The following is a 181,438-nucleotide window of genomic DNA, read 5'->3' as shown; positions in this document are numbered from 1 at the left end:
CCAAAAGTTCCCTCAGCTACGACTCCCCCTCCCACGTCTCCGGCACCAACGGCACCCGCGGACCACCACCAAACCCATCGACGGCCAAGGTCGCCAGCCCGGTTGCTTGGGCGCCGGCTTTGGACACCGTGCCGGTGAACCCCAACGGTCCAGCTCCCCGGTCCGAGGCCAGGTAGTGCGGGTCGTCGGTTTCCAGGTATTCGTAACGGTGGCCGGGATCGGTGAGCCCGGTCCTTCGCCGGCGGCGCAGTGACGTCTCCTGGGTCGGGTCGGTGTCGGTGGCCACCGCCGCCGGCACCCCCGCCCGGACGAGAGTTTTGGCGCTGGCGCTGCTGGGGGCGCTGAGCCCGGAGCCGATCCAGCCGACCATGTAGCCGTAGGAGGCAGCGCCTTCCACACCGGTAAGCGGCGGCGCCGTCGGTGGGGCCGCCCCCGCAGGTGCGGCCGGCGGCGTCGTGGGGGCCGTCGCCGGCGCCGACATCGGAGCCGACGCCGGCACCGAAGCGGGTGTGGGCGAGGCCAGGCCCGTGACGCCGACGGCGGGTGTCGCGGGGATCATCGGCATCGGCGGCGCCGGCAGCGGGGTGGGCGCACCCGCCGGCACCGCGGCCAGCCCGGACAAACCGGCCAGCCCCGCCAGCGGGGTCAGACCGCCCAGGCTGCTGGCCGCCAGGCTCAGACCGACCGTGGTCAGCAGCGGCAGCTCCTGGACCAAAAACCGCAGCGTGCGTAGCGTCCAGTTGACGGCGCGGTAGGTATTCCAGGCGATCAGGTAGGTCAGAAAATCCGGTCGTGCCCAATTCGCGGGATTCAGCAGGTACTCGATGGTGCTGCTGGGCACCTGGGTGAATAGATTCGGCAACTGCTGCAGGTACTGTTCCGGGGTCCAGTTGCCTTGCCCCTGGCCGGGGATCTGCTCCCCGTCGGGGCCGAAGATCATGTTCCAGATTTCGGCCGGGGTCGGCAGCTGAAACGACCCGCCGCCGCCCCCGCCGCCGCCTCCCCCGCCGCCGGAACCGCTGCCCGCACCGGAACCGCTGCCGGTACCGCTCCCCGCACCCGACCCACTGCCCGAACCCGCGCCGGACCCGGCGCCGCTGCCCGAACTGGCGGACTCGGCGGTGGCCTGATAGGCGCTCATGGTGGTGGCCGCCTGCGTCCACATCCGCGCGTAGTCGGCCTCGTTGACCGCGATCGGAATGGTGTTGACGCCAAAGAAGTTGGTCGCCACCAACACCCCGTGCACGACGTGGTTGGTGGCCAGCTCCGGCAGGGTCGGCATCGCCGCCAGCGCGGCGCTATAGGCGCCGGCGGTGACCTCGTGCTGGGTGGCCGTCTCGGCGCTGACCGCGCTCGCCAACCCCAACCACGCCAGATACGGCATGTGCGCGGCCACATACTGTTCGGCCGTCGGCCCCTCCCACATCTGCTGCGCGCCGGCCAGCGCGGCCGTGAGTTCGGTTGCCGCCGCTTGATATTCGGTGCTCAACGAGCTCCATGTCCCGGCGGCGGCCAGCAACGGCCCCGGCCCCGGACCGCTGCTCAGCAGCGCAGAATGCACCTCCGGCGGAAACGCCATCCAGACCGGCGCGATCATGCTCAGGCGCCGGCACCCAGATAGGTCGCGGCCGCCGCCGCATCGCCGGCCGCGTAACTGGCGCCGGCCAGGCCCACCCCGACCCCGGCCCGGCCCAACACCTCAACACCTTGGGCCGCCGCCGCCGAATGTTGACCGCCGCGGGCGCTGAACGCCGCCGCCGACTGCAGCGATACCGGATCCGCCGCCGGCGGGGCCACCACCGAGATCACCGGGGCGGCGGCGGCATGTGCGGCGGCCAGCCGGGCGGTGATCGCCTCGACGGCTGCGCTCGCCGCGGCCAAGCCCTCGGGAACCACTTGCAGCGTCATGATCGGAACTCCTTCCTGGTGCCACCGCGCGGCAGGCGCGCATCCACGGACTTTACTCCGGATGACCTGCACGTTGACCCGCAACTGAGTGATTGCGGCGCGGATCCGGTCATGATTTGCCCAGGCCGCGTCGGCGGGGCTGCCGCGGCTGCGGTTTCAGGTCGGGCCAATGACGCCGAGCCCCGCGCGATCAGTGCTTTTTGACGACGGCGCGCGGGGCGGTGCGCCAGCTGCGCCCGCCGTCGGGCCGCTGCCGGGGCGGGTCCAACAACAGCACGCTGCGGCCGTCGAGCAGCACCGGGCGCACCCAGTCACCCAGCTCAATGGGCTCACTGGGCGCCGGTGCGCGACCTGCGCCGTCGCGGACCTCGTCGATCGGCACCAGTGCGCGCAGCTCGTCGACGGTGGCTTCGGTGGGCAGGTCTTCCAGGCCGGGCAGGGTGATGAACAGCCCGTCGTTGCCGGACAGGTGCAGCCCGACCGCGGCCAGCGCACCCAGTACCCCGTCCTCGGTGCCGCCGTGCCCGGACAGGTGCACCCCCACCCGGGCGGCAAGTCCTCGGGCCTCGGCGGGGCGCAGCACCTCCCGTTTGGCCCGCTGCCCGAACTGCACCAGCAGCGCCGCAGCCTCACCGAGGTCGTCGGGCACGGCCACCACCAGACCGGGGTCGGCGTCGGGCGGGCACACCCGCTCCAAAAACCGCCCGGCCCGCTCGATCACCGCGGCCCGCACGTCGCGTGGGTTGCCGGCGGGGCTGCGCCAGGCCAGGCAGGCGCTGGAGTTGTGCGAGGTGTAGGGGATGCGGTCGTCGACCAGCAGCTGATGGCGGGTCGCCCCGGCCGACGACCCCAGGCCGGCGGCCGCCAACTCGACCAGCAGCGCCCGGGCGCGACGGCCGGTGCCGGGGCTCCACAGGTCATCGGTGTCGTCGATGCCGATCAGCAGGTCGACACCGGCCTGCGCGGTCACGGGTTGACCACCAGGGCGGTGACGTCGCGGACCCAGCGGCCGCGGTCCAGATCGGCGCCGACCAGCTTGAGGGTGTGGCGTTTGGTCTCGCTCAAGATGACCCGCTCGGTCAGCTCGCCGGTCAGGGTCTGCGCCGGGTCGCGGCCCTCCACCCGCACCCGGTCCACCTGGGTCGCGCCGGCGGCGTCGAGCACCGAGCGCACCGTGGGTCCGTGCTGGACTTGCGCGCCGCGCGACTGCGGTGTCGCGATCTCGACCTGGCGCAGTTCGCGCAACCGCGCCAGCGTGAAATCGGCCAGCGCCCGGCCGTTCTCGCTGACCGCGAGGTCGACGCCCCGGTCCGCGCACCCACCGAGCAACAAGATCGCCAGGATCAGCAGCTGTCCGGTGAACGCGCGCACCGATCGACCTTATGGGTCGTATCAGCGGAGCCTCAAGCCGGCGACGCTCCGCAACTGAGGTTGTGCGGGGCTGACGCGCGGGCCTACCGTGAGCCGGTGACCGTGCTGCAGTCGACAAACCCGGCGGTGAGCCGCTGGGCCCGCGAGGTGGTGTTTCCGGTGCTCGCGGTCGCCGTCATCGTCGGGTACGCCGACCTGCGCATCCCGATGGGGCTGCCCGGGCACCGTGGTTTGATCTGGCTGACACTGCTGGTGGCGGTGGCGTTGACCACGCGGCGGCGGGAAACGGTGCTGGCGGTCGGGGCGGGGTCGACGGTGGCGTCATTGCTGCTGCACTTGGCGCCCGGGCCCGCCGACAGCGCCCGCTACCTGGCCGCGGCGGTGCTGCTGTACGCGGTGGCCGCCGCACCGGTGGTGCGTCGCCGCCGCTGGCTGGTCGCGCTGGCGGCCGCCCCGATTCACCTTGTCGCCCTGGCGGGTTCGCTCGCGCCCATGCTCGGCGGGGGCCACCTGCTGGTGTTGGCCTCGGCCGGGATGACCGAACGGGTGCTGTTTCACCTCGGGTTCGGACTGGTGGCCGGGCTGCTCGGTTGGGCGATCGCGTTCGGCCTGGATCGCGGCCGCCGGACCACTTAGGCGTTAGGCGCAGCCCACCCATTCGTCGGTGCCATCGGCGAAGAACTGATGCTTCCACACCGGCAGCCGCGCCTTGACGAGGTCGACCAGTTGCGCGCACGTCGCGAACGCCGCCTGCCGATGGTCGGCGGCGACCGCCGCCACCAGCGCGGCCGCCCCGATGGGCAACGGCCCGACTCGATGGCTCGCGGCGATCGCCCGCACTCCCACGCATTGCTCGGCGAGTTCGGCCAGCACCTCGGCCAGCACCCGTGCCGCCGACGGGTGCGCGGAATATTCCAGCCGCAGCACCGGACGCCCATGGTCGTGGTCGCGGATCGTCCCGACGAAGCCCACGATGGCCCCGGCGCCCGGCCCGCCGACCAGTTCCTCGTGTTCGGACAACAGGATTGGCTGCTCGGTGACCACCGCGCGCCGCACCAGCACGGACCGTACACCGGGCGTGGTCGCGGTCACCCGGTCACCCACCGATCGCACTCATCGGCCGGGACGGCTGCACGAAGCCCGGCTCGTTGATGCCGTGGCCGGCCGGCTTCGCCCACATCGCCGCCCGCCAAGCGGCCTCGATCGCGTCGTCGTCGGCACCGCCGCGCAGCAGCCCGCGCAGGTCGGTCTCCTCGCGGGCGAACAGGCAACTGCGGAGTTGCCCGTCGGCGGTCAACCGGGTGCGGTCACACGCCGCGCAGAAGTTGTGGGTCACCGACGCGATGATGCCGACGCGGCCGCTGGCACCGCTCGCGCGGTCGGTGACCTGCCACAGCTCCGCGGGCGCCGAACCGCGCGGCGCGGGATCGGGCTGCAGCGTGAAATGCCGGCCCAGCCTATCCAGCACCTGGTCGGCGGTGACTTCGGCGTCGCGGCGCCACTGATGTCCGGCGTCCAGCGGCATCTGTTCGATGATCCGCAGTTGGTAGTCGGACACCAGGCAGAACCGCACCAGCGGCACCGCGTCGTCGAGGCCGGTGGTGGGATCGAGCACCGCGTTGACTTTCACCGGCCGCAGCCCGGCCGCATGCGCGGTGGCGAGGCCGGCCAACACCTCGGCCAGTCGGTCGCGTCGGGTGATCGCCGCGAAGTGGGCCGGGTCGGTGCTGTCCAGCGACACGTTGACCCGGTCCAAGCCGGCCCGCGCCAACGCCTGCGCCCGCGCGGCCAATCCGACCCCGTTGGTGGTCAGCGCGAGCTGGGGGCGTGGGCGCAGCGCCGCCGCGGCGGCGACGAGGTCCTCGAGATGCTTGGCCAGCAACGGTTCTCCGCCGGTGAACCGCACCCGGCTCACCCCCAGCCGCGTCACGCCGATGCGCACCAACCGGTTGATCTCGTCGGGCCGCAGCAGCTGCTGGCGGGGCAGCCACGGCACGCCGTCGGCGGGCATGCAGTAGGTGCACCGCAGGTTGCACCGATCGGTCACCGACACCCGCAGGTCGGTGGCCACCCGCCCGTAGCTGTCGATCAGCGGACCGTGTGACGGGACCGCGGTGCTGCGCGGTTCAACCCGACGCAGCACCACCGGAATACCCAGCGCCGTGACCGTCATGCCGGCGTGTTCACAGTGACGGGAACTGCACCGGGCAGTCGATCTTGTTGCCCACCGTCAGCGTGCCCCTGGGGTACACGTTCACATCGACGTACTGCGACTTGGGGATGTCCATCGCGTAGTAGTCGTGCGCCGAATCGTCGTCCATCGACATGTTGCCCCGCTCGTCTTTGGCGCGGCACCGCAACGTGTACTCACCGGGGGTGACGTGCTGCCAGGTGAACGACCAGCCGACCCAGGCCCATTTGCCGAACGGTTTGTCGAGTTTCGCGAACGACCAGGTGTCGCCGCCGTCGAGGCTGACCTCCACGCTCTGGATGCCCAGCCCGCCAGCCCAGGCCCGGCCCCGCAACTCGACGGCGTCCGTCTCCTCCAGGTGGCGGATCCGACACAAGAAGTCGGGGATGCCGGGCGGGATCATCATCGCCCGGACCTTCTCGAAGGTGCACGGGATGCGGTTGGGGTCTTCGTCGTTTTCGGCGTAGCTGTACCACTTCATCTGGTTCTTGGTGAGCCGCCAGTCGATCGCCTCGATCGAGTCGATCCATTTGACGTTGGTGGCCCCCAGCCAGCCCGGCACCAGCAGTCGCAGCGGGAAGCCGTGCTGCGGCGGCAACGGCTGGCCGTTGATCTCGTAGCACAGCAGGACATCGTTGTCGGGGTTCATCACGTAGTCGACGGTCAGGCTGCGCTGGAAGTACTGCACTTCGGCGCCGTCGGGCGGGCCCTGGATGCCCTTGTCCCGCCCGGTGAACAGGATTTCCACCGCGTTGTCGTGCAGGCCGGCTTCCTCGAGGACCCCGCGCAGCGGCGTGCCGGTCCACTCGGCGGTCCCGATCGCGTCGTGGTTCCACGGCACGTGCGCCCACAGCCGCCAGCGCTGGCTGGCCCGGCCGTTGCCGCAGCATTCCATCGTGGCCGGGATGGTGACCTTCGGCATGCTGCGCAGCTTGTCCATGTCCAACGTCAGCTTCTTTTTCACCAGGCCGTCGACCTTGACCTGGTAGCTCTTCTCGTCGATGTAGGGGATGTCGTAGTGGATCAGCAGGTAGTGCATGCCGATCGGGGTGATCGGGTGGGCCAGGCCTTCTAGATGCATGCCGTGGCAGCGGCTCTTGCCGGCGACCTCCATCACGGTGAAGTTGTCCAGCCGGTCGGTGTGTTGATAGTCCATGTAGGGCGGTATGTCGTTGTCGGCGTGCGGGTCCGCGCGCGACGCCGCCAGCGCAGCGGGCGGCACATCCAGGGTGAAGCGTCGGCCGTTCGCGGTCGGATAGGCCTGCGTCTTGGTGCTCATCGTGCCTCCTCATGCGGGTCGGGATCGCTGCCGCCCTCGCTGCTGGCGGTAATCGACGCGCGCCAGCCATCGTCGACGAGTCAGCGGGAACCAGGCTAGACGTCATTATTCGCCCGATAAACCGCGGAAGCAGGCGCATTGGTGAATGTTGTGCGAATTGCTGAAAGTGATGTTGATACGGTGTTACATCCCCCCAAAGACGTACAACACCAGCCCCACCAGCGGACACCGCAATTGCTGGCTGAGTTCCAATTCTGCGACGCAATTACGGATTGACTGGGGCCTCTTGACCCGCGTCAGCGCAGATCCGGTATCCGCGTACTCATGTTGCGGCAGAGGCACTTCGGTGACACCGAACCCCTCCCAGCGTTAGCATGGCCGCGGCCGGACCCCTCGGCGACATCGGCGGCCCACCCGGCGATCCGCAAATGCGAAAGATTTTCGAATATCAATCATGGTTTGCGGGAACAGTATGCCGTGGCGGACGGAAATCGGTGCGCTCGGAGCGCGGCCAATGCACCCGCGGACATTCTCCGCAATTGAGTGACCGTTTCTCGTTGCGACGGTCATTTGCGGAACACGCGGGCCGGGTGGCGCCCGGACGGGGGTCCGTGGCGTTTGGTCGTCACCACAGGGTTCGCGCGGTGTTTTCAGCAGCTCCCACAACATTCGTCAATGACAGCGCTGGCCGCGTCTACCCGGCGAATAATGGGTCGCACCCTCGGTCCGCTGGCTAGTCGGTGACATGTGGGGCGCGCGCACCGCCTGCCGACGCACGGGGAAGCCTGCCCGAAACCAACTCGAGGAGCGGCGCTCATGACCACGGACAAGTTCACCACGACCGATGCGGGCGCCCCGGCGCCCAGCGACACCCAGTCGCTGACCGTGGGCCCCGACGGGCCGATTCTGCTGCAGGACGCCTACCTGATCGAGCAGATGGCCAACTTCAACCGGGAGCGGGTGCCGGAACGGCAACCGCATGCCAAGGGGACGGGGGCCTACGGAAGATTCGAAGTCACCAACGATCTCAGCGCCTACACCCGGGCGGCGGTGTTTCAGCCGGGCGCGGTGACCGAGGCGTTTGCCCGGCTGGCCACCAACGCCGGCGAGCGGGGCAGCGCAGACACCCTGCGCGACACCCGCGGGTTTTCGGTGAAGTTCTACACCGCCGAGGGCAACTACGACATCGTCGGCAACAACGTCCCGATCTTCTTCGTCCGCGATCCGATCAAGTTCCCCAACCTGATCCGCTCCTCCAAGCGTCGCGCCGACACCGACTGCCACGACCACAACATGCAGTGGGACTTTTGGACGCTGTCCCCCGAGACGGCGCATCTGGTGACGTTGGTGATGGGCGATCGGGGCATCCCCAAGACGTTTCGGCACATGAACGGTTACGGCCTGCACGCCTTTAGCTGGGTCAACACCGCCGGAGAGATCTGCTGGGTGAAGTACCACTTCAAGTCCGATCAAGGGGTGCAGTGCTTGACCCAGGAAGAGGGCGACCGGCTGGCCGGCAGCGATCCGGACTGCTGCATGCAGGATCTACACGACGCGATCGCGGACGGGGAGTTTCCGAGCTGGTCGCTGAAGGTGCAGATCATGCCGTTCGAGGACGCAAAATCCTATCGGTTCAACCCGTTTGACGTGACCAAGGTGTGGCCGCACGCCGATTACCCGCTGATCGACGTCGGCAAGCTGACCCTGGACCGCAACGTCACCGACCACCACGCCGAGGTGGAGCAGGCGGCGTTCGCCCCGTCCAATCTGGTGCCCGGGATTGGGCTGAGCCCCGATCGGCTGCTGTTGGGACGGCATTTCGCCTACGCCGACGCCCATCGCACCCGGATCGGGGTCAACCACAACCAGCTGCCGGTCAACGCCCCCCGGTGCGCGGTGCACACCTACTCCAAGGACGGGCGGATGCGGTTCAGCAACGCCTCCGACCCGGTGTACGTGCCCAATTCCGTTGGCGGCCCCAAGGCCGATCCGGCGCGGGCGGCCGAGGTGCGCTGGGCCGCCGACGGTGAGATGATCCGCGCGGCCTACACGCTGCGACCCGACGACGACTGGAGCCAGGCCGGCACCCTGGTGCGTGAGGTGATGGACGACGCGCAGCGGCAACGGCTGGTGCACAACGTCGTTCACCACGTCTCCGTCGGCGTGAAAGACCCGGTGTTGTCGCGGGTGTTCGAATACTGGCGCAACATCGACCCCGATATCGGTAAGAAGGTCGAAGACGGCGTGCGTGCCAGCCGGGGCCGGTAAGGCCGCTGGTCCGCGAGGCGCTGCATCATGACGCGTTGTCGAGGGCCGCGCGCTTCCTGCTCGCCAGGGCGTGGCCACCGGAGATGAGCGCCGGGATCCACACCGGCGCCACGACGATCAGCATAATGAAAATGGCAGCGAACATCGCTTTACTCATTTCTGGGGTCGGATTCACGAGTTTCTCTAAACCGCTTCGGCTTTAGCATTCTGAGTTGGTCGAATTCCGCCGTTGCGTTCGTCATAAAAGCTACGCACCCCGCCCCCGCGCAGCGACGTCGTCAACCGACGAACTCTTGGCGGATCGTCGTCTTGCGGGAACAAACGGGCGGCACGGCCTGACATACACGCAGGCCAAACCTGCCGGAACCGGCAACCGGCCCGGCGGGCACTACGGCCCGGGCACCGCCTCAGTCGATCTTTTCCAGTGCCGATCCCTTGTGCATCGCAATGTGATCGGTTTTATCGCTTTTAATTTCGTACTGCGGTTCGTCCTGGCTGGCCCGACGCTTATGCCCCTTGTATTCGGTGTCTTCGGTGTGGACCTTGGTGATCGTGCCGCTGACGTGGCCCGCTTCGGAGTTCCACCGCACATGGTCGCCGACCTGGAAACGTGTGGACATACGCCGCTCCTCGATTCCGTCCCTCGCCGCGGTGTGCCCCATGTCCCGATTTCTCAAACCGAGCGCGGCAAACGTCACCGGGCCTTGGAGTGGGTGACCTCGATCGGGACGTCGTGAGGCCTGCATCACACCCGCCCCAGACCGCCTTGATGACCGCCGAGTGGCACTCTCACGACGCATCGTCGGCGCGTCGCGTAGTGAGAGTGCCACTCGCGCCAGCGGCAGCCGATCGCGGCTTTAGCTACGCGCGTTGGCGCGGACGCGCTGTTCGACTTGTTGGCCGAGGTCGGGGTCGATGTTGTGCCAGTAGGCGAAAACGCGGGACAGGACGGGCTCTTTGACGCCGTTGGACACGTGGCCGACGATGTTGGAGACCAGCCGTGCCCGTTGTTGGTCGTCCATCACCGCGCGGACCAGCGTTCGGGCCTGGCCGAAGTCGTCATCGTCTTTGCGCAGGGTGTAGGCGACGCGCATCATCTCCCCGTCGGCGTGCCACCCGACTTCGGATGCCCGTACCACGTCGGCGTGCGGGCCGCCAACGGTGTTCGGCGTGTAGACCGGATCCGACACGTTCTGCACCCGCATCCGCCCGTCCTTGGAGTAGCTGCGCACCGGCACCTTAGGGGCGTTGACCGGGATCTGATGATGGTTGACCCCGATCCGAGCGCGGTGTGCATCGGCGTAGGCGAAGCAGCGCCCCAACAACAACCGGTCCGGGCTGAGCCCAGTACCGGGCACGATGTTGTGCGGCCCGAACGCCGCCTGCTCGACCTCGGTGTGATGATCGGTCACATTGCGGTCCAACGTCATCCGCCCGACCTCGATCAGCGGATAATCCGCGTGCGGCCACACCTTGGTCACATCAAACGGGTTGAACCGGTAGGACTTGGCGTCGGCGAACGGCATGATCTGCACGTAGAGTGTCCAACTCGGGAACTCACCCCGCGCGATCGACGCGTGCAAATCCCGCATGCAACGGTCGGGATCGGTGCCGGCCAACCGGTCGGCCTCCTGTTGGGTCAAACACTCCACTCCCTGATCGGAGAGGAAGTGGTACTTGACCCAAGAAATCTCGCCACCGACGTTGACCCAGCTAAATGCGTGCAACCCGTAGCCGTTCATATGCCGCAACGTCTTCGGGATACCCCGATCGCCCATCACCACCGTCACCAGATGCGCGGTCTCCGGTGACTGCGTCCAAAAGTCCCAGACCATGTTGTGGTCGTGACAGTCGTTATCCGCGCGGCGCCCGCCGGCGCGGATCAAGTTGGGAAACTTGATCGGATCCCGGATGGCAAACACCGGAACGTTGCTCCCGACGATGTCGAAGTTGCCTTCGGTGGTGTAGAACTTCACCGAAAACCCGCGGTTATCGCGCACCGTATCCGCACTTCCGCGCTCACCGCTATTACCCGACGAAAACCGGGCGAACACCTCCGTGGTCGAAGCCGGCTGAAACAGCGCCGCCTTGGTGTAGGTGCTGACATCGTTGGTGACCTCGAACCGGCCGAATGCGCCGGCACCCTTGGCATGCGGTTGCCGCTCCGCAACCCGCTCCCGATTAAACGCCGCCAACTGCTCAATCAGGTAGGTGTCCTGCAACAGGATCGGACCATTGGGCCCCAGCGTCAGCGGCCGCTCGTTGCTCGGCGCCGGCGCACCCGCGCCCGTCGTCGTGAAGTTGTCCGCCATCTCGCGCCCAGCCTGCGCCCGTGCGTGCTAGTGGTTGAGGTTCGCCCGTACCCCTTCTTCGACCTTCTTCCCGATTTCAGCGTCGACGTTGCGCCAGTATTCGAACACCCGCGAGAGCACCGGCTCCGTCACGCCGTTGGACACGTGCAGAACGATGTTGTGGACCAGTCGTTGACGCTGCGCGTCGTCCATCACCTCCCGTACCAAGGTGCCGGCCTGGCCCCAGTCGTCGTCGGCGGGGCGCAGGGTGTAGGCGGCGCGCATCATCTCCCCGTCGGCGGCCCACAGAACTTCGGCCGCCCGTGCCGGGTCGGCGACCGGACCGCCAACGGTGTTCGGGGTGTACACCGGGTCGGACACGTTCTGTACCCGCATCCGGCCGTCCTTGGAGTAGGAGCGGACCGGCACCTTGGGCGCATTCACCGGGATCTGATGGTGGTTGACGCCGATCCGCGCCCGATGGGCGTCGGCGTAGGCGAAGCTGCGCCCCAACAACAGCCGGTCCGGGCTGAGCCCGGTGCCGGGCACGATGTTGTGCGGCCCGAACGCGGCCTGCTCCACCTCGGTGTGGTGATCGGTGGGATTGCGGTCCAACGTCATCCGCCCGACCTCGATCAGCGGGTAGTCGGCATGCGGCCACACCTTGGTCACATCAAACGGGTTGAACCGATACGTTTTGGCGTCCTCGAAGGGCATGATCTGCACGTAAAGTGTCCAACTCGGAAACTCCCCCCGCGCGATCGCGTCGAACAAGTCCCGCTGGCAGCAATCCGGGTCGGACCCGGCCAGCCGGTCGGCCTCCTCCTGGGTCAAACACTGGACACCCTGATCGGTCTTGTAGTGGTATTTCACCCAGCAGATCTCCCCGCCGAGATTGGTCCAGCTAAACGTGTGCAACCCGTAGCCGTTCATGTGCCGATACGTTTTGGGGATGCCCCGGTCCCCCATGATCAGCGTCACCAGATGCGCGGACTCCGGCGACTGGGTAAAAAAGTCCCACACCATGTTGTGGTCGTGGCAATCGTTGTCGGCGCGACGTTTGTTGGAGCGGATCAGGTTGGGAAACTTGATCGGATCCCGGATGAAGAAGATCGGCACGTTGTTGCCGACGATGTCGTAGTTGCCCTCGGAGGTGTAGAACTTCAGCGAGAATCCCCGGGAGTCGCGCAGCGTATCGGCGCTGCCCCGTTCACTGGCGTTGCCGGCCACTCGCACGAACACGTCGGTCACCGCGCCCGGCTGAAATACGGCGGCTTTCGTGTAGGCGCTGACGTCATTGGTCACCTCGAACCGGCCAAACGCCCCGGTCCCCTTGGCGTGCGGTTGGCGCTCCGGAACCCGCTCCCGGTTGAACGCGGCCAACTGCTCGATGAGGTAGGTGTCCTGCAACAGGATCGGGCCATTGGGCCCCAGCGTCAACGAGCGCTCATTGCTCGGCGCCGGAGCGCCCCCATCGGTTGTGGTGAAGTTGTCCGTCATTTCGCCGTCCTCTCGGTGTTGTGGGTCGAGCTGATGTCACCGACCGCCCTGCCGTGGGCGGAGCGTTGGACGACTCGGCGGGCCGGGGCGGTGCACCCGCCCCGCCGAGTCGGTCTGCGGCCTACTGTGCGTAGGACTTCGCCCCCGTGCCCGCGAACTTGCCGCCCTCGACGATCAGGTACTCCGAGCGGATCGGCCTGCCGGCGAACCAGTCTTCGAGGATCTCCCGGGTGCCGGCGGCATAGCGGGCCTGCGCCGACAAGCTGGAACCCGAGATGTGCGGGGTCATCGCGTGGTTGGGCATGGTGCGCCACGGGTGATCGGGCGGCGGCGGCTGCGGGAACCACACATCGCCGGCATAGCCGGCGAGCTGGCCGCTCTCCAAGGCCGCCACGATCGCCTTCTGGTCGGTCTCCTCGGCGCGGGCGGTGTTGACGATGTAGGAGCCGCGCCGCATCGACTTGAGCAGCTTCTCGTTGAACATGTGGTGGGTCTGCGCGATCAGCGGTGAGTGGATCGACACCACGTCCACCGAGCGGGCCAGCGACTCCACGTCGGGGTGATAGGTGACGCCAAGTTGCTGCTCCAGCTCCGGCGACAGCCGGTGCACATCGAAGTAGTGCAGGTTCACGCCGAACGGCTTCATCCGCTCCAGCACCGCCCGCCCGATCCGGCCGGCCGCGATCACCCCGACGTCCATGCCCTCCACGTCGTAGGAGCGCTGCACGCAGTCGGCGATGTTCCAGCCGCCATCGACGACCCACTGGTGCGACGGGACGAAGTTGCGCACCAACGCCAGGATCTGCATCACCGCGTGCTCGGCGACGCTGACGCTGTTGCTCCAGGTTTCCTCGGCGACCGTCACCCCGCGGGCCTGCGCCTCGTGCAGGTCCACATGATCCGACCCGATGCCGGCGGTCAAAGCGAGCTTGAGCTTGGGCGCCTTGGCAAACCGCTCCTTGGTGATGTAGGCCGGCCAAAACGGCTGCGAGATCACGATGTCGGCATCGACCAGCTCACGCTCGAACTCCGAGTCCGGGCCGTCTTTATCCGAGGTGACCACCAACTCGTGCCCGTTCTCCTCGAAGAACTTCCGCAGGCCCAACGCCCCCGACACACAGCCGACCAGCTCGCCGGGCGTGAAGTCGATCTTCGACGGAGTCGGCAAGCTGCTGCCGTCGGGGTAGCTGTCGATCACCGGGACACTGTCGCGGGCATACTTCGGCGGATACCCGGTTACCGGATCCGGGTACAGCACCATCACGCACTTCGCCATCGGTTCCTCCTCAAAAGCGGAAATATTGAGCTGAGTTCGTCGTTGCTTCAGCCACTTTTCAGTCTTGTCGGGCAACACCCGGCTGTCCAAGGCGTAGCGCCGATCGGCTGATAGGCCAGACCGATCACGGCAGGCCGGGGGCAGCACGGGTGGTCCCGGGCTGCCCCCGAGTGCCGCCGCGCCCCGGAGCGGGTCGCAGGGCGAGCAGCACGCCGGATTACTTGAAGACGTCCGTGTGGTCGGCCTTGATCAGATCGGCACCCTTCTCCCCCACCATGTAGACGGTGTTCTGGATGCGGCAGTCCGGGATGATCGGGAAGACGGAAGCGTCGATGACACGCAGCTTGTTGATGCCGTGCACCTTCAGCTTCGGGTCGACCACACCTTGTTCGATGTTCTTCGACAGCCGGTTGGTGCCGCACGGGTGATACGACGTCTGGACGCGGTCCTGGACGGACGTCCTCATCAATTCGTCGGAATGCAGCGGCATATCCCACGGGTACTGGCTGACGACCAGGTCCTTGAAACCGTCACCCTTGGTGAGAATGTCGTAAGCGAACCGGACCCCCTCGCGCAACGCGATGATGTCCAGCTCATTGGACAGGTAGTTCAGGTTGATGTTGGGCGCCATGAACGGGTCATCGCTGTTGAGCGTTAGCTCACCACCGTCGTAGGCCGGACGGACCAGGTCCACCATCACCGTGATGTGGTCGCCGTCCGGGGGTGTCGGGTACTGCCACTGGAACGCACTGCCGAACGCGGGGACGAAGTCGATTTCGAAGTGCGGCTGCCCCTCCGGCGAGAAGGGGTCAAGTCCGCCGTTAGCGGCCTTGGCCTCAAGGTAGACCGGGTCCTTCTCCAGGTACTTGTCGACGCGGGGAAATCCGATCATCTCCAACAGGCCCGAGCCCAACGGCCCGGAGTGATCCTTCGCGTACGCGGCCAGCGCCGCGTCGTGTTTGGGACCCGGCCGCAACAGGCTGCTGTCCAGCGCGAAGCCGTCCTTGATCCGCAGCACGAACGGGACACCGGGGTGGTCATACAGGTGTTGGCCGACGTGGCGCGAGTCGACGACCACCGGGATGCCGTGCTTGGCCAGCTCGCGCGCGGGGCCAATACCGCTGAGCATCAGCAGCTTCGGGCTTTCGAAGACGCCCTGAGAGAGGATGACCTCACGGGTGGCGTAGTAGTTGCGCTCATTGCCGGCGGGGTCGATGACGGTCACACCCTTGGCCGTGCGCTCGGCGTAGTCGACGATCAGCTGCTTGGAGCGGACTTCGGGCACGATGGTGACGTTGGGCTTGTCCTTCACGAACAGGAAGCTGCCGGAGCGCACGCCCCGGTAGATGGTGTTGACGGCGTGGGTAAGGCCCTGCATCTCACCGTCAAAGATGTTCTCGGTGAGCGGCTCACCCCGGGACGTCCAGGCCTTGGTGATGACATCACGGAACGGCTGCAATTCCGGGATCAGGTTGTGTGAAATGGGCAGCGGACCGCCGGCGCCGATCTTCTGCAGGTCGGATGAGAATGTCCCGGAGTCGTCGTGGTAGGTCGCGCTCTTGCGTAAGTACGGAACCAGCGGCTCCCAGGTCCACTCGGAGCCTCCGTACTCCGCCCAGCGGTCGTATGTCGGCTTGCAGCCGGGGACCCAGCTGAAGTAGTTGGCGGAGGAACTGCCGCCGAGGATCTTGCCGCGGGTGTCCTGCTTGTCGATGCGTTCCCACACGCCGCGGTCAACAAACTTCGCCTTGTAGTCCCAGTCATATTGGCTGTGGCGGAGTTCCATCGCCGTGCCCGGGGTGGTGACCCCGTCAAGGTCCCAGGGGTTGCCGACACCGGCCTCGACGATCAGGACCCTGACGTTGGGGTTCTCGGCCAGGCGGCCGGCGACGACGCAGCCCGCCGTCCCACCGCCAACGATTACGAAGTCAAAACTAGCTCCATCGGGCACGTTGGCCATCAGTTCCTCCTCGGTTCGGGATCGTCATCTGCAACTAGCAGCATCTGCGGTCCCCGGTTCGATAGCTACGGAGCCGACTCCGAGATATCCCCGCCGACTTTGGTGGTGACTACAAACCAGGCAGCAGCATGGGTAGCTGCCCGTGGCAGCGCCACTCGAGGTGCTTAATTGGTCGTTGTGTCAACATATTTCAGTCTCACCGGCCAGGCCTAGAACACATCTCTCGGCTTGCCGTTTCGTTCGAGAGCGTCAGGTCAGCTTCCCCGGCGCGGGGTTCGCTACCCGTCGCCATCCCGCCAACACGGGCCGAAAGCCGTCGCATCCCTATTTGCGTGGAGACGTACCGCAGTTCTGCGTTTGACTGTCCCCTCGCAGCGATTGGGTGGCTACGGAGCCGGCTCCGAGATTTCGGTTCCCGCTTTGGGCGCCCCTACATGCGCATCGCCGACAACTCGAGCGCCCACCACAGCTCGATGAGCACCTCCGTGTCGCGCAGACTGGCCCCGGTCAGCTCTTCAAAGCGGGCCAGCCGATATCGCACGGTGTTCTGATGTACGAATATCCGGGTCGCGGTGCTTTCCACCCGCATTCCGCAGGCCAGATAGGCCCGCAGCGTCGCGATCAGATCGTCGGCGGAGCCGCCCGCGGTCAACGGCTCCAGGTAACGCCGGCGTAGCAACTCGCCCACGTCGGCGTCCATCGCCACCGCCGAGCGCAGGCCCAGCGAAGCAATGTCGTGGGAGCCCCGCAGCGTGCAGGCCTCGGCGGTCACCAGCGCACGCGCTGCCAGCCGGTAGGACTCGGTCAGGCGCTGCAGCGGCCGCGGCGGCCCGAACCCGACCACCGCATCGATGTTGCTCGGCGGCGGTTCGATCAGGAAACCGGCGAGGTCACCGTCCACCAGGGCGCACAGTCCGCGCGGGTGTTGCGTTCCATCCCGAAAGCCCAGCGCCTGTTCGAGCTGCCGTCGCGAGACACCCTCGCCGAGCCGCGCCCGGATGGCAACGTACTCACCGACCGGGTCGAGTCCGTAGATCTCGGCGTGGATACGCAGCTCAGCGGTCGAGACCGCACCCAATAACGTCGTCCGCACGAAGCGTTCCCGGTCCTCGTCGGCCGCGGACGCCAACGCACGTTCCACCCGTCGGTGCGCGCTGGCAGTGGCGATCATCGCCGTGTCCGACCACGCCAGCATCGATTGGACAAACTCCAAAACCTGAACGCCGTCGATACCCAAATCTTGGGCGGTCTCCCGCGCGCATCTCACCAGCACCTCGACGCCGATGCGCCAGCCACGAAGCAGGTCGTCGATGCCGACGCCCTGACGCGCCCGGGTCTCGCCGATCGCGGCAAGCTCCACCAGGTCCTCATCGTCGACGGTCGCGCGCCCCGGGTGGACCGACCCCAATGCCCGGTCCACCGCGAGTTCGACCTCGGCATCGAGCACCCCTAACGGAACCGAGCGATACGACGGAAGCCGGGTCCGGAGAGCTTCACTGACCCGCCGGGCAAGCGTCTTGCGCTCGCCCCGCAACGCGTCGACAAGCATCGCCCAGTCCGCGTCCGGGGTTCTGGGCCCGTCGAAAGTTTCGCGGCGCCGGTGCGAGTTGGTCGCACCATCGATTGGCGTTGCCCGCTCATTCATCGCGGCACCCGACAATTGATTGCGACGTCTGACCGTGCCCCACCATTAAGGCACGGGCACCTGTCAGATCCGCGAAACAGCTTATCCCACAAGGGATCTTAGCCATCGGACACCCCGCTGAATTTCGTCGTTTCCTAACGTGCTTTTCAGTCTGCGGGGACGAGGTTGACGGTGTCCAAGACGCGTTTCCGACCGGGTGATAGGCCAGACCAATCGAGCGGTGAATCGTTAGCCCGCGGCGGGCGGCCCACCGAGCACAGCACCGATGCCGGCCTCGCGCGCGGTCTGCAGCAAGGTGCGCGCCAGCACCGAGCCGGGCTGCCCCGCGCTGGTCACCAACGCGACCGGCGCGGTCAGCGACGGATCGCGCAGCTGCAGCGTGACCGTACCGGGCAGCCGCAGGGCACGGATCCAGGTTTGCGGAACGATCGTGGCCCACCGGCCTGTGCCGACGTGGGCGAGCAGGGCCACCACCGAATCGGTCTCCAGCCGCGGTGTCACCGCCAGGCCGTGCGTGGCCAGCGCATCGTCGATGAGCCGGCGACCGCGCATCCCGCCGGCGAGCAGGCACATCGGCAATTCCACGACATCTGCCCAGCTGATGGTGTCGGCTTGGCCGGTGAGCAGGTCGGTGCCGGCGACGAGGACCTGCTGCTCCTCATACAGCGGGGTGACCACCAAATCGGCGGTGTCCTCCCGGTCCGGGTGGATGACGCCGGCATCCAGCTCGAACCGGCGGACCCGCTCGATAATGTCGGCCGACCGCAGACTCGTCTCGAGTTGCACCCGCACCAGCGGGTGCGCGGCGCACAGCGGGTCGGTGAGCAGGGCCACCGTGCTCGCGGCGGCCGGGATGACCCCGAGCCGCAGCTCGCCGGTGAGCCCGGTCTGCAGGGCGGTGACCTCCTGTTTGAGCGCGTCCCGGTCGGCCAGAATGCGCCGCGCCCACAGCACCAGCCGCTCCCCCTCCGGGGTCAGGCCCTCGAATTTTTGGCCGCGCCGCACCAGCGGCACCTTCAGCTCGTGTTCGAGCTTGCGGATCGCCTCCGACAGCGCGGGCTGGGAGACATAGCAGGCGGCGGCGGCACGGGCGAAGTGCCGCTCCCGCGCCAGCGCGACGAAATATTCCAGCTGACGAAACAGCATGGCCCATTGGACCACGCCGTTGACCGGTTTGCGGCTACACCAGCGGGCGACCGGTCCTGATGCGGCGATCCACGTCCCACAGCAACACGTTGAACGGGAAGTTCCGGATGAACCCGGGCAGCAGGTTGTTGGCCACCCGCAGCACCCGCATCAGCCGGTCGAACCGGCGTTGTTTGACGTCGTCCCACGGCAACCGCATCTCGTCGCGGAAGCGTTGCGGGAGAAAGCCGGTGGTGATCAGCAGGGCCATGCGTTCGGATGCCCGCTGCAGCGGGCCGGGCAGGGTCATCCCACGCATCCGGGACGCCGCGATCGGATACAGGTACTCGCGCACCGTGTCGTCGATGTGCACGTGGTCCAGCTGCTCCTGCCAGTACCGGTCGAACGCGGCGCGGTTGGCCGGCCACATGTCCTCGGGCACCTGCAGCATGGTGGCCATCGCCTTGCCCTCGCCGTGGTAGTGGCGGTCGGCGTGGTCGGCGTCCATCTCGCCGAGGAAGATGCGGTGGATATCGACCTGCCCCTTGTACAAGCACGCACCCACCCACAGCTGCAGCTTGGGATCGAAAGCGTTGTATTTCACCGGGCTTTCGGCGGTGGAGCGGACCTGGCGGTGGGCGGTGTTGACCGCCTCCCGGAACGCGGCCTTTTGCGCCGGGCTGCCCTGGGTGGACACCACCAGGTAAGTGAAGGTGGTGCGGGCCCGCTTGATCGGATGCAGGTCCACCCGACCGCTTTCGACCTTGCTCTCCAGCACGCCGTAGCCCACGCCCGGGCTGGCCAGCTGCATGATCACGTTGGCCGGGCCGGCCAACAGGGCCGCCCCCATCATCATGTTGTCGGTGCAGGCAACCTGCGGCAGCCAGCGGCGCCGCCGGGCCGGGCGCGACCGGTCCAGCGCATCGCTGACCGTGCGCTCGACCAGGGGAATCGACTCGCTGACAGTCATCGCCTGCTCCTCGCCAATTGTGAGAACGTCTGATTCCCGATATTGCACGCGCGGTTGACAACTGTCAAGATGGTGGGCGTGGTTCCAGCCGTGCGCGAGCGCCCCTACCGTGGCGTCCAGGCAGCCGACCGGCTGGCCGCGCGCCGGGCCCGCCTGCTCAACGCCGGCCTGGACCTGCTCGGGGCCGCCCCGCAGGAGATGGCCGAGCTGACCGTGCGCGGCGTATGCCGACGGGCCGGGGTGGCCGCCCGGTATTTCTACGAGAGCTTCGCCGACAAGGACGAGTTCGTCGGCGCGGTGTTCGACTGGGTGATCACCGATTTGGCGACCTCGACCCAGTCCGCGGTGGCGGCGGTGCCGCCCGCCCAGCAGACCCGCACCGGGATGGCGCATCTGGTCAACACCATCGCCGGCGACGCCCGGATCGGCCGGTTGCTGTTCAGCGCGGAGCTGGCCAACGCGGTGCTGGTCCGCAAGCGCGTTGAATCCAGCACGCTGTTCGCGATGCTGTCCGGCCGGCACGTGGAGAACGCGCTGCAGGTGCCGGAGAACGACCGGATCCGAGCCGCCGCCCATTTCGTGGTCGGCGGGGTGGCCCAGACCCTCAGCGCCTGGCTGGCCGGTGCGGTGCGGCTGCAGCCCGACCAGCTCGTTGACCAGCTGACCTCGCTGCTCGACGAACTCGCCGACCCCGCGCTGTACCGCGACTAGTGCGCGGCCGGAACCCGGCGGTCCGCGGCGGTCTTCGGCACCGTCCGGGTGTCCGCCTCGGTGAATTCCTTGACCCAGCAGGCGAACTCGAGTGTGATGCCGTCGGGATCCTGAAAGTAGAATGAGCGCACGTAGACTCCGGGGTGCACCGTCGCCGAAACCTGCATCTCGGATTCGTCGTGGTTCAGCACCGGGCCGACCCGCACGCCTTTGGCCTTCAGCTTGACCCGGTACTCGTCGAACTTCTCCGGCGGAACCTGCAGGGCGACGTGGTTCAGCGAGCTGACCGCGCTGACGATGTCGCCGATGCCGGGGATCGCCGCCGGGGCGGTGACTCCGGGTACCGAATCCGGGGCCTCGGCGAACCAGAAGAACGCCAGGCAGTCGCCGTTGCCGGCGTCGAAGAAGAAATGCTGGCCCATCCCATTGGGCAGATCGAGCGCCTTGACCAGCGGCATGCCCAGCACATTGGTGTAGAAGTCGACGGTGCGGGCCATATCGGAGCACACCAGCGCGACGTGGTTGAAGCCGCCCAGGTCGAATTCGCTGTTGGTGTTGTGGGGTCGGATCATCTCGAATCCTCCGAGCGCTAGGCAAGGACTGAATCTGAATCTAACATCAGGTTCAGATTCGATCAATGCCGTCGAAACCGGGAGTCACATGTCGGCGCAATCCAGCCAGCTCGGGCAGCCCACCGCCCGCGGCCGGCAGACCCAGGCCGCGATCGACGCCGCCGCGCGGGCGGTGATCGCGCGCAAAGGCATTCTGGCGGCCACCATCGCCGATATCGCCGCGGAGGCCGGGAAGTCGACGGCGTCGTTCTACAACTACTACGACTCCAAAGAGGCGATGCTGCGGGAATGGGCGCTGCGGTTCCGCGACGAGGCGAATCGGCGCGCGGCCACGGTGACCCGGCACGGCTTGTCCAACCGGGAGCGCGCGCATGAGGCGGCGGCCGCGCATTGGCGGACCTACCGCCACCGGCTGGCCGAGATGATCGGGGTGTCCCAGCTGGCGATGGTCAACGACGACTTCGCCCAGTACTGGGCCGAGATCTGCGCCATTCCCATCGCTTTCATCACCGAGATGGTCAAACGCGCCCAGGACGAGGGCTACTGTGCCGGCGACGATCCTCGGCTGCTCGCCGAGGCGATCGTGGCCATGTTCAACCAGTTCTGCTACGTCCAGCTCAGCGGGGCGGCCAGCGATCCCGACGACGAGGCCTGCATCACCACGTTGAGCAACGTTTTCTACCGCGCCATCTACTGCAGGGAGGGTAGCTGATATGACTCAATCCCGCACCGGCACACCGGGTGTTGTCCGCGAGTTCATCGGGCTGGACTCCCCCACCGCCCGGCGCGCCGGCGCCGGCGGTCACCCCTGCCAGGGGCTGTATCACCGCGGGGTGGGCCGCAAACCGAAGGTGGCGATTATCGCCACCCACTACCAGATCGACTTTTCCGAGCATTACCTCGCCGACTACATCGCCACCCGCGGCATCGGGTTCCTGGGCTGGAACACCCGCTTCCGCGGCTTCGAGAGCAGCTTTTTGCTCGATCACGCGCTGGTGGACATCGGGGTCGGGGTGCGCTGGCTGCGCGACGTGGCCGGGGTGGACGTCGTGGTGCTGCTGGGCAATTCCGGCGGCGGGTCGTTGATGGCCGCCTATCAGTCCCAAGCCGTCGACCCCAATGTGACCCCGCTGCCGGGGATGCGGCCGGCGGCCGGGCTCGCCGAGTTGCCCGCCGCCGACGGCTACGTGGCCAGCGCCGCGCATCCCGGGCGCCCCGAGGTGTTGACCGCGTGGATGGACGGCGCGGTGGTCGACGAGAACGATCCGGTCGCCACCGATCCTGCCCTGGACCTGTTCAACGAGCACAACGGCCCGCCGTACCCACCGGAGTTCGTCGCCGCCTACCGGGCGGCCCAGGTGGCGCGCAATCACGCCATCACCGACTGGGCCCAGACCGAGCTCAAACGCGTTCGGGCGGCAGGGTTTTCCGACCGCCCATTCACGGTGATGCGGACCTGGGCCGACCCGCGGATGGTCGACCCGACGCTGGAGCCCACCAAACGCCAGCCGAACATGTGCTACGCCGGGGTGCCGGTCAAGGCGAACCGGTCCGCGCACGGCATCGCCGCGGCCTGCACGCTACGGAACTGGCTGGGGATGTGGAGCCTGCGGACCGCACAGACCCGGGCCGAACCGCACCTGGCCCGGATCACTTGCCCGGCGCTGGTGATCAACGCCGACGGCGACACCGGGGTGTACCCGTCGGATGCCCAGCGCATCTATGACGCGCTGGCCAGCGCCGACAAAACCCTGTGCTCGATCGACAGCGACCACTACTTCACCACCCCGGGTGCGCGCAGCGAGCAGGCCGACACCATCGCCAAGTGGATCGCTAAACGGTGGCGGTGACGGTGCTGGCCCACTTCGTGCCGGGCGAGGCGGTGCTCGAGCGGGTGGCGCGCGAAGCGGACTGGCTGACGGTGCGGTGGTGCGCCGCCGACGACGACGCCACCTTCTACGCCGAACTGCCCGCGGCCGAGGTCATCTGGCATGTGCTGCGGCCGCTGCCGGCCGCCGATCTGCGGGCCGCCCCGCGGCTGCGGCTGGTGCAGAAGCTCGGCGCCGGAGTGAACACCGTCGACGTCGGCGTCGCCACCGAGCGTGGTATCGCGGTCGCCAATATGCCCGGCGCGAACGCGCCGTCGGTGGCCGAGGGCACGGTGCTGCTGATGCTGGCCGCGCTGCGCCGGCTCATCACGCTGGACCGGGCGACCCGCGCCGGCCGCGGCTGGCCGGCCGACCCCGAGCTGGGCCAGCACTGCCGCGATATCGGCGGGTGCACCGTCGGGCTGGTCGGCTACGGCAATATCGCCCAGCGGGTCGAGCAGATGGTCGCCGCGATGGGCGCCACCGTGCTGCACACCAGCACCGGCGACGACGGCCGGCCCGGCTGGCGGCCGCTGCCCGAGTTGCTGGCCGCCAGCGATATCGTCTCGCTGCACCTGCCGCTCACCGACGCGTCCCATCATCTGCTGGACCGGGCGGCGTTGGCCGGGATGAAGCGGGGCGCGGTGCTGGTCAACACCTCTCGCGGTCCGATCGTCGACGAGGACGCGCTCATCGACGCGCTGCGCGACGGCCGGCTGGCCGCAGCGGGGTTGGACGTGTTTGCCGTCGAGCCGGTGCCGGCCGATAACCCGCTGCTGGTTCTGGACAACGTGGTACTGAGCCCGCACGTCAGCTGGTACACCGCCGACACCATGGCACGCTACCTGGACATCGCCATCGACAATTGCCGCCGTTTGCGCGACGGTGAGGAGGTAGCACATGTGGTGAATGGCCCCTCGATCCGTCTCCTGACCGACGAGTAAGCTCGCCCCCAACCCACCGGTTATTAGGTACTGGCACGAACTTCAAAGGGGAAGGCAAGCCGATGCCCATTGCGATCACCTCCGAACATCAAGACCTGGCCGACTCGGTGCGGTCCCTGGTGGCGCGGGTCGCGCCGTCGGAGGTCCTGCACGCGGCGCTGGAAACCCCGATCGAGAATCCGCCGCCGTACTGGCAGGCGGCCGCCGACCAAGGCCTACCGGGCGTGCACCTGGCCGAATCCGTTGGTGGGCAAGGCTTTGGCATCCTGGAGTTGGCGGTGGTGCTGGCCGAGTTCGGCTACGGCGCGGTGCCCGGACCGTTTGTGCCGTCGGCGATCGCCAGCGCGCTGATCGCCGCGCACGACCCCGACGCCAAGGTGTTGGTCGAGCTGGCGTCCGGCGCGGCGATCGGCGCCTACGCCCTGGAGTCGGGGCTGACCGCCACCCGGCACGGCACCGGGCTGGTGATCCGCGGCGAGGTGCGGGCGGTGCCCGCGGCGGCGCAGGCCTCGGTGCTGGTGTTGCCGGTGGCGATCGACAGCGGCGAGGAGTGGCTGGTGCTGCGCGCCGACCAGCTGGAGATCGAGCCGGTCAAAAGCGTCGACCCGCTGCGCCCGATCGCGCATGTGCGCGCCAACGCCGTCGAGGTCGGCGACGACGTCGTGCTGAGCAACCTGCGCCAGCCGGTGGGGCACGCGCTGATCACCACGCTGCTGGCCGCCGAGGCCATCGGCGTCGCGCGGTGGGCCACCGACACCGCCGCCGCATACGCCAAGATCCGGGAACAGTTCGGCCGACCGATCGGCCAGTTCCAGGCCGTCAAGCACAAGTGCGCCGAGATGATCGCCGACACCGAACGGGCCACCGCGGCGGTGTGGGACGCCGCCCGTGCGATCGACGAGGCCCGCGAAAACAACTGGGACCTGGGTGATTCCGCGATGGAATTCGCCGCCGCGGTGGCGGCGACGCTGGCACCGGCGGCCGCGCAGCGCTGCGCCCAGGACTGTATCCAGGTGCACGGCGGCATCGGCTTCACCTGGGAGCACGACACCAACATCTACTACCGCCGGGCGCTGATCCTGGCCGCCTCGTTCGGTCGGCACGCGGAGTACCCGCAGCGGGTGGTCGACACCGCGACCAGCACCGGGATGCGCCGGGTGGACATCGATTTGGACCCCGACACCGAGAAGCTGCGCGCCGAGATCCGCGACGAGGTGGCCGCGCTCAAGGCGATCCCGCGCGCCGAACGCAACGCGGCGATCGCCGAGGCCGGGTGGGTGCAGCCGCACCTGCCCAAGCCGTGGGGCCGCGCGGCCAGCCCCGTCGAACAGATCATCATCGCCCAGGAGTTCACCGCCGGGCGGGTGCGACGGCCGCAGATGGGGATCGCGGCATGGATCATCCCGTCGATCGTCGCCTACGGCACCGACGAGCAGCAGCAGCGGTTCCTGCCGCCCACCTTCCGCGGCGAGATGATCTGGTGCCAGCTGTTTTCCGAGCCGGGCGCCGGGTCGGATCTGGCCAGCCTGACCACCAAGGCCACCAAGGTCGACGGCGGCTGGCGGATCACCGGGCAGAAGATCTGGACCACCGCCGCCCAGTTCTCCGAGTGGGGCGCGCTGTTGGCCCGCACCGACCCCAGTGCACCGAAACACAATGGCATCACCTACTTCCTGCTGGACATGAAGGCCGACGGCGTGACGGTCAAGCCGCTGCGGGAACTCACCGGCGGCGCGATGTTCAACACGGTGTTCATCGACGACGTGTTCGTGCCCGATTCGATGGTGCTCGGCGAGGTGAACCGCGGCTGGGAGGTCAGCCGCAACACGCTGACCAACGAGCGGGTGTCGATCGGCAGCAGCGAGGCACCGTTTTTGGCCAACCTCGACGAGTTCGTCGGGTTCGTGCGTGACGGCCAGTTCGACCAGAGCGGGCAGCACCGGGCCGGGCAGTTGATCGCCGAAGGCCACGCCGCCAAGGTGCTCAACTTGCGGTCCACGCTGCTGACGCTGGCCGGCGGCGACGCGATGCCCGCGGCGGCGATCTCCAAGCTGCTGTCGATGCGCACCGGGCAGGGCTACGCGGAGTTCGCGGTGTCCTCGCTCGGCGGCGAGGCCGCGATCGGGGACGCCGAGCAGCTGCCCGGCAAGTGGGCCGATTACCTGCTGGCCAGCCGGGCCACCACCATCTACGGCGGCACCTCGGAGGTGCAGCTCAACATCATCGCCGAGCGCCTGCTCGGCCTCCCCCGCGACCCGTAGGGGGTTGAGTTCCCCGCGAGCGTGCGTGTCCCCGGCCGCCACGCCGGCGGTTTCACCGTTTCTGCGCACGCTCGCGGCCAGCCGGAAAACCCGTCGCGGCCTCGCCGGGGTCGGTGCTAGGTTCGCCGTCATGACCGAAGCCCCACCCAATCGTCGCGACCGAACGGATGCCGGCGAGCGCGAGACGCTGGAGTCGTTCCTGGACGACTATCGAGACATCGTGGTGCGCAAGGTGTCCGGCCTCGCCGACGCCGACGCCCGCCGTCGGCTGGTGACCTCGGCGACGACGGTGGGCGGGTTGGTCAAGCACCTGCGCTGGGCGGAGTACGGCTGGTTCGACCAGCTGCTGCAGGAGCGGGTCGACGACAACCGTCGCCTGCACGAGCGGGAGTGGGAATTCGAGGTCGCTCCCGAGGAGTCACTCGCTACGTTCGTCGCCGAATATCGGCAGCAGTGCGCGCAGTCCCGCCTGATCGCCGCGCGCTACCCGCTGGAGCACACCGTGCCGCACCGCCGGTTCGGCCAGGTGTCGCTGCGCTGGATCTACGTGCACATGATCGAGGAGACCGCCCGGCACAGCGGGCAACTGGACATCCTGCGCGAACAACTCGACGGCGCAACCGGATTCGACGGGTGAGCCAGCTGCGCTGGACACGGTGAGATTGCGGCCATGGTCGTTGCTAGGCCAAAAAGCACAGCCCTAGAAACAATTTCACCGGACCGGCTGTCGGCCCGCCTGTCGGCCCGCCGACGCGAGCGTGCGCAGAAACGGAGAAAACCTCGGCGTGTCGGCCGGGGACGCGCACGCTCGCGGCAGAAGGTGCGCTCGCGGCAGAATTACAACTCCCGCAGCTCGCGCTTGAGGATCTTGCCGGTGGGGTTACGCGGCAGCTCGTCGAGGAAGATCACCTCGCGGGGCACCTTGTAGCGGGCCAGGTGCTCTTTCACGTAGAGCTTGATCGCGTCCTCGTCGACACTCGAATCGGCCTTCTTGACCACGAACGCGCGCAGCCGCGCCCCCCACTCGGAGTCCTCGACACCGAGCGCGGTGGCCTCCACCACGTCGGGATGCCCGCTGATCAGGTCCTCGACCTCGGCGGGGAACACGTTCTCGCCGCCGGAGACGATCATCTCGTCGTCGCGGCCGGACACGTAGAGCAGCCCGTGCTCGTCGAAGTACCCGACGTCCCCCGACGACAGCAGCCCGTCGATGATCTGCTTGCCGCCGCCGCCGGTGTAGCCCTCGAACGGGAAGAAGTTGCCGACGAAGATCCGCCCCACCTGGCCCTGCGGCAACTCGTGGCCGTTCTCGTCGAGGATCTTGACCTTCACGCCTTTGACCACCGGCCCGACGGTGGACGGGTCGTGCTGCAGATCCTGCGGCCGCGCGATCGTCGCGAACGCCACCTCGGTGGACCCGTACATGTTGTAGATGACCGGCCCGAGATCCTTCATCGCCCGGCTGGCCAGCTCGCCGCCCAGTTGCGAGCCGGACACGAACACGATCCGCAGCGCCGACAGGTCCGGCCGGGGGTCGGTCTTCTCCAGCTGGTCCAGGAGCCTCGACAGCATCACCGGGACGACGACCATCGCGGTCACCTTGTGCTTGTCCAGGTCCGCCAGCACGGTGGCCGGCTTGAACCGGCGCCGCAGCACCAGCGTCGACCCGAAGAACATCGCCAAGGTGGCGTGCAGATACCCCAGCGCGTGGAACATCGGCGACGGCAGCGACGTCACCTCCCCGGCCTTGAACGGCACGTGCGACAGGATGCCGCCGACCGGGGCCAGGGTGGCCGGGGTGGCCCGGTTGGCGCCCTTGGGGGTGCCGGTGGTGCCCGACGTCAAGATGATGATCGACGCGTGCTTGGTCACCTTGGGCGGCGGCGCGGCGCTGCCGCGGGCCACCACCTCGGCCAGCGTCTCGTCGGTGCTGCCCGACGGCTGCTCGCTGTCCGGGTTGACCCCCAGCGCCCGCAGCTTGCCCAGCGGCGGGTTGGCCGCCGCGACGGCGGCGGTGTACTCGTCGTCGTAGATGATGACCTTGGCGTTCTCCCGCTCGGAGACGTCCTTGATCTGCGGGCCGGAAAACTCACTGTTGAGCATGATCATCCGGGCGCCGACCCGGGCGCAGCCGTAGTTGGCGATCAAAAACCAGCGGTGGTTGCGGGCCAGGATCGCGACCCCGTCACCGCCGCGCACCCCCATCGCCAGCAACCGGTTGGCCACCGCGTTGGCGGCGTCGTCGAGTTCTTTGAAGGTCAGCGTGCCCTCGTCGTCGATGACCGCCGTGCCGTTGGGGGTGCGTCGCGCGTTGAGGGCGGGGATCATGCCCAGCTCCCCCCACCGCACCCCGTCGGCGACCGCAGTCGCGAGCACCTGCGGAGACTCCAGCTTCAACGCGCCGGATTCCACGACTTTGCGCAAGTAGTGCAGTTCGGCCGAGCCGCGCTCGGCGTACTGCTGAAGTTTGGCCGCGACCTGCCCGGGCAGGTCAATGAGGTTGAGCATGGGTTCACAATATGTGACGCGTGTCGCAGCGCGGCGCCGAAACCTACCATCGAACCCATGGCTGCTCGCCGGGCGCTGGACGTGGGTGAGCACCAGGTTGTCGTCACCAATCCGGACAAGGTGGTGTTCCCCGCCCGGGACGGCCACCCCGGCATCACCAAGCTGGACTTGATCCGCTACTACCTGGCCGTGGCCGACGGCGCGCTGCGCGGGGTCGCGGGCCGACCGATGATCCTGAAACGCTTCGTCAAGGGCATCGATGCCGAGGCGATCTTTCAGAAGCGGGCCCCGGCCAACCGACCGGACTGGGTGGCGGTCGCCGAGCTGCGCTACGCGTCGGGCACCTCGGCCGCCGAGGCCGTCATCGGTGACGCCGCCGGGCTGGCGTGGGCGATCAATTTGGGATGTGTGGACCTCAATCCGCATCCGGTGCGCGCCGACGACCTGGACCATCCCGACGAGCTGCGGGTCGACCTGGATCCGATGCCGGGCGTCGGCTGGGCCCAGATCGTCCAGGTGGCGTTGGTGGCCCGCGAGGTACTGGAGGATCACGGGCTGACCGCGTGGCCCAAGACGTCGGGGTCGCGTGGTTTCCACCTGTACGCCCCGATCAGCCCGCGCTGGCCGTTTGCCCAGGTGCGGTTGGCCGCGCAGACGGTGGCCCGGGAAGTGGAGCGGCGGGCTCCGGAACTGGCCACCAGCCGCTGGTGGAAGGAGGAACGTCAGGGGGTCTTTGTCGACTTCAACCAGAACGCAAAGGACCGCACGGTGGCGTCGGCGTATTCGGTGCGGGCCACCCCGGACGCTCGGGTGTCGACGCCGCTGCACTGGGACGAGGTCGCCGGATCCGACCCGGCGTCGTTCACCCTCGCCACCGTTCCGGAGCGGTTCGCCGCGATCGGTGACCCGTGGTCGGGCATGGACGACGCCACCGGGGGTCTGGAGCAGTTGCTGGCCCGCGCCGAGGAGCTGGGCCCGGCCGAAAAGGCCCCCAAGGGTGCCCGCAAGAGCGTGGACGGGCGACGCGCCTCGCCGATGCCGCTGATCGAGATCGCGCGCACCAAGACCCGCGAGGAGGCGATGACCGCGTTGGACACCTGGCGGGACCGCTACCCGGCGGTGGCCGCGCGGCTGGAGCCGCCCGACGTCCTGGTCGACGGGATGCGCGGACCCAGCTCGATTTGGTACCGGATCCGGATCAACCTGCAGCATGTGCCGGCCGCGCAACGCCCCCCGCAGGAGGAGCTGATCGCCGACTACAGCCCGTGGGACGGCTATACCGGTCATCAGCGCCCGCATCCGTAACCGGGTTCCCCACCGACGAGCGGGAAACTCACGACGCGTCGCCGGCGTGTCGCGTCGTGAGATTCCCACTCGCGGGGTGGTCGGGTATCCGATCGCCGACGGTCGCGCCACCAAAACGGTTAGTCTCACGCGATGCGGCAGTTGAGTCGACGCGAGTTCTTCGGGGCCGCCGGCGCCGCCGGGCTGCTGACGGCGGCGGCCTGCTCGTCGGAGAAGCCGGCCGAGAAGGCGTCGGATGGCGGCGCGCCGGTGACCATCCCGCACATGTTCGGCGAGACCACGGTGCCCGCGCCGCCCAAACGGGTGGTCAGCGCCGGCTACACCGGGCAGGACTACCTGCTGGCGCTGGGGGTGGTGCCGATCGCGGTGACCGACTGGTTCGGCGATCAGCCGTTCGCGGTGTGGCCGTGGGCGCAGCCCAAGCTCGGTGCCGCCAAACCGGTTGTGCTGAACCTGGACAACGGAATTCAACTCGACAAGATCGCCGGGCTGAAGCCGGATCTGATCGTGGCGGCCAACGCCGGGGTGGACGCCGACACCTATGCGAAGCTGACCGCGATCGCCCCGACCGTCCCGCAATCCGACGGCGACGCCTTCTTCGAGCCGTGGAAGGATCAGGCCGCCGCGATCGGTCAGGCGGTGTTCCAGGCCGATCAGATGAAAGCACTGGTCGACGGTGTCGACAAGCACTTCACCGATGTCGCCGGCGCGCACCCCGCCTTTAAAGACAAGAAGGTGCTGCTGCTGCAGGGCCAGCTCCAGGGCGACACCGTGGTGGCGGTGACGGGCTGGAGCACCACGTTTTTGACCCAGATGGGCCTGGTGGTCGCCGACAGCGTCAAGCAGTTCGCTGCCGGGCAGCGGGCCGCCATCCCGCGCGATCAACTCAAGGGTGTGCTGGGCGCCGCCGAGGTACTGATCTTCACCACCGACAGCGACGACGACAAAACCGCCCTGCTCGCCGATCCGGATATCGCGGCGGTCCAGGACCGCAGCATTTTCACCAGCAAGGAGCAGGCCGGGGCGATCGCGTTCGGCTCGCCGCTGAGCTACCCGCTGGTGGCCGATCAGTTGCCGCCGCTGCTGGCCAAGATCCTGGGGTAGACGACCGGCGTATGAGCGTTTGCTAAGGCGGCTCTGGCAGTGCTCGAAAACTTCTGGCCGCGGTGGCTACTCGGCGGTAACTTCGATGCATGAGTGTGGCAACGGATCTCATGGTGACTGACACCGTTTTGGACTACGGTGACCGGGCACTGCTCCTACAGTTCGACAACACCGCCGAGGTGCTGGCCTGGACGGCCGCGCTGCGCGAGGCGGCGCTACCCGGCGTGGTCGACATCGTCCCCGCCTCCCGCACCGTGCTGGTCAAACTCGACAGCGCCCGCTACCAAACCGCCATCCGGCAACGGCTGCGGAAACTGCAGGTCCACCCGGAGGCCGTGCCGACCGCCCCGCCCGGTGACCGCATCGATGTGGTGATCGACGTCGTCTACGACGGGGCCGACCTGGCCGAGGTCGCCGACTACACCGGGTTGACCATCGCCCAGGTGATCAACGCGCACACCGCCACCCCGTGGCGGGTGGGGTTCGGCGGTTTCGCGCCGGGCTTCGCCTACCTGGTCGGCGGCGACCCGCGGCTGATGATCCCGCGCCGCTCCGAGCCGCGGACCGCGGTGCCGGCCGGTGCGGTGGGGCTGGCCGGCGAATTCAGCGGGATCTACCCGCGCCGGTCCCCCGGCGGGTGGCAGCTGATCGGGCACACCGACGCGGTGCTGTGGGACATCGACCGACCGCAGCCGGCGCTGCTGACGCCGGGCCTGTGGGTCCAATTCCGGGCCGTGTAGCCGCGGGGAGGAGACGAACCATGACCACGCTGGAAATCCTGCGCACCGGCCCGCTGGCCCTCGTCCAGGATCTGGGCCGGGACGGGCAGGCCCATCTCGGGGTCACCCGATCCGGGGCCGCCGACCGACGCTCGCACACGTTGGCCAACCGGCTGGTGGCCAACCCCGACGACCGGGCCACCATCGAGGTGATGTTCGGCGGGTTCGCCGCGCGGGTCCGCGGCGGCGACGTCGACATTGCGGTGACCGGCGCCGACACCGACCCGACCGTCAACGGAGTTGCCTTCGGCTCCAACAGCATCCAGCATGTCCGTGACGGTCAGGTGATCGAACTGGGCGCGCCGTACGCCGGGTTGCGCACCTATGTGGGGGTGCGCGGCGGCGTCGACGTGACCCCGGTGCTGGGGTCCCGCAGCTACGACGTGATGGCGGCGATCGGCCCGTTGCCGCTGCAGGCCGGCGACGTGCTGCCGGTGGGCGAACACACCGACGACTACCCGGAAGTCGAGCAGGCCCCGGTGGCCGCCATCGACGAGGGCGGTCTGCTGGAGCTGCAGGTGGTGCCCGGACCGCGGGACGACTGGCTCGAGGACCCCGACGCCCTGGTGCACAGCATCTGGATGGTCACCGACCACAGCGACCGGGTCGGGATGCGCCTGGAGGGCCGTCCGCTGCGGCACCGCTGGCCGGACCGGCAACTGCCCAGCGAGGGCGCCATGCGCGGTGCGATCCAGGTGCCGCCCAACGGGTTACCGGTGATCCTGGGACCCGACCACCCGGTCACCGGCGGCTACCCGGTGGTGGGGGTGGTGACCGAGGACGATGTCGACAAACTCGCCCAGATCCGGCCTGGTCAGTACGTGCGGCTGCACTGGTCGCGGCCCCGGTCCCTCCCGTCCGGGCGGCCGGCCTGGTAGACCAAAGGGTGTGCAGACCCAGGTTCACACCGCCCGGCTCGTCCACACCGCCGACCTCGACCAGGAGACCCGGCACGGCGCCCACCAGATGGTCGTTGACGCCTATGACGGCGAGTTCAGCGACGCCGACTGGCAGCACGCGCTGGGCGGCATGCATGCCCTCATCTGGCATCACGGCGCGCTGATCGCCCACGGTGCGGTGGTGCAACGGCAGCTGCTCTACCGCGGCGCACCGCTGCGCTGCGGCTACGTGGAAGCCGTTGCGGTGCGGGAGGACTGGCGCGGTCAAGGGCTGGCCACCGCGGTCCTGGATGCCTGCGAGCAGGTGATCCGCGGCGCCTACCAAATCGGCGCGCTGAGCTCGTCGGACATTGGCCGGCGGCTGTACACCTCGCGCGGCTGGCTGCCGTGGCGGGGGCCCACGTCGGTGCTCGCCCCCACCGGAACCACCCGCACTCCCGACGACGACGGCAGCGTGTTCGTGCTGCCGGTGCAGGTCCAACTGGACCCGACGGCGGAGCTGACCTGCGATTGGCGCGACGGCGACGTCTGGTAGGTAGCGTGGGGCAGGTGAGCGCCCCGGCCCCCGACCCGGAACGGTTCGACCGCCTCTACCGCGGCGAGCCGACCTTCGACGGCTTGCCCAAACCCGCCGGCATTCCGTGGGATGTCGGGCAGGCGCAGCCGCGGCTGATGGAGCTGGAGGCGCTCGGCGGCATCGCGGGCGAAGTCCTCGACATCGGTTGCGGGCTCGGCGACAACGCGATCTTCCTGGCCTCCCGCGGGTATTCGGTGACCGGGCTGGACGGTTCCCCGGCGGCGATCGACCGGTGCCGCACCCGGGCCGCCGAAGCCGGTGTCACGGTGACGTTCGCCGTCGCCGACGCCACCAACCTGACCGGCTACGACGGGCGGTTCGACACCGTGGTGGACAGCGCGCTGTATCACTGTCTCGACGACGACGGCCGCCGCGCCTACGCCGCCGGCTTGCACCGCGCCACCCGTCCCGGCGCCCGCTGGCACCTGTACTGCTTTTCCGGCGGCAACGTCAACGGGGTCATCGCCCCGATGGGGGCGGTGCCCGAGACCAACATCCGCGACACCTTGACCGGTGCCGGCTGGCACATCGACTTCCTGGGCCCCACCACGTATCTGGCCAACACGGCGGGCTTTCTCGGCGACGCCGACCAGCTGCCCGAGGCGGTGCGCCAGCAGATCGGCGAGGAGCGGGTTGCGCGGATGCGGGAATTGGCGGAGCGGTTCAAGACCATCGCCCCGCTGCTCGCCGACGAGCGGGTGCATCTGCCGTTCACCGTCGCACACGCCAGCCGAGTGGGCTGACTCGTTCGGCGTCGAGCCTGCACTGGCGGCTATCGATTACAGGCCGCGGCTGCCGAGCCAGGCGTGGATGCGCTCGGCGACCGCCTCCCAGCCGGGCTCAAGCATCATGTCGTGGCCCATCGCGGGGAAGATCTCGGCTTCGGTGCGGTAGGAGCACGCCAGGGCATTCACATCCTTGGGGGTAAAGCAGCGGTCGTGTTCGCCACCGAGCACCAGCAGTGGCGTGGCGACCCGCGCGGGTCTGGACACGTTGAATACCATCCCGTCCAGCAGCACCCGTTGGCTTTCTTCCCGCAGCCGTGCCACGTGCCGCACCACGTCGGCGCCGGGGACGCCCGCTGAGAAAAGCAACTCACGCGCACGCGCGGGCGTGTTGACGCAGGCCACCGATTTGCCCGCAATCAGCGATCGCGCGACCAGCCACGGATGCCGCGTGGCCAGTCGCAGCATCAGGCGCTGTATACCCCGCGTCGACATGGACCCCAGCAGCACACCCGCGGGCGCCGCGCGCGATTCCAGATACTTCTGCACCACATAACCGCCCATCGAGTGGCCGATCAGCACGGGATGAGCGGGCAGGCTCTCGGCGACCGCGCGGACATCGTTGACATAGTCGGTGCACGAACAGGATCGCAGTCGCCCGGGCAGCGGGCTCTCCCCGTGACCGCGCAGGCTGACGGCCAGCGCGCGGTAACCGTTGCCGGCGAAGAAGTCCAGGAAGTGGTCGTCCCAGCACCAGGCGCCGTGCCAGGAGCCGTGCACGAACAGCAGCGGAATCGGATGGGTGAGTGTGCAAGTACCCTTGTCGATCACCTCGAGTTGGACCGCGGCCGTCGTCGGCGACTGCTCAAGCATCGATCCGCTCCGTCACCCGGGCGTAAATCGGCGCGTCCGCGACCGTGGTGAACGGCACCGCCATCGGGAATTCGTCGCTCAGCGAGTGAATTTCATGGCCCCGCACGATGGTGGCCAGGGCCAAGGTGGCCTCCAGCATGGCGAAGTGGTCGCCGATGCAGGAGCGGGGTCCGGCACCGAATGGGAGGTACTGCCAGCGGTCGCGGGCTTTGGAGTTGTCCGGGCTGAACCGATCCGGGTCAAAGACCAGCGGACGATCCCACAGCGCCGGGTCGCGATGCAGGGCGTAGATCCCCACGATCACGATAGAGCCGGCCTCGACGCGGTAGCCGTCGACCGCAATGTCCTGCACCGCGGTTCGGCCGGTGACGGCGCCGGGAGGACACAGCCGAAGGGCCTCGTGCAGCACCTGGACGGTGCGGGGCAACCGGGGCACATCGTCGGGGGTGAGTTCCCGCCTCCCGATTTCGGCGACCTCGGCGGCCACCTCGTCCTGGAGCGCGGTGTTGTTGCCGAGCGCCCACACCGCATAGGTCACCGTGGTCGCGGTGGTGTCATGACCGGCCAGCATGAAGGTGACGAGCTCGTCGCAGATTTCATCATCGGTCAAAGCGGCGCCGGTGGCGGGATCGGTGGCGGCGATCAGCGACTGCACCAGCGGCGCGTTCCGGGCCGGGTCGGCGCGGCAGGACCGCAGGATGTCCTCGGCGAGCCGGCGCAGGGTCGCGCTGGCGCCACGTGCCCGGCGCCGCGCCGGGGTGGGCAGCCAGCGCGGGGCGTGTACCGGCGCGTTCCCCCGGTCCGCGACGAATTCCAGTGCGACGCGCAGCGGTGCGGCGATGGACTCGGCGTGCACGTCCAGGTTGAGACCGAGCACCGACCGCCCCAACGCGCGCAGTGTCAGCCGGCGACACTCGGTGTCGAGGTCCACCACCGCACCGTCGCCCCAGCCGCCGACGACCATCTCGGCGGCCTGCGCCATGTCTCCACCAAATTCGCGGACGTGCTGCTTGGTGAAAAGCGGTTGCAGGGTGCGTCGGCGCGGCAGCCAGGGCTCGTGCGGCAGATCAAAGAGGTTGGGTCCCATGAGGTGGCGCATTTCCTCGTGAACGCGCGTCCTATCGACCAGCGCCCCACCGCGACCGAGCACGTCATGGGCGCCCTGTGGCGAGGTGACCACCACCACCGGCGGCATCAACCATTTCGGCGCCAAGATGAGGCGAGTCACCGGGCCGCCGGCGTCACGCAGGGCTTCACATCCCGTGTGAAAGGCACGCAGGGCGCGAACCTGCTGCCGGTGCGGCAGCGGGTTTTTCGGTGCCAGCGGCAGCGCGGCGACATCATCTTTCACTGCCGTCGCGGTGGACGCCGTAATCATTGGTGCAGGCTTTCGCGCGGCGCGGCGGTGTGCACCGCAGAAGACGTTCTGCCGCGAGGCTGAGCCTTGGCAACGTGGACCACGAATCGGGGGCGCAGCAGCCGCGAAGGCGGGTCGACCATCCCGGTGATCCGCACGAACTGGGCAGCGACGTCGGGATCGGTTTCGCAGGCGTTCAGCACCCAGTTCAGGTAGGCGTTGCTGATCCGCATCGATAGCGGCCGGTGTCCGGCGATTTCGGGCAGCGCCAGATCCGAGCCGACCGCTGTCTTCCAGGCTACCGTGATCGGCTTGGCAGCAGCACGGAAAAACCGCCGGGGCAGGTCCCAGTCGCCGCGGGCCAAACAGTCCCGCAACGCCAGTGCCTCGATCGCGGCGACGGTCATGCCCTGCCCGTAGATCGGGTTGAAGCTGCAGATCGCGTCACCGGTGACAAGGAACCCCTTGGGGAACCTCGACATTTCGTCGTAGCGGCGCCAGCGATTGGACGGGACGTGGTAGTGACAGACGTCGCCCAATGGCTCGCCGGCCCGGATCGCGTCCAGCGCATGCACGGGTGCGAAATCCCCGACAAACTCGATCATCTCGGCGCGTTCCCGCGGGGGCTTAGCCCCAGCCATCGCACCGACCGCGAACATCCAGGTGTCGTTTTCGTTCTCAACAAGGCCGAACATCTTGGGCTGGCCCGGCGCAGGGAAGATCCCAATAAGGTGTTCCTTGACGGCGCCCGGCGCGATGCGCAGCTGCTGGCAGGCGTAGGCCAGATGCACCATCAGCTCGTCCTCGGACGGGCGCCCATAGCCCAGGTTTTCCAGGAAGATCGGCGCCCGCGATCCGCGGCCGGTGGCGTCGACGACGAGGTCGGCGGTCAGGGGTGCTTCGCGGCCGCTGTCGCGGTCCACCACCACGACACCGGTGACCCGGTCCCGGCGTGGGGTGGCCGTCAAGTCGGTGGCGTCATGGCTGGCCAGAATCGTCACGTTCGCGATACCCCGCACCCGCTGCCGCACAGTGCATTCGAGCATCGGTCGACTCGGGAAGAAGACCGACGGTGCGTTCGCCGACGTGCCGAATCGCACCGCATGGTGTCCGCCAACCGATATGCACATCCTGGAAAAGTCGCCGTCGTTCCAGATCGGCACGCCGCCGGCGGCCAGTTCGCCCGTGAATCCGGGGAACAAGTCGTCGAGAATTTCGCTGCCGCGCGAGAGCAGGGCGTGGATCATCCGGCCCTGCGGCACGCCGCGGCGGTTTACCGGCTCGGTGGGCAGGGTGTCGCGTTCGACCACCGTGACCCGGTTATAGAAGTCGGCCAGTACCCGCGTGGCCAGCAGGCCGGCCATGCTGGCGCCCAACACCACCGCGTGATCGCCGCGTTTCGTCATGGTGCACCCCTAACGTCGGTTGCTGGCCTCGTGATCAATCAATCAGGCCCGCCTCGGTGCTGCCTCATCCGAACGGTTGAAATTTGGGGTTTGCGACCGACCCTGTCCGGCGGGAATGAAATCGAGTGGTCGACTACTCTAGGCAGCCCGTTTCGCCAGGCCGGAGACTTGCTTGAGTGCCACCAGTGACAACTGAGGTGTCCCATGCAGAATCCGACCTGGCGAAACGGGGTCCACGTCACCAACCAACCACGCCCGATCCGTCGGCGCCTCATCCGAACGGTTGAACTATGGCCATCGCTGTCCGCACCGGAGACCAGCCATGATCACCGTCGATGAGTTCTCCCGCATCGTTTCGGCCATCCACAGCTCGGCCGTCACCCCGGACAACTGGACCGCGGTGGTTGACGACGTCCGGCGCACCCTCGACGCGAAGGCATGCGCATTGGTGGTGGCGGACGGGAAAAACCGGTCGGTCAAAAGCGGCAGCATCCTGGCGGAGGCCCGAACCTCCTACGACGCGTACTACCACCAGGTCGACTACGTGCTCGAGGCCGTCGAAACCAGCCCCGTCGGTTTGATCCGGGGCGGCCGTTCGCTGACGGCGTTGCACAGCCGGTCGGAGTTCCACGCGGACTGGCTGCGACCCCACCAAATGCAGGACGGATTGTTTGTGCGGGTCACCGACGGTTCGGCACCAACTTCCTTCCTGGTCGCGGGGCCGCGCCGCCCGGAGCCATTCGTAAAGCTGGTCAGCGCCCTGGTCCCGCACCTGCAGCAAGCGCTGCGCACCGAGGCGCACCTGAAAGATCTGCATCACCGCAGCAACGGCCTGCACGAGGCCGCGCAGGCGCTGCGCCACGGCGTCGTCATCGTCGCCGCCGGATCTCGGGTGGTGTACACCAACGCCGCCGCCGACCGGATGCTGCGGTCAGCCGATGGGGTGCGGATTCGCGCCGGGCACCTCGAAGCGGTAGCGCCGGGCGTCGACGCCGAGCTTCAGCACGGCATCCATGCCGCGCTGGCGGCCGACAGCACCGAGCGGTGCGGCACGTCATTCGCCTGTCCTCGACGCTGCGAGCTGCGCCCCTACCTCATCGACGTGCTGCCGCTGGATTCGTCGCCGCACGGCGCCATGCTCGTCGTCGTCGATCCCGAAGACCAGCCCGAACCTCCCGCAGCCCTGCTGCGCCGGGTGTACGGACTCACCTCCAGCGAGGCCGACATCGCGTTGCTGGTGCTGCACGGCCACGGCCTCCAGCACATCGGCGACCAGCTGTCGCTGTCCCAGGCGACGGTCAAGACCCATCTGCAGCACATCTTCGACAAGACCAACACCCACCGCCAAGCCGAACTGGTCCGGGTGCTGCTGGCCCTGCGCCCGGTGTGTCGGTGACGCGGCCCTAAGCCCGGCCCGCGCCCAACAGCCGCCGGGTGAGCAGATCCAGGCCGTAGCCGAGTACACCGATCACCACGATCACCGCGACGACCTGCCCGTAGGCCAGCTGGTCACGCGCGTTGAGGATCTGATAGCCCAGACCCGAACGCACACCCAGCATTTCGGCGGGCACCAACACCACCCAGGCGATACCCAACGCCACCCGCAGACCGGTTTGCAGGTGCCCGCGGATCGCCGGCAGCACCACCGCGGTCAACAGCTCGGCCCGGGTGGCGTGAAACGACCGCGCTACCTGCAGATGGCCGGGGTCAACGGCGTGGACTCCGGCCGCGGTGTTGATCAACACCGGCCACACCGCGGCCGCGGCGATCAGGAAGATCACCGGCTCGTCGCCGATCCCGAACAGCGCCACCGAGATCGGCGCCCACGACAGCGGCGAGATCATCCGCAGGAACTGGATGACCGGGCGGGCGGCCCGCTCGGCGGGGTCGCTCAAGCCCAGCAGCAACCCCAACGGAATCCCGATGACCGCGGCCACCAGCAGTCCGGCGATCAGCCGCCACACGCTCACCGCGATGTCGGGCAGCAGCACGCCCCGGCCGAACAGTTCGGTCAGCGCGGCGGCAACCTGCCCCGGAGCGGCGTGCCGCAGCAAAGATTGCGCCGGTGCCAGCACGCTGGTGGCCAACCACCACAACATGATTGCCGCGGCGATGGCCGCCGTCGGCGGGCCCCACCGCCGCAGCGCGGGGGCCGCGGTATCACGCACGGTCATCGCAGTCCACCTGTTCAATTCGGGTGAGGTCGGCGGGCAGACCGAACGCGGCGGGACCGCCGTGCGCGGTCAGCGCCGACCGGACGAAGCTGTCATCGACCAAGCCGGCGTGCACCCGGTCGACGTCGAGCCGGTCGAGAAAGCGCCGGTCGCCGTCGACGACGGTGTCGCCCATCGCCTCGACCAGTCGGCGGGTGAAGCTCGGAAACGGGAAGGGCTGAAACCCGAGCTGTTGCGGCCGCCAGCCCGGATGGGTCAGCCCGGGCTGCGCCGGATAGCTCAGCGCCATGTGAATGGCCGGCGCCGGCTGCGGCAGATAGCCGTGGGCCAGCGTCGTTGCCGCCGCCGCGCGGTCGGCGTTGATGCGGTGCTGGGCGCCGACGATCGCGTCGACGAGGCCCTGCGCGGCCCGCGGTCGGTGTTCAAGCAGGTCGGCGTGGGCCAGCACCACGCAGCAGGCGTGGTCGCGCCAGACATCACCGAGGAAGGTGTGGATGCGCCCGATGTGCCGCAGCTGCGCCATCGCGTTGAACGGGTCGGCCACCACGTACCCGGCGATTGAGCGATTGGCCAGCGCCGGAACCATGTCCGAGGGGCTCATCACCACGAGTTCCACGGTGCGGGCCGCCCGCGAGGCACCTTGGCGCACGACGGGTTTGAGCCCGTGCGACCGCAGCAGCTGCTGCAGGATGATGTTGTGGATCGACCACCAGAACGGGATGGCCACTTGAGCGCCGGCGAGTTGGTCGAGGTCGCCGATGTGCGGGGCGACGGTCAACGCCGACCCGTTGGTGTGGTTCCAGGCCAGGATCCGCACCCGGGATCCCAGCACGGAGCGCAGCTGGATAGCGGTCGGCATCAGCATGTGCACGGCGTCGACCTGGCGGGTGACGAACGCTTCGGCCAGCGAGGCCCAGCTGCGGAACAGCACCGGTTTGGCGGCGCTGACCACGTCGGGCGGGTAGATGCCAGCCGCGTGCGCGATCAGCAGTGGTGCCGCGTCGGTGATCGGCAGGTAGCCGATGCGCAACCGCCCGCTGGTGTTGGTGCGGTCGGTGCTGGCGGCGTGCACCAGGTCGGCGACGCCGGCCAGGCCGCCGGCCGCGGCCAACCCGACCGCGCCGGTCAGCAGGGTGCGGCGGGAGACGGCGACGCTCATTGGTCGGCCGGACGGTAGTGATCCAGAATATCTTGCCGCAGCGTATCTTTCGCCGCGCTGGTTGCGGGACGCCATTCCCGTCGGATCCGCCCATCGGGCCCCAGCAGCAGCACCCGGTCGGCCAGCAGCAGGGCTTCGTCGACGTCGTGGGTGACCAGCACGACGGTGATGCCCAGTTCGGCGGCCAGCGCACCCAGCCAACCCTGCAGGTCGGCGCGGGTGACCGGATCCAGCGCGCTAAACGGCTCGTCGAGCAACAGCAGCCGCGGCCGGACCGCGATCGCGCGAATCACCGCCGCCCGTTGCGCCTGGCCGCCGGACAGTTCGTCGGGGTAACGGTCGGCGACCGGCTCCAGCGCGAACCGGCGGATCAGCTCGTCGGCGTAGTCCGGCTCGAACGCGGCCCGGTGCGCGGTCAACCGCCCGGCGAAACCGACGTTTTCCCGCACCGTCAGCCACGGCATCAGCAGCGGCTGCTGAAACACCACGCCGGTCTGTGGGCGGGATGCGGTCCCGTCGGCGCCCCATTCGATGGTCCCGGCGCTGAGCTCCTCCAACCCGGCGATCACCCGCAACAGGGTGGACTTGCCGCTGCCGCTGCGGCCGAGCACGGCCAGGAATTCGCCCTCGTCGATGGCCAAGTCGACACCGGCCAGTACCGGGGTGTCCCGGTGAAAGCTCTTGTGTCCAGCGGTTATTCGTACTGTGCCAGTTCCCACCGCAGCTGTCCCTCCGAAGGTGATTGGACCGGCAAAAAGGCGGCCTCGCGGAATCGCCGGTTGGCAGCGGTGCCCAGCACGTAGCCGGCGCCGCCGCACAGCGTCGATTCCAGCCGGGTGGCATTGACCGCGGTGGTGGACGCGTCGAGCCGCAGCCGGATCAATTCGGGCAGTGCGGTCCGGTGTGGGGCGCGGGCCGCGGCATACAGTTGCTCACCCAAGGTTCGATGCGCGGTGCGCAACCGCTCGGCCTCGGCGTGGAAGTGTCGGTCGATGCCGGTCGACGTCGCCTGGGCGGCGCCGAGTGCCGCGCCACCGACCCCGAGGCAAAACGCGGTCTGCAGCAGCAGAAACGTCGGCCGGATCCGGTGCACGAATCCGGTCAGGTCGGTGCTGATCAGGTCGTCGGGTCGCACCCGCACCCGGTGCAGGGTGAGCGAGGTCGACGCGGTTCCGGTCAACGCCATCAGCGGTGGCGACGGGTTGATCGTGATGCCCGGCGCATCGGCGGTCACGGCGGCGACGTAGCTTTGGTCGTCGTCCGCCCGTACCGGCAACACGATCAGCGAGTCGGGAAACACGTTGGACGCCCAGCGGATCGGACCGCTGATGGACAGGCCGCCGTCGGCCCGCTCGGCGGTCAGCGGCACGGCACCCAGCCCGGCCACCTGCCGCAGCCCGGCGGCCATAGCGGTGACGCCCACCCGGGTGCCAGCCAGCAGATCGGCCAGGTGCCGGTCGCGCAGCACAGGCGGAGCCAGTTGCAGGTATTCGATAGTCATCCGCTGGGCCCAGGCGGAAAACCCGGCGGACAGGCTGACCGCGGACACCTCCTCGATGACCCGGGCCATCTGGTCCACACCCAAGTCCAGCAGTCCGCGCTGTCCCAGCGTGGCGATGTCGGCGCGCACGTCGGTGCTGCCCGCGTCCAAGGCCGCGGCGCGGTCGGCCACCGCGTCGACCGCGCCGCGCAGTTCGGACACGGCGGCGGCGGTCACGGCAGGTCTTCCAGGCCGTGCAGGCGGTCCACCGGGGTCTGCACCGCGTCGCGGGCGCGCAGCACCGCATCGTGATCGGGGGCGTCGTAAAAGCACAGGCACTTGGCCATGTCTTCCCGGACGTAGGTGCGCAGGAAGTTGACCTCGGGCACGTCGGCGTACTTCGGCGCCTTCGCGGCCTTGCGGGCCAGATAGGTGTCCATATCCAGGTCGGCCGGCAGATCCCACTCCACCAGGTAGCCGGCGGTCGGTCGGGCCGCCTTCACCGCCTGCAGCGCCGGACCGACCAGCCGGACCGGGTCGGGCCCAGCGACCTGGTCAGCGCCGGCGGTAGCCGGATCCAGTGGCGGCGCGGCGTCGTCGTACTCGGCGATAACGAAGACCCGGCCGTGTCCGGCGGTGACCTGCGCCTCAATCAGATCCCCCCCAGCGGCGCCGATTTGGGTGTCGACTTCTTTGAGCAACCGCTCGGTAGCGTCGCGGCCGGCGTCGGCGGGCACCACTTCATACAGGTACAGGACCATCCTCAACTCGCTTTCTTCCACGTGCCATCCACTCGGACTCGACTCGGACGCTGGCACAGACAGACCACTCTGTCTACGCCGGTGCAATCGGCTAGCGTGATGCGAATGGACACCACCGAGCATGTGGCGCACGCGCCAACCGGCGACCGACGTCGGTCCACCGCCCCCGCTGAGCGCCTCTTGGCCACGGCGTCACACCTGTTCGCCACCAACGGGATTCGCGCTGTCGGAATCGACAGGATCCTGCGCGAATCGGGGTGCGCAAAGGCCAGCCTGTACACCTCCTACGGATCCAAGGACGCCTTGGTGCTGGCTTACCTGTCCCAATTGGATCAGGCTGATCGGAACCGTTGGCAGCGTGCGGTCGAAACCGTGACCGATCCGGCGGTGAAGATCCTCACCTTTTTTGACCTGGCGGCCCGCGGAGCGCGTCAACGCGATTTCCGCGGTTGCCTGTACGCCAACGCCGTCGCAGAGTTCCCCGGGGTGCAGTTGGCGCCGGTGCGCGCCCACCGGCGCTGGGTGCGGGCCACCCTCACCGACCTGGTGCGCGACGTGGGCGCACCGGATCCGGCGGCGATCGCGCGCGAGATCCTGCTGCTCTACGACGGCGCGCTGACGGCCTCCAAACTGGAGCGGTCCGTGCAGCCGATCCGGGAGGCCCGCCGCCTGGCCGCCCGCGCTCTCGAGGGCGTCCGATCCGGCGACTGACCCTCACGAATCGGCACGTCAACCGGTGAGCGGATATTCACCGTAGCGACACTGCCAGCAGCGTTTCGGCAACAATGCTTTCTTAGCGTGGCGCCATGCCACGTTCACACCTCATCACCGACTGGGATCCCGAAGACACCGTCGCCTGGGAAGCCGGCAATAAAAACACCGCCCGACGGAACCTGATCTGGTCGGTGGTCGCCGAACACGTCGGCTTCTCGATCTGGTCCATCTGGTCGGTCATGGTGCTGTTCATGCCGCAGGACGTGTACGGATTCTCCGCTAGCGACAAGTTCCTGCTGGGTGCCACCGCAACCCTGGTCGGCGCCGGCCTGCGCATCCCCTACACGCTGGCCACCGCGACGTTCGGCGGCCGCAACTGGACAATGTTCTCCGCGTTCGCGCTGCTGATCCCGACGCTCGGCACGCTGCTGCTGATGGCTCACCCCGGGCTGCCGATGTGGCCGTACCTGCTGTGCGCGGCGTTGTCGGGCTTCGGCGGCGGCAACTTCGCCTCGTCGATGACCAACATCAACGCCTTTTACCCCCAGCGCCTCAAAGGCTGGGCGCTGGGACTCAACGCCGGCGGCGGCAACATCGGGGTTCCGGTGATCCAACTGGTCGGCCTGCTGGTCATCGCCACTGCCGGCAACCGGGCGCCCTACTGGGTGTGCGCGGTCTACCTGGTATTGCTGGCGTTCGCGGGCATCGGCGCGGCGCTGTACATGGACAACCTGGAGCACCACCGAATTGACCTGTCGGCCATGCGCTCGATCCTGTCGGTGCGCGACACCTGGATCATCGCGCTGCTCTATGTCGGTACCTTCGGCTCGTTCATCGGCTTCTCGTTCGCGTTCGGCCAAGTACTACAGATCAACTTCACCGCCGGTGGGCAGACCGCGGCGCAGGCCTCGTTACATGCCGCCCAGATCGCGTTCATCGGTCCGCTGCTGGGGTCCATCACTCGCGTGTACGGCGGGAAGCTGGCCGACCGCATCGGCGGCGGGCGGGTCACGCTGGCCGTGTTCACCACCATGATTCTGGCGGCCGGGCTGCTGGTCGCCGCCAGCACCAACCAAGGCCATGGCGTGGCCAACACCGCCACCATGGCCGCCTACGTGGTCGGCTTCGTCGCGCTGTTCGTCCTGTCCGGGATCGGCAACGGCTCGGTGTACAAGATGATCCCGTCGATCTTCGAGGCCCGCAGCCGTTCGCTGGACCTCACCGAGCCCGAGCGTCAGCAGTGGTCGCGGGCGATGGCCGGCGCGCTGATCGGATTCGCCGGCGCCGTCGGCGCTCTGGGCGGGGTGGGCATCAACCTCGCGTTGCGTCAGTCCTACCTGACCAGCGGTTCGGCGACCACAGCGTTCTGGCTCTTCGTCGTGTTCTACCTGGGTGCCGCCACACTGACCTGGATGCGGTATGTGCGCCGGCCGGTGTGGGCGACCGCGCCGCAGGCCGCGCTGGTGCGCGTGTAACCCAGATCACCGCCAAGAGCGGGGTGCGGCGACCGCCGCACCCCGCTCTTGCTTTCCCGCGCTCATGTGCCGCCAGGCCGATGCGCCCTGTAACAAGGGTGTTACACGGCAGTAGGTACGAAACCCGTTGCGGCACCCAAATAGTGGCCACCGTCACACCCGTTACGCACCAAAGCAGATACCCAGGAAATCCCCAAGAAGCACGGAGCGTCATCACAGCGCCTGCTGCGTATGCTCATTGCAACTTAGTAGACGCAAATGGCTATTACCCTCGGCCGCCACCGACTTCAAGAGACAAGAGAGTTTGATGCTCCTAGAGTTCTGGGAGAACTTCCGCCACAACCTGTTCAAGCCCCTGCTGCTGTTCTTCTACCTCGGCTTCCTGATTCCGATCCTGAAGGTGAAGTTCGAGTTCCCCAGCGTCATCTATCAGGGCCTGACCATGTACCTGCTGTTAGCCATCGGCTGGCACGGCGGTGAAGAACTGGCCACCATCAAGCCCTCGAGCATCGCCAGCGTGGTCGGGTTTATGCTGGTCGGCTTCGTGTTGAACCTTGCGATCGGGTTCGCAGCCTTCCTACTACTGAGCTGGATGACCTCGCTGAGGCGCATCGATCAGGCGACGATCGCCGGCTACTACGGGTCGGACTCGGCGGGCACCTTCGCAACCTGTGTCGGCGTCCTCGCAACCATCGGCATCGCGTTCGACGCGTACATGCCGGTGATGTTGGCGGTAATGGAGATTCCGGGGTGTCTAGTCGCGCTGTATCTGGCGGCTCGGCTTAGACACAAAGGGATGAACGCGGCTGGGTTCATGCCGAATGAGGCTGGCTATCACCACACGCCATCCGCGACGGCCGGCCCAGGGTCGGCCACCCGGCCGGCCCCCGGACACACGCTCGACATGGAACAGCAGTTGGACGCCGAGCCGGGGCTGGAGGTATCGCTCGAAGAGCCGACGTCTCCCGAATCTGGCGCCACAACTCAGCGCATCGTCTCACCCGAGCTGCTTCGGGAAGTCTTGCTCAACCCGGGGTTGTGTCTACTCTTCGGCGGCATCATCATTGGCTTCGTCAGCGGGCTACAGGGAGAAAAGGTCGTTCACGACGACGACGCCTTCTTCATTTCGGCGTTCCAGGGCGCTCTGTGCTTGTTCTTACTCGAGATGGGCATGACCGCCTCCCGCAAGCTCAAGGATCTGAAGTTCGCCGGCCGCGGCTTCATCGTCTTTGGTCTGCTGGCACCCAACATCTTCGCGACACTGGGGATTGTCACCGCCCACGTCTATGCCGACCTCACCCACACCGCGTTCAAACCGGGAACATACATCCTGTTCGCCGTGCTTTGCGGGGCGGCGTCGTACATCGCCGTACCCGCAGTGCAGCGGCTGGCAATCCCGGAAGCGAGCCCGTCCTTGCCGTTGGCCGCCTCGCTCGCGTTGACGTTTTCCTACAACGTCACGATCGGGATCCCGCTCTACACCGAGATTGCCCGCCTCGCGCAGAACTGGTTCTGAGGGGTAGGACGCAATGGATCAAAATAGTCTGGCATACCACATGAGTCATGTACGAAGTCGGCACTTGGGCATCGAGGGATACCTACGTCGCCGAAGACACCGCCCATGGCGCACTAGGGGATCGTAGACACTCGGATCGACTCCGGCCGACAAATGTCCCGAATCAGTCACCCGGATCGGCAATTAGCCGGCTGGCGATTGGTCGATTTTGACTCCGCATAAAGGTTACCGCGCGCCGACTCGGCAGCCGCGGAATTCACTGTGCGCGAATTAAAAAGCCAGAGGAAATCCTCACCAGAGCTGGAGTCGTCGCAGTGATTACTGGTTTACGTCGCGATTACGCGACGGCAACCGAACACCAATGCTTATGCAGGACCATGACGTAACAGGACGCTGCACCAACTCGGGTCAACGAGGACCGAAATTTCCATCACCGTCTGGAAATTCGGGACTGGACGAAGTCAATAAGGAAGTTTGCGCGAAGCGACGGGTTTGGTTACGAAAGCCCGGCAAGATAGGGGTTTAAGACATGGATTTCGGGATGTTACCGCCAGAAATCAACTCGGGCCGAATGTATTCCGGAGCGGGGCCGGGCTCGATGTTGGCTGCCGCGACCGCCTGGGATGAGTTGGCCACGGAATTGAGCTCGGCTGCATCGTCTTACGGGTCGGAGATCTCCGGACTCACCGCCGGGGCGTGGTCGGGCCCGTCTTCGGAGTCGATGGCGGCCGCTGCCGCGCCCTATGTGGCATGGATGAGTGCGACCGCGGCCCAGGCCGAACAGGCCGCCACCCAGGCCAAGGCGGCGGTGGCCGCCTATGAGACCGCGTTCGCGGCGACCGTTCCGCCGCCGGTGATCGCGGCTAACCGGTCCCTGTTGGCGACGCTCGTCGCGACCAACTTTCTGGGTATCAACACCCCGGCCATTGCGGCCACCGAGTTCCACTACGCCGAGATGTGGGCGCAGGACGCCGCCGCGATGTACGGCTATGCCGGCGCGTCATCGACCGCAACCCAACTGCAGGCGTTCAGCTCGCCGCCGCCGACCACCAACCAAGCCGGGGCGGCCACGCAAGGCACCGCGGTGGCACAAAGCGCCGCCAACTCTGGCAGTTCGACCGTGCAGTCGGCACTGTCGCAACTGACCTCGCTGGTTCCGAACACGTTGCAAAGCCTCGCGACGACCGCCACCTCGACGTCGACCTCGACGTCGTCGGGCACCTCGGGACTGCAGTCGATCATGTCCAGCATTTCCACCATCGCGTCGAACCTCACCGGGGCGTATTCCCCGGTGGGGGTGCTGGGCATCCCGGGCGGCTGGTGGCTGACCGCCACCCAGATCCTCGGCCTTGCGCAAAACGTCCCCGGCGTCAGTTCATTGCTCGCCGGCCCGAAACCGATCACCGGGGCGCTGGGTCCACTGTCGGGTGGATACATGTCGTTGCAGGCACCCACGTTGGCCTCTGGCCTGAGCGGCGGACCGGTCACGGGGGCAATCGGTCGCGCCGGCCTGATCGGCCAGCTGTCGGTGCCGAGCAGCTGGGCCTCCGCGGCGCCGGCCGTGCGGACCGCCGCGATGGCGATGCCGAGCACCGCCTTGACCGCCGCCCCGGTCGCCGCCACCGGCGAGAGCGGCTTGTTCACCGAGATGGCGCTCTCGAGCCTGGCCGGTCGCGCCCTCGGTGGTACCGCCGCCCGCTCGGTCGTGGGTGCCGGTGCGCGCGTTGCGGGCAGCGCCGCGCCCGCCGTCGCGGCCGAGGAGGCCAACACGGTCAACATCATCGTGATCCCAGCCGAGGATTGAGGAGGCCTAGATGTCCTTTGAGACAGCGCAACACGCGGTGCTGGCGGTAGCAGCGGCCAACTTGGCGGGCATCGGTCTATCGATGTCGGCGCACAATGCCGTGGTGGCGTTGCCGACGACGGGTCTGGCTCCGGCCGCCGGCGACGAGGTGTCGGCGTTGATCGCCGCACAGTTCGCCGCGCACGGCCAGATGTATCAGGAAGCTCTCGCCGGGGCTGCCGCAATGCACCGGAAGGTACTCGGCGAGCTGACGTCGCTCGTCGGCTCATGTGCAACCACCGAATCCGCCGACACGGCCGCAGCCGACTAAAGGAGCAGTGCAATGGTTTTCTGGTCATTACCCCCGGAGGTGAACTCCGCGCGGATGTACGCCGGTCCCGGATCGGGCTCGTTCCGGACCGCAGCTGCGGCGTGGGAGGCGCTAGCCGCCGAACTGCAGTCGGCCGCATCGTCGTACGGTCAGGTGATCACCGGTCTCGGCGGGTCGTGGACGGGCCCGTCGTCGGAGTCGATGGCGGCAGCGGCGGCACCCTATGTCGGGTGGCTGTCCAGCACCGCGGCCCAGGCCACCGAAGCGGCCACCCAGTCACGTGCCGCGGCGGCCGCCTACGACACCGCGTTCGCCGCCACGGTGCCGCCCCCGGCCATCGAGGCCAACCGAAGCCAATTGGCGTCGTTAGTGGCCACCAACATCCTCGGCCAGAACATTCCAGCCATCGCTGCCACCGAAGCCCAGTACGGCGAGATGTGGGCCCAGGACGTGGCCGCGATGTTCGGCTACGCCGCCTCCTCAGCATCCGCCACCCAGGTGACACCGTTCAGTCAGCCGCCGCAGACCACCAGCGGGTCCGGGCTGGCCAGCCAGGCGGCCGCGGTCACCCAAGGCACCGGTACCTCCGGCGCCACCAGCACCCAGTCCATCCTGTCGAAGATCCCCGACCTGCTTCAACAACTGGCGACAGCCACCACCAACTACAACACGCAGATGGGCAACCTGCTCAACGGGTTGACGGGGAATTCATCGGCGGGATCGATGTATTCGAGCGGGTTCTCCACGCTGGCATCGGTCACCAAGTTCAGCACGATGGCTAACGACGCGATGAGTGCTCCCAACCTGGGCATGGTGCAGTTCAAGACGTTTTTCCAGCCCCCGGTCGCCCCGGAGATCCCGAAATCGGCGCTGGGAGCCGGGCTCGGGCTACAGCCGACGGTATCCGCCAGCACGGTCCGTGCCGTCTCTGCCGGTGTCGGCGAAGCGTCCACAGTGGGCCGGCTTTCGGTCCCACCGACCTGGGCGGCCGCGACCCCGGCTGTCAGGCTCGCCGCCAACATGTTGCCGACCACCAGTGTGGCCGCCGCTCCCGCGTTCGACATCCCCAGTGGCCTGATCAATCCAGCGACGCTGGGCAGCTTGTCCGGGGGCGCGCTAGGCGGTTCCGCACCACGTGTCGCCAGCGGAGCCCGCGTCTTAAGCCGCTCCGTCTCGGACAAGGAGCAAGCCAAGGGGCCGGTCAAGCTCGATCGGGTCATCGCCCAGCTGCAGCAGCGGCCAGACACGGTGCAGCACTGGCAAACCGACGAGGCCGGCCTCGATGACCTGCTCGCCGAGCTGGCGAAGAAACCCGGCAACCACGCGGTGCACTTGTCGCGCGGCCCCAAGACCGCGCCGCTAACGCCACACTCCCAATTGGGCTAGCACAGCTGGAATCGGGCGTGTTACCTGACGATAACCATCACGCGAAATGAGGATTCGATGCGGACGCTACTAGCACCCTTCGGCGTGGCCACGATGATTGCGTTGGCCGTACCGGCACATGCAGACCCAGGTGTCGACGGCGGAACTCCGGACGCAAGCTTCCTGGCTTCGCTGCGCGCGGCAGGGCTCACCTACAGCGACCCCACTCAAGCCATCTCGGCCGCCCAAACGGTGTGCGGGCTCATCGGCAGGGGTGAGTCAGGCCTGCAGGTCCTCAAAGACCTCAAGACCACCAATCCCGCAATCACCACCGACGGTGCGGCCCAATTCGCCGCGCTGTCGGCGCAGTTTTACTGCCCCCAGCAGTTGACGCCCAACGACGGCGGTAAGTCCAAGTAACTGCCGGCCGTCGAAGGCGCCGCTTACCGTGTCGGGCAGCGGATCTACCCTGCCCAGGTGGGAGTTGGCGCGGCGCGGTTCCGCGTGCCTGGTCCTTATCCGCCAAAGGTGGGACGCGGCATCCGGAAGCGCTGATCCCTCATCCGCAGAACCTTCTTCCGTAACGGAGGCCCTGTCATCCGCGTCAGGGGTCCCATGCTCACTGGCGGTGTCTCACCCGAAATGCTCGTCACGGGGTTTGCCGCCCACGTCGGAAGTGCTCTGAAGCCCGTCCCCGATGGGCGCGGCGGCTGGGCGGTAGTGCTGGCTGCGGGAGTTGCCGATGCCCAGCTCTGCGGAACGGACAAGCCGCCGACCGGTGTCGCCTGGCCTACGCTGGCGAGCACACGGCCACGGGTGGCCGCTGAGCCGGATTCCAACGTCGTGTTCGGCGTGGCGTCGACGAGTCGAGGAGTCGGGTTGGGTTGAACCGCGAGGTTATGCGCTTCAAAGTCACCCTTGACGGCATAGATGAGGTTCACCCACTGATTCGTTGAGTAGGTGACCTGCCAGGCCGGGGTCAGCGGTCCGGCGAGAGTGTTGAAGTCACCAAAGGCGGTCAACAGCGCGGCAAGGGGATCCACGGCGGCAGGGTCAGCCGCGGCGGAACTCGTGGGCGCACCCGATGTGAGGGTCTGCAATTGCTGTGGCGCTGCGAACATTAGCGGTGACACGGTCGACCGGGCATTTCCGGCGGCAGAGGTGCCGACGGCGCGCGCCGCGGCGGCGATTTGACTGGATTGGCCGCCAGCTTTGGTGGTCGGCGGCGGCGGGCTAAACGGTTTAAGTGTGGCTGCCACCGACGAGGATGCGGCGTAGCCGTACATCACCGCGGCATCTTGCGCCCACATCTCGGCGTAGGCAGCCTCGGTGGCCGCGATCGCCGGGGTGTTCTGCCCCAGGAAGTTGGTGGCAACCAACGACACCAACTGTGCGCGGTTGGCGGCGATGACCGGTGGCGGCACCGTGCCGGCGAACGCAGCCTCGTGGGCGGCCGCGGCGGCCAAGGCCTGGGTAGCGGTCTGCTGGGCTTGGACGGCGGTCCGGCTCATCCAGGCGATATAGGGTGCGGCCGCGGTTGTCATCGAGATCGAGGACGGACCCTGCCAGCATTCCGCCAGATCCGAAGTCGCCGTCTCATAGGAGGACGCTGCCGCACTTAACTCCGTGGCCAGCGCCGTCCATTCAGCCGCCGCCGCCATCATCGGTCCCGCCCCGGGGCCGGCATACATCCTCGCCGAGTTCACTTCGGGCGGTAACGCCCCGAAATCGAGCATGAACAGTCCTTGCGGTCGACATGACGGTGGCAACCCGGCCGCTATCCGCCGGTCGGCGGGCGCGGCATCTTGAAGCGGCGAGGCCCGACGCGCAATACGCTGCTGACACTGGCACGGGCCGGCATGCCCGCCATCGGTCCCATGCCCGCCGTCGGCGCCGCGCCGACCACGCCTGGGCTCGCTTCCGTGGAGGGGGCCGCAGCGGAATTGGTCTCCGGACCCCACAGCGGTTCGTTGCCGAGCAGGGGCGCCGGTGTTGGCGGCCTCCAGCTCGGTGGGACCGATAAGCCGCCGACCGGTGCTGCCCCGCCCACATTGGCAGCCACTGGTGGACGAATGCCCGCCGGGCCCGACTCGAACATCTTCGGCATGCCGCTGACGGGAGGTGGTGCCGGTTGGGGTGGCGGAGCCGGCTTGGGTTCTGGAGCCGCCGTATGTGTTTCGAAATCCCTTTTTGCCGCATAGCCCATGCTGCCCGCCGACGTGTATGTACGGCTAAGGCCGGCTCCGAGATTCACCGGTGAGGTAAGGGTATTGAAGTCGCTGAACGCGGTCAGCAGCGAAGTGGACACCGACGAAGACGACGCCGACGACGTGGCGGCAGAGCTCGTGGTTCCCCCTGCCGCCAAGGCTTGCAGCTGCTGCGGCACCGCGGACATCAGCTGTGACAGCGTTGTCTGCGAATGCCCGGCGGCTGAGGTGCCGACCGCCTGGGCCACCGCGGCGCCCTGGCCGGATTGCCCGGCCGGGTTGGTGGTCTGCGACGGCTGGCTAAACGGCGTCAGCCGGGTCGCGGCCGCCGACGACGCGGCATAGCCGTACATCGCCGCGGCATCTTGTGCCCACATTTCCGCGTACGCCGCCTCGGTGGCCGCGATCGCCGACGTGTTCTGCCCGAGAAAGTCAGTGGCGACCAAGTTCGCCAACTGGGTGCGGTTGGCCGTGACCAGCTTTGGCGGCACCGTCGCGGCGAACGCCGCCTCATAGGCAGCGGCCGCCGCCCGAGCCCGCCGAGCCGCCTCCTCGGCCTGCGCCCCGGTGCTCGTCGCCCAGGCCACATACGGCGCCGCAGCAGCAACCATCGCCTCCGACGCACCGCCCGACCAATTTTCGCCTTGCAGTCCCGAGATCACCGAAGAATAAGTGCGGGAAACCGAATCGAGCTGGCCGGCGAGCCCGTCCCAGGCCGCAGCGGCCGCCATCATGGATCCCGCGCCCGAGCCCGAATACATCCGGCCCGAGTTCACCTCGGGCGGCAAAGCTCCGAAGTCCAGCATCCAGATTCCTTTCTGAACGGTCCGTAACGTCCCTTCTCAACCGGGCTCGGTCAGCGCGGTCATCGTCATACGCGTTGGCGGGCACGGTCATGCGGTCAAGAACGACAGAATTCGCCGAAGAGTTCTCTTGAGAATTTGGCGCGGGGCATTCACGCCACGCTCGCGCTGGGGACCTTACGATCCCCGGCTACGCCATTGCCGATGCCTTCGGCGTTGTAGGCATGCGTCAGTACCAACGCTGTGTCGCAACGTCGAAACGTCGACGCTGCGCCAAACACGCCGACTTTCAATCAAACGCACGCTTCTGGCGTGCGCCCAACCGGAACAGGTCGTCGAATCTTGGCCTATCAGCGTGTCGGCCGACACCGCGTGGCCCTCGGTACCCAGCGCTACGACCTGAAGCCGAGCGGCACCGCCGCGCGCTTCAACGACGTCCAACTGGTTACTGATCGGCATCTTAAGCATTCTCCCACTCCGATAGATAAAGCGTAATAGGCCGACGCTGTGAATTCGATGATGTGACACTGGAGATGGACTGGAAATATAGGTTTGAAAGATATTGTCACGTCGAGTGTTTTGACAACACGATCCGCTCGACGGGTAAACATCCCAGCAGGCAGCACGTCGTCGCGAGGCCGGCCAGTCGGCTTCATTAACCCTGACTGCGCCAAGTCGGCATTAAGGAGAATTGGCCCCGCTCCTCAGAGGTCGACTTGCCTCGGTACCGACGACTGAACAAGTCCACCATCGACGTCCGACGTCACCGACTCGGCCTGCATAATCACCGCGGTCGACCTACCGGCGACGGGGCGGCGCACGTACATCGACCACGTGACCACCGCCGCCGCAAAGTACATCACCAGGAAGATCCAGAACGCCGTCGTGTCTGTGCCGGTGCTCTGGTAGGACTGGCGCAGCGCGAGATTGACACCCACGCCGCCGAGCGCGCCGGTCGCCGCGGCGAATCCGATTAGCGCTCCGGACATGTTGCGTGACCAGTGGCGACGCTCGGCTTCGCCGAACTCCCTCGTGTGGCTGCGAGCCTCGATGACCGCAGGGATCAGCTTGAACACCGACCCTTTGCCAAGTCCAGCCAAGACGAACAGGGCGAGGAGGCACCCGATATAGCCGACCATGGTGAACATTGTTGTGGGGCCGGGGGTGTGGTCGTCGTGGGTACTGACGCTGGCCAGCACCGTGGTGGTCACAACCATGCCGACGAATACGGCCAGCGTGACGCGGTCCCCACCGAAACGGTCCGCTAACCGACCCCCGTAGATCCGCGCCAGCGCGCTCAGCAACGGCCCGATGAACGCGAATTCGGCTGCGTGCAGCGATGCGTCCGCGGCGCTTTGCCCGCCGGCGACGAAGTTGATCTGTAGCACCTGACCGAACGCGAACGAGAAGCCGATGAACGTGCCAAAGGTGCCGACGTAGAGCAGCGCGAGCACCCAGGTGTCGCGCTCGCCCATAACCGACCGCAGGGTTGCCACCTGGATGCCGTGCTCCAGGTTGTCCATGAGCAGCGCCGCCAGGATTGCAACCACCGTCAACAGCACCAGGTAGATCGCGCACACCCAGTACGGCTGCCGGTTGCCGGCAATCGCGAGCACCAACAACCCCACCACCTGGACGGCCGACACCCCGAGATTGCCGATGCCAGCGCTGAGCCCCAACGCCGAACCTTTGAGCCGATGCGGGTAGAAGGCATTGACATTGGCCAGCGAGGCCGCATAGTTGGCGCCACCGCACCCGGTCAGCGCCGCACACACCGCGTACATCCACAGCGGCAGACCGGGGTTGGCCAGCAACACGATGGTCCCGCCCGTGGGGACCAGCAGCACCAGCGCCGCACACGTGGTCCAATTGCGACCTCCGAGCGCCGCAATACCCAGCGTGTAGGGGATGCGCAAGCATGCCCCGACCAGGGTGGCGGTGGCGCCGAGCAGAAATTTGTCGGCAGTGGAAAAGCCGTACACCGACTCGGGCATAAACAGCACCATCACCGACCAGAGCGCCCAGATCGAGAAGGCGACGTGATCGGCCGCCATCATGCATAACAAGTTGCGCCGGGCGATCTTCTTGTTGCCGGCGTCCCACGCAACGACGTCCTCGGGGTTCCAGTCAACGATCCTATGGCCGCGGCCCATCTAATCTCCTGACAGTCAAAAATATTGGGAACCAGCCTAACTCAGAGAATCGTCGACAGCCACGCGCTGGCAACTGTGAATTACCAGTGGATTTCGCCGCGTTGGATGTCGCCAGCGGTTGGCCAGCCGGGCACGCAGCTTGCCGGCACCACCTAATCGGTGGTGCCGGCAAGGTCGGGCCACAATGAGTCAGGGGCCGGTCGTGACAGAGGTTTCTGCGTTGTTCTCCAGATTCTTGACTGCGCTGGGGTCGTCGCCGACGCCGATTTTCGAGGCGCCACCCGGTGAGCCAAGTTCTACGAAGAAGTCGGCGTTGATCTGCCGGTATTGGCTCCACTCGTCTGGTACGTCGTCTTCGTAGTAGATGGCTTCGACCGGACATACCGGCTCGCACGCCCCACAGTCGACGCATTCGTCGGGCTGGATGTAGAGCATCCGCGTTCCCTGATAGATACAGTCGACGGGGCATTCGTCAATGCATGCCTTGTCGTTAACGTCGACACACGGTTCGGTGATCACATATGTCACACCGTCTCCTTCCCTAGTGGTATCAAGAGGATTTGCGCAACACGTTGCTGGACGGCGGTTCGCCGTGGCTGATGCGCAACAACTCCGCTAGGCGCGCCACCTTGATGCGCGGCCGCCCATGTAGCTGGCCGGCAGAGCGTTCATATTCGTCGATCAGCCGCCAATGCGCGTCAGTGACCAGGTTCGGCTGGCGCGACGCCAACCACTCGGCGAGTTCGTCGGCCCGGTCGTCGGGAAATTCCGCGCGGCTGGCTCCGACCAAATCGTCGAGCAGTGTATCGACGGTGTCCTGGGAGTCTTTCTTGTTGGTGCCGATCACCCCGGTCGGCCCGCGTTTGATCCAACCGACTACGTACTCGTTGCGACTGCCCTCCACGCGGCCAGCGTCGTTCGGGATGGTTCCGGTCCCGTTATCGAATGGCAGTCCCGGTGTGGGCCGGCCGCGGTAGCCGACCGCACGCACCACCAACTGCACCGGCAACTTTTCGCGCGCGCCGGTATCTTTGGCCACGACCCGCCCCCTGTCATCGCTGACCAGCGCGTTGTGGCCGAGCACCATTTGTTCAACTTTGCCGTTGCCGTTGATCTCGATCGGAGAGGTCAGAAACCGGAAGACGATTCGGCGGTGCCCTGGTCGCGGTGCGCGTCCCGCGTAGTCACGCAGCACCTTGAGGTTCTGCGTGGCTGTCTTGCCCGCAGCCGCGGCATCGTCCTCGCTGATGCCCGCCAGCTGCGCTGGATCGACCACCACGTCAACGCCGTCCAGCTCACCGAGTTCGCGTAGTTCTAGCGTGGTGAACGCACTCTCCAGTGGGCCGCGTCGGCCGATAACCACAACTTCGTTTATGCCGCGGGTTCGTAGCAACGCCAGCGCGTGGTCGGCGATGTCGGTGCGGGCCAGCACATCAGGGTCAGTTACCAAGATGCGTGCGACATCGAGCGCGACGTTGCCGTTGCCCACCACAACGGCACGACCGTCGGAAAGATCGGGCGACATGTCGCAAAAGCGTGGGTGGGCGTTGTACCAGCCCACGAAATCCACCGCAGCGATGCTGCCGGGCAAAGCTTCACCGGGGATGTTCAACGCTCGATCCGATTGCGCCCCAATGGCGTAGATCACTGCATGGTACTGCTCGGCAAGTTCGGCCGCCTCCACGTGCTCGCCCACGGCGACATTGCCAAAGAACCGAAAGCGAGGGTGGTCGGCGGTTTTTTCGAACTGTTTGCTGATCGATTTGATCTTGGGGTGGTCGGGCGCGACGCCGGAACGCACCAGCCCCCAGGGCGTCGGCAGCATCTCCAGCATGTCGACCGCGATGTCGATCTGTTCAGAAGAATCGGCGGCCTTGAGCAGCGACGCTGCCGCGAAAAATCCCGACGGACCGGAGCCGACGACGGCGACGTGGCAGGGACACATGATCAGAGCCCTCCACGGCGCTGAGCGCCATGCTCGCCACGTCGGCGCGCACCATGACTGTCTCGGCGAAATATCCATGCAGCGGAAAAGGTCATGGCGTCGATGGTTTCGAATCCCAGGGGCCTCCGGTAGGGGTCTCTATGTTGTGGTGTCACAAAGCTCCGTTGTGCCCACCACTGGAAGTTGACTTGGAGTCCGCTGGGGATTCTCTGGCAGATTGTCTGCCGCCAGACATATGGTGGCACCATGGCTTTTCACCCCTTGGGAGTCCTAATAGTAGGGATAGCCCGCAGGTCTCCGCGCCACTCCATACGGCGACTTAAGCGCCGCGTGAGCAGCGGCCGGCTCGTTACAAGCCGATCATTTTCATGAGGTAGACAGGACGCATGACGTTCCCACAAGCCTAGACAGTGATTTGATCCACCATGCCACTTAGTTCTCGCATGCCCGAACTCTCCTGGTTCGAAACGTTTTTGGCTATCGCTCAGACAGGCAGCCTGGGCGGTGCCGCCCGCGAGTTGGGGTTGACCCAGCAGGCTGTGTCAGCGCGTTTGGCCTCGCTGGAGGCACAAGTCGGTGTGCGGTTGGCAGTCCGAACGAGACGGGGGTCACCGCTCACGCCCGCCGGTGCGATCGTCGCCGAGTGGGCGGCCCGCTTGCTCGACATTGCTCACGAGGTCGACGCCGGATTGAGCGCGCTGCGAACTGAAAATCGCCGACAAATCAAGGTGGTGGCCAGTCAGACGATTGCCGAACAACTGATGCCGCAGTGGTTGGTGTCCTTGCAAGCCACTGCCGCGCGACACGGCGGCACCGCCCCCACGGTGGTTCTAACCGCCACCAACAGCGTCAACGCAATCGCCGCGGTTCGGGACGGCACAGCCGATCTCGGATTCGTCGAGAAACCCGGTGCCCCAGCCGGATTAGGCAGCTGTATCGTTGCGCACGACGAGCTGGTGGTCGTCGTATCGCCGGATCATAAGTGGGCTCGGCGGACCCGAGTCGTGAGCGCCATCGAACTCGCGCAGACTCCCCTGGTCGCCCGTGAAGTCGGCGCCGGCATACGCGATTCGCTGACGATGGCTCTCCATAAGGCGCTGGGCGCCGACATGCGGCAAGCTCCCCCGGTGCTCGAACTGTCTTCCGCTGCAGCCGTGCGCGCCGCGGTCCTCGCCAACGCGGGACCCGCGGTGATGAGCCGGCTGGCAGTGGTCGATGACCTCGCGGTCGGTCGCCTCCGCGCCATCCCGACACCCGAGTTGCAACTGGGGCGCCCGCTTCGCGCCATCTGGGTCGGCGGGCGTACCCCACCCGCCGGCGCGATACGCGACCTGCTCAGCCACATCAGTACCCACACGGCGGCGCTGCGCAAGTAGGCGTCTGCGATGCCGGCCAGGGCCGGCCGGGATCTTCGGCTTTGGGTGCGTCCCTCAGGCCGCAGCTTGCCGGGCCACCGCCTGGTCGTAGCGGTCCAGCACTGTCTCGGCCACTAGTTCGTGCGCGCCCAGCGGCTGGGCCATCGCGATGCCGGCCGCTCTCGCGAAGGTCAGCACCCGGTCGGTAATGAGTCCCGGTGCCAGAAACCATGGCGCGATCGCCAACCGGCGGGCACCCCGGCGCTTCAACCGCTCCGCGGCCTCTGGGACCGACGGCAACGGTCCGGTCGCGAATCCTATGGCGGCGCCGGCCCAGTGGGTTTCTGCCGCGAGGGTGTGCGCTACCGCCGCGGTACGCGCGTTCACCGCCGGACTTGACGAGCCGATCGCAGCCACCAGCACACCGAGCGTGTGGTCAGCCGGGGAGACCCCCAACTCGGTCAGCCGTTCACGCAGCACCGCGACCAGTCGCTCATCTTCCCCCAGCACGTCGGCCTGTCGCACCGAGACCGCGGCGCGCGCGATCTGTTTGGGGATGTCGGTGCGGGCGTGGTAGGCGCTGGCCAGCAGGAACGGCACAACAACTGCCTGGTGGTGATCGTTCAAACCGCGCAGCGCGTCGACCAGGTTGGGGTCATTCTGCTCACAGAACGCGACCTGTACATCAAGGCCTGGACGCATCTGCCTTAGCCGACCGGCCACCGCATGCACGTTGGCCGCCGACCGCGGGTCCTTGCTGCCGTGTGCGGTGAGTACCAACGCGCTCATGAGCTGTGCAATCCACATTCGGTCTTCGAGGTCCCCTGCCAGCGTCCGCTGCGCGGATCGGCACCGTCAGCCGGCTTTGTCGTGCAGGGGGCGCAACCGATCGACGGATACCCCTCGTCGATAAGCGGATTCACCAGCACGCCGCGCTCGCAGATGTAGTCATCCAGATCCTGATCGGTCCATGCTGCCAACGGATTGACCTTCACCAGCTTGAACTGCTCGTCGAAACCGACAATCGGCGCATTCGCGCGGGTCACTGCCTCGGCCCGGCGCAGCCCGGTCACCCACGCCGAATACCCGCGCAACGCTTTGGTCAGCGGAACGACCTTGCGCAGCCGACAACACTCGTTGGGTTCCCGGGCGAATAAATCCTTGCCCAGCAACTCATCCTGCTGCGCCACCGTGTTCTCCGGCGTGATGTTGAGCACTCGGATGTCGTAGATCGCCTCAATCGCGTCGCGGGTGCCGATGGTCTCTGCGAAGTGATACCCGGTGTCTAGGAAGATCACTGGCACACCGGGACGTACACCGGCGGCTAAGTCGATCAGCACGGCGTCTTGCATGCTGGAGGCGACTACATAGTTGCAGGTTGCCGAACTCCGGGGCCCGGCGATGCCCCCGAAGTTCTCGTCGGTCCAGCGGAGTATGTCAGTAGCGCTGGCACCATCTAGTTCGACTGCACCGCGTAACGCCCGCTCACGTAGTTCGGTTTCAGGCAATGCACCCGTTTCGCCGCTCATCGCAGCTCCGCCTCGTCGACGCGCATCGCCCACTGCGCGAAGCGTTCGCCGTCATACCGCTGTTTGACGAAGTTGCGTACGATGCGGTCGACGTAGTCGCCGAGTTCGTCGCTGGTCACTTTGTGCTGGCGCAGTTTCCGGCCAAACCCGCTGTCCATACCCAGGCTTCCGCCCAGGTGTACCTGAAACCCTTCGACCGACCCGCCGGCCCCGTCGTCGACCATTTGGCCCTTGAACCCGATGTCGGCGACTTGGATTCGGGCGCACGAATTCGGGCATCCGTTGATGTTGACCGTGATCGGCACGTCGAGGCGCGCGTTGAGATCCTCGAGGCGTTTCTCCAGCTCGGGTACCAGCGTTTGGGCGCGCACCCGGGTTTCGGCAAATGAGAGCTTGCAGAACTCGATGCCGGTACACGCCATCAGGTTCTTCCGCCAGGCCGACGGCCGTGACGGCAAGCCCAGCGCGTCCAAACCCGCGACCAGCTCGTCGAGTTTGTCGTCAGGCACATCGAGAATGACGAGTTTCTGGTATGGGGTGAACCGGGCCCGATCGGCGCCGGCCCGCTCCATCAAGTCGGCCACCGCGGACAAGATGGTGCCCGATACCCGCCCAGCGACGGGGGCGACACCGACAGCATTCAGTCCGTTCTTCAGCCGCTGCACGCCGACGTGGTCGATCGGGTGCGTAATCGGCTCGGGGGCGGGCCCATCGAGGAGGCGCCGGTTGAGGTACTCCGTTTCTAGAACGTCCCGGAATTTCTGCACGCCCCAGTCTTTGATCAGAAACTTCAGCCGGGCCTTGGATCGCAGCCGCCGGTAACCATAGTCACGGAACACCAACGTCACCGCTTCCCACACGTCGGGTACCTCCTCCAACGGCACCCACACCCCGACGCGCTGGGCCATCATCGGGTTGGTGGACAGCCCGCCGCCCACCCACAAGTCCATCCCCGGACCGTGCTCGGGATGGTTAACTCCGATGAATGCGACGTCGTGGGTCTCGTGGGAGACGTCCTGCAGGCCCGATATCGCGGTCTTGTATTTGCGGGGCAGGTTCGCGTACTCCGGGTTGTTCATAAAGCGGCGCAGGATCTCATCGATCGCTGGGGAGGGGTCGAGCACCTCGTCGGGTGACTCGCCGGCCAGCGGCGACCCATGGATGGCGCGTGGGCAATCACCACAGGCCTCGGTGGTCTGCAGGCCGACAGCAGCCAGCCGTTTCCAGATTTCGGGGACGTCTTCGATCCGGATCCAGTGGAATTGGACGTTTTCCCGATCACCGATATCGGCGGTGTCGCGGGCGAACTCCGTGGAGACCTGGCCCAGCGTACGCAAGGTAACCGCCGACATTGGCTTACCGTCGGAGCGCACCCGCATCATGAAGTACTTCGCTTCGATGGTGTCGGTGTTCTCGTCGCCCGTCCAGGTCCCGTCATAGCCCTGCTCACGCTGCGTGTACAGGCCCATCCAACGGAACCGGCCGCGCAGATCCGTCTTCTCGATGCTGTCAAAACCCTGTTTGGCGTAGATGTTTTCGATGCGGGCCCGCACATTGAGCGGCGCGTCGTCGTGCTTGATCTGCTCCGACTCGTTCAACGGTTCCCGCTCGCCCAACGCCCATTGGCCCTGACTGCGGGTCTTAGCGGGACGAGATGTGGTCATGTGGGGCTCTCCTTAACATGATGGCCGGTCCGCACCGCGCGCTCCGCGGTCGACCTCCGGGCATTGGCGCCGGTCGATGACTCCGCTTGGTTGTGCCGGTGGTGCCCTCAAGGTTTCCTGGCCCACGGACGCGGCGGTAGCGGCCTTAATGTTGTGGCGTCACAACGGGTGGTTGTGTGTCAGCGCCAGCTGCCGTGCTTGCCCGGCGGCTGCGGCGTCCGACATGAGCTTCGGCGCGGAGCCGTTCGACCATGTGCGGGTAATGCAGTTCGAAGGCGGGGCGCTCCGATCGGATCCGGGGCAATTCGGTGAAGTTGTGCCGCGGCGGTGGGCAACTGGTGGCCCATTCCAGCGAGTTGCCGTAACCCCACGGGTCATCGACCGTGACCGGTTCGCCATAGCGCCAGCTTTTGAACACGTTCCAGATGAACGGAATCATCGAGAATCCGAGGATGAACGAGCCGACGGTGGACACGACGTTGAGGGTGGTGAACCCGTCGGTGGGGAGATAATCGGCGTAGCGCCGTGGCATTCCCATGTCACCGAGCCAGTGCTGCACCAAAAACGTGGTATGGAAACCGATCAACGTCGACCAGAAGTGCAGTTTAGCTAGCCGCTCGTCTAACAGCCGGCCGGTCATCTTCGGAAACCAGAAGTAAACCCCGGCGAACGACGCGAACACGATGGTGCCGAACAACACGTAGTGGAAGTGGGCTACCACGAAATAGGTGTCGGTGACGTGGAAATCCAGCGGCGGGCTAGCCAGCAGTACCCCGGAGAGCCCACCCAGCAGGAAGGTGACCAGGAAACCGAACGCCCATAGCATCGGCGATTCGAAGGTCAGCTGACCTTTCCATAAGGTGCCGACCCAGTTGAAAAACTTGATCCCGGTCGGCACCGCGATCAGATACGACATGACGCTGAAGAACGGCAACAACACCGCTCCGGTGGCGAACATGTGATGCGCCCACACCGCCATCGACAAGCCCGCGATACCGAGGGTCGCATAGATCAGCGTGTTGTAGCCGAAGACCGGTTTGCGGGAAAACACCGGAATAACCTCGGTGATGATGCCGAAAAACGGGAGCGCGACGATGTAGACCTCGGGGTGGCCGAAGAACCAGAACAGGTGCTGCCACAACAGGACTCCGCCGTTGGCCGGGTCATAGACATGTCCACCGAGGTGACGATCATAAGCGAGGCCGAACAGCGCGGCGGTCAACGGCGGAAAAGCGAGCAAGACCAGGATCGAGGTCACCAGAATATTCCAGGTGAAGATCGGCATCCGAAACATCGTCATGCCCGGCGCGCGCATGCACACCACCGTGGTGATCATGTTGACAGCGCCCAGAATGGTGCCCAAGCCGGCAACAATCAAACCCATGATCCATAGATCAGCACCGGCGCCGGGGCTATGTACCACGTTGCTGAGTGGGGTATAGGCCGTCCAACCGAAATCCGCGGCACCCCCCGGCGTAATGAAGCCTGCGACGGTGATGAGGGCGCCGAACACGAACAACCAGTAGGAGAAGGCATTAAGCCGGGGGAACGCCACGTCGGGTGCACCAATCTGCAGCGGCAACACCAGGTTGGCAAACCCAAACACGATCGGGGTGGCATAGAGCAGCAGCATGATCGTGCCGTGCATGGTGAACAGCTGATCGTACTGCTCGTTTGACAGAAACTGCAGCCCGGGCATGGCCAACTCCACACGCATCAGCAGTGCCATCAACCCACCGAAGAAGAACAATGCGTAACAGGTGACGATGTACATCATGCCGATCAGCTTGTGATCGGTGGTGACGACCAGCTTGGATAAGAGCGCCCCCCGCAGACCCGGACGCTCCGGATAGGGACGAACAGCCTCCGTCAACGCATTCGACGATGCTAGAGCGGTCATGTGCCTTGGTCTCCGAACCTTGTCAGACAAGTCTCGTTTCAGATGCTGGCCGCTCAGCCGGTCCATCTCTAGAGGTCTGCATGTTGTGGCGTCACAACATTTTGTTGGGTGTGCCGGCTGTAGCGGTGCCTCTACGTTGAGAGGACCTGCACTACTGGGGCTGAACCAGCGGAAAGGTTCTTATGACCGGCACATCCCCTGTCCATAACGTCATCGTCATCGGTTCTGGGCCCGCTGGGTATACCGCGGCGATCTACGCCGCCCGGGCGCAGTTGGCGCCGGTGGTGTTCGAAGGCACCTCCTTCGGCGGGGCGTTGATGACCACCACCGAAGTGGAGAACTTCCCCGGATTCCGCGAGGGCATCCAGGGCCCGGCGTTAATGGACGAGATGCGCGAACAGGCCCAACGCTTCGGCGCCGACCTGCGAATGGAAGACGTCGAATCCGTCGACCTGGGCGGCCCGGTCAAATCGGTGACCACCGCCGACGGGGAAACCTACCGGACGCGGGCGGTCATCTTGGCGATGGGCGCAGCCGCGCGCTACCTGCACGTGCCCGGTGAACAGGAACTGCTCGGGCGCGGCGTCAGTTCGTGCGCCACCTGTGACGGATTCTTCTTCAAAGACCAAGACATCGCGGTGATCGGCGGCGGCGACTCGGCGATGGAAGAAGCCACCTTTTTGACCCGCTTCGCCCGCAGCGTGACCATCGTGCATCGCCGCGACGAGTTCCGCGCATCGCGCATCATGCTGGACCGCGCCCGCAGCAACAACAAGATCCGCTTCCTGACCAACCACACCGTCGCCGCGGTCCACGGTGACACCACGGTGACCGGATTACAGTTGCGCGACACCGCCACCGGCGCGCAAACCACCCTGGCGGTGACCGGCGTCTTCGTCGCGATCGGCCACGACCCCCGCTCCGAACTGGTCCGCGACACCCTCGACGTCGACCCCGACGGATACGTCCTAGTCCGCCAACCCACCACCCACACCTCACTGCAGGGCGTCTTCGCGGCCGGCGACCTCGTGGACCGCACCTACCGACAAGCAATCACCGCCGCCGGAACCGGCTGCGCCGCGGCCATCGACGCCGAACGCTGGCTCGCGGTACGAGAGGGTCGGGAAAGCATCCTCGACCTGGCAGCCGTCACAGTGACACGCGCCACATCCCTGTGAGCGTGACTGCCGAACTCCCAGGTTTCACACTGTCAGCTCCCAGCTAGCCGCGGTAGGTTCGCGCGGGTCGCTGTGGGAGACGTTCGGCCAACAACGGATTCCCCGCGTGACCGTCGACCGATCACGAGGAGAACGATGGCCCGCTCGCATCGAATCATGGACTGGGACGCCGAGGACACCGCGGCCTGGGAGGCCGGGAACAAGAAGATTGCGCGGCGCAACCTGATCTGCACGGTCGCCGGCGACCATGTCGCGTTCTCGATCTGGTCGCTGTGGTCGGTGATGGCGCTGTTCATGCCCGAGCCGATCTACCACTTCGGTGCCGGCGACAAGTTGCTGCTGGGCGCGACCGCCACCTTCATCGGGGGGTGCGTGCGCATCCCCTACACGCTGGGAATCGCCAAGTTCGGGGGCCGCAACTGGACGGTGTTCTCGGCGCTGGTGTTGCTGATCCCCACCGTCGGCACCATGGTGCTCCTGGCCAACCCCGGCCTGCCGTTGTGGCCGTATGTGCTGTGTGCGGCGCTGACCGGATTGGGCGGCGGCAATTATTCGGCATCGTTGGCCAACGTCAACGCGTTTTACCCGCAGCGGCTCAAGGGGGTGGCGCTGGGCATCAACGCCGGCGGCGGCAACGTCGGGGTGGCGGTGGTCCAGCTGGTGGGGCTGCTGGTGCTGGCCACCGCGGGAAATCGGGACCCGTACTGGGTGTGCGCGGTCTACCTGGTTTTGCTGGCGATCGTGGCTATCGCCGCGGCTTTGTTGATGGACAACCTGGACCACAGCATCGAGGTCGGCCACATCCGGTCGATCCTGTCGGTGGCCGACACCTGGGTGATCACCCTGCTGTACACCTGCGCATTCGGGTCGTGGATCGGTTTTGCGTTCGCGTTCGGGCAGGTGCTGCACGTCAATTTCGAGAGCCTCGGTCAAAGCCCCGCACAAGCGTCGCTGCACACCGCCCAGATCGCCTTCGTCGGTCCGCTGCTGGGGTCGCTGTCGCGGATTGTCGGCGGCAAGATCTCCGACCGGGTCGGCGGCGGCCGAGTCACCCTGGCGGTGTTCGCCGGGATGATCCTGGCAGCCGGGTTGCTGGTCGGTTTGAGCACCCATGACGACTATGCCCACGGCCCCAACCACGTCAACGGTGGTGCCCACACCATCACCTTGATCGGTTACATCGTCGGATTTATCGCGCTGTTCATCCTGTCCGGAGTCGGCAACGGGTCAGTGTTCAAGCTCATCCCGTCGGTTTTCGAGGCGCGCAGCCGGTCGCTGGACCTCGACGAGACCGAACGCCGACACTGGGCGCGCACCCACGCGGGCGCACTGATCGGGTTTGCCGCGACGGTCGGTGCGCTCGGCGGCGTCGGGATCAATTTGACGTTGCGGCAGTCCTACGCCAGCACCGGCTCGGAGACGTCGGCGTATTGGATCTTCTTGGCCGCCTACGTGGTGGCCTCGGTGCTGACCTGGCGCCGCTACGTCCGTCGGCCCAGTTCGGCCCCGGCGGTTCCCGGATCAGCGCACGAATCGGCGCCCGCCCGCCTGTGACGGGCGTCGCAGCATAGGGCAACGCTCCGGCAATTGACCGGTAACGCCGTGGAAATCTGCCAGGAATAAACAATTCATATGACTCAACCAGACCGGGAGTCGCTCACCGGCTACCGGGTCGCGGTGACTGCCGCGCGCCGGGCCGGTGAACTGTCTGCGCTGTTGCGCCGCCACGGCGCCACGGTCTGCGCCGCGCCGGCCATCACCATGATCAACCTGCCCGACGATGACGAATTGCATCAACACACCGAGGCGTTGATCGCCCAGCCGCCGGACATTCTGATCGCAACGACCGCCATCGGATTCCGCGGCTGGATCGCGGCCGCCGACGGCTGGGCGCTGGCCAATGATCTGATCACGGCGTTGTCCGGCGCCCGGATCGTGGCCCGCGGGCCGAAGGCCACCGGCGCGCTGCGCGCCGCCGGGCTGCCCGAGGAGTGGTCCCCCGCCTCCGAATCATCCCGCGAGGTGCTGGATTACCTGCTGAAGTCCGGTGTGGCCGGACTGCGCGTCGCGGTGCAGCTGCACGGTGTCGCCGACGACAACTGGGATCCGATCCCGGAGTTCGTCGACGAATTGCGGGCCGCGGGCGCCGATGTGGTGCCGATCCGGGTGTATCGGTGGCAGGTGGCTCCGCCGGGCGGCGAGTTCGATCAGCTGCTCACCCAGATCGCCCAACGCCAATTCGACGCGGTCGCCTTCACCTCCGCGCCGGCGGTGGTGGCGATGCTGCGGCGCGCAACCGACCTGGACATCACCGATGAGCTGCTGGCCGCACTGCGTTCGGAGGTGCACGCGATGTGTGTGGGCCCGGTGACCGCTGGCCCGCTGACCCGGCTGGGCATCCCGACGTTGTCGCCGCAGCGGATGCGGTTGGGGGCGTTGGCGCGTCACATCGCGGAGGAACTGCCGGCGTCGCGCACCCACACCGTGCACGCCGCCGGGCACCGCATCGAGATCCGCAGCACCTGCGTGCTGGTCGACGATGAGGTCAAGTCGTTGTCGCGGACGGGGATGGCCACCCTGCAGGCGTTGGCGCGCCAGCCCGGCACGGTCGTCGACCGTGACACCCTGCTGCGCGCGTTGCCGGGCAACGGCTCCGACACCCACGCCGTGGAGACCGCTGTCCTGCGGCTGCGGACCGCGTTGGGCGACAAGAGCATTGTCGCCACCGTGGTCAAACGCGGCTACCGGCTTGCGGTCGACGAACGTTCGGGGGTGGCGTGAACCTCATCTTGGTGGCGCACGGCACCCGCAAACCAGGGGGCGTCGCGATGGTCGGTGACCTCGCGCAGCGGGTGGGCGAGCTGCTGGACCGCGTCGTGCAGGTGGCGTTCGTCGATGTGCTGGGTCCCACCCCGACGGAGGTGTTGGCCGCCTCGGCGGTGGCCGACCGGCCGACAATCGTGGTGCCGGCCTTTCTGTCCCGCGGCTACCATGTCCGCACCGATCTGCCCGCCCACGTCGCGGCGAGCGGGCATCCCGATGTCACCGTCACGCCCGCGCTGGGACCCAGCCGGCAGATCGCGCGCGTAGTCGCCGAACGGCTGACCGAATCCGGGTGGCGTCCCGGCGATTCGGTGATCCTCGCGGCGGCGGGCACCTCGGATCCGGCGGCGCGGACCGACCTGCGCGACAGTGCGGCGCTGTTGTCGGCGCTGATCGGCTCACCCGTGGACCTGGCGTTCGCCGCGACCGGGGCGCCGAGCGTGCCCGAGGCCGTCGCCGCCGCTCGGCGCCGGGGTGCGCGTCGTGTTGCGGTGGCGTCCTATCTGCTGTGTGAGGGACTGTTCCAGGATCGGCTGCGGCATAGCGGCGCCGACCTGGTCAGCGGCCCGTTGGGTACCCACCCCGGGGTGACCCGGCTGATCGCCGACCGGTTCCAGCAGGCACAACTGCCCACACCCTGTTAGCGCGCGGCGCTATTCGCGTCGCGCGAGCGTGCGCAAACCCGGGAATTTGCCCGGCGTGGCGGCCGGGGACACGCACGCTCGCGCCAAAAAATTAGGCGACGCGGCCGACCTGGACGTAGCCGTCCTTGACTCGGGTCGGATACACCGGCACCGCCACGGTCGGGTCGTCGAGACAGCTGCCGTCGTCGAAGGCGAACGCCTGCTTCTTGATCGGGGACTGCACGGCCAACCGGCCGGCCCGGTCGCCGACGATGCCGCGCGAGAGCACCGCCGCACCGGAGAACGGGTCGATGTTGCCCAGCGCGTACAGCGATCCGTCGTCGAGGCGGAACAACGCCGCCTGCGAACCGTCGGCGAGCAGCACGCCGACACCGCGGCCAGGAATCAGGTAGTCGTAGGCACACGCCGCCGTCCACGCCTGGTCGTCGGTGGCCAGCACTTCGGTCCTGTCGTCCAGTAGTGTCATGAGACCTCCCTCTGGTCGGGCATGCGCGGCATGCCGATGGACACCGGGGCGGGCACCTTCCGCCCGTTCTGCTCGACGAACGTCACGGTGGGGTCGGGCGCGTCGGGAGCGTTGACGAAGGACACGAACCGGGACAGCTTGTCCGGATCCTCCAGTACGCCTTTCCATTCGCACTCGTAGCCCTCGACGTGGCGGGCCATCGCCGCTTCGAATTCCTCGGCCAGCCCGAGCGAGTCCTCACAGACCACCTCACGCAGGTGGTCGAGTCCGCCGTCCAGCGACTCCAGCCACGGCGCGGTGCGCTGCAACCGGTCGGCGGTGCGGATGTAGAACATCAGGAACCGGTCGATGTAGCGGACCAGGGTCGCGTCGTCGAGGTCGCTGGCCAGCAACTGCGCGTGCTTGGGGGTCATGCCGCCGTTGCCGCACACGTAGAGGTTCCAACCGGTTTCGGTAGCAATGACGCCGACGTCCTTGCCGCGGGCTTCCGCACATTCCCGCGCGCAGCCCGACACCCCCATCTTGATCTTGTGCGGCGCGCGCAGCCCGCGGTAGCGCAGCTCCAAGTCGATGGCCATCTGCACCGAGTCCTGCTGGCCGTACCGGCACCAGTCGGTGCCGACACAGCTTTTCACCGTGCGCAGCGACTTCCCGTAGGCCTGACCGGATTCCATGCCGGCGTCGACTAGGCGCTTCCAGATCTCCGGCAGCTGGTCCACCCGGGCGCCGAACATGTCGATGCGCTGACCGCCGGTGATCTTGGTGTACAGCCCAAATTCCTGGGCGATCTGGCCGATCAGGATCAGGTGTTCGGGTTTGATGTCGCCGCCGGGAACCCGCGGCACCACCGAGTAGCTGCCGTTGCGCTGGATGTTGGCCAGGAAGTGGTCGTTGGAGTCCTGCAGCGAGGCCTGCTCGCCGTCGAGGATGTGCTCCGAGCTGGTGGAGGCCAGGATCGAGGCCACGGTGGGTTTGCAGATGTCGCAACCCATTCCGGTGCCGAACTTTTCGATCAGCCCGGAGAAGGTGCGGATCGAGGTGGCGGAGATGATCTCGAACAGTTCGGCGCGCGACTGGCTGAAGTGCTCACACAACGCCTTGGATTGCTCGACGCCCTCGGCCTCCAGCAGCTGCTTGAGCAGCGGGACACACGATCCGCAGGAGGTGCCGGCGCCGGTGCAGGTTTTCAGGTCGGCGACGTCGGCGCAGCCGTCGGCGATCGCACACTTGAGGTCACCCTTGGTGACGTTGTTACACGAGCAGATCTGCGCGGAGTCCGGCAGCGCGCCCACACCCAAAGCCGAACCGCCACCGCCGGATTGGGCCGGCGAGATCAGCGCCAGCGGGTCGCCGGGCAGCTGCGAGCCGACCATCGGGCGCAGCACCCCGTAGGAGGAGGCGTCGCCGACCAGGATGCCGCCCAGCAGCGTCTTGGCGTTGTCGGAGAGCACCAGCTTGGCGTAGGTCTGGTTCACCGCGTCGTTGACGACGACCTGCAGGCAGTCCTTGGTGGTGCCCATGGCGTCGCCGAAGCTGGCGACGTCGACGCCCAGCAGCTTCAGCTTGGTGGACAGGTCGGCTTCGGGGAATTCGGCGACGCCGGCCAGCAGCCGGTCGACCACCACTTCGGCGCTGGTGTAGCCCGGCCCGACCAGGCCGTAGCACCGTCCCTCGATGGCGGCGACCTCCCCCACCGCGTACACGTCCGGGTCGCTGGTCACACAGGACAGGTCGGTGAGCACCCCGCCCCGGTCGGCGAGGGTCAGGCCCGCGGCCGCGGCCAGTTCGTCGCGGGGCCGCACCCCGGCGGCGAAGATCACCAGCCCGGTGTCGATGAGCTCACCGTCGGACAGCAACACCCGCAACGACTGCGTCCCGTCCGAGTGGGCGACGGTTTGGATGGACTCGGTGCCCACCCCGACGTGCACGGCGATGCCCAGCTCGCCGATCATGCGTCCCAGCAGCGCACCGCCGGCCTCGTCGAGTTGCTGGGCCATCAGCCGCGGCGCCATCTCGACCACGTGGGCGGTCAGCCCGAACCCGCGCAGCGCGTTGGCGGCTTCCAGCCCCAGCAGCCCGCCGCCGATGACCACCCCGGTGCTGGTGTGGCCGGCGGCCAACGTGCGCTGCACGTCGGCGCGGATGCCGTCTAGGTCGTCGAGGGTGCGGTAGACGTGGCAGCCGGGCAGGTCGTGGCCGGGCACCGGCGGGACGAAGGCGTAGGAGCCGGTGGCGATCACCAGCTTGTCGTAGCCGTACCGCTGGCCGTCGGCGGTCCGCACCGCTTTGGCGGTGCGGTCGATGTCGGTGACCCGGGAATTGAGCAGCAACCGCACGTGCTGGTCGCCGGCGTAGTCGTTGCCGGGCAGCGCCAGCTGGTCACGGTCCCACGCCTCGGTGTATGCGGTCAGCCCCACCCGGTCGTAGGCGGCGTTGGACTCCTCGGCCAGCACGGTGACCCGCCAGCAACCCTCGGTGTCGCGGGCACGCAACGCCTCGACGAGGCGGTGGCCCACCATGCCGTGGCCGACCACGACGATGTCGCGCGGTTCCTCAACAGCAGGCATGAGACGAGGCTAGGGGCCCGATATTGCGGAAATGTCGCCTTATGTGACGGGGCCATGACGGTGTGTTCACACCGCCATCGACCTGCTGTGAACGACTGTGTGAGTGCTCACGTTTGGGCTGTGGGTTTGCTCACAGCGAACAGCGGAACTTAAGCGTGGTCGACTCATGTTTGTACGGATAGCGGGCCGGCACCGGGTCGGCCGCCAGCGACAACGAGGAGATACCGATGAGCAACCTGACACTGTGGTCACGACCGGCCTGGAACACCGACCGGTGGGTGCACGACTTCTTCGGCCCGGCCGCCGCCGCGGACTGGTTCAAGCCGGTCGCGAGTGGCTTCCAGCCGGCCGCCGAGATCACCAAGGACGGCGACGACGCCGTCGTCGCGCTGGAACTGCCGGGCGTGGACGTCGACAAGGACGTCACCGTCGAACTCGACGGTGGGCGCCTGGTCGTCCACGGTGAGCGCCGCGACGAGCACGCCAGCGAGGAGCACGGCCGCACCCTGCGCGAGGTCCGCTACGGGTCGTTCCGCCGGTCGTTCGCGGTGCCCGCGCACGTGACCGGCGACGCGATCACCGCGTCGTATGACGCCGGGGTGCTGACCGTGCGGGTGGCCGGGGTCTACGCCGGCACCCAGGCGCAGCGGATCGCGATCACCAAGTAGCGCCTACTCCCGCGAGGGTGCGGTTTCATACGCCCGATCGGCGCGTCGGGTATGAAACCGCACCCTCGGCCGCGCTAAACCCAGCGGGCCAGGATGTCCGTGGCCGGGCCGGCCAGCGCGGCCTGAAAGAACGGGCCGAAGCTGACCCGGCCCACCCCGAGCGGACCGAACGTAGCCGGATCGTCCTGGTCGGGCACCGCGATCGCGTTGACCGGCAGCGGCAGCTCGGCGGCCAACCGGCGCAACGTATCTGGGTCGTGGCGTCCCACCGGATACAGCACGTCGGCGCCGGCGCCCGCGGCTTCGGTGAGCCGGGCGATGGCGCGGTCCACCCGGTCGGCGTCGTCGCCGTCCTTGCGCAGAAACAGGTCGGTGCGGGCGTTGACCACCACGTGCACCCCGGCCGCATCGGCGGCTGCGCGCAGCGCACCGACCAACTCGGCGTGTTCGCTCGGTGACCGCAATCGCTTGCCCTCGCTGTGCACGCTGTCTTCGATGTTCAGCCCCACCGCGCCGGCGCCGAGCAGCCCCTCGACGAGCCGCGACGCCGGCTGGCCGTAGCCCGATTCGATGTCGACCGACACCGGTACCGGCACCGCCGCGGTGATCTGGGCGACCCGGCCGAGCAGATCCTCGAACGTCATCCCCTCGTTGTCGGATTTGCCGAGCGAATTCGCGACCGGGTGGCTGCCCACCGTCAGCGCCGCGAACCCGGCGTCGACGGCCAGCTTGGCCGACCACGCATCCCACACCGTCGGCAAGATCACCGGATTGCCCGGTTGATGCAGCGCCAACAGCGCGGTCGCCCGTTGCCCAAGCCCGTCCTGACTGGCCATCTCGGTCACCTTTCTCATCGCTCTCCGTGCGGGAGAGTCACAGACGTGATCTGTCTCACGTCGGGTTCGTGATGTGGCTAGCATCGAGTGTCGTAGTGTGATCCCTGACACCTTCAGCCCAAGGAGGTCCGTTGTCCAGCACCGCCGAAATCGCCGAACTGCACGACCTGATTGGTGGCCTGCGCCGGTGCGTGATGTCGCTGAAATCCCGGTACGGCGAAGTCCCCGGGATGCGTCGCATCGTCTTGGACGCCGAGCGCATCCTCAGCGACGTCGAACTGCTCGACATCGACGCCAACGAGTTGGACCTCGAGCGTTGGGCCGCCCAACACACCGCCGAGAAGATCCCGATTCCCGACACCGAATACGACACCGAGTTCTGGCGCGACGTCGACGACGAGGGCGTCGGCGGCCAGGGCAGATCCTGACCGACCCCGCGATACCGGGTGCTCGTCACTGGGCACCCACGATGAACCACGTAGAGGATCACACCAGATGAGCGCACCCACCGCGAACCGTCCTGCGTCCGGCGTCTTTTCCGCCACCCGGGCGCAGATCCCCCAACGCACGCTGCGCGTCGACCGGTGGTGGTCGGCGCCGATGTGGACCGACATCGGCCTGGCCGCGTTCATCATCTACGCGACCATCCGGGCGTTTTGGGGCAGCGCGTACTGGGTCGAGGACTACCACTACCTGACCCCGTTCTATTCGCCGTGCATCAGCGCTTCCTGCGTCGAGGGCTCCAGCCACCTGGGCACCTGGTTACCGGAATTCCCGAAGTGGATTCCATTGGGAATGCTGGTATTACCGTTTTTGCTGGCGTTCCGGCTCACCTGCTACTACTACCGCAAGGCCTACTACCGCTCGGTCTGGCAATCGCCCACCGGCTGCGCGGTGCCCGAGCCGCGCGCCGGGTACACCGGGGAGACCCGGTTTCCGCTGATCATCCAGAACAGCCACCGCTACTTCTTCTACGTCGCGTCGCTGCTTGCGCTGCTCAACACCTACGACGCCATCGTGGCGTTTCATTCCCCGAAAGGCTTCGGCTTCGGACTGGGCAACGTCATCTTGGTGGTCAACGTAATCCTGCTGTGGGCCTACACCGGCGGCTGCCACTCGTGCCGGCACGCCACCGGCGGCCGACTCAAGCATTTCTCCAAACACCCCATCCGGTACTGGATTTGGACGCAGGTCAGCCGACTCAATACCCGGCACATGCAGTTCGCCTGGACCACCCTGGCCACCTTGGCGTTCACCGACTTCTACATCGCGCTGGTCGCCAGCGGCACCATTGCGGACCTGAGATTCATTAACTGACAAGCGATTTTCAGCACCAGCACACAACAAGCGAGGTTTTATGGTTGAGGTCGAACGGCACTCCTACGACGTGGTCGTGATCGGTGCCGGCGGCGCGGGATTGCGCGCGGTCATCGAGGCCCGGGAACGCGGCTTGAGCGTGGCCGTGGTCTGCAAATCACTGTTCGGCAAGGCCCACACCGTGATGGCCGAGGGCGGCTGCGCGGCGTCGATGGGCAATGCCAACCCCAAGGACAACTGGCAGACCCATTTCTGCGACACCATGCGCGGCGGCAAGTTCCTCAACAACTGGCGGATGGCCGAACTGCACGCCCGCGAGGCCCCGGATCGGGTGTGGGAACTGGAAACCTACGGCGCGCTGTTCGACCGCACCAAGGACGGCCGGATCAGCCAACGCAACTTCGGCGGCCACACCTACCCGCGGCTGGCGCACGTGGGTGACCGCACCGGGCTGGAGCTGATCCGCACCATGCAGCAGAAGATCGTCTCGCTGCAGCAGGAGGATTACGCCGAGCACGGCGACTACGAAGCCCGAATCAAGGTCTTCGCCGAGTGCACCATCACCGAACTGCTCAAAGACGACGGCCGGATCGCCGGCGCGTTCGGCTACTGGCGGGAAAGCGGCCGGTTCGTGCTGTTCGAGGCCCCCGCGGTGGTGCTGGCCACCGGCGGCATCGGCAAATCGTTCAAGGTGACCTCGAACTCCTGGGAGTACACCGGCGACGGGCACGCGCTGGCGCTGCGGGCCGGCGCGACGCTGATCAACATGGAGTTCATCCAATTCCATCCGACCGGCATGGTGTGGCCGCCCAGCGTCAAGGGCATCCTGGTCACCGAGGGGGTCCGCGGCGACGGCGGCGTGCTGAAGAACTCCGAGGGCATCCGGTTCATGTTCGACTACATCCCGCCGGTGTTCAAAGGCCAGTACGCCGAAACCGAAGACGAAGCCGACCAGTGGCTCAAAGACAACGACTCGGCCCGGCGCACCCCGGACCTGCTGCCCCGCGACGAGGTGGCCCGGGCGATCAACGCCGAGGTCAAGGCGGGCCGCGGCAGCCCGCACGGCGGGGTGTACCTCGACATCGCCTCCCGGCTGCCCACCGAGGAGATCCGGCGCCGGCTGCCGTCGATGTATCACCAGTTCATGGAGCTGGCCGAGGTCGACATCACCGCCGAACCGATGGAGGTGGGGCCCACCTGCCACTACGTGATGGGCGGCATCGAGGTCGACCCGGATAGCGGGGCGGCGACCACCCCCGGGCTGTTCGCCGCCGGCGAGTGCTCGGGCGGCATGCATGGGTCAAACCGGTTGGGCGGCAATTCGCTATCGGATCTGCTGGTGTTCGGCCGCCGGGCCGGGCTGGGCGCCGCCGACTACGTCCGCGCGCTCAGCGACCGGCCGGCGGTGTCGGCCGAATCCGTCGACGCCGCCGCCAAACTGGCGTTGGCGCCGTTCAACGGACCCGACGGTGACGGCAAACCGGAAAACCCCTACACCCTGCACACCGACCTGCAGCAGGCGATGAACGACCTGGTCGGCATCATCCGCAAGTCCGACGAGATCGAGCAGGCCCTGGTCAAGCTGGACGAGCTCAAGGCCCGGTTCGCCAATGTCGCCGTGGAAGGGCACCGGCAGTTCAACCCCGGCTGGCATCTGGCGGTCGACCTGCGCAACATGCTGCTGGTCAGCGAATGCGTGGCCAAGGCCGCGTTGGCGCGCACCGAAAGCCGGGGCGGGCACACCCGCGACGACCATCCGGCGATGGACGCCACCTGGCGCAAAACGCTGCTGGTCTGCCGCAGCGCGGCCGACGACCCGGTGGTGCCCAACGTCAACGTCGCCGCCGAGCCGCAAGTCCCGATGCGCGAAGACCTGCTGGAGCTTTTCGAGATCGGTGAACTGGAGAAGTACTTCACCGACGACGAGCTGGCCGAACACCCCGGACGGAGAAGTTAAATGACGTACAAGGCACACCTGCGGGTGTGGCGCGGTGACGACGACGGCGGCGCGCTGGAGGACTTCACCGTCGAGGTCAACGAGGGCGAGGTGGTGCTCGACATCATTCACCGCCTGCAGGCCACCCAGGCACCCGACCTGGCGGTGCGGTGGAACTGCAAAGCCGGCAAATGCGGGTCGTGCTCGGCGGAGGTCAACGGCATGCCGAAACTGATGTGCATGACCCGCATGTCGACGTTCGCCGAGGACGAGGTCGTCACCGTAACCCCGCTGCGGACGTTCCCGGTGGTGCGGGACCTGGTCACCGACGTGTCGTTCAACTACCAGAAGGCGCGCGAGATCCCGTCGTTCACGCCGCCGAAGGATCTGCAGCCCGGCGAGTACCGGATGGCCCAGCGCGACGTGGAACGCTCCCAGGAGTTCCGCAAGTGCATCGAATGCTTCCTGTGCCAAAACGTCTGCCACGTGATCCGCGACCACGAGGAGAACAAGGAGGCCTTCGCCGGCCCGCGGTTCTTCATCCGCATCGCCGAGCTGGAGATGCATCCGCTCGACCAGGCCGACCGGCGCGACCTCGCCCAGGACGAGGCCGGCCTGGGTCTGTGCAACATCACCAAATGCTGCACCGAGGTCTGCCCGGAACACATCACGATCACCGACAACGCGATCATCCCGATGAAGGAACGGGTCGTCGACCGCAAGTACGACCCGGTGGTGTGGCTGGGGAACAAGCTGTTCCGACGCTGAACGCTCCCGCGAGGATGGTGAGATTGCGTTGAGGGTCGCGATTTTTCGAAAACCACGACCATACATGCAATCTCAACGCCGCCCGGCGGCCGCCCGAGCCCGTCAACGCCGGGTGGGCTCGCTCTGCCCGATCACCGACCCGGACCCGTCGAGGGCTTGCACCTGAAACCACGCCGCCGCGGACACCGGGATGGTCGTCGCTAGCCCGGCCCAGTCCGCGGTGGCCGCCGGCTGCAGCGCGGTCGCGGAGTCACCGGCCAACACCCGCCACTGCCGGACCCGGGTCGCCCCGTTCCAGACGGCGGTGAGGATCGGCCGATCCCCGTCCGCCACGGTGAGCTGCGGCGGATCGGCCGGCTCCGCATTCCACTCCTGCAAAAACGCGCGATAGGTGGCGCCCTGCGGGGTTTGTGCGTCGTACACCAGCTCGCCGGTCGGGCTGAACTCGCTGACGTGTTGCCCGGTGCCCCAGCCGACGAAGGTGTTGCCGTTGGGCAGCGGCTGGGCGTTGCCCATCGCGAAGGTCTGCACCCCGCCGGGATGGGTCTGGTTGCGCACCAAGGCGGCGGTGTGCGCGGCCTCGTCGAGGCGAATCCATTCGATGCTGCTGTGCCCCAGCGTGTCCGCGCCGTCGGTGTCGTTGTTGAACAGCCGGATGGTGTGCGGGTCGGCGAACTCGGCGTCATGCTGAAACGCGAACTGCACGCCCGGCGCCAGCGCGAACGTGGAATGTTTGCCACCCAGCTGCCACGCGATCTGCCCGGTGGCGGGACGCACCTTGTACACCGTGGAGGTGTGTCGCATGGAGATCAGCAGGTCGCCGTCGGGGGCCAGGGCGATCGAGTTCATGTGGAAGGCGTCGAATACCCCGCCCCGGTAGGCCGCGGCGTCGGCGGTGGTCAGCGCGCTGTCGGTGACCGGCACATGGGCCAGCGCCGACCATTGCGACAGCGTCTCGCCGCTGGCCACGTCGACGACCGCGGCGACACAGTCCCACACCTTGCCGTCCTTGGGGCCGCCCACCGCGGTCAGGTCGGCCGGCACCGGGTTGTAGGCGGTGATCAGCGCGTGGCCGTCGGGGGTGAGCCGGAACTCGTGCACGTCCGAGTGCAGCCCCTGCGGGCTCAGCGTCGCGATCACCCGGTAGTGCGCGTCGACGATGTAGTCGACGCCGTTGCCGTGGCCGAAGGTGTCCGGGCCGCCCAGGTCGCCTTGCCACCAGGTCAGCACCGGCTGCCCGTGGTAGGTCTGTACCTGGAAATTGGCGGCGCTCTGGTTGGCGGGCAGTTGACCGAACCACACCACCCGGCCCTGCTTGTCGACGATCTGCGGTCCCCCCGGCACCGTGGGCGGCGGCGCCTCGACGTGGCCGGGGTTCAGCACGGCCGCAGCCGGATTGAATCCGCCGTTGTTGAGGAACACGTAGCCGCGGGCGCCGGAGGGCTCGTCGATCTGCACCGTGTACGGCGGCGGGTCGAGCCCGGTCTGCGGCACCGCCACCGGGACCGGCGCCAAGGTGGGCGCACTGGTCGCCGGCGGGCCCGCGGCGTGCTGGGCCCCGCAGCCGACCAGTGCGGCCACCGCGAGCATCACCGCGGCGCTGCCCGACACTCTGCGTTTACGTTTCGTCACCGAACCGACCCTATCGGTGCGTCGTCGCACTACGCCGCGCGCCACGGTTTATCGCAGTACGCTACGGGTAGCCAAACCCGAACGGGGGCGGCCGTCGCGCCGCCCCGCCACCGGAGAAAGGCCGCGCCGATGAATATCCGACAAACCACCAGTATCAACGACATTCGCACCGCGATCCGGGAACTGTCCGCGCGCGCCGAGCTTGCCCACGCCGAAGGCCGCCCGGACGACGCCGCCGAGATCGAACGCCGCATCGAGGGTTACCGCCACGAGCTGAGCGAACGCCCGTAGCCGCGGGCGGCTAGACGCCGAGCCGACGGAAAACGCTGCGGTGAAACACGATGGGCGCCACGTCGGGATCGACGGTGACGTCGCAGACCCGCAGCACCACGATGGTGTGGTCGCCGGCCGGGACCAGTTGTTCGATGGCGGCCTCCAGCCACACGCTGGTCCCCTTGATGAACACGGCGCCGCCGCTGTTGGACACCGTCTCCAGGCCCGCGAACCGGTCCCCGGTCTTGGCGGCCAGTTTGCGTGCGGCCTCGTCGTGCGCCTCGCCGAGCACACTGATCCCCAGCAGCGGCAGGTCTTTGAGTTTCGGCCAGGTCGTCGACGTGTTTTGCACACAGAACGACACCAGCGGCGGGTCTAACGACACCGGAACGAAGGTGCTGGCCGCCAGCCCCACCCGGGTGTCGTCGACCTCGGCCGCGATGGCGATCACGCCGGTGGGGAAATGTCCGAAGGCCTCCCGCAGGGAGGAGGGTGTCAGCTTGCTCGCGGAGTTCACCAGAATTCATTCGCCTCGACGGGATTTGGCCGTTATCGACCCTACCCGTCGGGTGGTGCCCGCCGACCGGCGCCCGGCCGTCGCGCGGGCCGGCCGGCGCCACCCCGGGCCCACCGGCCCGCAGTGACAGGCACCACAACATCCACCCCGTCCGACATCGCCGCAGGTCAGCGTGCACGCCGGGGCCGTGATGCGGGAGGAGCCAACCGGTTGGTGGAATCTAGCTCACAAACGCTTGCGTTGAAGTTACCAGTCGGTATAGTTTGTGCCACGTTACTGGTGGGTAACTTATCCGGAGTACCCAACCGCAAGTGGCACTCTCATCGAGGAGGAAGTAGTGAGCCACTACAAGAGCAACGTACGCGACCAGGAGTTCAACCTCTTCGAGGTCTTCGGCGTTGACCAGGCATTCGGCGAAGGCGACTACACCGACCTAGACGTCGACACCGCCCGCGAGATGCTGGGTGAGATGGCGCGTCTGGCCGAGGGTCCGGTCGCGGAGTCGTTCACCGACGGTGACCGCAACCCGCCGGTGTTTCACCCCGACACCCACTCGGTGACGCTGCCCGAGTCGTTCAAGAAGTCGGTGCGCGCCACCATCGAGGCCGGCTGGGACAAGGTGGGTATCCCCGAGGAGCTCGGCGGCATGCCGATGCCCAAGGCGATGGTGTGGGCGCTGCACGAGCACCTGCTGGGCGCCAACCCCGCCGTGTGGATGTACGCCGGCGGCGCCGGGTTCGCCGCCATCTTCTACCACCTGGCCACCGAAGAGCAGAAGAAGTGGGCCACCATCGCCGCCGAGCGCGGTTGGGGCGCCACCATGGTGCTGACCGAACCGGACGCCGGCTCGGATGTGGGCGCCGGCCGCACCAAGGCCATCAAGCAGGACGACGGCTCCTGGCACATCGACGGCGTCAAGCGGTTCATCACCTCCGCGGACTCCGACGACCTGTTCGAAAACATCTTCCACCTGGTGCTGGCCCGCCCCGAGGGCGCCAAGCCGGGCACCAAGGGCCTGTCGCTGTTCTTCGTGCCGAAGTTCCACTTCGACCCGGAGACCGGTGAGCTCGGCGAGCGCAACGGCGTGTTCGTCACCAACGTCGAGCACAAGATGGGTCTGAAGGTTTCGACGACCTGTGAGCTGACCTTCGGCCAACACGACGTGCCCGCCAAGGGCTGGCTGGTCGGCGAGGTGCACGACGGTATTGCCCAGATGTTCGACGTGATCGAGCAGGCCCGCATGATGGTGGGCACCAAGGCGATCGCGACGCTGTCGACCGGCTACCTCAACGCGCTGGAGTACGCCAAGGAGCGGGTGCAGGGCGCCGACCTGACCCAGATGACCGACAAGACCGCGCCGCGGGTGACCATCACGCATCACCCCGACGTGCGTCGCTCGCTGATGACCCAGAAGGCCTACGCCGAGGGTCTGCGCGCGCTGTACACCTACACCGCCACCTACCAGGACGCCGCGGTCGCCAAGGCCGTGCACGGGGTGGACGCCGACCTGGCGGTCAAGGTCAACGACCTGATGCTGCCGGTGGTCAAGGGGGTGGGTTCCGAGCAGGCCTACGCCAAGCTCACCGAGAGCTTGCAGACCCTGGGTGGGTCCGGCTTCTTGCAGGACTACCCCATCGAGCAGTACATCCGCGACGCCAAGATCGACTCGCTGTACGAAGGCACCACCGCCATCCAGGCGCAGGACTTCTTCTTCCGCAAGATCGTCCGCGACAAGGGGGTGGCGCTGGGCCACGTGGCCGGCCAGATCGAGGAGTTCGTCAAGAACGAGTCCGGCAACGGCCGGCTCAAGGCCGAGCGGGAGCTGCTGGCCACCGCGCTGGCCGACGTGCAGGGCATGGCGGCCTCGTTGACCGGCTACCTGATGGCCGCCCAGGAGAACATCTCCAGCATCTACAAGGTGGGGCTGGGCTCGGTGCGGTTCCTGATGAGCGTCGGTGACCTGGTGATCGGGTGGCTGCTGGCCCGTCAGGCCGCGGTGGCCATCGAGAAGCTCGACGCCGGGGTCAGCGACGCCGACCGCGCCTTCTACGAGGGCAAGATCGCGGTGGCGTCGTTCTTCGCCAAGAACTTCCTGCCGCTGCTGACCAGCACCCGGCAGGTCATCGAGACGATCGACAACGACATCATGGAGCTCGACGAAGCGGCGTTCTGAGAACCGCCGACGCAGTACTCGCGCAGGCCCCCGAGGACAACCTTGGGGGCCTGTTGCGTTGGAGGGTCACCGGTCGTGTCCTAATTTGTGGGATGCGCGGCGTAGACGCCATAACGGCGCGCGGTCACGATGAGAGGCGTGACACGCAAGGTCCTCATCCTGGGCTACCCGGGCGTTCAGGCGCTGGATGTGGTCGGCCCGTTGGAGGTGTTCGCCTCGGCCTCCCTCAAACTGCTCGGCGCCAACCGCGGCGCGCACGGCTACGACGTCGCGGTGGCCAGCCTCGGCGGCCAGCCGATCACCACCAGCAGCGGTCTCGCATTGGCACCCAGCCCACTGCCCGACCCCACCGAGCCCGCCGACACCCTGGTGCTGCCCGGCGGTATCGGCGTCGAGGCGGCGCGGACCGTCCCGGAGCTCGTGGACTGGATTCGCACCGCAGCGCCGCACACCCGCCGCGTGGTCAGCGTCTGTACCGGCGCGTTCCTGGCCGCCCAGGCCGGCCTGCTCGACGGGTGCCGCGCCACCACGCACTGGGCCTCCGCCGACGCGTTGGCCCGCGAATTTCCGGCGGTGACCGTCGATCCCGAACCCATCTTCGTGCGCAGCTCGCCGTCGGTGTGGACCGCGGCAGGGGTCACCGCCGGTATCGACCTGGCGCTGTCGCTGGTCGAAGACGACCACGACACCGAGGTCGCGCAGACGGTGGCCCGCTGGTTGGTGTTGTACCTGCGGCGCCCCGGCGGGCAGACCCAGTTCGCGGCACCGGTCTGGCTGCCGCGGGCCCGCCGGGACCCGATCCGTGACGTCCAAGACGCGGTCGAATCCGAACCCGGTGCGCCGCACCGCATCGCCGACCTGGCCGCCCGGGCCGCCATGAGCCCACGGCATTTCACCCGGGTGTTCACCGCCGAAGTCGGCGTCGCGCCGGGCACCTACGTCGAGCGGGTGCGGACCGAAGCCGCGCGCCGCCAGCTCGAGGAAACCGACGACACCGTCGTCGCCATCGCCGCCCGCTGCGGGTTCGGCACCGCGGAAACCCTGCGCCGCACCTTCATCCGCCGTCTCGGTGTGTCACCCGACCACTACCGCAAAACCTTCGCCTGAAAGGACCCGTTATGCCCCAGATCGCGATCGTGCTCTACCCCGGCTTCACCGCGCTGGACTTCATCGGCCCCTACGAGGTGTTGCGCAGCCTGCCCGACGCCGACGTGCGGTTCGTCTGGCACGAGGTGGGCCCCATCACCGCCGATTCCGGTGTGCTGATGGTCGGCGCCACCCATACGCTGGCCGAAACACCGACGCCGGACGTGGTTTTGGTCCCGGGCGGCCCCGGCTCGCTGGCCGCCGCCCGCGACACGGCCCTGCTGGACTGGCTGCGGCAGGCGCAGCGGTCCGCCACCTGGACCACGTCGGTGTGTACCGGGTCGGTGGTGCTGGCCGCCGCCGGGGTACTGGAGGGCAAGCGGGCCACCTCGCACTGGTCGGCGCTGAGCACCCTGAAAACCTACGGCGTGACCCCGGTCAGCGACGAACGCCTGGTGCGCCAAGGCAATATCGTCACCGCTGCCGGCGTATCGGCCGGGATCGACCTGGCGTTGTGGCTGGCCGGCCAGATCGCCGGGGAAGGCCGCGCCAAAGCCATTCAGCTGGTGATCGAATACGACCCGCGGCCGCCGTTCGACTCGGGGCATATGTCCAAGGCGTCGACGGCGACCAAGGCCGCCGCCACTGCGCTGCTGGCCAAGGACGTGATCAAGCCCGCGCCGCTGAAGGCGGCGACCCTGCTGCTGTGGGACCGGGCGCTAAGCGCCGCGCGGGCTAGGTAACCACGGCGAGCAGACGCAAAAGCCCCCGAATCCAGGGGTTTTGGGGGACGTTTGCGTCTGCTCGCGGGGGCTCTGGAGTCAGGAGTCCAGCCGGCGCAGCAGCGCGCGGGTGCGGGCGCGGCCCTCGGCCGACGGGTCGAACACGACGCCGACGTACTCGTCGACCCCGGCCGCGCCCAGCGCCGTGACGCGTGCGGTCACGGCGGCTTCGTCGCCGATGATCGCGGCGTCCTCCGGGCCGGCGCAACCCTCCCGGTCCAACATCGCGCGATACGACGGCAGCTGCCCGTACATGGCGAACTGTTCGGCGGCCCGGGCCCGCAGCCCCGCCGCATCGTCGGTGACCGCGACCGGCAGCGCCGCCACCACCCGGACCGCACCCTCGGGACGCCCTGCCGCCGCCGCGCGCAGCGTCGGGCCGACGTGCTCGGCCAACGTCGTGGGCCCGGTCATCCAGGTGACGGTGCCCGCGGTGCGTCGGCCGGCCAGCTTCAGCAGCTGCGGGCCCAAGGCGGCGATGTACACCGGCGGCGGGGATGCACCCGGAATCTGCAGCGCCCCGCGGGTGGTCACGGTCTCCCCGGACGCGTCGGCCGGCTGCCCGGTCAGCAGCGGCTGCAGGCCGTCGAGGTACTCGCGCAGCCGGCGCACCGGCTTGTCCCAGGGGATGCCCCACATGCCCTCGGTGACCGCCTGATGGGTCATGCCCAGGCCGAGCAGGAAGCGTCCGTTGCCGATCAGGCTCAGCGTCAGCGCCCGCTGGGCCAGTAGCATCGGATGCTGGTTTTGGATCGGGATGACGCCGGTGCCGACCTCAATGCCGTCGACCTCGCGCAGCGCGACGGCCAACACCGTCAGCAGGTCAGGCTCGTACGGCATCTGGGTCAGCCAGACGCGGCGGAAGCCCTCGTCGTGCAGTTGCGCGAGGTTGTCGACGGTGGCATCGACCGCGGAACGACCGCCGGTCTCACTGAGCGAGCTGAGGATGCTGACCTGCATGGCGCATCACCCTAATCGGTGACGTGCGCGGGAGGAGGGATTCGCGGCGCGGGCTGCACCCGCCGCCGGATCCCCTCTGTCCGGCGGCGGACGTTGGGAAGCTCCGTGTTGCCATCGGGTCGGGGGGTTGGATGGCAACACGGAGCTGTCCGTGTATCGGTTACCCGGCGCGGGGTGTTACAAACCCGTGGCTCAGGCTTCCAGGATGGCGGCCACGCCCTGTCCGCCGGCCGCGCAGATCGAGATCAGCGCCCGCACCGGCTTGTCAGCGGCCGCGCCCTTCTTGTCGGCCTTGGCGGTCGCCAGCTGCTTGGCGGTCTGCGCGAGGATCCGCCCGCCGGTGGCGGCGAACGGGTGGCCGGCGGCCAACGAGGATCCGTTGACGTTGAGCTTGGACCGGTCGATGGCGCCCAGTGCGGCGTCCAGACCCAGCCGCTCCTTGCAGTAGTCCTCGGATTCCCAGGCCTGCAGGTGGCAGAGCACCGTCGAGGCGAAGGCCTCGTGGATCTCGTAGAAATCGAAGTCCTGCAGCTTGAGCCCGTTGCGGGCCAGCAGCCGCGGCACCGCATACGTCGGGGCCATCAGCAGGCCGTCGGCGCCGTTGACGTAGTCGACCGCGGCGGTCTCGGCGTCGACGAAGTAGGCCAGCGGCGTCAGCTTGTGCGCGGCCGCCCACTCCTCGCTGGCCAGCAGCGCCACCGAGGCGCCGTCGGTCAGCGGGGTGGAGTTGCCGGCCGTCATCGTCGCGTCGCCGGCCTTGACCCCGAACACCGGCCGCAGCGTGGCCAGCTTCTCCACGCTGGAGTTGGGGCGCAGGTTGTCGTCGCGGTACAGCCCGAGGAACGGGGTGACCAGGTCATCGAAGAAACCCCGGTCGTAGGCGGCGGCCATATTGCGGTGGCTGGCGGCGGCCAGCTCGTCCTGCGCGACGCGGTTAATCCCCATCTGTTTGGTGGTGAGGGCCTGGTGATCGCCCATCGACAACCCGGTGCGCGGCTCGCTGTTGACCGGGATCTCCACCCCCAGGCTGGCCGGGAGTTTGCCCGCCAGCTGCAGCCGCTGCAGGTTGGTCTTGGCGCGGCGCAGCCCCAGCAAAGTGCGGCGCAGGTTGTCGCCGAAGGCGATCGGGGCGTCGGAGGTGGTGTCCACCCCGCCGGCGGCGGCCACCTCGTAGCGTCCCGCGGCGATGCCGTCGGCCGCGCAGATCGCGGCCTGCAGCCCGGTGCCGCAGGCCTGCTGCACGTCGAACGCGGGCGTGTAGGGCGACAGCGCCGAGCCCAGCACGCATTCGCGCATCAGGTTGAAGTCGCGGCTGTGCTTGAGCACCGCGCCGCCGATGACCGCGCCGAGGCGCTCCCCGGCCAGTCCGAAGCGGTCCACCAGCCCGGCCAGCGCGGCGGTGAACATGTCCTGGTTGGAGGCGTCGGCGTAGGCGCCGTCGGAGCGGGCGAACGGGATCCGGTTGCCGCCCAGCACGGCCACCCGCTGCCGGGTCTGGGGGGTGTTCTTGGCTGTGGGGGTGCTTGCAGTGGCCACGATGTCTCCGTGTTGTCGATTTGGGGTTGATCCGCCTTTCGGACCCATACTACTCACTGTTCTTACTCTGGAGTAAGTTCGTGGTCGATGCGTACGGTTGTCTGTTGAGACGACACCCCCGACACGGAAGGCAGCTCAGTGGCTCCCAAGGTTTCCTCGGATCTGTTCTCGCAGGTCGTCAACTCTGGTCCCGGGTCGTTTCTGGCCAAACAACTCGGCGTTCCCCAGCCCGAGACGCTGCGCCGGTATCGGGCGGGTGAGCCGCCGCTGGCCGGGTCGCTGCTGATCGGCGGCGACGGCCGGGTGGCCGAGCCGCTGCGCGCGGCGCTGGCCGACGACTACGACCTGGTGGGCAACAACCTGGGCGGTCGCTGGGCCGACTCGTTCGGCGGCCTGGTGTTCGACGCCACCGGGATCACCACCCCGGCCGGGTTGAAGGCGCTGCACGACTTCTTCACCCCGCTGCTGCGCAACCTGGGCCGCTGCGGGCGGATCGTGGTCATCGGCACCACCCCGGACCAGACCGGCAGCGCCGACGAGCGGATCGCGCAGCGCGCGTTGGAGGGCTTCACCCGCTCGCTGGGCAAGGAGCTGCGCCGCGGGGCCACCATCGCGCTGGTGTACCTGTCCCCCGACGCCAAACCGGCCGCGACCGGCGTGGAATCGACGCTGCGGTTCATCCTGTCGGCCAAATCCGCCTACGTGGACGGGCAGGTGTTCTACGTCGGGGCCGCCGATTCCACCCCGCCGGCCGACTGGGACCGGCCGCTGGACGGCAAGGTCGCGGTGGTCACCGGCGCGGCCCGCGGCATCGGGGCCACCATCGCCGAGGTGCTGTCCCGGGACGGGGCACGCGTGGTGGCGGTCGACGTGGAGGCGGCCGCCGAGGCGCTGGCTCAGACCGCCAGCAAAGTCGGCGGCACCGCGCTGACGCTGGATGTGACCGCCGAGGACGCGGTCGACAAGATCACCGAGCACTTGCGCGAACATCACGGCGGTAAGGCCGACATCTTGGTCAACAACGCCGGCATCACCCGCGACAAGCTGCTGGCCAACATGGACGATGCCCGGTGGGACGCGGTGATCGCGGTGAACCTGCTTGCCCCGCAACGCCTCACCGAAGGCCTGGTGGGTAACGGCAGCATCGGCGAAGGCGGCCGGGTGATCGGGTTGTCCTCGATGGCCGGGATCGCCGGCAACCGCGGCCAGACCAACTACGCGGCCACCAAGGCGGGCATGATCGGCCTGACCGACGCGTTGGCCCCGGCGCTGGCCGACAAGGGCATCACCATCAACGCGATCGCGCCCGGGTTCATCGAGACCGCGATGACGGCGGCGATCCCGCTGGCCACCCGGGAGGTGGGGCGTCGGCTCAACTCGCTGTTCCAGGGCGGTCAGCCGGTCGACGTCGCCGAGACGGTCGCCTATTTCGCCAGCCCGGCCTCAAACGCGGTGACCGGCAACACGATCCGGGTCTGCGGCCAGGCCATGCTGGGGGCGTGACCGTGACCCAGGTGAGCCAGCCCAGCGGGCTGAAGAACATGCTGCGGGCGGCGGCCGGGGCGCTGCCGTTCATTCCGCGCAGCGACACCCTGCCGGACCGCACGCTGCGGGTCGACGAGTTGGCCATCGACCGCACCAACGTCGCCGAATACGCGGCGGTGACCGGGTTGCGCTACGGCGACACGGTGCCGCTGACCTACCCGTTCGCGTTGACGTTCCCGACGGTCATGGCGCTGGTGACCGGCTTCGATTTCCCGTTCGCCGCCATGGGTGCCGTGCACACCGAAAACCACATCACCCGGTACCGGCCGATCGCGGTCACCGACACCGTCGGGGTCGCGGTGCACGCGGAGAACCTGCGCGAACACCGCAAGGGGCTGCTGGTCGATGTGGTCACCGATGTCAGCGTCGGCAACGAGGTGGCCTGGCACCAGGTCACCACGTTTTTGCATCAGCAGCGCACCAGCCTGTCCGATGAGCCCAAACCGCCGCCGGCCAAGCAGCCCAAGCTGCCGCCACCGAATATCGTGCTGCGGATCACCCCGGGCCAGATCCGGCGCTACGCCTCGGTGGGCGGGGACCACAACCCGATCCACACCAACCCGATCGGCGCCAAACTGTTCGGCTTCCCGACCGTGATCGCGCACGGGATGTTCTCCGCTGCGGCGGGGTTGGCCACGATCGAGGGTGAGCTGCCCGATGCCGTGGGCTATTCGGTGCGGTTCGGGAAGCCGGTGCTGCTGCCGGCCACCGCGGGCCTCTACGTCGACCGGGTCACCGCGGGCTGGGAGTTGGCGCTGCGCAACATCGCCAAGGGCTACCCGCACCTGACCGGCACGGTGCGGGGCTTGTAGGGCTTGTTGCGGCTTGGAGCCGCATCGAGATCGACGTTAGCGCGAAGAAGTGCGAGTAGCGGCCACGCTAACGTCGATCTCGGCGCGGGTGGGGCGCAGGTCAGGTGCCGCTCAGCCGGCGACCGCGGTGTCGGCGCTGCCGCTCGGGGTGCCCCGCAGGCCGCGCCAGAACAGGCTGATCATCAACTCGGCCGCATCATCGACGCCGGTGTCGCCGGTGCTGATCCGGGTGGCCACCGCCTCCCCGGCGCCCACCAGGGCGACGGCCATCATCTCGAAGTCCTCGCCGGGTTCGGGGTTGCGGGTGCCGGCCCGCAACAGCCGACTCACCAACTCGATGATCCGCTCGCGGCCCTCCCGCACCGTGTGGGCGAACGCCTGCGAGCTGGTGGCCTGGGTGTACATCACGATCCACGACGCGCGGTTGGTGTCGATGTAGTTCAAGAACGCCAGGATGGTGTTGCGCAGCAGTTCACGGGGGGGCTGCTGAAAGTCGATGCCGGCGCGCACCGTCTCGATGAATCGGCTCAGCTCCCGGTTCAGGCAGGCACCGAACAGCTCCTCTTTGGAGCCGTAGTACAGGTACAGCATCGGCTTGGAGATCTGCGCCTCGGCGGCGATGGCGTCCATCGACGTCTCGTGGTAGCCGTTGACCGAGAACATCTGCACGGCCGCGTCCAGCATCTGCTGCTCACGGACGGCCCGCGGTAGCCGCTTGGTTCCACCCGCCATCAGCGCCACTCCTTCCGTGGTCCGCGCGGACGTACGTTACTCAAGAGTAAGCAATCGCTAAGAGTCGCCGCGGAGGGTTAGCCGCCGCAGTGCGAATTGGGCCCCTTGATCGCGGCCACCCGCCGCAGCGAGGCATCGACGGCCGGCGTCGTTAACTCGCCCGCACCGACCGCCTGCTCCAGCCGATCCAGCACCGCACCCACCTCGTCGGTGGTGACCCACAGCGCCACATCCACCCCGGCCTGCAGGCTGTGCAGCACCGCGTCCGGCACGCCGTAGTGCTCGCTGATCGCGGCCATCGACGACAGGTCGTCACTGAACACCGGGCCGTCGAACGCCGGGCCGTGATAGCCGGTGCCCTCGCGTAGCAACCGCACCGCCTCCGGGCTCAGGCTGGCCGGGTTGTCCCCGGTCAACTCGGGAACCTGCAGGTGGCCCATCATCACCGCCACCGGCGTCTGGGTGACCAGCGTCCGGTAGGGCACCAGGTCGTTGTCCTGCAGCGCGGCCAGCGGCGGGGTGACCACCCCGCCGGTGTGCGAATCCCCGGAGCCGTGGCCGTGGCCGGGGAAGTGCTTGAGCACCGGCAGCAGCCCGGCGTCGCGCAGCCCCCGGGCGTAGGCGCCGGCGTAATCGGTGACGGTGGCCGGGTCCGAGCCGAACGAGCGGTCACCGATCACGGTGTCATCGGGTGCGTCGGTGACGTCGACGACCGGCGCGAAGTCGACGGTGATGCCCCGCTCGTGCATGCGGCGGCCCCGGTCCAGCGCCAACTGGTAGACGTCGTCAACGGTCTTGGTCTGCGCCAGCACCCGGGCTGACGGGGTCGAGCCGATCAGCGACGACAGCCGCGACACCCGGCCGCCCTCCTCGTCGACACTGACCGCCAGTGGCAGCGGGCCGGCGTGCGCGGCGATGTCGGTCAGCGAGCCATCGGACAGCATGGACAAATCGGTCCAGCTGCCGATGAAGATGCCGCCGACGTGGTGGTCGGTGACCACCGCACGGGCGTCGGCCGCGTCCTTCACGCCGACCATCAGCAGCTGGGCCAGCTTGTCGCGCAGCGGCAGCGCCGCCGGATCCCCGCAGGCCGGGGTCGGTGGGGCCGCGTGCGGGGTGGCCGGCGCCGACGACGACGGGGCGGGTGGTTTGGCCGCGTGGGAACAGGCCAGCAGCACTGCGGGGAGCGCGGTGACCAGGACCGCGATCGCGGCCAGGGTGCGCGGCGACGGCAGCTGTCGAGACATCGGTCCATGCTGCCACGACCGAATCGGGCACACGCGCCGCCCCGTCGCCGCGTGCTAGTTTGGCGGTCGGGGTTTTCCCCTCGCGTCAAGACTTAAGGAGCCTGACCATGCCGCGGTTCGTGGTACCAGCCGCCGCCAGCATTGTGGTCGGCCTGTTGCTGGGGGCGGCCGCGACCTTCGGGGTGACGCTGATGGTGCAGCAAGACACCCGGCCGCACCTGGCCGGCGGTGAGCCGGACGCGTCGGTGCTCAACCGGGTCGAATACGGCCACCGCTAGACCGAACGCGTCAGCCGCATCCGGGTTCCCGTGGCACCGCTGTCCCGACGCTGGCTGTGGCTGGTCGGGGCGATCGCGCTGGCTCTAGCGTTCCTGCAGTCGCCCGGCCAGATCGCGCCGGACACCAAGCTGGACCTGACCGCCAACCCGCTGCGGTTTCTGGCCCGCGCGGCCAACCTGTGGAATTCCGAGCTGCCGTTCGGTCAGGCGCAAAACCAGGCCTACGGCTACCTGTTTCCGCACGGCACCTTCTTTTTGGCCGGCCACCTGCTGGGGCTGCCCGGCTGGACGACGCAGCGGCTGTGGTGGGCGCTGCTGCTGACCGCGGGGTTTTGGGGGCTGCTACGGGTCGCCGAGGCGCTCAACGACGGCCGCGGTATCGGCAGCCCCACCTCCCGGCTGGTCGGCGCCGCCGCGTTCGCGCTGTCGCCGCGGGTGCTGACCACGGTCGGGTCGATCTCGTCGGAAACCCTGCCGATGATGCTGGCGCCGTGGGTGCTGCTGCCGGTCATCCGCGCGCTGCGCGCCGACCCGGACCGGCCGGTGCGGGCGCTGGCCGCGCAGGCCGGGGTCGCGGTGGCGTTGATGGGAGCGGTCAACGCGGTCGCCACGCTGGCCGGCGGCCTGCCGGCGGTGATCTGGTGGCTGTGTCACCGGCCGAACCGACTGTGGTGGCGGTTCACCGGGTGGTGGCTGCTGGCCCTGACGCTGGCGGTGTCCTGGTGGGTGGTGGCGCTGCTGCTGCTGGGCCGGATCAGCCCGCCGTTCCTGGACTTCATCGAATCCTCCGGTGTCACCACGCAATGGACGTCGCTGACCGAGGTATTGCGGGGCACCGACAGCTGGACGCCGTTCGTGGCACCGCACGCCACCGCCGGCGCATCGCTGGTCACCCAGCCGGTGGCCATCCTGGGCACCTGCCTGGTCGCCGCCGCGGGGTTGGCCGGGCTGGTGCTGCGCGGCGGCGGCGAACGCGGCCGGCTGGTCACCATGCTGCTGATCGGGTTGGCGTTGCTGGCCGTCGGCTACTCCGGCGGCCTGGGTTCACCGCTGGCGCATCAGGTGCAGGCGTTTTTGGACGGGGCCGGGGCGCCGTTGCGCAACGTGCACAAGCTGGAGTCGGTGATCCGGATCCCGCTGGTGCTGGGGCTGGCCGAGTTGTTGGGCCGCGTGCCATTGCCGGGCAGCGCACCGGCGGCGGTGTGGCGGCGCGCGCTGGCCCACCCCGAGCACCACAAGCGGTTCGCGGTGGGGGTGGTGGTGTTGGTGGCGCTGATGGTCAGCACGTCGCTGGCCTGGAGCGGGCGGCTCACCCCGCCGGGGGCGTTTCGCGCGATCCCGCAGTACTGGCACGACACCGCCGACTGGCTCACCGCGCACAACACCGGGTCCCCCACCCCGGGCCGGGTGCTGGTGGTGCCCGGCGCCCCGTTCGCCACCCAGGTGTGGGGCACCAGCCACGACGAGCCGCTGCAGGTGCTCGGGGACAGCCCGTGGGGGGTGCGCGACTCGATCCCGTTGACGCCGCCGCAGACCATCCGGGCGCTGGACTCGGTGCAGCGGCTGTTCGCCGCCGGCCGCCCGTCCGCCGGGCTGGCCGATACCTTGGCCCGGCAAGGCATTTCGTATGTGGTGCTGCGCAACGACCTGGACCCCGACACGTCCCGGTCGGCCCGCCCGATCCTGGTGCACCGCGCCGTCGACGCATCACCGGGGCTGACGAAGGTCGCCCAGTTCGGTGATCCGGTCGGGCCCGGCCACGTGGCCGGGTTCGTCTCCGATAGCGGGCTGCGCCCGGCGTATCCGGCGGTGGAGATCTACCGGGTCGACACCGCGGTCGGCAACCCGGGGGCACCGTACTTCACCGACGTCGACGCGCTGGCCCGGGTCGACGGCGGCCCCGAGGTGCTGTTGCGGCTCGACGAACGCCAACGCCTGCTGGCCCGGCCGCCGCTGGGCCCGGTGCTGATGACCGCCGACGCCCGGCGCGCCGGGCTGCCCACCCCGGTGGTCACCGTCACCGACACCCCGGTGGCGCGGGAGACCGACTATGGCCGGGTCGACGACCACTCGTCGGCGATCCGGGCCGCCGAGGACGCCCGGCACACCCACAACCGGGTGCCGGACTATCCGGTGCCCGGCGCGAACCGGGTGTTCGGCGGCTGGACCGCCGGTCGCATCACCGCCTCGAGTTCGTCGGCGGACGCCACCGCGCTGCCCGACGTCGCCCCGTCAACGTCGCCGGCCGCCGCCGTCGACGGTGATCCGGCCACCGCCTGGGTGTCCAACGGGCTGCAGGCCGCGGTCGGCCAATGGCTGCAAATCGATTTCGACCATCCGCTGACCAATGCGACCATCACCATCACCCCCAGTGCGACCGCGGTCGGCGCCCAGGTTCGCCGCATGGAGATCGCCACCGTCAACGGCACCACCACGCTGCGGTTCGACGAGGCCGGTCAGCCGCTGACCGCGGCGCTGCCGGTCGGTGAGACCCCGTGGGTGCGGATCACCGCCGTCGGCACCGACGACGGCTCGACCGGGGTGCAGTTCGGCATCACCGACCTGGCCGTCACCCAGTACGACGCGTCCGGGTTCGCGCACCCGGTGGACCTGCGGCACACCGCGCTGGTGCCCGCTGCCCCGCCGGGTTCGGCGGTCGCCGGCTGGGATCTGGGCTCCGAGCTGCTGGGCCGGCCGGGCTGCGCCGGTGGGCCGCGCGGGGTGCGCTGCGCGGCGTCGCTGGCGCTGGGGCCCGAGGAGCAGGTCAACCTCGGTCGCACGCTGAGCGTGCCGGGGCCGATGTCGGTGACCCCGACGGTGTGGGTGCGACCGCGGCAGGGACCCAACCTCGCCGACCTGATCGCGCAGCCCGGCACCACCCGGGCTCGCGGCGACTCCGATGTGCTCGACGTGCTGGGCTCGGCGTACGCCGCCACCGACGGGGACCCGGCCACCGCGTGGGCCGCGCCGCAGCGCGTCGTCGCGCAGAAGACCCCGCCCACCCTCACCGTCACCCTGCCGCACCCCACCGAGGTGACCGGGCTGGAGCTGACCCCCAGCGGGTTGCCGGTGCCGTCGCGCCCGACGCTGGTGGCCGTCGACCTCGGCGCCGGCCCGCAGGTTCGCGAACTGCGGCCCAGCAAGGACGGCGACGACGGCGCCGCCCCGCAAACCCTGCGGCTCCAACCGCGGGTGACCGACACCGTCACGCTGAGCCTGCTCGGCTGGGAAGACGTCATCGACCGCACCGCAGTGGGTTTCGACCAGCTCAAACCGCCCGGGTTGGCCGAGGTGGCGGTGCTCGGCGCCGACGGTCACCCGATCGCAGCCGCCGACCCCGCCGCCAACCGGTCCCGCACCGTCACCCTGGGCTGCGATGAGGGTCCGGTGATCGCGCTCGCCGGCCGGTTTGTGCACACCTCGATCACCACCACGGTGGGCCGGTTGCTCGACGGTGAGCCGGTGGCGGCCCGCGCCTGCGAGCGGGAGCCGATCGCGCTGCCACCCGGTCAGCAGGAACTACTGATCAGCCCCGGGGAACGGTTCATCGTCGACGGCGCGCAGCTCGCGAGTACCGCGGCGGCCAAGCCGTCGCCCGCCGCCGTGGCGCCCGCCGACACCGGGGCGTGGGGCGCGGCCCGGCGCGAGGTGCGGGCGGCGCCGTCGCCGACCGACCGGGTGCTGGTGGTGCCCGAAAGCATCAACCCCGGCTGGGTGGCGCGCAGCGCCGACGGCACCCGGCTGGCCCCGGTCGCGGTCAACGGCTGGCAGCAGGGCTGGGTGGTGCCGGCCGGGACGGCGGGCCCCATCGCGCTGACCTTCGCCTCCAACACGGCCTACCGGGCCGGGCTGGCCGGCGGGTTGGCGCTGCTGCCGCTGCTGGCGTTGCTGGCGTGGTGGCCAGCCCGGCGCCCGGTGCGCCCGGGGGAACCGGCACGCCCCTGGGCGCCGGGTCGCGGGGCGACGCTGCTCGCGGTGCTGGGCGCCGGCGCGGTGATCGCCGGGGCCGCCGGGGCCGCGGTGTTCGGCGGCGCGCTCGGGGTGGGTTACGGCCTGCGCCATCGGGGGCAGCTGCGCGACGCGGTGCTGCTCGGGTTGAGCGCCGGTGGGCTGACCCTGGCCGGGGCGGTGCTGTCCCGCTATCCGTGGCGGTCGGTGGACGGCTACGTCGGGCATTCCGCGGGCGTGCAGCTACTGGCGCTGATTTCGGTGGCCGCGGTGGTCGCGTCGGTCGCGCCTCGGCCCGGTGCCGACGCCCGGCCCGGTGCCGACGCCGGGCCCGGTGCCGACGCCGAGATCGACGGCAGCGCGGGAAACACCGAGTAGACGCCGCGCTAACGACGATCTCGGCGCTAGGTCGAGGGCGCTAGGTCGAGGGCGCGGTGCGCCGCCGGAATCCTTCGAAGGGGTTCCAGGATTGGCTGTGCTGCACGGCGTGCAGGTAGTAGGCGTAGTTGGCGGTCACCATCGCCGCGGCGCCGAAACCGAAGGTCACCGCGCGGGCGATGGAGTCCGGCGCCTCGATGAAATACATCACCGCCCCGGCGGCGAGGCCGGCCGCCAGCAACGTAGCCCCCTTGCGCCACATGCCTTTGGCGAAAAAGTAGAACGGGCCGAATAAAAACGCCAGAAAGTTCGAGTTCAGGCGCAGCCGGGTGCCGAACGGCAACTCCTTGAACGCGGCCCGCGCCTGCGGCGACGACGAGGGCAGCCCGTAGGCGTGGAAAAACTCGAACCGTTGCCGCCAGGGGCCCGGCGTATCGGCGAAGGCAGATTCGAACACGAGCAAACACTACACCGGCGCACCGGTCACCAAGCCGGTTTACAACGTCTCGTCGAGGTGGCCGAGCCGGTCCGTCAACCCGATGTTCTCCGAATAGTCGACCGGGCAGGAGATCAGCGACACCGCGTCGTCGGCCAGGGCGGTCCGCAACGTCGGCAACAGCTCCTCGGCGCCGGTGATCCGATACCCTTTGGCGCCAAAGCTTTGCGCGTACGCCACGATGTCGGGGTTGCCGAACGAGACGTAGTGGTGTTCGCCCAGTTCAAGGTCCATCTTCCACTCGATGAGCCCGTAGCCGCCGTCCTCCCAGATCAGCACCACCAGCGGGATCTTCTCGCGGACCGCGGTCTCGATCTCCTGGGAGTTCATCAGAAACGCGCCGTCGCCGACCACGGCGAGCACCTTCGCCTCCGGCCGGGCCAGCTTGACGCCGAGCGCACCGGGCAGCGCAAACGCCATGGTGGACAACCCGTTAGAGATCAGGCAGGTGTTGCGTTCGTAGGTCGGATACAGCCGGGCCATCCACATCTTGGTCGCACCGGTGTCCACCAGCACCACATCGGAGCGCCCCAGCGCCGCCCGGGTATCGGCGACGATCCGCTGCGGCGCCAATGGGAACCGTGAATCAGATTGGCCGCGTTCGAATTCCGCGGCCAATAGGCCGGCACCGGGCGCGTCGCAGTCAGCGTGGAACCGGTGGCCGGACAGCGCGTCGGTGAGCGCGGTCAGCGACGCGCTGATATCGCCCTCGATCCCGACGTCCACCGAATAGTGGGCGTCGACTTCGGCGGGGAACCGGTGGATGTGGATGATCTTCTTGTCGGCGTGCGGGTTGACCCGGGCCGGGTCGAATTCCTGCAGCTCGTAGCCGACCGCGACGATCACGTCGGCGCTGTCGAAGCCGAAGTTGACGTAGTCGCGGCGCATGAAACCGATCGTGCCGATGCTGTTGGGGTGATCGTCGGGCATCACCCCTTTGCCGTGGAAGGTGTTGGCGACCTGGACACCGAGTTCGTCGGCGAACCGGACCAGCGCCGCGGTAGCGTCGGCGCGCGCCGCCCCGTGCCCGGCCAACACCACCGGCCGCTGCGCGGTCCGCAGGATGTCGACCGCTCGCTGCACCTGCCGGGCCGACGGCGCCTCGGCGCGGACCACGTTGCGCGGCAACGGTGTTAGGCCGGGATAGTCAGCGACATCAGCGTCGATGTGTTCGGGCACCGCCAGATACACCGCGGCGGGCCGTTCACTCTCGGCGAGCTTGAACGCCTTGCGAAACATCTCCGGGATCGCGTGCACCCGCGGGACGGCGTCGGCCCAGCGGGTAATCGGCGCGAACATGCGCACCAGGTCGACGTACTGGTGCGACTCTTTGTACTGGCGGTCGTGTCCGACCTGGGCGGAGATGGCCACCATCGGGGTGCTGTTGGTGGTGGCGTCGGCGACCCCGAGTTGCATGTTGATCGCCCCCGGCCCCAGCGTCGTCGACACCACCGCCGCGCGGCCGGTCACCCGCCCGTACATCTCGGCCATGAACGCCGCCGCCTGCTCATGGCGGGTCAGGATGTAGCGGATATCGGACTTGGCCAGCGCCTGGGTGAACCGGATGTTCTCCTCGCCGGGAATGCCGAAGACGACGGTGACTCCCTCGTTTTCCAGACACGCGACCATCAACTGGGCGGCTGTGCTCATCGGTCACCTCCTGGCGCCACGATAGTGGCAGGCTGGGGAGCGAGCCCTTCGTAGTCCAGCGCCAAAGGAGGTCCGCGTGTCCATAGCCACGATCAACCCGGCCACCGGGGAGACAGTCAAGACGTTCAACCCGGCCACCAGCGCGGAGATCGACGCCGCGATCACCCGTGCCCATAACCGGTTCGCCGACTATCGCCGCACCAGCTTCGCCCAGCGCGCCGCCTGGATGCACGCCGCCGCCGACCTGCTGGAGACCGAGGCCGACGAGGTCGCGGCGATGATGACCCTGGAGATGGGCAAGACGCTGGTGTCGGCCAAGGCCGAGGTGCTCAAATGCGTCAAGGGCTTCCGATACTACGCCGACCAGGCCGAAACCCTGCTGGCCGATGAACCGGCCGACGCCACGCTGGTGGGCGCATCGCGGGCGTACGCCCGCTACCAGCCGCTCGGGGTGGTGCTGGCGGTCATGCCGTGGAATTTCCCGTTGTGGCAGGCGGTGCGGTTTGCCTCCGCCGCGCTGATGGCCGGCAACGTCGGCCTGCTCAAACACGCCTCCAACGTGCCGCAGTGCGCGCTGTATCTGGCCGATGTGCTGGCCCGCGGCGGCTTCCCGGATGGCTGCTTCCAAACCCTGCTCATCCCGTCGAGCGCGGTGGAACAGATCCTGCGCGACCCGCGGGTGGCCGCGGCCACCCTCACCGGCAGCGAACCGGCCGGCCAGTCGGTGGCGGCGATCGCCGGCGACGAGATCAAGCACACCGTGCTTGAGCTCGGCGGCAGCGACCCCTACATCGTGATGCCCTCGGCCGACCTGGACAAGGCGGTCACGACCGCGGTCACCGCCCGGGTGCAAAACAACGGGCAATCCTGCATCGCGGCGAAGCGGTTCATCATCCACACCGACATCTACGACGAGTTTGTGGACCGGTTCGTCGACAAGATGGCGGCGCTGCGGGTCGGCGACCCGACCGACCCGGACACCGACGTCGGCCCGCTGGCCACCGAGCAGGGCCGCACCGACGTGGAAAAGCTGGTCGATCAGGCCGTCGCCGAGGGGGCGGTGGTGCGCTGCGGCGGCAAGCGGCTGGACCGGCCCGGCTGGTACTACCCGCCGACGGTGATCACCGACATCACCCGGGACATGGCGCTGTTCACCGAGGAAGTGTTCGGCCCGGTGGCCTCCATGTACCGGGCCCGCGATATCGCGGAAGCCATCGACATCGCCAACGCCACCACGTTCGGGCTGGGATCCAACGCCTGGACCGGCGACACGGCCGAGCAGCAGCGCTTCATCGATGACATCGAAGCCGGTCAGGTGTTCATCAACGGGATGACGACCTCCTACCCGGAGTTGCCGTTCGGCGGTGTCAAGCGGTCGGGCTACGGCCGGGAACTGTCCGCGCACGGGATCCGGGAGTTCTGCAACCTCAAGACGGTCTGGGTCGGGTAGCGCGGCGCTGTCCGGTTAGGTGGCGTTCTGGATCTTCTCCACCTGCTTGTTGAACAGGCTCACCGCGCCCTGGTCCGGGGTGTCGGTGTCGCCATCGCTTTTGAGGGTGATCCGGTTGGAGAGGACCTCCACCGAGGTGCCGCGCACCACCGCCAGGAACACCTGCATGGTCAGCTTCACCTTGACCGGGACCGGGGCGTTGTCCGGCTGAAGGCTTGCCACCGCGGCGTTCACCGGCACCTTGGTGCCGCTGACGTTCAACCGTTTGATGGTGCCCTTCAGGGTCAGCACATCACCCTGGAACGTCACCTCCCCACACTTGTCCAGCACCGACTGAAACTCGCTGCTGTACTGTGGGTTGGCCGCCTTGGTCACCCGGACGGTGTACCCCACCCGACTATCGCCCCCGCCGCCGCGCTCATCGGTGTTGTCCAATTCGGCTTTGGCGGTGTCGGCGGTCGCGTCGTCCTTACCCAACATGTCGTTGCACTCCGATGGGGACACGGTGACGGTCTTGTCGTCGCCCTTGTCCTCCTTGCCGGAGGTGGTGGTGAATTTCCCGGGCGGATCGAGCGTCGGGAAGTCCGATTGGGTGAGCAGCAGATCCTGCGCGGAGGCTTGCGGCGGTTTCGACGTTGATCCGCCGGCGAACACCAAGACGGCCGCCACCACCGCGGCGATGACCACCACGACCAGGCCACCGACCACCCACCACGTCTTGCGGCGCTTGGGCGGAGCTGGCGGCGGGTAACCCCAGGGGCCGTACGGACCCGGCGGTGGACCATACGGACCCGGCGGTGGACCGTACGGTCCGGCTGGCGGGCCGTAGGGTCCCGGTGGCGGCGGACCGCACTGAACGGGCGGCGGGCCGTAGGGCTGTCCCGGTGGTGGGCCCGGTGGACCGGGTGGTGGGCCGGGCGGCTGACCCGGCGGCGGGCCGTACTCGCCCGGCGGCGGCGCGCTGGGCTGCCCGGGTTCGGGTTGGCCCGGCCACTGCGGTTCGCTCACGTCTGCCCCTTCGTCGTTTTGGTCCCGACAGCCCCGGGTGCGGCGCCCGGGCGAACACGTTCACCTGCAGACGACGTTAACCGTAGACCTCGGCGGCGTCAGGCCGAGGCCGCCAGGGCTTGCCGGTCCTCGGCGGCGAAGGTGTCCTCCAGCTGCAGCGGCGCGTAGTCGAGGTCGATCTCGGCGACAGGCCGGCCGCGGGCGCTGCTGATCGTGCCGAACCGGCGCATCCCTTTGTCGGAGGCGTAGGCCACAAACTCCGCGGGTGACAGGCCGAAGGGGATGTCGGGCGCATACAGCGCGAACCCCTCCTCGGTGACCCGCAGCGCCAACGGCATCAGCTCGTTCATGCGGGTTTCGAACACCGCCCAGTTGGCGTCGTCGGCGGCGACGTGGCGCCGGCAGGTGAAGGTGCCCCAGGCCATGTGGCGACGCTCATCGTCGCCGATGCGCCGCACCAGCTCCTGCATGCCGGGCAGGATGCCACGCTCCACGCAGATCTTGTGCCAGGCGTGGTAGCCGGTCAGCGCCAACATGCCCTCCACGACATGGTTGTAGGTCACCGACGCCCGAATCTGGGCGGCCGGGGACGCATCCGCCGTCAACGCGCTCAGCGACGCCGGCAGCTCCTCGTTGAACATTTGCCGGTAGGCGGGCAGGTCGTCGAGGAAACTGTGCAGATCGTCGCCGATCCCGACGGCGTCGAGCCACAGCCGGAACACCTGGGTGTGTTTGGCCTCCTCGAACGCGAACTGCGTCAGATACATCTCGTCACCGAGCCGGCCTTCGGCGCGCATCGCCGCCATGAACGGCTGGATGTCCTTGGTGACCGCCTCCTCGCCGGCGATGAACTGCGCGCACAGCCGGGTGGCTTGGTCGCGTTCCCGGTCGGTCAGCGCCTCCCAGTCGGCGCGGTCACGGGAAAAGTCGATCTCGGCCGGGTCCCAAAACTTCGCATTGCCGCCGGCGAATAGCCGCAACGGCAGGCTGTCCCAGTTGAGGCCGCCCGCACCGAGCGACCCGTACTGCGTCCGTGTCATGAGTTGACCTCCTTCAGGCTGTTGGGATGCGGCAGCGCGGCGAACGCGGCGGACAGCACCGCCACCAGCCGGCGCACCGCCAGGGCGGGCTGCTCGGGGCTGGGCTCATCGAGCCCCAGGATCGGATCCATCCCGCGCACGTAGGGCGCCAACGCCAGGTGCGGAAAGATCAGCAGCAGCAGCGACAGCAGCGCATCGGTGTCGCTATCCGCCCGCAGATCGCCGCGGTCCTGCGCGGCCCGCACCAGCGGCCGCAGCACCTCCAGGTAGTGGCGGTGGATGACGCTGCGCACGCTGATCCGCGCGTCGGTGTCGACCTCCAGACTCGCCGCGGCGTGCAGGGCACGCTCCCGGGGATGGTCGGCGAAGTAGGCGACCCAATCGTCGAGCAGGTCGGTGAGAAAGTCGAAAAACGGTCTGCTGGAGTCGAGTTCGCGGATCCGCCGCTCGACGTAGGCGCGCACCCGTTGGCTGGCGACGTCGGCGATGAACGCATACAGGTCGCGCTTGTCGGCGAAGTATTGGAACAGGCTGCCCTTGGCGACACCGGCCCGTCGGGCGATGACGTTGAGGCTGCCGCGGGAAAACCCGTGCGCCCCGAACTCCGCCTCGGCGGCTTCCACCACCGCCGCGCGACGACTCGGATCGACCCGCGCCCACGTCACGGTCGGCATCGCGACCTCCCAGCACCGATGACCACTGGTCATTCTAGTGTGATCCAGGCCATAAACAAGGGCCCGGGGCCCGAGCGCGGACGAGCGTTCGTGACTGTGCGAGGCCATACGCCGAAGCGCCGTCTCGCGTATGAGACCGCACAATCGGCGCTATGCATCGTGGGCCAAATCCCCGGATAGCTGCTCGCGCCGTTACGGATTGCCGCGCGGCAGGATCCGCGCGTGCGGCAGCGGCGGTGCCGGCAGCCGGGCCACCTGCCCGCGGTAGCCGTCGACCTTCCCGAACCGGTCGGCTTCGTGCTGCCAGGCGTCGCGGAAGGCGACGATTTCGTCGTGGCTGCGGCCGACGAAGTTCCACCACATGACGATCTGTTCGCCGAACGGCGCGCCGCCCAGCAGCAGCGCCCGTCCGGGTGCGTCGGTGGGGTTGGTGACCGTCAGCGTCGACGCTCCGGCGCCCACGTAGCCGAGGTCGCGCCGCGCCAACGCGGTGTCGGCCAGCCGCAACGCCGCGGTGTCCACCAGCAGGCCGTGCTCGAACTGCGGGGACACCGGAAGCTGCACGCGGGCACCGGGTTCCACGGTCAGCTCGGCGCCCAGCAGCGGGGAGAAGGTCTGCACCGGTGCGGAGTGCCCGCCCATCTCACCCAGGAACACCCGGGCGGTGGCCCCGCCGAGATCGACCGGCGGCGGTGCATAGTGCTGGAAGTCCCGCGGCGCGTCGCGCGCGCCGGCGGGCAACGCCACCCACAACTGGGCTCCGTGCAGGATCGTGGTCGCCGGCGTGGAGACCTCGGAATGGCAGATGCCGTGCCCGCCGGTCATCAGGTTCAGCTCGCCCGGTCGGACCCGGGCGTGCGCGCCGCCGGAGTCGCGGTGTTCGATCTCGCCGGTGAACAGCCAGCTCACGGTCTGCAACCCGGTGTGCGGGTGCGGCGGCACGTCCATGCCGCCGGTGGCGGCCACATCGTCGGGCCCGTAGTGGTCGATGAAGCACCACGCCCCGATCAGCGAGCGCTGCTTCTGCGGCAGCGTGCGGTGCACGGTCATCGCGCGCGGCCCGCCCAACGGCACCGACCGCGCGGTGAGCACGTCGACCACCGGCCGGCCCGCTGCATCGACGCAGGGCCCGCGTTCGGCGCGCAGTTCGGCGGGATGCGCTTCGGTGTTGCTCACCGGAAAGCCCGCCGCGGGCTAGACGTCTCGGGCGTGGGTGCCGCCTTCGTCGATTCCCCACGCCACGATGCGCCGCGGGGTGATGCGGATGATGTCGCCGGAAAAACCGTCGGCGGGGGGCCGTTCGCGCGGCAGGGTGGTCGCGGTGCCGCGGATCTCGATGCCCTGGATGTTGCGCGGCTGGGGTATCACGTGGTCGACGATGAACGACACCTGCGGATTGTGAATGATGTTGCGCCACTTCTGGGTCTGCGCCAGGATGGGTCCGAAAATTTCGATCGTGGCGTCGTCCGAGCCGAGATGCACATTGACCGGCCGGACCTGCGGTTTCCCGCCGGGCCCAACCGTGCACAGCCGCCCGATCGGCTGCTTGCGCAGGAATGCCAGCTCAGCCTTGGTAAACACCATGGTGTCGCCTCCGGTTCGCGGTGGACATCGACAGGTCGATCGTAATCATGCGGCACGGCACCGACGGCCGCCAGCGCCGCTGTGGCCATTCCACCGAATAACCGTCCGCTATCCGCTTAGCATCGGGTGCGTGTCAGCGCTGAATACCGCCCGGGGACCGATCGACACCACCGATTTGGGTGTCACCCTGATGCACGAACACGTGTTCATCATGACCACCGAGATCGCCGAGAACTACCCGGAAGCCTGGGGCGACGAGGACCAGCGAGTGGCCGACGCCATCACGCGGCTCGGCGAGCTCAAGGCCGCCGGGGTGGACACCATCGTCGACCTGACCGTGATCGGGTTGGGCCGCTACATCCCCCGCATCGCCCGGGTCGCCGCGGCCACCGAACTGAATATCGTGGTGGCCACCGGCGTGTACACCTACAACGACGTGCCGTTCCGATTCCACTATCAAGGGCCCGGGACCATGCTGGACGGCCCCGAGCCCATGACGGACATGTTCGTCCGCGACATCGAGGAAGGCATCGCCGACACCGGCATCAAGGCGGCGATCCTCAAATGCGCCACCGACGAGCCGGGCATCACCCCCGGGGTGGAGCGGGTGCTGCGGGCCGTCGCGCAGGCCCACAAGCGCACCGGGGTGCCGATCTCCACCCACACCCACGCGGGGCTGCGGCGCGGCCTAGAGCAGCAACGCATCTTCGAAGAGGAGGGCGTCGACCTCTCCCGGGTGGTGATCGGGCACTCCGGCGACAGCACCGACCTGGACTACCTGGAGCAACTGATCGCCAACGGCTCCTATCTCGGGATGGACCGGTTCGGCATCGATTTGATCCTGCCGTTCGAGGACCGGGTGAACACCGTGGCGCGAATGTGCGAACGCGGGCACGCCGACAAGATGGTGCTCTCCCACGACGCCAACTGCTATTTCGACGCGCTGCCCGAGGAGCTGATGCCGGTGGCGGCGCCGAACTGGCACTACTTGCACATCCACAACGACGTCATTCCCGCGCTCAAGGAGCGCGGCGTCACCGACGAGCAGCTGCACACCATGCTGGTGGACAACCCGCGCCGGATCTTCGAACGCCAGGGCGGCTACTGAGCCTTGACACGCACCTTCGACGAGCTGGTGGCCGAGGCCGAGGCGGTGTCGGTCGGGGGCTGGGACTTCTCCTGGTTGGACGGCCGGGCCAGCGAACAGCGCCCGTCGTGGGGATACCAACGCCTGCTGCGCGGCCGGCTAGCGCAGGTGGCGTCCGCACTCGACATCGACACCGGCGGCGGGGAGGTCCTGGCCGGCGCCGGCCCGTTTCCCCCGACGATGGCCGCCACCGAGCCGTGGCCGCCGAACCTGCCCCTGGCCACCCAGCGGCTGCATCCGCTGGGTGTGGTGGTGGTCGCCACCACCGGCAAGCCGCCGCTGCCGTTCGCCGATGCGGCCTTCGATCTGGTGTGCAGTCGGCATCCGGGTGCGCTGTGGTGGGGCGAGTTCGCGCGGGTGCTCAAACCGGGCGGCAGCTACTTTGCCCAGCACGTGGGGGCGCTGTACTTTCCGAACCTGATCGAGTACTTCGTGGGGCCCTGCCGGCACGAGTTGCAGCGCGGGCAGCTGAATCCGGAGACCGCCAAGGATCAGGTGGCCGCGGCCGGACTCGACGTGGTCGATTTGCGCCATGAGCAGATCCGCGTCGAGTTTTTCGACGTCGGCGCGCTGATCTACTTTCTGCGCAAGTTGAATTGGGTGGTTCCCGGCTTCAGCGTCGCCAGATACCGTGACCGGCTGCACGGCTTGCACCAGCAGATCCAAGCCGACGGCCGCTTCGCCACCCACACCTCACGGGTGCTGATCGAGGCCCGCAAGCCGGGCTGACGCGGTCAGCGCGGGATCGGTTCGGGTTCGTCGGTGATCGCGCTGTCCAGCGGCGGCGCCGGATGTTGTTCGCGAATTTCCCAGCGCCGCAACGCTTCCCGGCACGGCGATTCCACCAGCGCGTAGCTGACGGCGGCCAGCGCGATTCCGAAGACCAAGGTCAGCACCAGGGTCACCGGCATATCCCCGCTGAACGCGAACCGGCCGATCACCGGGAACACCATGTCCAGCGCCGCCAGGTGCCAGATGAACAGGCCGTAGGACCAGCGGCCCAACGTCACCATCGGCTCGCTGCCCAGGATGCGGTGCGGAGTGTCGGGGCGGTCAAGCACCAGCGGCGCCAACAGCGCACCGGCCAGCAGCGCCCCCATCGCGGTCCGGACGATGAACTGGCCGACCGTGGCCTGGGTCATCCCGGACGGGCCGGCCAGCGGCGAGGCGGAGATCAGGAACGCGATCAGCGCGATGCCGGCCACCACCACCCGGCGGCGCGCCAACCGGTGCACCCAACCGATGGGGCTGACCGTCCACTCGGCCAGCAGCATGCCCGCCCCGAACCAGGACGCGTAGGCCGGCGCCCAGTTCAGCGGGTTGGCGCCGTGCGGGGGGTGGATCGGCAGGAAGCCCCAGCCGAAGCTGAGTACCATCACCGCGGCGATCACCGGCACCCGGGCGCGCACCGGCAGCCGACGGGCCAGCAGCGCCAGCACCGGCAACGCGATATAGAAGCTCACCTCCACCGCCAGGCTCCACATCTGGGTCAGCCCCGCGGTCAGCGTGAGCGGCACATAGATCTGGGTCAACGTCAGATTCGCCAACCACACCGTCGCGCTGGCGCCGGCGGCGTCGGGCAGCAGCAACAGGATCACCACCACCGCCACCACATACGCCGGCATGATCCGCACCAGCCGAGAACGCAGATAGTGGCTGGTCGGTGGGACTTTCCGCAGGCCGCGGGCGGCGGCGGCGTGACCGCGCCACAGCAAGAACCCGGACAGCGCGAAAAACACCGCCACGGCCAGGTCAAAGCGCCCGAGCAGCCGACCGGAGATGCCGCTGGAATGCCCGGTTTGGAACGCGACGTGGGTGATGACCACCCCGATCGCGGCGCAGGCGCGCATCCCCTCCACGGCGGGCAAGAAACTGCGCGTTCCGCCCACCTGCTGGTCGATCATGACGAACAGTCTGCCTGTGCCGCGGCGCGACGCCCACCCGGGCGACCGCGTTCGCTCACCGGGCGCTTAGCCGAAGCCTTAAATTCTGCTGTTAGGGTCGAAGCGGTTTTTCTCGCTGCCCAACCGGGTAGTGAGGGTGGACCGCGCCGTTTTGGGCCAGAAGGAGGGCACGGCAACGTGAACCGAGCAGTGATGCTGCGCATCGCGGCATGCGGCGTCATGGGACTCGGGGCTGCCCTATTGATCGCCGCATTGTTGCTGTCCACCTACACCGCCAGCCGGGTGGCCAAGATCCCGCTCGATATCGACACCAAGCTGGTCAGTGAGGGCAGCGGAACCGCGCTGGACCCGCATTCGCTGTCCACCGAGCACGTCGCCATCGACAAGGACGTGCCGCTGGTGTCCCAGCAGCAGGTCAGCGTGGAGTCACCCGCCAACGCCGGGGTGGTCACCCTGCAGGTCGGCACCTCGGTGCGCCGCACCGACCGGCAAAAGGACGCCGGTCTGCTGCTGGCGATCGTCGACACCGTCACGCTGAACCGCAGCACGGCGATGGCGGTCTCCGACGACACCCATCCCGGCGGCGCCATCCAAAAGCCCCGCACGATCGAGGACGACAACCCGCCCACCCCGATCGCGCTGCCGCACGAAGGGTTGTCCTACCGCTTCCCGTTCCACACCAAAAAGGTGTCCTATCAGTACTTCGACCCGATCGCGCAGAAGGCGTTCGACGCCAACTACCAGGGCGAGGACGACGTCAACGGGTTGACCGCGTTCCGGTTCACCCAGAACGTCGGCTATGACGCCGACGGCAAGCTGGACGAGCCGGTGAAGTACCCGTCGCTGTACCCCAAGGACGAGGACGGCGAGGTCACCGCACCGGCGTCGATGTGGAACATCGAGACCGACGATCCGGACGAGAAGATCACCATGACCCGGTACTACGCCGCGCAGCGGACCTTCTGGGTGGACCCGGTGTCCGGCACCATCGTCAAGGCCGAGGAACACGCCAACCACTACTACGCTCGTGACCCGCTGAAACCCGAGCTGACGGTGGCCGACTACAAGGTCACCTCCACCGAGGAGACGGTCGAAGCGCAGGTCAACACCGCCCGCGATGAGCGGGATCGGGTGGCATTGTGGTCGCGGGTGCTGCCGATCAGCTGCACCGCGGCCGGGTTGATCGCATTGCTCGGCGGCGTGCTGCTCGGGTGGTTCGGCATGCGGACCGAGGCTGCGCTGATCGACCCCGGCCTGGACACCGCCGAGCACGGCTTCTTCGAGAGCTTCTTTAGCAGCTTCGGGCGCACGACGGCACCGGGCGAACCGGTGTCCGGGGCTGAGGCCGAGACCGAGAAACTCCCGGCCCAGCATCCGTTGCTGCACCCGGAGGGACGGCCACGTGATGAGGGCCCGCCCGAGGACGGACCACCCGAACAAGGTCCACCCGATCGTCCGTAGGACGGCACGTCGCCGGATGCGCCGGTGGGCCGGTCCGGGATACGCGCTGATGCTGGCGCTGCTGGTGGTGGCGCCGCTGCTGGGTCCGGGATATCTGCTGCTGCGCGACGCGGTGTCGACGCCGCGGTCCTACCTGTCCGACGCTGCCCTCGGGTTGGGTGAGTCGGCGCCGCGGGCGACCCCGCAGGATTTCGCGGTCGCGGCGGCGTCGCATCTGGTCGACGGCGGCGTTGTGGTCAAGGCGCTGCTGCTGGTGGGGCTGTGGCTGGCCGGGTGCGGGGCGGCGCGGCTGGTGGCGACCGTGCTGCCGGCATCCGGGCGGCCCGGCCAGTTCGTGGCGATCACCGTGGCGATCTGGAATCCGTATGTTGCCGAACGGCTGCTGCAAGGGCACTGGAGCCTGCTGGTGGGGTATGGCTGCCTGCCGTGGGTGGCCGCGACGACGCTGGCGTTGCGCACGTCGGGCCCGGCCGGCAACTCCGGCGAGCGTGCGCAGTTGCACGCCCAGACGCCGGAAAACCCGTACATCTGCGCACGCTCGCGGGCCTGGCCGGGCTTCTTCGCGCTGGCGTTCTGGCTGGCGTTGGCCGGCCTGACGCCGACCGGGCTGATACTGGCCGCAACGGTGGCCCTGGTCTGCCTGGTGCCGTCCGGCGCGGGCCGGCCGCGGTGGCAGTGCGCCGCCGTGACGCTGGCCGCCGCCGCGGTGGCGGCACTGCCCTGGCTGCTGGGCTGGACGCTGGGGGCGGCGTGCTGCACGCCCGACGCGGCACCGGGGGTGGACGCCTTCGCGGCCCGCGCCGAACCGGGCCTGGGCACCCTGGGCAGCCTGGCCAGCCTGGGCGGGATCTGGAATGCCGAAGCCGTACCCGGCTCGCGGACCACGTTATTCACGGTCGCGGCGGCCGTGGTGATGTTGGGCGTGGTGGCCGCCGGGCTGCCGGCGGTGCTGCGGCGCCGCCCGGCGCTGCCGCTGCTGGTGCTGGCGGCGGTCGCGGTGCTGGTTCCCGCCGCGCTGGCCACCGGGCCGGGCCTGGCGGTTCTGCGGGCGCTGCTCGATGCGGTGCCCGGTCTCGGGGTGCTGCGCGACGGGCAGAAATGGGTGGCGTTGGCGATGCCCGGCTATGCGTTGGCCGCCGCGGGCGCCGTGCTGACCGCGCGGCGCTGGCTTGCGCCCGCGGTGACGGCGGTGGCCTGCTGTGTGGCGGTGCTGGCCGGCTTACCCGACTTGGCCTGGGGGGCATGGGGGAAGGTCGCGCCGGTGCACTATCCGAGCGGCTGGGCGGCGGTGGCGGCCCGCATCAACGCCGACCCGCGGCCGGTGGCGGTGCTTCCGGCCGACAGCATGCGCCGCTTCGCCTGGGCCGGCGCGGCGCCGGTGCTCGATCCACTGCCGCGGTGGGTGCGCGCCAACGTGTGGGCCACCGGAGATCTCAACGTCGCCGGGCACACCGTTCCCGGCGAAGGTGCGCGGGCCCGGGACGTGCAGCGGCTGTTGCTGGCGGGGGCAGACCCCGCCGCGCTGAGCAACGCCGGGGTGGGCTGGGTGGTCGTCGAATCCGGCGGTGAGCTAGGTGCGGCCGCAAAGACATTAGATCGGGTGCCGGTGGCCTACCGCGACAGCGACCTCGCCCTGTACCGGCTGCGCGGTGACACCGCCGGAGCAGGCGCCGACCGCCGCCGCGCCGCGGTCGCGGCCCACCTGGCGTGGCTGGCGCTGCTGGTGGCGGGTGGCACGGGTGCGGCGGTGGCCGGCTGGCGCCGCCGGGAGCATGACAAGGTCGGCAGCGACGGCTGAAGAAGGCGGCGTGTCTGTGTCGCGCGAACGCGTACGCACCGAACGTGCACTCACTGCGAGATTTGCCGCGATTTTTCGCACTGGCTGCACGTTCGGCGCGTCAGGGTCCGCTGGGGTTCCCCGGCCGGCGGACGGTCAGAACTCGATGTGAACACGGCACTAGAGTGCAGCCATGAGCACGGTTGAATCACCGGCCATCTCGCGGTCCCGGATCGTGGCGTGGGCCTTGTGGGATTGCGGCGCAACGGGCGTGAACGCCGTGGTCATCACGTTCGTCTTCTCCGTGTACCTCACCGGGCCGGTCGGGGCGGGGCTGCCCGGTGCCACCACGCCCGCCAGCTGGCTGGGCCGGGCCCTGACGTTTGCGGGGCTGTTCGTCGCGTTCCTGGCGCCGGCGACCGGGGTCTGGGTGGACGCCCCCCACCGTCGCCGTACCGCCTTGGCGATACTCACCGGCGTGGTCATCGCATTGACCGCCGCCATGAGCCTCATCAAGACCGACTACCACTACCTGTTGCCCGGCCTGATCCTGCTGGCCTGCACCGCGGCGTGCAGCGACCTGGCGACGGTGCCCTACAACGCCGTGTTGAGCCAAATCTCCACGCCGCGGAACATGGGGCGGATCTCCGGAATCGGCTCGGCCTCGGGGTTTTTCGGCAGCGTGCTGCTGCTGCTGATCCTCTACGTCGGCTTCATCGGCGGCGACGGCGACACCCGCGGCGCGTTCGGCTTGGCGGCGGCCGACGGCCAGAACGTGCGGGTGGCGATGGTGGTGGCCGCGGCGTGGCTGGCGGTGTTCGCGGGCCCGCTGCTGGCCTTGGTGCGCGCACCGGCTGCCGTCGACCCCCGGCCGGCCGCCGGGCTGGGTAGCGCCTATCGCGCGCTGTGGCGCGAGGTGAAGAGCGAGTGGCGACGCGACCATCACGTGGTCTACTACCTGCTGGCCAGCGCGGTATTCCGCGACGGGCTGACCGGCATTTTCGCGTTCGGCGCGGTACTCGGCGTCAGCGTGTACGGGGTATCGCAAGCCGACGTGCTCATATTCGGTGTGTGCGTCAGCATCGTCGCGGCGATCGGTGCGGTGGTGGGCGGTCTGCTCGCCGACCGGGTGGGCCCCAAACCCGTCATCACCGGCTCGCTCACCATCATGATCGCGATCGGCGTGGCGCTGCTGAGCGCGTCCGGGCCGCAAGCGTTCTGGATCTGCGGGCTCCTGCTGTGCCTGTTCGTCGGCCCCATCCTGGCCTCCGCGCGGGCGCTGATGCTGCGAATGTCCGCGCAGGGCAAGGAAGGTGTGGCCTTCGGCCTCTACACCACCACTGGGCGGGCCGCGTCGTTTTTGGCGCCGTGGATGTTCTTCACCTTCGTGGACCTGTTCGGCGCCGACCGGGCCGGGATGGGCGGGTTGTGCGCGGTCCTGGCGGCGGGTCTGCTGGCCATGATCGCGGTGCGGGTGCCCCGCACCGCGATCTAGCCGAAGCCGGGTGACCGCGATCGAGCACATCGTTGGGCTCGATCGCAGGACCGGCTGCGTGTCGCGACCAAGTGTCGCGACACGGTTGCCGTCAGCTCGGCTCGGCGGCCGCGACGGTTTCCGTCTCGTCCGACGGCGTGTCGGATTCCGCCTCGGTCGACCCTGACTCGGGTTGCGGCTCGGCTGATTCAGGCTCCGCATCCGGCATCTGGTTGGCCAGGTACTCTCCGAGCCCGCCGATCGTCGGATAGTCGAATACCGCGGTTGCGTTGATCGTGAACGCGCCACCGAACTGGCTGTGCAACCGGTTGCGGAGTTCGACCGCCATCAGCGAGTCGGTCCCCAGATCCAAGAACCGACTGGTCGCGGCGGGCGGTTGCGCGAGCCGCAGGAAACCCTGCACTTCGCGCTGCAGGAACTCGGTAATGAAACCGGCGCGCTGCGCCACCGGGATCTCCTGCAGTTGCTTGAGCAACTCACTGTCGACCGCCTCGCTCATTTCGCTCGGCAACACCAGATCCAGAATCGGTGGACGGGAGCTGCCCAGCACCTTCGCCGCTCGCGCCCAGTTGGCCTTGAGGACAGTTGCCTGCCCGGTGCCATTGGCGACAACTTCGGCGAGCGCACCGAGCGCAGCCGACGGCTCCAGCGGAAGCAAGCCCTGCGCACTGATATTGGTGCTCGCGGCATCTGACGACGCCATACCGCCCCCGCCCCAGGGTCCGAAGTTGACCCCGGTGGCCGGCAAGCCGTGCGCCTTCCGGTCCGCGACCAGGCCATCGAGCAACGCGTTGGCTGTCGAGTAGTTGGCCTGGCCTGGTGAACCGAGCAGGCTGGACACCGAGGAGGACACGATGAAGAAGTCCAGCTTGTCGTCCCTCGTCAACCGGTCCAGATACAGCGCACCGAACGCCTTGGGTGCCAACGTTGTTCGGAACCGGTCCAGGCCCTGCTGGGACAGCAGTGCGTCGTCGAGCAGACCGGCGAGATGCGCAACTCCCGCGAGCGGAGGCAACTCCGCGCGGATGCGCTCCAACAGCTTCTCGACTTCGGACTCCTCGCCCACATCGGCCGCGAAGGTGTGGATGCGGCACTTGTACCGCTCGGTGATCTCCTCGATTGTCCGCTGCGCGTCGGCGTCGGGCGCACGCCGGCTGGTCAACACGATGTCACCGGCACCGAGTTGGGCCAGATACGACGCCGTGTGCAGACCGATCGCACCGAGTCCACCCGTGATCAAGTAACTGCGATCACCGCGCGGCTGTAGCGGGTTCGGCATCTGGCACACGATCTTGCCGATGTGCCGCGCCTGCTGCATCCGGCGGAACGCCGTCCTGGCCTCGGTCAACGGGTAGACCTCGGCGGGTAGTGGCGCCCATTCCCCCTTCGCCAACCCTTCCGACACCTCACTGAGCAAGGTGCGAATACGATCGGGTTCGGTGAACATTACCGTGTCCAACGCGACGATCTCGTAGGCAATGTCGGGTCGGGCCTCGGCCATCTGCTCGGGAGTCCAGATGTCGCGCTTGGCGATCTCGGCGAAACGGCCGTTCTTGGCGGTGGCCCGCACGGTCGCCTCGATGAACCCTTCGCTGGTCAGGGAGTTGAGTACTACATCAACACCCGAGCCGCCGGTGTCCTCTAATATCTGATCAGCGAAATCGGTTGTGCGCGAGTCGTATACATGCTTCACGCCGAGATTGCGCAAGGTCGCCCGCTTGAAGGTGCTGGCCGTCGCGTATACCTCCGCACCGTGCTGCTGGGCCATCTGGATGGCGGCCAGACCAACACCACCACTGGCTGCATGGATGAGCACCTTGTCGCCGGGATTCAGCTTCGCCCAGTCGAACGACAGCCGAACCGTGAGCGCCGCAGCCGGAATGGTCGCGGCTTCCACCGCGCTCACCCCGTCCGGGATCGCCGCCAGGAACTGGGCTGGCACGTTGAACCTGCTGGCGAACGCACCCTGCATGGTGCCGTAGACACGCTGACCGACCTCCAGTCCGGTCACGCCCTCGCCCAATTGGGTGACGGTGCCGGCGAAGTCGCCGCCGACGGGCCCCGGGTCACCCGGGTACAGACCGAGCACGTTGAGCACATCGCGGAAGTTCAGGCCGGCAGCCTCAACCCGGACTTGCACATAGCCCTCGTCCGGAGGCGGCACTTCCTTCTCAGTCAGACGCAGGTTGTCGATCGCGCCGCGCTCGGTGGGGAGCAGGGCGTAATCATCTGCGCGCGGCACCGTGAGGTGGCCGCTACGCGACCACTGCAACAACCGGGATGCCAACGCTTTTCCTTGCCGCAGCGCGAGTTCCGGCTCGTCTACCGGCGCACCGAGCAGACCGGTCAGCAGCTTCACGGCCTCCGGCGAACCGTCGACATCGATCAGCTTGCTGCGCAGCCCTGGCTCCTCGTTGAGGATCGTTCGCCCGAGTCCCCACAGCGCGGCCTGTACCGGGTCGACCGGCTCACCGGATTCGGTGGCTACCGCTCGTTCGGTGACGATCCACAGCCCGCCGGGCAGTTTCAGCGAGTTGTCGGCCTGCGCGGTGTGCACCACACTGAGTAGATTTTCGATCTCGCCCTCGAGCCGGGTGACGGATTCTGCGGTCGACTCCCCTGCCTTCGGCCCGGAACTGCGCCAGACGATACCGGCGTACGGCATGCCTTTCTCCTGCGCCTGAGCCAGTACCTGGCCCAGCAGGTCGGCGTCCGAAGCCCGGTCGAAAGGGATGCAGCCTGGCAGCTTGGCCGCCAGTTCACCGAACCCGGCGATTAGCCATGTGCCGCTGACGTTTCCGTCGTCAGCTCCCGCCGACGGCAGCGGCACCTCGTGCCAGCCGAGGGTGTACAGCAGCCGGGTGGCGTCGCCGCCGAGTCCGCGCAGCAGTGCCTCGCGCGGCGCCCGTTTGACGGTGAAGCCGCGAATCCCGCCCAACTGGCGGCCATCCCGGTCGATGTAGTCGATGTCGAAGACCTGGGTTTCGCTGTCGAGTTCGCTGGTATGCCACTTCGCCCGGCAGTAGAACCTGCGCGGCATTTTCTCCCGCAGCGTCACCTGCTCGTAGCGCAGCGGCAGGAACAGACCGTTGACGCCCTGTTCGGCTGCCCGCAGCGCCGGGAAGGCCGGGAACGCGACGCCAGTGCACAGGTCCATCAGGACCGGGTGCATCGGCTCGGACCCGAGGTTTTCGGACAGGTCTTCACCGACGGAGATGTCGCCGATCGCCTCGCCCTCGCCGAGCCACAGCGACTTCAGCGATCCGGACCAGTTCGGCCCCCACGACAGCTCCATGTCGTCGAACGTTTCGAACAGCTCTTGCGGGCGCATGCGCTCCATCCGCTCGATCGCCGCGTCGACGGGTTCTGCCGGATCGGCCTCCGGTTGTTCCCCCACACCAGAGACTGCGATCCCATCCGCGTTCAACGACCAGTCAGCGTCGCGAACGCCGTAGGGGCGGCTGTGCACCTGGAATTTCCAGCCGTCACCATTGTCGAGCGGATGCAGCGTCAGCTGCACCTCACGAGAAGCCTTCTCCGGAAGAATGATCGGCTCGTAGAAGAAGACCTCTTTCACGTGCGCCGGCGTGCCGACGGCGGTCAGCGCCATCGCCGCATACGTCGCCCCCGGCACGACGACGGTGCCATAGATGACGTGGTCGGAAAGCCATGGCTGCGATCTGACGGACAGCCTGCTGGTGTAGACCGAGGCCCCGGAGGCCAGATCCTTTGCGCTGCCGAGCAGCCCGGATGTCGCGGGACCGTCGACGGTGATGGCGGACGACTTGGGCCAGAACCGACGGCGCTGGAACGGATAGGTGGGCAGTTCGAGCCTACGGCGCGGTTGACGATGCAGCGCCGCGAAGTTCGGCCGATGGCCGCTGACGTAGGCCGTGGCCAGTGCTTCGGCGATCTGGCGCCGGTCTCCGATGCCCTTGCGCAGCGAAACGATCGCCCGCGGCGCGGCCAGATGTTCCGGCCAAACCTGCACCGCGGCCCCGGTCAGCACCGGTTGCGGGCCGATCTCCATCAGCACCGAGCAGCCCAGCGCCGCCACGGTGCGCACGCTTTCGGCGAACTGCACCGGCTGGCGGGAATGCCGCCGCCAATATTGCGCGTCGAGCGGGGTGTCCGCGGTGAGCACCGTGCCGGTGCGGTTGCAGACCAGCGGCAACGTCGGCGCAGCGAACTGCATCCGCGCGGCGTAGGTCTCGAATTCATCGAGCACCGGCTCCAGCAACTCCGAATGGAAGGCGTGGCTGGTTTCCAGCCAGCTGCAGCGAATTCCGTCGTTGCCGAATCGGTCGACGATCTGTTCCAGGTCGGCGCCGGGGCCCGACAGCACGGTGTTAGGCCCGTTGTAGGCCGCGACCGACACCCGCGGGAATTCGGCGGCGACTTCCTCGACGTGCTTGGGGTCGGTGAACACCGCGACCATTCGGCCACCGTCGGGCAGGCTGCCGAACAACCGGCCACGCTCGGCCATCAGCCGTGCCCCGTCCTCGAGGCTGAAGACCCCGGCCACGCAGGCGGCCGCGTACTGGCCGACGCTGTGCCCCAGCACCACATCGGGCTCGATGCCCCAGGACTGCCACAGCCGGGCCAGACCCATCTCGACGGCGAAAAGCGCCGGCTGTGCAAACGACGTGTGCTTGAGGGTTTCGCCGGCCTCACCGCCGGTTTCGCGGTCGGTGGCGAACAGCACCTCCAGCAGCGGGCGCGCCAGGATCGGATCGACCGCGTCCGCGCAACGTCGCACGGTCTCGGCGAAAACCGGCTCGGCATCGAACAACTCGCGCGCCATTCCCGGATGCTGACTGCCCTGCCCGGTGAACAACCACGCCGTCGTCGGCCGGTCGGTGCACTCGCCGCGCAGCACGCCGGGACGCAGCCGGTTCTCGGTCAACTCGGCCAGGCCCGCACGGGCGCTGTCAACCGAATCCACCACCAGCGCAGCTCGGTGTTCGAAATGCGAACGCCCCACTCCGGCGGTGCGGCACACATCGGCGATGTCGGCTTCGGGCTGGTTCTCCAACCAGGAGCCATACCGTTGCGCCAAGGCCACCAGTGCCTCCGGTGACCGGCCCGACAGCGCCAGCACGTTGACCGACTCGTCGCGCCCGTCCGTCTCCGGCGCCGCCACCGCGACGTCGTCGTCGGCCGAGTGCTCGGCAGGGCTTGCCGGTTGTGCTGGCGCCTCCTCGATCAGCACGTGCGCGTTCGTGCCGGTGAACCCGAAGGAACTCACACCCGCCCGCCGCGGCCTGCCGTTGGCCTGCCACGGCGTCGACTTGTCCACCACCTGCACCGGCAGCGAATCCCACGGGATATGCGGCGACGGATTGTCAAAGTGCAGGCTCTGCGGCAGCACCCCGTGCTGCAGCGACAACACCACCTTGATCAGACCGGCGGCCCCGGACGCCGACTCAAGATGGCCGATGTTGGTCTTCACCGATCCCATCAGCAACGGCCGATCCGCATCCCGGGCGGCACCATAGACGGCCGCGGCCGCCTGCACCTCAATCGGATCACCCAACGGGGTGCCCGTCCCGTGGGCCTCGAGGTAGTCGACATCGCCGCCGGCGAAACCGGCGCGGGACAGGGCCGTGCCGATAAGCCGCTGCTGTGCACCACCATTGGGCACAGTCAAACCGCTGGACGCACCGTCCTGGTTGACCGCACTGCCCGGGATCACCGCGGCAACCCGGTCGCCGTCGCGCACCGCATCGCTGAGCCTCTTGAGCACCAGGATCCCGCAACCCTCGCTGCGCACATAGCCGTCAGCCGAGGCGTCGAAGGTCTTGCATCGCCCGACGGGCGACAGCATCCTGGCCCGCGACGCCGCGACAACGGTAACCGGACTCAGCAAGACGTTCACACCGCCGGCCAACGCCAGATCGCAGTCACCGGAATGCAGTGCCTGGCAGGCCTGATGCACGGCCACCAGCGACGAGCTGCACGCGGTGTCGACCGCCACCGCCGGCCCCTCCAGCCCGAGCGCAAAGGCAACCCGACCGGAAATGGCGTTGAGCGCATTGCCGGTGATGAAATAGGGCTCGATCTTGTCGATCGACTCGGCGGACAACAGATGGGCATATTCGTTGGCGGCCACCCCCGCGAAGATGCCGGTTCGGCTGCCGCGCAACTCCGCCGGCGAGTAGCCGGCCCTCTCAAGAGCCTCCCACACCGTTTCGAGCATCAGGCGCTGCTGCGGCTCGATCCAAACGGCCTCGCGCGGAGAGATGCCGAAGAACTCCGGATCGAATCCGTCGATTCCGTCCAGGAATCCACCGAAGCGGGTGTAGGTTTTGCCGGCCGTATCCGGATCCGGGTCGTAAAACTCGTCGATGTCGAAGCGGTCCTCCGGGACTTCCCGGATCGCATCCACGCCGCCGGACAACACCTCCCAGAACGCTTCCGGGTTGGGCGCACCCGGGAACCGGCACGACACCGCGACGATGGCGATCGGCTCATCGGTGCGCGTTGCCGCTGCCGTCGGCTGAGCCCGTGACTTCGCAGATCCCTGCTCAGCGAGTTCGAGCACGTCGCCGAGCAGGTAATCCACCACGTCGGACAGCCGCGGGTAGTCCATCGCCAGGGTCGCCGGAATCTCTTTGCCCACGCCTTGCTCGATGCGGCGCCGCAATTCGACGGCCATCAGCGAATCCATGCCGAGGTCGAAGAATCCTGCGTCCTCACGGATCTCGGCAGAATCGACACGCGTCACCTCGGCGACAGCGTTGCGCAGGTAATCCGTCAACAGCTTCTTGCGCTGCTGCACCGGCGCTGCTGCGAGCCGCTCAACCAGCTCGGTCTTCCCAGACGCCGTTGACACCGGCGCCGTACCGGGTACCTCGCCCTCCAGCTCCGCCAGGAATGCGCGCCGGCCCGCTTGCTGGTACAGCGGCAGGAACCGGGCCCAGTCGATCCGAGCCACCACGCCCTGCGCGGCGGACGCGGCGATCAGGTCGGCCATCCCCGCCAGCGCATCCGCCGGCGACAAGGTCCGGATCCCGCGCCGATCCAGCCGCGCCCGAGCCTCCGCGTCGGCCATCCCCGCCGACCACGGACCGAAGTTGACGCTGGTCCCCGAGACGCCGCGCTCGCGCAGCCGCCAGGCCAGCCCATCGAGGAAGGCGTTAGCCGCGCCATACGCGGTCTGACCGAATCCGCCCCATACCGAGGCGATCGAGGAGGTGCTGACGAAGAAGTCCAGCTGCAGGTCCGCGGCCGCCTCGCTCAAATACCAAGCACCCCACACCTTCCCGGCGAACACACGATCCACTTCGGCGTCGTCGAGGGTGCTCAGCGGGGTGGTGCCGATCTCGCCCGCGGCATGGACGATGCCGGCCAACGGCGGCAGTTCGGACTGCACGGTGGCCAACAGGCGCGCGACGTCGTCCGCGTTAGCGACATCGGCTGCCACCACCCGGAATTCGCAGCCGTGCTGTTCGCGTAACGCATCGATGCGCCGCTGGGCGGCGTCGCTGGGCGCGCGTCGGCTGGTGAGCACCAGCTGCCGGGCGCCGTGCCCGGCCAGGTATCCGGCGATTTCCAGCCCGAGTGAACCCAACCCGCCGGTCACCAAATACGTTGCATCGTCACGCAACGCCAGCGGCGTGGCGCTGGGCTGCTCGACGCGGCGAACCAGCCGGGGAACGTAGACCGCCTGATCACGCAGCGCGACTTGGTCTTCGCGGCGCGGTTCGGCCGCCACCTGGTTGATCAACCGGGACCATTCGTCGGCGGTGCCGTGCGCCAGGTCCGCCAGTCCGCCCCACACTTGCGGGTGCTCCAGCGAGGCGGCCCGGCCGAATCCCCACAGGCAACCCTGCTCGGGCGACACGGTGTCGGTGTCGGTGACGCGTTGCGCGCCGCGGGTCACAAGCCAGATGGGTGTGCGCAGTTCAGCGGCCACCACGGCGCGGAAGAGTCGCCGTGTTCCACCCAGAATCCGCTGCTGCATCCGCGTCAGCGAGTCCGTCGACGGTGCCGTATCGGAGTCGAGGGCCGCGACATGCAGAATCCGCAACGTTGATTCTTCTGCCGCCGCCGCGCGCAGCGCGGCCTCGAACTGCTCCTGTTCCGCGTCGGACGTCGGCAACCCGAGGACCCGATGCCGGTGACCACGCGTGGTCAACGCGTCTACCAGGGGCTGCAGCGCGTCGGCGTGGTCGCCGATGAGCAGCCAGGCAGATCCCTCGCCGGCTTCCGTCTCCGAGCTTGCGGCGGTGGCTTTCTCCCAGCGGAACTCGTAGCGCGCGTCCGCGATCGACTGCGTCTTGCGCTGCTGGTTGTGTTGCGCGGCAAGCCTCGTCAACACCTTGAGGGTCTGCTGGTCGCCGTCGGAACCGTCGAGGAGGGCCGCGAGCTCCTCGATCCGGCCGTCCTCAAGCAGGCGGACGGCTTCGGTGCTGGTGGCGATGTGCTGTTGCTGGTTGGGGCGTTCCCGGTTGTCCCGATACCAGTACTGGCGATGCTGGAACGGGTAGGTGGGCAGGTCGAGCTTGCGCGCCGGGCCGGTGACGGCGCCGAAGTCGGGCAGGTGACCCAGGACGTAGGCGTCAGCCAGGGCTTCGGTGATCTGTCGGTGGTCGGCGGTGTTTCGGCGCAGTGACGCGATCGCCCGCGGTGCGGTGGCCGGGTCCGGCCATGCCCGCATAGCCGCGGCCGTCAACACCGGTTGCGGGCCGATCTCCAACAGCACCTTGCAGCCCAGGTCGGCCAGCGTCCGCACGCTCTTGGCGAATTCCACCGGCTGCCGCGCGTGGCGACGCCAGTAATTGCCGTCCAGTTTCACGCTCCTGCCGAGCGTGGCGCCGGTGCGGTTGCACACCAAAATCCGTTGCGGCGAGCTGTAGGTGAACTGGTCCGCGTACGACTCGAACTCGTCGAGGATCGGATCCAGCAGCGCCGAATGGAACGCGTGGCTGGTGTCGAGCCAGTCGCACCGGATTCCGTCGGCGGTCAATGCGGCCACCGCCTGGTCCAGATCCTCGGCGGGGCCCGACAGTACGGTGTTAGCCCCGTTGTAGGCAGCAACCGACAAACTGGGGAATTCGTCGGTGAGGCTCTCGACGCGCTCGGCGGCGGTGAACACCGCGACCATCCGCCCGCCGGTCGGCAAACTGCCGAAAAGACGGCCGCGCTCGGCCATCAGCCGGGCACCGTCTTCGAGGCTGAACACGCCCGCGACGCACGCTGCCGAATATTGGCCGACGCTGTGACCCAGCACCACGTCGGGTTCGAAACCCCATGACTGCCAGAGGCGGGCCAGGCCCATCTCCACCGCGAACAAGGCGGGCTGAGCGTAGGAGGTCTGTCGCAGCGTCTGTTCGCTGTCCGGACCATCCGTGTCGAAAATGACATCCAGCAGCGGCTTTTCGAGAACCTCGTCGACTACTGCCGCGCAACGGGTAAGCGTCTCCGCGAACACCGGCTCGGTATCGAACAGTTCCCGCGCCATGCCGGGGTATTGGCTACCTTGACCGGTGAACAGCCACGCCGTTTTCGGCGTGTCGTCGGATACCCCGCGCACCAGACCGGGTGCCGGGCGGTCTTCGGCGAGTGCACCTAGCAACTCGCTGGCAGATTCCTTGGAATTGACTACCAATGCGGCCCGGTGCTCCAAGTGGGCTCGCCCTACCCCGGCGGTAAAGCACACGTCCGCCAGAGTGGCCTCCGGGTGTGCGTTGAGCCAGGTGCGGTATTGATCGGCGATCTGCACCAATGCGGCGGGGGTGCGCGCCGAGAGCGGAAGAATATTGAACCGCCGGTCGGCGGGCGCCGCGATCGGCCCCGGCTCGGCGGCGGGCTGGCCCACCTGTTCGGGGGCTTCCTCCAGGATGACGTGCGCGTTGGTCCCGGCGAACCCGAACGAGCTGACACCGGCGATACGGGGCTTGCCGTTGCGTTCCCAGGGCGTGGCCTGCTGCACGACCTGCACCGCAAGCCGGTCCCAGGGAATGTGCGGCGACGGATCGCGGAAGTGCAGGTGCTGCGGCAGCAACTCGTTTTCGAGGGCCAGGATGACCTTGATGACGCCGGCGATCCCCGCGGCTGCTTCCAGGTGCCCGATGTTGGTCTTCGCCGAGCCGATCAACAGCGGTTGGCTCGGTTCACGTCCGGCGCCGAGTACCGCACCCGCGGCCTGGGCCTCGATCGGGTCCCCCAGCGATGTCCCGGTCCCATGCGCCTCCAGGTATCCGACGTCGCTGGGTTCCAGACCGGCCCGCTTCAGTGCGTCGGCGATAACCCGTTGTTGGGCAACACCGTTCGGTACCGTTAAGCCACCCGATGCGCCGTCCTGGTTGATCGCGCTGCCCCGGATGACGGCCCGAATCCGGTCGCCGTCGCGGAGCGCGTCCTCGAGCCGCTTGATGACAATGACGCCGCACCCCTCGCCGCGCACGTAGCCGTCCGCGGCGGCGTCGAACGTCTTGCACCGACCGTCGGGCGCGAGCATGTGCGCATTGGAGAACGTGATCATGGTCGCCGGGGTGAGCAGGACGTTCGCACCGCCGGCCAGCGCGAGGTCACATTCTTTTAAGCGCAGCGCTTGACACGCCTGATGGATGGCCACCAACGACGAGCTGCACGCCGTGTCGACGGCGACCGACGGCCCCTGCAGCCCCAGCCGGTAGCTGATCCGGCCCGCGGCGGCGGCGTTCGACGTCCCGATGGCCATATAGGCCTCGATCTCGGGATAAGTGAGTTCGTCGGACGCCATTCCCAGGTAGTCGTGGGTGGCCAAACCGACGAACACACCGGTGTTGCTGTTGGCCAAAGCCGTTGGCGCGGTGCCCGAATGCTCCACTGCCCGCCACGCCGTCTCCAGCAAGAGTCGATGCTGCGGGTCCAGCAACCGGGCCTCGCGCGTCGACATACCGAAAAACGGAGCATCGAACCCCGTCACGTCATCGACGAAACCTGCCCGGCGGGTTACCACCTTCCCGGGCGCGCCGGGCTCTGGGTCGAAGAATTCGTCGGCATCCCACCGGTCCTCGGGCACCTCGGATATCGCATCCCGCCCGTCGCGGAGCACGTCCCAAAACTCACCTGCATCAGCCGCACCCGGAAAGCGCGCCGCGTAGCCGACGATCGCGAAGCCCGATGACGATTCCTTCAGATCCTGCATGGATGCCATGCCGTTGTCCTCCCTGCCTCGGTTCAGTCCAGATTCGCTCCCCCGCAGGCGGCCCGGTCGCCCAACAGAATCCCCGCCGCCGGCCAGTATTGCAAGGGTCACGTCGGCCCCGAGAACCTATCGCCAGGTAAGGCCGCTGGCCTAAGTCCCACGCCGAGCCGATCCGTCTCCGCCCCGGGCCACCGGATTCGCGTGCCGTTACATGCGCATCCATACATGGACCGCGACAGTGGCTGCCGGGGGGGTTATCCTGACCCCGGGTCGGGAGCCCTTTCAAGTCCAGCCGAGGAGAAGGAAGTTTTGCGCATCGGGAAAATTACGGTCGGCTCACTCGATGAATGGACGTTGACCCCCGGCTCAGTCACCTCCTGGCACCCGACCCCGGCGGCGGCCGAGAAGGCCCGTCAAGCGCCGGTCAGCTCCGTGCCGATCAGCTACATGCAGGGCCAACACCTGCGTAATTACCGCGAACAGACCGCCTCGGGCCAGGGCTTTTCGCGGCAGATCATCGCTAGCTGTGACGTGCCGGGACAGTGCGATGTTTCCGCCATGGACCACGCCCTAAACGCCTACCTGCGTCGGCATGACACGTTCCGCAGTTGGTTCGAAGACACCGGCAATGGCGAGTTCATCAGGCGTACCATCACCGATCCGGCCGATATTGAGTTCACGCCGATCGATCACGGCACCATGACGGTCGACGAAATACACGCGCACGTCGTGGACATCCCAAATCCGCTCGAGTGGGGCTGTTTCACCTTCGGGATCGTCCAATGCGAGAACCACTTCACCTTTTTTGCCGCGATGGATCACGTCCACGGGGACGCCACGTTGATCGGCACCACGATGCTGGAAGCCAACGGCATGTATTCGGCGTTGAGCGGAGGTGGTGCGCCCCTTACGCTTCCCGATGCCGGCAGCTTTGATGACTTCTGTGTCCGCGAGCGGGAGTACACCTCTCAGTTGACCCTGGATTCGCCCGGGGTACGCGCGTGGATTGACTTCGCCGAAAACAACAACGGAAGCTTTCCTGAATTCCCCCTCCCGCTGGGTAACCCGTCGGAGTCGACCAGCAGTGTCATGACCTCCGAAACCCTGATGGACCCGGCCCAAACGGAGCGATTCGAATCAGCCTGCACGGCGGCCGGCGCGCGCTTTGTCGGCGGCTTGTTCGCCTGCCTGGCCCTGGTGGAACACGAGTTCACCGGCGCGCTCACGTATTACGGGCTGACTCCCAGGGATTCCCGCACCGCCGCCGACAATTTTATGACGCAGGGCTGGTTTACCGGCTTGATCCCGATCACCGTGCCGGTAGCTGCGACATCCTTCGCCGAGGCCGCATGGGCAGCGCAGACCTCCTTCGATTCCGGTCTGGACATGGCGAAGGTACCGTATTACCGCGTACGGGAATTGGCGCCGTGGTTGAACTGGCCACAGCCAAACTTTCCGGTGTCGAACTTCTTTCACGGCGGCGCTGCTCCGCTCAACGCTATTCTTGCGGCAGCCGACATGGGCCTTGCAAACAATATCGGGATCTACCCGGACGGCCGGTACTCGTATCAGCTGACCATCTATATCTTCCGGTACGGCGAGGGCACGGTCATGGCGATCATGCACCCCGACAACCCGGTCGCTGAGAAATCAGTTACGCGCTATATGGAAGCGATGCGGTCCGTGTGCATGCGGGTCGCTGATAGCGGGCATTGGGGACGCGTCGCGTAGTGTCGAGCGATTCCGTGGCTTGCGCCATTCTGAAACGCGCGATTTCGAACGAAATTGCGCAGTTTGACTGCAGTGTCCGCCGGTGTCGCCGGCGGGTGCATGCGACTGCGCCGACCGGGGTGAGGGCAACATGCGACGGCTAGCCGATTTTGTGGTGCGGTGGCCCTGGGTCGTCGTCGGGGCCTGGGTGGCGATAGCGGTCGCGCTACCGCTGATGGTCCCCTCCCTGAACGAGATGTCCCAGCGGCATCCGCTGGCGATCTTGCCCAGCGACGCGCCGTCGAGCGTCGCCGCGCGGAAGATGACCGAGGCGTTTCACGAATCGGGCGGCGACAACCTCCTGCTGGTGGTGCTGACCGACGACAAGGGGCTCGGCCCCGCCGATGAAGCCGCATATCGCAAACTGGTGGACACCCTGCACGCGGACACGCGAGATGTGCTGATGTTGCAGGATTTCATCAGCACGCCACCCCTGCGTTCGGTGGTGACCAGCAAGGACAACAAGTCGTGGGTGCTGCCGGTCGGGGTGGCGGGCGAGTTGGGCACGCCCCGGTCCTACGACGCTTTCAAACGCATTGGCGACATCGTCAACCACGCCGTGGCCGGCACGCCGCTGACGGCAAACCTCACCGGTCCGGCGGCCACCGTCGCTGACCTCACCGTCGCCGGCGATCGGGATCGGATGCCCATCGAGCTGGCGATCGGCGTGCTGGTGCTCCTCGTCCTGCTGGTGATCTACCGCAGCGTGGTCACCATGCTGCTGCCGTTACTGTCGATCGGGCTGTCCCTGGTCATCGCCCAGGCGGCAGTGGCTGGATTCTCGCAGCTGACCGGCTCGGGCATCTCGAATCAGTCCAACGTATTTCTGAGCGCGATAATGGCCGGCGCCGGAACCGACTACGCGGTATTTCTGATAAGCCGCTATCACGACCATTTGCGGACGGGAGCGGATTCCGATCAGGCGGTCAAGGGGGCAATGGGCTCGATCGGAAAGGTGATCGCCGCATCCGCGGCCACCGTCGGCATCACTTTTCTGGTCATTAGCTTCGCCCGAATGGGCGTGTTCAAGACGGTCGGAACGTCGTCGGCGATCGGGATTGGCGTGGCATTCCTTGCCGCCGTGACGTTGCTGCCGGCGATTCTGGCGATCGCCGGGCCACGGGGCTGGGTCAAGCCCCGACGCGAGCTGACCGCGCGGTTTTGGCGACGTTCGGGGATCCGCATTGTGCGTCGGCCGAAGGTCCACCTGCTTGCCAGTGTGCTGGTGCTGATCGCCCTGGCCAGCTGCGCCAGCTTGGTGCGCTATAACTACGACGATCGCAAGGCCCTGCCGTCTTCCGCTCCGAGTTCCCTGGGATATGCCGCGTTGGATCGGCACTTCCCGGTCAATCAGTCGATTCCGGAGTACATCCTCGTCCAATCGCCGCGTGATTTGCGCACACCGCAGGCCCTGGCCGACCTGGAGCAAATGGCACACCGAGTGAGCCAACTGCCGAATATCGCCGCTGTCAGCGGTATCACTCGTCCCACCGGAGCTGTGCCAGAAGAATTCAAGGCCACGTATCAGGCCGGTGCCATCGGCACCTTCCTGGCCGACGGATCCAGTCTGATCAACGACCACACCTCTGACCTCAACCGGCTCACCGACGGGGCCGGTACGCTGGCCGACAACCTCAGCCACGTGCGCGGCCAAGTCACCCAGCTGGCTGCCAGTGTCCAAAACTTGGCCGATTCTTTCTCCTCGGTGAAAAACCAGCAGAGCGGCGACACCTTGGTCAAGGAGGTCGACACCGCAGCCAAGCTCGTCGACCACGTCAACTCGCTCAGCAACGCCATGGGCTGGAACTTCACCGCCGGCAAGAACCTGTTCGCCTGGATCGGCCCGGTGTTGACGGCGCTGCAAGGGAACCCGGTCTGCGATCTCGATGAATCCTGCAGCGCCACCCGCGGCGCCTTCGAACGGCTCACCGGTGGGCGCGATCAGGAAGACCTCGACGCGATCAGCGAGCTGGCCGGGCAACTGCAAGCGATCCCGGACAAGAAGTCCCTGAACGCATCGATACAGCGGGTGCGTGGTGCGTTGAGCAACCTCACCCAGGTAATGCATTCCATGGGCATGGACCAGCCCGGCGGGCTGCAGGCCAACCTGGGCAGCATGCAAGATGGCGCGAACAAGGTTGCCGGCGGGAGCCGGCAAGTGGCCGATGCGGTGGCACAGCTCGTCGACCAGGTCAAACAGATGGGCGCCGGGCTTGATCAGGCGTCGGCGTTTTTGTTGTCGCTGAAACATGACGCGGCACAGCCGGGAATGGCAGGGTTCAATGTCCCGGCCCAGGTGCTGCACCTAGACGAGTTCACGAAGGCGGCCAAGGTATTCATTTCGCCGGACGGCCATTCGGCGCGTTACCTGGTGCAAACCAAACTCAATCCGTTCAGCAGCGAAGCCATGGATCAGGTCAACGCCATCGGTGAGACCGCTCGGGCAGCGCAACCGAATACGGCGTTGGCGGACGCCAAGATATCGATGGCGGGATACACCGTTAGTCTGCGGGACACCCGCGACTATTACGGGCACGACATCCGGTTCATCATCGCTGCGACCCTCATCGTCGTGCTACTGACCTTGATCGCACTGCTGCGTGCGATTGTCGCACCGCTGTATCTCGTGGCTTCCGTGGTGATCTCGTACCTGTCGGCGGTGGGTATTGGTGTGCTGGTATTCCAATTCCTGCTCGGCCAACAATTGCATTGGAGTGTGCCGCCGCTAGCATTCGTGGTGTTGGTCGCGGTGGGTGCCGACTACAACATGCTGCTTGTCTCCCGAATGCGTGACGAGTCGCCGCATAGCGTGCGTTACGGCGTTATTCGCACCCTGAGTTCGACCGGCGGTGTGATCACCGCGGCGGGTCTGATCTTCGCCGCCTCGATGGCCGGTCTGTTGTTCTCGAGCATCGGCACTGTGGTGCAAGGCGGTTTCGTGATCGGGGTGGGAATCTTGCTGGATACCTTCTTGGTCCGCACCGTAACGGTGCCCGCCATTGCCGCGCTGGTGGGGCGGGCGGCCTGGTGGCCGTCACGACTGGATTCGCGGCGGCCGCTGGCGCGGTCGGCGGCCGGAGAGGGTTAGCGCGCAGTCGTGATGTATGTGAGACTACGAAACGAAGCCGAACGGGCAGGAGTAGGGATGAAGAAACTACTCGCAGGAGTTACCACTCTGGTAACTGTCAGCGCCATAGGATGCTTCGGCGTCGGGGCCAGCGTGGCCGACGACACGGCCATCGGCGGACCGCCGACCCCCGGCGCGCCGGGCGACCAGACCGGATACGCCCTCGGCGGGGCTCACGTGTTGGGTATTCCCTACGACGAGTACATCCGCCAGGAGGGAGCCCAATGGTTCCCCGGCCAGCAGCGCCAAATCGTCCGCTACCCGGCGGGCCAGGTCCAGGGCCACGTACTGGAACGACTCTTCCCGGGCATCGGCAAGATCGGCGAAGAGTTACTCCCCGGCCTGGGGCTGGACGGCCCCAGCGTCGGCGAGTCCGTCGACGAGGGAATCGACAACCTCGATGGGGCGTTCCGCACCACCGGTCGCCCCGGTACGGCGATCGGCTTGTCCGAGGGCGGCTTCGTGGTCGACGGCGAGCAGGCCCGGCTGGTCAATGACCCGACCGCTCCCCCGCCGCATACGCTGAACTTCGCCACCTTCGGCGACCCGATCGGGCGTCACGCCTTCGGGGAGAGTTTCCTGACCGCCACGTTCCCGGTCGGCAGCGTTGTTCCCGCCCTCGACTACACCATGCCGCCGCCGTACGAAAGCCAGTACGACACCTATCGGTTCGTGGCCGCGTACGACTCGATCGCAGACTTCCCCGACCGGCCGGACAACCTGTTTGCCCTCGCCAACACGCTCATGGGCCTTGCCACTGGCCACACCGCGGTGGCCTTCACCAACGCGAGCATGGTGCCGCCGCAGAACATCAGAACCACGATCAACTCCAAGGGCGCGAAAGACACGACGATCATGGTCCCGGAAAAGCACCTTCCGCTGGTCATGCCGTTGGCGTACGTCGGGATTGACGAAGACACCTTGAACAAGCTCGACGCGATCCTGATGCCCCGCGTGGATGCGGGCTACTCACGAAACGACGACCCGTCCACCGCTCCGGTTCAGGTGGACCCGGTGCACGGCTTCGATCCCGCGGAGGTCACTGCGCCGGCCAACCAGGCAACCTTCGGCGGCGGCGCTGACCCGGTCTCGCAGATCCTCAGCGGTGCCATGTCCGTGTTGTCGCACACCGGCGAACCCGACCACTGATATTTAGCCCATAAATTCGACTAGTTAGTCCGGACGTAATGTGACGCCTATGCCCCAGTCATCGATCCTCTCCATGCTGCACGGACGTGCCAGCCTGCGGCCCCACGACGTCGCGTTCACGTTCACCAATTACGAGAACGACTGGGCGGGCGTACCCGAGAATCTCACCTGGTCGCAGCTGTCCCGCCGGACACTGAACATGGCACGGGAGATCCGCCTGCAGGCGTCGGTGGGGGACCGGGCGGTCATCCTGGCTCCGCAGGGCCTGGACTACATCGTGGCGTTCCTGGGATCCATCCAGGCTGGGCTTATCGCGGTCCCGCTGCCGTTGCCGCACCGCGGCTCCAGCCATGAGCGGGTCGGTGCGGTGTTTACCGACACCTCGCCGTCGGTTGTTCTCACCACATCCGCGGTGGCGGCCGACGTGGGGGATTATGTCGACCAATCACCGATGGACACCGCGCCGAAGATCGTCGAAGTCGATTCGTTGAACCTCGACGTCGACGGCGCACCCAGCGTTGCGGCGGCGGAGTCGCCGGACATCGCGTATTTGCAGTACAGCTCGGGGTCGACCCGGCTGCCCACCGGCGTCATGATGTCGCACCGCAACCTCACGGTGAATTTCGAACAGCTGATGCGCGGCTTTTCCGCGAACGCCAAAATCCCCTCGGACACCACGATCGTGTCGTGGTTACCCTTCTACCACGACATGGGACTGATGCTGGGTGTTTGCGCCCCCATCCTCAGCGGCTTTCACGCCGAACTGACGAGTCCGGTTGCGTTCTTGGAAAGGCCGGCCAGGTGGATGCGTGCGCTGGCCGAAAATCCGTGCGCGTGGTCGTCGGCGCCGAACTTCGCCTTTGACCTGGCCGCTCGTAAAACCACCGACGGTGACCTGGCCGGGCTCGACCTCGGCGGAGTCCTGGGCATCATCAACGGTGCCGAACGCGTCGAGCCGGCCACCCTGCACCGCTTCGTCGATCGGTTTGCGCACTTCAATCTTCAGGACCATATGATCCGCCCGTCCTATGGCTTGGCGGAGGCCACCGTCTTCGTCGCGACGGGCACCTGGAACGAAGCAGACCCGGCGGGTCACTTCGATCTTGAGGAGCTGTCCGCGGGCCGCGTTCAGCGCTGCGCGGAGGGTGCCGGAACGGCGCTGGTCAAATACCGAGTGCCGCAATCACCGGAGCTGCGGATCGTCGACACCGACACCCACCGCGAGTGCCCGCAAGACGTGGTCGGCGAGATCTGGGTACGCGGCGACAACGTCGCCGAGGGTTACTGGCGCAAATCGCCGGAGGAGCAGGGCTGCTTCGGCGCCACCCTGGTCGACCCGTCGCCCGGCACGCCCGAGGGGCAGTGGCTGAGAACGGGCGATCTGGGTTTCATCTCCGCGGACGAGCTGTTCATCGTCGGCCGAATCAAGGACCTGTTGATCATTCGGGGACGTAATCACTACCCCGAGGACATCGAGGCGACGGTCCAGGAGATCACCCGTGGTCGGGTCGCGGCGATATCGCTGCCGTTGAACAGTACCGAACAACTGGTCACCATCATTGAGCTCAAAAAGCGCGGCGGTAACGAGGAGTCGATGCACTGGCTCACCGACGTCAAGCGCGACGTCACCTCCGCGATCTCCAATGCCCACGGCTTGAATGTCGGGGACCTCGTTCTGGTACCGCCCGGGTCGATCCCCATCACGACCAGCGGCAAGATTCGGCGCGCCGCCTGCATCGAGCAGTACCGTGAGGATCAATTCACCCGGCTGGACGCCTGAGCCGCCCGCGGGGCGCACCCACAACCCGACATGCTGGTCACCGTCCTGGTCATGGCCTTGGCCGTCAGCGTCGAACCGTTCCGCATCGGCATGACCGTCCTCATGCTGAACCGGCCCCGCCCCGCGCTGCAACTGCTCGCGTTTTTGTGTGGTGGCTTCGCCATGGGAATGACCGTCGGCCTGGTCGTTTTGTTCGTCTTTCGACGCGCCCTGCTCGGGTCCTCCTATGTCACGGTGCCCAAAGTGCAGATCCTGATCGGGTTCCTGGCGCTCACGGTCGCGGTGCTCGTCGCCATCGACATCCGCGGCCGGTTGGGGGCGCGCCCGGCGAAACTGGCGACGCCGGGCAGGCGACTGCTGAGCGGGGAGTCGGTGGCGGTCGCGGGCATCGCCGGTCTCGGCATCGCCTTGCCGTCGGTGGACTACCTGGCCGCGCTGGCGATCATCCTCGCCTCCGGGGCGGCGGCCCTAACCCAGGTCGCCGTGTTGGTGATCTTCAACATCGTGGCCTTCGCGCTAATCGAGATTCCGTTGCTGGCCTATCTCCTGGCGCCCACGGCAACCGCCAGGTGGGTCGCGGCGCTGCACGCCTGGATTCGAGCCCGGCGTCGCGGTGAAGTGGCCACCCTGCTGGCCGCGCTGGGCTGCGTGTTCGTCGCCGCCGGGGTGGCCGGGCTCTGATTTCTCCCGCCCGGCAGGACCGCAGGTAGCTCTGCGGAACCGCTCTTCGTCGCCGTTGACCCCCGTCAGCGAGCTTGGCAAGCGGTTCGGTTCACGAAATATCGAACTGGTCCGCGATTTCTTGCCAAGCACGGGCGTACTTTCTTGCGATTTCGGCGATGGTGCCCGAGCAGTGGATGGGAACAGCCTCAGCCAACTCGTTAAAGGTGCTAATGGTAACGACGACGGTGGACAGCAACCGTAGCAGCGCGCGTCCCCTCTCGGAGCCCCTGAGTGCGGGATCTTTTCTCAGTCGTTGGAGCAGATCGTGCCCGTGCACGCCGGCCGACACCGTCGCGCCGGCGCGCGGCACACCGCGCGGGCCGCCAACGGATGGATCCTCGGTGGCGTCGGTCGCGTTAGCCCCTTGTGCAGCGCGGTGGCGCGAATTTTTGGCAGGATTATCGGGCAAGGGATTCTCGCCCTTGTCGATGCGCCGCCGCACATCGCGCGCGGTGGTGACCGAGACGCCCGCTTGCCGAGCTATCTCTCGCAACGATGCGCGTGGATTCATCGACAAAAATTCCGCAGCACGTCGCCGTCCATTAACCGGACTCGCCGGTCGGATCTTTCCGTCGCGCCCAAGCCGGTGACCCAACTGGGAAATTTCCTCAGTTGCACACTCTCGTAATTTGCCCACAGTTTTGTTCGATACTCCTGCGATCTGCGCAATGGATCGATCGGACCAATGGGGGTAAGATCGTAAAATTCGTCGCGCCGCGGCCTTTCGCTCAGCCAGGGTCAGCGGCAGCCCGTGGCTGACGTTCAGATGTACGGCGAGCGCGAAAGCTTCAGCGTTAGTACCCTCAAAAAACCTCGCCGGTATCGCGCTATCCCCGCGTAATTCGGTGGCACGGAGCCGATGCACGCCGTCGATCACCCGCATCGAGGTCCGATGGATCACTATCGGGGGTAAGGGCAGCGGTGATTGTGCCAGGATCTTGACATGGTGCTCGTTTGTCTTGTTCTTCCTCGGGGTGTACGAATTGCGAATCGACGCCACCGGAACATTCTCGACCGGCAGGGAGTTACTTCGCCGTACCCATTCCCCCACCGCATCCGCCGACAACGGGTCGGAGTTACCATACGCATGCATCAAAGGAAGTGCCTGCCTGCTTCGCGCGTTGCTCTCGTTGTTTGCGGCATCGCCCTTAAAGCCCGAGCTATTTTCCTGGTATGCGACGACGGCCTACGGAGCGGTGCCCAGGACCGTCAGACGGGCTTCGGGGTACCCACAGCAGTGCCGGTTGATGAACACGTCGTCACGTACCTTACGCTCGAGTAGCTTACTCTAGAGTAGGTAACGCAGTCGAGGGCTAACTGTCAACATTTGCGTCGCCGAGAGTGCCATCGGCGGCACAGCCGATACGACGCCCACCACTAGTTGTGGCAAACGGTGTTTCGCCACCACTGACCGCGTTCGGCTGTATGTTCTGGGTCGCCGCGGCGGGGTTCGCCCGCCGCCACCACGTCGGCGCTGCGCTCAATGTGTACCGGGGGCGGCACAAGATGTTGCACCTGCTCGACGTCGATGACGCCCACTTGTCGTGGCCGCAGTGGTGGTAGGCCCCCGGCGTTACACCACGCCGCTGAGGTAGTGCCCGTTGCGGACCGCTTGCAGCACCTCGCGCATCGCGTCGCCGCTTTGCTGCCAGGAGAATTCGGCGCTGCGGGCCTGCGCCTTGGTCCCGAGTTGGTCGCGCAGCACCGGGTCGGCCAGCAGTTGCTCGAGCCGACCCACCAGTTCCTCACGGTCGTCGACCAGCACGCCGGTGACCCCGTCCACGATGGAGTCGGCCAGCCCGCCCGAGGACCGGTAGCCGATGGTCGGCACGCCGTGTTGGGCCGCCTCAACCACCGCCAAGCCCCAGCCCTCCTTGCGGGAGGGCAGCACATGCACCCACGATCGCTGCACCACTTCGTGTTTGGCCGCGTCGTCGACGTGGCCGTGGAAGGTCACCGCGTCGGTGATGCCGAGCAGCGCCGCATGGTCGACCAGCCGCTGGTGCCACCACCCACCGCCGACGATGTCGAGATGCAGGCCAGGCACCGTTGAGCGCAGCGCCGCGACCGCCTCCAGGGCGTCCTCGATCTGCTTGTGCGGCACCAGTCGGGACAGCACCACCACCCGCGGTGCGGCCGCCCGTGCACCCGACAGCGTCTGCGCGGGCGCTTCGTCAAGACCGTTGCGCACCACCGCGATTCGCTGGCCGTCCACACCCAAGTCGACCAGGTCTCGCGCCGACGGCAGCGACACCGTCACATACTGGTTGCGGCGGTGCAGCCGCGGCGACAACATCGACTCGACGTACCAGCCGATGCGGCCCAGCACCGGCCCGGCCACCGGCCACTGCTCGCGGTGACAGTGATGCACCAGCACCGCGACCCGTCGCCCGTAGGCCAGCCGAGCCAAGAACGGCAAACCGTTCTGGGTGTCGACCACCACGTCCGGTCGCACCCGCCGCAGTGGGCCCAAGCCGATCCGGGCCGCCAGCATCGCCGCCAATGCCCGCAGGTACACGGTGTAGCGACCGCCGGCGCGGCAGATCCGCACCCCGTCGACCACCTCGCGCCGCGGCGCGCCGGGATAGCGGGCGGTACGCAGCGTGACCGCCACGCCCGAGGCGGCCAGCTGCGCGCCGATGCGCTGCAGGTAGGTTTCGCTGCCGCCGCCCTGCGGGTGTCCGGTGTCGCGCCAGCACAACAGGAGGACCGCACGGACACCAGACATTGGGTTACAGGGTAGCGGCGATCGCCAGCGCGGCGGAGCCGGGCGCAGCGGATCACCGCCGCTGGCTGCGTAGGCTGAGCGCGATGGCCGCCACCGCCGACGTCACCAGCACGTTCGCCACCCGGGCGACACTGTCTCGCTCGCTGCGGCTGCTGGGGCAGTTCCGCTACGAGCAGCGCGACCCGGCCCGGTTCTACCGCGCGCTGGCCACCGACACCGCCGCGATGGTCACCGACCTGTGGCAGGCCGCCCACGGCCAGACCCCGGCCGGCTGCACCCTGCTCGATGTCGGCGGCGGGCCGGGCTACTTCGCCGGCGCGTTCAGCGCGGCCGGTGTCCGCTATATCGGCGTCGAACCCGATCCGACCGAGATGCACGCCGCCGGTCCCGCCCTGCCGGACGCGGCGGGCAGCTTCGTGCGGGCCTCGGGAACGGCGCTGCCGTTCGCCGATGACAGCGTCGACATCTGCCTGTCCTCCAATGTCGCCGAGCACGTGCCCCGGCCCTGGCAGCTCGGCAACGAGATGCTCCGGGTGACCCGACCGGGCGGGCTAGCGGTGCTGTCCTACACCGTGTGGCTGGGCCCATTCGGCGGCCATGAGATGGGCCTGACCCACTACCTGGGTGGGACCCGCGCCGCCGCCCGCTACACCCGCAAACACGGCCACCCGCCCAAGAACAACTACGGCTCGTCGCTGTTCGCGGTGTCGGCCGCCGCTGGTCTGGACTGGGCGACCAGCACCGGGGCCCTGCTCGCCGCGTTCCCCCGCTACCACCCGCGATGGGCGTGGTGGATGACGTCGGTCCCGGTGCTGCGCGAGTTCATGGTGAGCAACCTGGTCCTGGTGCTGAGCCCCACGACCTCACTTGACTGAAACAGGTTCTAATTTCGCCGTCGGCTGGGTATGGTGTGCGCCATGACTCACAGCGCCCCAACCGAGTACGACAAGCTGTTCATCGGCGGGAAGTGGACCACGCCGTCGGCCAGCGACGTCATCGAGGTCCACTGTCCGGCCACCGGCCAATACGTCGGCAAGGTGCCGCTGGCGGCCAAGGCCGATGTGGACGCCGCCGTCGCGGCCGCCCGCAGCGCCTTCGACACCGGCCCCTGGCCCAGCACCCCGCCGGCCGAGCGGGCCGCGATCATCGGCGCCGCGGTCAAGCTGATGGAGGACCGCAAGGAGCTGTTCACCAGCCTGCTGGCCGCCGAGACCGGCCAGCCGCCGACCATCGTCGAGACCATGCAGTGGCTGGGGTCGCTGGGATCGCTGACCTACTTCGCCGGCGCCGCCGACGACGTCACCTGGACCGAGACCCGCAACGGCTCCTACGGGCAGAGCATCGTGTCGCGCGAACCGATCGGCGTGGTCGGCGCCATCGTGGCCTGGAATGTTCCGCTGTTCCTGGCGGTCAACAAGCTCGGCCCGGCGCTGCTGGCCGGCTGCACGGTGGTGCTCAAACCGGCCGCCGAGACGCCGCTGACCGCCAACGCGCTGGCCGAGGTGTTCGCCGAGGCCGGCCTGCCCGAGGGGGTGCTGTCGGTGGTGCCCGGCGGCATCGAAACCGGGCAAGCACTGACCAGCAACCCCGACATCGACATCTTCACCTTCACCGGCAGCTCCGCGGTCGGCAAAGAGGTCGGCAAGCGCGCCGCCGACCAGCTCAAACCGTGCACGCTGGAACTCGGCGGCAAGTCGGCGGCCATCATGCTCGAGGATGTCGACCTGGCCGCCGCGGTGCCGATGATGGTGTTCTCCGGCCTGATGAACGCCGGGCAGGGCTGCGTGAACCAGACCCGGATCCTGGCGCCGCGGTCGCGCTACGACGAGATCGTCGACGCGGTCAAGACGTTCGTCGAGGCGCTGCCGGTGGGGCTGCCGACCGATCCGGCCGCCCAGGTTGGCCCGTTGATCAGCGAGAAGCAGCGCACCCGGGTCGAGGGCTACATCAAGAAGGGCATCGAGGAAGGCGCCCGACTGGTGTGCGGCGGCGGACGCCCCGAAGGTTTGAACGACGGTTATTTCGTGCAGCCCACCGTGTTCGCCGACGTGGATAACAAGATGACCATCGCCCAGGAGGAGATTTTCGGGCCGGTGCTGTGTGTGATCCCCTACGACACCGAAGACGACGCGATCGCGATCGCCAACGACTCGGTGTACGGGCTGGCCGGCAGCGTGTGGACCACCGACGTGCCGCACGGCATCGAGATCTCCCAGCAGATCCGCACCGGCACCTACGGCATCAACTGGTACGCCTTCGATCCCGGTTCACCGTTCGGCGGCTACAAGAACTCCGGCATCGGCCGCGAAAACGGGCCCGAGGGCGTGGAGCACTTCACCCAGCAGAAGAGTGTGCTGCTGCCGATGGGCTACACGCTGGACAGCTGAGCGCGCGGGCGGCCGTCGCGGTCCACGGCGCACAGCAGCCGCCAGGGCCGGGGGATGCGGCCGGGGCGCAGCGCACCGCCGTCGATCAGGGCTTTCAGCACCGGTCGGGTGGCGCGCCGCAGCATCTCGCGGCGCTGCGGTAACCGCCGCACCGCCCGCCAGGTGCGCCACTTCGGCAGGCCCACGGCGCCGTAGACGCCGGGATGCACCAGCATGTGGAACAGCTCGTGCAGCACCACCGGCGCGACGTAGCGGACCGTGACGCGGTCGGCCCAGCTGGCGTCGGCCCAGACTTCGGGGATCCGCAGCCGCGCGTACGAGAGGTGCCGGGCCTCCTCTTGGCGGTGGTAGCGGTTGACCGCGGCCAGGAACGGGTCGGTGTCGGGGTGCTCGCCGGCCAGCTTTTGCAGCAAATCCGGCATTTCCTCCCCGCCGAGCACCAGGGTGAGGAAGAAGGCCTGCCGACGCACGATCGCGAAGTTGGACCGGGTTTCCAGCCAACGGCTCAGCCGTCCACGAGGGACGAAGGGACTGCGGCTGGCCGGCTGCAACTGGTCGATCACCCGCAGGAACAACCGGGAGTGGCGGGTTTCCTCGCCTACCTCATGGAGGGCGAAGACCGAGCGCGCGTCGTTCAGCTCGCTGCGAGCGGCCAGCTCAAAGCAGAACCCCGCCATCAGCACCGCCTCGAACCGGATACCCAAATCCATCACGGCGGCAACCTCTTCGCGGGCCAACCGCGCCTTCTGGTCGGTGCTCAGCGGCAGGTCCAGGCCGTGGATGGACAGCAACTCGTCGGGCAGCACCTGACCGGCGCCCAATTGGCCGACGACGTCGACATCGGGATCGATGAGCTGTCGTTGCGATGCCCGGCTGAGCCGGTCAATGCGTTCCTCCAGGCTGCGCGTAGCCGTCATACCGATCTCCCATTTCAGATAATGCGTTATCTGAAACGCTAGCACGGGTCAGCCGGGGTCGCCAGCGCCTAACAGCACGCTCAAGGTGCGGGTGAAGACGGCCGTGGCGTCGATGTCGGGGTCCAGCAAGGTGTGCACGCCCAACCCGTCGCCCAGGCTCAGGAATGCTTCCGCGAGCGTTTCGGCCGGCAGCGACAGGGTGACGCCGAACTGATCGGACCGCTCACGCAACAACTTCGCCAGGTCACGGGCGAATTTCCGCTGGCGCTCCCGCAGCCGCGACGCCAGCTCGGGTTTCCCCACGCCAGCGATGGTGAGTTCCACCTCCAGGACCCGCCACCGCGGATCATCGCGGAAGACGCCGCGGAACCAGTCACTGACGGTGGCGACCACGTCGGGCACCGACGTCACGGCACGCACCGTCGCGCCGAGCCGTTCGACGGCACCGGCGTCGTGGTCCTCCAGCACGCTGAGCAACAGATCGTCCCTGCTGACGAAATTGCTGTACAGCGCGCCGGTGGAATAGCCAGCGCGGCGCGCGATCTCGCCGGCGGTCGCCCCCTGAAAGCCCTTCTCCAAATACGCCTGCTCGCCGGCCCGCAGCAGTTGGGCCCGGGTCCGCTCCTGCTGTTGAACACGGGTCAGGCGGGGCGCTTGTGGCATGTCCCTTAGTGCACCACAACGCCAAGCTCGCGGTGGCGCCATCGGCTGCGTCGGTACGCCGAAGAAGGTACGAGACGCGACGGGCATCCGCTCATCACCTTCCGTGACGGTCCAACCGGACGCCGCGCCGGGCTGATCGGCGGACCGGACGTGTGGGAGGTCGCGATGTGGGTCGACGATCTCGGGCCCGTCGAGGACCCGGCAGCAGAGCTTGCGGCCGACCGGATCGTCACTCGGGCGCAAATCGACGCCGCGCTCGACTACCGCGCCGACTACCCGGACGAGATCCGGGCCCGAATTGACCTACACCGCAGTGACACAGCTGCCGCCGACGCGCGGTGAAACTCCTGCTCGACGAAATGTATCCGGCCGCGCTGGCCATGGCATTGGACCGAGCCGGCGTCGAGGCGACTCCCCTTGCGGCGCTGGGGCTTACCGGCCACGCCGACGCTGAGGTGTTCACCACCGCGGTCGCCGACGGCTACGTCGTGCTCACCGAGAACGTTGGCGACTTCACCCGGATTGCCGCCGAGCACATCGCCGGCGGTCGCCATCACCACGGATTGTTGATAGCGCTTTCTTCCCGGTTCTTCCGGCGTCCGGCCCGAATCGCGCCACTGGTTGCCGCGGTCATAGCCGTCGCGCACGAGCAACTCGATGACCGGGTTATCTACCTCGACCGCGGGACGAGTTAGCCCGGACATTCGCGGCGAATCCGGACCGAACCCGCTTAGAAGGCGTCCTCGCGCAGTTCCATCAGCGCCAGATCGACGTTGTCCACGATCCGCCGCTGAGCGCTGAGCCGGGGCAGCATGTTCTTGGCGAAAAATGTTGCCGCAGTGACCTTTCCGCGGTAAAAGTTGCGGTCTGAATCGGCCGGATCCTGGGCCAGCGCGTCCAGCGCGATCTGGGCCTGACGCAACAGCAGCCAGCCGATCAGCAGGTCACCGACCGCCAGCAGGAACGGCACCGACTGCAGCCCCACCCGATACAGTTCGCGGGCGTTGTCCTGCGAACCGAGCAGGTAGCCGGTCATGGTGGCGACCATCGCCCGCACGTCGTCGAGCGCGGTGGCCAGGGTGGCGCGAGCCTCGGCCAGCTGGGGGTGGGCGTTGTCGTCGCCGAGGAACGTCTCGATCTGGGTGACCAGATGCTGCAGGGCGACCCCGTGGTCACGGGCGATCTTGCGGAAGAAGAAGTCCTGCGCCTGAATCGCGGTGGTGCCCTCATAGAGGCTGTCGATCTTGGCGTCGCGGATGTACTGCTCGAGCGGATAGTCCTGCAGGAAGCCGGACCCGCCCAGCGTCTGCAGCGACTCGGTCAGGCATTGGTAGGCGCGTTCGGATCCGACGCCCTTGACGATCGGCAGCAGCAGGTCGTTGACCCGGTTGGCCAGTTCGGCGTCCGCGCCGGACACGATGTCGGCCACCGTCGGATCCTGATGGGCCGCGGTGTACAGGTACAGCGCCCGCAACCCCTCGGCGTAGGTCTTCTGAACCAGCAGGGCGCGCCGCACGTCGGGATGATGAATGATGGTTACCCGCGGCGCGGTCTTATCGGTCATCTGGGTCAGATCCGCGCCCTGCACGCGAGTCTTGGCGTACTCCAAGGCATTCAGATAACCGGTCGATAAGGTGGAGATCGCTTTGGTGCCCACCATCATCCGGGCGTATTCGATGATTTTGAACATCTGCGCGATGCCGTTGTGGCTGTCGCCGACCAGCCAGCCGGTCGCCGGCACGCCGTGCTGGCCGAAGGTCAGTTCGCAGGTGGCCGAGGCCTTCAGCCCCATTTTGTGTTCCAGGCCGGTGACGAACACACCGTTGCGCTCCCCCGGCTCCCCGGTCTCGGGGTCCAGCAAGAATTTCGGCACCACGAACAGGCTCAGCCCCTTGGTGCCCGGGCCTGCGCCCTCCGGGCGGGCGAGCACCATGTGGATGATGTTTTCGAACAGGTCGTCGGTGTCGCCGTTGGTGATGAACCGTTTCACCCCGTCGATGTGCCAACTGCCGTCGGGTCGCTCGGTGGCCTTGGTGCGTCCGGCGCCGACGTCCGAGCCGGCGTCGGGTTCGGTGAGCACCATGGTGGCGCCCCAGTTGCGGTCGATCGCCAACGATGCCCAGCGGCGCTGCTGCTCGTTGCCCAGGTGGTAGAGCACGTTGGCCAGCACCGGCCCGGCCATGTACATGAACACCGGCGGGTTGGCGCCGAGCACCAGTTCGTTGATCGCCCAGCCGACCATCGCGGGCGCCGGTACGCCGCCGACGTTCTCGTCGAGCGCGACCCGGAACCACTCCCCCTGCTGCCAGGCGCGCAGCGACTTCTTGAACGAGTCCGGCAGGCTCACCACGTGCGTGTCGGGATCAAAGGTGGGCGGGTGCCGGTCGGCGTCGGCGAACGACTCCGCCACCGGGCCCTCGGCCAGCCGAGCCGCCTCGGCCAGCATCTCGCGCACCGACTCGCCGTCCAGGTCGCCGAACACCCCGCTGGCCAGTGACCGCTCCAGGTCCAGCGCCTCGAATAGGTTGAACTCCAGGTCACGCACGTTGCTGTGGTAGTGGCCCATCGGCTCCGCTTCCTCCCGGTCGCACGGCTGCGCTCAGCGTAACGCCGATCAGCCCCGCCGCACCGACCTTGGCGAGGCTTCCTCGACCGGGGGCCGGCGCGGTGTCCGTCGCGCCTACCTGTCGGTATTTTTATGCGTTACTGCATAAATAGCGTTGGCGCCCTCCGTTGGTAAGACCGGCTTTCGACATTGTTCACCTGATGTTTTGCCGGTTCGGCGCCAAACCCGCAGGTGGCACTTGTGCTACTACTTCCAGTAGTTGTATGCTTGCTGTCATATTTTCGTGGTTGTGGCGCTGACGCGGTACACCATCGCGGTGAGGAGGCAGACGATGTGGGACATCGAGGTCAACATCGCTGGTCACCAGTTCACCGGCCGGTTGCCGGATCTGCCTAGTCGGCGGTGGCGTCCGGGCCGGCTGCACCCGCGCACGATGCGTTGGCGCTCGGTGGCGCTGCGCCACCTGCACGCCGCCTAACCCGCGACCAGAGGACCTCGTGCCGTCGACTGCGACCGCTCAACGCACCAAGCGCGGGACCACCCGCAACCGGATGATCGCCACCGCCGCCGAAGTGCTGCGCGAGCGTGGGGCGGCCGGGGTGACCATTGACGAGGTCTTGGCCCGCAGCGGCGCACCGCGCGGCTCGGTGTATCACCACTTCCCCGGCGGCAAGAACCAGTTGTTGACCGAAGCGCTGCACTACGCCGGCAATGCCCTGACCGCCAGCATCGACCGCAGCGCCGACCAGGGCAGCCGGGTGCTGTTGGCGCAGTTCGCCGAGTTGTGGGAACGGCTGCTACAGGACAGCGATTTCACCGCGGGCTGCCCGGTGGTGGCCGCGGCCATCGGCCCCGCCGATGAGGAGCCGCAGCTGACCGCCGAGGCCGGCAAAATCTTCGGGCACTGGCGCGCCGCGCTGGCCCAGGCGTTCGCCGCCGACGGGTTCGACGAGCCGGAGGCGACGTCGCTGGCGGTGACCGCGATCGCCGCGTTGGAAGGCGCCGTCGTGTTGTGCCGGGCGTCGCGCACCGTCGCACCGCTGCGCGACGTCATCGGTCAGCTGGAATTCCTGATCAAGTCACGCGAATTCGTCCGCCGCCACGGGGTGCCCGGCCGCCCGTAGGCAGTGCCGCGCCGACTGTGTGGTTTCATACGCTTTCGGTGCCCAAACCGTATGAGATCGCACATTCGCGGCGACGGCGAAGGCAAAGGCAAGGCGGACCGGAAGGTCAGTCGCTGGCGGGCAGCGGTTTGGCCTCTTTGAGGCTGAGCGCGGTGTCCCCGATGGCCAGCGTTCCCGCGCCCGCCTTGGTCACCAAGACTTCGGCGCCGTCCTCGTCGACGTAGCGCTTGCCCATGACGGTGCCGTCGGCGAAGGCCGGGTTGAGTTCACCGGAGCGCTCGGCGCCGATGTCGACCATCGGGGCGCCGCCGCAGCGCAGATCGTTCAGGCTCTCGGCGCTCCTGACCACGATGACCTGGGTGTCACAGACCTGACTCTGTAACCGGGTGCCGTTTTTGATCATGGTGTCGTCCTCTTTGACATGGGGTTACTACTCGGCCGGGGCGGTCCGAAGTTCTTCGACGAGTTCGCGGCGCAGCACCTTACCGGTCGCGTTGGTAGGCAGCTCATCTCGAAACACTACGCGGTCCGGGGTCCGCGAACCGCGCAGACTTCTACGCACGTAGGCGCGCAGCTCTTCGGGGTCGGGGTCCGCGCCGGGGGCGGCCACCACCACCGCGACGATCGCCTGGCCCCAGTGCGGGTCCTCCACACCGACCACCGCGACGTCACGCACCTGCGGGTGCTCGACCAGCACATCCTCCAGCTCGGCGGGCGCGATGTTTTCCCCGCCGCGAATGATGGTGTCATCGGAGCGTCCGCCGAGGAACAGGTAGCCGTCCTCGTCCAGCGTGGCGATGTCGCGCGTCGGGAACCAGCCCTCGGCATCGAGCACCGAGCCGATCCCGGTGTAGCGGCCCGAAACCTGCTCGCCGCGGACGAACAGTTCGCCGCTGCGGCCCGCCGGCAGCACCGTGCCGTCCTCGTCGCGGATCTGCACCTCGATGCCCGGCACCGGCTGGCCGACCGACGCCAGCCGTTTGGCGACCGCGGGATCGGCCGCGGTCTGTGCCGCGCGGTGATCGTCGGGGGTCAGCACCGCGATCGTGGAGCTGGTCTCGGTCAGCCCGTAGGCATTGACGAAACCGACACCGGGCAGCAGGTCCAGCGCCCGGCGCACCAGCGGCAACCCCACCTTGGAGCCGCCGTAGGCCAGGTTGCGCAGCGACGGCAACCGGTGGCCGCCGCGCTCCAGCACGGTGACGATGCGGTCCAGCATGGTCGGGACCACGGTGGCCGTGGTGACCTGCTCGTCGTTGACCAGCCGCACCCACGCCTCGGCGTCGAAGTTGGGCAGGTAGACCATCTTGCGGCCGGCGTACAGATTCGACAGCGCCGCACCCACGCCGGCGATGTGGTAGGGCGGCACGCAGATCAGCGCCGCGTCACTCGGTTCGGCGGACCCGAATTCGACCGTGCCGGTGATGTAGCTGGTCAGGTTGTTGTGCGACAGTTCCACGGCCTTGGGCGCCGAGGTGGTGCCGGAGGTGAACAACACCACCGCGACCGTGTCCGGGTCCGGAAACTCCGCGGCCGGCTCGGCGGTGCGCGCGGCGGCCAGGAACTCCTCGGACGTGATCACCTGCTTGCCGAGGTCGCCGACCACCTCGGCGTAGCGGGGGTCGACAACCACCAGCGGCTGCGGCAGCCGGGCGATCAGGGCTTGAATGCCCTCCGGCGATAACCGGTAGTTGATCGGGGTGACGGCCCGCCCGGCGCGCGCCGAGGAGAACAGCAACAGCGGCAGCAGCGCACCGCCGGCACCGACATAGGCGACATGCTCGGCCCCGGAGGCGCTGATCACGCCGGCGCCGCCGTCGGCGAGGTCGCTGAGCTCGCTCGTCGTCAACCGCAGGTCCCCAGACACCACGGCAACCCGCTCGGGGCTGGCCGACACGGCCATCTCGAGAAGCAGCGAAATGCTCATCCGTTAACTTTCTCGCTCGCCGGGTCTCAAACCATCCGGAACGTTACACCAGACCTCAAAAATGTAGTGTAGGTCAACTAAGGATCACGTTCATCCCGGGCCGTCCGCCGTTGACAGCCCCCGCCGGGCACCGCGAGGCTGGAACCCATGTCGGAGCAGCGAACCAGGTGGGGGCAGCGCAGCGTCACGGACCGGTGGGGTGGTGCGATGTATGCCTTCGCGGTGGAACACGAATGGCTGGCCCGGCCGTTCGGGTTGGCGCTGTGGGGCACCGACATCCGGCTGTTCTACGACAGCCTGCGGGTGCTGGGCGAGCTGCCGGACGGCTCGGCGGTGCTGGATGTCCCGTGCGGCGGCGGGGTGGCGCTGCGCGGCCTGCGGTCCGGCCAGCGGGTGCGCTATGTCGCCGCCGACATCTCCCCCGACATGTTGGCCCGCGCCCGGCGGGCGGCCAGCGGGCTCGGGCTGGACGGCATCGAGTTCACCGAGGCCAACATCGAGCGGATGCCGTTCGGCGACAACGAGTTCGACCTGTGCGTCTCATTCAACGGTTTGCACTGCCTGCCCGACCCGGCCGCCGCGGTCGCCGAGATGGCCCGCTGCCTCAAGCCCGGCGGCCGGCTGGTCGGGGACGCGGTGGTGCGCGGCGCCGGCCTGCGACAAGATCTGGCCATCGCCGCGCTGCGGCGGGCCGACCTGTTCGGTGTCGGCGGCAGCGTCGACGAACTGCACGACTGGCTGACCAGTGCCGGGTTGACCGTGGAGCGGCTGGAATTGTCCGGCGCGCTGGCGCACTTCACCGCGACCCGCTGAGCCCCGGTGAGCGATTTCGACGCGCTGTGCGTCGCCGATGCCGAGCTGGCCGATCTGCGCGCGGCGGTGCGGGAGTTCCTGGCCGCGGACCGCGCCGAGTTCGGCTGGCAGCCCGCCGTGGATTGTTGGCTATCCCGTTGGGACGAAGGGTTTTCCGTGCGCCTGGCCGACGCCGGCTTTCTGGGCCTGACCATCCCGGCCGAGTACGGCGGGCGCGGGTTGGGCCACCTGCACCGCTATGTCGTGACCGAGGAATTGCTGGCCGCCGGCGCGCCGGTGGCCGCGCACTGGGTCGCCGACCGTCAGGTGGCGCCAGGATTGCTGGCCTACGGCACCGACGAACAGCGGCGGGCGATCCTGCCCCGGATCGCGGCGGGACGCTTCTATTCCGCGATCGGGATGAGCGAGCCCCAGGCCGGATCCGACCTGGCCGCCGCGGCGGCGCGGGCCACCCGCGCCGCCGGCGGCTGGGTGCTCAACGGCCGCAAGGTGTGGACCAGCGGCGCGCACCGCGCCCACCAGGTGGTGGTGCTGGCCAGAACCAGTCCGGCCGACCCGGCGCACCGGCATGCGGGCTTCACGCAATTCCTGGTGCCGACCACCGCCCCCGGCGTGACGATTGACCCGATCGTCGGGATGGACGGGGCGCACCACTTCAACGAGGTCGTCTACACCGACGTGTTCGTTCCCGACACCGACGTGCTGGGCGAGGTCGGTAACGGCTGGCGCCAGGTGACCGCCGAGTTGTCGTTCGAGCGCAGCGGACCCGAACGGATACTCTCAACCGCGCCGTTGATCCTGGCGCTGATCCGCGCCCTGGGCGCCCAGCAGGTCGAGGACGCGACGACGGCCCGGGTGGGAGATTTGGTGGCCCGGCTGATTTCGCTGCGGCAGCTGTCGGTGTCGGTGGCGCGTGCGCTGGCCGCCGGCGACCAACCCAGCAACCAGGCCGCCCTGGTCAAGGATCTGGGCACCCGGTTCGAACAGGACTCCGTCGAAGTGGTCGCCGAGCTGCTGGACTCCCTGGAGGCGCCCGGTGGGTTGCACGCCCTGGTGGATACCGCGCGGCTGCATGCGCCGCTGTTCACCCTGCGTGGCGGAACCAACGAGGTGCTGCGCGGGGTGGTGGCGCGCGGAATGGGGTTGCGGTGACCGGCTGGCTGGCGGGCGGTGTGTTCGCCGGCGCCGACGATGACGAATACGCCGAGGTGCGCCGGCTGGTCGACGAGATCGGCCGGCGCGCGTTTGACGCGCGGCTGGGCCACCGCACCCGGCCGGAACGTTTCGACGACGAGCTGTGGCACACCCTGCACGACACCGGGTTGACCCGGCTGACCAGCAGCGGCGAGGCCGACCCGGGGGTGGCCGCGGTCGTGTTACGCGGGCTGGCCCGCCACGCCGGGGCAGTGCCGGTCACCGAGACCGACCTGCTGGCCGGGTGGCTGGCCATCGCGGCCGGCATCGAAGTACCCGCTGCCGCACCGCTGACGGTGGCGATGGCCCCGGAAACGCAGGTGACGGTCGCGGCCGGGCGGGTTACCGGGACCGCGGCCGGGGTGCCGTGGGTGCCGCCGGCCGCCGCGATATTGGTGGCGGCCCGAACCGGCGATGCGCTGCTGGTCGCCGCGGTCGACGCGGCCGACCTCCAGGTCACCGAGGGCCACAACCTGGCCGGCGAGCCGCGCGACGCGGTCGGCTTCGACCTACCCGCCGCGGCGTTCACCCGGATCGACGCGTCCGCCGGGGATGAGTTCGCCCGCCGCGGCGCCTGGGCCCGCTGTGTGCAAACGGTGGGTGTGCTCGACGCGGCCGCCGAGTGGTCCGCGGCCCACACCCGGGAGCGCACCCAGTTCGGCCGCCCGCTGAGCGCCTTCCAGGCGGTGCAGCAGGCGCTGGCCGGGATGGCCGGCGAGATCGAACGGGCCCGTGCCGCCACGACCTTGGCCGTGGCGGCGGCCGCCGACCACGGTTTCGCCAGCGCGCAAGCCGACTACGCGGTCACCGTGGCCAAGGTGGTGCTCGGGCGGGTCGTGCCGGCGGTGACGACCGCGGCCCATCAGTTACACGGCGCTATCGGTGTGACGATCGAGCACCGGTTGTGGTTGGCGACCACCCGCGCGCACAGCTGGGTCGACGAGTTCGGCAGCACTGGGCACCACGCCCGCCGGCTGGGTCGCGCCGCCCTGTCCGCCGACCCCTGGGACACCATCGTCGACGGGCGGGGCTGGTAGCGCCGCGCGGTCGGCGGCGGCGACTGCCGGGGCCCGACGTCTGCGCCACCACCCCGGACGCCACCGGGACTCTAGCCGGGCCAACGCCATCAAGACGATCACCGCGAACGCCCAGCCCAGCAAGATGTCGAACACGTAGTGCTCGGCGGTGTAGACCAGCAAGAACGCCATGATCAGCGGGTAGGCGACCAACAGGGGCCGCCACTTGGCCGCGACCCGACGCCACAGGAAGATCGCCACCATCGCGGTCAGCGCGGCGTGCAGCGATGGGATGGCGGCCACCAGGTTCACGTTGGCCTGCCCCTCGTCGATCAATGACTTCGCCGAATGCAGGTGCAAGTTGCCCCAGCCGCGGGTGGAGATGCGTTCCACCCACTGGTGGGCCCCGGGCCGACTGGTGGACATGGCGCCCAGCAAACCGCCGTCCGGGACGCCGCGCGCCGAGCGGAACATGCACGGCGGGTCGGAGGGACCGCCCACAACGTCGGCGGAGGTGCAGCGGGCGGCCGCCCACGGCGGCGCCGCGGGCAACAGGATGTACACGATCAGCGCGGCGAACTGCAGCACCACGAAGCGCCGCACGAAGGCCTTCCAATCGTCGCGATTGCGCAGCCACAGCACCCCGGCGACCACGTACGGCAGGATGAAGAACGACATGTAGACGGTGCTCATCACCACCTCCCACCACGGCGGGTGGGGCAGTTTGAGGTGCTCCTGCAGCCAGACCGTCGGGATCACACCGAAGAACAGCCAGCGTTCGGCGTCCACCTGCGGCTGCCACCAGGTGGGCGTCCCTAAAAACAGCGCCGCCCCTCGGCTCAGGTCGTAGACCACCAGCACCAGCGCGAACGGCAGCCAGTCGAGGATGACCTGCAGCATCCGCTGACGGCCGATGCTCGCCGCCAGCAAACCCGCGCAGATGTAGACCAGCAGCAGTTCCCGGTTGAACGCGAACCCGGTGGTCCAGGTCCGGAACACCACCACGATCACCCAGACGGCGACCGCGACCCGGCGCACGATGATGAGGCGGCGTTCCCGCAGCGCTGCGGTGTCGGCGGTGTCGGCGGTGTCGGCATCGGAGGGTGCGTCAACCATTGGGATACCCGACACCTTTCGATCGGCCGGCACCGCGGGGCCGGCCAGGTTTATTCCAGAACGCGTGACCTCTCAGCCTAGTTTGCCCACTGTTGGCCGATGGTTAACCGGGCGCGGCCACACCAGTCACATTCGTATCAAGTCTGGACCATGACCGGATGCTGGAAACACACCTCGCCGAACTCCTGGTGGTGCTTAGCTGTCGAGGACCTGCGCAACCCGCGCCTCGACATCGCCGAGGCCGGTCAGGTCGATCCCGAACCGCGTGGTCAACGCGTCGAGTACCTGCGCGGCGGTGTCGAACTCGATGCGTTCGGTCTGCCCGTCCCGGCGGTGAACGGCCAGGTGGCGGCCGCGCAGGTTGGACCGGGCGTCGTCGGTGACCAGCGCCGCGCTGAGCCCGACGACGAAGATCGACCCCGGATGGGTGGAGACGTACCAGCTGCCGACTTCCATGTCGATCAGCGGCCGCGGTTCGGTGGTGAAGGTGTACAGCGGCTGCCACACCTCGCGCACCAGCGTTTCCAGGACGTAGCCGTGACCGTGGGTGCGGAGCCGGAATGGCTCGTGGGCAGTCTGCTGGGTGGGTCCGGCGATCAGCCGGATCGGCGAGGTCAGCGTCTGCCCGCCGAATCCGACGTCGACCAGGTACGGCTCGCCGACACCGGGAACGTGGACCGCCAGCGCCTGATGGGTCTCGGCGTGCGGGGGGCCGTCCAGTCCGTCCGGGTTCATCCACACCACCCGCCCGGCCAGTCGGTCCACCTCGAAGCCCAGCGCGGTCAGCACGTAACCCATCAGGTTGTTGTGCTCATAGCAGTAGCCGCCGCGGCGGCGATGCACCAGTTTGTCGGTCAGCGCGGCCACGCCCAGGTCGGCCACCGGCACGCCCCGCAGCGGATCGAGGTTCTCGAACGGAATGTGGCGGGTGTGCCCGGTGACCAGGTCGGCCAACGTCTGCAGCGTCGGATCGGCCGGCCCCGAGTAGTCGATGCGGGCGAAGTAGGCCCCGACGTCGATGGCCGGTCCCCTAGCTGCCGGTCCAGCGCGGCGCACGTTTCTCGGCGAACGCGACCGCACCCTCTTTGGCGTCGTTGGAACCGAACACCGGCAGGGCGATCTTCATCTGCTCGGCGAACATGGTGTCCGGGCTCCATCCGCGGGATTCGGTGATGATGCGTTTGGTGGCCGCCACCGCCAGCGGGCCGTTGGCGGTGATCTTTTCGGCCAGCGCGATCGCGGCGTCCAGCGCGGTGCCCGGCTCGGCCAGCACATTGACCAGCCCCAGCGCATGCGCCCGCTCGGCGGTCAGGTTGTCGCCGGTTAGCGCCAACTCCATGGCAATCGCATACGGGATCCGCTGCGGCAGCCGCAGCAACCCGCCGCCACCGGCCACCAGGCCGCGCTTGACCTCGGGGATACCGAACGCCGATTCTCGCGACGCCACGATCAGGTCGGTGGCCAGTGCCAGCTCGGTGCCGCCGGCCAGCGCGTAGCCCTCGACGGCGGCGATCAGCGGTTTGACCGGCGGCCGTTCGGTGAAGCCCAACCCGCGGTCCTTGACCACCACGTTTTCGCCGCGCGCGAACGCCTTGAGGTCCATCCCGGCGCAGAACGACCCGCCGGCGCCGGTGAGAATCCCCACCGACAGGCCGGGGTTGTCGTCGAGTCGATCCATCGCGTCGGCCAGCCCCTGGCTGACCGCGGCATTAACGGCGTTGCGGGCCTGCGGTCGGTTGATGGTGATGATCAGGATGCGGTCACGCTGTTCGACCAGAACGGGGGATTCGGCTTCATCGCTCACGCCGCTGATGGTAACCAGAGACCGCCGCGACCCGGTACGATGGGCAAAATTAGAACACGTTTCAATTCTAAGGGGGCCGGGATGAGCGCGCCGGACACCGACACCGAGCTCACCGCCGCGCCGACGGCGAAGTGGGATCCCACCCTCACCGAGCGGGTGATGGGCCTGCTGCGGCCGTTCCTCAAGGCGTATCACCGCAGCGAGGTGCGCGGGCTGGACGACTTCCCGCCCGGCGGTGCGCTGGTGGTGTCCAACCACTCCGGTGGCCTGTTCCCGATGGACGTGCCGGTGTTCGCCAGCGGCTTCTACGAGAAGTTCGGCTACGACCGGCCGGTGTACACGCTGAGCCACGACGTCATCTTCACCGGGCCCACCGCCGACTTCTTCATCAAAACCGGCTTTATCCGGGCCAACCACGAGAACGCCGCGGCGGCACTGCGTTCCGGCGGGGTGGTGGTGGTCTTCCCCGGCGGTGACTACGACGTCTATCGACCCACGTTGGAAGAGAACACGATCGACTTCGACGGCCGCACCGGCTACGTGCGGGCGGCGCTGAACGCGGGGGTGCCGATCGTGCCGGCGGTGTCCATCGGCGGCCAAGAAACCCAGTTGTACCTGTCCCGCGGCACCGGGTTGGCCAAGCTGCTGCAGTTGGACAAGCTGATGCGGGTCAAAATTTTGCCGATCTCGTTCGGGTTCCCGTTCGGGTTGTCGGCGGTGCTGCCGGTCAACGTGCCGCTGCCCAGCAAGATCGTCACCCAGGTGCTCGAGCCCATCGACATCGTCGCCGAATTCGGTGAGGACCCCGATGTCGACGAGGTCGACGCCCAGGTGCGCCACGTGATGCAGCAGGCGCTGGACAAACTCGCCGACGAGCGCCGCTTCCCGGTCCTCGGCTAAGAGGCCGGGGCCATCGCGGTCTCGACCACCGTCAGTTCCTCGGAAAGCCCGGCGGCCCGCCGTATCTCGATGAACTCCCGCACGGTGGCGCTGGTGATCTCGTGCGGGTCGTCGACCGTGGCGCCGTCGGTGAGCACCGAGATGTTGAGCTGGTCGACGTAGCTCCACACGGTGATGTTGACCCCGCTGCCGGCGGTCAACGGTCCCACCGAGTAGATCTCGGTGACCAGCGCGCCGCCGACCCGCCCCCGTTCGCGGGGGCCGGGCACATTGGAGATGTTGAGGTTGAGCACCTTGTTTTGCCCGTCGCGGCTGGCCAACCAGGTGAACAGCGACTCCGCGGGCGCCGGCGGGAAATACGCCGACCACCGGCTGATCAATTCCGGCCCGACCAGATGGTGGCTCTCCTTGGCCAACACGGCGGCCTCGCGGGCCTGGCGGACCCGCTCCAAGATGTCCTCGACGTCGACCGGCAACGCCACCAACACCCCGGAAAACCGGTTGCCCGAGATGCGATCCGGGGAGAAGTCGAAGCTCATCGGCACCGAGGCCAGCAGCGGGTGATCGGCGGTACCGTCGTAGCGCAGCAGCAGGGTGCGCAGCGCACCCGCCGATATCGCCAACACCAGGTCGTTGATCGTCACGCCCAGCTGTTTGCTGGTCTGCTTGACGTCGGCCAACGCCAGGGTGGCGGTGGCGAACCGGCGTTCCGGGGTGAGCATGTGGTTCATGAAGCTCGGCGGCGGGGTGAACGGCCGCGTCAGCTGCGGCGAAAATTTGCGGGTGCTGCGGCGCACCCGCCCGACGCCTTGCGCGGTGTACTGGATGGTCGACGGCACTTTGCCCAACTGGCGCAGGTGATCACGGACCGCGAAGCGCACCAGCTCGCCGCGGGTCGGCGGCGGATCGGTCACAAAGGATTCCCGGTCGCTGTGCGGGCCGGTCTGCAGATCCATCCCGCGCGCCAGCAGGTTGGCCGAGGCGACCCCGTCGGCGAGCGCGTGATGAATCTTGCCGACCACCGCGATCCGGTGATCGGCCAACCCCTCGATGAAGTACATCTCCCACAGCGGGCGGCTGCGGTCCAGCGGGGTGCTGGCGATCTCGCCGATCGCGTCGTCCAGCTCACGGCGGCCGCCCGGTGCGGGCAGCCGCCACGGCCGGATGTGGTAGTCCAGGTCCACGTCGCAGTTTTCCCGCCACATCGGGTGGTGAAACTTGAACGGGACGTCGACCAGCTGGTAGCGGAACGGGTCGAGCTTGTACAGCCGGCTGTGCAGCACCTGACGGAATTCCTCGACGCCGAACGCGCGCCGGTCGGCGTCCAGGGCGATCACCGCCACCTTGAGGGTGTGCATATGCACGTTCGGCGTCTCGCTGTACAGCAGTACCGCGTCCCAGCCGCTCAGTCGTTTCACCGGCCTACCCGTCTCATCAAATAACCCGTTTGGCGCCGAGCAGGGTGTGGTTGCGGTGAATCTGGTTGAGGAACAGGCCGATTGCGGTCGCGGCGGCGCCGGTGCGGGCACCGTCGGTCATGTCGAAACCGTGCCCGGCGCCGGGCAGCTCCAGATACCCGACGGCCGAGTGCGACACCGACCGCAGCCGCTCGGCGAAGGCGCGGGCCTGCTCGACCGGGATGACGGTGTCGGCGCTGCCGTGGATGACCAAAAACGGCGGGGCGCCGCGGTGCACCCGGGCGATGGGCGAGGCTTTGCGGTAGACCTCCGGGTACCGGTCGATGGGCTTGCGAACCACTACCCGCTGCAGGAAGTCGACGAACTGGACCCGTTCGGCGGTGGATCGGTCCTGCCAGTCGTAGCGGCCGTAGATCCCGACCACCGCGTCCACCGAGGTGTCGCCGCCCTCGGGTAACTCGGCGGCCAGTTCGCGGTCGTCACCGGTTAGCCCGGCCAGCGCAGCCAGGTGTCCACCGGCCGAACAGCCTGCCACCGCAACGAAATTGCGGTCACCGCCATACTTGTCGACGTTGGCGTGCGCCCAGGCGATCGCGGTCTTGACATCGGTGAGGTGCCGCGGCCAGCGGTGGTGCGGCGCGACCCGGTAGTCGATGGACAAACACACCCAGCCCTGTTCGGCCAGGTGCGACAACAGCGCATAGCCCTGCAGCATCCGGCTGCCGTGCACCCACGCACCGCCGGGCACGAAGATCAGCACCGGGGCGGGTCCGGGCGGCAGGTCTTTGCGGCGCCACACGTCCAACAGTTGCGCGGGATGACTGCCGTAGCGCACCGCGGACCGGTAGAGATGCCGGCGGTGCTGCAACGCTTTCCACACCGGCGGGGTGCGCTCCGGGGGCGGCCAGGCGATGTCCAGGTCGCTGGCCGTGACCACACCCCGCAACGCCGCGTCGGACACCGCGTGGGTCTGATCGCGTTCGGCCTTGCGGATGACGCCGATGCCGGGGGTGAGCCAGGACTTGGCCGTGCTGGTCAGGAACGTCGGCAGGTGCCGGGCGCCCCACACCCCCATCGCGGTCGCACCGGCCAGCGGCTCCAGGTGCTTGCCGACCACCGGCAGCGACGCCGACGCCACGCTGACCGCCATCATGTAGTCGGCGGGGCGGGCTCGCAGCAACCAGCGCGCCCGGGCCGCCAGGGTGGGGCCGGGATAGCGGGTCCGCGATGGCGCCGTCATCCCCGGAGCGTACCGCGGCGGGGTCGCGGTCCCCGGCCAATCCGGCCGGGTTCTCGGCCGTCGGCCGCGGCGATGGCGTAATACTGAACCGATGCCGAGCACCGCATTCCATCCCGACCTTCGCCGAACCGCCCGCCTGATGCCACGCAGCTTGGGCTTCCCGCGGACACTGCGGCTGATGCGCACCATGGAGTCCCTGCAAGGACGTCGCACGCCGAAAGGCGTCGAGGTGCTCACGTTGTCGTCGGGCGTGGGTATCCGGCTGTTCCGGCACCGTGGCGCCGAGCCGGCGCCGGCGCTGGTGTGGATCCACGGCGGTGGCTACGTGCTGGGCCAGGCCGCCATGGACGACGCGCTGTGCCGGCGGCTCAGCTCCGAGCTGGGGATGACGGTCGCGTCGGTGGACTACCGGCTGGCCCCCGAACACCCCTACCCCGCCGCGCTGGAGGACTGCTACGCGGCGCTGACCTGGCTGGCCGGGTTGCCGGCGGTGGATCCGGCGCGGGTCGCGATCGGTGGGGCCAGCGCCGGCGGGGGGCTGGCGGCGGCGCTGGCGCTGCTGGCCCGGGACCGCGGCGAGGTCGCGCCGGCGCTGCAGGTGCTGGTGTACCCGATGCTCGACGACCGCAGCGCGCAGCTTCCGGAGAACCCGAACTATCGGCTGTGGAGTGCGCGCAGCAATCGGTTCGGCTGGACGTCGTATCTGGGCGGCGCGGACCCGCAGCTCGCGGTGCCGGCGCGGCGCGCCGACCTGAGCGGGCTGGCCCCGGCGTGGCTGGGTGTCGGCACCTTGGACCTGTTCTACGAGGAGGACCTGGCCTATGCCGAGCGGCTGCAGCAGGCCGGGGTGCCCTGTACCGTCGAGGTGGTGCCGGGCGCCTTCCACGGTTTCGACCGGCTGGCGCCGAAAGCTCCGGTGTCCCAAGCGTTTCTCGCCAGCCAGTGCGCGAGCCTGCGCGCGGCGCTTACCGAGGGGTAGGGCGATGTCGTTTGCCGCCACCGACGAGCAACTCGCGTTGCGGCGCGCCGTCGCCGACCTGATGGCCAAGCGCTCCACCGAGTCCGATGTGCGCGCGTTGATGGCCACCGACACCGGTGTGGACGCGGCGGTGTGGCGGGAGTTGGCGGCGATGGGTCTGCTCGGGCTGCTGATCCCCGAGGAGCACGGCGGCGCCGGCGCCGGGCCGGTCGAGATGGGCATCGTCGCCGAGGAGATGGGCCGGGCCCTGCTGGTCAGCCCGTTCTTGGCGACGGCCGTGCTGGCGGTGCACCTGGTGACCGAGTCCGGGGACACGGCCGAGCAGGCTGCGGTGTTGCCGCGGATCGCGGCCGGTGAGCTGATCGCGACCATCGCCTACGCCGAGGACGGCTCGGCCCGGCTGCCGGCGCGGATCGCCACGTCGGCCGGCGCCATCGGCGACGCCTGGCACCTCACCGGCTATAAGCATTTCGTGTTGGACGCCGCGGCCGCCGACCTGCTGTATGTGTTGGCCGCCACCGACGCCGGCCCGGCGATCTTCGCCGTCGAACGCGACGCGGCCGGCCTGGACGTGGTGCCGCTGACCACCGTGGACACCACCCGCAAGCAGTGCCGGCTGCAGTTCGTCGATACCCCGGCACGGCTGATCGGCCGACCGGGCTCCGGTGTCGAGGCCTTTACCGCGGCGTTGGACCGCTCGGCGGTCGCGCTGGTCGGCCAGCAGGCCGGCGCGGCGCGGCGGGCCGTGGCAATGGCCGCCGACTACGCCAAGACCCGCTACCAGTTCGGGCGGGCGATCGGCAGCTTCCAGGCCGTCAAACACCTGTGCGCCGACATGCTGCTGGAGGCCGAGTCCGCCACCTCGGCCGCCCGGTTCGTCGCGGCCGCGTTCGCCGCGCAGTCGCCGTCCCGGCTGGCGGATCTGGCGCTGGCCCAGGCGTATTGCTCGGATGCCTTCGTCTTCGTCGCCGCCACCAATATTCAGGTGCACGGCGGTATCGGGTTCACCTGGGAGCATCCGGCTCACCTGTACCTGCGCCGCGCCCGCAGCGACGCCCAGCTGCTGGGCAGCCCGTCCTGGCACCGCGAGCGCTACCTGCAGCAGATCGGAGCGTGACACGTGACCGATGACGAGCTTCGCGGGCAGGTCCGGGACTGGTTGGCCGCCAACTGGCGTCCCGGTGTCAACCGGGCCACCTACGCCCGGGCCGTGCTGGACGCCGGCTGGGCGGCGCCCAGCTGGGAACCCGACCGCTACGGCCGCGGCCTGCCGGATCGGCAATCCCGGCTGGTGGCCGCCGAATTCACCGCCGCCGGGGCGCCGGGGTCCGGGCACGATCGGGCGAATCTGTTCGCCTGCACCCTGCACGACTGCGGCACGGCCGAACAGCAGCGGCGGCTGATTCCGCCGTCGTTGCGCGGCGAAACCAAGTGGTGCCTGCTCTACAGCGAACCCGGCGCCGGGTCGGATCTGGCCGGGTTACGTACCCGCGCCGACCGCGACGGCGATGACTGGATTGTCAACGGGCAGAAGGTGTGGACGTCGTTTGCCACCACCGCCGACTACGGGCTGCTGGTCGCCCGCACCGACTGGGACGTGCCCAAACATCAGGGCATCACCTTCTTCATGCTGCCGATGCGCCAACCCGGCGTCGAGGTGCGGCCGATCCACCAGATCACCGGGGAATCGGAGTTCAACGAGGTGTTCCTGGAGAACGCCCGGGTGCCCGACGCCAACCGGGTCGGTGAGCCGGGCGGCGGTTGGGGCGTGCTGCAGGTGGCGCTGGGTTACGAGCGCCGGCTGATGGGCGATTTGGCCCGCACCACCAAGGACAGCCGACGGCTGCAGGACGAAGCACCGCACGAGCTGGTGGAGTTGGCGCGCGAGGCGGGCCTGCTGGGCGACGCCGCGATCCGTCAGCAGATCGCCCGGGTGGACGCGCTGGCCACGGTGAACCGCTGGAACACCCAGCGGGCCAAGGCCACCGGCGACCGCGCGGAGGCCGCCACCCTGCTGGCGTTGGGCAAGATCGCGATGTCGCGGGTCCTGCACGAGACCGCTCGGGTGGAAACCGAGATCGTCGGGTCCGAGGCGATGCTGTGCGGTCCGGACAACCCGATCGGTGACGCGGTGACGTTCCGGACCCTCAACGCGTATTTCACGTCGATCGGTGGCGGCACCGACCAGATTCAGCGCAACATCATCGGTGAGCGGGTGCTGGGCCTGCCCAAAGAGCCCGACCCGTACCGCGACGCCCCCTTCCGCGACCTCCCGTTCTGACCCCCTTCTTGCCGCGAGCGTGCGCGTCCCCGGCCGACACGCCGCGCCAATCACCGTTTTTGCGCACGCTCGCCGGGTCACGGGTCGACGACCGCGCCGCCCATGATGGTGGCGGCCACCATGTCGGAGGCCAGTTCGGCAAGCGCCTGCGCCGGTGGAATCCGCAGCACACACAGGTCGCCGGGCTGGCCGGGCGCGACGGTCCGCGGCCGGGCCGGGTCGTCGGGCTGGCCGAGAAAAAGCTGCAGCGCCCGCCGCGGCGGGATGCGTTCATCGGGTCCGAGCACCGCACCCGAGTCGGTGGTGCGGTGCACCGCGGCGCGCATCGCCGCCCACGGGTCGAGGTCGCCGAACGGCGCGTCGGTGCTGCCGGCCACCCGGATACCCGCGGCCAGTAGCGCGGCCAGCCGCCACAGCTGTGGGAGTTCTTCGGCGGCAACGTCTGCCAAATACTGGTCGCCGCGTTCGGCGACGAAATTGGGTTGGGTGACGACGGTGACGCGAAGGTCCGCCAGGTCGGCGATCATGTCGTCGGGCGCGACCGCGGCGTGCTCGATGCGGTCGCGCCGATCGGGGCCCGCGGCACGCAGCGCGGCGATGGCCACCACCAACTGGGCGGCGGTCACGCAGTGCAGGGCGACCGGGTTGTCGTCGCGCCGGCGGTCGCGGATCCAGTCGGTCAACCCGTCGAGATCCAGCGCATCGTCGTGCAGGATCTTTTTGCCCGGCGCCAGGAAACACGGCCGGGGCCGGAAGTCGCCGCGACGGTGGGCGACCATCAACGCGACCATGTCGTCGGCGTCCAGGTCCGGTGTGGCGTCGGTGACGCCGGTGACACCGAAGGTGGTGAGCTGGCGGCTCAGCGCGGCCAGGTCGGTGTCGCGGCGCGCTAACGCATCCGACCAGCGGTCCGCGCTGCGCAGTCGGCCGTCGGGGTGATCGGCCAGCCCGATGCGGTTCAGGCCCGCGGAGTTGAGGATCCACAACACCCCGCTGCGGTGCTGGATGCGCAGCGGCGTCGACGGTTGCAGCGCATCCAGCGCCGAGCGGTCCAGCTCGCCGGCCACCGATTCGTGGTAGCCGACCGCCCGGATCCAGCCGTCAGCGCCGACCGTCGCGCTCGATAAAGTCTGTGCTAGCTGGGTTTTGGTGTGCACCGCCGGCGGTCCGACCCGCAGCGAGTCGAGGGCGGCCGCGGCCGCCCGCAGATGCAGGTGATGGTCGTGCAGCCCGGGCAACACGGTCCCGCCGGCGGCGTCGAGCACCTCTTCACCCGGACGCGGGTCCAGCGTGCCGGCCACGTCCTGGATCCGGTCGTCGACCCGGACGTCGGCCGTGCGCCCGTTGAGCAGGGTGCCGCGGCGGATCAGCATGCGACACGACGCTCGGCGACCAGGCGGCGAACCGCGGCGTTATCCGCGCCCTGCGGGCGAGCCGGGCGCTGGGGCAAAACCGGTGGGAGCGGCGGCGCGGCGACACCGGAGTCCGACGGCAGCGCGGCATACGTCGCGGCGACGACCGCCATCGCCACGTCGATGACCTCGCCGCCGCCGCGGGCCAAGCCGTCCAGCACCGCGCCGGCGGCCTGTAGCCCGGTCAGCGGGTCGGCGATCGCGTCGCCGCAAAACAGCGGCCCGTCCCGACCGGCGGTGACCAGCCCGCCGGCCACGGCGGCGTCGTCGCCGAACGCGACCCGGTCGGGATGCGCGGCGCCGTAGCCGGTGATCCGGACCCACACCCGACCGGGCCGAGCCGGCGCCTGATCGGCGCCCAAGCCGCGGCGCGCCAACCCGGCCGGACGTGATCCTTCGATGACGACATCGGCGACCGCCAGCAGCTCGGCCAGCTCGGGAGCGTCGAGATCGACGGCATACGAAAGCTTTTCGCTGTTCATCCAGTTGTAAAAGCCGGGGTGCCCGGCCCGGGTGCCGTCCGGGCGATCCGGGGTTTCCACCTTGACGACGGTGGCGCCGGCGGCCGCGAGCAGCCGCCCGCACAGCGGACCGGCCCACATCGAGGACAGGTCCGCCACCAACAAGGAGGGCAGCGGGCGACCGGCCGGGGCGGTGCGGGGTCGCACCGTCGGCTGCCCCGGTGCGCACTCGCCGAGCCGGGCGGCGGGCATGCCGAGCAGCCGGGCGCGGGCCACTAGGTCGGCGCCGCGCGCCGCCGTCGACGCCCGGGCCAGCGCGGGCCACGGGTCGGGCCCCACCTCGGCGGTTTCCAGCAGCGCCGGCACCGCGTCGACGTCGTCGGGACGCGACAGGGTCAGCGCCCACCAGCCGTCGGCGCTGGCCAGCAACCGGGACGCACCGCCCGCCGAAACCCGTTCCGGCGCCGGTAATCCCAGCAGCGCCGCGCGTCCGGTGAGGATTTCGGCGGCGTCGACACGCACCGACCGACCGCCGAGTTCGCCGATCCGGGCGGCGATCGCGTCGGCTCGCCGCTGCGCATGGGTCAGCACCGCGTCGGGAATGCCCAGCCGGCCCATCGGTTCATTGTCCCGTTCCCCCGCGGGCAGACGCAAAGGTACCCCGACACGCCGGCAAATAGGGGGCTGGTAGCTGAATCGCCGATCCTCATCATCCGCGCGCGTGTTGAGATTGCGTCGGTGGTCGCGATTTTTCGAAAACCACGACCACCGACGCAATCTCAGCGCCATCCGTGGCCACTGGGGCCCAGCCGTCAGAACTGCAGCGCCGCGAAGCGCCAGTCCAGCACCTGCCGATCCGGCTCGTCGGCGGAGCCCGACACCGCGTAGACCAGCGACCGCAACCCCAGCACGCCGCCCTGCGCGACGGGTTCGGCGGATTCCACATGCAACTCGCTGTAGAGCGTGTCCCCCTCGTGTACCGGTCCGGTGTGATCGCAGGATTGCCAACCCAGCACGGTAGCCAAGTTGGGCAGCAACCGGGTCGCCTGCGCCAGCGCCAGCCCGATGGTGTGCCCGCCGTACACCAGCCGTCCACCGCCGGGTCGTGAATCGTGGTGGGTGGCAGCGATATTCAGGCTAAGACGAGCCAGCTCCGGGGCGCTGGACACCACGTCGGCGGTGCTGTGCAACACCGCCCCGGCCAGGGCGGGGTCAAAATGCGGGCCCGGCACCCGGCGGCGGAACTCCTCGGCATCCCAACCGGCGGCCGGATCGGGTGCCGACCCGGCCGCGTCGGTGCCGATCGTGGACAGATCTTCGCCGCCGCCCGCGTCGGGGGTCCACTCCGGACTGGCCGGCAGCATGGCGCAGCGATAGAAGTCGAGCACCAGTTGGTCGGCCTGGTCGATGGTGGTCATCCGTAGCGCGGCCAGCCCGGTCGGCGCCCGGCCCGGCTTGACCGAGTTCGGCCGCAGCCCAACGACTTCGGTGCGGGTATACAACGTGTCGCCGATCACCGGGAACCGGTGAAAAACCAGCCCGCGGTAGAACAGGTTGGCTTTGACCCGTTGGGTGGCCAGCGTGCTTTGCCCGATCGCCACGTCGCACACCAGTGCCGGGTGGGCCAGCGGTGCCACCGCACCGGTGACCGCGAACGCCAGTCGGGCATCCAGCGACAGCCGCAGCCGGTCGCCCAGGATCGACTGATGCACCGCGGCCGCCCCGGGCGACAACGTCATCGCTGGCGCCGCGTCGAACACCTGGCCCACCGTCAGGTCGTCGAAGTAGGGTCCACCGCCGTTCCGCACGCCTGTCAGTATGGCGGTACGGGCCCGTGCGTGCGGAAGGTGATCGATGAGCAGCGAGCTAAGCGACGAGGAATCCCTGCTGGTCGCCACGGTGCGGGAGTTCATCGACCGCGATGTGAAGCCGACGGTGCGGGAGGTGGAGCACGCCAACAGCTATCCGGAGGCCTGGATTGAGCAGATGAAGCGCATCGGCATCTACGGTTTGGCGATTCCCGAAGCGTACGGCGGATCACCGGTGTCGATGCCGTGCTACGTGGAGGTCACCCAGGAGCTGGCCCGCGGCTGGATGAGCCTGGCCGGGGCGATGGGTGGCCACACCGTCGTCGCCAAACTGCTGACCCTGTTCGGCACCGAAGAGCAGAAGCGGACCTACCTGCCGACGATGGCCACCGGCGCGCTGCGGGCCACCATGGCGTTGACCGAGCCCGGCGGCGGCTCCGACCTGCAGAACATGTCGACGACCGCGCTGCCCGACGGCGACGACCTGGTGATCAACGGCTCCAAAACCTGGATTTCCAACGCCCGCTACTCCGGGCTGGTCGCGCTGCTGTGCAAAACCGACCCGAGCGCCACCCCGCGGCACCGGGGGATCTCGGTGCTGCTGGTGGACAACCCGTGTCCGGGGCTGACGGTGTCGCGGGATCTGCCCAAGCTGGGCTACAAGGGGGTGGAGAGCTGCGAGCTCAGCTTCGATGCCTGTCGGGTGCCCGCGGCCGCGGTGCTGGGCGGGACGCCCGGCCAGGGGTTCGCGCAGATGATGAAGGGGTTGGAGACCGGTCGCATCCAGGTCGCGTCGCGGGCGCTGGGGGTCGCCACCGCGGCGCTCGAGGATGCGCTGGCGTACGCGCAGACCCGGGAGAGCTTCGGCCAGCCGATCTGGAAGCACCAGGCCGTCGGCAACTACCTGGCCGACATGGCGACCAAGCTCACCGCCGCCCGCCAGCTGACCCGGTACGCCGCCGAGCGCTACGACAGCGGGCAGCGCTGCGATATGGAGGCCGGGATGGCCAAGCTGTTCGCCTCGGAGGCGGCGATGGAGATCGCGCTGAACGCGGTCCGTATCCACGGCGGCTACGGCTATTCCACCGAATACGACGTCGAACGCTACTTCCGTGACGCGCCGCTGATGATCGTCGGCGAGGGCACCAACGAGATCCAGCGCAATGTGATCGCCGCGCAGTTGGTGTCCCGCGGCGGGATTTAGCCGGCCCCCCGGACCAGTTCACCGAGCGTGACGACACCTTGCACCAGCAGTCCCACGTTGGCGGCAGGCTCGGCCTGAAGGCGCTCGGGAAGGTTAGCGTTCAACAACAGGGTCGCGAATCCGTGCGACATCGACCACCCGGCCATGGCCACGCCGAGGACATCGTCGTCGCCGACGTCCTTGCGCCGCGCCTGCAGGCTGGCGCGGGCGCTGCTGTAAAGGAGGTCGAAGGCGGCCTCGCGGTTGGCGACGAGGTCGGGATCATCGCGGCGATACAGATACGGTCGAAACATCACCTCGAAATAACCCGGGTGGGTGACGGCGAACAGCACATAGGCCTGGCCGCCGGACACCCAAGGCATACTTACCGCTGGTAAGACCGGGAGGGGCTCGTGGACGACTTCGATGTGGTCATCGTGGGGGCCCGCTGCGCCGGCTCACCGCTGGCGATCACGCTGGCCCGCCACGGCCTGCGGGTGTGCCTGCTCGATAAGGCACACTTCCCCAGCGAAACGCCGTCCACCCACGTCATTCAGCCCTGCGGGGTGCACATCCTCGACGATCTCGGTGTCCTCGAGGCCGTCCGCGCCACCGGCGCCGTACCGCTGTATCGGGTGACCCTGGTCAACGACGACGTGCGCATCGACGCGAAGACCCGCAGCCCGGGGTTGTGTGTGCGGCGTGTGACGCTCGATGCGCTGCTGGTCGATGCCGCCGCCCAAGCCGGCGCCGACGTCCGCACCGGCTGTCGGATGACCGGGTTGACTCGCGACGCGGCGGGCCGGGTGAGCGGCGTGCGCACCGACCGTGGCACGGTGTCCGCCCGGCTGGTGGTCGGCGCCGACGGGTGCCACTCGACCGTCGCCACGGCAACGGGCGCCGCCGAATACCTGGCCACACCCGCGGGGCGGATATTCGCGTGGGCCTACTTCGACGGCGTCGCCGACCTCGACGGCCGATTGCGCCTCGGCAGGCGGGGCGATCAGGGATTCCTCGCCTGCCCCACCGACGGTGGCCTGTACATGGCCGCCGTCGCGATAGACCGCGCGCATCGGGACGACTTCCAGGCCAACCGGGATCGGCACTTCAGCGACGGATTAGCCAAGTGGCCGGAGTTGGCCGATCTGCTGTCCGGCGCCACCCGGGTGGGGCCCCTTCGAGCGATCAGCAACTGGCACGGCTACTTCCGTCAAAGCGCCGGGCCCGGCTGGGTACTGGTCGGCGACGCCGGGCACTTCAAAGACCCCGCCCCCGGCCAGGGCATCTCCGACGCGCTGCGGCAGGTGCAGCAACTCTCCGAATCCATTGCCTCCGGGTTCGCCAGCGGCGGGTCCCTGGACCTGCAGCTACAGCAGTGGTGGCAATGGCGCGATCAAGATGCCAACGAAATGTATTGGTTCGCACACGATATGGACGCGCCCGGTGTCTCAACGCCGCTGGTCACCCGCATGCTGCGCGATATCGCCGCGGACGCGACAGCAACCCAACAACTCCTCGACGTGCTCAACCACGACCTGCGTCCCTCGCAACTGCTCACCACCGGCCGGATGGTCAAGGCCGCGGCCCGCGCGCTTCGCGACCGGCCCGATCTGATCCGGGCCACCCTGCGGGAGATCGCGTCGGCGGTCAACGATGAGGTGTACCGCTCCAGACATAGGAGGCCGCCGGTCGCAGTCAGCGGCCGGTGGTGACAGCGGTTTTCGTGCACTAACTGGCCGTTCGGCGGTCCACCAGCCCCCACGCCAGCGCGGTGTCGACCCCGATCGTCTGACCGGACAACACCAGATACGCGGTGCGCCACCGCCCGATCCGCCGGGTGATGCTGACGGTCCCGCCCGCCCCCGGGATCAGCCCCAGCTGCAGTTCCGGCAACCCGAACACCGAATCATTCTGCGCGACAACCTGTCCGCAAAAGCATGCCATTTCCAGCCCGCTGCCCAGCACCTTCCCGTGCACCTCGGCGCGGCAGGCCGGGCCCAGCCGGGCAGCGAGGTCGGCGAGCACCAGCGCCGGGCTGTAGCGGGTACGGGCCAGGTGCGCGCTGGCCGGGTCGGCGAACGAGCCGAATTCGGCGAGGTCGCCGCCGCTGCAAAAGGAGGGGCCGTTTCCGGATAACACCACCGCATCGATCGACGGGTCCAGCCGGGCCACCGTCAGCGCCTCCAGCAGCGCCGCGCGGGCATCGGTGGAAAACGCGTTGTGGCGCTGGGGTCGGTTGAAGGCGATCCGCAGCGTGTCGCCGTCGCGGTCGCACCGCACCGGATCGGGTATCACCGGCACCTGGGCGGGACCCCGCTCGGTCAGCCAGCGGGCGAACTCCGGACCCGCCTGCAGCGTGGAGTAGGCCAGCGATTCGGTCACCAGCCCGGCCAGCGCCGGCCCGGTGACATCGACCGCGCGCAGCACGTCGTCGCAGACCGCCGCCGCGTGCGGCCAGCGGTCCACCCGAGCGGCGAGGTCGGCGACGACGGCGTCGAGCGAGTCGACGGTGATCACCCGAGCATCGTCGGTGTCGTCTTCGCTCACCGTGAACGTGGCGTGCTCCAGCCAGAATTCCGAAGCGTCACGCACTGACCCGACCGCGACGACCGGGCCGGACAACCCGGCACTATCGACCTCCGGCGGCGCCGGCAGGTCAACAATGCGCAGGGTCATGCCGAGTACTTTGCCACCAGTTCACCCTTGTAGAGCTTGCCGGTATCGGTGCGCGGCAGCTGCGCTTCGAACGAGATCGATCGTGGACATTTGTAGTGCGTCAGGCGGTCCCGCAACCAACCGAGCAGCTCGTCGGCGAACGCGGCGGTGGCGTCGGCCGGGTCGATGGTCTGCACCACCGCCTTGACACTTTGCCCCATCTCGTCGTCGGGAATCCCGAACACCGCCGCGTCCAACACCTTTGGGTGGGTGACCAACAGGTTCTCCGCCTCTTGCGGGTAGATGTTCACCCCGCCGGAGATGATCATGTGGTGGCGCCGGTCGGTGAGGTACAGATAGCCGTCCTCGTCGAGGTAGCCGACGTCGCCGACGGTGACCCACCCGTGCTGGTCGCGCGACTTGGCGGTCTTGTCCGGGTCGTTGAGGTACTCGAACGGGTTGCCGCCCTCGAAGTAGATTTCCCCGGCCTGCCCCGGCGGCAGCTCGTTGCCGTTCTCGTCGAGGATGTGCACCGCGCCCATCATCGGCTTGCCGACCGATCCCGGGTGCGCCAGCCATTCCTCGGCGCTGATCAGCGTCGAGCCGTGCGCCTCCGAGGAGGCGTAGTACTCGTCGACGATCGGCCCCCACCAGTCGATCATCTGCTTTTTGATCTCCACCGGGCACGGTGCCGCGGCGTGCATCACCCGCTGCAGGCTGGAGACGTCATACGAATCCCGTACCGAATCCGGCAGTTTCAGCATTCGGGTGAAATGGGCGGGCACGAATTGGCCGTGCGTGACGCGGTGTCGCTGGATGGCGTCCAGGCAGCCCTCGGGGTCGAACTTCTCCATCACCACCGTGGTGATACCGCCGGCTTGCGCGCTCATCGACCACACCGACGGGGCGGTGTGATACAGCGGCGCCGGGCTCAGGTAGATCGATTCCGGGGTCATCCAGACCGACACCAGCATCGACATCAGGCCGGGCGCCTCGGCCGGCGGCAGGTGCGGCAGTGCACGTTTGATGCCTTTCGGCCGTCCGGTGGTGCCCGAGGAGTACTGCAGCAGATCGCCTTCGATCTCGTCGACGATCGGGGTATCCGGTTGGTCGGCAACGCATTCGGGGTAACGCAGCCAGCCGTCGAGATCGTCATCGGCGATCAGCAGCACATCAGGCAGCCCGCCCGGCAGATGCTCGGCCAGGTTTTCGCAGGTCTTGCGCAGCGCCGCGGAACCGATGATGGCCTTGGCTCCGCTGTTGTCGATGATGTAGGCGGCCTCGGCGGCGGTCAGGTGAGTGTTGATCGGCACGTAGTACAGGCCGCTGCGCCGCGCTGCCCACATGATCGCGTGGATGTGCTCGTTGTTCTCCATGAGGATCGCGACGGTGTCGCCCTCGGCCAAGCCGGCGCCCCGGAAATAGTGCGCCAATCGGTTGGCGCGGGATTCCAGCTCCTCGAAGGTGAGGACGGTGCCGGACGGGTGCAAGATGATGGCCGGTTTGTGGGCGCCGAGGTGCTCGCGGATCTGCATGCGCAGACTGTACCGCCGTCAAACTTGACGGGTGTCAAGTGGTCGGGTTGGCGGCCGCGAGCGTGCGTAGTTGTACGCAAAACCGCCGAAAACCTGTACAACTGCGCACGGTCGCGCCAGGAAAGTGACTCGCGCCGGGAAGGGGCCTACCCCAGGCGCTGTTTGAGGGCGTCGAACTCGTCGCGGACACCGGTCGGCAACCGGTCGCCGACGAACTCGAACCATTCCTCGATCAGCGGCAACTCGTCGCGCCACTCCTCGGGGCGCACCGCCAGCGCCGCGGCCACATCGGCCGGGTCGACGTCCAGGCCGTCCAGGTCCAGGTCGTCGGCGGTGGGCACGGTGCCGATCGCGGTGGTGGCGCCCTCACCGGTGCCCTCGATCCGGTCGACGATCCACTTCAGCACCCGGCTGTTTTCCCCGAAGCCGGGCCACAGGAACTTGCCGCCCTCGCCGCGGCGGAACCAGTTCACGAAGAACACCTTGGGCAGCTTGGATTCGTCGGAGTTCTTACCCAGGTCCAGCCAGTGCTGGAAGTAGTCGCCGACGTGGTAGCCGCAGAACGGCAGCATCGCCATCGGGTCGCGGCGCACGGTGCCGACCTTGCCCTCGGCCGCGGCGGTCTGCTCGCTGCCCATGGTGGCGCCCATGAACACGCCGTGCTGCCAGTCGCGGGCCTGGGTCACCAGCGGCACGGTGGTCTTGCGCCGGGCGCCGAACAGGATCCCCGAGATCGGCACACCCTGCGGGTCGTCCCATTCCGGCGCCAGGATCGGGCACTGCGACATCGGGGTGCAGTACCGCGAATTCGGGTGCGCGGCCTTGGTTTCGGTTTCCCGGATGACCCAGTCGTTGCCCTTCCAGTCGATCAGGTGCTCGGGCTCGCCCTCCAGGCCCTCCCACCACACGTCGCGGTCGTCGGTGAGCGCGACGTTGGTGAAGATGGTGTTGCCCTCGGCGATGGTGCGCATCGCGTTGGGGTTGGACGACCAGTTGGTGCCCGGTGCCACCCCGAAGAAGCCGAACTCCGGGTTGACCGCGTAGAGCCGCCCGTCCTTGCCGAACCGCATCCAGGCGATGTCGTCACCCAGGGTTTCGGCGCGCCAGCCGGGGATGGTCGGCTGGATCATCGCCAGGTTGGTCTTGCCGCACGCCGACGGGAACGCGGCGGCGAAGTAGTACGCCTTGTTCTCCGGGGAGATCAACTTGAGGATCAGCATGTGCTCGGCCAGCCAACCCTCGTCGTGGGCCATGGCCGACGCGATGCGCAGCGAGTAGCACTTCTTGCCCAGCAGCGCATTGCCGCCGTACCCGGAGCCGTAGCTCCAGATCTCCCGGGTCTCCGGGAAGTGGGTGATGTATTTGGTGTCGTTGCACGGCCACGGGACGTCTTTTTGCCCGGGCTCCAGCGGCGCACCCACCGAATGCAGCGCCTTGACGAAGAACCCGTCGTCGCCCAGCTTCTCCAGCGCGGCGGTGCCCATCCGGGTCATCACCTTCATCGAGACGACCACGTATTCGGAATCGGTGAGCTCAACGCCGAGCTTGGGGTCCTCGGCGCCCAGCGGACCCATGCAAAACGGCACCACGAACATGGTGCGGCCCCGCATGCATCCCCGGTACAGGTCGGTCAGGGTGGACCGCATTTCGCCCGGGTCCATCCAGTTATTGGTGGGTCCGGCGTCGGCTTCGTGCTCGGTGCAGATGAAGGTGCGGGATTCGACCCGCGCGACGTCGGACGGATCGGACAGCGCGAGGTAGGAGTTGGGCTGCTTCTCGTCGTTGAGCCGGGTGAACGTGCCGGCCTCGACCAGCTGGGTGCACAGCCGGTCCCATTCCTCATCGGAGCCGTCGGCGAAGACCACCCGGTCGGGTTGGGTGAGTTCGGCGACTTCCTGAACCCAGGTGAGCAGGCCCTGGTGTTTCGTCGGAGCAGTGTCCAGACCGGGAATGGTCGCTGACGTCATCGAACTCTCCTGTGTAGGTTGCACGGGTCACGCTGGCGGAACCGCTCTCAATAAACCCTTAGTAGAGGTTATCGCGGGCGAGTGATCCAGCAACGATCGGGCATAGAGCCGAATACCCGCAGGGCAGCCATCCACAACCCGTCAAACCGCCGGTTTGGCGTCAGATGCGGCGGTCGTCGCCTCGCTCGGGGCGGACTCGTCCAGGGCGAGTTCCCCCGACTCGTCGGCGTCGGGGTCGCCCCGTTCGTCGCTGTCGCGTTCCTCCGACTCGTCCAGTTCGTCGCTGACGGGCTCCTCAGACTCCTCCGGTTCGCTGCTGTCGGGCTCCTCGGACTCGTCGCTATCGGGTTGACCCAATTCGGCACGCACCGTCTCCAACGCGCGGCGCAGCGCCGGCATTTCCCGGTCCCGCGTCGCCGCCGCCCGCGCGGCGGCCACCGCGTGTTCGCGCAGCTCGCCGTCGATCACCTTGACCTGCTCGGCGACCTTCTCGGCTTCGGCGGCGTCGTGTTCGCTCAGCGCGGCCAGCAGCGCCGACTCGGCCGCGAGCACCCGGGTGGCGACCAGCTGCTCGACCGCGGACCGCAGCGACGCGGTTACCTCGCCCACCCACCGGTCCAGCACCGCCCGGTCGTGCAGCACCCCGCGGATACCCACCACCCAGACGGTCAACCCCAGCCCGATCACCGCGCAGACCGCCGCCCCGGCCGCCGTCCACCCGGGTGCCAGATCGGCGAACAGCCGGCTCAGCGTGAGCGCCACCCCCAGCCCGAAGCCGGCGCCCAACAGCATCATCAGCCGGGTCTCCAGCCGCCGCGACTTCAACGCCGGGTCGGGCACCGGCACCTCCGGCAGCTCCGCGGCCGCCGCGAGGTCCGCGGACAGCTCCAGCTCCTGGGCGACGTCGGCCAGGTGCTCCGCGCAGCCCTGATTCACCTCGGCGAGCACCTCGTCGATCCGGCTGCGGGTGTAGGCCTCGAACTCGGGCAGCTTGCGCCGGGTCATGCCCGCCGCATCCTCCTGCAGTTCGCTGCGCACCGAACCACACCGGTTGCGGGCGAAGTAGGTCAGCTGCACCCGGGCCTGCTGGATCTGGCTGCGCAGCGCGATGGTGCGCTCGGATTTGGCCAGCCGCCGCTGCCGCAGCGCGGTGTCGCGTTGCTCCTGCAGGGCGCTCACCCGGGCCCGCCGGCCCCGCCCCTCGACCTCGTGGTCGTGCCGATCAACGGCGGTTTGGAGCCGGGATTCCCAGGCGCGTAGCCGGTTTCGGCGCGCCAGCGCGACGTCGGCGAGCTGGTCGCGGACCATCTCCACCAGCTCATCCACCCGCGGTTCGCCCTGTTGCGGGGCCGCGGCCACCCCCACCCACGGCACGTGGCGGTACCGCGGGGCGTGGCCCGCCAACATGTCGCGGGCACCGGCCAGCATGTCCGACCAGCCGCGGTGCACATCGATCTTGGACACCGCGCAGACCACCGGGTCGGTGTGCACGACGGCGGCGTCCAGCAGCGCGCAGTCGGACGCGGTCAGGGCGGCGGCCGCCGACACGACGAAGACCACCGCGGCCGGCGCCTCCCCGGGCGCCAACTCCGTGGACTCGACAAACACCAGGTCGGGCAGCCGGTCGCGCAGCGCCGCCGCCACGCCGGTGACCCCGGCCAGCCAGGGACCGGTCACCAGCACCACGTCGCGGCGCTGCACCGCCGGCGGTCGCACCCGCGGGCCGATCCCGGCGACCAGGGCATCGACCTGGGCGGCGGCATCCTCGGCTGCCGCCGCGTTCACGCCGCTCCCCCCGCCGCTGACCAGCGCCGCAACGATGCCCGGGCGATGTCGCGGGCGCAGGTCCGGTACATCGGGGACACCGGTCCACGGCGGTAGCGCTGCCAGCTCTGGGCGCAACGCAGCTGCGCGGCCGGGTCGGCGGCGCGGTCGATGCTGAGCCCTGCGGCTTCCAGCACGTCCGCGGCGGCCGACGCCCGGGCGAACACCGCGGCGTCCCCGGACAGGAAGTCGCCGATGCACGCGTCGTCCGCGCCGACGGCCAGCGCCTCCAGTTCGGCCACCAGATCCAGCATCCGCCGGTAGTGCACCTCGGCGCCGAGGGCGGCGAGCCGGGCGAGGACCGCGTCCACGCCGCTGAGCGCGCGTAACCGGGCCTGCACCGCCGCGGTCGGGCGGCCGCGGCGCAGCGCGGCTACCGCCGCGGTGATGCCGAACAGGTCGAGGGTGTCGCACAGCCGCAGCCGAACCTCCCGCGGCAGCCGATGCGGGCCATTGAGGAAGTCGTCGAGGCACCACGGCCGGGTCGCGTCGGCGGCCAGTACCCGCAGCGCATCCCACAGGGTGGCGTCTAACCGGCCGTCGAGCACCGTCGCCGCCAGCACCGCCACCAGCGGCTCGGCCCGCACCCCGGTCAGCGCCGAAACCTGCGCGCAGCGCAGCGACCCGGCCAGATCCGCCTTGTTCAGCACCACCAGCAGCGGGGGCCGGCTCGCCGCGATCGCGGCGCTGTCCTCGGGTTTGACCACCTCGGCGATGACGTACACCACGACGTCGGCCTGCGCCGGCACGGTCACGGCAACCCCGGCGCAGGTCAGCGCGTGCGCCACGGTGCCCCGGCCCACCCCGGCCCGGCCGCACACCGCGACCCGCACCGGCGCGGCCGCTCGCTCGGCGATCGCGGTCACCCGCGCGTCCGCCGTCGCGGCGGCCAATCGCCTCAGTTCATCGACGAAAATCTGGTGCTCCTGTGCTCTGCTCGCCAGCCCCGGTGTTTGGGCTCACCGAATCGTGACATCTGCGCCTGTGCGCCGCGAGCCACCCCCAGATATCGACTACCAGTCCAAGGCAACTGTTGGGTATCAATCTGCACCGCAGCGCGGGCACACTGCACGGCATGGGTCACCATGGACGGATGCAGGCGCACAGCGGCACGGGGCCGACCAGCTCACCGGCAGCACCGGGGGGCGAGGTGCCCGTGCAGCGCTCCAGCCAATTTCCGCGTACCACCAGCTTCCGGTCCCGGCGCTCGGCGCTGTCCGACGCCCAGCAGCGCACCTGGGCGCGGCGCTGGCCGACGCTGGGTCGGCAGGCCAGCGATACACCCGAACTGCTAGACACCCGGTCCTGGTTCGGCCGGGACGCGCCGCTGGTGTTGGAGATCGGGTGCGGCACCGGCGCCTCAACGGTGGCGATGGCGCAAGCCGAGCCCGATATCGACGTGCTGGCCGTGGAGGTGTACCGGCGGGGACTGGCGCAGCTGCTGAGTGCCATCGACCGGGAAGACGTCACCAATATCCGGTTGATCCGCGGCGACGCGGTCGACGTGCTGGAACATATGCTCACGCCGAATTCCCTGGTCGGCGTGCGGGTGTTCTTTCCGGACCCGTGGCCCAAGGCCCGGCACCACAAGCGCCGGCTGCTGCAGCCCGCCACCCTTGCGCTGATCGCCGACCGGCTGCGGCCCGGCGGTGTGCTGCACGCCGCCACCGATCACCCCGGCTACGCCGAGCAGATCGCCGAGGCCGGCGACGGCGAACCCCGGCTGCGCCGGGTGTACCAGGACACCCCGGGGCTGCCGATCTCGGTGGTGCGCCCGATCACCAAGTACGAGACGAAGGCTCAGGAGGCGGGCAGCGCCGTCGCGGAGTTGCTCTGGGAGAAGCCGTGAGCGTGACGGAGGAAACAGCCGCCGACGCGCCGGATAGCGGTGCGACACAGACCCCGAGCGTTGCTCCGGCCGCGCGGCGGGTGCTGCTGGTGTGGGACGCCCCCAACCTCGACATGGGCCTGGGCTCCATCCTCGGGCGCCGCCCGACCGGGGTGGAACGCCCCCGCTTCGATGCGCTGGGCCGCTGGTTGCTGGCGCGCACCGCCGAAGTATCGGCCCGCTCACCGGAGATCACCGTCGAACCCGAGGCCACGGTGTTCACCAATATCGCCCCCGGCACCGCCGACGTGGTGCGGCCGTGGGTGGAGGCGCTGCGCAACGTGGGTTTCGCCGTCTTCGCCAAACCGAAGATCGATGAGGACAGCGACGTTGATGCCGACATGCTGCATCACATCGCGTTGCGCCGTGACGAGGGCTTGGCGGCGTTAATGGTGGCCTCCGCCGACGGGCAGGCGTTCCGGCTGCCGCTGGAGGAAATTGCGCAGGCCGGCACCCAGGTTGAAGTGCTGGGATTTCGTGAACATGCCAGTTGGGCGCTAGCCTCGGATACCTTGGAGTTTGTCGACCTGGAAGACATTCCTGGTGTGTTCCGGGAGCCGCTGCCGCGGATCGGTCTCGATTCGCTGCCAGAGCAGGGGGCGTGGCTGCAGCCGTTCCGGCCGCTGACCTCGCTATTGACCTCGCGTGTGTGACAACTGTAAAGAGCGCGGGTCGCCACAGAAGTAAGGAGCGTAGGTGTTCGCCTGGTGGGGTCGAACTGTATATCGCTACCGGTTCATCGTAATCGGGGTCATGGTGGCGCTCTGCCTGGGCGGCGGCATTTTCGGGGCGAGCCTGGGCAAGCACGTCACCCAGAGCGGCTTTTACGACGAAGGCAGCCAGTCGGTGCAGGCGTCGATCGACGGCGACAAGGTGTACGGCCGCGACCGCACCAGCCACGTTGTGGCGGTGTTCACCGCCCCGAAGGGCAAGACCGTCGACGACAAGAAGTGGTTCGACAGCATCAAAAGCGGCCTCAACAAGGTCAAAAGTGATCACTCCGAGCAGGTGCTCAGCTGGGTGGGGTACTTCACCAACCCCGAGGCGCTGCGCACCATGGCCGACCCCGACAAAAAGCACGCGTTCGCCTCGATTCAGCTCAAGGGTGACGACGACGACACCATCCTGAAGAACTACCAGGCCGTCCAGCCGTCCCTGCAGAAGCTCGACGGCGGCACCGTCAAACTGGCCGGTTTGCAGCCGGTCGCCGATGCATTGACCGGCACCATCGCCACCGACCAGAAGCGGATGGAGGTCCTGGCGCTGCCGCTGGTGGCCGTGGTGCTGTTCTTCGTGTTCGGTGGGGTGATCGCCGCCAGCCTGCCGGTGATAGTCGGCGGTTTGAGCATCGCCGGGGCGACGGGCATCTTGCGGGTGGTCACCCTGTTCGGGCCGGTGAACTTCTTCGCCCAGCCGGTGATCTCGCTGATCGGTCTCGGTATCGCCATCGACTACGGACTGTTCGTGGTGAGCCGCTTCCGTGAGGAGATCGCCGAAGGCTACGACACCGAGGCCGCGGTGCGCCGCAGCGTGATGACAGCCGGTCGGACCGTGGTGTTCTCCGCGGTGCTGATCATCGTCTCGGGCGCCAGCCTGCTGGCGCTGCCGCAGGGCTTCGTCAAGGGGCTGACCTACGCCATCTTCGCGGCGGTGGGGCTGGCGGCGCTGCTGTCGATCACGCTGCTGCCGGCCTGTCTGGGTGTGCTGGGCCGCCACGTCGACTCGCTCGGGGTGCGCACCCTGTACCGGGTGCCGTTCCTGCGGAACTGGGGGCTGTCCAACCGCATCATCGGCTGGTTCGCCGAGAAGACCCAGAAGACCAAGACCCGCGAGGAAGTCGAGGGCGAGTTCTGGGGCAAGCTGGTCAACGTCGTGATGAAGCGGCCGCTGGCGTTCGCCATCCCGATCGTGATCGCCATGATCCTGCTGATCATCCCGTTGGGGAAGCTGTCCTTCGGCGGCATGAGCGAGAAATACCTCCCACCGGACAATTCCGCCCGCGTCGCCCAAGAGGAGTTCGACAAGATCTTCCCCGGCTTCCGGACCGAGAAGCTGACGCTGGTGATCAAATCCGACAACCACAAGGACGTCACCAACCAGCAGGTCGCCGACGTCCGCAACAAGGCGATGGCGATCAGCGGGTTCGTCGAGCCGGACAACAACCCCGCCGACATGTGGAAGGAACGCCCCGAGCTACCGGGTGCGTCAAAAGACAAGTCGGTCCGGGTGATCGAGAACGGCCTGATCAACCGCAACGACGCCGCCCAGAAGATCAAGGAACTGCGGGCGATCCCCGCGCCCAAGGGGCTTGACCTCTTGGTCGGCGGCACCCCCGCACTCGAGCAGGACAGCATCCACGCGTTGTCCGCCAAGGGTCCGCTGATGCTGGTGATCATGCTGACCACCACCACACTATTGATGTTCCTGGCGTTCGGGTCGGTGGTACTGCCGCTGAAGGCCTCGGTGATGAGCGCGTTGACGCTCGGGTCCACGATGGGCATCTTGACCTGGATCTTCGTCGACGGGCACGGCGCAGGGTTGTTGAACTTCACCCCGACCCCGTTGATGGTGATCGTCATTGCCCTGGTCGTCGCGGTGGGCTGGGGTCTAGCCACCGACTACGAGGTGTTCCTGGTCTCCCGCATGGTCGAGGCGCGCGAATCCGGGATGTCCACCACCGAGGCCATCCGGATCGGTACCGCGACGACGGGGCGGCTGATCACCGCGGCCGCCTTGATTCTGGCCGTGGTCGCTGGATCGTTCGTGTTCTCCGACCTGGTGATGATGAAATACCTGGCGTTCGGTCTGATGGCGGCGCTGCTGTTGGACGCCACCGTGGTGCGGATGTTCCTGGTGCCCTCGGTGATGAAACTGCTCGGCGACGACTGCTGGTGGGCGCCGCGCTGGATGAAGCGGGTGCAGATCCGCATCGGGCTCGGGGAAATCCGGCTGCCCGACGAACGCAAGCGGTCGGTCGCCCGCAGCCGGGCCGTCGCCGCCGCACCGGCTCCCAGCAGAGCGCAGCCCCCGCACGACCCCACCCATCCCAGCGGACAGGGCCCGACGCGGCGTCGTCCCGCCGGTGCGGTGGAGACCCGGCCCGCCGGTGGCCCCTCGGATACCGGCACCACCCGGATGCGGACCGCGCCAGAACCCGCGGAGCCGGCGACGACCCGCTTGTCGGCCGCGGGCGGGCAGCGCGGCGCCCCCGCGCGCCGCAACGAAGCCCCACCCCGCACCGCGCCACCGACACCGGGTCAGGCTTCCGAACGCGAAATCGAGTCGTGGCTCGGCGAACTGCGCGGTGGGTCCGGTGAGCGCCGCGGCTCGGGCGGCGACGAAGCCTCCGCCGAGTCGCTCGACACCACCGCGTTCCGGCAACCGGAGGACCACGACCCCGATGTCGCCACCGAGAAGTTCAGCGCGCCCGGGCAACCGGGGAACGGCAGCGGCAAGCCGAGGCCGCGGCGCGGTGGCGGGGTCAGCGCCCAGGATCTGTTACGCCGCGAAGGCCGCTTCTAGGGTTTGGTTTCGGCGCCGACGCTGTCCGGTTCGGCGTGGATGATCGCGGGCGCCTCGTCCTCGTCCTGTTCGCCCGCATCGCCCGACGCGATCAGCACCCGCACCGCCCGGTCGGCGAACGCGATGGCCGGCACCGCCAGCAGCGCCCCGACGATGCCCGCCAACACGCCACCGGTCGTGATGCCGATCACCACCGCCAACGGATGGATCGACACCGCGCGACCCATCACCAGCGGCTGCAGGATATGCGACTCCAACTGGTTGACGCCGATGAGTATCCCCAGCGTGATCAACGCATAGATCCAGCCCTTGGCGATCAGCGCGACGATCACCGCCAGCATCCCGCTGACCACCGCACCGACCAACGGGATGAAGGCGCCCAGGAACACCAGTGAGGCCAGCGGCAACGCCAGCGGCACACCGAGGATCGCCAGACCCACGCCGACGCCGGCGGCGTCGACAAGCGCCACCACGAACGTCGCCCGCACATAGCCGATCAGCGACTGGAAGCCCGCGACGCCGGCCCGATGTACCCGATCCCGCACCTGGGTGGGGAAGATCTTGACCAGGAAGGCCCAGATGTTGCGGCCGCCGTACAGGAAGAAGATGACGGTGAACAGCACCACGAACGCGCCGGTGATGATCTCGGTGATCGTCGCCGCCGTGGACAGCGCCCCGTGGGTCAGCTTGGCCTGATTGCGCTGCAGCATCTCGGTCACGGTGTTGCCGATGTTGTTGACCTGGTCCCGGCTCAGATGCAGCGGGCCTTCGACCAGCCACCGGCGCGACGAGTCGATCATGGCCGTGACCTGGTCGACCAGACCCGGCAGGCCGTCGATGAACTGGCTGACCACGAAGGCGAGCATCCCGGCGACCGCCGCCACCCCGCTGAGCATCAGCAAAAACACCGCCAGGCCGCGGTTGATCCGATGCCGGTCTAGCCAGTCCACGCCGGGCAGCAGCAGCGCCGAGAACATCAGCGCCAGCGCCAGCGGCACAAAGATCACCTCGAGGCGTGTGAGCAGCCAGCCCACCGCCACCGCGGCGGCCAGCAGGACCAGCAGGCGCCAGGACCAGGCAGCGGCCTTGCGGACCAACGGGTGAACGGCGGCGTCCTCGGCGGCTTGCATGCCGGTAGCGTAACCGCCACTTCCGTTACGTAACCGCCCAATATCGGTACTCAACCGAGACACCGCTGCGTCACCGCATACCCCTGTCCGCGGGGGCCGCGCGGCTACCCTAAACGGCGTGTCGCACGACGCGCCGGCTAACAGCGCCCGCCAGCAGGCGGGTCCCGTCCGCGGCCGGTACCGGTGGGTGCGCTGGGTGGTGCTCGGCGTGGTGGCGATCGTGCTCGCCGTCGAAGTCGCCCTGGTGTGGGACCAGTTGGCCAAGGCGTGGCAAAGCCTGTACGCCGCCAAGTGGTGGTGGCTGGTGGCCGCGGCGCTGGCCGCGGGCGCATCGATGCATAGCTTCGCCCAGATCCAGCGCACCCTGCTGCGTTCGGCGGGGGTGCGGGTCAAACAATGGAGATCCGAAGCCGCCTTCTACGCGGCCAATTCACTGTCCACCACCCTGCCCGGCGGACCGGTGCTGTCGGCCACCTTCTTGTACCGCCAGCAACGGCTGTGGGGGGCCTCGCCGATGGTGGCGTCCTGGCAGCTGGTGATGTCGGGGGTGCTCCAGGCGGTGGGGCTAGCGGTGCTCGGATTGGGTGGCGCCTTCTTCCTCGGCGCCAAGAACAACCCGTTCTCGCTGCTGTTCACCCTGGGCGGCTTTATCGCCTTGCTGCTGTTGGCCCAGGCGGTCGCGTCGCGGCCGGAACTGATCGACGGGATCGGGGTGCGGGTGCTGTCCTGGGTCAACTCGATCCGCGACAAACCCGCCAACGCCGGCTTGGCGAAGTGGCGCGAGATGCTGAACCAGCTCGAGTCGGTGAGCCTGGGGCGCCGGGATCTGGGGGTGGCGTTCGGCTGGTCACTGTTCAACTGGGTCGCCGACGTGGCCTGCCTGGCCTTCGCGGCCTACGCCGCCGGCGATCACGCCTCGGTGGCCGGGCTGACCGTCGCCTACGCCGCCGCCCGGGCGGTGGGCACCATCCCGCTGATGCCCGGTGGTCTGCTGGTGGTCGAGGCGGTGCTGGTGCCGGGCCTGGTGTCCAGCGGCATGTCGTGGCCCGACGCCATCTCGGCGATGTTGATCTACCGGCTGGTCAGCTGGTTGTTCATCGCCGCCATCGGCTGGGTGGTGTTTTTCTTCATGTTCCGCACCGAAAGCGAGGTCGATCCGGACGCCGAACTCGATTCGGCCGCCGGGCCGGCCCCAGACCGGGCCGCCACCGACTCCGCCGACCCCGCGGTTGCGCCCGACGACCCCGAAGACCGGAGGCAATCGTGAGCATTCGACCGGCGCTGCTGGCGCTGCTCGCCGATATCGGCTGCGTGCTGGTGTTCTGCACGGTGGGCCGACGCAGCCACGCCGAGGGATTGACCATCGCGGGTGTCGCCGCCACCGCGTGGCCGTTCTTGACCGGGACCGCGACCGGCTGGCTGCTGTGTCGCGGCTGGCGTCGCCCCACCGCGCTGGCCCCGACCGGTGTGGTGGTGTGGGCGGGCACCGTCGTCGTCGGGATGCTGCTGCGGCGGCTGCTGCACGCCGGGACCGCGCTCAGCTTCCTCGCGGTGGCCTCGACGGTCACCGCGGCGCTGCTGCTGGGCTGGCGGGGCCTGCTGACGGCCGCACGCCGGTAATGCCGATGCGCCGATTGTGCAGATTCATACGCTTTGCGCGCCGAAAGCGTATGAGATCGCACACTGGGCGGTCCGTGCCACCGGCGACCGCAGCGCCAGGTGACCGGGGCCGATTACCGGCCGGGGCTGGGCGCTGCGGCGGCTGGGGCCGGCGCCGGCGGGGCGGGCGCTGCGGCGGCCGGGGCCGGGCCCGGACGCGGTACCGGCACCGCACCGGGACCGGGCGCCCCGACGACGGCTTGGGTGCCCGGGCCGCCGGGCGTCGCACCGGGTAGCCCGCCCGGCAAGCCGCCGGGCAGCCCGCCCTGGTTCTGCGCGGCCTGCATGGCGCCGAGCAGCTGCGGCAGCGACACCGGCAGCTTGCAGCGGGTACCCAGGCTGGCCAGCGGCTCGCTGAGCTTCTGAATGTCGCCCTGCACCTTGGGGTTGGCGTCGAAATACGTTTTCAGCGTTCCGAGGGACTGCGGCCCCGGCTGGTCCTGCATCGCGCTGGTCATCGCCTGATTGGTCTCGGGGTGGGAGTCCAGGTAGTCGCCGGTGTCCCCGGCGACCTTGCCGACCGTCTTAGCGATCGAACTGGCGGCGCACGGGTCGGGCGCGGCGGTCGCCGACGGCACCAGCAGGGCAACGACCGCCGCACCGCCCACAGCGGTAGCGGTCAACACTCCGAAGAGCCGATGACGCACAACGGCAGTTGTCGTCTTCACTGGATAACTCCTTAGAAATGGCGAACACCGGTAGATGCCGCCCACGGCGGCGACCGGCGCCGGGTGTCATCCTGCCATCACCCCCGCCGCCGTGGCCAGTTCGACTGGCTCACAACCGGGCTACAACTTGATACAGATCTCGGATCATCGCAGTTCAGCGCGCCAGAAGCGGATTACTGTACCGCACGCTGCGGTAGGCTCGCGAGCACGCAACGCCGGAGCGGGGAGACAAAAATCCAGCAGTTCATGATGCGCCTGTCCAGCAACCTGCGCAGATTCCGCTGGGTGATCTTCACAGGTTGGTTACTGGCGTTGGTGCCCGCGTTGTACCTGGCTGCCACGCAGTCGGGCCATCTCACCGGCGGCGGCTTCGAGGTGAACGGTTCGCAATCGTTGTACGTGCACGACGACCTGGAGAACCACTACCCCGATCAGGGTGCGTCGCCGTTGGCGCTGGTCGCCGCGCCCCGCGCGGACGCCAGTTACCAGGACATGGACGACGCCGTCGCGCTGCTCAACCGGGTGGCCAGCGAGGTCCCCAGCGTGACCGTGGTGCCCAACCCGGCCCAGCGGCCACCGCAACCTGACCGCCCGTACGTGGTGTCGCTGCGGCTGGACTTCAACAACACCGGCGCCGTCGATGTGGCTAAAAAGCTGCGCACCAAACTCGGCATCAACGGCGACCAGCCCGGGCAGGTCGAGAACGGCACGGTGCGGCTGTATGTCATCGGCCAGGGCGCGCTCGGCGCCGCGGCCTCGGCGAAAACCAAACAGGACATCGCCAGCGCCGAACACTGGAATCTGCCGATCGTGCTGATCGTGTTGCTGGCGGTGTTCGGGTCGCTGGCGGCCGCCGCGATCCCGCTGGCGCTGGGCATCGGCACCGTGATCGTCACGATGGGGCTGGTGTATCTGCTGTCGATGTTCACCACGATGTCGGTGTTCGTCACCTCCACGGTGTCGATGTTCGGGATCGCGCTGGCCATCGACTACTCCTTATTCATTTTGATGCGGTTCCGCGAAGAACTGCGGGCCGGTCGGCAACCGCAGGAGGCCACCGACGCGGCGATGGCGACGTCGGGGCTGGCGGTGGTGCTGTCCGGGCTGACGGTGGTGGCCTCGGTGACCGGCATCTACCTGATCAATACCCCGGTGCTGGTGTCGATGGCCACCGGGGCGATCCTGGCCGTCTCGGTGGCGGTGCTCACCTCGACCACGCTGACCCCGGCGGTGCTGGCCACCTTCGGCCGGTCGGCAGCGAAACGGTCCGCGGCGCTGCACTGGTCTCGGCTGCCGGAAACTACCCAATCCCGATTCTGGACCCGTTGGACCGGCCGGGTGATGCGTCAGCCCTGGCTGTCGGCGGTGCTGGCGTCGGCGTTTCTGCTGGCGCTGGCGGCGCCGGCATTCTCGCTGACGCTGGGCAACAGCATGCTGCGCCAGTTCGACTCGTCCCACGAGATCCGCGGCGGGGTGGCCGCCGCCGCCCAGGCACTGGGTCCGGGCGCACTGGGACCGCTGCAGATCCTGGTCACCTTCCCCGACGGCGACGCGTCCTCGGCCGCGCACGCCCCGGCGCTGGCCGCGGTCCGCGCGGAGCTGGCGCGCGCCCCCAACACGACCAAGCAGGTTCCGCCCCCGGTGTTCGCCGACGACAACAGCAGCGCGCTGCTGTCGGCGGTGCTCTCGGTGGACCCCGAGGACATGGCGGCCCGCGAGACCGTCGACTGGCTGCGGGCCGAGCTGCCCAAGGCGGCCGGCTCATCGGCACGGGTCGACGTCGGCGGCCCCACCGCGCTGATCAAGGACTTCGACGATCAGGTGTCGGCGACGGAGCCGCTGGTACTGGTCTTCGTCGCGCTGATCGCGTTCGTGATGCTGCTGGTGTCGATCCAGTCGGTGCTGCTGGCGTTCAAGGGCGTGCTGATGACGATGCTGTCGGTGGCCGCGGCCTACGGCAGCCTGGTGATGGTGTTCCAGTGGGGCTGGCTGGAGAAGCTGGGTTTCGAGCCGATCAGCTCGATCGACAGCACCATCCCGCCGATGGTGCTGGCGATGACCTTCGGCTTGTCGATGGACTACGAGATCTTCCTGCTCACCCGGATCCGGGAACGGTTCCTGCAGTTCGGTGACACCCACGACGCGGTCGCCTACGGCGTGAGCACCAGCGCCCGCACCATCACCAGCGCGGCGCTGATCATGATCGCGGTGTTCATCGGATTCGCCTTCGCGGGGATGCCGCTGGTCGCCGAGCTCGGGGTGGCCTGTGCGGTGGCCATTGCGGTGGACGCCACGGTGGTGCGGCTGGTGCTGGTTCCGGCGCTGATGGCGATGTTCCACCAGTGGAACTGGTGGTTGCCGCACTGGCTCGAGCGCATCCTGCCGTCGGTGGATGTGGAAAAGCCGCTCCCCACCGTCGACCTGGGCGGGGTGGTGCTCATCCCGGACGACATCTCCGTGCCGGTGGCTCCCAGCGCGGATCTGCGGATGGTGGTGAAATCGGCGGCCAAACTCAAGGAATTGGTGCCCGACGCGATCTGCGTGACCGACCCGCTGGCCTTGCAGGGCTGCGCCCGCACCGACCTGTCGCAGCGGGTCGCGCCGCAGCTGGATGCCCCGACCCAAACCCTGTCCGCCGTCGCCACCGCCCCCGCTCCCGCGGGCACCCGGAAACTGGTCGGCTGGCCGTACCGCAACGGCACCAGCCGGGCGCTGCGCCCGGTGCATCCGGTCACCATGTGGCGCGGCCGGCTCTCGGTCGCCCTGGACGCCCTGGCCACCGACACCGAGGCCGTCAACCCGGCGCTCGAGCGGCGCAGCCCGCTGGAAACCACCAACGTGCAGCTGCCCACCGGCGACCGGTTGCAGGTCCCCACCGGGGCCGAAACGCTGCGGCTCAAGGGTTACCTGATCATGTGCCGCAACAGCAGCCGCGACTACATCGAGTTTGCTGAGCTTGTCGATGCGATGGAGCCCGAAACCGCCGCCGTGGTGCTGGCCGGGATAGACCGGTATTACTGTGGTCAACCAGCTAAGCGACAATGGATCGCCACCCAGCTAGTCCGTCGGCTCGCGGATCCACATCCGGCCGATATTGACGATGAGCCCTCGGCCGAACCGGATTCCGGTGCAGACTGGGAGGAGGTCCGGCAGCGCTGCCTGTCGGTGGCCGTAGCGATGCTTGAGGAGGCGAGGTGACGTTGGCAGCCGACCCGCGTCGCGGACCGGTGCCGCACCGGTCCGGTCCTCGCCCGCGCTACGACGACCGCCCCGTGGAGTTTTGGTCCACCGCCGCCATCCGGTCGGCACTGGAAAGCGGCGACATCACCGTGTGGCAGCGGATCGTCGTCGCGCTCAAACGTGACCCGTACGGGCGCACCGCCCGCCAGGTCGAGGAGGTTCTCAACGGCGCCCGGCCCTATGGCATCTCCAAAGCGCTGTCGGAGGTGCTGGCCCGCACCCGCGCCCACCTGGAAGCCAACGAACGCGCCGAGGTCGCCCGCCACATCCGGCAGCTGATGGAGCGCTCCGGCCTGGGGCCCCCCGAGTTCGCCTCCCGCATCGGGGTGCCGCCCAAGGAATTGACCGAATACCTCGACGCCAAAGTCAGCCCGCCGGCGTCGCTGATGATCCGGATGCGTCGACTCTCCGACCGGTTCGTCAAAATGCGGGCCGAGCGGTCGGCCGGCACCAACTGATGGCGGACGATCAGCTGCGGCGCATCCTGCGCGAAACGAAGACGATCGCGGTGGTCGGCGCCTCGGCCAACCCGGCCCGGCCCAGCCACGAGGTCTACTCGTATCTGGTCGCCACCGGCGACTACCGGGTGTATCCGGTCAACCCGACGATCACCGAAATCGACGGCGCGCCGGTGTATGCCAGCCTGGCGGAGCTGCCGGTGGTGCCGGACCTGGTCGACGTGTTCCGGCGCCGCGATCAGCTGCCGGCGGTGCTCGACGAGGTGCTGCGGCTCGACGGCCGTCCCCAGACCCTGTGGCTGCAGCTGGGCCTGGCCGATGAGCAGGTGGCCCGCGCCGCCGAGGCCGCCGGGCTGCAGGTCGTGATGGATCGCTGCCTCAAAGTCGAGCACGCCCGGCTGCGTTAAACCCCTCGCCGCGAGCGTGCGTAGTAAGAGAGTTATGACGCGTGTTGGCGAAGAAAGTGGCGTTTTTCTAGGAGATGGCGACGTCCT

The 181,438-nt window shown here is 68.2% G+C and carries 149 protein-coding genes and 1 pseudogene; 75 read left to right on the top strand and 75 right to left on the bottom strand.

Features of this window, described 5'->3' with window-relative positions:
• Positions 1 to 16: 16 nt before the first annotated feature.
• The 4 genes from ACAG26_RS17430 to ACAG26_RS17415 all read right to left on the bottom strand — a co-directional run bounded on the left by ACAG26_RS17430 (position 17) and on the right by ACAG26_RS17415 (position 3,279).
• Entirely contained in the window at positions 17 to 1,597 is a 1,581-nt protein-coding gene (locus ACAG26_RS17430; RefSeq protein WP_370484318.1) for a PPE family protein, read from the bottom strand.
• 2 nt (positions 1,598 to 1,599) lie between these two features.
• Entirely contained in the window at positions 1,600 to 1,908 is a 309-nt protein-coding gene (locus ACAG26_RS17425) for a PE family protein (RefSeq protein WP_370484317.1), read from the bottom strand.
• A 190-nt stretch (positions 1,909 to 2,098) separates the two neighbouring features.
• Positions 2,099 to 2,878 carry a hypothetical protein gene (locus ACAG26_RS17420; protein WP_370484316.1) on the bottom strand — a complete coding sequence of 260 codons (780 nt, stop codon included), beginning with the start codon at positions 2,876 to 2,878 and terminating at the stop codon, positions 2,099 to 2,101.
• Positions 2,875 to 3,279: a hypothetical protein gene (locus ACAG26_RS17415; RefSeq protein WP_370484315.1), complete on the bottom strand. Its 405-nt coding sequence runs from the start codon at positions 3,277 to 3,279 to the stop codon at positions 2,875 to 2,877. Before ACAG26_RS17415 ends, ACAG26_RS17420 begins: the two co-directional genes overlap by 4 nt.
• A 96-nt stretch (positions 3,280 to 3,375) precedes the next feature.
• Here ACAG26_RS17415 and ACAG26_RS17410 point away from each other — a divergent pair, with 96 nt between their 5' ends.
• Entirely contained in the window at positions 3,376 to 3,915 is a 540-nt protein-coding gene (locus tag ACAG26_RS17410) for a hypothetical protein (RefSeq protein WP_370484314.1), read from the top strand.
• 3 nt (positions 3,916 to 3,918) lie between these two features.
• Here the strand turns inward: ACAG26_RS17410 and ACAG26_RS17405 are convergent, their stop codons facing one another.
• From ACAG26_RS17405 to ACAG26_RS17395, 3 genes are read right to left on the bottom strand one after another with little or no spacing between them, the layout of a single operon-like run.
• Entirely contained in the window at positions 3,919 to 4,341 is a 423-nt protein-coding gene (locus ACAG26_RS17405; RefSeq protein ID WP_370484329.1) for a molybdenum cofactor biosynthesis protein MoaE, read from the bottom strand.
• A gap of 34 nt (positions 4,342 to 4,375) precedes the next feature.
• Positions 4,376 to 5,452: a GTP 3',8-cyclase MoaA gene (moaA, locus tag ACAG26_RS17400; RefSeq protein WP_370484313.1), complete on the bottom strand. Its 1,077-nt coding sequence runs from the start codon at positions 5,450 to 5,452 to the stop codon at positions 4,376 to 4,378.
• A gap of 10 nt (positions 5,453 to 5,462) precedes the next feature.
• Positions 5,463 to 6,749, bottom strand: a complete 1,287-nt coding sequence (locus ACAG26_RS17395; RefSeq protein ID WP_370484312.1) for a sulfite oxidase — start codon at positions 6,747 to 6,749, stop codon at positions 5,463 to 5,465.
• 816 nt (positions 6,750 to 7,565) lie between these two features.
• On the opposite strand from ACAG26_RS17395, the gene ACAG26_RS17390 reads away from it, so the two are divergent.
• A complete protein-coding gene (locus ACAG26_RS17390; protein ID WP_370484311.1) occupies positions 7,566 to 9,017 on the top strand; it encodes a catalase in 1,452 nt (483 codons plus the stop codon).
• Positions 9,018 to 9,424: 407 nt separating this feature from the next.
• Here ACAG26_RS17390 and ACAG26_RS17385 read toward each other — a convergent pair whose 3' ends face one another.
• The 8 genes from ACAG26_RS17385 to ACAG26_RS17350 form a co-directional block, all read right to left on the bottom strand.
• Positions 9,425 to 9,637, bottom strand: coding sequence for a DUF2945 domain-containing protein (locus ACAG26_RS17385; RefSeq protein WP_370484328.1), 213 nt, complete (start codon positions 9,635 to 9,637; stop codon positions 9,425 to 9,427).
• A 237-nt stretch (positions 9,638 to 9,874) separates the two neighbouring features.
• Positions 9,875 to 11,329 carry a catalase gene (locus tag ACAG26_RS17380; protein WP_370484310.1) on the bottom strand — a complete coding sequence of 485 codons (1,455 nt, stop codon included), beginning with the start codon at positions 11,327 to 11,329 and terminating at the stop codon, positions 9,875 to 9,877.
• 27 nt (positions 11,330 to 11,356) lie between these two features.
• A complete protein-coding gene (locus tag ACAG26_RS17375; RefSeq protein ID WP_370484309.1) occupies positions 11,357 to 12,808 on the bottom strand; it encodes a catalase in 1,452 nt (483 codons plus the stop codon).
• A 121-nt stretch (positions 12,809 to 12,929) separates the two neighbouring features.
• A complete protein-coding gene (locus ACAG26_RS17370) occupies positions 12,930 to 14,084 on the bottom strand; it encodes an NAD-dependent formate dehydrogenase (RefSeq protein ID WP_370484308.1) in 1,155 nt (384 codons plus the stop codon).
• A 217-nt stretch (positions 14,085 to 14,301) separates the two neighbouring features.
• Positions 14,302 to 16,044 (bottom strand): GMC family oxidoreductase, encoded by a 1,743-nt coding sequence (locus ACAG26_RS17365; protein ID WP_370484307.1) that lies wholly within the window; start codon positions 16,042 to 16,044, stop codon positions 14,302 to 14,304.
• Between the two features lie 430 nt (positions 16,045 to 16,474).
• Positions 16,475 to 17,689 carry a PucR family transcriptional regulator gene (locus tag ACAG26_RS17360; RefSeq protein WP_370484306.1) on the bottom strand — a complete coding sequence of 405 codons (1,215 nt, stop codon included), beginning with the start codon at positions 17,687 to 17,689 and terminating at the stop codon, positions 16,475 to 16,477.
• Between the two features lie 228 nt (positions 17,690 to 17,917).
• A complete protein-coding gene (locus ACAG26_RS17355; RefSeq protein ID WP_370484305.1) occupies positions 17,918 to 18,835 on the bottom strand; it encodes a LysR family transcriptional regulator in 918 nt (305 codons plus the stop codon).
• Positions 18,836 to 18,869: 34 nt separating this feature from the next.
• The gene (locus ACAG26_RS17350) at positions 18,870 to 19,784 is read right to left on the bottom strand and encodes an oxygenase MpaB family protein (protein ID WP_370484304.1); all 915 of its coding nucleotides are present in this window, start codon (positions 19,782 to 19,784) and stop codon (positions 18,870 to 18,872) included.
• Between the two features lie 69 nt (positions 19,785 to 19,853).
• Here ACAG26_RS17350 and ACAG26_RS17345 point away from each other — a divergent pair, with 69 nt between their 5' ends.
• Positions 19,854 to 20,495 carry a TetR/AcrR family transcriptional regulator gene (locus tag ACAG26_RS17345; protein ID WP_370484327.1) on the top strand — a complete coding sequence of 214 codons (642 nt, stop codon included), beginning with the start codon at positions 19,854 to 19,856 and terminating at the stop codon, positions 20,493 to 20,495.
• Here ACAG26_RS17345 and ACAG26_RS17340 read toward each other — a convergent pair.
• Positions 20,492 to 21,067 (bottom strand): VOC family protein, encoded by a 576-nt coding sequence (locus ACAG26_RS17340; protein ID WP_370484303.1) that lies wholly within the window; start codon positions 21,065 to 21,067, stop codon positions 20,492 to 20,494. The genes ACAG26_RS17345 and ACAG26_RS17340 overlap by 4 nt on opposite strands.
• A gap of 88 nt (positions 21,068 to 21,155) precedes the next feature.
• Here ACAG26_RS17340 and ACAG26_RS17335 point away from each other — a divergent pair, with 88 nt between their 5' ends.
• The 5 genes from ACAG26_RS17335 to ACAG26_RS17315 all read left to right on the top strand — a co-directional run bounded on the left by ACAG26_RS17335 (position 21,156) and on the right by ACAG26_RS17315 (position 26,777).
• Positions 21,156 to 21,779 (top strand): TetR/AcrR family transcriptional regulator, encoded by a 624-nt coding sequence (locus ACAG26_RS17335; RefSeq protein WP_370484302.1) that lies wholly within the window; start codon positions 21,156 to 21,158, stop codon positions 21,777 to 21,779.
• A gap of 1 nt (position 21,780) precedes the next feature.
• Positions 21,781 to 22,917, top strand: a complete 1,137-nt coding sequence (locus ACAG26_RS17330; RefSeq protein ID WP_370484301.1) for an alpha/beta hydrolase — start codon at positions 21,781 to 21,783, stop codon at positions 22,915 to 22,917.
• Complete coding sequence (locus ACAG26_RS17325; protein ID WP_370484300.1) at positions 22,908 to 23,879, top strand: 2-hydroxyacid dehydrogenase; 972 nt, start codon at positions 22,908 to 22,910, stop codon at positions 23,877 to 23,879. The genes ACAG26_RS17330 and ACAG26_RS17325 overlap by 10 nt, the downstream gene beginning before the upstream one ends.
• Positions 23,880 to 23,941: 62 nt before the next feature.
• Positions 23,942 to 26,140, top strand: a complete 2,199-nt coding sequence (locus ACAG26_RS17320; protein ID WP_370484299.1) for an acyl-CoA dehydrogenase — start codon at positions 23,942 to 23,944, stop codon at positions 26,138 to 26,140.
• 130 nt (positions 26,141 to 26,270) lie between these two features.
• On the top strand, positions 26,271 to 26,777 hold the full coding sequence (locus tag ACAG26_RS17315) for a DinB family protein (RefSeq protein WP_370484298.1): 507 nt from the start codon (positions 26,271 to 26,273) through the stop codon (positions 26,775 to 26,777).
• A gap of 200 nt (positions 26,778 to 26,977) precedes the next feature.
• Here ACAG26_RS17315 and fadD2 read toward each other — a convergent pair whose 3' ends face one another.
• Entirely contained in the window at positions 26,978 to 28,648 is a 1,671-nt protein-coding gene (gene fadD2, locus ACAG26_RS17310) for a long-chain-fatty-acid--CoA ligase FadD2 (RefSeq protein WP_370484297.1), read from the bottom strand.
• 57 nt (positions 28,649 to 28,705) lie between these two features.
• Here fadD2 and ACAG26_RS17305 point away from each other — a divergent pair, with 57 nt between their 5' ends.
• The 6 genes from ACAG26_RS17305 (at position 28,706) to ACAG26_RS17280 (ending at position 34,055) form a co-directional block, all read left to right on the top strand.
• Entirely contained in the window at positions 28,706 to 29,953 is a 1,248-nt protein-coding gene (locus ACAG26_RS17305; RefSeq protein WP_370484296.1) for a DNA polymerase domain-containing protein, read from the top strand.
• Between the two features lie 132 nt (positions 29,954 to 30,085).
• Positions 30,086 to 31,057, top strand: a complete 972-nt coding sequence (locus ACAG26_RS17300) for an ABC transporter substrate-binding protein (protein WP_370484295.1) — start codon at positions 30,086 to 30,088, stop codon at positions 31,055 to 31,057.
• A gap of 89 nt (positions 31,058 to 31,146) precedes the next feature.
• On the top strand, positions 31,147 to 31,797 hold the full coding sequence (locus ACAG26_RS17295) for an allophanate hydrolase subunit 1 (RefSeq protein ID WP_370484294.1): 651 nt from the start codon (positions 31,147 to 31,149) through the stop codon (positions 31,795 to 31,797).
• Positions 31,798 to 31,817: 20 nt separating this feature from the next.
• Positions 31,818 to 32,714: a 5-oxoprolinase/urea amidolyase family protein gene (locus ACAG26_RS17290; protein ID WP_370484293.1), complete on the top strand. Its 897-nt coding sequence runs from the start codon at positions 31,818 to 31,820 to the stop codon at positions 32,712 to 32,714.
• 10 nt (positions 32,715 to 32,724) lie between these two features.
• On the top strand, positions 32,725 to 33,270 hold the full coding sequence (locus tag ACAG26_RS17285) for a GNAT family N-acetyltransferase (RefSeq protein WP_370484292.1): 546 nt from the start codon (positions 32,725 to 32,727) through the stop codon (positions 33,268 to 33,270).
• A 14-nt stretch (positions 33,271 to 33,284) separates the two neighbouring features.
• Positions 33,285 to 34,055, top strand: a complete 771-nt coding sequence (locus ACAG26_RS17280) for a methyltransferase domain-containing protein (protein WP_370484291.1) — start codon at positions 33,285 to 33,287, stop codon at positions 34,053 to 34,055.
• A gap of 36 nt (positions 34,056 to 34,091) precedes the next feature.
• On the opposite strand, the gene ACAG26_RS17275 is transcribed toward ACAG26_RS17280, so the two are convergent.
• Genes ACAG26_RS17275 through ACAG26_RS17265 form a run of 3 tightly spaced genes read right to left on the bottom strand, consistent with a single transcriptional unit; the run spans position 34,092 to position 37,673 of the window.
• The gene (locus ACAG26_RS17275) at positions 34,092 to 34,910 is read right to left on the bottom strand and encodes an alpha/beta hydrolase (RefSeq protein ID WP_370484290.1); all 819 of its coding nucleotides are present in this window, start codon (positions 34,908 to 34,910) and stop codon (positions 34,092 to 34,094) included.
• On the bottom strand, positions 34,903 to 36,288 hold the full coding sequence (locus tag ACAG26_RS17270) for a cytochrome P450 (RefSeq protein WP_370484289.1): 1,386 nt from the start codon (positions 36,286 to 36,288) through the stop codon (positions 34,903 to 34,905). The genes ACAG26_RS17275 and ACAG26_RS17270 overlap by 8 nt, the downstream gene beginning before the upstream one ends.
• Positions 36,285 to 37,673 (bottom strand): FAD-dependent oxidoreductase, encoded by a 1,389-nt coding sequence (locus ACAG26_RS17265; RefSeq protein ID WP_370484288.1) that lies wholly within the window; start codon positions 37,671 to 37,673, stop codon positions 36,285 to 36,287. The genes ACAG26_RS17270 and ACAG26_RS17265 overlap by 4 nt, the downstream gene beginning before the upstream one ends.
• A gap of 322 nt (positions 37,674 to 37,995) precedes the next feature.
• Here ACAG26_RS17265 and ACAG26_RS17260 point away from each other — a divergent pair, with 322 nt between their 5' ends.
• Complete coding sequence (locus tag ACAG26_RS17260; RefSeq protein WP_370484287.1) at positions 37,996 to 39,069, top strand: helix-turn-helix transcriptional regulator; 1,074 nt, start codon at positions 37,996 to 37,998, stop codon at positions 39,067 to 39,069.
• Between the two features lie 7 nt (positions 39,070 to 39,076).
• On the opposite strand, the gene ACAG26_RS17255 is transcribed toward ACAG26_RS17260, so the two are convergent.
• From ACAG26_RS17255 to ACAG26_RS17235, 5 genes are read right to left on the bottom strand one after another with little or no spacing between them, the layout of a single operon-like run.
• A complete protein-coding gene (locus ACAG26_RS17255; RefSeq protein ID WP_370484286.1) occupies positions 39,077 to 39,847 on the bottom strand; it encodes an ABC transporter permease in 771 nt (256 codons plus the stop codon).
• Positions 39,834 to 41,006 (bottom strand): ABC transporter substrate-binding protein, encoded by a 1,173-nt coding sequence (locus ACAG26_RS17250; RefSeq protein WP_370484285.1) that lies wholly within the window; start codon positions 41,004 to 41,006, stop codon positions 39,834 to 39,836. The genes ACAG26_RS17255 and ACAG26_RS17250 overlap by 14 nt, the downstream gene beginning before the upstream one ends.
• A complete protein-coding gene (locus tag ACAG26_RS17245; protein WP_370484283.1) occupies positions 41,003 to 41,725 on the bottom strand; it encodes an ABC transporter ATP-binding protein in 723 nt (240 codons plus the stop codon). Before ACAG26_RS17245 ends, ACAG26_RS17250 begins: the two co-directional genes overlap by 4 nt.
• The gene (locus ACAG26_RS17240; RefSeq protein WP_370484281.1) at positions 41,701 to 42,723 is read right to left on the bottom strand and encodes an acyl-CoA dehydrogenase; all 1,023 of its coding nucleotides are present in this window, start codon (positions 42,721 to 42,723) and stop codon (positions 41,701 to 41,703) included. The genes ACAG26_RS17245 and ACAG26_RS17240 overlap by 25 nt, the downstream gene beginning before the upstream one ends.
• Positions 42,720 to 43,247, bottom strand: a complete 528-nt coding sequence (locus ACAG26_RS17235; RefSeq protein ID WP_370484279.1) for a DUF4242 domain-containing protein — start codon at positions 43,245 to 43,247, stop codon at positions 42,720 to 42,722. The genes ACAG26_RS17240 and ACAG26_RS17235 overlap by 4 nt, the downstream gene beginning before the upstream one ends.
• A 105-nt stretch (positions 43,248 to 43,352) precedes the next feature.
• Between ACAG26_RS17235 and ACAG26_RS17230 the strand changes: the two genes are divergently transcribed.
• The 7 genes from ACAG26_RS17230 (at position 43,353) to ACAG26_RS17200 (ending at position 50,851) form a co-directional block, all read left to right on the top strand.
• Complete coding sequence (locus ACAG26_RS17230) at positions 43,353 to 43,958, top strand: TetR/AcrR family transcriptional regulator (RefSeq protein ID WP_370484277.1); 606 nt, start codon at positions 43,353 to 43,355, stop codon at positions 43,956 to 43,958.
• A gap of 95 nt (positions 43,959 to 44,053) precedes the next feature.
• Positions 44,054 to 45,436, top strand: a complete 1,383-nt coding sequence (locus ACAG26_RS17225) for a nitrate/nitrite transporter (RefSeq protein WP_370484275.1) — start codon at positions 44,054 to 44,056, stop codon at positions 45,434 to 45,436.
• A gap of 307 nt (positions 45,437 to 45,743) precedes the next feature.
• Complete coding sequence (locus ACAG26_RS17220; protein WP_370484273.1) at positions 45,744 to 46,952, top strand: sodium-dependent bicarbonate transport family permease; 1,209 nt, start codon at positions 45,744 to 45,746, stop codon at positions 46,950 to 46,952.
• A 529-nt stretch (positions 46,953 to 47,481) separates the two neighbouring features.
• Positions 47,482 to 48,756 carry a PPE family protein gene (locus tag ACAG26_RS17215; RefSeq protein ID WP_370484272.1) on the top strand — a complete coding sequence of 425 codons (1,275 nt, stop codon included), beginning with the start codon at positions 47,482 to 47,484 and terminating at the stop codon, positions 48,754 to 48,756.
• Between the two features lie 10 nt (positions 48,757 to 48,766).
• Positions 48,767 to 49,066: a PE family protein gene (locus ACAG26_RS17210; protein ID WP_370484270.1), complete on the top strand. Its 300-nt coding sequence runs from the start codon at positions 48,767 to 48,769 to the stop codon at positions 49,064 to 49,066.
• Positions 49,067 to 49,078: 12 nt separating this feature from the next.
• Positions 49,079 to 50,452, top strand: coding sequence for a PPE family protein (locus ACAG26_RS17205; protein ID WP_370484267.1), 1,374 nt, complete (start codon positions 49,079 to 49,081; stop codon positions 50,450 to 50,452).
• A 57-nt stretch (positions 50,453 to 50,509) separates the two neighbouring features.
• A complete protein-coding gene (locus ACAG26_RS17200; RefSeq protein ID WP_370484265.1) occupies positions 50,510 to 50,851 on the top strand; it encodes a DUF732 domain-containing protein in 342 nt (113 codons plus the stop codon).
• 95 nt (positions 50,852 to 50,946) lie between these two features.
• Here the strand turns inward: ACAG26_RS17200 and ACAG26_RS17195 are convergent, their stop codons facing one another.
• The 5 genes from ACAG26_RS17195 to ACAG26_RS17175 form a co-directional block, all read right to left on the bottom strand.
• A complete protein-coding gene (locus ACAG26_RS17195; protein WP_370484263.1) occupies positions 50,947 to 52,167 on the bottom strand; it encodes a PPE family protein in 1,221 nt (406 codons plus the stop codon).
• A gap of 41 nt (positions 52,168 to 52,208) precedes the next feature.
• Positions 52,209 to 53,444 (bottom strand): PPE family protein, encoded by a 1,236-nt coding sequence (locus ACAG26_RS17190; RefSeq protein ID WP_370484261.1) that lies wholly within the window; start codon positions 53,442 to 53,444, stop codon positions 52,209 to 52,211.
• A 701-nt stretch (positions 53,445 to 54,145) separates the two neighbouring features.
• A complete protein-coding gene (locus tag ACAG26_RS17185; RefSeq protein ID WP_370484259.1) occupies positions 54,146 to 55,594 on the bottom strand; it encodes a nitrate/nitrite transporter in 1,449 nt (482 codons plus the stop codon).
• Between the two features lie 189 nt (positions 55,595 to 55,783).
• A complete protein-coding gene (gene fdxA / locus ACAG26_RS17180; protein WP_370484257.1) occupies positions 55,784 to 56,122 on the bottom strand; it encodes a ferredoxin in 339 nt (112 codons plus the stop codon).
• Between the two features lie 22 nt (positions 56,123 to 56,144).
• The gene (locus ACAG26_RS17175) at positions 56,145 to 57,539 is read right to left on the bottom strand and encodes an FAD-dependent oxidoreductase (RefSeq protein WP_370484255.1); all 1,395 of its coding nucleotides are present in this window, start codon (positions 57,537 to 57,539) and stop codon (positions 56,145 to 56,147) included.
• 425 nt (positions 57,540 to 57,964) lie between these two features.
• Between ACAG26_RS17175 and ACAG26_RS17170 the strand changes: the two genes are divergently transcribed.
• Positions 57,965 to 58,915: a LysR family transcriptional regulator gene (locus ACAG26_RS17170; RefSeq protein ID WP_370484252.1), complete on the top strand. Its 951-nt coding sequence runs from the start codon at positions 57,965 to 57,967 to the stop codon at positions 58,913 to 58,915.
• 54 nt (positions 58,916 to 58,969) lie between these two features.
• Here the strand turns inward: ACAG26_RS17170 and ACAG26_RS17165 are convergent, their stop codons facing one another.
• The 4 genes from ACAG26_RS17165 to ctaD form a co-directional block, all read right to left on the bottom strand.
• Positions 58,970 to 59,683 carry a sirohydrochlorin chelatase gene (locus ACAG26_RS17165; protein ID WP_370484250.1) on the bottom strand — a complete coding sequence of 238 codons (714 nt, stop codon included), beginning with the start codon at positions 59,681 to 59,683 and terminating at the stop codon, positions 58,970 to 58,972.
• On the bottom strand, positions 59,680 to 60,423 hold the full coding sequence (locus ACAG26_RS17160; RefSeq protein ID WP_370484248.1) for a phosphoadenylyl-sulfate reductase: 744 nt from the start codon (positions 60,421 to 60,423) through the stop codon (positions 59,680 to 59,682). The genes ACAG26_RS17165 and ACAG26_RS17160 overlap by 4 nt, the downstream gene beginning before the upstream one ends.
• Positions 60,420 to 62,087 (bottom strand): nitrite/sulfite reductase, encoded by a 1,668-nt coding sequence (locus tag ACAG26_RS17155; RefSeq protein ID WP_370484247.1) that lies wholly within the window; start codon positions 62,085 to 62,087, stop codon positions 60,420 to 60,422. Before ACAG26_RS17155 ends, ACAG26_RS17160 begins: the two co-directional genes overlap by 4 nt.
• 145 nt (positions 62,088 to 62,232) lie before the next feature.
• Positions 62,233 to 63,987: a cytochrome c oxidase subunit I gene (ctaD, locus tag ACAG26_RS17150; RefSeq protein WP_370484326.1), complete on the bottom strand. Its 1,755-nt coding sequence runs from the start codon at positions 63,985 to 63,987 to the stop codon at positions 62,233 to 62,235.
• A gap of 182 nt (positions 63,988 to 64,169) precedes the next feature.
• Here ctaD and trxB point away from each other — a divergent pair, with 182 nt between their 5' ends.
• The 4 genes from trxB to ACAG26_RS17130 all read left to right on the top strand — a co-directional run bounded on the left by trxB (position 64,170) and on the right by ACAG26_RS17130 (position 68,632).
• Positions 64,170 to 65,165 carry a thioredoxin-disulfide reductase gene (trxB, locus tag ACAG26_RS17145; protein WP_370484246.1) on the top strand — a complete coding sequence of 332 codons (996 nt, stop codon included), beginning with the start codon at positions 64,170 to 64,172 and terminating at the stop codon, positions 65,163 to 65,165.
• Positions 65,166 to 65,300: 135 nt separating this feature from the next.
• Entirely contained in the window at positions 65,301 to 66,719 is a 1,419-nt protein-coding gene (locus tag ACAG26_RS17140; protein WP_370484244.1) for a nitrate/nitrite transporter, read from the top strand.
• Positions 66,720 to 66,797: 78 nt separating this feature from the next.
• The gene (locus ACAG26_RS17135; RefSeq protein WP_370484242.1) at positions 66,798 to 67,946 is read left to right on the top strand and encodes a uroporphyrinogen-III synthase; all 1,149 of its coding nucleotides are present in this window, start codon (positions 66,798 to 66,800) and stop codon (positions 67,944 to 67,946) included.
• The gene (locus ACAG26_RS17130; protein WP_370484241.1) at positions 67,943 to 68,632 is read left to right on the top strand and encodes a sirohydrochlorin chelatase; all 690 of its coding nucleotides are present in this window, start codon (positions 67,943 to 67,945) and stop codon (positions 68,630 to 68,632) included. Before ACAG26_RS17135 ends, ACAG26_RS17130 begins: the two co-directional genes overlap by 4 nt.
• A gap of 91 nt (positions 68,633 to 68,723) precedes the next feature.
• Here the strand turns inward: ACAG26_RS17130 and nirD are convergent, their stop codons facing one another.
• Positions 68,724 to 69,098, bottom strand: coding sequence for a nitrite reductase small subunit NirD (nirD, locus tag ACAG26_RS17125; protein WP_370484240.1), 375 nt, complete (start codon positions 69,096 to 69,098; stop codon positions 68,724 to 68,726).
• A complete protein-coding gene (gene nirB, locus ACAG26_RS17120) occupies positions 69,095 to 71,665 on the bottom strand; it encodes a nitrite reductase large subunit NirB (protein ID WP_370484239.1) in 2,571 nt (856 codons plus the stop codon). Before nirB ends, nirD begins: the two co-directional genes overlap by 4 nt.
• A gap of 227 nt (positions 71,666 to 71,892) precedes the next feature.
• Between nirB and ACAG26_RS17115 the strand changes: the two genes are divergently transcribed.
• Positions 71,893 to 72,333 carry an Hsp20/alpha crystallin family protein gene (locus tag ACAG26_RS17115; protein WP_370484238.1) on the top strand — a complete coding sequence of 147 codons (441 nt, stop codon included), beginning with the start codon at positions 71,893 to 71,895 and terminating at the stop codon, positions 72,331 to 72,333.
• A 74-nt stretch (positions 72,334 to 72,407) separates the two neighbouring features.
• Here ACAG26_RS17115 and ACAG26_RS17110 read toward each other — a convergent pair whose 3' ends face one another.
• Complete coding sequence (locus tag ACAG26_RS17110) at positions 72,408 to 73,169, bottom strand: isocitrate lyase/phosphoenolpyruvate mutase family protein (protein ID WP_370484236.1); 762 nt, start codon at positions 73,167 to 73,169, stop codon at positions 72,408 to 72,410.
• Between the two features lie 131 nt (positions 73,170 to 73,300).
• On the opposite strand from ACAG26_RS17110, the gene ACAG26_RS17105 reads away from it, so the two are divergent.
• From ACAG26_RS17105 to ACAG26_RS17090, 4 genes are all read left to right on the top strand, one after another.
• Positions 73,301 to 73,597, top strand: a complete 297-nt coding sequence (locus ACAG26_RS17105) for a hypothetical protein (RefSeq protein ID WP_370484235.1) — start codon at positions 73,301 to 73,303, stop codon at positions 73,595 to 73,597.
• A gap of 67 nt (positions 73,598 to 73,664) precedes the next feature.
• Complete coding sequence (locus ACAG26_RS17100; protein WP_370484233.1) at positions 73,665 to 74,486, top strand: hypothetical protein; 822 nt, start codon at positions 73,665 to 73,667, stop codon at positions 74,484 to 74,486.
• A gap of 40 nt (positions 74,487 to 74,526) precedes the next feature.
• A complete protein-coding gene (locus ACAG26_RS17095; protein ID WP_370484231.1) occupies positions 74,527 to 76,443 on the top strand; it encodes a fumarate reductase/succinate dehydrogenase flavoprotein subunit in 1,917 nt (638 codons plus the stop codon).
• Positions 76,444 to 77,190, top strand: a complete 747-nt coding sequence (locus tag ACAG26_RS17090) for a succinate dehydrogenase/fumarate reductase iron-sulfur subunit (protein ID WP_370484230.1) — start codon at positions 76,444 to 76,446, stop codon at positions 77,188 to 77,190.
• Positions 77,191 to 77,292: 102 nt separating this feature from the next.
• Here the strand turns inward: ACAG26_RS17090 and ACAG26_RS17085 are convergent, their stop codons facing one another.
• A complete protein-coding gene (locus ACAG26_RS17085) occupies positions 77,293 to 78,822 on the bottom strand; it encodes an arylsulfotransferase family protein (protein WP_370484229.1) in 1,530 nt (509 codons plus the stop codon).
• Between the two features lie 129 nt (positions 78,823 to 78,951).
• Between ACAG26_RS17085 and ACAG26_RS17080 the strand changes: the two genes are divergently transcribed.
• Positions 78,952 to 79,113: a hypothetical protein gene (locus ACAG26_RS17080; RefSeq protein WP_370484228.1), complete on the top strand. Its 162-nt coding sequence runs from the start codon at positions 78,952 to 78,954 to the stop codon at positions 79,111 to 79,113.
• A 10-nt stretch (positions 79,114 to 79,123) separates the two neighbouring features.
• Here ACAG26_RS17080 and ACAG26_RS17075 read toward each other — a convergent pair whose 3' ends face one another.
• On the bottom strand, positions 79,124 to 79,612 hold the full coding sequence (locus ACAG26_RS17075) for a flavin reductase family protein (RefSeq protein WP_370484226.1): 489 nt from the start codon (positions 79,610 to 79,612) through the stop codon (positions 79,124 to 79,126).
• Positions 79,613 to 79,949: 337 nt separating this feature from the next.
• Between ACAG26_RS17075 and ACAG26_RS17070 the strand changes: the two genes are divergently transcribed.
• The 3 genes from ACAG26_RS17070 to ACAG26_RS17060 all read left to right on the top strand — a co-directional run bounded on the left by ACAG26_RS17070 (position 79,950) and on the right by ACAG26_RS17060 (position 83,614).
• Positions 79,950 to 81,785, top strand: coding sequence for an acyl-CoA dehydrogenase (locus ACAG26_RS17070; RefSeq protein WP_370484224.1), 1,836 nt, complete (start codon positions 79,950 to 79,952; stop codon positions 81,783 to 81,785).
• A 138-nt stretch (positions 81,786 to 81,923) separates the two neighbouring features.
• Positions 81,924 to 82,892: a GlxA family transcriptional regulator gene (locus ACAG26_RS17065; protein WP_370484222.1), complete on the top strand. Its 969-nt coding sequence runs from the start codon at positions 81,924 to 81,926 to the stop codon at positions 82,890 to 82,892.
• Positions 82,893 to 82,903: 11 nt separating this feature from the next.
• Positions 82,904 to 83,614 carry a DJ-1/PfpI family protein gene (locus ACAG26_RS17060; protein ID WP_370484220.1) on the top strand — a complete coding sequence of 237 codons (711 nt, stop codon included), beginning with the start codon at positions 82,904 to 82,906 and terminating at the stop codon, positions 83,612 to 83,614.
• Between the two features lie 78 nt (positions 83,615 to 83,692).
• On the opposite strand, the gene ACAG26_RS17055 is transcribed toward ACAG26_RS17060, so the two are convergent.
• Positions 83,693 to 84,613 (bottom strand): TIGR03564 family F420-dependent LLM class oxidoreductase, encoded by a 921-nt coding sequence (locus ACAG26_RS17055; protein WP_370484219.1) that lies wholly within the window; start codon positions 84,611 to 84,613, stop codon positions 83,693 to 83,695.
• A gap of 192 nt (positions 84,614 to 84,805) precedes the next feature.
• On the bottom strand, positions 84,806 to 86,197 hold the full coding sequence (locus tag ACAG26_RS17050; RefSeq protein ID WP_370484218.1) for an acetyl-CoA C-acetyltransferase: 1,392 nt from the start codon (positions 86,195 to 86,197) through the stop codon (positions 84,806 to 84,808).
• A 90-nt stretch (positions 86,198 to 86,287) separates the two neighbouring features.
• Here ACAG26_RS17050 and ACAG26_RS17045 point away from each other — a divergent pair, with 90 nt between their 5' ends.
• Both ACAG26_RS17045 and ACAG26_RS17040 read left to right on the top strand, forming a co-directional pair.
• Positions 86,288 to 87,652 (top strand): 3-oxoacyl-ACP reductase, encoded by a 1,365-nt coding sequence (locus ACAG26_RS17045; RefSeq protein WP_370484217.1) that lies wholly within the window; start codon positions 86,288 to 86,290, stop codon positions 87,650 to 87,652.
• Positions 87,653 to 87,663: 11 nt separating this feature from the next.
• Positions 87,664 to 88,506 (top strand): MaoC/PaaZ C-terminal domain-containing protein, encoded by an 843-nt coding sequence (locus tag ACAG26_RS17040; RefSeq protein ID WP_370484325.1) that lies wholly within the window; start codon positions 87,664 to 87,666, stop codon positions 88,504 to 88,506.
• Between the two features lie 111 nt (positions 88,507 to 88,617).
• Here the strand turns inward: ACAG26_RS17040 and ACAG26_RS17035 are convergent, their stop codons facing one another.
• Both ACAG26_RS17035 and ACAG26_RS17030 read right to left on the bottom strand, forming a co-directional pair.
• Complete coding sequence (locus ACAG26_RS17035; protein ID WP_370484215.1) at positions 88,618 to 89,238, bottom strand: TetR/AcrR family transcriptional regulator; 621 nt, start codon at positions 89,236 to 89,238, stop codon at positions 88,618 to 88,620.
• Between the two features lie 77 nt (positions 89,239 to 89,315).
• Positions 89,316 to 90,485: a glycoside hydrolase family 3 N-terminal domain-containing protein gene (locus tag ACAG26_RS17030; RefSeq protein ID WP_370484213.1), complete on the bottom strand. Its 1,170-nt coding sequence runs from the start codon at positions 90,483 to 90,485 to the stop codon at positions 89,316 to 89,318.
• 107 nt (positions 90,486 to 90,592) lie between these two features.
• On the opposite strand from ACAG26_RS17030, the gene ACAG26_RS17025 reads away from it, so the two are divergent.
• Complete coding sequence (locus ACAG26_RS17025) at positions 90,593 to 90,763, top strand: DUF2613 domain-containing protein (RefSeq protein ID WP_071028218.1); 171 nt, start codon at positions 90,593 to 90,595, stop codon at positions 90,761 to 90,763.
• Positions 90,764 to 90,793: 30 nt separating this feature from the next.
• The gene (locus ACAG26_RS17020; RefSeq protein ID WP_370484209.1) at positions 90,794 to 95,089 is read left to right on the top strand and encodes an alpha-(1->3)-arabinofuranosyltransferase family protein; all 4,296 of its coding nucleotides are present in this window, start codon (positions 90,794 to 90,796) and stop codon (positions 95,087 to 95,089) included.
• Between the two features lie 40 nt (positions 95,090 to 95,129).
• On the opposite strand, the gene ACAG26_RS17015 is transcribed toward ACAG26_RS17020, so the two are convergent.
• Together ACAG26_RS17015 and ACAG26_RS17010 are read right to left on the bottom strand one after the other, a co-directional pair.
• A complete protein-coding gene (locus ACAG26_RS17015) occupies positions 95,130 to 95,546 on the bottom strand; it encodes a DUF2628 domain-containing protein (RefSeq protein ID WP_370484207.1) in 417 nt (138 codons plus the stop codon).
• Positions 95,547 to 95,585: 39 nt separating this feature from the next.
• Positions 95,586 to 97,235 (bottom strand): acetolactate synthase large subunit, encoded by a 1,650-nt coding sequence (locus ACAG26_RS17010; RefSeq protein ID WP_370484206.1) that lies wholly within the window; start codon positions 97,233 to 97,235, stop codon positions 95,586 to 95,588.
• Between the two features lie 76 nt (positions 97,236 to 97,311).
• Between ACAG26_RS17010 and ACAG26_RS17005 the strand changes: the two genes are divergently transcribed.
• A complete protein-coding gene (locus tag ACAG26_RS17005) occupies positions 97,312 to 98,685 on the top strand; it encodes an NADP-dependent succinic semialdehyde dehydrogenase (RefSeq protein ID WP_370484204.1) in 1,374 nt (457 codons plus the stop codon).
• A gap of 15 nt (positions 98,686 to 98,700) precedes the next feature.
• Here ACAG26_RS17005 and ACAG26_RS17000 read toward each other — a convergent pair whose 3' ends face one another.
• The 5 genes from ACAG26_RS17000 to ACAG26_RS16980 form a co-directional block, all read right to left on the bottom strand.
• Positions 98,701 to 99,693, bottom strand: a complete 993-nt coding sequence (locus ACAG26_RS17000; protein WP_370484201.1) for a hypothetical protein — start codon at positions 99,691 to 99,693, stop codon at positions 98,701 to 98,703.
• Positions 99,694 to 99,791: 98 nt separating this feature from the next.
• Positions 99,792 to 100,733, bottom strand: coding sequence for a R2-like ligand-binding oxidase (locus tag ACAG26_RS16995; protein ID WP_370484199.1), 942 nt, complete (start codon positions 100,731 to 100,733; stop codon positions 99,792 to 99,794).
• Positions 100,730 to 101,407: a TetR family transcriptional regulator gene (locus tag ACAG26_RS16990; RefSeq protein WP_370484197.1), complete on the bottom strand. Its 678-nt coding sequence runs from the start codon at positions 101,405 to 101,407 to the stop codon at positions 100,730 to 100,732. The genes ACAG26_RS16995 and ACAG26_RS16990 overlap by 4 nt, the downstream gene beginning before the upstream one ends.
• Positions 101,408 to 101,599: 192 nt before the next feature.
• Positions 101,600 to 102,583: a pirin family protein gene (locus ACAG26_RS16985; protein WP_370484196.1), complete on the bottom strand. Its 984-nt coding sequence runs from the start codon at positions 102,581 to 102,583 to the stop codon at positions 101,600 to 101,602.
• 18 nt (positions 102,584 to 102,601) lie between these two features.
• Entirely contained in the window at positions 102,602 to 102,991 is a 390-nt protein-coding gene (locus tag ACAG26_RS16980) for a PPOX class F420-dependent oxidoreductase (protein WP_071028234.1), read from the bottom strand.
• Positions 102,992 to 103,121: 130 nt separating this feature from the next.
• On the opposite strand from ACAG26_RS16980, the gene ACAG26_RS16975 reads away from it, so the two are divergent.
• Both ACAG26_RS16975 and ACAG26_RS16970 read left to right on the top strand, forming a co-directional pair.
• Positions 103,122 to 104,099 (top strand): phosphotriesterase-related protein, encoded by a 978-nt coding sequence (locus ACAG26_RS16975; RefSeq protein WP_370484195.1) that lies wholly within the window; start codon positions 103,122 to 103,124, stop codon positions 104,097 to 104,099.
• Between the two features lie 3 nt (positions 104,100 to 104,102).
• On the top strand, positions 104,103 to 104,867 hold the full coding sequence (locus tag ACAG26_RS16970; protein WP_370484193.1) for a class I SAM-dependent methyltransferase: 765 nt from the start codon (positions 104,103 to 104,105) through the stop codon (positions 104,865 to 104,867).
• 5 nt (positions 104,868 to 104,872) lie between these two features.
• On the opposite strand, the gene ACAG26_RS16965 is transcribed toward ACAG26_RS16970, so the two are convergent.
• Positions 104,873 to 106,042 carry an acyltransferase family protein gene (locus ACAG26_RS16965; RefSeq protein WP_370484192.1) on the bottom strand — a complete coding sequence of 390 codons (1,170 nt, stop codon included), beginning with the start codon at positions 106,040 to 106,042 and terminating at the stop codon, positions 104,873 to 104,875.
• Positions 106,043 to 106,219: 177 nt separating this feature from the next.
• On the opposite strand from ACAG26_RS16965, the gene ACAG26_RS16960 reads away from it, so the two are divergent.
• From ACAG26_RS16960 to ACAG26_RS16950, 3 genes are all read left to right on the top strand, one after another.
• Entirely contained in the window at positions 106,220 to 107,503 is a 1,284-nt protein-coding gene (locus ACAG26_RS16960; RefSeq protein ID WP_370484190.1) for a DUF3068 domain-containing protein, read from the top strand.
• 16 nt (positions 107,504 to 107,519) lie between these two features.
• Entirely contained in the window at positions 107,520 to 109,301 is a 1,782-nt protein-coding gene (locus ACAG26_RS16955; protein WP_370484189.1) for a hypothetical protein, read from the top strand.
• A gap of 172 nt (positions 109,302 to 109,473) precedes the next feature.
• A complete protein-coding gene (locus ACAG26_RS16950; RefSeq protein WP_370484188.1) occupies positions 109,474 to 110,775 on the top strand; it encodes an MFS transporter in 1,302 nt (433 codons plus the stop codon).
• A 91-nt stretch (positions 110,776 to 110,866) separates the two neighbouring features.
• Here the strand turns inward: ACAG26_RS16950 and ACAG26_RS16945 are convergent, their stop codons facing one another.
• Positions 110,867 to 121,921, bottom strand: a complete 11,055-nt coding sequence (locus ACAG26_RS16945; protein ID WP_370484187.1) for a type I polyketide synthase — start codon at positions 121,919 to 121,921, stop codon at positions 110,867 to 110,869.
• Positions 121,922 to 122,221: 300 nt separating this feature from the next.
• Here ACAG26_RS16945 and ACAG26_RS16940 point away from each other — a divergent pair, with 300 nt between their 5' ends.
• From ACAG26_RS16940 to ACAG26_RS16920, 5 genes are all read left to right on the top strand, one after another.
• On the top strand, positions 122,222 to 123,643 hold the full coding sequence (locus ACAG26_RS16940; protein ID WP_370484186.1) for a condensation domain-containing protein: 1,422 nt from the start codon (positions 122,222 to 122,224) through the stop codon (positions 123,641 to 123,643).
• Between the two features lie 130 nt (positions 123,644 to 123,773).
• Positions 123,774 to 126,770, top strand: coding sequence for an RND family transporter (locus tag ACAG26_RS16935; protein WP_370484185.1), 2,997 nt, complete (start codon positions 123,774 to 123,776; stop codon positions 126,768 to 126,770).
• A gap of 57 nt (positions 126,771 to 126,827) precedes the next feature.
• Complete coding sequence (gene pe, locus ACAG26_RS16930) at positions 126,828 to 127,958, top strand: acyltransferase PE (protein ID WP_370484184.1); 1,131 nt, start codon at positions 126,828 to 126,830, stop codon at positions 127,956 to 127,958.
• Between the two features lie 49 nt (positions 127,959 to 128,007).
• On the top strand, positions 128,008 to 129,738 hold the full coding sequence (locus tag ACAG26_RS16925; protein ID WP_370484183.1) for an AMP-binding protein: 1,731 nt from the start codon (positions 128,008 to 128,010) through the stop codon (positions 129,736 to 129,738).
• A gap of 30 nt (positions 129,739 to 129,768) precedes the next feature.
• Positions 129,769 to 130,419, top strand: coding sequence for a GAP family protein (locus tag ACAG26_RS16920; RefSeq protein WP_370484182.1), 651 nt, complete (start codon positions 129,769 to 129,771; stop codon positions 130,417 to 130,419).
• Positions 130,420 to 130,510: 91 nt separating this feature from the next.
• On the opposite strand, the gene ACAG26_RS16915 is transcribed toward ACAG26_RS16920, so the two are convergent.
• Entirely contained in the window at positions 130,511 to 131,461 is a 951-nt protein-coding gene (locus tag ACAG26_RS16915) for a ParB N-terminal domain-containing protein (RefSeq protein ID WP_370484181.1), read from the bottom strand.
• 425 nt (positions 131,462 to 131,886) lie between these two features.
• Between ACAG26_RS16915 and ACAG26_RS16910 the strand changes: the two genes are divergently transcribed.
• Positions 131,887 to 132,024, top strand: coding sequence for a hypothetical protein (locus ACAG26_RS16910; RefSeq protein ID WP_370484180.1), 138 nt, complete (start codon positions 131,887 to 131,889; stop codon positions 132,022 to 132,024).
• A gap of 10 nt (positions 132,025 to 132,034) precedes the next feature.
• Here the strand turns inward: ACAG26_RS16910 and ACAG26_RS16905 are convergent, their stop codons facing one another.
• Entirely contained in the window at positions 132,035 to 133,189 is a 1,155-nt protein-coding gene (locus ACAG26_RS16905) for a glycosyltransferase family 4 protein (RefSeq protein ID WP_370484179.1), read from the bottom strand.
• 83 nt (positions 133,190 to 133,272) lie between these two features.
• Between ACAG26_RS16905 and ACAG26_RS16900 the strand changes: the two genes are divergently transcribed.
• Positions 133,273 to 134,064, top strand: a complete 792-nt coding sequence (locus ACAG26_RS16900; protein WP_370484178.1) for a class I SAM-dependent methyltransferase — start codon at positions 133,273 to 133,275, stop codon at positions 134,062 to 134,064.
• Between the two features lie 42 nt (positions 134,065 to 134,106).
• Positions 134,107 to 135,576 carry an aldehyde dehydrogenase gene (locus ACAG26_RS16895; RefSeq protein ID WP_370484177.1) on the top strand — a complete coding sequence of 490 codons (1,470 nt, stop codon included), beginning with the start codon at positions 134,107 to 134,109 and terminating at the stop codon, positions 135,574 to 135,576.
• Here ACAG26_RS16895 and ACAG26_RS16890 read toward each other — a convergent pair.
• Together ACAG26_RS16890 and ACAG26_RS16885 are read right to left on the bottom strand one after the other, a co-directional pair.
• Positions 135,558 to 136,493, bottom strand: a complete 936-nt coding sequence (locus ACAG26_RS16890; protein WP_370484176.1) for a diiron oxygenase — start codon at positions 136,491 to 136,493, stop codon at positions 135,558 to 135,560. The two genes, ACAG26_RS16895 and ACAG26_RS16890, sit on opposite strands and share 19 nt — an antisense overlap.
• A 48-nt stretch (positions 136,494 to 136,541) precedes the next feature.
• On the bottom strand, positions 136,542 to 137,156 hold the full coding sequence (locus ACAG26_RS16885) for a TetR/AcrR family transcriptional regulator (protein ID WP_370484175.1): 615 nt from the start codon (positions 137,154 to 137,156) through the stop codon (positions 136,542 to 136,544).
• A 165-nt stretch (positions 137,157 to 137,321) separates the two neighbouring features.
• Here ACAG26_RS16885 and ACAG26_RS16880 point away from each other — a divergent pair, with 165 nt between their 5' ends.
• Positions 137,322 to 137,498 (top strand): hypothetical protein, encoded by a 177-nt coding sequence (locus ACAG26_RS16880; RefSeq protein ID WP_370484173.1) that lies wholly within the window; start codon positions 137,322 to 137,324, stop codon positions 137,496 to 137,498.
• Positions 137,495 to 137,851, top strand: a complete 357-nt coding sequence (locus ACAG26_RS16875) for a DUF5615 family PIN-like protein (RefSeq protein WP_370484172.1) — start codon at positions 137,495 to 137,497, stop codon at positions 137,849 to 137,851. Before ACAG26_RS16880 ends, ACAG26_RS16875 begins: the two co-directional genes overlap by 4 nt.
• 35 nt (positions 137,852 to 137,886) lie before the next feature.
• Here ACAG26_RS16875 and ACAG26_RS16870 read toward each other — a convergent pair whose 3' ends face one another.
• The gene (locus ACAG26_RS16870; protein ID WP_370484171.1) at positions 137,887 to 139,722 is read right to left on the bottom strand and encodes an acyl-CoA dehydrogenase; all 1,836 of its coding nucleotides are present in this window, start codon (positions 139,720 to 139,722) and stop codon (positions 137,887 to 137,889) included.
• Positions 139,723 to 140,011: 289 nt separating this feature from the next.
• Here ACAG26_RS16870 and ACAG26_RS16865 point away from each other — a divergent pair, with 289 nt between their 5' ends.
• Positions 140,012 to 140,200 carry a hypothetical protein gene (locus ACAG26_RS16865; protein ID WP_370484170.1) on the top strand — a complete coding sequence of 63 codons (189 nt, stop codon included), beginning with the start codon at positions 140,012 to 140,014 and terminating at the stop codon, positions 140,198 to 140,200.
• Positions 140,201 to 140,273: 73 nt separating this feature from the next.
• Entirely contained in the window at positions 140,274 to 140,846 is a 573-nt protein-coding gene (locus ACAG26_RS16860) for a TetR/AcrR family transcriptional regulator (protein WP_370484324.1), read from the top strand.
• A gap of 106 nt (positions 140,847 to 140,952) precedes the next feature.
• On the opposite strand, the gene ACAG26_RS16855 is transcribed toward ACAG26_RS16860, so the two are convergent.
• The gene (locus ACAG26_RS16855) at positions 140,953 to 141,249 is read right to left on the bottom strand and encodes a hypothetical protein (RefSeq protein WP_370484169.1); all 297 of its coding nucleotides are present in this window, start codon (positions 141,247 to 141,249) and stop codon (positions 140,953 to 140,955) included.
• Positions 141,250 to 141,276: 27 nt separating this feature from the next.
• Entirely contained in the window at positions 141,277 to 142,773 is a 1,497-nt protein-coding gene (locus ACAG26_RS16850) for a class I adenylate-forming enzyme family protein (protein WP_370484167.1), read from the bottom strand.
• Positions 142,774 to 142,920: 147 nt separating this feature from the next.
• Between ACAG26_RS16850 and ACAG26_RS16845 the strand changes: the two genes are divergently transcribed.
• From ACAG26_RS16845 to ACAG26_RS16835, 3 genes and pseudogenes are all read left to right on the top strand, one after another.
• A complete protein-coding gene (locus ACAG26_RS16845) occupies positions 142,921 to 143,586 on the top strand; it encodes a class I SAM-dependent methyltransferase (RefSeq protein WP_370484166.1) in 666 nt (221 codons plus the stop codon).
• A gap of 6 nt (positions 143,587 to 143,592) precedes the next feature.
• Complete coding sequence (locus ACAG26_RS16840) at positions 143,593 to 144,738, top strand: acyl-CoA dehydrogenase family protein (protein WP_370484164.1); 1,146 nt, start codon at positions 143,593 to 143,595, stop codon at positions 144,736 to 144,738.
• A gap of 344 nt (positions 144,739 to 145,082) precedes the next feature.
• Positions 145,083 to 145,631, top strand: a pseudogene (locus ACAG26_RS16835) (acyl-CoA dehydrogenase family protein); the annotation flags it as partial.
• Positions 145,632 to 145,646: 15 nt separating this feature from the next.
• Here ACAG26_RS16835 and ACAG26_RS16830 read toward each other — a convergent pair.
• The 3 genes from ACAG26_RS16830 to ACAG26_RS16820 form a co-directional block, all read right to left on the bottom strand.
• Positions 145,647 to 146,912: a phosphatase PAP2 family protein gene (locus ACAG26_RS16830; protein WP_370484162.1), complete on the bottom strand. Its 1,266-nt coding sequence runs from the start codon at positions 146,910 to 146,912 to the stop codon at positions 145,647 to 145,649.
• A gap of 195 nt (positions 146,913 to 147,107) precedes the next feature.
• Complete coding sequence (locus ACAG26_RS16825; protein ID WP_370484160.1) at positions 147,108 to 147,968, bottom strand: arylamine N-acetyltransferase; 861 nt, start codon at positions 147,966 to 147,968, stop codon at positions 147,108 to 147,110.
• Entirely contained in the window at positions 147,943 to 148,725 is a 783-nt protein-coding gene (locus ACAG26_RS16820) for a crotonase/enoyl-CoA hydratase family protein (protein WP_370484323.1), read from the bottom strand. Before ACAG26_RS16820 ends, ACAG26_RS16825 begins: the two co-directional genes overlap by 26 nt.
• A gap of 72 nt (positions 148,726 to 148,797) precedes the next feature.
• Between ACAG26_RS16820 and ACAG26_RS16815 the strand changes: the two genes are divergently transcribed.
• Positions 148,798 to 149,616 carry a 1-acyl-sn-glycerol-3-phosphate acyltransferase gene (locus ACAG26_RS16815; RefSeq protein WP_370484159.1) on the top strand — a complete coding sequence of 273 codons (819 nt, stop codon included), beginning with the start codon at positions 148,798 to 148,800 and terminating at the stop codon, positions 149,614 to 149,616.
• Here ACAG26_RS16815 and ACAG26_RS16810 read toward each other — a convergent pair.
• The gene (locus ACAG26_RS16810) at positions 149,613 to 151,034 is read right to left on the bottom strand and encodes a wax ester/triacylglycerol synthase family O-acyltransferase (RefSeq protein WP_370484158.1); all 1,422 of its coding nucleotides are present in this window, start codon (positions 151,032 to 151,034) and stop codon (positions 149,613 to 149,615) included. The two genes, ACAG26_RS16815 and ACAG26_RS16810, sit on opposite strands and share 4 nt — an antisense overlap.
• 16 nt (positions 151,035 to 151,050) lie before the next feature.
• Positions 151,051 to 152,274, bottom strand: a complete 1,224-nt coding sequence (locus ACAG26_RS16805; RefSeq protein ID WP_370484157.1) for an alpha/beta hydrolase fold domain-containing protein — start codon at positions 152,272 to 152,274, stop codon at positions 151,051 to 151,053.
• A gap of 91 nt (positions 152,275 to 152,365) precedes the next feature.
• Here ACAG26_RS16805 and ACAG26_RS16800 point away from each other — a divergent pair, with 91 nt between their 5' ends.
• The 3 genes from ACAG26_RS16800 to ACAG26_RS16790 are packed head-to-tail and all read left to right on the top strand — an operon-like array spanning position 152,366 to position 155,534.
• Entirely contained in the window at positions 152,366 to 153,253 is an 888-nt protein-coding gene (locus tag ACAG26_RS16800; RefSeq protein ID WP_370484155.1) for an alpha/beta hydrolase, read from the top strand.
• 4 nt (positions 153,254 to 153,257) lie between these two features.
• Complete coding sequence (locus ACAG26_RS16795; RefSeq protein WP_370484153.1) at positions 153,258 to 154,370, top strand: acyl-CoA dehydrogenase family protein; 1,113 nt, start codon at positions 153,258 to 153,260, stop codon at positions 154,368 to 154,370.
• Between the two features lie 3 nt (positions 154,371 to 154,373).
• Positions 154,374 to 155,534, top strand: a complete 1,161-nt coding sequence (locus ACAG26_RS16790; RefSeq protein WP_370484152.1) for an acyl-CoA dehydrogenase family protein — start codon at positions 154,374 to 154,376, stop codon at positions 155,532 to 155,534.
• A 77-nt stretch (positions 155,535 to 155,611) separates the two neighbouring features.
• Here ACAG26_RS16790 and ACAG26_RS16785 read toward each other — a convergent pair whose 3' ends face one another.
• The 3 genes from ACAG26_RS16785 to ACAG26_RS16775 all read right to left on the bottom strand — a co-directional run bounded on the left by ACAG26_RS16785 (position 155,612) and on the right by ACAG26_RS16775 (position 159,227).
• Entirely contained in the window at positions 155,612 to 156,907 is a 1,296-nt protein-coding gene (locus ACAG26_RS16785; RefSeq protein ID WP_370484150.1) for an amidohydrolase family protein, read from the bottom strand.
• Complete coding sequence (locus ACAG26_RS16780; protein ID WP_370484149.1) at positions 156,901 to 158,025, bottom strand: CoA transferase; 1,125 nt, start codon at positions 158,023 to 158,025, stop codon at positions 156,901 to 156,903. The genes ACAG26_RS16785 and ACAG26_RS16780 overlap by 7 nt, the downstream gene beginning before the upstream one ends.
• Before the next feature lie 194 nt (positions 158,026 to 158,219).
• Entirely contained in the window at positions 158,220 to 159,227 is a 1,008-nt protein-coding gene (locus tag ACAG26_RS16775; RefSeq protein WP_370484322.1) for a MaoC family dehydratase, read from the bottom strand.
• 34 nt (positions 159,228 to 159,261) lie between these two features.
• On the opposite strand from ACAG26_RS16775, the gene ACAG26_RS16770 reads away from it, so the two are divergent.
• Positions 159,262 to 160,419, top strand: a complete 1,158-nt coding sequence (locus ACAG26_RS16770; RefSeq protein ID WP_370484147.1) for an acyl-CoA dehydrogenase family protein — start codon at positions 159,262 to 159,264, stop codon at positions 160,417 to 160,419.
• Here ACAG26_RS16770 and ACAG26_RS16765 read toward each other — a convergent pair.
• On the bottom strand, positions 160,416 to 160,772 hold the full coding sequence (locus tag ACAG26_RS16765) for a TetR-like C-terminal domain-containing protein (RefSeq protein WP_370484145.1): 357 nt from the start codon (positions 160,770 to 160,772) through the stop codon (positions 160,416 to 160,418). The two genes, ACAG26_RS16770 and ACAG26_RS16765, sit on opposite strands and share 4 nt — an antisense overlap.
• Before the next feature lie 39 nt (positions 160,773 to 160,811).
• Between ACAG26_RS16765 and ACAG26_RS16760 the strand changes: the two genes are divergently transcribed.
• Positions 160,812 to 162,110: an NAD(P)/FAD-dependent oxidoreductase gene (locus tag ACAG26_RS16760; RefSeq protein WP_370484143.1), complete on the top strand. Its 1,299-nt coding sequence runs from the start codon at positions 160,812 to 160,814 to the stop codon at positions 162,108 to 162,110.
• A 16-nt stretch (positions 162,111 to 162,126) separates the two neighbouring features.
• Here ACAG26_RS16760 and ACAG26_RS16755 read toward each other — a convergent pair whose 3' ends face one another.
• From ACAG26_RS16755 to ACAG26_RS16735, 5 genes are all read right to left on the bottom strand, one after another.
• On the bottom strand, positions 162,127 to 163,074 hold the full coding sequence (locus tag ACAG26_RS16755) for an enoyl-CoA hydratase/isomerase family protein (protein ID WP_370484141.1): 948 nt from the start codon (positions 163,072 to 163,074) through the stop codon (positions 162,127 to 162,129).
• Positions 163,071 to 164,588: a fatty-acid--CoA ligase FadD4 gene (fadD4, locus tag ACAG26_RS16750; protein WP_370484138.1), complete on the bottom strand. Its 1,518-nt coding sequence runs from the start codon at positions 164,586 to 164,588 to the stop codon at positions 163,071 to 163,073. Before fadD4 ends, ACAG26_RS16755 begins: the two co-directional genes overlap by 4 nt.
• Before the next feature lie 146 nt (positions 164,589 to 164,734).
• The gene (locus tag ACAG26_RS16745) at positions 164,735 to 166,555 is read right to left on the bottom strand and encodes a phosphoenolpyruvate carboxykinase (GTP) (RefSeq protein ID WP_370484136.1); all 1,821 of its coding nucleotides are present in this window, start codon (positions 166,553 to 166,555) and stop codon (positions 164,735 to 164,737) included.
• Between the two features lie 141 nt (positions 166,556 to 166,696).
• Positions 166,697 to 168,340 carry a hypothetical protein gene (locus ACAG26_RS16740; protein ID WP_370484134.1) on the bottom strand — a complete coding sequence of 548 codons (1,644 nt, stop codon included), beginning with the start codon at positions 168,338 to 168,340 and terminating at the stop codon, positions 166,697 to 166,699.
• Entirely contained in the window at positions 168,337 to 169,323 is a 987-nt protein-coding gene (locus ACAG26_RS16735) for a hypothetical protein (protein WP_370484321.1), read from the bottom strand. Before ACAG26_RS16735 ends, ACAG26_RS16740 begins: the two co-directional genes overlap by 4 nt.
• A gap of 131 nt (positions 169,324 to 169,454) precedes the next feature.
• Here ACAG26_RS16735 and trmB point away from each other — a divergent pair, with 131 nt between their 5' ends.
• The 3 genes from trmB (at position 169,455) to ACAG26_RS16720 (ending at position 173,789) form a co-directional block, all read left to right on the top strand.
• Positions 169,455 to 170,228, top strand: a complete 774-nt coding sequence (trmB, locus tag ACAG26_RS16730; RefSeq protein WP_370484132.1) for a tRNA (guanosine(46)-N7)-methyltransferase TrmB — start codon at positions 169,455 to 169,457, stop codon at positions 170,226 to 170,228.
• A gap of 80 nt (positions 170,229 to 170,308) precedes the next feature.
• On the top strand, positions 170,309 to 170,920 hold the full coding sequence (locus ACAG26_RS16725; RefSeq protein ID WP_370484320.1) for an NYN domain-containing protein: 612 nt from the start codon (positions 170,309 to 170,311) through the stop codon (positions 170,918 to 170,920).
• Between the two features lie 43 nt (positions 170,921 to 170,963).
• Positions 170,964 to 173,789, top strand: coding sequence for an MMPL family transporter (locus ACAG26_RS16720; RefSeq protein WP_370484130.1), 2,826 nt, complete (start codon positions 170,964 to 170,966; stop codon positions 173,787 to 173,789).
• Here ACAG26_RS16720 and ACAG26_RS16715 read toward each other — a convergent pair.
• Positions 173,786 to 174,919 carry an AI-2E family transporter gene (locus ACAG26_RS16715; RefSeq protein ID WP_370484128.1) on the bottom strand — a complete coding sequence of 378 codons (1,134 nt, stop codon included), beginning with the start codon at positions 174,917 to 174,919 and terminating at the stop codon, positions 173,786 to 173,788. The genes ACAG26_RS16720 and ACAG26_RS16715 overlap by 4 nt on opposite strands.
• Before the next feature lie 118 nt (positions 174,920 to 175,037).
• On the opposite strand from ACAG26_RS16715, the gene ACAG26_RS16710 reads away from it, so the two are divergent.
• Complete coding sequence (locus ACAG26_RS16710; RefSeq protein ID WP_370484126.1) at positions 175,038 to 176,186, top strand: YbhN family protein; 1,149 nt, start codon at positions 175,038 to 175,040, stop codon at positions 176,184 to 176,186.
• A gap of 2 nt (positions 176,187 to 176,188) precedes the next feature.
• Complete coding sequence (locus ACAG26_RS16705) at positions 176,189 to 176,539, top strand: DUF3054 domain-containing protein (protein WP_370484319.1); 351 nt, start codon at positions 176,189 to 176,191, stop codon at positions 176,537 to 176,539.
• Between the two features lie 113 nt (positions 176,540 to 176,652).
• On the opposite strand, the gene ACAG26_RS16700 is transcribed toward ACAG26_RS16705, so the two are convergent.
• Positions 176,653 to 177,246 (bottom strand): hemophore, encoded by a 594-nt coding sequence (locus ACAG26_RS16700; protein WP_370484125.1) that lies wholly within the window; start codon positions 177,244 to 177,246, stop codon positions 176,653 to 176,655.
• A 246-nt stretch (positions 177,247 to 177,492) separates the two neighbouring features.
• On the opposite strand from ACAG26_RS16700, the gene ACAG26_RS16695 reads away from it, so the two are divergent.
• The 3 genes from ACAG26_RS16695 to ACAG26_RS16685 are packed head-to-tail and all read left to right on the top strand — an operon-like array spanning position 177,493 to position 181,351.
• On the top strand, positions 177,493 to 180,444 hold the full coding sequence (locus ACAG26_RS16695; RefSeq protein WP_370484123.1) for an MMPL family transporter: 2,952 nt from the start codon (positions 177,493 to 177,495) through the stop codon (positions 180,442 to 180,444).
• Positions 180,441 to 180,944, top strand: a complete 504-nt coding sequence (locus ACAG26_RS16690) for an XRE family transcriptional regulator (protein WP_370484121.1) — start codon at positions 180,441 to 180,443, stop codon at positions 180,942 to 180,944. The genes ACAG26_RS16695 and ACAG26_RS16690 overlap by 4 nt, the downstream gene beginning before the upstream one ends.
• Positions 180,944 to 181,351 carry a CoA-binding protein gene (locus tag ACAG26_RS16685; RefSeq protein WP_370484117.1) on the top strand — a complete coding sequence of 136 codons (408 nt, stop codon included), beginning with the start codon at positions 180,944 to 180,946 and terminating at the stop codon, positions 181,349 to 181,351. Before ACAG26_RS16690 ends, ACAG26_RS16685 begins: the two co-directional genes overlap by 1 nt.
• Positions 181,352 to 181,438 lie beyond the last annotated feature (87 nt).

The sequence above is a fragment of the Mycobacterium sp. pUA109 genome, assembly GCF_041287095.1.
GTDB lineage: Bacteria > Actinomycetota > Actinomycetes > Mycobacteriales > Mycobacteriaceae > Mycobacterium.
Note: the sequence above shows the minus strand (reverse complement) of the source record. Positions and strands in the feature narration are given on the sequence as shown.

Bases quoted from the DNA above. Each gene is read 5' to 3' on its own strand.
- ACAG26_RS17165 (WP_370484250.1), bottom strand. From the start codon at position 59,683: ATGAGCGCGTTGGTACTCACCGCACACGGCAGCAAGGACCCGCGGTCG.
- ACAG26_RS17430 (WP_370484318.1), bottom strand. From the start codon at position 1,597: ATGATCGCGCCGGTCTGGATGGCGTTTCCGCCGGAGGTGCATTCTGCG.
- ACAG26_RS17320 (WP_370484299.1), top strand. From the start codon at position 23,942: ATGCCCATTGCGATCACCTCCGAACATCAAGACCTGGCCGACTCGGTG.
- ACAG26_RS16800 (WP_370484155.1), top strand. From the start codon at position 152,366: ATGCCGAGCACCGCATTCCATCCCGACCTTCGCCGAACCGCCCGCCTG.
- ACAG26_RS16995 (WP_370484199.1), bottom strand. From the start codon at position 100,733: ATGACACGGACGCAGTACGGGTCGCTCGGTGCGGGCGGCCTCAACTGG.
- moaA (WP_370484313.1), bottom strand. From the start codon at position 5,452: ATGACGGTCACGGCGCTGGGTATTCCGGTGGTGCTGCGTCGGGTTGAA.
- ACAG26_RS17220 (WP_370484273.1), top strand. From the start codon at position 45,744: ATGCTCCTAGAGTTCTGGGAGAACTTCCGCCACAACCTGTTCAAGCCC.
- ACAG26_RS16885 (WP_370484175.1), bottom strand. From the start codon at position 137,156: ATGCCACAAGCGCCCCGCCTGACCCGTGTTCAACAGCAGGAGCGGACC.
- ACAG26_RS17375 (WP_370484309.1), bottom strand. From the start codon at position 12,808: ATGACGGACAACTTCACCACAACCGATGGGGGCGCTCCGGCGCCGAGC.
- ACAG26_RS16815 (WP_370484159.1), top strand. From the start codon at position 148,798: ATGAGCGCGCCGGACACCGACACCGAGCTCACCGCCGCGCCGACGGCG.
- ACAG26_RS16850 (WP_370484167.1), bottom strand. From the start codon at position 142,773: ATGAGCATTTCGCTGCTTCTCGAGATGGCCGTGTCGGCCAGCCCCGAG.
- ACAG26_RS16780 (WP_370484149.1), bottom strand. From the start codon at position 158,025: ATGGGCCGGCTGGGCATTCCCGACGCGGTGCTGACCCATGCGCAGCGG.
- ACAG26_RS17135 (WP_370484242.1), top strand. From the start codon at position 66,798: ATGACTCAACCAGACCGGGAGTCGCTCACCGGCTACCGGGTCGCGGTG.
- ACAG26_RS16950 (WP_370484188.1), top strand. From the start codon at position 109,474: ATGAGCACGGTTGAATCACCGGCCATCTCGCGGTCCCGGATCGTGGCG.
- ACAG26_RS17110 (WP_370484236.1), bottom strand. From the start codon at position 73,169: ATGGCCAGTCAGGACGGGCTTGGGCAACGGGCGACCGCGCTGTTGGCG.
- ACAG26_RS17365 (WP_370484307.1), bottom strand. From the start codon at position 16,044: ATGGCCAACGTGCCCGATGGAGCTAGTTTTGACTTCGTAATCGTTGGC.
- fadD2 (WP_370484297.1), bottom strand. From the start codon at position 28,648: ATGCTCAACCTCATTGACCTGCCCGGGCAGGTCGCGGCCAAACTTCAG.
- ACAG26_RS17305 (WP_370484296.1), top strand. From the start codon at position 28,706: ATGGCTGCTCGCCGGGCGCTGGACGTGGGTGAGCACCAGGTTGTCGTC.
- ACAG26_RS16880 (WP_370484173.1), top strand. From the start codon at position 137,322: ATGTGGGTCGACGATCTCGGGCCCGTCGAGGACCCGGCAGCAGAGCTT.
- ACAG26_RS16890 (WP_370484176.1), bottom strand. From the start codon at position 136,493: ATGACGGCTACGCGCAGCCTGGAGGAACGCATTGACCGGCTCAGCCGG.
- ACAG26_RS17290 (WP_370484293.1), top strand. From the start codon at position 31,818: ATGACCACGCTGGAAATCCTGCGCACCGGCCCGCTGGCCCTCGTCCAG.
- ACAG26_RS16955 (WP_370484189.1), top strand. From the start codon at position 107,520: ATGCGCCGGTGGGCCGGTCCGGGATACGCGCTGATGCTGGCGCTGCTG.
- ACAG26_RS17025 (WP_071028218.1), top strand. From the start codon at position 90,593: ATGCCGCGGTTCGTGGTACCAGCCGCCGCCAGCATTGTGGTCGGCCTG.
- ACAG26_RS16945 (WP_370484187.1), bottom strand. From the start codon at position 121,921: ATGGCATCCATGCAGGATCTGAAGGAATCGTCATCGGGCTTCGCGATC.
- ACAG26_RS16910 (WP_370484180.1), top strand. From the start codon at position 131,887: ATGTTCTGGGTCGCCGCGGCGGGGTTCGCCCGCCGCCACCACGTCGGC.
- ctaD (WP_370484326.1), bottom strand. From the start codon at position 63,987: ATGACCGCTCTAGCATCGTCGAATGCGTTGACGGAGGCTGTTCGTCCC.
- ACAG26_RS17100 (WP_370484233.1), top strand. From the start codon at position 73,665: ATGAGCGCACCCACCGCGAACCGTCCTGCGTCCGGCGTCTTTTCCGCC.
- ACAG26_RS17350 (WP_370484304.1), bottom strand. From the start codon at position 19,784: ATGACTGTCAGCGAGTCGATTCCCCTGGTCGAGCGCACGGTCAGCGAT.
- ACAG26_RS17425 (WP_370484317.1), bottom strand. From the start codon at position 1,908: ATGACGCTGCAAGTGGTTCCCGAGGGCTTGGCCGCGGCGAGCGCAGCC.
- ACAG26_RS17010 (WP_370484206.1), bottom strand. From the start codon at position 97,235: ATGAGCACAGCCGCCCAGTTGATGGTCGCGTGTCTGGAAAACGAGGGA.
- ACAG26_RS16830 (WP_370484162.1), bottom strand. From the start codon at position 146,912: ATGGTTGACGCACCCTCCGATGCCGACACCGCCGACACCGCCGACACC.
- ACAG26_RS16795 (WP_370484153.1), top strand. From the start codon at position 153,258: ATGTCGTTTGCCGCCACCGACGAGCAACTCGCGTTGCGGCGCGCCGTC.
- ACAG26_RS17235 (WP_370484279.1), bottom strand. From the start codon at position 43,247: ATGGTCCTGTACCTGTATGAAGTGGTGCCCGCCGACGCCGGCCGCGAC.
- ACAG26_RS16805 (WP_370484157.1), bottom strand. From the start codon at position 152,274: ATGACGGCGCCATCGCGGACCCGCTATCCCGGCCCCACCCTGGCGGCC.
- ACAG26_RS17090 (WP_370484230.1), top strand. From the start codon at position 76,444: ATGACGTACAAGGCACACCTGCGGGTGTGGCGCGGTGACGACGACGGC.
- ACAG26_RS17265 (WP_370484288.1), bottom strand. From the start codon at position 37,673: ATGACGAAACGCGGCGATCACGCGGTGGTGTTGGGCGCCAGCATGGCC.
- ACAG26_RS16980 (WP_071028234.1), bottom strand. From the start codon at position 102,991: ATGGTGTTTACCAAGGCTGAGCTGGCATTCCTGCGCAAGCAGCCGATC.
- ACAG26_RS17230 (WP_370484277.1), top strand. From the start codon at position 43,353: ATGGACACCACCGAGCATGTGGCGCACGCGCCAACCGGCGACCGACGT.
- ACAG26_RS17095 (WP_370484231.1), top strand. From the start codon at position 74,527: ATGGTTGAGGTCGAACGGCACTCCTACGACGTGGTCGTGATCGGTGCC.
- ACAG26_RS16845 (WP_370484166.1), top strand. From the start codon at position 142,921: ATGTCGGAGCAGCGAACCAGGTGGGGGCAGCGCAGCGTCACGGACCGG.
- ACAG26_RS17335 (WP_370484302.1), top strand. From the start codon at position 21,156: ATGTCGGCGCAATCCAGCCAGCTCGGGCAGCCCACCGCCCGCGGCCGG.
- ACAG26_RS16905 (WP_370484179.1), bottom strand. From the start codon at position 133,189: ATGTCTGGTGTCCGTGCGGTCCTCCTGTTGTGCTGGCGCGACACCGGA.
- ACAG26_RS17345 (WP_370484327.1), top strand. From the start codon at position 19,854: ATGGTGGGCGTGGTTCCAGCCGTGCGCGAGCGCCCCTACCGTGGCGTC.
- ACAG26_RS17355 (WP_370484305.1), bottom strand. From the start codon at position 18,835: ATGCTGTTTCGTCAGCTGGAATATTTCGTCGCGCTGGCGCGGGAGCGG.
- ACAG26_RS17035 (WP_370484215.1), bottom strand. From the start codon at position 89,238: ATGGCGGGTGGAACCAAGCGGCTACCGCGGGCCGTCCGTGAGCAGCAG.
- ACAG26_RS17340 (WP_370484303.1), bottom strand. From the start codon at position 21,067: ATGATCCGACCCCACAACACCAACAGCGAATTCGACCTGGGCGGCTTC.
- nirB (WP_370484239.1), bottom strand. From the start codon at position 71,665: ATGCCTGCTGTTGAGGAACCGCGCGACATCGTCGTGGTCGGCCACGGC.
- ACAG26_RS17195 (WP_370484263.1), bottom strand. From the start codon at position 52,167: ATGCTCGATTTCGGGGCGTTACCGCCCGAAGTGAACTCGGCGAGGATG.
- ACAG26_RS17140 (WP_370484244.1), top strand. From the start codon at position 65,301: ATGGCCCGCTCGCATCGAATCATGGACTGGGACGCCGAGGACACCGCG.
- ACAG26_RS17300 (WP_370484295.1), top strand. From the start codon at position 30,086: ATGCGGCAGTTGAGTCGACGCGAGTTCTTCGGGGCCGCCGGCGCCGCC.
- ACAG26_RS17250 (WP_370484285.1), bottom strand. From the start codon at position 41,006: ATGAGCGTCGCCGTCTCCCGCCGCACCCTGCTGACCGGCGCGGTCGGG.
- trmB (WP_370484132.1), top strand. From the start codon at position 169,455: ATGGGTCACCATGGACGGATGCAGGCGCACAGCGGCACGGGGCCGACC.
- ACAG26_RS16685 (WP_370484117.1), top strand. From the start codon at position 180,944: ATGGCGGACGATCAGCTGCGGCGCATCCTGCGCGAAACGAAGACGATC.
- ACAG26_RS17210 (WP_370484270.1), top strand. From the start codon at position 48,767: ATGTCCTTTGAGACAGCGCAACACGCGGTGCTGGCGGTAGCAGCGGCC.
- ACAG26_RS17295 (WP_370484294.1), top strand. From the start codon at position 31,147: ATGAGTGTGGCAACGGATCTCATGGTGACTGACACCGTTTTGGACTAC.
- ACAG26_RS16770 (WP_370484147.1), top strand. From the start codon at position 159,262: ATGAGCAGCGAGCTAAGCGACGAGGAATCCCTGCTGGTCGCCACGGTG.
- ACAG26_RS17050 (WP_370484218.1), bottom strand. From the start codon at position 86,197: ATGGGTCCGAAAGGCGGATCAACCCCAAATCGACAACACGGAGACATC.
- ACAG26_RS16965 (WP_370484192.1), bottom strand. From the start codon at position 106,042: ATGATCGACCAGCAGGTGGGCGGAACGCGCAGTTTCTTGCCCGCCGTG.
- ACAG26_RS17315 (WP_370484298.1), top strand. From the start codon at position 26,271: ATGACCGAAGCCCCACCCAATCGTCGCGACCGAACGGATGCCGGCGAG.
- ACAG26_RS17255 (WP_370484286.1), bottom strand. From the start codon at position 39,847: ATGACCGTGCGTGATACCGCGGCCCCCGCGCTGCGGCGGTGGGGCCCG.
- ACAG26_RS16755 (WP_370484141.1), bottom strand. From the start codon at position 163,074: ATGACCCTGCGCATTGTTGACCTGCCGGCGCCGCCGGAGGTCGATAGT.
- ACAG26_RS17160 (WP_370484248.1), bottom strand. From the start codon at position 60,423: ATGAGCGGCGAAACGGGTGCATTGCCTGAAACCGAACTACGTGAGCGG.
- ACAG26_RS17205 (WP_370484267.1), top strand. From the start codon at position 49,079: ATGGTTTTCTGGTCATTACCCCCGGAGGTGAACTCCGCGCGGATGTAC.
- ACAG26_RS17390 (WP_370484311.1), top strand. From the start codon at position 7,566: ATGACCACGGACAAGTTCACCACGACCGATGCGGGCGCCCCGGCGCCC.
- ACAG26_RS16900 (WP_370484178.1), top strand. From the start codon at position 133,273: ATGGCCGCCACCGCCGACGTCACCAGCACGTTCGCCACCCGGGCGACA.
- ACAG26_RS17055 (WP_370484219.1), bottom strand. From the start codon at position 84,613: ATGCAGGTCAGCATCCTCAGCTCGCTCAGTGAGACCGGCGGTCGTTCC.
- ACAG26_RS17385 (WP_370484328.1), bottom strand. From the start codon at position 9,637: ATGTCCACACGTTTCCAGGTCGGCGACCATGTGCGGTGGAACTCCGAA.
- ACAG26_RS17030 (WP_370484213.1), bottom strand. From the start codon at position 90,485: ATGTCTCGACAGCTGCCGTCGCCGCGCACCCTGGCCGCGATCGCGGTC.
- ACAG26_RS17175 (WP_370484255.1), bottom strand. From the start codon at position 57,539: ATGTGTCCCTGCCACGTCGCCGTCGTCGGCTCCGGTCCGTCGGGATTT.
- ACAG26_RS16860 (WP_370484324.1), top strand. From the start codon at position 140,274: ATGATCGCCACCGCCGCCGAAGTGCTGCGCGAGCGTGGGGCGGCCGGG.
- ACAG26_RS17115 (WP_370484238.1), top strand. From the start codon at position 71,893: ATGAGCAACCTGACACTGTGGTCACGACCGGCCTGGAACACCGACCGG.
- ACAG26_RS16920 (WP_370484182.1), top strand. From the start codon at position 129,769: ATGCTGGTCACCGTCCTGGTCATGGCCTTGGCCGTCAGCGTCGAACCG.
- pe (WP_370484184.1), top strand. From the start codon at position 126,828: ATGAAGAAACTACTCGCAGGAGTTACCACTCTGGTAACTGTCAGCGCC.
- fadD4 (WP_370484138.1), bottom strand. From the start codon at position 164,588: ATGCAGATCCGCGAGCACCTCGGCGCCCACAAACCGGCCATCATCTTG.
- ACAG26_RS17225 (WP_370484275.1), top strand. From the start codon at position 44,054: ATGCCACGTTCACACCTCATCACCGACTGGGATCCCGAAGACACCGTC.
- ACAG26_RS17080 (WP_370484228.1), top strand. From the start codon at position 78,952: ATGAATATCCGACAAACCACCAGTATCAACGACATTCGCACCGCGATC.
- ACAG26_RS16895 (WP_370484177.1), top strand. From the start codon at position 134,107: ATGACTCACAGCGCCCCAACCGAGTACGACAAGCTGTTCATCGGCGGG.
- ACAG26_RS17270 (WP_370484289.1), bottom strand. From the start codon at position 36,288: ATGATTACGGCGTCCACCGCGACGGCAGTGAAAGATGATGTCGCCGCG.
- ACAG26_RS17170 (WP_370484252.1), top strand. From the start codon at position 57,965: ATGCCACTTAGTTCTCGCATGCCCGAACTCTCCTGGTTCGAAACGTTT.
- ACAG26_RS17190 (WP_370484261.1), bottom strand. From the start codon at position 53,444: ATGCTGGACTTCGGAGCTTTGCCGCCCGAGGTGAACTCGGGCCGGATG.
- ACAG26_RS16925 (WP_370484183.1), top strand. From the start codon at position 128,008: ATGCCCCAGTCATCGATCCTCTCCATGCTGCACGGACGTGCCAGCCTG.
- ACAG26_RS17380 (WP_370484310.1), bottom strand. From the start codon at position 11,329: ATGGCGGACAACTTCACGACGACGGGCGCGGGTGCGCCGGCGCCGAGC.
- ACAG26_RS17360 (WP_370484306.1), bottom strand. From the start codon at position 17,689: ATGAATGAGCGGGCAACGCCAATCGATGGTGCGACCAACTCGCACCGG.
- ACAG26_RS17215 (WP_370484272.1), top strand. From the start codon at position 47,482: ATGGATTTCGGGATGTTACCGCCAGAAATCAACTCGGGCCGAATGTAT.
- ACAG26_RS16785 (WP_370484150.1), bottom strand. From the start codon at position 156,907: ATGCTGATCCGCCGCGGCACCCTGCTCAACGGGCGCACGGCCGACGTC.
- ACAG26_RS17200 (WP_370484265.1), top strand. From the start codon at position 50,510: ATGCGGACGCTACTAGCACCCTTCGGCGTGGCCACGATGATTGCGTTG.
- ACAG26_RS16715 (WP_370484128.1), bottom strand. From the start codon at position 174,919: ATGCAAGCCGCCGAGGACGCCGCCGTTCACCCGTTGGTCCGCAAGGCC.
- ACAG26_RS16745 (WP_370484136.1), bottom strand. From the start codon at position 166,555: ATGACGTCAGCGACCATTCCCGGTCTGGACACTGCTCCGACGAAACAC.
- ACAG26_RS17370 (WP_370484308.1), bottom strand. From the start codon at position 14,084: ATGGCGAAGTGCGTGATGGTGCTGTACCCGGATCCGGTAACCGGGTAT.
- ACAG26_RS16990 (WP_370484197.1), bottom strand. From the start codon at position 101,407: ATGCCGACCGTGACGTGGGCGCGGGTCGATCCGAGTCGTCGCGCGGCG.
- ACAG26_RS16855 (WP_370484169.1), bottom strand. From the start codon at position 141,249: ATGATCAAAAACGGCACCCGGTTACAGAGTCAGGTCTGTGACACCCAG.
- ACAG26_RS16695 (WP_370484123.1), top strand. From the start codon at position 177,493: ATGATGCGCCTGTCCAGCAACCTGCGCAGATTCCGCTGGGTGATCTTC.
- ACAG26_RS17275 (WP_370484290.1), bottom strand. From the start codon at position 34,910: ATGCTTGAGCAGTCGCCGACGACGGCCGCGGTCCAACTCGAGGTGATC.
- ACAG26_RS17260 (WP_370484287.1), top strand. From the start codon at position 37,996: ATGATCACCGTCGATGAGTTCTCCCGCATCGTTTCGGCCATCCACAGC.
- trxB (WP_370484246.1), top strand. From the start codon at position 64,170: ATGACCGGCACATCCCCTGTCCATAACGTCATCGTCATCGGTTCTGGG.
- nirD (WP_370484240.1), bottom strand. From the start codon at position 69,098: ATGACACTACTGGACGACAGGACCGAAGTGCTGGCCACCGACGACCAG.
- ACAG26_RS16870 (WP_370484171.1), bottom strand. From the start codon at position 139,722: ATGGGCCACTACCACAGCAACGTGCGTGACCTGGAGTTCAACCTATTC.
- ACAG26_RS17060 (WP_370484220.1), top strand. From the start codon at position 82,904: ATGCCCCAGATCGCGATCGTGCTCTACCCCGGCTTCACCGCGCTGGAC.
- ACAG26_RS17330 (WP_370484301.1), top strand. From the start codon at position 21,781: ATGACTCAATCCCGCACCGGCACACCGGGTGTTGTCCGCGAGTTCATC.
- ACAG26_RS17395 (WP_370484312.1), bottom strand. From the start codon at position 6,749: ATGAGCACCAAGACGCAGGCCTATCCGACCGCGAACGGCCGACGCTTC.
- ACAG26_RS17185 (WP_370484259.1), bottom strand. From the start codon at position 55,594: ATGGGCCGCGGCCATAGGATCGTTGACTGGAACCCCGAGGACGTCGTT.
- ACAG26_RS17155 (WP_370484247.1), bottom strand. From the start codon at position 62,087: ATGACCACATCTCGTCCCGCTAAGACCCGCAGTCAGGGCCAATGGGCG.
- ACAG26_RS16935 (WP_370484185.1), top strand. From the start codon at position 123,774: ATGCGACGGCTAGCCGATTTTGTGGTGCGGTGGCCCTGGGTCGTCGTC.